This is a genomic window from Bradyrhizobium sp. LTSPM299 (genome assembly GCF_000938235.1).
In the GTDB taxonomy this organism is placed as follows: domain Bacteria; phylum Pseudomonadota; class Alphaproteobacteria; order Rhizobiales; family Xanthobacteraceae; genus Bradyrhizobium.
The window spans coordinates 1-184,513 of the sequence record NZ_JYMU01000039.1; the positions used below are offsets into that span (position 1 = coordinate 1).

Genomic DNA, 184,513 nt, shown 5'->3' on the forward strand with positions numbered 1-184,513 from the left:
CTGTGACTCGCATCACAGTCTAAACAAACCGGCCGCGATATTCCTGCGACACCAGATGGGAGGGAATAATCCCTTCCTCGACAGCGGGAGACCCAAATGACTGAGCGCAGCAATCGAGAGCGTAAAGAGCTGGACGACCGTGAGTTGGACGCCGTGTTCGGTGGCTTCATCAATGATGGAGGTTGCATCGGCCCTTGGATTGTTGATGGAAAGATCACCACCCATCAGCCTGCCGGGCCGAACCCATGGCTGCCTGGTGGCATTTTTCACCGCTGAGAACCACACGTTTCAACATCTTCGCATACATAACCTGGATAGGAGCGATCACAATGCTGAACTTGGAACATGCCAAATCGGAAATCATCGAACTGAATGATTCGGAACTTGAAATGGTCGTCGGCGGCAACTGGCTCGGTGACGCATTCCGTGCCATCGGCGGCGCCATCAAAGACGCCGTCCTGTGGGTCGGCGGCCTGATCTTTGGCGGCTTGCAGGGCCCAGGCAATCAGCGCGGCCCGTTTGGTCCGGGGTCGGGACCGGGGCAGCCGCCTTTCTGAGTTGCTCGCGAATTGGAGGTCGCCTCAGTTGGCGGCCTCTTTCATTTTTGACCTGAATGTTTTCTGTCCGCGTCTGAGGGGGCTAGGCGCGGCCGTGCCGGAGGGAGCTTGTTGCTTGCCATTGAAGCGGTGGCGTATAGTGTCCTGATGGCTGTCAGCTCTCCCGATCTGAAAGCGTTCTTGCACGCGACACCGTTCTTCGGTGGCCTTTCAGATGCCAGTCTTGACGTGTTGCTCTCCATGTTAGTCGAGCGCAGAATCCAAGCAGGTCAGATCATTATAGCTGAAGGTGATCCCGGACGTTCGATGTTCGTCGTCCATTCAGGAGAGCTTAAGGTAAGCAGGCAAGGACATTCAGGCGAGCTCGTTCACACCGCTGATCTCGGCCCAGGGGATTTCTTTGGCGAAATGACCTTGGTCGAAATGCAAAATCGATCCGCCACGGTAGTAGCAGCGACAGCAACCGTGCTTTACGAACTTACAGCTCAAAATCTGTATACGTATTATAAGCTAGACATACACGCCTATGTCATAGTGCTTCAAAATGTTAACCGCGAGCTCTGTCGCCGCCTGCGTCGCGCAGATGCGCGTGTGGCGGAGTTGGTGCATAAGCTATGTCAATGAGCACGGCGATCGTTCGCGGCCCCTAGCCCATATCGGCAACCGAAAGGCGCTAACGATATCCCGGCTTCGTCAAGGTCCGTTCCTCAGAAGCCTTGGGCGGCTCTTGTCGGGAAGAACCGCCGGCAATTTCTTGGACCGAACTCGACACGGGCTTCCAACCATTTGGGACGCCCCCTTATCTGGTACGGCCGTCTATGGCCGCGGCATTTTTTGCTCTCGACCTGTGCATGCCGATGTCGGCTCATAACCCATCCGAGACATGCGATACAGAGCGAACGCTCGCTTTGCGCCAAAAGCATCTCTCCCCGCCAGGTCACCGGTCAGAAGCGAAGCAGACATCCGGATATGACGGCGACGCGATCGCCGGCGAGCCGAATCTCAGCCTGGCCGCTGGTCGGGTTGCTGCGCCGGCGCGTTAGTCTGTCCCATACTTTTGCCCGCTCACCGAAGGCGTTCTTCCCAACTTAGAGGGGATGCTCGCCACCTCTAGTGAGATTTTCTTTGATCTCCCGGTGCACCACGTCGTAGACACGTAGTGCACTAACTATGTGAAAAACTTGATCTCCGTCCAATCCATCATGAGAAGTTTGGGCTAGGCCCAGCCAGCGAAAGCTAGCGAGATTTACGATTTGCACATCTCAGCGACCGCTTTGCGCCAAAGCCTGCCGTTGCTCGAAACTGGAGCTTTGGACACCCCGCTCTTCTGCACGATTAACTGCGCCGCAATACTCCACTACAGAGCCGCGGTGGATTACAGACCTCGACCATGGTAAGCAAAACTCACTACTTCGGTCAGCGCCTCAACGCGAGAGGATCGAGAACAATTCCACCGGACTACGCTAGAATGCGCGATCGTAGCCGGCCGCGCTACTCCCACTCGATTGTTAAAATCACGCATAGCATATTGAAATTCCTCCGAAATTTTTCCTGCGGCCGAACATATTCCAACGATGGGTCCGCCAAAAAGTTACGCTTTTGATTTTAAAGGGAAAATCATCGCAAAAATATTCTTGTGGTTTCGCTAGCTATCGGCATCATTCGGTCGATTGTAGCACTTCGAAGCGGCCGGCGCCGTGTTCGATCTCCGTCTGCAAAGTACCGTCACCAAACGATTCCAATTAGAACAACGCGACGCAATGTCTGGTTTGACTCTGCACTTCGCCGGATAGCGGACATGTGTCAAGCCGCGCTCACGAACTTCGAAATTACGAGTATCCATCGCGATAGCGCCGTCGAGCCGAAAGGTCGTGCGGATTGCCTTCTCGGTCAACCGAATGTCCGCTGTGCGCCAGAAGCAGCCGGTCGAGAAGATTGCGGCATCGCGTTAGGCCGAACTGACAGAGTCAATACGGCGCTATATTAGAAAGTACGCGATAGGTTCAGGATCTGCCGAGCGGCTCAGGCAACTGAGCAAACGGCTCACCGGGATGACCGTCCTTGGCGAGCAACCAACGACGCGGGAAACACACTCTGGACTGGCCCGTCGTCTCTCGGATCATTTCGTGAATCCACTATTGGCTCACTGAAAGGCTTGCAGGCAGCTCGATGATAAGTCTGGCCCCGCCGAGGGCCGATTTGTTGTCAGCTCTAATGACCCCATTGTGTGCTTCAATGATCGACTGAGCGATCGGCAGGCCCAATCCCATGCCGGTCTCTTTGGTCGTAAAAAAGCTGTCGAACAGACGCGGCAGATGCTCAGTGTCGATGCCGGGACCGCTATCTTCGACGATGCAGCACACCGTATCCGCATCGATTTGCGCCGTTCGAATGGCTATGCTCTTGCTCGCTGCCTCCGACATCGTCAACGCTTGCAGAGCGTTCATGACAAGATTTACGATGACCTGTTGCAGCTGGGTACGGTCGCCGAACACCGCGGGAAGATCAGGCGCCAAGTCGAGGGATACCGAGACGCCCCTCTCCTGGAACTCAGAATGCAAGAAGGTCGTCGACTCCGTAATGATTTCGGCAAGCATAATCGATGACTTCTGTGTGCTACCTCGGCTTGCCATGGTGCGGGTGCGGTCGATAATATCGGCCGCTCTTCGGGCATCGTTGACCACGCGTTTTATGAGGTCTTCGACCTTCGCCAGGTTGGGCTCGGCTCGCACCAACCAGCGCAACCCCGTCTCACCGTTCGTAACGATCGAAGCGAGCGGCTGATTGACTTCGTGCGCAATGGATGCCGTCAACGCCCCAAGGCTGACGACCCTGCTCACATGCGCGAGTTCGGAACGAACCCTGTCGCGCGCATCTTCCGCAAGCCGACGTCGCGTAATGTCCTGAATGGCACCGAGACACTCCAGTCGGCCATCTTCGTGCCTCACCACGCGCGCGCACACCCATAGATATTTAGTCCGACCATCCGGCATTCTCAGCCGCATCTCATAATCTGGATTGTCAAATCCCGCACGCACCTGCTCCAGGTAGGCACCCGTGATTCGGAGATCTTCCGGGTGGGTACGGCCGCGAAGCAGATCAAACGTCACCACGGTCTGCGGCTCGAACTCCCAAATGCGCTTGAGTTGATCTGAAAACGTGATCTCATCCGTAGCCACATCCCATGCGAAGGTGCCGGTCAGGCCTATCCTCTGACCTTCGGTGAGGTAGAACTCACTTCGCCTGAGCAAGGCTTCAGCCTGCGAACGCTCGATCGCGATGCTCGCGAGATGCGCAACATGTGCAATGAGTTCCTGGTGATACGGCGACGGACTACCTGGTTTCTGCTGATAGACACAAACAGTGCCAACGACTGTTCCCTCTCCTGAGCTAATCGGTGTGCTCCAGACCGCCCGCAGCCCATGCTTCAGCACGTGAGCACGGCAAGGGGCTTCCGCCCAACGAGGGTCAGATCCGATGTCCTCTGCAATCACCTGCTTCTTTTCGCTGATCGACTGGCCACGCGGAGAGTCATCGGAATCGACCGACAGCCCTTCGATTGGATCGGTATAGCTGGCGGGGAGCGAGGGTGCGACGCCAAACTGAAATGTCGCGCCGTCGATAGGATAAATGCCACAGAAGCAATCGATCGCCGCCTCATCGAAGAACCGGCACAACGCTTCCAAAACGTCGCGAAGCGGTCGAGCCGACGCGATCATTTCGAGAACATGCTTTTCGCGGGCAAGATGGAGCTCGGCGCGCTTCCGGTCTTCGATATCGGTGTTGACGCCGTACCATCTCGCGATATTGCCGCTGTCGTCATGCAACGGGTTCGCGCGCACCAGGAGCCAGCGATATTCGCCGTCAGATCTTCGAAACCGCGCTTCGGCCTCGCCACCTTTTCCGGAAGCCATCACTTCTGCCCAAACCTTTTTGAGGCCGCCGAGGTCGTCCGAATGAACCGCCGCCGTCCAACCCCAATCCAGCAGTTGCTCGGGGGGCAGTCCCACATAGTCGCAATAACGCTGGTTTATGAATTCGACTGAACCGTCAACACGCGTTGACCACGCCAACGCTGGTATGGTGTCAATGAGAAGCTGGAGATTGCGCTCGCTTGCCGAGAGTGCCTTCTCCGCCTGCGCGAGATCACCATAGAGATAGGAATTTTCGAGAGAGATTGCAGCTTGTGATGCCAGTAGCTTCAGTACCGAGGTTCGACTCGGCGTGAACACGCAGGGAGTGAGATTGTTCTCTAGATAAATTACTCCGTTTATCTTGGATCCGTTGACGAGCGGCAGGCATAGGATAGACCTTGCCCTGCGCCTAACTATGTAGGTATCCGCGGAATAAGTCGGATGAATTGAGGCATCGTCAAGGATCACGATTTCCCGGGATCGCGTGACGTATTGCACCACCGTATCGGGAAGTGCTGACTCTGGATCGTATGGTCGACGAACGACGATGCCGTTGCCGCTGGTGATCGCTTCTGACTCCTGACGTAGCTTATTCCCGCGCGACAGGAGCAACACGCCTCGCTCGGCACCCGCGTGCTCAATAGCCAGGCGCATGAGCGTATCGATCAGCCTCTCCAGCACCATCTCGCCCGACAGGGCTTGCGACACCTTGACTACTGTTGCGAAGTCGAGCTGCTCGATCTCCGCTGCGATCGTCGCGGCAGCTGCCTTCGCCGGTTCGGTTTCGCGCAGATGGGGATGGAGCGCGTCTAGCTGGTGTACCTTGCTCTCCGCGCCCCAACGTCGATAGCAAGACCGGGCCTCTCGCAGATAAGCATTTGCGATCGTCTGGAAGCCGCGGGAGGCGTGGAAACGCGCCGCGAGCTCATTAGCGAGGGCTTCATTATTTAGAAAGCCGTTCGTGCCGGCGGAATGGATGGCCCGCTCATATAGCCGCTCAGCCTCCAGCTCACGTCCTTCGATGCGCGCGACTTCGGCGCCGACAAGAGCGGCCTGGTTCTCGAAGTTCTCCGGGCATTGAGTCGCCCAGACCACAATCTGTTGGTGATGAATCGCCAGAGCGTCCACGTGGCGCCGACGCTCCTCAGTATCTCCCGGCTCGACGGAGGCCGCGTGGCAAAGCGCAGTATAGAAGTGATATTCGGCCCCTTCAACGAACGCCACGGCCATCGAAAGCAGCGGCTCGGCCGCCCTTGAGGCATCAAGTGCAACGGAATACTCCCCGGCATAATAGCAAACCTGGAGCTTCCTGATGCAGTAGAAGAGTCTGGCGACCAATTTCCGTTGGTCGATCGCCACATGCTGCCCGAACACGGCCTCGTCAAACCGTTCGGATTCAGAAAGATCAAATTTTGAAGTCGAGCCGCGCAGAGCGCGGATGAATTCGAGTCGTGGGATCATGAGGTCAATCACGAACTCGAAGCGGGTCGCCGTGGCCAATTCGAGCCCGATCTCGGTCTCATGCTGAACTTCGGCGAGCGACTGTCCGGACGCCAGAAGCAACCTGCTCAAGGTGTCCGCAATGTATGCTGCATAGGTGACGTCGCCGATCCTTTTCGCAGCTTCGAGACCCTGCCTCAACAGATTGCAACCAATTCCGATATGCTCCATCCATAGGGAAAAATTCTCTGCAAAAATCCGATAGGTTCTACCCTCAAAGCGCCTTAGGTTCTTTTTATCAATGAGTTCGAGTCCTAGCCGGCCGAATCTTGCTCCGTCGTTGTGATTGCCGAAGAGCGTGCGGGCGATCAAGCCAAACCACACGTAAGCAAGGCATGAGCCGTCGCTGTTTCCATACTGGAGGCTGAGATTTGTCATCCGGCAAACGATTAGACCGAGAAGATTCCTCCCGTCTGTCAACATCGCCGTCGTCGCTATGGCCTTGGTCAGAACATCAAGCGTAGCCAAAGCGGCGGAATCACTCATTAGAGGCAGTTCGACGAGATCCTCGATAGCGCGATCTCCGAGCCGCAAGCAGACCTTATCGTATTCGCGCTGCACTTCCTCGATCGTTGGGCGAGACGACCATTTAATGCCCTGTTTCTCGAGGTAGTCGAGATAAACTGCAATCGCGCGATCAGTTGGATAAAGCATGACATATACGTCCACCCGCAAGCATGCGACCGCCGATTGCTCGACGGTCGTTGCGGCCCGGGATGACAGCATCGTCAACCGATGATCTGCGGCTTTGAGTTGCCCGCTAAGGAACTCGCATTCGGCCCGATGCAATTCCAGCTGAAAGACAAGCTGGTGTCGGCTCTCCCAGCACTGCTCGCTCAAGAGCGCCGCGCCGGCAACAAGATATTTGAGCGCCGACATGTAAGCTGCAGACGTTTTGGCGCGTATGCCCGCGATCAGATTGAGCTCAGCGATCCTTTCGCGTTCCTCGAGCGAGGCGATCAGTCCAGCGCTCCGTTCAAATTGAGACACGATATCGAAGATCGCCTCTTCACGCTTATCCTGAGGGACATGCGCCAGGAGCAACCTTCCTATCCTTAGATGAACCTCAGCGCGCCTCCCTTCCGGAATCAATGAATATGCGGCTTCCTGAACCCGGTCGTGCGCGAACTTGTAGACCCCCTCCAAACGGACGACCAGCTCGGCTCGGCGGGCCTCCCATAGATCCGCGTGGACCTTTTCCTCCGGGCTCCCGCGAACCATCGAAAGCAATGCTGTTCCGGCGTTGTTGCCAAGGCATGCAAGCTGCTGCAGGGCCTCCTGGGTCTCCACCGGAAGCCGATTCAACTTTCCGACCATGAGGTCCACGACATTGTCAGCGTACCCCTTGGCGTCGATGCGGCTCAAATCCCAGCACCATCGCGCATTGGCGTGGTCGAACGTGATGAGCGCCTCATCGACCAACGTGGTCATGAACTGAATCACAAAGAATGGATTGCCGGCGGTCTTCTCGAAGATCAGCCCTGCGAGTTGTTCCGCTCGATCCGAATCGCAGTGGAATGAGTCAGTCACCAGCCGCGCCAGGTCCTCCGCACCCAATGGAGCGAGAATGATATGCCGGGTCTTTGCTCCGCTTTCGCGGATCGCTTCGAGCTTGCGCATCAACGGATGGGCAGAGCCTACTTCGTTGTCGCGATAGGCACCAATAAGCAGCAGGTGACGCACGTCGGACTGCGTCAGCAAATCCTCGATCAAATCGAGCGTAGCGGCATCGAGCCACTGTAAATCGTCCAGGAACAACGCGAGCGGATGTTCCGGTCGAGCGAAGGCGCTGATGAAGCGACGGAATACCAGCTGGAAACGGACCTTCGCTTCCCGCGGCGGCAACTCTGGCACGGGCGGCTGTTCTCCGATTATGAACCTCAATTCCGGGATGAGATCCGTGATGAGCAGGCCATTCAGTCCCAGCACCTGGGCAAGGTTGTCGCGCCACTTGCTTAACTCGGCTTCGGTCTGGCCAAGAAGTTGGCGGATGACGCCTCGGAAAGCTTGCGCCAGCGTAGCGTAAGGTATGTCGCGCTTGTATTGGTCGAACTTGCCCGATGCAAAAAGACCTCGTGGCAGAACAAGAACCTTGTGAAGTTCGTTGACCACTGCCGACTTGCCAATTCCGGAATAGCCGGAGACCAACACCAATTCCGGTGCGCCGCTCAACAAAACGCCATCGAAGGCCGCCCGGAGGGCATCGATGTCAGGCTCGCGCCCATATAGTTTCTCCGGGATCAGGAGTTGGCCTCGGATATCGTGTTCCCCGAGGGAAAATGGATTGATCCGGTGCAACGTCTTCCAGTCCGCCAGACAGCGCCGGAGATCTTGTTCCAATCCAACTGCAGTTTGGTAGCGATCCTCTGCCGCCTTCGCGAGCAGCTTGGCGATAATTGCGGATATCGTAAGCGGCACGTCCGGCACCCGGCTGGTGGGCAAGGCCGGCTGTCGTGCAATGTGGCAATGGATCCATTCCATCGCATCGACCGCATCGAAGGGTAAGCTTCCCGTCAGCATTTGGTAGAAGGTTACGCCCAACGCGTACAAATCGCTGCGCGAGTCTATCGATCGGTTCATCCGACCGGTTTGCTCCGGAGCCATGTAGGCAAGGGTACCGGCGATGAACTGGGGAGGCCCGGGCGGCTGCCGTTCGCGCGGGACGCGCGACGCTATTCCAAAGCCAGTGAGCCGGATCTCCCCGTCGTGGCTGTTCACCAGAACATTGGCAGGCTTTATGTCCTTGTGAACCAGACCTCGCTGATGCATCTTGCCGATAGCCGCAGTGATACCGATCGCAAGGTGCAAGAACCTCTCGATTACCATAGGCGTGCCGAGCAGCTGGCTGAGCAACTCGCCTCCGGGGTCCTCGAGGATCAGAGTAGTTTGGCCGTTCTCCCGCACCAGTTCCAGCGGCTGCAGCGCCCAGCTACGGTCGAGGTATTCCGTCAGCTCATATTCGCGAGCAAGTCTGTTCAAGCCATTGGGTGTTGGGCGCTCAGAGGCCGCAAGCACGGTGACCGACGTACTTGGGTGGCCATCGGTAGCCGGAAGCTGGATCCTACGTAAAAGACCATCGCCTTCCTGCGACAGCGCCTGGACTGTGTCGTTAATCGGGGGAACGCGAGAGGCTTCATCGTCGCTACTGGAGAAGGCGCGCGCACGACGATTTTCGCCAAGTCGCGAACCAGCAAAAGCAATCGGTTCAGTCGTCCTGCTCAACCTGTCGCCCGCTTGTGTTGAGAATCTGTCTCTACTTTTTCAGTCCGCGCTCACGGCGAGTTCGAAATATCCCCATCAAGGATGACACCGCAAAATGATCGGCTCATGAAAAGGTATCATGTGGCGCGCTCGCCGCAATCCTCAAAAAGCAGGAGACCCGCGCCCGCTGTTTCGTCCTATTGACGTTTACTATCGCACAGCTCCTTCGATGCACTGGATTAAGTTATTTATCGCAAAAGGCTTTCTGAGCAGACACGCGGCCCCCGCAGCGGCCGCCTTGACTTCGAGATTCGCGTCTGAACGTGCTGTGATCAACACGACTGGTATCGTCGAGCCCTGTGCGGCGAGGCGTTTCATCAGATCCAGCCCGTTCATGCCGGGCATATGAATATCCGTGACAACACAATCGAACGACTTGCCTCCGATCGTGCGAATATAGTCCTCCGCGGAGGCATATCCGTCAGCTCCATACCCGAGAGAGGACAGCGATTCCACGAGCGCTACTCGGAATGACTCGTCATCGTCGATGACTGCAATTTCGAGATCTGTCGGCACTCGGCATCCTTGCCCCGAATTGAATTGAAGAAGTGGGGAAAGGCAACCTTGGCACGCGCTGGCGATGCCCAGGAATTATACAAGAGTGTTATAGTCGGTCTTCAGGGAAGGCGGCCAGCTCAGAAATTGGCCAGCGTTTTCAAGCCGACGGAGGCGTTGAATGGATCATACGGAAGGGTCCCCTCCTGCCCTGCCTAGCGGCTCGGCCAGAGGATCTTGGCCGCAAACATCATACGATAAGCTGATCGACGACACCGAAACGTAGGATGGCAAAAAGCCCCTCGACCGGCTCTTCATGCAACCTGCTCTCGAAAGCCAACAGGCGGGGTCAACATGAGAACGATCGAAAGCTTCATCGTCGCACCGACCATGCAGGATCAGAGGCTTGATAATGCTCTTGCAGCACGGGAATTTCAGACAACGATTGTAGGTATGCTCGGACATGACCTCCGACAATCCTTGCACGTCATTCAGGGGACCTACTCCCTGCTGCGCTCGCGCCTGGAAGAAATGCCGCAGCAAGCATGGCTGGATCGAGGCGAGCGGGCCGTCACGAAGCTGACCGAACAGCTTAATTGTCTGGTGGATGCCTTTTACCTGGCCGAGCGGGCCAATGCGTTAGAGGTCTGCTCCGTTGGGCTTGGGCCTTTGTTCTGGCGCCTCCGGCACGAAAACGAAGATGCCGCCATTCAGGGAGGTGTCGATTTTCGAGCGATTACAACGAATGCCCATGTCGTGAGCAATCCGGTCCTGCTCGATTGCATCCTCCAGAATCTATTGACCAATGCCATAAGATACACAGAACCCGGAGGGCGCATTCTGATCGGCTGCCGCCGCAAGGGGCGCGAAATCAGGATCGACGTATACGACACGGGCATCGGCATTCCGGAACACCAATTGCCTCGAATCTTCGAATCGTTCACGCGCCTTGCGCCCGGACGCAGTAACGGTTTGGGCATCGGGCTCTCTCTCGTCCGTCGTGCGCTCGAGGTGCTCGGCCATCGGATCGAAGTCCGATCGGTGGTGGGAGAAGGGTCGTTTTTCTCGATCTACGCGCCCGCTGCAACGGCAAGCGCAAGCTAAGGCACCGTCACAATTGGACTTTTTGAGCGGGAGCGCGGAGAGCAGCTCTCCGACCTATACATAGGTGTGATCCCTGCTCCGTTGCCATTCATGCTAACAGTTCCGCAAAAGCAGGGATGTACGTCTGAAGGCATGCAGAACGCCACCAACGAGAAGCCCCTTGTGCACGTCGTCGATGACGATGCCTCCATGCGCGGCGCGTTGGAAGGACTGTTCGACTCGGTCGGGCTTCAGACTCAAACCTATGCCACGGCGAAGGACTTCCTTTCCGCAAACCTCTCGGACCGGCCTGGCTGCATCGTCCTCGACGTCAGATTGCCTGATATGAACGGCCTCGAGTTTCAAACCCGGCTGGTCCAGATCGGCGTCGGAATCCCGGTGGTAATGATGACCGGCTACGGAGACATTCCGATGTCTGTTCACGCCATGAAGCATGGCGCCGTTGACTTCCTGCCCAAGCCGTTTCGTGACCAGGATATGCTCGATGCCGTCATGGCTGCCATCGAGCGCGATCAACAGCGCCGGATCGTCGAGAACGATGATTCGCAGTTGAAAGAGCGCTTCGAGACCCTTTCGCCGCGCGAACAGGAAGTGATGTTGCTCGTCACGGCCGGCAAGATGAACAAGCAAGTCGCCGGTGACCTCGGGATCAGCGAAATCACGGTCAAAATTCATCGCGGCGCGGCCATGCACAAGATGGGCGCGCGAACCTATGCCGAGCTTGTTCGGATGGCCGATGCTCTCAAACCAAACCGTCGGAAACTCGGCCGATAGGCTGTATCCGCCTCAGTCCACGCCTCCGACAATACGAACGTCCCGTTCGCACGCGTTGCCGAGCGCTTTCAATGCCGCTTGATAGGCGGGACTATTGTGGGCGGCGACGGCCTGTTCGATACTGTCGAACTCTGTCACCGTGGTGCGCTGGGCAATCCCTTGTTCGTAGGCCTTCGCGGCTTCGCCGCGCGCAAGAAAGCGGCCGCCATTGGCAGTGATGGCTGGCCCGGCAAGCTTTCCGTAAGCTGCGAGCGCTGCCGGATCGGAGATGGAGCGATAGAAGGTGATCCAATATCCCTTTGCCATTTTCAGTTCTCCTGCAGCCTTCGTAATCAGATTCAATACGCACTCAACCCTTGGTCCGATCGCCATGATCCAGCCTTGACCGCCTCCCGTTTTGGTGGTCGGTGAAACGTTAATACACCCTCTCCTTCGGAGGGATCGTGGCCACCTCGTTTGACAGCGGCTGCAGGTGCACCGGACGATAGTCGAGCCGGACGCGCCCCTCCCGATCGAGCCAGGACAGCGTGTGCTTGAGCCAGTTCTCATCGTCCCGTTTGGGGAAATCTTCGCGCGCATGCGCGCCGCGGCTCTCGGTTCGGCCGATCGCCGACCGCAAACTGACATTGGCTTGCGCCAGCATGTTGTCGAGCTCGAGCGCTTCAGCTAGGTCGGTGTTGAACATCATGGAGCGGTCGGCCACCGCCAGATCATCCCGCATCGCCGCGATGACGTCGCCAAGTTTGCCCGCGCCCTCGTCGAGCAACGAACCGGTGCGGAACACCGCGCAATGCCGCTGCATGGTCCGTTGCATCGCGAGCCGGATCTCGCCGGCGCCGGTCTTGCCCTTTGACCACCGGATGCGGTCAAGCCGGTCGATCGCCCGCTCGGTTGCAGCTGGTGGCGCCGGTGGATGGCCCTCGCCCGGCCGCAACATCTGGGTCGCCCGGTGTGCCGCAGCGCGGCCAAACACGACGATGTCGAGTAGCGAGTTGGAGCCGAGCCGGTTGGCGCCGTGCACGGAAACGCAGGCCGCTTCACCGATTGCCATCAGACCGGACACGATCGTTTCGGGATTGCCGTCGCGCTTGGTGACCACCTCGCCGTGCAGGTTGGTGGGCACGCCGCCCATGTTGTAGTGAACCGTCGGCAAAACCGGGATCGGTTCGCGCGTCACGTCAACGCCCGCGAAAATCCTGGCGGTCTCGCTGATCCCGGGCAGGCGCTCATGCAGGATATCGGCACCGAGATGCTCGAGGTGTAACTCGATGTAGTCCTTGTGCGGGCCGCAGCCGCGCCCCTCGTTGATCTCGATGGTCATGGCGCGACAAACCACGTCGCGTCCGGCAAGATCCTTGGCGCTCGGCGCATAGCGTTCCATGAAGCGCTCGCCTTCCGAATTGGTGAAATAGCCGCCCTCGCCGCGCGCGCCTTCCGTGATCAGACAGCCCGAACCGTAGATGCCGCTTGGATGAAACTGCGTGAACTCCATGTCCTCGAGCGGGAGCCCTGCACGGAGCGCCATGGCGTTGCCATCGCCGGTGCAGGTGTGCGCAGCGGTGCAGGAGAAATAGACGCGGCCATAGCCGCCGGTTGCGAGCACGGTGCGGTGCGCCCGGAAGCAATGCAACGTCCCGTCCTCCATGTTCCAGGCGAGTAGACCGCGGCAGGAACCATCGTCGTGCATCAACAGATCGAGCGCGAAATATTCGACAAAGAACTCCGTGTTGTGCTTCAGGCACTGCTGGTAGAGCGTGTGCAGGATGGCATGGCCAGTGCGATCGGCTGCCGCACAGGTTCGCTGAGCCATCTGCTTGCCGAAGCCGATGGTCTGTCCGCCGAACGGACGCTGATAGATTGTGCCATCCTTGGTGCGCGAGAACGGAACGCCGAAATGTTCCAGCTCCAGCACCGCGGGTACCGCTTCGCGGCACATATATTCGATCGCGTCCTGGTCACCGAGCCAGTCGGAGCCCTTGACCGTGTCGTACATGTGAAAGCGCCAATTGTCGCCGTCGCCCATGTTGCCGAGCGAGGCCGCCATGCCGCCCTGAGCGGCGACGGTATGGCTGCGCGTCGGAAATACTTTGGTGACGCAAGCGGTTCTCAGTCCGGATGCAGCCATACCGAGCGCGGCCCTCATCCCGGCACCGCCAGCGCCGACAATCACAACGTCGTAACTATGCTCGATGATCTCGTAGGCTTCGGCCATGCCCTATTTCCAGCGATAGACCCTGATGACATCGGGATCCGGATCAATTCCAAGGCCCGGCCCCCGCGGCACCGAAACCCGGCCGCCCTTCGGCCTGAGTACGCTCCCATAGATCGTTGCTTCAAGATCAAACCAGCGCCACTCTATCATGCACTCCGCCGTTCCGAGCGCAGCAGTCGCGTGGATCGCCGCCAGCAGGCCCGGGCCGTCGTAAAACGAGTGCGGCATCACAGGGATATTGTGGACGGCCGCGAGCGGAAAGATTTTGCGTAACTCGCTGATGCCGCCCATTTTGGCCGGGCTCGGCTGAACAAAGTCCACGGCCCTTGCCGCCAGAAGGCGCTCGAAATCCATCAGCGTATAGACGTTCTCGCCGGCGGCGATCGGGATGCCGCCCGTCCTTCTCAACTCGGCGAGACCGTCAAAATTCTCAGGCGGCCAAAGCGGCTCCTCCAGCCATTTCAAGTCAATCGCCTTGAGCTCTTCCGCTATTTGACGCGCCTCGGACAACGTCCAGGGACAATTGACATCGAGCGTCAGCTCGATATCAGGCCCGGCTTCTTCGCGGGCGGCGCGAATGGCCGGAAGCTCTATCTCATGAAGTTTAAGCGTGCGAAATCCTGCTTCGATTGCCTGCCGAACGGCAGCGCGAACAAGCGAAGGCTCGGAATAGCGGACCAGGCTCGCATAGCAGTTCAGCTCGACCGCTCCACCCCCCAGAAGCTGGCATAGCGGCATGCCGGCGGCCTTGCCCGCGATATCCCAGAGCGCGATGTCGACTGCCGAAATGCCGAACGCCAGGGCCCCGCCCCGGCCAAAGACGTGCAGCTTCTTCTGGACGTCCAGCATCAGCGGCTCGATCCGCGTCGCGTCCTGGCCGATGCAGAGCGGCGCCACGAGCCGATCGATCGCGAGCCTGGCGGAAGCGACCGCGCGAAAGCCAAAGGCCTCGCCCCACCCCACCAATCCCTGATCGGTCATCACCTTGACGAGCAGCGAGTCCGCTGCCGCCAGGTTGCCGTCGCCCCAGGCGGAAGCATCGGATTTGGTTCCGGCCCTGAACGGGATGCACAGTGGGACGGTCTCAATGCCGGTGATGATCATTCCTGAAAACCCTACCCGTGCCGATGGCGCGGATCGTCGTGCGAGTCGTGATATTCGAGGCCAAGCGGGCCAATCGCCGTTACCTGCGTGACGTATTCGCCGGACTTCGCCCAATGGAAATGCCAGGTTTCGCCCGGCAAAACGATGATGCTTCCGGGCGGATAGGCCTTCACCCTTTCGCCATCGAATGTCTCGCCGAGTCCGATGTAGAAGACGCCCGACATGACCGTATAGATGCGATCTTCCGGATGCTTGTGCGGCATCAGTTTCGTGCCGTCCGGCACCTTGACCCTGACCACATAAGGACCGGGTTCTGCGGGATGGCCCACCAAAACCGCCAGACGAGCTCCAGGCGGAAACGCCGGGAATGGCTTCCAGTCAATTTCTTCGGGCAGGATCGACCTGAAGGTCGCCTGGTCTGGCTGATGGATGCGAGACATTGCGGTTTTGCTCAAATCAGGTTGAACACGGCGTCGACATTGCCCTGCGTGGCTTTCGAATAAGGGCAAAGCCTTTCGGCTTCTTCAACGAGCGACTGGGCAACGCCCCGGTCCAGACCAGGCAGGCTGATATCGAACCGAGCGCTCAGGGAGTACTCACCATCCGTAAGATGCAGGTCGACCTCGGCGTCAATGGAGAGTTCGGGCAACGTGACCTTTCGCTTGCGGGCCGCGATGCCCATCGCGCTCTCGAAGCAGGCCGACCATCCGGCCGCAAAAAGCTGCTCCGGATTGGTACCGGCGCGCGGTGAGCCGGGCAAGGAAAGCTTGACGTCGAGGCGGCCGTCAGCGCTGCGCGCAACGCCGTTTTCGCGTCCGCCAACCGTGTGAATTTTGGCCGTATAGATGACCTTGCCAGCCGGATTGGCCGTGCGCTCTTTCTCCAATTGGACGCTCATGATTCTCCACTCCGTTTCAAAGATGACGCACGTCAAGCGTGCCTTGCTTTTCAACGATGCCTGCATGGCAGGCTTATTCAGATGGATTGGCGCAGCGACTTGAACGATGCCCGCATCTCGCTGCAGAAACGTTCTGGCTGCTCCCAGGCCGCAAAGTGGCCGCCTTTGTCGAGCTTGTTGTAGTGGATGAGTTTGGGATAGGCCCGCTCGGCCCAACTTCTCGGGGCCGCATAGATTTCGTCGGGGAAGGCGCTGACGGCAACCGGGATCTTGACACCCCTGACGTCGAAGAAACCACCTCCTGTCGAAATCTGCGTGGTGTCCCAGTAGAGGCGCGCCGAGGAGATCGCGGTGTTCGTCAACCAGTAGAGCGTGACGTTGTCGAGCACGTCGTCCCGAGTAAGCCCCTCGGTCTTTCCATCGAAGACGCGTGAGATCATGCCGTAACTGCGAATGTCGTGATCCAGCATCCACGCCGCGAGGCCGACCGGTGAATCCGCGATTCCGTAAAGCGTCTGCGGCCGGTTCGACATTTCCTGGGCGTAGCCCAGGCCGTGCCTGTAAAAATCATCGAGTTGATCCCACGCATGTTTTTCATCGCCCGAGAGGCCAGCGGGCGGCGCCCCGCCCACCGAAAGAGCTTTTGAAACATCGGCTGGAACGGTGGCCGCCATATTGGTGTGAATGCCCAGCAATCCCGGCGGCTGCTGCAGCGCCATCACTTCGGACACGGCATTGCCCCAATCCCCACCCTGCGCCACGTACCGCGTATAGCCGAGGCGTTGCATCAACGTCGCCCACGCACGCGCAATGCTGACAGGGGTCCACCCCGGCGCCGTCGGCTTGCCCGAAAATCCGTATCCAGGCAGCGACGGGATCACCAGATGGAAAGCGTCCGATGCGCTCGCACCATGCGCCGTGGGGTTGGTCAGCGGATCGACGATCTTCAGCTGCTCGATGATCGAGCCGGGCCAGCCGTGGGTCACGATCATCGGCAGCGCATTTTCATGTTTCGAGCGAACGTGAATGAAATGAATATCGAGCCCGTCGATCTCGGTGATGAAGTGCGGCACAGCGTTGAGCCGCGCTTCGACTTTCCGCCAGTCGTGGTCCGCCCCCCAGTACCGCGCGAGCTGCTGGATCGTCGCCAGCTGCACGCCCTGAGACGGATCGTTGATCGTCTCCTTGTCGGGCCAGCGCGTCGCCATCACGCGTTTGCGCAGGTCGACAAGCTCGTCGTTGGGAATGTTGACGCGGAAGGGACGTATGGCATCGTCCTTGGCTGCCGAAGCCGGCTGTGTCGGAAGCAGGCCCGCCGCTCCTGCGGTTACGATGCCCATCGCCGCGGTGCCGAGGAACTGCCGACGATCCTGGCGGCTTTCAAAGGCGGCTGTCATTTGGTCCGGCTGATAGATGAGATCTTTCATGGCACTGCTCCTGATGTAGAGATGCTTGGGTCAGGTTTTGCTGACGTCGACGACGGCTTGGGAGAAGGCTTCCGGAGCCTCCTGAGGCAGATTGTGGCCGATCCCGCCCTTCGCGAGCCGGTGCTGGTACTTGCCGGAGAACTTCTTGGCGTAGGCCGCCGGGTCGGGGTGCGGCGCCCCGTTCTCATCGCCCTCAAGCGTGATGGTCGGCACGCTGACCCGCGGTGCAGCGGCCAGCTTCGATTCCAACTCATCCAGGCCTGGATCGCCCAGGGCGAGCCCGAGCCGCCATCGATAATTGTGAATCACGATATCGACATGATCCGGATTATCGAAGGCCGCCGCGCTGCGAGCGAACGTCGCGTCGTCGAATGCCCATTTTGGCGACGCAAGTTTCCAGATCAACTCTGCGAACTCTCGCCGGTATTTGGAGTACCCCTCGCGACCACGTTCTGTCGCAAAATAGTATTGGTACCACCACTGAAGCTCGGCCTTCGGAGGCAGAGGCATCTTCCCCGCCTCCTGGCTTCCGATCAGATAGCCGCTCACCGAGACGATACCCTTGACACGATCCGGCCAGAGTGCGGCGACAATGTCGGCAGTGCGGGCTCCCCAATCGAAGCCGGCGATGGTCGCCTGTTTGATGTTGAGCGCGTCCATCAAGGCAATTGTGTCGACCGCCAAGGCGGACGGCTGGCCGGTCCTGGGAGTTTCGCTTGACAGGAAACTCGTCGAGCCATAGCCGCGTGCAAAGGGGACAATGACGCGAAACCCTGCTAACGCCAGGCGCGGGGTGACCTCTCCGAAGCTGTGAATGTCATAAGGCCAGCCATGCAATAGAATGGCCACTGGTCCGTCGATCGGACCTGCTTCGACGTAGCCGACGTTGAGCGCACCGGCATCGATCTGCTTCAAGGATGAGAGCGAACCCGGCGCCTCGGATTGGGCCAGTTCGATGGATCCGTCGAGGACCAGCCCCGCGTTAGCGCCGGGCGAGAGCTGTGTTGTCGCCAGTGCTCCGGCAGCAACCCCAAGAAATCGTCTTCGGCCAAGGACTTGCAGGCTGTTTTTACCAATCATGTGCGTCACCTGTCATTTGGCCCACACATATCGAAGCAATTGGCGTCATGATACGAGCGGCGTTGAACGCATAATGTCTGTCCGCCGCTTTCTGAGCCATCCAACGATGGGAAGACATCGCTCATATCAATGTATGAGTGATTGGCGCTCAATGTATGAGTGAATGCCGTGCGGTCGTTGAGCTAACAACAGCGTCACTCGCTTTCGCAACTTTTCCGAAGCTCTGTTCGGCAACGAGCTGCGAAGAGACGGAATTCCGCCGAAGCATCTCTTCGTGGTGCCAGGCGGCGCTTCATTCAATGACTGCAAACAATGGAGAGCGTCATGAAGGTGCTGATGGTGATCACATCACACGACCAACTGGGCAACACCGGACGAAAGACAGGCTTCTGGCTCGAAGAGCTCGCAGCTCCCTACTACGTTTTCAAGGACGCCGGCGTTGAGATCACACTCGCGTCGCCGAAGGGCGGTCGCCCGCCGCTTGATCCCAAGAGCAACGAGCCCGATTCCCGCACTGACCTTACGCTCCGGTTCGAGAAGGACGCAGCGGCGGAAGCTCAACTCGACAAGACCGTTCGCCTTGACAGCGTCAGGCAGGAAGACTTCGACACTGTGTTCTACCCCGGCGGCCACGGCCCGATGTGGGATCTCGCCGAAGACAAAGACTCCATCAAGCTGATCGAGTCTTTCATCTCGGCCGGCAAGCCGATCGCGATCGTGTGTCATTCCACGGGCGCGCTTCGTCACGTCAAGTCGCCAGACGGCAAGCCTCTGGTGCAGGGCAAGGAGGTGACGGGCTTCACCAATGGCGAGGAGGAAGAGATCGGCCTCACCAAAGTGGTGCCCTTCCTTGTCGAAGACGAGATGCTGAAACTGGGCGCCACCTTCTCGAAGAAGGCCAACTGGGGGGTGCACGTGGTCAGCGATGGTCTGCTGACTACGGGACAGAACCCACATTCCTCAGGCCCGGCCGCGAAGACCCTGATGGCGGCGCTGAAGCAAAAGGCCGCTCGGGCGTCTTAGATCGAGTCCACCAAGTGACTGCTGATTTCCGATAGATGCGGTCGCGATTTGCCGTTGGAGAGGCACTTTCAATGGGCGCCTCGCCGACGCCATCGACCCGCAGTTTGCACAATCACGCGGCGCCGTTGGCTGCGTCATCCTATCACTGTTGTTTAACGAGAACCAACGCACGGAGGCTCTAATGCACGCAAAGACAGAGAAGGCACAGATACGGGTCACTCGCTCATCAAGCGCCTATTGGCGGGTTATGTTCGACAATCCTCCGTTGAACGTCATGGGCCCGCAGTTCGTCCGCGAGATGAGAGAGATCATCGCGGCCGTCGAGGCCGACGAGGAGGTCAAGGTTCTGGTCTTCGAGAGTGCCGTTGACGGATTTTTCCTGAACCACAGTGATTTTTACGCCGACATGAAGGATCTGACGAGCATGCCCCAAGGGCCGACGGGACTCGAGGCGTGGCCGGACATACTGGTCCGGCTGACGCGGGCGCCCGTCGTGTCGATCGCTTTGATTCGCGGCCGCGCGACAGGGAACGGAAGCGAGATCGCCTTGGCCTGCGATATGAGTTTCGCGAGCCGCGAGAAAACACTTCTGTCGCAGTGGGAAGTAGGGGTCGGCCTGGTCGCTGGCGGCGGGCCCATGGCGCGTCTGCCACGGCAGATGGGCAGACAGAGAGCGCTGGAGGTGCTCCTGAGCTCCAACGACATCGGGGGCGACCTCGCTGAAGCCTATGGTTATGTGAACAGGTCCCTGCCGGACGGCGAACTCGACGGCTTCGTCGACGCGCTGGCGAAGCGCATCGCGTCGTTTGACAAGTGGGCGATCGCGAACACGAAGCGCCTTGTGAGTGCCGCCAGCCTGCCGCAGGACGTTGAGATCGCTGCCGGCTGGGACGCATGCATGGCCTCGATTGCTCGGCCGGCTGCGCAGGGCAAGATAAAGGCCTTGTTTGAGCTTGGGTTTCATAAGCCCGGCGACGCAGAAGATCGCCTCGGATTCTATGTGGGGCAGCTCGGCCAGGCAGGCTGACGCACTCGAACCTGAATTTTCCCTTCCGCGCAACACTCATCAGAGAGGACAATGCCATGGATTTGCTTACCTTCGCCAAGAATATTGCGGACCGTGTCGAAACGCAGTCAGCACGCGCCAGAGTGCCGGTTGCCGTTTGTGTCATGGATATTCACGGCAACATCATTCTCAAGCACCGCATGAACGGAGCGCCGGCTTTCTCGATCGAGCTGTCGGAACGGAAGGCTTACACGTCGGCGCTGGTGGGGCTTCGAACTGCCGACATCTCCCCGCTCGTGCAGCCTGGGCAGGAGCTTTTCCCTTTGATGGGGCTGTCCGGGGGACGGTTTTGTTCAATGGGCGGCGGAGCGCCGCTCACCAGCGAGGGCCAATTGGTCGCGGGCGTCGGCGTGAGCGGCGGCTCCGTCGCGCAGGACGTCGACATCCTCGAATCGGCGCTCCGGGAAGCCGTCAGGCCTGCCCTCGCTGCAACATCTTGAAGGCAGCCCTTTACGTTCTCGACAATCATCACTTCCAAGGAGCCGGTTATGAATATCGCTGAAATGCGGAGAGAATCCACGGTTGAGACGCAGCGCGCGAGCACTATCGACATGAAGCTTGAGGTCATCGTCATCCCTGTCTCGGACGTCGATCGCGCCAAGCGCTTCTATAGCGATTTGGGTTGGAGGCTCGACATCGACTACACGGACGGGAATGACTTCCGGGTGATCCAGTTCACGCCGCCGGGATCCGGATGCTCGGTTATCTTCGGCAAGAACGTTACTGCAGCCGCGCCCGGCTCAGTGAAGGGGCTGCACCTGATCGTCTCTGACATCCAGGCCGCCCGCGACGAACTGCTCCGCCGTGGCGTCGGGATCAGCGAGCCATTCCATGACGCCGGCGGCATATTCCACCATGCCAGCGCGGAAGACCTGGTCAGCGGGCCTAATCCACAACGAAAAAGCTACGCCTCGTACGCCTCGTTCAGCGATCCGGACGGCAACGGCTGGGTGTTGCAGGAGGTTACCGCGCGACTGACTGGACACATCGCGGCTGATGACACAAGTTTCACCCCCGAGCTCACGAGCGTGGTCCGACGTGCGGAAGCTGACGCGATGCTTGTGGCGGGTGGCAATTCCCTGTGATTGCTGCGGCGGGATCGCTGTCGGTGGGGCGCTTTCAATGAGAGCTTCGCCTACGGCACCGGCCGTCGATCAGCATGATCGCGCCGCCACGGCAGTTAGTTCGGCCCGACGACGATCCAAGCCCAGGAATAATGATCGCACATGACAGTCCAAGCATTAACCCAAGATTTGCGATCGAGCCGACGTTCGATTTCCTATCGCACGGTCGAAATTGGCGGGCTAGAGATCTTCTACCGCGAGGCGGGACCGGCCAATGCGCCGACCGTGGTCTTGCTTCACGGTTTTCCGTCCTCATCCCGAATGTGGGAGCCTTTGCTACCCCTTCTGGCCGACAAATATCATCTCATCGCGCCCGATTATCCCGGCTTCGGTCACAGCAGCACGCCCTCCCCATCCAACTTCGAATACACCTTCGACAATCTCGCCAGGGTGACCGAAGAATTCACGACACAGCTTCGGATCACAAGCTACGTCCTGTTCATGCAGGACTACGGAGGGCCCATCGGTTTTCGCTTGGCGCTCTCCCATCCTGAGTGCGTTCGCGCGATCATCATCCAAAACGCGGTCTCTCATGAACAGGGGCTGAGCCCGCTTTGGGAGGCACGCAAGAAATACTGGGCAGATCCGGTCCGCGAACTCGAGAACCTCAAGGCCAACTTCACGTCCTTCGAAGCGACGCGCCAGCGCCACATCGGCTCCAGTTCACACCCTGATCGCTACGATCCGGATACGTGGACAGACGAGTACGCGTTCCTCACTCGTCCGGGCCAAGCAGACGTCCAGGCCACGCTATTCCTGGACTACCGGACCAACATCGCCTCCTATCCACGCTGGCAGAAATGGCTTCGCGAAGTACAGCCGCCAACGCTGGTGGTTTGGGGGAAATATGATCCCTCCTTCACCGTCTTCGGTGCAACCGCCTATGCTGACGACGTGCCGGGAGCAGAAGTCCATCTTCTGGAAGCGGGGCATTTCGCACTCGACGAGGCAACTGATGAAATCGCATCGATCGTCCGTACCTTCCTCGAACGCCTGGATCACGAGGAAGGATAAGGGATACGGCTTCCGACTTCCTCACGATGTGCGATGTGATCGGGCGTTCCAGAATCGCTCAATACACGAACGACCGCTTCGCGCCAGAAGCCGCCCTTCGGGGTCTCAAGGTCCAACTTCCCCTTTACACCGGAACGCAGACTCAACTCAGAAATTAGGCAAGTCCAAAAAGTGCCGGGGACTTTTTCTGACATATCAGGAATTTTTCATCGCCACCAAAGGCTATGCGCGCTTCGCGCCGGAAGTGGTCGTTCGAAATTTGACCACATGATCCTTAAATAATCATCGGGTCCCCGGTTCGAGCCGCGGCGCACCCGCCAAGCTTTTCGAGCACCCGGCAGGCATCAGAGGTCGCTATTCTGCTGAGCGACTTTCGTTCTCGAATACCATCGATGTAGCAAGCCTCGACCATGAGATGGCATGCGCTTCACCGTGACTCCGCTGCGGGAACCATCCGCTCCGCATGCCGCTCCAGAGTTTCTGACATACCGCACCGGCATCATCGCCGACCGTTGCCGCAATATTGCCGCAACTTCTCCAGCGCCGCATTCACGATTAGAGGAGCATGCACGATCATGCAGCAACGCCACTTGATTTTTTAATGAGCAAGCTTACCAATTTTAATAAGCAAGCTTAAGATAAGCAAGCGTAGGAAGTACCGGGTTGTGGAACGCGATTTACCAACGCTCGGTTTCCTGCTGCACGAAGTCGCGAGGTTGCTGAGGAAAAGATTTGAACAGGTTGCGCGCGACTTCGGGCTGACCCGATCTCAATGGCAGGCGCTGGCCTATCTGGCTCGGAACGAAGGGATCAACCAAAGTGGATTGGCCGAGCTTCTTGAGATCGAGCCGATCACCCTTTCGCGCATCTTGGACAGACTGGAGTCCTGTGGACTGGTCGAACGACATCGGGATCCGTCGGACCGGCGGGTCCGGATCCTCCGGCTTACGCCGGCCGCACGGCTGAAGCTGACGCGGGCGCGCAAGTTCGGCGAGATAACACACAACGAGGCACTGAACGGACTATCCGAGGCGGAGGGTTTGCGCCTGCTGGAAACCCTGAAGGTTCTGAAACTCAACCTCACCGAAGCGTGCGAGTCTCGATGGAAAAGCAGAAGTGAGCAAGTCAGGGCTAACGCACGGCGCGGCGGATGATCGCAAAAAGAAAGGAAACGCAAATGAACAAGTATCTCCTGGCCCTCGCGTTGGTCGCGAGCCTGCCGACCGAAACCTTTGCCCAGCATGCTGGCACCGACCAGGACGAGAAGAATTGCGTCCACGACGTCAAGCAGTTCTGCAGCAAGTTTACCGATCAGGGTGATTTCGCTGTCCTGGCCTGCCTGAAGGACAATCGTACCCGGCTGCATCAGGCGTGCCGGGACGTACTGATCAGACACGGACAATAGCGATATCGCACCGACAAATTGGCGATCGATATCGGCCGAGGCTCAATTTGAGCGGGATGACTTATCTTCGAATCGTCATCCCGTTCTATCATTCTTGATTGAGCATGATCTCAGCGCAAACGCTTCGCGTTTGTCGCGAGAGAAAACCGGGTCCCACTTTCCCGGATCATGCTCAAGCGCTGGGCCCGACCGCTCTCGTTTTCCCTTGAGGCGAGTTTTTGGTCCCACCAGCCTCCGCCCACGGCTACCATCAGCTGAACCGTGTCCTGGTAGCGCTGCGCCTCCGCGCGAATATAGCCGAGTTGGGCCTGCTGAAGCTGCCGCTGAACATCGAGCAACCCGATAATGCCCGAGCCGCCGTTGCCATAGCTGATGCGCTGCAGACGTACAGCCTCTGAAGCCATGGCCAGCGCATGTTTTTGAGCAGCCAGCAGATTCGTATCATGCGTCAGCGCTTGCAGGATGTTCGCAACTTGCCCGAAAGCTTGCAACACCGTCTGCTGGTAATCAGCGGCAGAGGCCTTGAACGCGGCGAGCGCGGCGCGACGTTCGGCCTCGCGCATGCCACCGTCGAAGATCGGCTGCGTAAGTCCCGCGGCGACGCTCCATACGACCCCGGCCGGGTTGAATAGATTGCCTCCATTCAACGAAGAGGCGCTCAGCCCTCCTGATAGCGTGATGGACGGATAAAGTTGCGCGGTCGCTATTCCGATCTCGGCGCTCGCAGCATGGAGTTGTGCCTCCGCCGCATGAATATCCGGGCGTTGATGAACGAGTTCCGACGGAATGCTGACGGGCAGACGATGCGGCAAGGTCAGCGTGGCCAGATCGAAATCCGGCGACGACCAGTTGCCCGGTGCCTGCCCGACCAGAACCGCCAGGGCGTGCTTGGCCACGCTCAACTGCTGTTCAAGTCCCGGCTGTATTGTTTCGTCCGCCGCAAGCTGGCTTTCGGCGGTAATGACATCGCTGTCCGGCACCGTTCCGGTTTGGCGCTCCTTACGCACGAGATCGACATTTTGACGATCGATGGTGAGGAGATCGCGCAGCGCATTCAGCTGAGCGCGAACCGCGGCTACCTGAAGCGCCTGGGAAACCGTGTTGCCGGTCAAAGCCAGATAGGCCGCATCCAACTGGTCGCTCTGATAATCCGCCAGCGCCGACTGCTGCTCGATCCGCCGACGCGTTCCGCCAAACAGATCAGGCGTGTAGCTGGCGGTCGGGCCGACTTGAAAAACATTGAAATTCGATGGCAGCGGAACAACGCTGGGCGACAATCCGAAGGTGAGTGCGCTTAGTCTCTCCTGCTGGTCGTTGGCGCTCAGCCCGATCTGGGGATAGAGCGCGCTTGTGGCAGCCGCGACCGCTTCGCGGGCCTGTGCCAGTCGTGCCTTTGCACTTTCAAGCGTTTGGTTACCCGCCATGGCCTGCTTCACGACCAGATCGATGTCGCGTGACCTGAACAGCATCCACCAATCGGCGGCTGCCCTCCCGCCGAGCACAACCGCCTGGGTCGGCACCGTCTTTTTGGCGTCGGGGTCCGGTGCCGCACGTTCACCGGGCGAGGTGTAGCGGGTGAGCAAGGGCGAGTTGGGCGCCTCGAAATCTGGGCCGACCGAGCAACCTGCCACTGCCATGCTGAGCAGCGCCGCAGTGATTCTAGAGCCTTTTCCGTTCCGATGGAATCGGAACGGGACCCTAGTCTTTTGTTTTGACGCGTTTTCTTCACGCGAACCGGTGCCCACTTCACTCGAAAACGCTCTGACATTCAAACGCGACACGACGCCTCCACGAAATATCCTAAATAACCTGACCGACATCATCATTCCATGACGTGCATGGAATCGGTGGCGGCAGTGCGCGGGGGCTTCTGGAAGATGATAAGAAGCGGGATCGCGGCAAGCGTCGCGATCATCAACAGTTTGTAGTCATCGATGTAGGCGATGATCTGAGCCTGTCGGGTAATCACGGCATCCAGCGCCGTACGCCCAGCGGCACTGATCGGATCCCAGAACTGCGTGATCGCAAGGTCTTCGAACGCCCGATTGACCGACGTGACATTTCGCGCGATTTCGGCATGGTTTACTTGCGTGTTCCTAGTCAGCAGGCTGTTCACGACGGAAATGCCGATACTGGAACCAATATTGCGCGACAAACTGTAAAGGCCCGCGCCCTCCGCTCTAAGCTCGGGCGCCAGCGTGGATAGAGTGACCACGCTCAACGGCACAAAGATAAAGCCGAGGCCAATTCCCTGGATGATGCCGACCACCACAATCGTCATCTGCGAGACGTCCGGCGTCCAGCCCGTCATCACATAGAACGACCATGCGGTGAGCCCGAGGCCCAACGCCAGAAGATATCGCGTATCGACAGGCCCGATGAGTTTTCCGACAATCAGCATGGAGGCCATGGTGCCGACGCCCCGAGGTCCCAGAATAAGGCCCGCGCTGACGATCGGATAGTTCATCAGATTCTGCAGGTACGGAGGCTGCAGCGCCAACGAGGCGTAGTAAGTCAGCCCGATAATCGAGATGAACAAAACTCCCGCGGTAAAGTTGCGATCGCGAAACAGCGACGGCCTTACGAACGGCTCGCGCGCCGTGAAGGTGTGGACCAGGAACAGATAGAACGCCGATAACGCGATGATGGCTTCGGCAACGATCTCGCCGGAACCGAACCAGTCGAGTTCTTCCCCGCGATCGACCAAGACCTGCATGGCGGCAATTGCCAGGCTCAGCGTACCGAACCCGAACCAATCCAGCTTCGCTGCGGCGTTCCGCGGCGTGTCGGGCAGAAAGGTCGTCATGCCGAAAAAGGCGACGATGCCGACCGGCACGTTGATGTAGAAGACAAAGCGCCAGCTATAGGCTTCGGTCAGCCACCCGCCAAGCACAGGACCGAGAACCGGTCCGGCCATGACCGCAACGCCCCATAGCGCTATGGCGGATCCTTGCCGCTCCTTCGGATTGATATTCATCAGCACGGTTTGCGAGAGCGGAACCAGCGCCGCTCCGAACAAGCCTTGCAGAATCCGGAAGAGCACGATCTGCACCAGGGACTGGGCAAGGCCGCACAGCACCGAGGAAAAGGTGAAGCCGGCGACCGAGATCAGGAAAAGACGCTTCAGTCCGAACCGGTTGGTGAGGTAGCCGGTAGGTGGCGTCATGATCGCCGCCGCGACAATGTACGATGTCAGAACCCACGCGATCTCGTCCTGACTCGCCGAAACGCTGCCCTGCATATACGGAAGCGCGACGTTGGCGATCGTCGTATCGAGCGCCTGCATGAGGGTGGCCAGAATCACGCAGACGGTGATCGCGATTTTGGTGGACTTGGACAGGGCGGCATCCATCGTCGTCACTGTCCCGGCCGATCATGACCGAACAGTGCGGTCAGGAAATGTGGCAGGCCGCGCCTGTGCCCGGTATCGACGTCGACCTCCACGCTCATTCCGGCACGCAATGGCGGCAAGCTGCTTTCGCTGAGGTCGACACTCACCCGGACCGGAATCCGCTGCACGACCTTAACCCAGTTACCGCTGGTATTCTGCGCCGGCAGCAGCGAGAACTCCTGCGCCGCCGCCGGGCTGATGCTCTCCACATTGCCGCTCCATTGCACGTCGGGATAGCTATCCACCGACACCGTGGCCGATTGTCCGGCCCGGACATGGGTCAACTCCGTCTCCTTGGGGTTGGCGACGACCCACACACGGTTGCTGGCGACGAGATAAAAGGCCGTCATCGACGCCTGGAGATATTTGCCGGGCGCGATCGAAGGCACATTGGTCACGATGCCGGCGAAGGGCGCCTTCACCACCGTATGCGCAAGTTGTCGTGCCGCTTCATCGCGCTGCGCCATGGCATCGAGGTAGCGCGGATTCTTCTCCACCGGACCGGTGGGATTCTCGTCGAGATTGGCGGCAATGCCGCCAAGCTGCTCGGTCAGAGAGGCGAGCCTTTGCTGGGCATTCTGCAGGCTTCGCCGGGCCGTATCGAAGGTCGATTGCGACGCGACATGCGCGGTCAAGAGATCCTGCTGGCGATGGTATTCGGTGTTGAAATAATCAATGTCGTTCTGTGCCTGCTGGATTTGAGACTGCATGTCCCTGTAACTGGCCTTGAGCGCATTCAGGGAGTCCCGCACGGTGCCAACTTGCGCGTTTGCCCGATCCAGCGCGAGGCGAAACTGCAGATCATCAAGCCGATACAGGATTTGATGCGCCTCGACATATTGATTCTCCATGACATCGACGTCTTTGACGATTCCCGGAACATCGGTTGATATGCCGACCCTGTCGGCCTCGACATAGGCGTCGTCCATCGAGACCACCTGGCCGCCGGAGATGTACCGGTACGCACCAACGACAAGCGCCAACGGCAACAGCGCAAACATTACCGGCCTGAGCCGCGACTTTTTTGGCGCGTCAGACGTATCCGGCGCAGGATCGGGATGCGGCTCCCCCGCGCCCCTTGCATCGGGTTCGCGGCTGGCCGGGTTCAAAGCCCGGACGTCCGCAACCGCAGCATGGCCGGGAGGCGATGCATCTTTCGCGTCGCCGGCGCCGCGATCCAGTCGACGAACCTTGCCGTCGCGAGCGCGGGACGCATTCTGTTCGCTGGCCGCGCCGCGATTGCTCGGATCGATTTCGTTCGGATTAGGCACTACGTGCTCCTTTTCTTGCCATCGGCGCGGCGCCTGCTTTTGTCAGGTTCGCCCTTGCCAAAGCGGCCTCACGCGGCGGCCGCTCGGACGGATCGCGGCCGAGCTTGGATTGCAGTTCCACGAGATCGGTGAAGACGTCGGCCTGGCGCCGCAATTCGTCGGCGATCATCGGCGGCTGACTTGAAATGGTCGAGATCACGGTAACCCGGACGCCGCGGCGCTGCACCGCTTCGACCAGCGAGCGGAAATCGCCATCGCCGGAAAACAGCATGATCTGATCGACGTGTTCGACGAGTTCCATCGCATCGACCGCAAGTTCGATGTCCATGTTGCCCTTGACCTTGCGGTGTCCACTGGCGTCGATGAATTCCTTGGTCGGCTTTGTCACGACGGTGTAGCCGTTGTAACAGAGCCAATCGAGCAGCGGCCGAACCGCGGAGAATTCTGGATCTTCAACAATTGCCGTGTAGTAAAATGCACGGACCAGATCGCCGCGGCCCTGAAATTCCTCGAGCAGCCGCTTGTAGTCGATATCGACGCCCAGCATCCTGCCGGTCGAAAAAAGATTGGCGCCGTCGATAAAAAGCGCAATTCGGTTTGCTGAAGAAGCTGTCATTCTCTTGCTCCTCATTGATTCTGGGCATCGCCGGCGTCACGATGGTTGCATCAACCGACTACCGGTGCGTCGGAGCAATCCGTGGCCGTGCCAACGGACGCCAACGACACAGTCCACGGGCAGACGCGACACCGCGTGTCGTTGATGTGTGGTCGGTGAGGTGGACTACTGGAATGGTCCATTGCTTTCGCTTTGTCGGAGCCACCGCGTCGCGCGGTCGACGTTATCGCCTTCGCAAACCATAAGGACTGGCGTATGATTAGGATAATGCATATCAATCATTAGCCATCATTAAGTGGGCTCATAATGGAAATCGATCTCAACCTGCTGCGGGTGTTCGATCTGCTGTACGAGGAACGTAATATGACGCGGGCCGCCGCTCGCCTGTTTCTTACCCAGTCGGCGGTTAGTCACGCGCTCGCCCGGTTAAGGATAGTGTTGGGCGATCCCTTGTTCTTGCGTATTCCCTCAGGCTTGCAACCCACGCAGCGGGCGCATCAGCTCGCACCACGGCTGCGGGTAGCATTGGCCGAAATCCGCAATTTGGTTGCGGCGCCAGTGTTCGATCCCGCGACAACTAGTCGCCGCTTCACGATTTCGGCAAGCTCCTACTTTTGCGGTCTCATCACGCGCGTCACCACCCTCGTAAGTGGATCGGCGCCCGGCGCGTCCCTGCAGTTCGTCAACCTCGGTGGCAATCTCACTCAGGCGGTGGACCAGCAGCACGTCGACCTGGTACTCGGCGGATTCGACAGGGTACCAATCCGCTTCCGGTCGGAATTGCTGTTTCAGGACGAATTGGCGTGGGTGACCGGCGTCCATCATGCCCCTGACGAGCAGCCATCCGACCATGAGGCCTTTCTCACACGGCCTCGCGTCGGCATCGTTGCCCTTCCGCCAGGCGACAGACACCGCGAGGGCGCAGCCCATGACGATATCCTGCGTCATGCTATCCCGGACGTTGGTGATGGCGCCGCCTCATCCGCGTCGGCCAAACGCGGACCTGCATCGTTGGTCGTATATGACGTGGCTACGGCGATGGCGATCACCGCCGTCACCGATATGGTGGCGCTCGTTCCACGGCGATACGCCGAAACCAGCGCAAGCGCGGTACGGGTCAGGATCGTCGACTTGCCAAAGAACCGTGCGGAGAAAATCGATATCATGATGCTTTGGCATAGCCGCGTCCAGAACGATCCGGATTCGCTATGGCTCAGGTCGATCGTCCGCGAGGCCGTCAAGCTGCACATCGAAGACGCACGACCCAAAGCCTTGTCAGTTGGCAGCGGCGTATTTGGCGGCACGCGAGTGAAGACCAAGGAGCCAGCGGTTCGCGACGAGCGCGATCGAAACAAGGTCGTCGTCAAGCATCGCTGACGATGTCCGCTCCGCTTGAAAGACGCAGCTTCATGAACCGTTCTCATAAGGCTGCTGAAATTTAAGCATTATCGTGCAGACGACGCACCTTCTATTGATGTCCTCACCAGACACCAATGTTGGCTCGGCTTCGGATAATTTCGATGACGGAAAACCAGCACGACCAGAGGAATGGAACGGCAAGCGACACAACTGCGCATCTCTTGCGATGGATTACCGTGGCGATTGCGGTCGCAGCGTTCCTCTTGGCCTCATCCCTGTCCTGCGAACTCTCGCTTCGCACCGCGACCGGTTTACCAACCACCACGAGATCGCCCGACTCGAATTAACGACACCTTGACCGATATGGTGACTTTACCCAATGGAGCTGGACGGCCGTGATGACCGGAAAACATCTTTCAACAACGGGGCATATGACCAGCCCGCATTTGAGCGCATATCGAGCAAAGAAATCAGGATTCGTGGCGTAGACCTTGCGCGGCAGATCCTTCGCGGCAATGGCTTGCGTCAAGCGGGCTTCATGGCGGATCTTGCAAACCGCTTCACCAGGAGTAGCCGTGCGCCGGTCCTCTTCCAGGAGGGCGAAGCCCATCGCAAGCAACGCAGCGCCACGGCGCGTTTTTTTGCTCCCAAGGTCGTTGCCGTGCGTTACCGCCAACTGATGGCCGAGCAAAGCGCGCGTATCATGCGGGACTTTCGCTCGATTGGGCGGGCAGACCTTGATTCAATGGGCATGGAGTTGTCAGTCGCGGTAACCGCCGAGATCGTCGGGCTGAACGATAGCGGCCTTCCCGGCCTGGCGAACCGATTGAACAGCTTCCTGGCAGACCAGCAGCAGCCGCGCGTTGGCAAGCTTGCGGCTTCGCTGAGAATGGTCGTTGCCCTCTGTCGAATGCTGCGATTCTTTTTCTGCGACGTCATGCCGGCTATTCGATCACACCGGATCGAGGGGCGCGAAGACATCATTTCCCATCTGATCGATCAGGGTTACACCCGCGAGATTCTCACCGAGTGCATAACCTACGGCGTTGCCGGCGTAGCCGCCACCCGCGAGCTGATCGTTCTCGCGGCATGGCATCTCTTTGACCGCCCCGAGTTGCGGAAGCGATTTCTCGATAGCGACGAAGTCGGCCGGATCGTCGTGCTGGAGGAGATACTCAGACTTGAACCTGTCGTAGGCACGCTTTATCGCCGCGCCGAGCGGGATATCGTCCTGAACGACAATGGACGTCCGGAAGATGTGTCGGCCGGCACGCTGCTCGCGATCGACGTCCGCGCTGTTAATGCCGATTCCGCCGCCGCGGGTGTTTGTCCTCACCGGCTCGATCCGGATCGACAGATTCAGGATCACAGATTGCCGAGAAGCCTGATGAGCTTTGGCGATGGCACCCATCGGTGTCCGGGCGCAGCAATCGCCCTGCAAGAAACCGCCATCTTCCTCAACCAGCTCTTTCGGGTTCCTGGGATCCGGCTGGCGCGGGCCCCGACGATCTCGTCGAACTCGATCGTCGAGAGCTATGAACTTCGCGGCGCCGTCGTCACCTGCTTCAGAGCAAGCCGAGTTCAAACGCGCGTCCGGGCACGACGCAGCATCGTGTACGACCAGTGAAGGTCGATAAAGGCGAGCAATGAACCGCGCACCGACTGTAGCGATGCTTACCTAACGGCAGCCTGAGTCAGCAACTCGACTTTCACGAGCTTGGCCGGTTGAGGGCCTCCCTCGGGCAGCCCGCCGTCGACGCGGATCTTTGCACCGCTGACGTAGTCCGCCGAAGCGGCGCACGCCTGGGCATCGCTCATTTCGCTGCAGGACCGAAACCTAAACCGCCGAAAAATAGGGTGGCCATTTCGGCTGGGCCTTTAGAGCTGCGTCGTCGATCGCAGCCAGGACCTCAGTGGGCAACGGACCTTCGGTCACGGCCGTGAGATTGTGCCGGAGATGCTCCAACGACGAGGCGCCGATGATAATGCCATCATTGCGCTCGACGTTTAGCTGGGAGTGATGAATCAGCCAGCGCAGTGCCACGGAGATAGCGTCAAGACCATGGCCTTCGCACGATTGGTGAATTTCGGCCAAAGCATCGAGATAGGCGTCGTTCCAATAGCGATCACGATACAGCTTGCCTTGAGCGGTTGAGCTGTCGAAACGGGAGCCGGCGGCTACCGCAGCGCTACCGGCAAAATTCTTGCTGAAGGCGCCGCCGGCCAGCGGATTGTAAGCATGGAAGCGGATGCCATAGTTGCCGAGGCATTTGAACAGTTCCGGTTCAACCGCACGCGAGATCGCGTTGTACAGTCCCTGGTAGACGCTCGGCCTTATCCATCCATGGCGCGCGGCTATTTCCGATGCCTCCGCCACTTGCCACGCGCTGAAATTGCTGACGCCGAACTCCTCAAACAGGCCTTCGCCATGAAGTTCTTGGACGGCCGACAGCGTCGATTCGATCGGCGTGGCGCTGTCAGGCGTCACCAAATACAAGATCTTGACCTTATCGGTCTTCAGGCGCGCCAGGGACTCCTTGAAGACTCGCTTCAGGTTCTCAGGTTCGTGGCCGCGAGTGTTTCCGGATTCGTCGCCGGGAGTGTTTCCGGAATGAATCCGCGTGGCGATGCCGAACCGTTCAGCGGCGCGGAGATCACCCAACATCTGTTCGCAGGTTCCATCGCCATAGACAGAGCATGTGTCGAGCTGGTCGTGGCCAAATTCCAAGACGACGCCAAGCATTTCGTCTGCAGTCGCAGCGTCATGAACCCGGGCTCCGTATCCGCGGTAGCCGAGCGTCATGGTGCCGAAGGTGATGTTGGTGATAGGGGCTTTGGGCATTCCAACCGCCTTGCTTCATTGAGTATTGCTGCACCGTAACTGACTTTGATCGTCGCAATAATTGAGATAAACTGCGATGTCGTATCTCGAGAATCGTGACAATGTACAAAAGTGGGCTGATTGAACTCGAGGCCGTGGTCACCATCGCCAGGCTCGGAAGTTTCCGTGCGGCGGCCATCGATCTGGATGTGTCGCCGACAGCGATCGGCAATGCCGTTGCCAGTCTCGAGAACAGGCTAGGCGTTCGCCTCTTCAACCGCACGACGCGCAACGTCGCCCTGACGAGTGCTGGCCGCGAATACGTCGAGGCAATCGCGCCGGCGCTGTCGGACATCCGCAACGCCGGTCGGGCCGTCGCCGATCACAGCCGCAAGCCGACAGGCACGCTACGGTTCAGTTGCTCGCTCGGCGGGGGACGCCAGCTATTGATGCCCTTCGTCTTCGAGTATCGTCGTCGCCATGACCGGATGAAGGTCGAAATCGTAACCGAAGGGCGGCTGATCGACATCATCAAGGATGGGTTTGACGCCGGAGTGCGTCTGGCTGAAGCGGTTCCGCAGGACATGATCGCGGTGCCGCTTGGTCCAGATACACGACATGTTGTGGTCGGTGCGCCAAGCTATTTCGCAAACAAGTCCCGGCCCACCGCCCCGGCCGACCTGATGGATCATGAGTGCATCCGCGCTCGCTATTCAAGCGGCGCGCTCTACCGCTGGGAGTTTGAACGTCACGGCGAAGCGATGAGGATCGATGTGCCGGGGTCCCTCACGCTCGATGAGCCGGACATGATGGCGCAGGCGAGCAGGGCCGGCCTCGGCCTTGCCTATGTCGGCGAGTGGATGGTGGCTGATGACATCACCTCAGGCAGGCTGGTTGAAGTTCTAAGCGAGTGGACACCCTCCTATCCCGGATATTGCCTGTATTATCCAGGACGCCGCCACATGGCCGCGAGCTTGCGCGCCTTCGTCGATCTGGCCAAGGAGATGGTCTTTCGGAATCGCGCGGCGTCTTGAAGGACACCGGACCGGTGGTCCGTTTCGCGGCACGTGCGCAATGAACGACGTGATTGAAGCGACGACTTCCGAGTTTGTGAAGGGTTTCGGATGACGGCCGATCGGGACGATGCGGCTTGCACCGGGGCCATCGTCCGAAAGCCTCCATTGAAGGAAACCGCGGGACGTGTGGAGGTGGCACATCAGACGCTGTGGGGATTTCGCGGCTGTGAGTGCGAGTACAACTTTTGCGATTTGGTACGAACTTTGCGACAGGGTAAAAACGCCTTTCGCCGCTCCTGCAATTTCAAAGAGTTGGGTGCTGTAAAAAGGGCACACATTACAACTTTTGCGTTATGTGCCTGATGGCAGCCTTTGTACCGCATCGGTCGAACAAATATTTCCACGTGATTGCGTTCAACGGAATTGTTTCGAGTTCGCCTTGTATATCATGACTGCATCTCCAATCGCATCGGTTCGGGTATTCGAGACTGTCCGTGTGACGCAGATGTCGTCGCGCTACGTTCGGTACGCTCGCAACGCTGTCGGTGCGAGATCGCGCGATCATCGTGCTGAACGATCATCAGTTCTGGGGATAGCGGAGCGAGACCGGTCCCGCGCGGCACGGCCCTTGCTGCCGAAGAAGAGCACGTTTTCCGACCCATTCTTCGATTGACTCTGACTCAGGTTAACTTGGTGCGACGCCCGGTTTCGGCAGCTTGCTCAACTGCCGCGATCACCCGATGCAGCGCGACCGCGTCGCAGACGAGACGCGATACGACTGGCTCCGGCGCACGGCACTGTTGAAATCCCTCTCGCACAAATATTCGTACTTCGCGCGACGGCTCGAAGCCGAAGGCGAGCGAAGGGGCGCGGCCCACGACGGCCCGACGGGCAACATATACCAGCTCCCTCCTACATTGCGATGCGTCTGGTGCATCACGATGCGCCGAAGACCCCAGACTAACGGCTGATAACCACCAGAATTCAATTCTACTGGGCAGGTCCGCTAATGGTAGAACTTATCTGATGGCCCCTCCCCGCAACAGATGCTTATAGCCACGTTCAGTCATCCACTTGGCTCGGGCTAGATGGCTTTCATACGCATTGCGCGCCCGGTCCGGATCGCGATCTGCATCAACATGCAAAACTATCCGGGTGACATCGCACCACTCAGCGCCTTCGGCATGGGCATCCAGCAATCGCAAGTAAGTTACAAGGTGCTGACGATCGTAGTCAGTCAACGTCGGATCGTTCGGCGCAAGTGCAGCGATATCAGGATTAGGAGGTTGGTTGTTCATGACACACCATGGTCGGGGTAAGTCGGCTGTCTCACGGTGCCGCAACCGTAGCCGGCTCGCCAAGCTTCCAATCAATTATCCGATTTTAAGATAATCTGCAATCCGGATTATTTATTTGCCCCTTTCGTGGGGCTAGCGATGTCGACGACTATCAGGTCTCCGCGCCAAAAGGCGCTTGTGGCCTTTATCGTTGAGAAACGGAAAGCAGCAGGGCTGACTCAAGCTGACGTCGCCAAGCGGCTTAAAAGGTATCAATCCTTCGTCGCAACGCTTGAGAGCGGCCAGCGGCGAGTAGACGTAATTGAGCTGATGGACCTGGCTGACGTGATCGGATTTGACGTTCGCGAGGCAATTCAGAGAATTCTGTCTGCAAAGCGGGCTTGAGGCCGGAACCATCCTTGCACTCCCACATTTTAAGCGGCCAAAGAACTAATCAGCCCGTCGGTAAAGGCTATTCGCGCAGAAGCGCAAAAAAGAGCAGCCTTTTCCCATATGCGAGCCGCTGCAGAGTGCATAGCAGGCTGCTAAGAGCGTAGGTATTTGCCTTCGGGCCCCTGTCTTCCACTTAGAGGAAGTATCGAAATAGGAAGATCGCGACCAGATAACGCTTGTCCGAAAACCTGTTCGTGAAAAGCTTGACGGGGTTTATCCGAGGCACGGAAGGACTGTTTTTGGCTATGAACAAGATTTCGACAATGGCGATTTCTCATTCCAACCGAGGCATGGCTACGAGCTCTATTCGCAGGAATAATTGTTCGTGCGCTGTAGTCGCCGACGGCCCTACTACATTTCCGATCGACTTGTTCTTTTGAACGTTACTGATTTCAATCGAGTCCATTGAACCGCGAATGGCTTCGAAGATGCAAGCTCGACCGATTAAATGTACTATTCGACGGCGCCAACTGCGTGAGATCGTGCCCTTGGCGGATAGCACCATCTACGAGATGGAGCAACGTGGCGAATTTCCGCGACGCTTCGCCTTAACGCCAAGATGCGTGGTTTGGGACCTAGGCGAGGTTCAGGCATGGCTCGCGGCCCGTCGGTCAAAACCAATACTCCGCGCACCTGGCCCCGACGTGAGACAAAGGCGCGTCCGTCCCGTCAAAGGGCCGGATCGGGCTCGAGGATCGGCATCGAAGGCGGAATGAGCGTCGGCACGTACCTTCTGCCTTCAACCCACGCGTCCAAGACGTCCGACCACTCTTGCATCATGTGTCGACGCTGCATCTCATACTCGGCCTTATTGTAGACACCACGGGATGAGCGGCTGTCTTCGTGCGCCAGGCACTTTTCAATCCAGTCACGGTTGAAGCCGAGCTCATTTAACAGAGTTGAGCCAGTCCGCCGCATGTCATGAACCGTGAACGGCTCTAAGGGAAGCCCTTCTGCCTTCGCGCGTTCGACGACGGCGTAGGTCACTCGGTTGAAGGTGGCGCGGGACATTGGAGCATCCGCATCGTAACGTGACGGCAGAAGATATCGGGAATTGCCCGCACAGGTCTTCAGAGCGATCATGATATCGAGCACCTGTCGCGACAGATAGACGTTATGCGCCTTCGAGCGCTTCATCCGCTCCTTCGGAATCGTCCAAACCGCATTCTCAAAGTCGACTTCGTCCCACACCGCGTCCTGCAGCTCGCTCTTGCGCACCATCGTGAGCAAGTAGAGCCGCATTCCTAAACGGATCGTTGGAAAGGTCGCGATGTGCTCCAGCTGTTTCAGCATCACGCGAATTTCGGAAGGCGAGAGTGAACGATCCTTCGGAACGAAGGTCGCGATCGATGCTGGTCCTACCTCATCGGCTGGGTTGCTGACTTTCTCGCCGTGCAGGATTGCGAATCCATAGATCTGCTTCAGAATGTCTCGCACGTGGATTGCCGTCGCCGGCGCGCCGCGGTCGACGATTTTTCCGCAATGGGCCCTCAGGTCGTTTGGCGTGATCTCCGTTAGGAGACGGTTGCGCCAAACCGACAGAAGCTCTCTCTCGAAAATAGAGCGCCGCATGGCTCGAGTGCTGTCGGCCATCGGCGCAGCGGCGAGCCACTTCTCCCCGAACTCACCAAAGCTCTTCGCTTCCTTCAGCCGGCGCTTGTCACGCTGCTTCTCTATCGCGGGCGATCGTCCATCGCGGACGGCGCGCCTCGCGTCGAGGCGCCTCTCTCGTGCCAGCGCTAGCGAAATCCCATCGCGCCCGTACTTTCCTAGATGGACCGTCTCCCGGCGCCCATTGAGCCTGTAATCCAAGAGGAACGAGATCGTCCCGCTCGGCATGACCCGGACATACATGCCGTCTCGGTCAGTTACCTTGTAGGTTTTCTCTCGTGGTTTCAAAGCCTTGAGAGCGACGTCCGTCAGCATTCCCAGCATCTCCCAAAGAAGTACCGTCAGCACTTTTTCGGAGGTCACTAACAGAAAATATCAAGTAAAATCAGTCTGTTAGTTTCCAAAAAGTACCGTCATGAGCCACATTTCCCGTGACGGTACGTCCAAAGATTCACCTGAGCAAGATATGCGGGTCCGTCAGCCGGCTCGGTAGAACCGAGCGCTGCACACCGATAGTCCGCGAAAGAAAATGAGAGATTTATTTTTATAAGTCAGTGACTTACGTCGTATTCTGGTGTATGATCGGATACGTCCGGATGGAGCTGAATTATTCCCACTCAATCGTCCCCGGCGGCTTGCTCGTCACGTCGTACACCACCCGGTTCACGCCCTTCACCTCGTTGATGATGCGGGTCGCGGTCTCGCCCAAAAACTTCATGTCGAATTGGTAGAAATCCGCGGTCATGCCGTCCGTGGATGTCACGGCGCGCAGGCCGACGACGAAGTCGTAGGTGCGGCCGTCGCCCATCACGCCGACGGTCTTCACCGGCAGCAGCACCGCAAAGGCCTGCCAGATCGCATCGTAGAGGCCGTGCTTGCGGATCTGGTCGATATAGACGGCGTCGGCGTTGCGGAGGATGTCGAGCTTCTCTTTCGTGATGTCGCCGGGGCAGCGGATGGCGAGGCCCGGGCCCGGGAACGGGTGGCGGCCGACAAAAATCTCGGGCAGGCCGAGCTCGCGCCCCAACACGCGGACCTCGTCCTTGAAAAGCTCGCGCAATGGCTCGACCAGCTTCATGTTCATGCGCGCCGGAAGCCCGCCGACATTGTGGTGCGACTTGATGGTGACCGATGGTCCGCCGGTGAAGGAGACGCTCTCGATCACGTCGGGGTAGAGCGTGCCCTGCGCCAAAAAGTCCGCGCCGCCGATTTTCTTCGCCTCCGCGTCGAACACGTCGATGAACAGACGCCCGATGGTCTTGCGCTTAGCTTCGGGATCGGTGACGCCTTCGAGTTCGCCCAGAAACACTTTCGAAGCGTCCACATGCACCAGCGGGATGTTGTAGTGATGCCGGAACAGATCGACCACGGTCTTGGCCTCGTCCAGCCGCAGCATGCCGTGATCGACGAACACGCAGGTGAGCTGGTCGCCGATCGCCTCGTGGATCAGCACCGCGGCGACGGCGGAATCGACGCCGCCGGACAGGCCGCAGATCACCTTGCCCTTGCCGACCTGGGCGCGGATCTTCTCGATTGCCTCCTCGCGGAAGGCGCGCATGGTCCAGTCGCCGGTCAACCCTGCGACCTTGCGGACGAAGTTGCGGATCAGTTTGGCGCCGTCGGGCGTGTGCACCACTTCGGGGTGGAACATAAGGCCGTAATATTTGCGTTTCTCATCCTGGATGATCGCGAACGGCGCATTCGCCGAGGTGCCGGCCACCGAGAAGCCGGGCGGCATTTTCGTGATGCGGTCGCCATGGCTCATCCAGACCTGGTGCTTTTCGCCCAGGCCCCAGATGCCATCGAACAGGCAGCTATCCGTCTTCACCTCGACATCGGCGCGACCGAACTCGCGATGGTGGCCGCCCTCGACCTCGCCGCCGAGCTGGGCGGCCAGCGTCATCTGGCCGTAGCAGATGCCAAGCACGGGGACGCCGGATTCGAAGATCAGCTGCGGCGCGCGGGGCGAGCCGGCCTCATGCACCGATTCCGGGCCGCCGGAGAGGATCACCGCCTTCGGCTTCATCTCCCTGAAGGCGGCTTCGGCCTTCTGGAACGGCACGATCTCGGAATAGACCCCCATCTCGCGAACGCGGCGGGCGATCAGTTGCGTCACCTGACTGCCGAAATCGACAATCAGAATCTTGTCATGCGCCGAGACCACTGAGGGCGTCGACTGCTGGGAGATTTCCTGGGATTTTTGTGCGGCTGTCATGGCAAGCAAATACGCTGGAGCGCCCGCCCCCGCAACCGCGCAGGGTGGCGCGCCCACATGCTTCTTTGGGCATGGACAGTTGGATAAAGGGCAGTATTATTGACCTAATTTGGCTATGATTGAATCGAGACGCGACATGAAGATCCCAACCCTGCCCTTCACCGTCACCGACTGGAGCCATGTCGAGCCGACGGTCCACGCCGGCGACACCGGCCAGGCGCTGTGGCGCACGCTCAATATCGGCGATCTCCGTGTGCGGATCGTCGAGTATTCGCCGGGCTATCTCGCCGATCACTGGTGCGATCGCGGACATGTGCTCTTTGTCGTGCAGGGGCAGCTCGACACTGAGCTGCGCGACGGCCGCAAGTTTACACTGAAGCCAGGCATGAGCTACCAGGTCTCGGATTTCGGCGACGCCGCACATCGCTCGTCGACGGCTGATGGCGCGACGCTGTTCATTGTCGATTGAACGAGCGATCGCACGCGAGCGGCCGTAGGGTGGGCAAAGGCGCGAAGCGCCGTGCCCACCATCAAGTGCCGTGCTCGTGACGGTGGGCTCGCTGCGCTTTGCCCACCCTACGCTGAACCTGCTCACCGTCTGCGCGCGGCGACTTTCTTCACGCTGGTATCCGACCACGTCAGCGCCCGGCCCGCCTTCGACGGCAGCACCAACTGCCCGACCGGCTGCCCCGCCTGATCCAGCAGCACCGAATGCGCTTCGCCGCGTGCGTAAAGATGCGCCTCGCCCCATTGCCGCAAGGCAACGACGATCGGAAACAGCTCTCGCCCCTTTTTGGTCAGTGCATATTCCTGATAGGCGCTGCCGTCGGAGGCGGCGACCAGCTCCAGCACATCAAGCTCGAGCAGTTTGCTCAACCGTGTCGTGAGCATACCCTTGGCGATGCCGAGGTTCTTCTGGAAATCGCCGAACCGGCGCAGGCCGTCGAACGCGTCGCGGACGATCAAGAGCGACCACCACTCGCCGATCGCATCCAGTGCGCGCGCCACCGGGCAATCGGCCTTGCCAAATCCGACCCGCTTCATCTGCTGCCCTTTCCCGATCACAAATTGATCTGGTCCTAAAATAGGACTAGACAGGCTCCAACGCAACTGGTCTCATAATAAGACCACATGGCGCGGAGACGATGATGACGAACCAGGATGCGGCGCAGGCCGGACATGCGGACGCCGTTGAGACGGCCGGAGCAACGCTCTCGCCCGCGATCGTGCTGCTGTTTGCGGTCGCCTGCGGACTGAGCGTTGCCAACATCTATTTCGCCCAGCCGCTGCTCGACACCATGGCGCAGGATCTCGGCATCGAGCCTGCCGCCATCGGCATCGTCGTGACGCTGACCCAGATCGGCTACGCGTTCGGCCTGATCCTGATCGTGCCGCTCGGCGACTTGCTGGATCGGCGCCGGCTGATCGTCGGCCAGACTGTGCTGTCGGCGATCGCACTCGCAATCGTGGGCCTGGCGCCGAACGCCGCAATGGTGCTGGCGGGTATGGTGCTGGTCGGGCTGCTGGCTGTCGTGATCCAGGTGCTGGTCGCCTTCGCCGCGACGCTGGCGACGCCGGGCGAACGCGGCCGCACCATCGGCACCGTCACCTCGGGCGTCGTCTCGGGTATCCTGCTGGCACGTTTTGTCTCCGGCGCGCTGGCCGATCTCGGCGGCTGGCGCGCGGTCTATCTGACCTCGGCTGCGCTGACGCTGATCCTCGCCGGCCTGCTCGCGCGCGTGCTGCCGCGGCATCAACCGAGGCCGATGGCCGGATCGTCCTATGCACAGCTGTTGCGCTCGACGTTACAGCTGTTCGTCCAGGAGCCGGTGCTGCGCGAGCGCGCCGTGTTCGCGCTTTTGATCTTCGCAAGCTTCAGCGTGTTCTGGACCTCGATCGTGCTGCCGCTCGCGGCGCCGCCGCTGTCGCTGTCGCACACCACGATCGGAATGCTCGGAATCGCCGGCGTCGCAGGCGCTCTCGCAGCGCGCAACTCAGGGCGCCTCGCCGATCGCGGCTGGGGGCAGCGCACCACCGGATTGTCGCTGCTGCTGATGCTCGCAGGCTGGGTGCCGATCGCCTGCCTGCACAGCTCGCTATGGCTGGTGCTGGCCGGCGTCGTGATGATCGATTTCGCGGTGCAGGCCATCCATGTCACCAACCAGAGCCTGATCGTCGCCGCGCGCCCCAATGCAGCGAGCCGCTTGGTCGGCGGCTACATGGTGTTCTATTCGATCGGCAGCGGTCTCGGCGCGATCGCTTCGACGGTGGTCTATGCGACCGCCGGATGGATCGGCGTCTGCGTACTCGGCGCGGCCATCAGCGCCGTCGCGCTGTTGTTCTGGGTGATCGTGGTGAGCCGGACGCCGGTGCCCGCGGGCGCTTGCTCCATGCCGTCATCGTAAGCACCGTAGGGTGGGCAAAGCGAAGCGTGCCCAGTATTCCTTGCACGGCTTGTGATGGTGGGCACGGCGCAAGAGCGCCTTTGCCCACCTACTACGCAGTTACGATCCTGATCCCTTCTTCAGCACCGAGACGAAAAACCCGTCCGTGCCGGTCCGGCGCGGCGTCATCAGCCAGCCCTCGTCGGATTGCAGCGCGGCGTTGGCAAAATCCTCGGCCTTGTCCCACAGCACCGATGCGGTTTGCTCCGGCGGCACGACCGAAAACTCCGGATGGCGCGCGATGAAAGCGCGCACCTGCGCGCCGTTCTCATCAGGGAGCACCGAGCAGGTGATGTAGGCGATCCGGCCGCCGGGCTTGACCAACGGCACGGCGCGGTCGAGCGCTGCGGTCTGGTCCTTTAGCCGCACCTCGAGCGCGCCGGGACGCATCCGCCATTTGGCGTCGGGGTTGCGGCGCCAGGTGCCGGTGCCCGTGCAGGGCGCGTCGATCAGCACCAGATCGGCCGAGGCCTTGATGTCTGAGAGCACCTCGGCCTCGCCGCGCGGCGTGCGGACGTCGCAATTGTGCACGCCGGCGCGCGACAGCCGCTCATGGATCGGCGCGAGCTGGCGCTTGTCGTGATCGGTGGCGATCAGCCGGCCCTTGCCTTGCATCTGGGCGGCGAGCGCCAGCGTCTTGCCGCCGGCGCCGGCGCAGAGGTCGATCACCTGCTCGCCGGGCTTTGCGGCCGCCAACAGGGCTGCAAGCTGCGAGCCCTCGTCCTGAACTTCGATGGCGCCCTTGATGAAATCCTCTTCGGCATGGATGCCGGGATTGCGCGCGTCGGCGCCGAGCTCGATGCGCAGACCGAGCGGCGACCACGGCGTTTCCTTGGCGCCGAGATGCGCCAACCGCGGCAAAATCTTCTCGCGCGTGGCGTTCAGCGTGTTGACGCGCAGATCAAGCGGCGCGCGGCTCGCCATCGCGGTCGCCTCCGCCACGCGATCGTCGCCGAACACCTTTGCCAGATACGGATCGAGCCATTCCGGGTAGTCGCCCGCGATATGGGCCGGCGCGTCCGTGAGCGCGCGCGAGGTCAGCGCGGCGCGCTCGGCCTCGGTCAGCGGCGCCGGCGCGAAACGGCTGCCGTCGCAGAGCGTGGCGATCGCCTCAGTCTCGAGGCCACGCTCGAGCTTGAGCATGCCGAGCAACCGTGCCCGGGCGCTGTCGTCGTCCATCAGATACGCCGCCGAGGATTGCCGCCGCAGCACGTCCCAGATCAGGCCGGAGATCGCGGCGCGGTCGCCGGAGCCGGCATAGCGATGCGCCGTGCCCCACTCCTTCAGCGCCTTTGCGGCTGGAATGCGTTGGGCGTCGATGGTCTCGATCAGCTCGATGGCGGCGGAAAGCCGGGCGGCGGGGGTCATAAGAGTCTTTCGGTTGGGCACTTTATTGGAGCGTGATCTTGTCGGAAAACCGCTTCGCACTTTTCCGGATCGTGCTCTAGATCAGCAGCAGGATCTTGAGCGCGAAATAGAGCCACATCGCTGCCAGCACCAGCACGCCGGCGAACCAGGCGAGCGAGCGCGGCCGCATATCGTTGGATGTGACGAAGACGCCGGCATGGGCAAAGCGCGTCACCACGAACACCCAGGACATCAGCACGATGAAGAGGTCGGCATGACGCAGCGGCAGGGCGATTGCAATCAGAATGTAGAACAGGACCGGGAGCTCGAACTGGTTGGAGAAGCAATTGGCGAACTGGGTGGCGCGGCCCGGCCAGCCCGGCTCGCGCAGCGCGACGTCCCGCATCTTGGTTTCGCCGCTGGAAAGCGCACTCGTGCGCGCCGTCGCCATGGCGAACAAAAGCGCGAAGGTGAGCCCAATCTGGATGAAGATTGGCAGCAGAACCATTTGAATAGACATCACAATCTCCTTTGAGCAAAGGCGCCGCAGCCCCTCTTAGCCGCCGCGCCCGCCCCTGACAATCAAGGTGCTGCTGCAACGGCTTGAACCACAATCCGAGCTGCGTGACCAACTCGCAGGAGTTCCGTCGGTTTCGGTCCCAACGCCTCGCGGGTGTGCGCGATGAACATCACCTCCCCGATCCTCGCCAGTGCGCCCCGCGCGGCCGGGTTTCTCGGCGATACCCTGACCTCCCTGCTTCAGGCCATCGGCTCCGGTACCGGCTGGTTCGACAACAACCCGGATGGCGGGCTCGGCGTGGCGATGGCAGGGCTATCAGGCGTCGCCGCCGCGCTGGCGGTCGCGATCCTGCTCTCGATCTATTTCCGCACCGGCTATCGCTCGACCCGCGACATTGTCAGGCACGGGCTCGCCGCGGCGCTGGTGCTCGGGCTGATCGCGTTCGCGATCTACGACATGGGGCATTCCGCCCTTGCCTATCTCGGACTCAACGCATCGACATCAGCGGTCGATTTCGGGGCCTGCCCGCCCAAGGCGGGGCTGATTCGAATTTGATCCCAAGATTGCGTCATCGTTCCGACTCCGGGCTGGCCTATGATCACCCCGAAGGGATCGACGCAAGGATCAATGATGGCCCAGTTTCGTCTGACGCAAATTTCCGACACCCACCTCGCCCGCCGCCACACACTCCTCACCGATAATTTCCATCGCGCCAGTGAGCATATCGACACGACGCGCCCCGACCTCGTGCTCAACTCCGGCGACGTCGCGTTCGACGGGCCGACCAGCGGTGACGATCTGGTGTTCGCCAAGGAGCTGCACCGCGCGCTGCCGGTCGACTGCCGCTATCTGCCGGGCAATCACGACATCGGCGACAACCCGACCGCTGTCGGCCCGGTGCCGGCGCAACTCCCCACCGAAGCCAGCCGCAAGGCGTTCACGGACCTGATCGGCGAGGACCGCTGGCACTTCGAAGCCGCGGGCTGGTGCTTCATCGGGTTGAACTCGCTGATTATGAACACCGGCCTCGACAGCGAGGCCGCACAGTTCGACTGGCTCGCCTCTCAGCTCGACAGGGCCATCGGCAAGCCGGTTGCGCTGTTCCTGCACAAGCCGCTCTATCTCGATGTGCCCGACGATCCCGAGTTGGAGGCGACCGCGATCCGCTTCGTCCCTCAGCCGGCGCGGCGGCGCCTGATCGAGATGTTCGGCAAGGTCGATTGGCGGCTGGTCGGCAGCGGCCATGTGCACCAGCGCCGCGACTATACCTTCGAGCACGTCCGCCACGTCTGGGCGCCCTCGGCCGGCTTCATCATCTCCGACGCGAAGCAAGAATTGATCGGCATCAAGGAAACCGGCCTGGTCGAATACCGCTTCCAGCCGGACAGCTTTGAAGTCCGCCATGTCAGGGCGCCAGGCCAGGTCGATGTCGACCTCGACACGCTGTTCGGCAAGCAAGCGGCGACCTGAGCGGCCTCGGCTTACGTCAGCGCAGCGCTACTACGTCCGCGCGGCGTCGTTCAGATCCTGCTTGATGACCGCAAGCAGCGTTTGCAGCGAGTCCTTACTCGGCGGTGACGCCGCAGCGACCTGCCGCGCGGGAGGCCGCGGAGGCATCGCGAGCGAAGGCCCTGTGTCGGGCTCGTCCTCTACGAATTTTCCATGCAACACATCATCGCGGCGGCCCATGGCGAACATCGTCGCCCAATAGCCGACGGCCAGCAGAATGACCCCTAAAATAACAATCTCAAACATGGCTACACCTGAAATATAGCCATATTGATTCAACCACTTCGGTTCCCGGTCAAGCAAATGGGGGCAGAAAAGCCCCCCAAAAGCCTGACATTGTGGCGTTTTTGCTACGTTTCTGCGCGGAATGGGACCTGAAGAGCCCTTACAGACCCCTCCCGTCAGGCCCGGTCAGCCCCGACCCGGACCAGCTGCTTGCCGAAATTGGCGCCCTTGAGCAGGCCCATGAAGGCCTCGGGCGCGCTGTCGAGCCCCTCGGTCACGAACTCCTTGTGCTTGACCTTGCCCTCACGGACCCACTGCGACATGTCGCGGAGGAAGTCGCCATGGCGGGCGGCAAAATCGCTGACGATGAAGCCGCGGAAGGTCAGCCGCTTGGTCAGGATGTTGCGCATCATCGCACCGGCCCATTTCGGCGCCGACGATTCCGTGTCGTTGTAGTGCGCGATCAGGCCGCACACCGGCACGCGCGCGAATGCATTCAGCAGCGGGAACACCGCATCGAACACCGCGCCGCCGACATTCTCGAAATAGACGTCGATGCCCTTCGGGCAGGCGTCCTTGAGCTTGGCCGCAAGATCGGGATCGCGATGGTCGAGGCACTCGTCGAAGCCGAGCTCGTTCTTGACATAGGCGCATTTGTCCTTGCCGCCGGCGATGCCGACCGCGCGTGCGCCCTTGATCCTGGCGATCTGCCCGACCGCCGAGCCGACCGCGCCGGATGCGGCGGCGACCACCACGGTCTCGCCCGCCTGCGGCTTGCCGATGTCGAGCAGCCCGGTATAGGCGGTCATGCCGGGCATGCCGAGCACGCCGACCGCGGTCGAGATCGGCGCGATCTTCGGATCGATCTTGGCGAGCCCCTTGCCGTCGGACAGCGCATGCGTCTGCCAGCCCGCGCGCGACAGCACGATATCGCCCTTGGCAAAGCCAGGATTGTTCGAGGCGATCACCTCGCTGACGGTGCCGCCCTCCATCACGCCGCCGATCGGCACCGGCTGCGCGTAGGACGGGCCGTCGCTCATGCGCCCGCGCATATAGGGATCGAGCGACAGCCAGATGGTGCGGAGCAGGACCTCGCCCGCGCCAGGTGTCGGCGGCGCATAATCCTCGATCCGGAAGTCGGAGGCCTTGGGTTCGCCGTGGGGACGGGAGGCGAGAACGACGCGCTTGCCTTGGGACATGATTGCTTCCTCTGATCGTTGGTTCGTGGCGCACACGTAGTCACGCAATCCGGCTCCCCGCAAGGGAGACGGATTTGCTGTTTCGCGCAGGGGCTGTTTGAAATGTTGTTTGAAATGACGAGCGCCATTCCGCGAAGGCGTGGTTCTGGCACTGCCATCGTCATTCCGGGGCGTGCGAAGCACGAGCCAAGATGCGCAATTGCGCATCTGAGAATCCATTCATCCACCTACGATGCGGCCCGATGGATTCCGGGTTCTCGCTTCGCGAGCCCCGGAATGACAGGTGGAGAGAAGCTACACCCCACCCGGATAGTTCGGGGCTTCGCGGGTGATCGTCACGTCGTGGACGTGGCTTTCGCGCAGGCCCGCGCCGGTGATGCGGACGAACTCGGCCTTCTCGTGGAAATCGGCCAGATTCTTGGCGCCGACATAACCCATCGCGGCCCTAAGACCGCCGGCGAGCTGGTGCATGACGTTGCCGACCGGGCCCTTGTAGGGCACCTGGCCCTCGATGCCTTCAGGGACCAGCTTCAGCGTATCCTTGATATCCTGCTGGAAGTAGCGGTCGGCCGAGCCGCGCGCCATCGCGCCGACCGAGCCCATGCCGCGATAGGCCTTGTAGGAGCGGCCCTGCCAAAGGAACACTTCGCCGGGCGTCTCATCGGTGCCGGCGAGCAGCGAGCCGACCATCGCGATGTCGGCGCCGGCCGCCAGCGCCTTGGCAAGGTCGCCGGAATATTTGATGCCGCCGTCGGCGATCACGGGCACGCCGGCCTTCTTGGCGGCTGCGACCGCATCCATGATCGCGGTGAGCTGCGGCACGCCGACGCCGGCGACGATCCGCGTGGTGCAGATCGAGCCCGGGCCGATGCCGACCTTGATGCAATCAGCACCCGCGTCGATCAGCGCCTGCGCGCCGCCTTCGGTCGCGACATTGCCGGCGACGACCTGCACGGCGTTGGACAGCCGCTTGATGCGGTTGACCGCGGCGAGCACATGCTTGGAATGGCCGTGCGCGGTATCGACCACGACGACGTCGACACCGGCATCGATCAGCCGCTCGGTGCGCTCATAGCCGGTCTCGCCAACCGTGGTGGCGGCGGCGACCCGCAGGCGGCCCTGCGCGTCCTTGCAGGCCAGCGGATGCGCCACCGCCTTTTCCATGTCCTTGACGGTGATCAGGCCGACGCAGCGATATTGATCGTCGACGACAACGAGCTTCTCGATGCGGTGCTGGTGCAGCATCCGCTTGGCCTCGTCCTGCTTAACGCCCTCGCGCACCGTGACGAGGTTTTCGTGCGTCATCAGCTCCGAAACCTTCTGCCGCGGATCGGTCGCGAAACGCACGTCGCGGTTGGTCAGGATGCCGACCAGCTTGCCGGGCACGTTCTTGCCGCCGCCGGTGACGACCGGAATGCCGGAGATGCCGTGATCCTTCATCAGGGTCAGCGCGTCGGACAGCGTGGCGTCGGGGGCGATGGTCAGCGGATCGACCACCATGCCGGATTCGAATTTCTTGACCTGCCGTACCTGGGCGGCCTGCCCCTCGGGATCGAAGTTGCGATGGATGACGCCGAGGCCGCCGGCCTGCGCCATCGCGATCGCCATGCGCGCCTCGGTGACGGTGTCCATCGCGGACGCAATGATCGGGATGTTGAGCGGAATCGCACGGGTGATGCGGGAGCGGATGTCGACTTCGGAGGGCATCACATCCGACAGGCCGGGCCTCAGCAGCACGTCGTCGAACGTGTAGGCTTCGCGGATCGCCTGGAATACCGTGGCCATTGCCAACTCCTTTCGGCGGCATCCGCCGCTGCAAGTCTTACGGATGAACGTGACCTGCGGCGACGCTAGCTGCGTCACCGTCGAATCGGCGCCCATCGATGGGGTTGACGGCGGTCGATAGCATGGCGGAACGACGAATCAAAGCGTTTGCCAGCCATGCACAGGCTTTTTACCGGGCCGATGACTTGGCCGATGACTTGGCCGATGACTTGGCCGATCAGGAGGCCCGATAGCCCGGAGGCGGCCCGTGCCGCCGGATCGCCTCGACCACCTCCCGGTGGCGCCGCTCCCGCCGCATGTGGACCGCGATTACGGCATGGGCCGACGGCACCAGCAGCAAGACGTGGAAAAACAGCCCTAAAATCGCGCAAAACACGATCAGGACCAGATTGAAAATCGCCGAAAACGGCTGCCCGTTCAGAAGCAACCCGATCGGCGGCAACAGCACGGCAAGGACGTAGATCACGGCAGATTTTCCCTCGCCGGGCGGATGCATACCAGCGTCACGCTGGATTTAGGTGGTTTGGCCGGTTCCGCAATAGCGACTCCGGCGGCAGGATGATACAGCGCCCTCGCCCACCTTTTTCAGCACAACCGTCCCATTTTGATGAACAAAACACGCCTGATCCCGCTCATCGTCGCGACCGCGCTTTTCATGGAAAACATGGATTCCACGGTGATTGCGACCTCGCTGCCCGCGATTGCCGCCGACATCGGCACCAGCCCGCTGACGCTGAAGCTTGCGATCACCTCCTATTTGCTGTCGCTCGCGGTGTTCATCCCGGCGAGCGGCTGGACCGCGGACCGCTTCGGCGCGCGCATCGTGTTTGCCGGCGCGGTTGCCGTGTTCATGCTGGGCTCGATCGGCTGCGCGCTGTCGACGTCGGTGACGGATTTCGTGTTCGCCCGCATCCTGCAGGGCCTCGGCGGGGCGATGATGACGCCGGTCGGGCGGCTGGTGCTGCTACGCTCGGTCGACAAGAGCGCGCTGGTCAACGCGATGGCCTGGGTGACGGTGCCTGCGCTGATAGGCCCGGTGATCGGGCCGCCGCTCGGCGGCTTCATCACCACCTATTTCTCCTGGCACTGGATCTTCCTGATCAACATTCCGATCGGGCTGCTCGGCATCTTCCTGGCGCTGAAATATATAGACCCGATCAAGAGCGAAGACCCCGAGCGCTTCGATCTCACCGGGCTGGTGCTGGCCGGCATTGGACTGGCCGGTATCGCCTTCGGGCTTTCGGTCGCCGGGCTCAATTTGTTGCCGTGGCCGATCGTCGCCGCTTTGGTCGGCGTCGGCACCGTCTCGATGACGCTCTACGTCTTTCACGCGCGACGGACCGGTTCGCCAGTGCTGGATTTCGCCCTGCTGCGGCTGCCGACGATGCGCGCGGCCATCATCGGCGGGTTCATGTTCCGGCTCGGCATCGGCGCGCTGCCGTTCCTGCTGCCGCTGTTGATGCAGGTCGGCTTCGGGCTATCGCCATTCCAGTCCGGCCTCGTCACCTTCGCCTCCGCGGTCGGCGCCATGGGCATGAAGACGCTGGCAGCCCGCATCATCCGCACCTTCGGCTTCCGCAACATGATGACCGTCAACGCGGTGGTCTCCGCGTTCTTCCTTGGCGCCTGCGCCCTGTTCACGGTGACGACGCCGCTGCTGCTGATCTTCATCATCCTGGTGGTCGGCGGCTTCTTCCGCTCGCTGGAATTCACTGCGATCAACACGGTCGCCTATGCCGAGATCGAGGCGGCGCAGATGAGCCGCGCCACCACGCTGGTCAGCGTCAACCAGCAGCTCGCGGTGTCCGCCGGCGTTGCGGTCGGCGCGTTCTGTGTCGAAACCACGCTGGCGCTGCACCACCAGACCGAGCTTTCGGCCGGCGTGTTCGCGCCGGCCTTCATCGTGGTCTCGCTGATCTCGGCGGCGTCGGCCTGGTCGTTCTGGCAGATGCCCGTCGATGCCGGCTACGAAATCTCCGGCCGCAAGGCGATCGAGATGTCGAGCCGCAAGGGCGCCGCGAAAGGCGCCGCTTCCGCGGCCGTGAAGCACGCGACGGAAGACACGCAAGACGCGCGGGATCAGCGGCTGGGTTGACGCCGATCCTTCCCCGTCGTTGGTACTGGCCGAAATAGGCCACTCGCAGATGCGAAGTAGGCCACTAATTTATGAGGAGGCCGCCAACTGAGGCGGCCTTACTTGCCAAAGGCAATAGTCACTGCAATCGGAATAACAGGCCCCCAAACTAGGAGCGCCAATTCGACCCGAACAGACTTGCGGCGACAGGCTTGGCCCATCTCACTGTAATCTGCCGGATCGGTTTGAAATGCAAACCGTCGCCCTCCTGGCCACGGCCGTTCTTCGAGGCGGTAGCTCTCCATCTTGAACCGCAGGATGACGACCCAAAACCCCAAGATGACCACCACCCCAACCCAAAGCGCTACGAAGGAGTAAACGAGCGCCATAGGCGATTCCTAAATTAGGCCACTTCCAATTTCAAATTAAGACACCGAGCCCGGAAACAGGCCAGCACCCGTCATTGCGAGCGAAGCGGTTGCTGTCCCCTGAACCCCGTCGCCAGCACGTAGCGCTCCGAGGAATCCTGCCGGCTCGCCGACGGTTTGACGTGGCGCACGGCCACAAAATCGCGCTTCAGCTGCGTCTGCAGCTCGGCATCGGCGCCGCTCTGGAACACCTTTGCCAAAAACGTCCCGCCGGGATTGAGCACCTCGCAAGCGAAATGGGCGGCGGTCTCGACCAGGCCGATGATGCGGAGCTGGTCGGTCTTGCGGTGGCCGGTGGTGTTGCCGGCCATGTCGGACATCACGATGTCGGCGCGGCCGCCCATCATCGCGAGCAGCTTCTCCGGCGCATCGTGGTCGAGGAAATCGAGCTGCGCGAAGGCGACGCCGGGGATTTCGCCCATCTCCAGCAGATCGATCGCAACCACCTTGCCCTTGCCTTCGACGGCACCGGTGCGCTTGGCCGCGATCTGGCTCCAGCCACCAGGCGCCGCGCCGAGGTCGACCACGGTCATGCCCGGCTTCAGCAGGCGATACTTGTCATCGATCTCCAGCAGCTTGAAGGCCGCGCGCGAGCGAAAGCCCATCGCCTTGGCCTTGGCGACATAGGGATCGTTGAGCTGTCGCTCGAGCCAGAGTTTTGACGACAGTTTTCGCTTGCCGCCGCTCTTGACCGTGACGTGCAGCCGCCCGGTGGTGTCTTTCGCCATGATGGTTCTTGCTGTCCTGGTGACTCTTCTCCCTCGCCCCGCTCTTGCGGGGAGAGGGTTGGGGTGAGGGGCTGTTTCCACAAGTCGAATATGTGGAAACAGCCCCTCACCCGGATTGCTGCGCAATCCGACCTTTCCCCGCAAGAGCGGGGCGAGGTGACCAAGCCTCTAGCACGCCCGCAGCGCGCCGTCCTCGCGCATCATCTCGACCAGCATGCCCTCGCGCAGGCCGCGGTCGGCGACGCGCAGCCGCGGCAGCGGGAATGCAGCTCGGATGGCGTCAAGGATGGCGCAGCCCGCCAGCACCAAATCGGCACGCTCGACGCTGATGCAGCTGCTTTGGACGCGCTCCTCGTAGCTCATGGCGAGCAGCTTCTGGATCGTCGCCGTCACATCGGCATCGTTCATCCAGATGCTGTCGATGCGGCGGCGGTCGTAGCGCGGCAGATTGAGGAACACGCCGGCGAGCGTGGTCACGGTGCCCGAGGTGCCGAGCATGTGCATGTCGCGCAAGTCCGTTCCGTGCTCGGCCGCGAACGGCGCGACATGACGCGCGACTTCATCGACCATGCGCGCGTAGAGCTCCCGAGTGACGTTCTTGCCGCCGAAATGCTCGGCCAGCGTGACGACGCCGAGCGGAATCGACATCCACGCCTTGATCCGCGGTGCCCCGTTCGACACCTCCGGATCGCGCTCGATCCGCACCAGTTCAGTCGAGCCGCCGCCGATGTCGAACAGGATGGCGCCGCGCCCCTTCGGATCGAGCAGCGGCGAACAACCGATCACGGCGAGCGTCGCCTCGGTCTCGCGGTCGATCACTTCGAGCTTGATGCCGGTCTCGGCGGCGACGCGGGCGCGGAAACTCTCGGCATTGCCAGCGGCCCGGCAGGCCTCGGTGGCGATCAGCCGCAGCCGGCGCGCCTTGCGATAGCGGATCTTGTCGCTGCAAATGCTGAGCGCTGCGATCGCACGCTCGATCGCGGCCTCGCTGATGGAACCGGTCGCCGCGATGCCCTCGCCGAGCCGGATGATCCGCGAGAACGAGTCGACCACGCGGAACCCGTCGCCGGCCGGACTGGCGATCAGGAGCCGGCAGTTATTGGTGCCAAGGTCGAGCGCGGCGTAGACGCCCGCCGCCGCGCCTGCCGCGACCAACCCTGGCGGGGCCACGCCGGCCGCAGGACCGTCGCAAAGCCGCACATCCTCATTCATCAAAACTGTCTTTCCGTGGGGCCTTCAGTCAGCCCGCCGAAGAATGTCCGTTCACGGAAACTTTAGCAGCGCCAAAGTCCTACGCAACAACCGTTCACATTGGGTCCATGCCCAATCGGGCGTTGTCGTTAAGGGAGGCGTGGTTTATCTGGTCAATGCTCGCCGAACCGGCACAAATCCGGGCATTTCAGGTCATTTCCGATGCAAGATCATACCTCGCCCGCCTCCCTCGAAAACGCTATTGCACTGCAAAAATACGGTGTCGGACAGCCGGTGCGCCGCAAGGAGGACGATACGCTGGTGCGCGGCAAGGGCCGCTACACCGACGATTTCTCGCTGCCGGGGCAAGCCTGGTGCTGGATGGTCCGCTCCTCCCATGCCCACGGGATCATCAAGGGCATCGACACCGCGGCCGCCAGGGCGATGCCCGGCGTGCTCGGGGTCTGGACCGGCGCCGATCTTGCCGCCGCCGGCTACAACCCCTTCACCTGCGGGCTGCCGCTCAAAAGCCGCGACGGCTCGCCCCTGCTGCAGACCAACCGCCCGGCGCTTGCGACCGACAGAGTGCGCTTTGTCGGCGATCCCGTGGCCTTCGTGGCCGCGGCATCAGCGGCGCAGGCGCGCGATGCGGCCGAAGCCGTCGAGCTGGACATCGAGCCGCTGCCGGCGGTGACCGACGCCGCCGAAGCCGCCAGGCCAGGCGCGCCGCAGCTCTACGACAACATCCCGAACAATGTCGCGCTCGACTATCACTATGGCGACACGACCAAGATCGAGGCGGCGTTCGCCAGCGCCGCCCACGTCACAAAGCTCGATATCGTCAACACCCGCGTCGCCGTGGTTTCGATGGAGCCGCGCGTGGCGCTCGCCGATTATGACAAGACAACCGAGCGCTTCACGCTGCAGGTGCCGACCCAAGGAGTATCAGGCAACAAGGCCATCATGGCCAAGCTGCTGAACGTGCCGGCGGACAAGGTTCGCATCCTGACCGCCAATGTCGGCGGCTCCTTCGGCATGAAGAACCTGAACTATCCCGAATACACCTGCATCGCGCATGCGGCGAAGCAATTGGGACGGCCGGTGAAGTGGCTCGACGAGCGCTCGACGAGTTTCCTGTCCGACAGCCAGGGCCGCGCGCAACTGATCCATGCCGAACTCGCGCTCGACGCCGACGGCAGGTTCCTCGCGGTGCGCCTGTCGGGCTATGGCAATCTCGGCGCTTACATCACCGGCGTCTCGCCGGGCCCGCTGTCGCTCAACACCGGCAAGAATCTCGCCAGCGTCTACCGCACGCCGCTGCTCAGCGTCGACATCAAGACGGTTGTGACCAACACCACGCTGATGGGCGCCTATCGCGGCGCCGGCCGGCCCGAGGCCAACTATTACATGGAGCGGCTGATCGACACCGCCGCCGACGAGATGGGCATCAACCGTCTCACTCTGCGCAAGCGCAACTTCATCAAGCCGTCGCAACTGCCGTTCCCGGCCGCCTCAGGCGTCACCTATGACAGCGGTGATTTCGCCGGCGTGTTCCAGAAGGCGCTGGAGATTTCCGACTACGAGAATTTCGCCAAGCGCAAGAAGGCGAGCAGGAAGAACGGCAAACTGCGCGGCATCGCGGTCGGCTCCTATCTCGAGGTCACCGCGCCGCCGAGCGGCGAGCTCGGCAAGATCACCTTCGAGCCTGACGGCTCCGTGAAGCTCACCACCGGCACGCTCGACTACGGCCAGGGCCACGCCACGCCGTTCGCCCAAGTGCTGTCCGACCAGCTCGGCGTCCCCTTCGAGAAGATCACGCTCGAACAGGGTGACAGCGATCTCGTTCGTTTCGGCAACGGCACCGGCGGTTCGCGCTCGATCACCGCGACCGGACAGGCGATCGTCGAGGCGTCCGCGCTTGTTGTCGAGAAGGGCAAGAAAGTCGCCGCGCACATGCTGGAGGCCTCCGAGGCCGACATCGAGTTCGGCGACGGCCAATTCACGATTGCCGGTACCGACCGTTCGATCGGCATCATGGAGCTCGCCGAGCGCGTGCGCGAGGGCAAGATGCCGGAAGGCACACCTGAGACGCTCGACGTCGACCACGCCAGCAAGGAGACCGCATCGACCTTCCCAAACGGCTGTCACGTCGCCGAGGTCGAGATCGACCCTGATACGGGCGTGACGCGGATCGTCCGCTACTTCGCAGTCAATGATTTCGGCACCGTGGTCAACCCGATGATCGTCGCAGGCCAATTACACGGCGGCGTCGCGCAGGGCATCGGACAGGCGCTGATGGAGGAAGTCAGCTACGACGAGAGCGGCCAGCCGATCACCGGCTCGTTCATGGACTACGCGCTGCCGCGCGCCGGCGACATTCCGCCGATGGAAGTCGGCGATCACCCCTCGCCCGCGAAATCCAATCCGCTCGGCACCAAGGGCTGCGGCGAAGCCGGCTGCGCCGGCAGTCTCGTTTGCATCGTCAACGCTGTAGTGGACGCGCTGTCGGACTACGGCATCAAGCACATCAACATGCCGCTGACGCCGGAGCGTGTGTGGCGCGCGATCCAGGATGCGAAGAAGGCGACGGCGGCGTAAGCGGCGCTCCTGCCACAAACACTGGTGTCGTCACCCGCGCATGCGGTTGACCCAGTATTCCAGAGGCAGCAATTATAGAACCGAGAAGCCGCGGCGTACTGAATCCCCGCCTTCGCGGGGATGACGAGTTAAGAGTGCCGCTGAGCTACCCCAGCATCTTCAAGGCGCGATCGAGCAGATCCAGCCGGTCCTGCCCCCAGAAAATCTCGCCCGAGGGCAGCACATAACTCGGCGCGCCGAACACGCCCGCTTTCAGCGCTTCCTGGGTGAACTGCTCATACAACGCATCGAACTCCGCATCCGAGGGACCGCCTGCACGCAACGCCGCAGCATCGAGACCGGCCCGTTGCGCGGCCGACGCCATCACCGCAGGTTCGGCAAACGATTCCTCGCGCTCCCAGATCGCGCGTCCCAATTCCAGCGACAATTTGTGGGCGTCCTTACCTTGCAGCTTGGCCGCAATCACAAGGCGCGTCGCTGCCGCCTCATCGCTGGGAAAGCATTTGGGTTCGACATTGAGCGGAAGCCCCCTCACCTCGCGCCACCGCTTGAGTTCCATCATGCGGTAAGCTTGCCGCTGCGGCGATCGTTTCGGCAGCGGCAATCCGCCAGTCTGTTCGAAGATTGGGCCGAACTTGGCTGGCTTGACGTTAACAGTTGCGCCATGGCGACGCGCGATCTCGGCAAACGGCGCGCTGCCGATATAGGTCCAGGGCGAGTTGAGCGACAGATAATAGTCGATGGTGATGGCCACGATTACGCCGCCGCCTGTTCGCGCGGCTGGGTGATCGCGATGTGCCGGCAATGCGCCAGCGGTGTCGTGCCGTTGGCGACAACCAGCGCGTCGAGCTCGACGAAGCGGTGGCCCTTCTTTTCGTAATTGTCCGACACCTTGGCGCGCGCGGTCAGCTCGTCGCCGATCTTCGATGCTGACAAGAGCTGCATCCGCGTGCCGACATGGATCCAGGGACCGAGGATCGCGTTGTCGACCAGCACCTTGTTCATCACCCGCGGCAGCAGGCCGGGATGGCCGAGACCTTCGCGGAGGTAGATCGGGTCGGTCTCCCTGATGTCGGCGAGATAATCCTTTGCAGCATCGCCCGACCAGTCGCGCGGGATGGTGCCGAGCCACTTGCCCAGAGGGTAGGACGACGGGCCGACCGGCTTGCGCTCGGCGACGGCGGCAATCTGCTCGTAGTAGTTCACCGACACGGCTGGAGCATTCGCCGGCAGCGACGCGGTGCCGGTGGCGCAGAGCTCGCCGCGGCTGCGCACCTCGATTGCGAGCACGCCGCCGTCCTCCCTGCCCGTTAACTCCGCGGTTTCACCGTCATAGACCGGCTTGACGAACCGCGCCTCGATCAGGCCGCGTCCGAGGAAATCACGGCCCCATCGCTCCACCGGCAGATGCATCATGTAGGCCATGACGTCGACGCCGGGCACCAGCCCGCCGGAAAAGCCGAACTTCCGCGCCACCGCGTCGTCGTGGATCTTGTTCTCGGACAGTTTCGAGGTGTTGTAGGCCGAGACGCGGTAGGTTTGCTGGGCCGCCATTTGCTGGGAAGTCATGGGTTTTCCCTTATTTCGCTGGTTTTCTGGCGGTAATGGTAGTCGAACAAAGAGGCATGGCAAGCCTCCCGTTTTGCTCGCAATTTTCCGCGCCATGGAGTACATGCGGGGCACCCGCGCCAACCCTTGAATCGATGACTGAAACCGCTGCTCCCACCCGCATTTATGTCGATGCCGACGCCTGCCCGGTGAAGGACGAGATCTACCGCGTCGCGATCCGCCTCGGCGTTCCCGTCAGCGTGGTCGCGGGTAATTTCATCCGCGTGCCGCACGATCCGCTGATCGAGCGCATCGCCGCCGGCGCCGCGATGGATGCCGCCGACGACTGGATCGCGGAACGCGCGCATGAGGGCGACGTCGTGATCACGTCGGACATTCCGCTGGCGAGCCGCTGCGTCAAGGCCGGCGCCGAGGTGATCGCGCCGAACGGAAAGCCCTTCACCGAACAGTCAATCGGCATGACGCTCGCGGTGCGTAACCTGATGACCGACCTGCGCTCGTCGGGCGAAATCACCGGCGGGCCGAAATCGTACTCGCCGCGCGACCGCTCAACCTTCCTCGCAGCGCTCGACCAGACCATTCGCCGCATCCAGCGCTGCCGCGCGGATCAGCCGGCGACGAACCAGAACTGAAGCAATCATGGCGCCACCGCTGATCCAGTTGAAAGATATCGCGCTGACCTTTGGCGGTACGCCATTGCTGGCCGGTGTCGAGTTATCCGTCTCCACCGGCGAACGGGTCTGCCTGATCGGCCGCAACGGCTCCGGCAAATCGACCCTGCTCAAGATCGCGGCCGGCCTAATCGAACCCGATCGCGGCAGCCGCTTCGTGCAGCCCGGCGCGACCATTCGCTATCTGCCGCAGGAGCCGGACTTTTCGGGCTTTGCGACCACGCTGGCCTATGTCGAGGCCGGGCTCAATCCGGGCGACGACCACTACCAGGCGCGTTATCTGGTCGAGCAACTCGGGCTCAGCGGCAACGAAGACCCCGCGCATGTTTCGGGCGGCGAGGCCCGGCGCACCGCGCTGGCGCGGGTGCTGGCGCCCTCGCCCGATATTCTGCTGCTGGATGAGCCAACCAACCATCTCGATCTCACCACCATCGAATGGCTGGAAGGCGAACTGGCCAGCCGCCGCTGCGCGCTTGTTATCATCAGCCATGACCGCCGCTTCCTCTCCAATCTGTCGCGCTCGACCGCGTGGCTCGACCGCGGCCAGATCAAGCAGATCGACCGCGGTTTTTCCGCCTTCGAGGCCTGGCGCGACGACGTGCTGGCCGAGGAAGAACGCGATCAGCACAAGCTCGACCGCAGAATCGTCAACGAGGAGCACTGGCTGCGCTACGGCGTCTCCGGCCGCCGCAAGCGCAACGTCAAGCGGCTCGGCAACCTGCACGCGCTGCGCGATCAGCGCCGGACCTATCGTGGCGCAACCGGCAACGCCAACCTCGCCGCCGCCGAAGCCGACAAGTCCGGTAAGCTGGTGATCGAAGCAAAGCACATCAGCAAATCCTTCGGCGACCGCAACATCGTCGACGGATTTTCGATCCGGGTCCAGCGCGGCGATCGCATCGGGATCGTCGGTCCGAACGGCGCCGGCAAGACCACGCTGATCGACATGTTGACCGGCGGCAGCCCGCCCGATAGCGGCAGCATCCGGCTCGGCGCCAACATCGAGATGGCGACGCTGGACCAGCACCGCGAAAGCCTCGATCCCAAAACGACGCTGGCCGATGCCCTCACCGGCGGCGGCAGCGACCATGTCATGATCGGCGGCCAGCCGAAGCATGTGGTCAGCTACATGAAGGACTTTCTGTTCGCGCAGGAGCAGATGCGCACGCCGCTGGAGGTGCTGTCCGGCGGCGAGCGCGGCCGGCTGATGCTGGCGCGGTCGCTCGCCAAGGCGTCCAATCTCTTGGTGCTGGACGAGCCGACCAACGACCTCGATCTCGAAACCCTCGACGTGCTCGAGGAAATGCTCGGCAATTACGAGGGCACCGTGATCCTGATCAGCCATGACCGCGACTTTCTCGACCGCGTCGTGACCTCGGTGATCGCCCCCGAGGGCGACGGAAGCTGGATCGAATATGCCGGCGGCTACACCGACATGCTGGCGCAGCGCGGCGCCGATCTGAAGCGCGACGCGGTGAAGGTCGCCGAGGAAAAGCGGGAATCGTCAAAAACAGCGACCCCTTCAGGTGCTCCGAAGCGCCGGCTGAACTTCAACGAAAAACATGCGCTGGACACGCTGCCGAAGACGATCGCAAAACTGCAGGCTGACATCGCCAAGCATCAGCGCTTTCTGGACGATCCTGATCTTTACAGGAAGGATCGCAAGAAATTCGACTCCGCGTCGGACGCGCTGACCAAGGCACAGAAGGAATTGGCCGAGGCGGAAGACAAGTGGCTGGAGCTCGAAGTGCTGCGCGAAGAGATCGAACAGGCCTAACTATTTCCACCGTCATTGCGAGGAGCGAAGCGACGAAGCAATCCATCCATCCTTTATGCCGAACCATGGATTGCTTCGCTTCGCTCGCAATGACGAAAAACTGGAGTCGACAACATGACCACGCCCCTCGCCGCCAAGATCGCCCGGGACTACGGCACGCCCTGCGCCGTCATCGACATGGACAAGGTCGAGCGCAACATCGCGCGGATCCAGGCGGCCTGTGACGCCGCCGGTGTCGCCAACCGTCCGCACATCAAGACCCACAAGAACCCCACGCTGGCGCAGCTGCAGGTCAAGGCCGGCGCCAAGGGCATCACCTGCCAGAAGCTCGGCGAGGCCGAGATCATGGCCGATGCCGGGATCGACGACATCCTGATCAGCTACAATCTGCTCGGCGACGAGAAGATGGCGCGGCTCGGCGCGCTGCAGGGAAAAACCAACGTCACCGTCGCGGCCGACAATTCCGTCGTGGTCGGCTATCTGCCCAAGGCCGCCGCGGCCTCCGGCCGCCCGCTCTCGGTCGTGGTCGAATGCGATACGGGCCGCAAGCGCGCCGGCGTCGAGACTCCCGCCGAGGCGATCGCGCTGGCGCGCGAGATCGCCAGCTCGAAGGGACTGACCTTCGCAGGCTTCATGCTCTACCCGACCGAGACCGGCTGGGCGGATGCGCAGAAATTCTATGACGAGGCGCTGGCCGGCGTGCGTGCGCACGGCCTCGATGCCAGCATTGTCTCGACCGGCGGCACGCCGAACCTTGTCAACATCGGCAAGCTGAAGGGCGGCACCGAGCATCGCTTCGGCACCTACATCTACAATGACCGCATGCAGGTCGCGGCTGGCGTTGCCACCTGGGACGACTGCGCGCTTCATATCTACTCCACCGTCGTCAGCCGCGCCGGTCCCGAGCGCGGCATCCTCGATGCCGGCTCGAAAACGCTGACGTCGGATACCGGCGGCCTCGACGGCCACGGCCTGATCCTCGAACATCCCGAAGCCAAGATCGCACGTTTCGCCGAGGAGCACGGCTTCCTCGACCTCGCCCGCAGCAACACACGCCCCAATGTCGGCGACGTCGTGCGGATCGTGCCCAATCACGTCTGCGTCGTCGTCAACATGATGGACGAAGTCGTGATGGTGCGCGGCGACGAGATCGTCGGCACGCTGCCAGTCGCGGCGCGCGGGAAGTTGCGATAGAGCGCGCCACTACCCGCGGATCAGTCTTGTAGGGTGGGCAAAGGCGCTCTCGCGCCGTGCCCACCATCACGAGCATGGCAAGAATGGTGGGCACGCTCCGCTTTGCCCACCCTACGATTTGATCAGCGCCTGCAGCTCCTGATCCAGCGCGTCGCGAAATACCTCGATCGGCCGCGCCAGCCGTCCCGCCGGCGGACGGTGCACGATCCAGGCGCGCACCGCGGGATTGAAATCTGGCGTCTTGACCTGCTTGAGCTTGTCGCGAAACGCACTCCGCTTCAGCGCAAGCGGGGTCACGAGGCCGACGCCGAGCCCGCGTGCCACCAGCGATAGCCGCAACTCGCTGTCGAGCGCCTCGACCGCGACGTTGAACGGCAAATGCGCCGCATCGAACATGCGCTTCAGCACCTGACGGAATCCGCAACCATCCTGGTTGATCACCCAGCCCATCTGCGAGAGGTACTCCAGGTCGACCGACCGCGGCATCTTGATGTCGCGCGCGACGACAAAGATCACCGGCTGCGCGCCGAGATCGTCGGCAACCAGATCCGCCGGGGGCGCCACGCCATCGGGCAGGCAGATCGCGGCCGCGTCGAGCTCGTTACGCGACACACACTCGATCGCGTGCGGCGACCAGCCCGAGGCGACACGCACGGCGAGCGCCGGAAACTGCGCGCGCACCGCGTCGAGCGGCCCTGAGAGTCCCGCCTCCGACAGGAACGGCGTCAGCCCAAGCCTGAACTCGCCGCGCACGATGCCGTCATTGGCGACGCCTGACTTGAGATCGTCGAGCATCCGAAGCACGCGGCGGCCCTGCTCATACGCCTCATGTCCGGCCGCCGTCGGCTTCAGCGGCTTTGACAACCGGTCCAGCAGCTGCGCGCCCAGCATCTCCTCGAGATTCTGGATCCGCCGCGTCACGCCGGGCTGCGTCAGGTTCAGCCGCGCCGAGGCGGCAACGATCGAGCCGGTCTCCACCACGGCGACGAAGGCGACAAGGTCGTGCGTATTCATGACTATCTCGCATATTCTTTATTGGCTTAATTGAATTGTAGCATATTAACGTAAGCGCATAAAGGGACTTCGCAACTCACCCGCGAGGTTCCATGACCATCTCCGAAGCCACAAAACTCTCCCCGGCACGCCCGGTCTCGGTGCGCCCCCTGATCTGGATCGGCGCCATCACGGCCGGCACTGTCGTCACCAATCTGTTCGCGCCGCAGATTCTGGTCGGCCTGATCAGCCGGTCGCTCGATATGACGGCGTTGCAGGCCGGCCTGATCAGCACGCTGACCTTACTCGGCTACGCGCTCGGGCTCGTACTGCTGGTGCCGCTGGTCGATCTCGTCGAGAACAAGCGTGTGATCCTGTGCACGCTCGGCTGTGCGATCGTGGCAGCTCTGGGCACCGCGCTGGCACCGACAGCGCTGATGCTGCTCGCCGCAACTTTCATCCTCGGCGCATCCTGCGCCGCGATCCAGATGGTGGTGCCGCTGGTCGCATCGATGGTTCCGCCGGAGCGTCGCGGACAGGCGATCGGCGATGTCATGAGCGGATTGATGATCGGCATCCTGCTGTCGCGGCCGGCGGCGAGCCTGATCGCGGATGCCTGGAGCTGGCGCGGTTATTACGTCGTCTCCGCCGGTCTGATGACCGCGCTCGCCGGCGCGCTGGCCCACTATCTGCCGACGCTGCAGCCGGCGGCGAAGGTCAGTTACAGCGCACTGCTGCGGTCGTTCCCAAGACTGTTGCGCGAGGAGCCGGTGCTGCGCGTTCGCGCCTGGACCGCGGCGCTGGTGATGGCATCGTTCACCGCGTTCTGGGCAGCCGTCGCGTTGCGGCTGCCGGATGCACCATTCAGGCTCGACGCCAAGGGGATCGCGCTGTTCGCGCTGATCGGCGTGGCGGGAGCCGCGGCAACGCCGCTGGCCGGCCGTTGGGGCGATCGCGGTTTCGCGCGGCCGTTGCTGATCGGCTCGCACCTCATGATCATCGCCTCGCTCGCGCTGTGCGCATGGGCCGGCATGATCGAATCCCGGATCGCGGCATTATCGGTACTGAGCGCCGGCACCATCCTGCTCGATTTCGGCATCACCGCGGACCAGACACTGGGCCGGCGCGCCGTCAATTTGCTGCGGCCGGAGGCGCGCGGCCGGATCAACGGCCTGTTCGTGGCGCTGTTCTTCATCGGTGGCACCGTCGGCGCGGCCGCCGCGTCAGCCGCATGGAATTTCGGCGGCTGGCCGATGGTCTGCGCGGTGGCGGCGATCTTCGGCGTGCTCGCCGTCATTACCGACATCGCGACCAAGACCGGCTCGTCGTGAGCCGTATCCCGTAGAGTGGGCAAAGGAGCGCAAGCGACGTGCCCACCATCGCTTGCATTGCTCGTGATGGTGGGCACGCATCGCTTTGCCCACCCTACGATTTCAGCCATTTCAGCGCGCCCTTCCCTGCGGCGACGCCGGTGGCGAACGACGCCTGCAGGAGATAGCCGCCGGTCGGTGCTTCCCAATCGAGCATCTCTCCGGCGGCGAAGACACCGGGCAAATGGCGCAGCATGAGATGATCGTCGAGCTCGTCGAACGCGATCCCGCCGGCGGTCGAGATCGCGCGCGCGATCGGGGCGACGCCGGTGATCTGGATCGGCACCGCGTTGATCAGCTCAGCGAGATCGGCCGCCGGCAATGATGCCAGCGAGCGGCCGGTGGTCACAGCGGCCTCCTGCAGCAGCCCGATGCTGACGGGTGAAAGCTGCGCGGCCTTGCGCAGGAAATTGGAGAAGGATTGCTTGCCTCGCGATGCCGACAAGCGAGCCGTCAGGTCTGCGGCCGCAAGGTCAGGCCGCAACGCCACGCGGAGCGTTGCCGTTTCCTTCGCGAGTACCGCATCGCGCAACTCTGCCGACAAGGCGTAGATGGCGCCACCCTCGATGCCGGTGCGCGTGATGACAGCCTCGCCGCGGATTTGATGCGCACCGATCGTCAGCGCCACGCCCTTGAGCGGCTGGCCTTCGAACCGATCGCGGAAAATGTCCGACCATGCGACGGTAAATCCGGAATTGGCCGGCCGCATCGGCGCAATCGCGATTCCCTTCGCTACGAGGATCGCTGTCCATACCCCGTCCGAACCAAGCCGCGGCCAGCTTGCGCCGCCGAGCGCCAGAACGGTCGCATCGGCATTGACCACGCGCGGACCATCCGGCGTTGCAAACAGCAGTTCGCCGGTCTCGTCCCATCCAAGCCAACGGTGCCGCAACGCGAACTTTACACCCGCGGCATCGAGCCGCCGCAACCAGGCGCGCAGCAGCGGCGAGGCCTTGAAGGCCTTTGGGAAGACCCGGCCGCTCGAGCCGACGAAGGTCGGTTGCCCCAGCGCCTCGCTCCAGTCGCGCAAGGTATCAGGTGGAAACGCCTCGACCGCGGCTTTCAGATGCGGCATCGCCTCGCGATAGCGCGCGAGAAAATCCGGCAACGGCTCGCTGTGGGTGAGATTGAGCCCGCCGCGGCCGGCCATCAGGAACTTGCGGCCAGCCGACGGCATCGCGTCGTAGATGGTGACATCAGCGCCGCCCTGCGCAAGCACCTCCGCCGCCATCAGGCCGGCAGGTCCGGCACCGATGACGGCGGTGTGCTTCATCAAAGCTTGATGCCTGCCCGCGCCGCGGCCTGCGCGACGTATTTCTGCGTCTGCTCGAATGCGCCCTGCAGCGCCTTCGCGGTCGACATGTCGCTAATGTCTGCAAAGTGCGCGGCGACCGCGTCGGGCGTCCAGTCGGACTGCGGCAGGTTGATGCCTTCGGTCTCCAACACCTTGATGACCGCGAACGAACCGGCGCCGGCGCCCATGATGGTGCGGGTCGGCGCGTCCTCGCTGAGCAGGAATTCGACCGCCGGCGTGATCGCTTCCGGCTTCATCAGTTGAAGCGCTTGCGGCGGCAGCAGCTCTTCGGTCATGCGGGTCGCCGCCGTCGGCGAGACCGTGTTGACCTTGATGTTGTTCTTGCGGCCTTCCTCGGCCAGCACGTTCATCAAGCCGACCATGCCGGACTTGGCCGCGCCGTAATTGGCCTGGCCGAAATTGCCGAACAGGCCCGACGACGAGGTGGTCAGCACGATGCGGCCGTAATTGCGCTCGCGCATGCCGGCCCACACCGCCTTGCAGCAGTAGAAGGTGCCGGTGAGATGCACGTCGAGCACCTTGGCCCAGTCGGCCACTTCCATTTTGGAAAACGACTTGTCGCGCAGGATGCCGGCATTGGCGCACAGCAGATCGACACTGCCCCACGCCCTGGTGGCACGTTCGACCATCGCGGTGACCTGCTCGAAATTGGAGACGTCAGCGCCATCGGCCATCGCGGTGCCGCCCGCCTTGCGGATTTCCTCGACCACGGTCTCGGCCGGCGACAGCGAGCTGCCGGTGCCGTCGCGCGCGCCGCCGAAATCGTTGACGACGACCTTGGCGCCGCGGCTGGCGAGCCCCAGCGCATGCGCCCGTCCCAGACCATTGCCCGCGCCAGTGACGATAGCGACGCGTCCGTCAAACCTGATTGCCATGCGAATAATTCCCTGTCGTTTCTTCCCTTCTCCCCTTGTGGGAGAAGGTGGCGCGAAGCGCCGGATGAGGGGTTCTCTCCACGAGTTGAACTCGCGGAGAGAGACCCCTCACCCGGCTTCATCTCGCTTGCGCTCGATTTTGCCCCCCCTCTCCCACAGGGGGAGAGGGTGCACCGAGCAAGAATTGACAGCTTTTGAGCAGCGATGGATGGCCGGGTCAAGCCCGACCACGACGGCCTGAATCAGTTGAAATAAATCAGGCCGAGCCAGTCGGCGACCAGCGCGGGCTTCTCCTCGCCCTCGATCTCGACCGTGACAGCGGTGCGCGACAACAATTCCTTCGGCTTGCGCAAGCTCGCCTCGGCCAGCACGAAGCGCCCGCGGACTCGTTTTCCCGAGCGGACCGGCGAGATGAAGCGCAATTTGTCAAATCCGTAGTTGACACCCATTGCGGTACCCTCGACGACGGGCATCACCTCGTAGGACATGATGGACATCAACGACATCGTGAGGAAACCATGCGCGATCGTGGTGCCAAAGGCGGTCTCCTGCTTGGAGCGCTCCAGGTCGACATGGATGAACTGATGATCCTCGATCACGTCGGCATAGGTGTCGATGCGGCCTTGATCGACCAGGTGCCACGAGGACACGCCGATCACCTTGCCGACCATGCCCTGATAGGTTTCAAGCGATACCGGCGGCTTCTTCCAGACTTCATTCATTTCGCTAGCTCTCCGATCCGGATGTCCGCACTTTCTGCAGTTCCGGGAATTCCTCCTCGCGGAACTCTTTTCCGCGCAATGCATCTCCGCGATTATCGTCATGTTCAAGCCGACGCAACTGCACCCGGCGGATTTTTCCCGAGATCGTCTTCGGCAGCTCGGTGACCAGTTCGATCTTGCGGATGCGCTTGAACGGCGCGAGCCGCGTGTGGAGATGCCTGAAGATCGACAGCGCCGTCTCCGGCGTGCGCTCGACACCCGCGACCAGCAGCACATAGGCCTTCGGGATCGCAAGCCGGATCGGATCCGGGCTCGGCACCACGGCGGCCTCAGCCACCGAATCGTGTTCGAGCAGCACGCTCTCCAGCTCGAACGGCGAGATGCGGTAGTCGGACGATTTGAAGACATCGTCGGTGCGGCCGACGAAAGTGAGATAGCCCTCGTCATCGGTGAACACGACGTCGCCGCTGCGGTAGATCTCGCCATCGGCGCCGCTGAGCTTGCCGTCGCTCTCATAGCCCTGCATCAGACCCGCCGGCCTGTCAGCGCCGAGCAGCAGGGATACCTCGCCTTCACGCGAAGCATGGCCGTCACTGTCTGATACCTGCACGCGATAGCCCGGCATTGGCCGGCCCATCGAGCCAACCTTTACCTTTTGCCCGGGCGAGTTGCCGGCCAGCGCCGTGGTCTCGGTCTGACCATAGCCGTCGCGGATGGTCAGGCCCCAGGCCGCCTTGACCTGGTCGATGACCTCAGGATTGAGCGGCTCGCCCGCACCACAGACCTCGCGCAACGAGATCTTGAAGCTCGCGAGCTGCTCCTGGATGAACATCCGCCACACCGTCGGCGGCGCGCACAGTGTGGTGACGCCGCAGCGGCCGATGGTGGCGAGCAGCCCCTTGGCGTCGAAGCGCGGCTGGTTGACCACGAATACGGTGGCGCCGGCATTCCACGGCGCGAAGAAGCAGCTCCACGCATGCTTGGCCCAGCCGGGCGAGGAGATGTTGAGATGGATATCGCCGGGCAGCAAGCCGATCCAGTACATGGTCGAGAGATGGCCGATCGGATAGCTGCGCTGGCTGTGCCGCACCAGCTTCGGTTTGGCTGTTGTCCCTGAAGTGAAATAGAGCAGCATCGGGTCGTCGGCGTTGGTCGGGCCATCAGGCGCGAAGGTTTCGGACGCTTTGGTCACGTCCTCGAACGGCAACCAACCGTCGTGCGCCTGCGTCGCGCCAACCACGATGCGCGCGAGCTTCTCGCTGCCGAGGTCCTTGAACTTCGCGACCTGATCTTGCGTGGCAACCACCGCCTTCGCCCTGCCGCGGTCGAGCCGGTCGCGCAATTCATCCGGGGTGAGCAGCGTGGTCGCGGGGATCACGACGACACCGAGCTTCATCGCCGCCAGCATGGTCTCCCAGAGCGGCACGACATTGCCGAGCAATAGCAGCAAATGATCGCCGCGCTTCAGCCCCTGCGCGCGCAGAAAGTTCGCGACCTGGTTGGAGCGGCGCGACAGCGCGGCGAAGGAGAGCTTTGTCTCCTTGTTGGCGGCGACATCGACGATCCATAGCGCCGGACGGTCGCGGCTCTCAGGGTTGTGCGCCAGTTCGGCGTCGAACCAGTCCAGCGCCCAGTTGAACGCGACGGGAGCGGGCCAACGGAATCCCTTCACCGCGGTATCGTAATCGGTGCGGTGCTTGAGCAGAAACGAGCGTGCGTCCTGGAATGTTGTCATCGTCCGAACCTGTCGAATTCACGCGTGGCAACCAGCGTTGCATTCAAACGTAGCCCGGATGGAGCGAAGCGCAATCCGGGGCCGGTCGCGCCATTTGACAAAACTGTCCCGGATTTCGCTTCGCTTCATCCGGGCTACGAGCGAAGGCTATTTCCCAGCGAGGCTGCGAACGTGCTGGATAATTCCGGAAAAGTCGACCCCGCCATTCCCCGCCGCGTCGAAGGCCTGGTAAAGTTCCTGCGCATGCTTGCCGAGCGGTGTGGCGGCACCGGTGGCCTTGGCCGCGTCCTGCGCCAATGTCAGGTCCTTCACCATCAAGTTCGAGGCGAAGCCAGGCTTGTAGCCGTTGTTCGCGGGCGAGGTCGGCACCGGGCCGGGAACCGGGCAATAGGTCGTCAGCGACCAGCACTGGCCCGACGAGGTCGAGGCGACGTCGAACAAAGCCTGGTGCGACAGGCCGAGCTTCTCAGCGAGCGCAAAGGCTTCGCCGACCGCGATCATGGAAATGCCGAGGATCATGTTGTTGCAGATCTTGGCCGCCTGCCCCGCGCCGGCGCCGCCGCAGTGCACGATCTTCTTGCCCATGTTGATCAGCACCGGCTGGGCCGCAGCGAACGCCTTCTCCTCGCCGCCGCACATGAAGGTCAAGGTCGCACCCTTGGCGCCGCCGGTGCCGCCGGACACCGGCGCATCGACCGACGCGATGCCGTGCTTGGCGGCAATCGCATGCGCCTGCTTGGCGCTCTCGACATCGATGGTCGAGCAATCGATGATCAGCGTACCCCTGGTCATATGCGGGAGCACTTCGTTCCAGACACCCAGCACGTGCTTGCCGGCCGGCAGCATCGTGATGACGACATCCGTGCCCTTCACCGCACTGGCGCTGGTTTCGGCGATCGCAGCGCCGTCACTCCTGGTCTGGTCGCGGGACGCTGCGACCAGATCGAACGCGGTCACTCTGTGGCCGGCCTTGACCAGATTGGCCGCCATCGGCCCGCCCATATTGCCGAGCCCGATGAATGCGATGTGTGCCATGGGAAGTCCTCCGCTTGCGACGTTTCTATTTGCTGTCTGGAAATGTCAGTTCGTCGGCGCCGATCTCCGCGAAGTAACGCGCGACCATCTCGGGCGTCACGTCCTCGATTCCGGCGGGCGACCATTTGGGATTGCGGTCCTTGTCGATCACGGCGGCGCGCACGCCCTCGCGGAAATCGTCGCTGGCGAATACCTCGAGCGCGGCGCGATATTCGCGCACCAGGCACGCTTCCAGAGTCGCTGTCGTCCGCGCCAGCCGAAGCAGTTTCAGCGTCACCACCGTGCCGCGCGGCGATTTTTCGCCGAGCGTCTTCAAGGTCGCCTGCGCAAGCTCAGATTCGTCCGCCATCAGCGCGGTGACGATGTCTTCCATCCGGTCGTACGCGAACCAGCCGTCGATTGCCGCTTGCTGGGCTGCGACTGGTCCGGTTTTCTCGCCGGTCGCAAAGCCGCCGATGAGCTTGTCGATGTCAGCCGATGTCGTGCCCGGTTGAACCTTGGTCAGCGCCGCGCGCAACGCGGCAAGCTTGGCGCTCGGCACCACGGCGTCGGCGAATTTCGCGTAGATCGCATCGGGGCCGTTCATGGTGGTGCCGGTCAGGCCGAAATAGGTGCCGATCTCACCAGGCGAGCGCGACAGCAAATAGGTGCCGCCGACATCCGGGAAGAAGCCGAGGCCGACTTCGGGCATCGCGAGCTTGGTGCGCTCGGTGACGACGCGGTGTCTCGCATGCGCGGATAGACCGACGCCGCCGCCCATCACGATGCCGTCCATGAAGGCGACATAGGGTTTTGGGAACTGCTTGATCCGCGCGTTCAGGATATATTCGTCGCGCCACAGGATCTTGCCGAGGTCACCTCGCACCTTCGAGCTTTCCCAGAGCGTGCGGATATCACCGCCGGCGCAGAGGCCACGCTCGCCGGCGCCCTCCAGCACGATGACGGCAACATCAGGGTCGGCTTCGAACGCATTGAGTGCCTTGTCGATGTCGTGGAACATCTCGAGCGTCACGGCATTGATCGCCTTCGGCCGGTTGAGGCGGATGATGCCTGCCGAACCTTCCTTGCGCGCGATCAGATCGCCCTCGGCAACGACAGCATCATTCATCGCGCGCCCTCGATCAGCTTGCGCGACACGATCAGCCGCATGATCTCATTGGTGCCTTCGAGGATCTGGTGCACACGCAGATCGCGCACGATCTTCTCGACACCGTATTCACTGAGGTAACCGTAGCCGCCGTGCAGCTGCAGCGCCTGGTTGGCGACCTCGAAGCCGACATCGGTGCCGAAGCGTTTTGCCATAGCGCAGAGCATGCTCGCGTCGGCATCCTTGCGGTCGAGCGCGGCGGCGGCCCGCCAGACGAAGGTGCGCGCGGCCTCGAGCTCGGTCGCCATGTCGGCGATCTTGAATTGCAGCGCCTGGAATTCGTCGAGGCGTTTGCCGAAGGCCTTGCGGTCCCTCATATAGACCAGCGACTTGTCGAGCGCGGCCTGGGCGCCGCCGAGCGAGCACGCAGCGATGTTGATGCGGCCGCCGTCGAGCCCAGCCATCGCGATCTTGAAGCCGATACCCTCGTCGCCGAGCCGGTTCTCGACCGGCACGCGGGCATTCTCAAACACCACCGCGCGGGTCGGCTGCGCGTTCCAGCCCATCTTGCGCTCATTGGCGCCGAACGACACGCCCGGCGTCTTGCCGTCGATCACAATCGTCGAGATGCCGCCGGGGCCATCGCCGCCAGTTCGCACCATCGCGACCAGGAGGTCGGTGCTCCCTGCACCCGAGATGAACTGCTTCTGGCCGTTGAGCACGTAGTGATCGCCGTCGCGCACCGCGCGCGTGCGCAGGGCGGCGGCATCCGAACCTGCGCCCGGTTCGGTCAAGGCATAGCTCGCCAACAGCTCCATGGTGCAGAGTTTTGGCAGCCATCTGTGGCGCTGGGTGTCGTTGCCGAAGGCATCGATCATCCAGGACGCCATGTTGTGGATCGAGATAAAGGCCGACGTGGTCGGACAGCCCGTTGCCAGCGCCTCGAAGATCAGCGCCGCGTCGAAGCGCGTCATCGCCGAGCCGCCGACATCGTCGCGGATATAGATGCCGCCGATGCCGAGGCTTGCGGCCTCGCGCATCACATCGACAGGGAAATGCTTTGTCTCGTCCCATTCGAGCGCATACGGCGCGATCTTCTCCGCCGCAAACGCCCGCGCCATGTCGCGAACCGCGATCTGGTCCTCGTTGAGCGCGAACTGCATCTCGCCGCCCACGATGAACGCTTACTTCATCGTCGGGATCGAGAACTCCGCACCATCCTTAACGCCCGACGGCCAGCGCGAGGTCACCGTCTTGGTCTTGGTGTAGAAGCGGATCGAGTCCGGACCGTGCTGATTGAGATCGCCGAAGCCCGACTTCTTCCAGCCGCCGAAGGTGTAATAGGCGATCGGCACCGGGATCGGCACGTTGATGCCGACCATGCCGACATTGACCTTGGCCGCAAAGTCGCGCGCGGTGTCGCCGTCGCGGGTGAAGATCGCAACGCCGTTGCCGTAGTCGTGCTCGGACGGCAGCGCCAGCGCCTCCTGGTAGTCCTTGGCGCGCACCACCGTGAGCACCGGGCCGAAGATCTCTTCCTTGTAGATCCGCATGTCCTTGGTGACGTTGTCGAACAGCGAACCGCCGAGATAGAAGCCCTTCTCGTAGCCCTGCATCTTGAAGCCGCGGCCGTCGACCGCAAGCGTCGCGCCCTCCTTGATGCCGATGTCGATGTAGCCCTTCACCTTCTCGACCGCCTCGCGCGTCACCAGCGGACCGTAATCGGCCGACGGATCGACCGAGGTGCCGATCTTCAAAGACTCCACGCGCGGGATCAGCTTTTCCATGAGACGGTCGGCGGTGGTCTTGCCGACGGGAACCGCCACCGACACCGCCATGCAGCGCTCGCCGGCCGAGCCGTAGCCGGCGCCGATCAGCGCGTCGACGGTCTGGTCCATGTCGGCATCGGGCATGATGATGGCGTGGTTCTTGGCGCCGCCAAAACACTGGCAGCGCTTGCCGGTCTGCGCCGCGCGCTCATAGATGTACTGCGCGATCGGGGTCGAGCCGACGAAGCCGATCGCCTTGATGTCAGGGTCGTCGAGGATGGCGTCGACCGCTTCCTTGTCGCCGTTGACGACGTTGAGGATGCCGGCCGGCAGGCCCGCCTCGATCATCAACTGGGCAAGCGCCATCGGCACGCCGGGGTCGCGCTCCGAAGGCTTCAGGATGAACGCGTTGCCGCAGGCAATCGCCGGCGCAAATTTCCACATCGGGATCATCGCCGGGAAGTTGAACGGCGTGATGCCGGCGACGACGCCGAGCGGCTGCCGCATCGAATAGATGTCGATGCCAGGGCCGGCGCCCTCGGTGTACTCGCCCTTCATCAAATGCGGGATGCCGCAGGCAAACTCGGCGACTTCAAGGCCGCGCTGGATGTCGCCCTTGGCGTCGGGGACGGTCTTGCCATGTTCGCGCGCGAGCAGCTCAGCGAGCTTGTCGTAGTCGCGCTGCACCAGCTCGACGAACTTCATCATCACGCGGGCGCGGCGCTGCGGGTTGGTGGCGGCCCATTCGCCCTGCGCGGCCCTGGCATTTTCGACGGCGGCGCGGACTTCGGCCTTGGAGGCCAGCGCCACCTTGCCCTGGACCTCGCCGGTCATCGGCTCGAAGACGTCAGCCGTGCGGCCCGAGGTGCCCTTGACCTCCTTGCCACCGATGAAATGTCCGATTGAACGCATGGATAACCTCCCTCAAGGACCAGAATCGCCAGCCTGCAAAGACCGCTTTACAGGCTCTATTGACCCTGCATTTTATAGGATACAAGTCCGATAAATTGCACCATAGATGTGCGGAAATGCTGGATCAAGGCGGCGGCACCATCGACTGGGACGACTTCCGCTTCGTGCTGGCGATCGTGCGCGGCGGGTCGGTGTCGGCTGCCGCCAAGCAGCTCGGCGTCGATCATGCCACAGTGATCCGGCGTGTCGACCGGCTGGAGCGTCACCTCTCCGCAAAACTGTTTGATCGCCGCAAGACCGGCTATCTGCTGACCGAGGCCGGCCAGCGCGTCGCCGACAGCGCCGAGGCGCTGGAATCCACGATTGTGGCCAACCAGGAGGCGGTCGGCGGCTCCCGCGCGCACCTCACCGGCACCGTGCGGATCGGCGCGCCCGACGGCTTCGGCAGCCACTTCCTGGCCTCGCGGCTGGTCAAGTTCACCGAACGGTACCCCGATCTCGATTTGCAGCTGGTCGCCACCGCGCGGCTGTTCTCGCTCTCCAAGCGCGAAGCCGACATCGCGATCAGCCTGACGATGCCGAAGGAAGGCCGGATCGTCGGCCGCAAGCTGCTCGACTACACGCTCGGGCTCTATGCCGCACCGGCGTATCTGGCGCGGGCCCCTCGCATCACCGCGCGCGCCGACCTGCCGCAGCACCGCTTCGTCGGCTACATCGAGGAACTGCTGTTCACGCCGGAGCTGGATTATTTGCCGCAGGTCTCGCCAAAGATCTCCGCAAAATTCCGCAGCGCCAATCTGATCGCCCAGCTCAACGCCACCATGTCAGGCTTCGGCATCGCCGTGCTGCCGCATTTCATGGCGACGGCGCATCCGGAATTGCAGGCGGTGCTGCCGGACGAGGTGCGGATCTCGCGGACCTTCTGGCTCCTGATGCACGCCGACAGCAAGGACCTCGCGCGCATCCGCGCGGTGGCGGATTACATCTACGAGACGGTAGAAAACGAGCGCACGCTGTTTGGGGGGCCGTGATTCTTGTAGGGTGGGCAAAGCGGAGCGTGCCCACCATCGCGAGCAGAGTGTGGATGGTGGGCACGGCGCAAGTGCGCCTTTGCCCACCCTACGGATTTCCGCCTAATTCACCTTCGCCTTCTTCACCGGCGGCTTCGCCGCCGCGGCTCGTCCCAGCACCGCCTCGCGGCCGGCGCTCAAGACCTCCTCCGACAATTCGCCATTGCCCGCGATCCGCGACATCACGATGGTACCCATCATCGTCGCCAGCGTCGCCATCGCCTGCTTGCGCGCGGTCTTGCGCGGGACGTCGAGTATCTGGTCGGCCATCATGTCGATCATCTGCTCGAGCTTGAGCGCGAACGCCTTGCGGGTCTTCGGGGTCTCCCGCGCGATCTCGGCGCCGAGCGTCGGCACCGCGCAGCCGTGGCCGGGGTCGTCGCGATGAACCGCGGTCAGGTAGGAATCGACGATGGTCGACAGCCGTTTCTCCGGCGGCACCTCCTCGGCGACCTTGCGCCAGCGCTCCGTGGAGCGGTCCATCGCATGGGAAAACGCCTCGATCACCAGCGCCTCGCGCGAATCAAAATGGGCGTAGAAGCCGCCATGGGTCAGGCCGGCCTCCTTCATCAGATCGGCGACGCCGATGCCATGCGCGCCCTTCTCGCGCAGCCGCACCGCGGCCTTGCGCACGATTCGTGCATGGGTCTCCTGCTTGTGCTCTTTCGAATAGCGCATGCCGCTCTCATGGAATGTTTCTAATCATATAATAGCAGGTTGGCGCCGGAAAAGCTGCAGTTATTTCGTTTTCTCCTGTGTCCTATCTTGTTTCCCAGGTTCCCCACCGATCATGGAAAACGTCGCTGTTGCGTGCACCGCGAGGCTGCCCTTGCCGTCGCGGACGAAGCCCTCGGTGTAGCTGGTCTGCCGTCCCAGCTTGATCACCTTGCCTTCGGCGGTAATGGTTCCCGAGCGCACCGACAGCGGACGCAGATAGGTCAGCTTGAGGTCGAGGGTGACCGAGGTCTGCCCCGCCGGCAGCACGGTCGAGATCGCGCAGCCCATCGCGGTATCGAGCAGGGCTGCCGCGGTCGCGCCGTGCATCAGGCCCATGGTGTTCTCCAGGCTTTCCACTGGATCAAGTTCCATCACGATGCGCTCCGGCTCGACCACGCTCATGCGGAAGCCGATCAGTTTGGCCATCGGCGGCGGCGGCAGCAGGCCGTCGCGGATCGCGCACATCGCCGCCATGCCCGACATCGCCATTGCCGCCTTGGCGGCCGGTCCCGGCGCCTGCCATTCGACGACGCGCACACGCAGCAAATCGGGCGAAAACAGGTCGGTCGGCTCAGTTGAGGTCATGACGGCTCCTTTTATATGATGACTATAATTCTATTGCAGCGCACGCGGCCGCGCAACTGCCGTCTCTTGACAGTCGCAGGCATCGTCCGGGACATGGCGCGATCAATTCACTGTCGCGAGACCATCACCATGGACATGCTCAATCCGCATTGCGGTATCGACCGCGACTTGAGCGGCGTCGTCCGCCTAACGATCTGCAACGCCGGCAGGCTGAACATCCTGAGTTCAGCCGTGACCGATGGGGTCCGTGCCGGTTTCGAGCAGCTCGCCGGCGACCGCAGCATCCGCACGATAATTCTCGCGGGCGAAAGCGAGAGAAGCATGATCGGCGGCGCCGACATCAAGGAGATGGCGAAGCTCGATCAAGCATCAGCCGAAGCGTTCATCAGTCGCCTGCGCGACCTCTGCGAGGCCGTGCGAAAATTCCCGGCACCCGTGATCGCCCGCCTGCCCGGCTGGTGCCTCGGCGGCGGGCTCGAGGTCGCGGCGGCCTGCGACGTCAGGATCGCGGCGCATGATGCGATGTTCGGCATGCCCGAAGTGCGCGTCGGCATCCCCTCCGTGATCCACGCAGCCCTTTTGCCGCGGCTGATCGGCTGGGGCCGCGCGCGCTGGCTGATGATGACGGCGGAGAACATCGACGCGCCGACCGCGCTCGCCTGGGGCCTGGTCGACACCGTGGCAAAGCCTGGCGGCCTCGACGAGGCCGTCGCGCACACGGTGAAGGCGCTGCTGGAATGCGGCCCCGAGGCGCTGCGCATCCAGAAGGACCTGCTGCGGCAATGGGAAGAGCTGCCGCTGACCGAGTCGGTCAATCTCAGCGTCGGCGTGTTCGGCCAATCCTTCCTGACCGGCGAGCCGCAACGCCTGATGCAAGGGTTTCTGGATCGGAAGCGGTAGCGGTTACGCCCTCACTTCACCCCAATTGCAGCATTGTCATCCGCGACGCTGGCCTTGATGGCCTTGGCCGCGGCGATGTCGGCGTCGCCGCCAGCCGCGTCGCCGCTCTTCTGCTTGATGACGCCGCGGACGTAGAGCGAACTGGCGTCCTTGGGGTCGAGCTTCACCGCCGCGTCATAGTCGGCCGCCGCCTTGTCCAGCGCACCGAGCTTGAACTGGACCAGTGCGCGGCTGTTCAGCGTGTTGCCGTCGTCAGGCCGCAGCCGCAGTGATTCATCGCAGTCCGCCAGCGCCGCCGTGAGATCGCGGTTGAGCATGGCGCGGCCCCAGCAGCGGCCATTAAGGAAGTTTGGGCTCTTCGAATCGAGCTGGATCGCCTCGCCGTAGTCGGCGACCGCGTGGTCGTAGTCCTTGTTACGCTCGTAGGCATTGGCGCGGTTGGCAAAGGCGTTGGCGTGCTTCGGGTTGGCTGATATCGCCGCGGTGAAATCGGCGATCGCGTGCTCGCGATCCGTCTTGCCGTTGAGGTAGACCAGGCCGCGGCCGTTGAACGCGTTGGCGTGTCTCGGATTGATCCGGATCGCCTCGCTGTAGTCGGCCATCGCGTGGTCGTAGTCCCGCTTGCCGTAGTGGGAATTGGCGCGATTAGAATAGGCGTTGGCGAGTTTCGGATCGAGCTGGACCGCCTGGTCGCAGTCGGGAATGGCCTGGTCGTACTCGCGCTTGGCGTTGTGGTTGTTGCAGCGGTTGGAGAACGCCCAGGCGAGGCTCGCGCCGGACCACTTGCCGGACTGGATCACCGTCGTGCAGGCGCCGACGGCAATATCCGCCTGAACCTTGTCGCCGAGATTGGTGCACTGCTCGATCGTGTCCTGCATCTTCACGGAATCGGCAAGCTTCGGATCGAGCCGGATCGCGTCGGCAAAGTCGGCGGCCGCGGCGGTGGCTTCGCCTTTCGCCTTGTAGGCGAGGCCGCGGTTGTAATAGGCCGAGGCAAGCTTCGGATTGAGCTGGATCGCGGAGTTGTAGGCTGCGATGGCGCGGTCGAGATCCTGCTTCGCCTTGTAGGCGATACCGAGGTTGAGGTAGGGGTGCGCGAGCTTCGGATCCAGGTTGATCGCTTCCATGTATTCGGCGATCGCCGCATCATTGTCCTTGCGAACCGCGTAGATATTGCCGCGGCCCTCGTGCGGGCGTGAGTAGCGCGGATCGATCTCGATCGCCTTGTTGTAGTCAGCGAGTGCGCGGTCGTAATCGTCCTTGTGATAGTAGGCGTTGCCGCGGCCGTTGTAGGCCTGCTTTGCTTTCGGATTAAGCCGGATCGCCTCGTTGTAGTCGGCGATGCCGCGGTCGTCGTCCTTCTTGCCGTCGGTGTAGGAATTGCCGCGGTTAAGGTAGGCGTTGGCGAACGCGTGGTCGAGCTGGATCGCCTGGCTGCAGTCCGCGATCGCGCCGTCGTAATTGTCGACTTCGTTCTTTGCGTTGCAGCGGTTGCTGAAGGCCCAGGCGAGGTTCTTGCCCGACCATTTGCCGGACTCGATCGCCGCCGTGCAGCCGCTGATCTCGAGATCGAACGAAAATGCACTGCCCTTGTTCTCGCACCAGGCGATCTGCTGCTGCGTCACCGCGTGCGCCGGCGTGGTGCCGGCCACGACCGCCGCTGTTGTCAGCGCGCCCGCGAGTGCGGAGACGCGATATCCCGCCCTGGTCATGGCAAGTCGTGTCATGGCAATCCTCCCCCAAAGTTGCCGTGGACTACTACTTTACCGCGGCAACGTGGACCGCGACAAGGGCGCGCGACGAGCGCGGCCTGCGGAATCGCTGCGTCCGGGTTACTACGGGGCCGGTCATCGGGAGTGCATTCGCGCGGCCCTATCGGCGCGGCCGGCCACGCTTGTTGGGATCACCTCCGAACGCGGCCCTTTGACCTTTACGGGTCATGAGTCGATCCGTACACATTGGGTCCCGACATCCGAGAGAATGTTGATGCCGGACCTTTCCACGCTTGCCTTGTTCACACTCGCCTGCCTGGCGCTCACGGCCACGCCGGGCCCGGACATGCTGCTCATCGCGTCCCGAAGCGCGACCCAGGGGCGAGCGGCAGGCTTTGCCTCCTTGGCAGGAATCCAGGTCGGGACCTACTGCCATGCGCTCGCGGCCGCGTTTGGCCTGTCGCAGTTGTTTCTCGCTGTTCCGTTTGCCTATGACGCCGTGCGTTATGCCGGTGCGGCCTACCTGCTCTATCTCACGTGGCAAGCATTGCGGTCGAACGGCGCCTCGCTTCGGCCGATCGCAGCACTGCCGCGCTTTCTGCTCCCGCAAATATTCCGTCAGGGGTTGTTCACCAATCTGCTGAACCCGAAGATGGCGCTGTTCGTGTTGGCCCTGTTCCCGCAATTCGTGCGCCCCGACGCGGGCGCCGTAGCGGGACAAATTCTCGTGCTGGCGACCATGCTCAATCTGGTGGGCCTGGTGGTGAATGGACTGGTCATCATGACCGCCAGTCGAATCGGCAGGGCCTTGACCGGGCGCAACAGGCTGCAGCGCGTACCCCAAATATTGCTCGCGACTGTTTTCGCGGGCCTGGCGGTGCGGCTGGTGTATGACGGGCGGCGCTGATGGCAGCCTTTTTGTAGCCCGCATCAGCCAACGGGTCGCGCGAATGCGGCGGTGTATTCGGACATCCGATCTGACAGACTGTTGACCGCAGGCCCCAGCCGATTAGTCTAGACTTCAACACGAGACAGGCGCTTTGGATCGAGAACGTCGACCGGAGCGCGCTGGTCTCGCCGATGTCTGTCGTTGCCGCCAATCTCTCAATCAACTACGGGATCGACGTACGAGGTCATTCTCCAGGAGCTGCAGGAGGACATATGGTCCAAAAGCGCGACGTTCCCGGCATTAAACCCTACAACGCCCCGGCAGGCGGCTGGGGTGCGCTCAAGGCCACCGCGGTGGCCGTTCGCGACCAGATGGATCTGGTCGAGGCGCCGCTGACGCTGCTGCACACCAACAAGCCCGACGGCTTCGATTGCCCGGGCTGCGCATGGCCGGACAAGGAACACACCTCCACCTTCCAGTTCTGCGAGAACGGCGCCAAAGCCGTGACCTGGGAAGCGACCAGCAAACGCACCACGCCTGAGTTCTTCGCCGCCCACACCGTCACCGAGTTGCTCGGCTGGAGCGACTTCCATCTCGAGAACGAGGGGCGCCTGACCCACCCGCTCGCCTATGACCCCGGGACCGATACCTACCAGCCGATCGCATGGGACGAGGCCTTCGCGCGGATCGGCGAGAGCCTCCGCAGCCTGCCCGATCCCAACATGGCCGAATTCTACACCTCAGGCCGCGCCTCCAACGAAGCGGCCTTTCTTTTCCAGATCTTCGCGCGCGAGTACGGCAGCAACAATTTCCCCGACTGCTCGAACATGTGCCACGAGGCGACCAGCGTCGGCCTGCCGCAATCGATCGGCATCGGCAAGGGCACGGTGTCGCTGGACGATTTCGACCATTGCGAGCTGATCATCGCGATGGGCCACAACCCCGGCACCAATCATCCGCGCATGATGGGTACCTTGCACGAGGTCTCGCGCCGCGGCGTGCCGATCATCGTGTTCAATCCGCTGCGCGAGCGCGCGCTGGAGCGCTTTGCCGATCCGCAAGATGCGATCGAGATGGCGACCTTGGGCTCAACGCGGATCGCCTCCACCTACTACCAGCCGAAGGTCGGCGCCGATGCCGCCGTGCTCAAGGGCGTCATGAAGGCGCTGCTAGAGCACGACGCGATCACGCACGACGTGCTCGATCACGCCTTCATCACCGAGCACACCAACGGTTTTGCTGCGTTCGCCGCCGATCTCGGCGCAACGGCGTGGGAGGCGATCGAGGCCGTCTCCGGTTTCACCCGCGCGCAGCTCGGCGAGGTCGCCGCCGCCTATGCAAAATCCAATGCCACCATCGTCACCTACGGCATGGGCATCACCCAGCACACCCGTGGCACCGACAATGTCCAGCAGATCGCAAACCTGCTGCTGTTGAAGGGCAATTTCGGCAAGCCCGGCGCCGGCATTTGCCCGTTGCGCGGCCACTCCAACGTGCAAGGCAATCGCACTGTCGGCATCACCGAAAAGCCCAACGTCCCGATGTTCGAAGGCATCGAGCGCACCTTCGGCTTTAAACCGCCGCGCCATCACGGCCATGACTCGGTTGCGGCGATGGAGGCGATCGACGACGGCCGGTCGAAAGTCCTGATCTGTCTCGGCGGCAATTTTGCCGTCGCCTTGTCCGACCCCGAGCGTTGCCAGGCGGCGATGCGCAAGCTCGAGCTTGCAGTCCATCTGGGGACCAAGCTCAACCGCACGCATCTCTTGATCGGCAAACAATCGATCATCCTGCCGGTGCTGGGACGCACCGAGCAGGACGTCCAGGCCACCGGACCGCAAGTCATCACGGTCGAAGATTCCATGACGATGGTGCACGCCTCGCGCGGCAGGCTCAATCCGGCTTCCGAGCATCTCCGTTCGGAATCGGCCATCGTCGCCGGCATGGCGATGGCGACCTTGCCGGCGAGCAAGGTGCGGTGGGCCGAGCTGATCTCCGACTACGACCGCATCCGCGATGCCATCGAGGGCGTCTTCCCCGACTTTAGGGATTACAACGCGCGCATCCGGACTCCCGGCGGCTTCCGCCTCCCGCTGCCGCCGACCGAACGCAAATGGACGACGCCGTCGGGCAAGGCCGAATTCCTGATCTACGACGGCCTCGAGGAAGACCCGGTGCTGGCTGACAAGACCGTCCTCAAGCTCACCACCATCCGCAGCCATGATCAGTACAACACCACGATCTACGGGCTGAACGACCGCTATCGCGGCGTGTTCGGGCGGCGCGACGTGCTGTTCGCGAACGAGGCTGATTTGGCCGGACTCGGCCTTGCCCATGGCGACCTCGTCGAGATCGAGACCGCCCTGCCCTCGGGGCGAAAGCGGAGTCTCACGCTCACTGCGATCGTCTACGACATCGCACGCGGATCGGTCGCCGCTTATTATCCGGAAGCCAACGGGCTCGTGCCGCTCGACTATCAAGACAAGGAAAGCGGCACGCCATCGTACAAATCAATACCGGTGCACATACGAAGCGCGGTGCAGGGTACATAATTGAACGCAGCCCGCATGAGCGCAGCGACATGCGGGACCCCCAAACCCCGGATATCGCTTCGCTCATCCGGGCTACGGTTCCGGCCACGATACCCCTACCTTGCATTCGCCGGCGCGTGCAGCGGCCAGAGATCCGCCCGCCAGTGCAGCGCGATCGCCAGCATCGCGACGAACCCTGCAGCCGCAAGCAGCGAGCCGGTCGCGGTATAGCCGATCAGGTCGATCAGGCTGCCGGCCGCGAGCAGGCCGAGCGGCAGGCCGTAGATCACCATCATGCGCACCCCCATCACGCGGCCGCGCAGATGGGCGCTGGCGTTGCGCATCAGCATCACGGCCGCCGAAATCATCGACATGCTCTGCGCGAAGCCGGCCAGCATCAGGCAGGCCATCGCCACCGGCATGGTCCTGAGTTCGACGAACACAAGCAGCATTGCGTACCAGGACAGCGTCGCCCCGATCAGGAGACGGGCGATCCGCACGCCGCCGACGAGACTGAGCGTGATCGAGCCGATCAGCGAGCCGACCGCAAAACTTGCCGAGAGATAACCGAGCCCGGTCTGGTCGGTATGAAAGATGTCGCGCGCGACGTAAGGCAGCAACCCGTTGGTCAGCGGAAACGCGGTGAGATTGGCCAGGAACGCCACGCACAGCGCCGCGCGCATGCCCGGACCATTCCAGGCGTAGACGATCCCCTCCTTGAGGTCCCGCAGCAGCGTCGAGCCGGGCGCATCGTTCGCCGGGAGGCCGGCTGCGCCGACCGATTGGTCCGGACGGGTCAGGCAGAGCATCAGGATCGCGGCCGTCAGATAGAAACAGGCGATCGCCACATACACATAGCCGATGCCGAGGGCTGCGAACAATCCGGCACCGGTCAACGCGCCGGCGATCCGCGCGCTGTCCTGCGTGGTGCGCGCGAGACTGATGGCACCAACCAATACCTCTGACGGCATGATGTCGGCGAGCAGCGCGCCGCGCACACCGAGATCCGAGGGACGGATCAGGCCCATCAGCGCGACGATGATCATGACATTGACGGGAGCCAAATGGCCCGACAGCGCCAGCGTCATGATGGTCGCGGAGAGCACCGTGTAGGCAAAGCGCATCGCGGCCAGAAGGTCGCGATGCCCCATGCGGTCCCCGACCATCCCGAGCACCGGCGCGATCAGCGTCCCGACATATTGCAGCGATGCGAGCACGGTCAAAAGCAGCACGGAGCCGGTCTCGACCATGATGTACCAGCCGAGCACCAGCGTCTCGACCTCGAACGCCCAGGAGGTGAGCAGATCGGACGGCCATTGAAAGCGATAGTTGAGGATGCGGAACGGTGCGAGCGCGGACCTCCGCGCAGGCCCACTCAAGACGCGATGACGCGTTTCACGGCGTTTCCCTGCCCTTTTCTTGATTCTTTGGGACGGATTCCCTGTTGGGGCACGGTAGCGCTGACGATACGGGAGTCAATCCGAACCGCCGCATGCGGCCATGCGCGACCCGCGAGGTGCAGTATCGCCGCAGCGATTGCGGCGAAGCTGCCGCTCATCCTCGAGCGGCAGCTTCGTCATTCAAATCTCAGCTGCCCGGCGGGCTATAGGAGGGGCGCAGCTTGGCCGCGTTCTGGCGCACCTGCTTGATCTCGTCCTGCGTGAAGAGCCGCGTCAGCTTCACGTTCTGCAGTGTCCCGGCGGTGACGGTCAGTCCCGAAATGGCCGGCGCCGTGCTGGGATCGGGGACGTCGAAAATGACCAGGACGCCGGGACCATCAGCCGCAACGCTGTACATCGACACCAGCTTTCCGCCGGCCGCCTCGATAAGTTTACGCGCCGCCTCCTGGCGGCTGGTCGTTGGATTTTCCAGAATGGCGTTGAGAGCGCGTGGCGTATATTGTCCGGTGAGACAAAAATGCATGGCATGCTCCTTCTGGGTTTGTGAAAACAAACTTCCGTGCCGACCCGAGGTGGTCGACACGTTCGCAGCATTTGAAAATGTTGAAAGTAGAAGGCCCTGCCGTGGGCATGGCGCCGCCAGTAACTCCCGGGATTTCGGCACGTCCCGTGGCGGCTCTGCCGGAACCTTACATCAGCTCCCCGCCCTGCGAAAGAGCGTGTGCAACGCGAAGCCGTTCGATCTGTCGGTCTATCCTGGACTCGCGCAATCGCAACGGCTTGACTGTGCTGTTCATCAGCCGCAACTTGAGCGCGATCGAGAAGATCGCTGATCGCGAGTTCGCATTTGGCTCACATAGGATCAACCGATGCTTCTGGCGATTGAGCAGGGTAACACCAACAGTCTGTTCGCAGTTCACGACGGCGAGCGTTGGATCGCCCAATGTCGCTCGGCCACCGAGTCGAGCCGTACGGCCCGATGAGTACGCCGTGTGGCTGTCACAGCTGATGACGATGCACAATCTGGAACTCGGCTTGTTGAAGGCCTGTGTGATATCGAGTGTCGTGCCACAGTCGATCTTCAACCTGCGAAATCTGTCGCGCCGATACCTGCGCGTCGAGCCGTTGATTGTCGGCGAGAATACCGAGCTCGGCATCGAGGTGCACACCAGCAAGCCCTCGCAGGTCGGATCGGATCGCCTGGTCAATACGCTCGGCGCGCGCGAGCTTTATTCAGGGCCATTGATCATCGTCGACAGCGGGACCGCCACCAAGCTCGACGTGATCGGGAGCGATGGCGGCTTCGAAGGCGGAGTGATTGCGCCGGGCGTGCACCTGTCGATGGAGGCTCTGCACGCGGCCGCCGCGAAGCTTCCCAGGATCGCACTGCAAAGGCCTCCGCGGGTGGTGGGCGACGACACGGTGACCGCCATGCAGTCCGGAATTTTCTGGGGTCACGTTGCGCTCATCGAGGGAATGATTGCGCGCATCAAGGCCGAGCGGAACGAAGCGATGACGGTCGTCGCCACCGGCGGTGCCGCATCGTTGTTCCACGATGCGACCGCGGCGATCGACCACTTCGATCCCGACCTGACGATTCGCGGCTTGCTGGCGATCTACCGGCGCAACACCCGGGATCATCATGCCCGATCTAGAAGCTTGCTATGATAGTTCTCCTCTGCGGCAGCCTTCTAGCCCGCATGAGCGCAGCAAGATGCGGGGCTTGGGGTCCCCGATGTTTGCTCCTCTCATTCCGGCTGCGGCTCCGTCGGGCCAGGGACGTCCGCAATAAAGCAATCGCAAAGTCGACTAGATCACAACTGGAAAACTCCCAGTCGTTTTGCATTCGGAGCACTCGAACGTGCGCACCTCATGACCGCGTTCAGTAGGCTCGATGCGAGTCAATCGCATGGGCTTGCCACACTTCGAGCAAGGGAGAATTCCGATCTCCGCACGGCTGCACAATGGATTTCGTTGTATGGATGACATCATGCTTCCCCTGTTAGGCGGGAGCATTGCCGATCTCTCTGTCGCCCGATAACTACCTATTTGGACGGCGATGGAGCCAGTATGCGCGTCCGAGTTCGGGGTCACTGGTCAATATAGCTCACTTTTCATGCAATTATATCTATTGCGAGCTACACCCAGGAACCTTTGTCGACCGACACCATTTGCTCTTTGTCCAATACTGGACGCACGACAACTGGTAACGGCCTTAGCTTCCCCGTGCCGGGCGGCTTCTACTCATCCTATTTGGCTGCGGCTTCTCATGCAAAACCGCACTCAAACGAAACTCACTGTCGCCAAATGGAAGCTTCGGATGGCCCGGTGGTGGGATGCAGTATGTGGGTCAAGAAGCAAAAAGTGGAGGGACGAAATAATGTCCAAAACGCCAAACATTGATCACGAGTACCACGCCGGCAGCGACAAATTGAAAATAACGATAGAGGGTTATTCACTCAAGAAAAAGTCTCGCGCGGCAATCATGAAAGACGTGATGCACGCGGTTGAGCGCAGGCCGGACAGGCTGATCGCCGATAATAAGAAAAAGTCGAAAAAAGGTTCTGGCAAGAGGATACCCGGTCACCAAAAGTCCCCGAAAACGTTTGAACAAGTTGGCGACTAAGGCGAAGGGGCGGATGCTCGTTCGGTCGGCGGCGCGCGCCTTCCTCGAGGCGGCCGGGTCCCCGATGCCCCGCAGGATGCCGCTGCGCGCTTCATCCTGGCCCGCGAGGTTCAACCAGGCCGTTTCTTCTTGATAAGGGTCACAGTCCGCGAAAGCGGCTTTGACAGGGATCGCCATGTCCGAGTCGTGTCAAACGCTGAAGTTGACAAGCGTAGGCCGCATGTCCCGTATACCCCGGGGAGCGGACTTTCGTCAGCCAGCGCAGCATGACCGAAAGGGGCCAACAGGCGACTGCTCCGCGGACCGATGCGATCGTGACGTTTGCTTGGGTTGGCCGCAGACGCCTTGCGCCTATCGGCGGTAACCACCTTTTCTATCTTTGTCCGAGCGCGAAACCTTTGCGTTGCTCATCGATTGTGTATGCAGCGGCGGAACTGGGAAACCGGCAGTCGTTTACAAAGGCCGCGCGGAGTAATGCCCGAGCGGCTTTTTTCATACGAATCGGCGCGTCTCCTTACTTGAATTGAATATTGGCAAATTATTTGGTGACGACCCGGGCATATGGAAAGCAGATGAGGTCTGTGATCAGGCGACCGTTCAAAGCGCGCTCTACTGAAGAGGTTATGGCACTGCTCAGCGCGGTGGCGACTGCGATCCTCGCTGTCATTATTATCGCGATGCTCTATTTTGGTCGTGAGATCTTCGTGCCCATTGCATTGGCGATTCTTCTCAGCTTCGTGCTGGCGCCGGTGGTCGTAGTATTGCAGCGTATTCGTGTGCCGCGCGGGTTGGCGGTCGTGAGCGTGGCCGTACTTGCCTTCGTGCTCATTTTTGCAATGGGAAGTCTTCTCGCCACGCAATTGACGCAACTCGCCGAAGATCTCCCACGTTACCAATCGACGATAAGCGAAAAGATCCAGTCTTTTCGGGATACAAAAGCTGGCAGGGGGACGCTGGAGCGCGCCTCCGACATGTTGAAGGATCTCAGCAGAGAGATCGACAAGCCAAAAGACGCCGCACCTACGCGTGCGCCAAACTCAATCGCTAATTCGAATGCCCCGGGACCACAGGCGCCCGTTCCGGTGGAAGTACGTCAGCCCGATCCTGGTGCGCTGGAGAACCTGCGGACATTGATCGCTCCGCTTGTTCATCCGCTCGCGACAACCGGCATCATCATCATTTTCGTCATCTTCATTCTGCTTCAACGCGAAGATCTTCGTAACCGGCTCATTCGGTTGGCCGGCTCCTATGATCTCCAACGAACCACGGCGGCGCTCGACGACGCGGCGGCACGCCTCAGCCGGCTCTTCCTGACTCAGCTCATTCTGAACAGTTCCTTTGGCGTGGTGATTGGGATTGGTCTGTGGTTGATAGGCACGCCAAGCGCGATCCTTTGGGGCATCTTGGCGACAGTCCTCCGCTTCGTACCCTACATCGGCGCCGTCATCGCCGCGGCGTTCCCGCTTGCTCTGGCGGTAGCCGTCGATCCCGGCTGGTCGATGCTGCTTTGGACGCTTGCGCTTTTTCTTACTGTGGAGCCACTTGTCGGCCATGTCATCGAGCCGATGGTCTACGGTCATAGCACGGGGCTTTCTCCGGTCGCCGTAGTTGCGGCGGCGACATTTTGGACCGCACTTTGGGGGCCCATTGGGCTCGTCCTCGCGACGCCTCTCACGGTATGTCTTGTTGTGATTGGGCGTCATGTAGAACGCCTGGAGTTCCTTGACGTCATGTTTGGGGACCGGCCGGCGCTTTCTCCCCCCGAAATATTTTACCAACGCATGCTGGCAGGTGATCCGGCGGAAGCCGCCGAAAAAGCCGAAGAATTCCTGAAAGAACGTTCTCTGGCCTCATACTATGATGAGGTCGCCTTGAAGGGTTTGCAGCTCGCGCAAATTGATGCCGAGCGCGGCGCGCTTGATCAGGAGCGTCTCGCCAAGATTCGAGACGCCGTCAGCGAATTTGTCAGCGACCTTGCCGATCAGGATGATCGGCCGCCGACGAAAGTCCATCTGACCACCGATGCAGAAGCCTCGTCGGCGGTAGAAAGCGTCGCGGAAGATGCGGCGCATGAAAATTTACCCACTATCAAGAAGGAAGGCCTGCCGCCTGATTGGCTGGGTGAACATCCCGTTCTCTGCATGGCCGGACGTACTCTCGTCGATGAAGCGGCCGCGATGATGCTGGCTCAGCTTTCGACTGCGCACGGTCTTGCAGCACGAGTCGAAGGGGCGGAAGCGCTCTCTACCACAAATGTCTTCCGACTTGAGACCGCCGGCGTTGCGATCGTCTGCTTAGTCTATCTCGATTCGAATGGACCAGCGCACATGCGTTACTCCGTTCGGCGACTAAGGCGGAAGTTGCCAAAGGCAACCATTATCTTGGGCTGCTGGGTCAAGGACATCGACCCTATCGCGTTGGAAGGGTTGCGCGATAACGCGAAAGCCGATCTCGTTGCCGCGAGCCTGGGCGAGGCGGTCAAGCTTTGCATCGAGGCTACGGGTGTGTCGGACCCATCCCGCGCAGCACCCAAGGAGCAAAAGTCTACAACCGCCGCTGCTTGAGATTTTGACTATGAACCGCATAACAAAAATAGACGCCTTGTCGTCGTCCAAAGGTAACCCATCGCGCAGGGAAAGCCGGAGTTCCCGGTTACACCTGTGGTCCTACCCCGGTGCTTTCTGTTGCACCGGGCCCATGGATGCGATCGGCACCCGGCTTTCCCTGCGCCATCTGTTAATTGAGAGGGCAAACGAAATGCAAGACTCGGGCAAATCGTGTCGCGAGAATGCAAAGCTGCGCCTCATATGACGCTGTCATCGCCCGGCTTGACCGAGCGACCCAGTACGCCGCGGCCTCTCGGCTCAAGCACAATCGTCTCTGGAATACTGGATCAGCCGCATGCGCTTTCGCGGATGATGACACCGAACAAGGTGCCGGGACGACGGCGGGATCCAATTCATGCGAACGCGAGATTTTGTCATGCCCAGGCTGGGTTGCATTTTTTGCGCCGCATCATATGATGCGTATAATCCAATAGAATCTCCGGCATTGAAGGGAGTCCTGCCATGGCATCCAGCCCCGATCCCGTCGTTATCCTGTCCGCCGCCCGTACCCCGCTGGGCCGTTTCATGGGGGAACTCACGCCTCTTGCCGCCCATAAACTCGGCTCGCATGTCATCGGGGCGGCGCTCGCGCGCGCCAAACTGGCGCCCGAGCGCATCGAAGAGGTGTTCATGGGCAATGTGTTGCCGGCCGGCCAGGGCCAGGCCCCTGCCCGCCAGGCCGCGCGCGGCGCAAAATTGCCCGATGCCACCGGCGCCACCACCGTCAACAAGGTCTGCGGCTCCGGCATGAAGGCGACCATGCTCGCCCACGACATCATCAAGGCCGGCTCGGCCGAGATCGTGCTGTCTGGCGGCATGGAGAGCATGAGCAACGCGCCTTATCTTTTGCAGAAGGCCCGCGGTGGCTATCGCGCCGGCCACGACCGCATCATCGATCACATGATGATGGACGGGCTTGAAGATGCCTATGAAACCGGCCGCTCGATGGGCGATTTCGGCGAGGCCACCGCAGAAGCCTATCAATTCACCCGCGCCGACCAGGACACTTACGCGATGGAAACGCTGAGCCGCGCCCGCAAGGCGGTCGAGGGCGGCGCCTTCAAGGCCGAGATCGCGCCGATCACGCTTGCCGAGAAGGCCGGCCCGCGCGTCGTCGCCAATGACGAGCATCCGCTGAAGGTCGACCCGGCGAAAATCCCCGGCCTGAAGCCGGCGTTCCGCGCCAACGGCACCATCACGCCGGCTGCCTCCTCGGCCAATGCCGACGGCGCCGCCGCGCTGATCCTCGCCCGGCGCTCGCTCGCCGATCGCGACGGGCTCCCGGTGCTGGCCGAGATCAAGGGCCACGCCACCCACAGCCAGGAACCGCAATGGTTCACAACAGCGCCGATCCCGGCGATCAGAAAACTGCTCGACAAGGTCGGCTGGAGCGTCGGCGACGTCGACCTGTTCGAGATCAATGAGGCGTTCGCGGTCGTCGCGATGGCGGCGCAGCGCGACCTCGGGATTCCCCGAGACAAGCTCAACATCAATGGCGGCGCCTGCGCGCTCGGCCATCCGATCGGCGCCACCGGCGCACGGCTGATCGTGACGCTGCTGCATGCGCTGGAGGCGCACGGCCTGAAGCGCGGCGTCGCGGCACTGTGCATCGGCGGTGGCGAAGCCACCGCGATCGCGGTGGAGCGGGTCACGCATTAGACTTGCCGACCGAGTCCGGAAACGAGGGAACCATGTCATTTTAGACGTTGCTCCCTCGTGCTATGTTATCTCGAATTGATTTCCTGTCAGACATCTGGGGCCCAATGATCTCGAACTGGCTTGCTGCAACCCTCGCCCGCCGCAACATCCACTACGGCTGGGTGATGGTCGGTGTCACTTTCCTCGCCGGGCTGATCTCGGCCGGCACCGTCGGCGCGCCCGGCGTCTTCATCGTGCCGCTGCAGAAGGAGTTCGGCTGGTCCACCGCCGAGATTTCCTCCGCGCTGTCGATCCGCTTCATCCTGTTCGGGCTGATGGCGCCGTTCGCTGCCGCGCTGCTGAATCGTTACGGCCTGCGTAACGTGACGCTGGTGGCGCAGCTGATCGTGGTCTCCGGACTGCTTGCCTCGCTCGCCATGACCCATGTCTGGCAGCTGGTGCTGCTGTGGGGCGTCGTGATCGGGATCGGCACCGGCATGACCGCGCTGGTGCTCGGCGCAACCATCGCCGCCCGCTGGTTTGTGGCCCGCCGCGGCCTCGTCGTCGGCATCCTGACCGCGAGCGTCGCGACCGGGCAGCTCGCCTTCCTGCCGCTGCTCGCGACCCTGACCGAGCGCTATGGCTGGCGCGTCGCACTCGCGCTGGTCTGCGTCGTGCTCGGCGTCGCCGCTTTTGCCGTGCTGATGCTGATGCGCGACCGGCCGAGCGATCTCGGCCTGCGGCCATACGGCGATGAAGGCACCGCGCCCTTGCCCGCCCCTCCGCCGGCCAATGCGCCGATCATGTCGGCCGCGCTCGGCACGCTCCGCGACTCCGCGAAGTCGCGGGTGTTCTGGATCCTGTTTGCGACCTTCTTCGTCTGCGGCGCCTCGACCAACGGCCTGGTCCAGGTCCATTTAATCCCGATGTGTCTCGACTACGGCATCCCGCAGGTGCAGGCCGCGAGCCTGCTCGCCGCGATGGGCATCTTCGACTTCTTCGGCACCATCATCTCCGGCTGGCTGTCGGACCGTTATGACAATCGCTATCTGCTGTGCTGGTATTACGGCCTGCGCGGGCTGTCGCTGGTGTGGCTGCCGTTCTCGGACTTCTCGTTCTACGGCCTGTCGCTGTTTGCGATGTTCTACGGGCTCGATTGGATCGCGACCGTGCCGCCAACCGTGCGGCTGACCGCGCAGCGCTTCGGCGCCGAGCGCGCCAACATGGTGTTCGGCTGGATCTTTGCCGGTCATCAGCTCGGCGCCGGCGTAGCCGCGTTCGGTGGGGGCCTGTCGCGGACGCTCTACGCGAGCTACCTGCCGGCGTTCTTCATCGCAGGCGCGCTGTGCGTGTTCGCGTCTGTGATCGTGCTGGCGATCTCGCGGCCGGAGCCACAACCACAGGCGAAACCGGTCGCCGCCTGAAAATATCGGTGGGAGCTACTCCGCAGCAAGGCTAGTCGGCGCGGCTTCGTGAGCTTGCTTGTTGTAGTCGTGCACGACGCGGCCGAACGGCAGCGTCAAATCGGCCAGGAAATGATGCGCACCGATGACGCGCTTGACCGGGAAGTCGGCCACCGGCGCGTTGACATGCGGCACCAGATGCAGCCGGCCGGGCCCGATCCACGAGCCCTTGACCACAATGTCGGTGAGGTTGATCGCGACCAGTTGGCAGATCTCGAGATGGCCATCGACGCCCGGGATCATCTTCAGATTGATCTGCGTCTTCGACAGCGTGGCGCGGGTGACGTCGCCATTGCCGGCCATCGCCTCGTGCTTGTAGCCCATCGTGCCCATGGCGACGAGCTGCCCGGCATATTCCAAAGTGCCGGTCAGCGTGTCCTTGACGATCTCGAGCTTGGGATGGGCGTATTTCTTCGGAAAGCCCCAGATCTCGCGGCCGGCCGCGATCGGCGGATCGTCATCGAGATACATCTGGCAGACGAAATTGACGTCCTCGCCATGCAGCCGCGCCGGGATTACGAGACCGGACTCAGTGTAGCTGCCGAAGCCGGAAGAGTCGGGCATCTTGATCCATTCATAATGCACGATCGGATCGGCGATCGGCTCAAGCGGCTCGGGCAGGCCGGCGCGGATCAATTCCGGATCGGTCTCGTAGGTGATGACGAGGAATTCGCGGTCGACGAAACGATAGGGCCCGGCCGGATAGCTCGGACCGGCAGCCGGCATCGACGGAAGCTTGAGCAGATCTTCCCTGCGCATCGTGAAATCCCCTTGTTTGGAAAAATTGATCGGAGGCTAGCCGCCGAGATTGACAGCGATGTGAGGGATTTCCGTCAGCCGCGTGACCTGACCCGTGTGACCTGCGTTTTGCGGAGAGGCCAATGCTAACCATGCAGGCAAACGCACCAGATGCACCGCGCGCGGGCGGCAGCCTGTCATCACGGCGTCACGGCTGCGCTGAATTCTCGCCGCAAATTGGAGTGCCAGTCATGGACGCGCGATCCCCTCATATCGACGATATCGATCACCAGATGCCGGGCTGGCGGCCCGAGGGGTGCAATCGGGTCGCGCTGGTGCTGCAGGGCGGCGGCGCGCTCGGCGCCTACCAGGCCGGCGTCTATCAGGCGCTGCACGAGGTCAATATCGAGCCGGACTGGGTGTGCGGCGTCTCGATCGGCGCGATCAACTCGGCGATCATCGCCGGCAATCCGCCGGAAAAGCGGCTGGAGCGGCTGCATACGTTCTGGGACCGCATCACCAGCCGCAAGATCTGGCACTACACGCCGGACGGCGACATCTTCCGCAAGGCGCGCAACTTCACCAGTTCAATGATGACGACGACGCTGGGGCAACCCGGCTTCTTCACCCCGCATCAAGCCAATCCATGGTTGAGCCCGACCGGTTCGCGCACCGCCACCAGCTATTACGACACCGCGCCGTTGCGCGAGACGCTGCTTGAGCTGGTCGATTTCGACCGCATCAATTCGAAGACAATGCGCTTCGCAGTCGGCGCCGTGAACGTGCTCTCCGGCAATTTCATCTATTTCGACAATGCTCATGACGAGATCATTCCTGAGCACATCATGGCGAGCGGCGCGCTGCCGCCGGCCCTGCCGATGGTGAAGGTCGGCACCGATCATTTCTGGGATGGCGGCATCGTCTCCAACACGCCGCTGCAGCATCTGCTCGACCAGGAAGACAACGCCAACTCGCTGGTGTTCCAGGTCGACCTGTTCTCGGCTCGCGGCACGCTGCCGCGCGACATCCAGGACGTGATGGCCCGCCACAAGGACATCATGTATTCCTCGCGCACCCGCTACAACACCGACGTCTACCGCAAGACCTATAGCCTGCGCACCGCCCTGCACAACGCGCTGGCAAAAATCCCTGACGATCAATTGTCCGAGGAAGAGCGCCAGCTCAAGAAATCCAACAGCAAGCTGCCGGGGATCACGCTGCTGCAACTGATCTATCAGCAGAAGGCCTATGAGGGCGACGCCAAGGACCACGAATTCTCCGGCACCTCGATGCGCGAGCACTGGGCCAGCGGACATGAGGACACCAAGCGCTCGCTGAAGCGGCGCGACTGGATCAAGATGCCCGAGAGCGGCATGGGCATCGTGATCCACGACGTGCATCGCGAGAGCGAGCCGTAGAATAATGATGTCATTCCGGGATGGTCCGAAGGACCAGACCTCAGGTGCGCAATTGCGCACCGGGGAATCTCGAGATTCCGGGTTCGATGCTTCGCATCGCCCCGGAATGACGGGTCAGAAACTACGGCCGCGTCGACATGTTGCTCGGCGGGCCGACGTTGCGGATCGGCTCGGCCAGACGCGCGAACTCGCAGAGCAGTGAACGCGTCTTGCGGGGGTCGATCACCTCCTCGACCCAGAACTTCTCGGCCGAACGAAACGGCGAACGCAGCTTGTTGAGACGATCCTCGATCTCGCGCTGCTTCGCCGCGGGATCGGCGGCCGCGTCGATCTCGGCGCGATACGCCGCCTCGATGCCGCCTTCGAGCGGCAGCGAGCCCCAATAGGCCGACGGCCAGGCGTAACGCATCGAGAAACGGTTGGCCGGCTGATGTACCACGCCGGCGACGCCGAAGGCATTGCGGATGATGATGGTGCACCAGGGCACCGTGCTCTGGTTGACCGCCGCCATCGCACGCACACCGTGGCGGATGGTGGCGGACTTCTCCGCCTCGAGCCCGATCATGAAGCCGGGACAATCCATCAGATAGACCACCGGCAGATGGAAGGTCTCGGCGAAGTCGACCCAGCGCACCACCTTCTGGCAGGCATCCGCGGTCCAGGAGCCACCATAATGGAAGGGATCGCTGGCGAGCACGAACACTGCACGGCCCTCGATCCGCGCCAGACCGGTGATGATGGGCCGGCCGTAATTGGCTGATACCTCGAAGAACGAGCCCTTGTCGACGACGGCCTCGATGATGGGGCGCATCTTGTAGACCTGCCGCCGGTTGCGCGGCACGGCCGTCAGCAGCGACTCCTCGGCACGCCGAGGATCATCGGCGCAGGGAATGGTCGGCGGCAGCTCGTAGACCGACGACGGCAGATAGGACAGGAATCGCCGCGCGCAATCGAACGCCTCCGCTTCGGTCTCGACCGCCTGGTCGATCGCACCGGCTCGGGTCTGGATGTCGGCGCCGCCGAGCTCCTGCTTGGTCAAATCCTGGCCCAGCCGCTTCACCACCGGCGGTCCGGCGACGAACATCGCGGAGCTCTTGGTCATGACAGAATAATGCGTCGCCGCCAGCCGCGCCGCGCCGAGGCCGGCAACCGAGCCGAGCCCGAGCCCGACCACAGGCACGCGCGCCAGATTTGATGTCGTGTACCAGTACCAGCGGGTGCCGCCGACGCCGCCCGGCAGATTGGCCGCGCCCTTGGTCTCGATCGTCTTGACCGAGCCGCCGCCGCCGGAGCCCTCGATCACCCGGATAATCGGCAGACGGAAGTCGTGCGCCATCTCCTCCGCCATCAGCGGCTTGGCGGAAATCGATGCGTCGGCCGATCCGCCACGCACCGTAAAATCGTCGCCGACGACGACCACGGTGCGGCCGCCGACCCTGGCGCGGCCGAACACGCAGTTCGCCGGCGTCAGCTGCTTGAGTTCGTTGTTCTCGTCATATTCGGCGATGCCGGAGATCGCACCGATCTCGTGGAAGCTTTCCTTATCAACCAGCCCGTCGATACGCTCGCGGACGGTCAGCCGGCCCTGGTCGCGCTGCCGCTTGACCTTGTCAACGCCTCCCATCTCCCGCGCGAACGCTTCGCGCCGGGCGAGGTCGTCGAGTTCCGGCTTCCAGTTCATTCATTGCCTCCGTCTTGATGATTTTATTGTTGTTATGGGCCGTCACGGGAAGCGATTTTCGCTCGATCCGATTGGTGAAGATGTCGCCATCGGCGCCTTCGAGCAGGCTGCCGACCGCGGCGGCGAGGTCGACCATGTGCGGCGCGACCTCCTTGTGCAGCCGCTTCTCGTCATACATCGCCGAGAGCAGCCCAATCGTGGTCACCACATAGGTCTGATATTGCGGCGACCAGAGCGGCACCCCGACGCCGTTGATATGCGGGCTCCACAGGCCGCAGGCGACGACATAGCCGTGCTCGCGCAGGTGGCGCCTGTTGGCCTCGATGCGCGGTGTCAGCATCTTGGCGCCATCAGGCAGCTCGCGCTCCATCTCGGCGATCAGCGCGTCGCCGAGCAGCGGATCCAGCGCGGCAGTATAGGCTTGGCCGGCGGCCGTCGTCGCCATCGAGATGCGGCTGCCGGTGGTCTCGTGCAGGCCGAGCGCGTTCGCAGCGCGGGCAAATTCGAGATAGACCATTTGAAAGCGGTCGGGGATCACGAAGCCCACGGTGCCGGGCAGCTGATCGGCGACCTCCTGCAGGCGCAGCCGGATCAGATTGCGTAGCTGCAATCCCTTCATCATCGTCGTGCTCATCGCGACAGCGCTCGGACCGATGCGATACTTCTGATCGCGCGGCAGATAGACGAGTTGTCCCATCCGCGTCAGCGTGTGCGTCAAGCGCGACACCGTCGAGCGCGGCAGGCCGCAGCGGTTGGCGATTTCGAGATTGCCGAGCCGCGCCTCGTGCCCCTCGAAGCACCGCAACACATCGAAGGCGCGCGACACCACCTGGATCACGTCGCCATCGCCTGTTTCGCTGGCGAGTAGTCCCTGCCGGCTAAGCCGTTCCGAGCGCCGTCCCATATTGTTTCTCTCCATTCCGTCATGCGGAATAAAATTCCACTTGCAGATGACGCTACCTCAGGCAATCTGCGGCCACAACAAAAAGCCGTTCGCCGGACGAAATTTCCGCAAGACGGTATCGGAGAGTGGAATGCCTGAGATCAAGGTCGTGACCGAAGTTGCCGGGCGCGTTTGCGCGCTTTCTGTTCAACCCGGCAGCAGCATCGGAGACGGCGACGAAATCGCGTTCGTCGAAGCCATGAAGATGGAAATACCGGTCACCTCGACAACATCAGGTAAAATCAAGTCGATTCTGGTGAAGATCGACGATGTCATTGCCGAGGGCCAGGCGATTGCGATCGTCGAGACCTGACGACGACCGTCCCGCCTCTTCGCGCGGTCCTCCCTTCGCAAACACTGCCTTCGGGATCGTCTCATCTTTCAAGCGACACTGCGTCATCAGCGGCTTTGCTTTCGAAACATTTTCGGCACGAAAGTTTCACAAGATGAAACAATTTGCGAGCGATCGCTCGCTTGGCTGGTGCCTCGGTTCGAGACCGATTGCCGTCGAATCTCGGACCCATCCAGATCGGCCTGCCCCGCACCAAATGTCTGGGCGCACTCGGTTGCGCGCATCTTGATTGCGTTGCACAACATGAGGCGATGAAACAATCGCCGCCTCCCGTCACCGCCATCACCACGGCCTGGACCAGCTCGAAGCCGCCGCTGCTGCGGTTTTTGCGCGCCTGTTACGCAGAGTTCCTGCCCGAGACCGGCGGCGCCCTCGCCAACTACATTCCCGAACTCGGCAAGGCCGACCCTGCCCATTTCGGCATCAGCCTTGCGACCCTCGACGGCCATGTCTACGAGGTCGGCGACACCAAAATCCCCTTTACCATCCAGTCGATGTCGAAGCCGTTCGTGTTCGCGCTGGCGCTGGACACACTGGGCGCCGAGCGGGTGGAAAGCGTGATCGGCGTCGAGCCGTCGGGGGATCCCTTCAACTCGATCAGGCTGAACGCGGACAACCATCCGTTCAACCCGATGGTCAATGCCGGCGCGATCGCCTGCTCCGGTCTGATCCACTCCGCCAAGGGCGATGGCGCGTTCGAATGCGTCCGGCACGCGCTCGGCCGCTTCGCCGGCCGCGAGCTCGACGTTGATGAGGCGGTCTACGCGTCCGAGAGCGCGACCGGCGACCGCAACCGCGCGATCGGCTATCTCTTGCGCACCAATGGCGTGATCACCGAGAACGTGCCTGATGTGCTCGCCGTCTATTTCCGGCAATGCGCCATCCTCGTCACCGCGCGCGACATCGCGGTGATGGCGGCAACCCTCGCCAATCGCGGCATCAACCCGCTGACCGGTGAGCAGGTGGTGACGCCCTATGCGATCTCGCGCACGCTGTCGGTGATGACATCATCTGGCATGTACGACTATGCCGGCGAATGGATCTACCGCGTCGGCATTCCCGCCAAGAGCGGCGTCGGCGGCGGCATCCTCGCGGCGCTGCCGGCGCGGCTCGGGCTCGGCAGCTATTCGCCCAACCTCGACAAGCACGGCAACAGCGTGCGCGGCATCAAGGTCTGCGAGGCGCTGTCGGCGCATTACGACCTGCACATGCTCAACCGCAGCGATGACGCCCGCCACAGCATCATCGCCGACTACAATATCGGCAAGAACCCGTCGCGGCGCGTCCGTCGGCCGCAGGAGCAGGAGATCCTGGCCAAACACTTCCAGGAGGTGCGCGTCATCGAGCTGGTCGGCACGCTGTCGCTCTCCAATGTCGACTACGTCTCGCGCCGTCTCGGCGGTGGTCCGCGTCCGGAGTTCGTGATCTTCGATCTGCGCCGCGTCACCGCGACGACGCGCGCCGGCGCCCGCCTGGTGGCGGAAGCCTTCAAGGACCTGGCCGAGCTCGGTGTCACCGTGATCCTGTCAGGTATCAAACAGACGTCGCGGGAGTGGAAGACGATCAGCGAGTGGACCAGCGAGCTTGGCAATATCAGGGATTTCTACCTGCTCGACACCGCCATCGAATGGGCGGAGGACCAGATCGTCTATCGCTATGGCGGCTCGATCGACTTCCTCGAGACCACCGAACTTTCCGAACAGCCGCTGCTCGCCGGGTTGAGCGCGGAGGAACTGACCGACCTTGCCTCGCTCGGCACGATCAGAACCTATCAGCCGAACGAGAAGATCATCGCCGCGGGCGAAACCGCCACCTCGCTGTTCTTCCTGCGCAGCGGCGTGGTGCACGTCACGCTGCCCGACGGCATCCGCCTGGCGACGCTGACGGCCGGCATGGCGTTCGGCGAGATGGCGCTATTGGAGCCGAAGCGCTCTGCCAACGTGCTCGCTGATATGTCCGCGACCGCCTATGAGGTGGCGATCGCCGATTTCGAACGTTTCACCCAGCAGCACCCCCGCGCCGGCGAGCGCATCATGCGCAACCTCGCGCAACTGCTTGCCGATCGGCTGATCGTCGCGAATGCGAAGGTGGATCTGCTGACGTCGGGCTGAGTGTCTCCTCCCCCTCTCCCCGTTCTTACGGGGAGAGGGGGAGGGAAACGCCGCCCGGCGAGAAATCAGCTCACCACTTCCGTCACCGGCTGCAGATCGATCTCGAAGGTCTCCAAGAACTTCGACGTCATGATGTAGAAACCGACCGAGAGCTGCAGTTCGACCAACGCGCCCGGCGTGAGCTTCGACGCGATCGCCTTGAAGGTCGCATCCGTCGGCTTCTTCAGCTTGACGACCTCATCGGTGAAGGCGAGCGCCGCGCGCTGCACTTCGTTGAAGCAAGACGCGGCCTGCCAGTTGTCCAGCGCTTCGTTCTGCTCGTCGGTGACGCCGACATTCTTGCCGATCCGCTTGTGCGCGACGATCTCGTAGGGCGCCTCGCAGAGAATGCCGGTGCGCGTGATCGCGAGTTCGCGCACGATCGCGTCGAGCTCGCCCTTGTGGCGGATCGCGCCGCCGAGCCGGCAATATTGCTCAAAATAGCTCGGCGAATGCGCCATCATGCGGAAGATGTTGGCGTTACGGTTCTTGTCGAGAATTTCGCGGGTGCGCGGGCTTGCCGTCGCGGGATCGGAGTAGTCGATGCGGGCCATTTCCAAACCTTGATCGTGTTGTCGTTTCTATCGGGTTCCAAAACACTATCTGTCAGCCGTCGCGGGAGCAACACGGGCGAGCCAAATTGCCGCCGCAATGCTATACAACCCTGACACAGTCGATATTCGCAGAGTGGGGACTCATCAAAGCGAATACTCGTCGCGGGGTGTTCCGAGTACAAAATCTGGCCGTCTTGCGCGCTGTTAGCGCAATGGTGAGTCATGCCCGGGTCTAGGGAGAACGCATGAAGGAAGCCACCAAGAGGGCGGCCTCGGAGGCGCTTGCGCAAATGCTGGCGGTGACGGCAATGCTCGTCATCGCCAGCGTCATTTTCTACTGGCGATAGGTTCCGCAACTGCGAGGGGCGAAAGCGGCAATCCGGCTCTGGTTATGCGTGCTGGCTCGTTGTCGTCCAAGCCCCTCACTTCGCCTTGGCGAAGTAGGGAACCAGCCGTCCCGCGAATTGTGTGAAGCGCGCCGCGACCTTGTCGCCGATGGCAAGATCATTGTCGCCATGGGCCATCATGCGAAATCCTTCGTCGGCATCGACGAGCACGATATTGTAGGGCACATGCGCCCGCGTCTCAGGCGTCGCGGCGCGGCAGACCAGCGACGTTGCATAGACCGTCCCTGTCCCGGTCGCTTGGTTCTCCGTCAGGTCGGTCGAGCCGCATGCGGCGCAGAAGCTGCGGCGAAAATATTGCCGGGCGCTGCACGCGCTACACACCTGATAGATGATCGCTTCGGCGCCCTTGGTCCAGTCTGCGATTGGCCCGCTCACCGCACGCGCTCCAGGAACATGCTGACATGCGACGACAGCACGCCGCCATCGCCATGCAGCAGCGCGACCGAGGCGTCGCGAACCTGACGATTGCCGGCGCGGCCGGTCATCTGCAGATGGGTCTCGACGAGATGCGCCATCGCGCCGCCGACGCCGCAATGGCCGTAGCTGAGCAGACCACCATGGGTGTTGAGCGGCATATCGCCGTTTTGGTCGAAGTATCCCGCGCGGACCCGCGCCGCCGCCTCGCCGCGCTTTGCGAGGCCGAGATCCTCCAGCAGCATCGCGAGCGTGATGGTGAAGCTGTCATAGATCGCGGCGTAGCGGACGTCCGATATGGCGATGCCAGACTCCGCCTTGGCCTTGGCAATCGAAATCTCCGCGCCGAGTTCGCTCAGCGCGGGCGCGGCCGTGACGTGCTGATGGGTGTGCGCCTGGGCGCAACCGCGGATGCGAACCCGCTTGTCGCCGATTGCCTCGCGGCTGATCACGAACGCCGCGCCGCCATCGGACACCGGGCAACAATCGAGCAGCTTGAGCGGCATCGCCACCGGCTTGGACGCCATCACGTCGGCAATTGTGATCGGCTCATGGAATTGCGCCCCGGGATGCGTCAACGCGTGCTTGCGCATCAGCACCGCGAATTCGGCGAGGTCGCCCTCGGTCACGCCGTACTCGTGCATGTAGCGCGTCGCGACGAGACCGTAATAGGCCGGGATCGTCGGCCCCAGCGTCACCTCGTAGTCGGGATGGCCGACCTGGGCCAGCGCCTGGATCGAGGCGTCGCGGCTCTGCCCGGTGAGACGGTTCTCGCCACCAACCACCAGCACATGTTTCGCCACGCCGGCATCAACCAGATGGTGCGCCAGCATGGTCATCGCGAGGCCAGTCGCGCCGCCGACCTGCACGGCGTGGGCGTAGGACGGACGAATGCCGAAATGCTCGGCAAACACAGTCGCAAGCATGATGTGCGGCGAGACTGTGGAATAGCCGCACAGGATGCCGTCGATGTCGGATCGCTTCAGCCCGGCGTCGGCGATGGCTGACTCGGCCGCCTTGCTCATCAGGTCGAGCGAGGATGAGCCTTCGTGCTTGCCAAAGGACGTGAGGCCGACGCCGGTGACGAAGCTCATCGCATTCTGTCCTCGTCATTCCGGGGCGCGCGGAGCGCGAACTTCGGTGTGCAATTGCACACCTGAGAATCCATTTCGCCGCAACCGCATGCGGCGTGATGGATTCCGGGTCTGCGCCTGACGGCGCATCCCGGAATGACGCTGTGGGGAAATCGCATACCCACCATCAATACGACTTCGGAAGGCCGAGCACCTTCTCGCCGATGAAGCTGAGAATGAGCTGCGGGCTGATCGGCGCGATGCGCGGGATCAGGGATTCCCGCAGGTAACGCTCCACGTGGTATTCCTTGGCATAGCCGAAGCCGCCATGCGTCATCACGGCCTGCTCGCAGGCGTGGAAGCCAGCCTCGGCGGCGAGATATTTTGCGGCGTTGGCGGCCGGGCCGCACGGCAGGTTCTGGTCGTATTGCCAGCCGGCGCGCAGCACCATCAGCCAGGCCGCCTCGAGCTCCATCCAGTTCTTCGCCAGCGGATGCTGGATCCCTTGATTCATGCCGATCGGCCGGTTGAACACGATGCGGCCCTTTGCGTAGTCCGACGCCCGCTTCAGCGCGATCTGGCCGAGGCCGACAGCTTCGGCCGCGATCAGGATGCGTTCGGGATTCATGCCGTGCAGGATATATTCGAAGCCGCGGCCTTCCTCGCCGATGCGGTCCTCGACCGGGATTTCGAAATTCTCGAAGAACAATTCGTTGGAGTCGACGGTCTTGCGGCCCATCTTCTCGATCTCGTGCACGGTGACGCGCTTGCGGTCGAAATCGGTATAGAACAGGCTCAGCCCGTGGGTCGGGCTGCGCACCTCTTCCAGTGTCGTGGTGCGCGCGAGCAGCAGGATCTTGTTGGCGACCTGCGCGGTCGAGATCCACACCTTCTGGCCGTTGACGATGTATTTGTCGCCCTGGCGCACCGCACGCGTCTTGAGCTGGGTCGTGTTGAGGCCGGTGTTCGGCTCGGTCACCGCAAAGCAGGACTTGTCGCGGCCGTCGATGATCGGCGGCAGCATGCGGTGGCACTGCTCCTTGGTGCCGAACACGACGACAGGATTGAGCCCGAACACGTTCATGTGCACCGCCGATGCGCCGGACATGCCGGCGCCCGAGTACGAGATCGTGTGCATCATGATCGCGGCGTCAGTGATGCCGAGGCCGGAGCCGCCGTACTCCTCGGGAATGCAGATGCCGAGCCAGCCGGCGTCGGCCAGCGCACGGTGGAAGTCGGCCGGGTAGCCGCCTTCCTTGTCCTTCTTCAGCCAGTAGGCATCGTCGAAGCGCGAGCAGATTTTTCCGATGGCGTCGCGGATCGATTCCTGGTTGGGGGAGAGTGCGAAATCCATGGGCGCTGTCCTTAAGTGGTGGGCGCGAGCTTGGTGACGCCGTCGCGCGCCATCGCGGCAATCTCGTCGGCGGAGAAGCCCGCCTCCCGCAAAATCTCTTCGCCGTGCTGGCCAAGACGCGGCGCCAGCCGCTGCGGCTCCGCCTTGGTCTCGGACCACCTTGCCGACACCTTCATGTTGCGGATGCGGCCCTCGGTCGGATGCTCGGTGACCGGAAAGACCCCGGTGGCGACGATGTGCGGATCCTGCAGCAGGGTTTCGAGATCGTGCATCGGCATCACGGGCACGTCGGCCTTTTCAAGGATCTCGTTCCACTCCGCCGTGGTCCGGGTCAGCAGGATGCGCGCGAGCTCGGCGTAGACAACATCAATGTTGGTGGCGCGGCCGGCGAAGGTCGCGAATTTCGGATTGCTGCGGAGATCCTCGCGGCCGGTGGCCTTGAAGAAATTCTCCCACTGTTTGTCGTTGTAGACGATCACACAGACATAGCTGTCCGAGGTCTTGTAGGGCCGCCGGTCCGGCGACAAATGTCGCGCGTATCCACCCTTGTCGAGGGGCGGATCGTAGGTCAGCCCGCCCATGTGGTCGCCCATGACGAAGCCCGCCATGGTCTCGAACATCGGAATGTCGACGCGCTGGCCCTGCCCGGTCCGGTCGCGATGCACGAGGCTGGCGCAGATCGCGCCGACCGCGGTGAGACCGACGATGCGATCGACCAGCGCGTTCGGCACGTAGCGCGGCACGCCGTCGGACGTCTGCGCCATCAGCGCCGGCAAGGCTGTGGCGCCCTGGATCAGATCATCATAGGCGGGTTTTGCGGCATAAGGCCCCTCTTGGCCGAAGCCGAACACGCCGGCATAGACCAGTCGCGGATTGATCTTCGAGACCACATCGTAGCCGAGCTGCAGCCGCGCCATCGCCTGCGGGCGCACATTGTAGACCAGCACATCGGCCTTCGCGATCAGCCGCAGCACGGCGTCGCGTCCGGCCGGCTTCTTCAGGTCGAGGCAAATCGAGCGCTTGCTGCGGTTGGTGTTGAGGAACACCGGGCCCATGCCGGGATGCCGCGTCGGCCCGATCTGTCGCGTCACGTCGCCATCGGGCGATTCCACCTTGATGACGTCGGCGCCGTAATCACCGAGCATCTGGGTGGCATAGGGTCCCATCAGCACGGTCGTCATGTCGACGACCTTGATGCCCTGCAGTGGTCCCATGGTCCTGTGCGCTCCCGGCTGTTCTGGTTGGAAACCTAGTAACGGGAGGTTTTCGCGGAGATCAAGCCGTGCCCGGCGTATGGGCGCATGCGTACCGGCGCCGAGTCGTCCTAACGAGGCAAAACGTAGGGTGGACCAAGCGAGCGTGCCCACCATCACACGCTGTGGCAAGGATGGTGGGCACGGCGCTTCGCGCCTTTGCCCACCCTACGGCAGATATTGCCCCGGCAGAGCCTCACGCGCCTTCAACAGCTTCTCCAGTTCCGCATTCTGCTGTTCGAGACGCTCGGAAATCCGCTCCTCGACCTCGGCGCCGCCCGCACCGGCGGCCTGCTCAATCAGTTGCCTGATATTGTCCCGCAGAATTGCGATGCGGTCGTTTAGTTCAGACAGCGATAGCGAGTTTTCGATTGCCATGGTGCATTCTCCGGTGACAAGCCACCACGAGGTCAGCGCGCTAAAGAATTCACGAGCCTCCAACCTTGCCTCTTATTTTGCAGGCTCCAAAATCGAGACGTAGTTCGCGACCGCAGCACCGCCCATATTGAAGATGCCACCGAGCTGCGGGTTCTTGAGCTGCATGCCCTCCGGCGCTTGACCGGTGAGCTGCATCGCGGTCATGACGTGCATGGAGACGCCGGTGGCGCCGATCGGATGGCCCTTGGCCTTGAGGCCGCCGGACGGATTGACCGGCAGCTTGCCGTCTTTTTGCGTCCAGCCTTCCTTGATGGCCCGCGCGCCCTGCCCCTTCGGCGTCAGGCCCATCGCCTCATATTCGATCAGCTCGGCGACCGTGAAGCAATCATGAGTCTCGACAAAGGTGAGATCGGAGAGCTGCAGGCCGCTCGTCTGCAGCGCGCGTTGCCAGGCGACGGTGCAGCCTTCGAACTGCAGGATGTCGCGCTTCGACATCGGCAGGAAATCCTGCGCATGCGCGGTGGCGCGGACGTTGACCGCCTTGCCCATGGTCTTGGCGGTCTCGGCGTCAGTCAGCACAAGTGCTGCGGCGCCGTCTGATACCAGCGAGCAGTCGGTGCGCTTCAGTGGGCCCGCCACGTAAGGATTCTTCTCGCTCTCGGCGCGGCAGAACTCGAAGCCAAAGTCCTTGCGCATCTGCGCATACGGGTTGGCGACGCCGTTCTTGTGGTTCTTGGCCGCGATCATCGCCAGCGCATCGGACTGGTCGCCGTATTTCTGGAAATAGCTCTGCGCGATCTTGCCGAACACGCCGGCAAAGCCGCCGACGGTGTCGCCGTCCTCAGGCAGGTACGACGCCTTCAGCAGGTTCTTGCCGATCTCGGCCGAGGGCGTCCGGGTCATCTGCTCGACGCCGACCACCAGCACGATCTTTGCGGCACCTGCTTCGATGGCGCGGATGCCCTGGTGCACGGCGGCGGAACCGGTGGCGCAGGCATTTTCCACACGCGTTGTCGGCTTGAAGCGCAGCGCCGGATTGGCCTGCAACACCAGCGACGCCGTAAAATCCTGCGGCGAGAAGCCGGCGTTGAAATGGCCGAGCATGATCTCGTCGACATCGGAAGCCGCAATGCCGGCATCGGCCAGCGCCTCGTTGGCGACCTTGACGACGAGGCTCTCGACGGTTTCCGCGTCGAATTTGCCGAAAGGCGTGTGCGCCCAACCGACGATGCTGGCTGCAGTCATGGCCGTTCTCCCTGTTCCTATCGGAGGTTTATGTAACCCATCTTCAGGCCGCTTTCAGCGATTTCATCGCCCGCGCGCACATGGCGGTTATGCCGGCCCAGTTGCCGGCGCGGACGTCTTGGGACGGGCAAAGCCAGGACCCACCGACCGCCAGCACATTCGGCTCGGCGAGCCAGGTCGCCGCATTGGCCTCGCCAATGCCGCCGGTCGGGCAAACCCTGACGTTCGGAAACGGCCCGGCCAATGCCCGCAGTGCCTTGATACCGCCAGCCTGCTCGGCCGGGAAGAATTTGACGACGTCGAAGCCGTGCGCCAGCGCCTGCATCAACTCGGACGCGGTGGCGATCCCCGGGGCGAACGGCAGCCGGCTGGCCGCCGCCGCCTTCAACAGTTCGGGGGTGGCGCCAGGGCTGATGCCGAATTTGGCGCCGAGCGCCTCGGCGCGCGCCAGATCGTCACCATTGAGGATAGTGCCGATCCCGACGATCGCATCAGGCACTTCAGCTATCATTGCCTTGGCCGCCTCGATCGCGACCGGCGTGCGCAGCGTGACCTCGAGCGTCCGCACGCCGCCGGCGACCAGTGCCCTGGCGAGCGGCACCGCGTCCTCGAGCCGCTCGATGGTCAGCACCGGGATCACGGTGGCTTGGCGGATCAGCTCGGCGATCTGGTCCTGCTTTGATGTCGATGTCATTGGGAGGCCTTGCGGGATGTTGAGGGCCGTGGCGCCTTCTTCGGCGGCATGGCGTAGCGTGGAATGATTGCGCCGGGATAGCCTACCACGGCGCCGGCGAGGCGATGGCCAGCACGGGCCGCGTCCTCCGGCTCGGCGCCGCCGAGACGCGCGGCAAGGTAGGCGGCGGCGAAGCTGTCGCCGGCCGCCGTGGTGTCGACCACCGGCTTGGTCAGCGGCTCCGCCCTCACCTCGCTCGACCCGCCGGCATAACGGAGGATGCACGATGGCTCGGCGAGCTTCAGCACCACTTCGGGGCTGGAGATGCCGGCGAGCAGCGCGGCGTTGCTTTCGCCGGGATAGAGCGGCGCCAGATCCTCGGTCGACGCGAGCACGATATCCGCGCCTTCGAAGGCGCTGCTGAAGACCTTGCGCGCGACATCCAGGTCCGGCCAGCCGCGGGCCCGGAAATTGGTATCGAACGCAAACCGAGTCCCCAGCAGCCGCGCGCGCTTCAGCGCCGTCATCAACTTTTCCCGTCCGCCCTCTTGCAGAATCGAGAGCGTGATCGCCGAGAGATAGACGATGTCATAGCTCGCAAGCGAGTTCAGCATGTCGTCGGTCTCGGGCAGGTCCATCAGGCTGCGCGCGGCCGCACTCTCGCGCCAATGGAAGAAGCGCCGCTCGCCCTTGTCGTCGGTCTGGATCAGATAAAGCCCCGGCAGCTTGCCGGGCAGCCGCGCGACGCGCTTTGTACCAATGCCTTCAGCGGCCCAGCCCGCGATCATCTCGTCGCTCAGCGCATCGTCGCCGAGCGCGGTGATGTAGTCGACGTCGACACCGAGCCGGGACAGATAGACGGCGGTGTTGAGCGTGTCGCCGCCATAGAAGCGCGAGTACAGCGCGCCGGCCTGGCCCCCCGGGGCCTGGCGCAGCTCGATCATGCACTCGCCGATGCAGGCTACCCTGGTCATCTCAAGAACCGCGTTCGCCCGGACGTCGCTTAAGCAGCAAACTTGCCGCCGAGCTCGTCCTCGATATGGATGCGGATGATGTCGTCGAACGTCTTCTCGGCTGTGGTGAAGCCGAGCTTGAGCGCGCGGTCGGTGACGAAATCGCGCGGCCATCCCGAGACGATGCCGATGATGGTCGGGTCGGCTACGCGCTTGATGCGCGCGGCGACATTCTTGCCGGCGACGCGATCGAGCGCTGCGATCTGCTCGCCGACGGTGACCGACATCCCGGGCATGCTGAGATTGCGCCGCGGGCCTATCGCATTGAGATCCATCGTGCCGGCGTGGATCAGGAAGCCGACCGCCGATTTCGGCGAAGCGTGCCAGTGCCGCACGTCCTCAGACACCGGCAGGATCGCTTCCTCGCCGGCCAGCGGCTCGCGCATGATGTTGGAGAAGAAGCCGGACGCGGCCTTGTTCGGCTTGCCGGGCCTAACGCAAATTGTGGGCAAGCGAATGCTAATGCCGTCGAGCAGGCCCTTGCGGCTGTAATCGTTGATCAGGAGCTCGCAGATCGACTTCTGCGTGCCATAGCTCGTCAGCGGCGTATGGAAGAATTCGTCGCCGATCTTCTCCGGGAATGGCGCGCCGAACACCGCGATCGAGGACGTGAACACCAGCCGCGGCTTGTAGCCGCTACCGGCCGCGCGGATCGCGTCGATCAAATGGCGGGTGCCGTCGAGGTTGATCCGGTAGCCCTTGTCGAACTCGGCCTCCGCCTCGCCCGAGACGATCGCGGCGAGATGGAAGATCACCTCCGGCCGCTCGGCGATCAAGGGTGCCGCGACGCCGGCATCGGCGAAATCGGAGGCAACCACGTTGACCGGGATCGAGGCGTTCGCGGGCTTCGCCGGCGCGACCACGTCCTGCAGCGTCATTTTGGTGATGTCGTGGCTGCCGAGGCGGCCGTCGCGCAACAACCGTTCGGTGAGTTTGCGGCCGACCATGCCGGCGGCGCCGAGGATGAGAATGTGCAAGAGCCTGCTCCTTCTTCTTATTGGGCCTTCATATTGGTCGGAACGCGCCGCCTCGGGCGCGTCCTGATGGCTGGCCCGCAATCACTCCTTCACGGCACCGGTCATGGCCGAGACATAGTACTCCACGAAGAAGGAATAAAGGATAACTACGGGGATCGACCCGGTTAGCGCCGCCGCCATCAGCGCGCCCCAATGATAGACGTCGCCGTTGACCAGCTCGGTGATTGCGCCGACCGGAATCGTCTTGTTTTCGGACGAGGAGATGAAGGTCAGCGCGTAGATGAACTCGTTCCACGACAACGTAAAGGCGAAAATGCCGGCCGAGATCACTCCTGGAAGCGACAACGGCAACGTGATCTTGGTCAGGATCTGCAACCGCGTCGCCCCGTCGATCAGCGCGCACTCCTCGAGTTCATAGGGGATGGTGCGGAAATATCCCATCAACAGCCAGGTGCAGAACGGGATCAGGAAGGTCGGATAGGTCAGGATCAGCGCCAGATTGCCGTCGAACAGCCCGAGCTGGAACACGATCGCGGCCAGCGGAATGAACAGGATGGACGGGGGAACCAGATAGCCGAGGAAGATCGCAAGCCCGACATAGCGCGAGCCCTTGTAGCGGAGACGTTCGATCGCATAGGCCGCACAGACGCTGGCAAACAGCGAGATGAATGTCGAGGACACCGAAACGATCACGGTGTTCCACATCCATTGCGGATAGTCGGTCTCCAGGAACAGCTTCTTGATATGGTCCAGGGTCGGATGCGCGACCCAGAACGGGTTGAACTTCTCGTAGTCGTACATCTCCGCGTCGGGCTTGAAGGTCGTGACGACCATCCAGTAGAACGGGAACAGCAGGAAGAACATGATCAGCCCGAGCGGAAGATAGACCCGCAGCGCCCGGCGCGGCAGGCTCTCCAAGTAGGACATTCCGACGCTTTGGTCGTCCGCGGTGGTCATAGTCAGTCTCTCCCGCCCTGCTGCCAGCGGGTGCGCTGAAGGCCAAAGAAGCTCAGCAGGATCGCGGCAACCAGGAACGGGATCATCGCGTTCGAGATCGCCGCACCCTCGCCGAGATTGCCGCCGGTGATCGCGCGCTGGAACGACAGCGTCGCCATCAGATGCGTCGCATTGATCGGTCCGCCCCGCGTGATGGTGTAGATGAGCTGGAAGTCGGTGAACGTCATCAGCACCGAAAACGTCATGACCACGGCGATGATCGGCGACAGCATCGGCAGCGTGATATGACGGAAGCGTTGCCAATTGGTGGCGCCGTCGAGATTGGCCGCCTCATAGAGCGAGGGCGAGATCGTCTGCAAGCCCGCGAGCAGCGTGATCGCCACGAAGGGCACCCCGCGCCAGATATTGGCGGCGACAACCGACCAGCGCGCGTTCCAGGGGTCGCCGAGGAATTCGATGTATCGTGTGATCAAGCCGGCCTTCACCAGGACCCAGGAGATGATCGAGAACTGGCTGTCGTAGATCCACCAGAACGCGATCGCGGACAGCACCGTCGGCACCACGAACGGCAACAATACGATCGCTCTGACCACCGACTTCAGCGGCAGCCGCTCGTTGAGCAGCAGCGCCAGGTAAAGTCCGATCGCGAATTTCACCGCGCTCGCGGTCACCGTGTAGAAAATCGTATTAAACACCGAGAGCCAGAACACCGAGTCCTTCGCGAGCGAGACGAAGTTCGCCATGCCGATGAAGCGGCCGGCGCCGCCGATTTTGGTATCGGTCATCCCGAGCCAGAAACCCAGCGCGAGGGGATAGGCCAGGAACAGAACGAGGATGGTGATTGCCGGCACCATGAACATCGCGCCCAGAAAGTGACGACTCTGGAACGCGCTGGACCACATGCTGGTGCGTTTGATCGTCGCAACGCTGGGCTCGGCCAGAATTGCCATGTTGGACTTCCCCCTCACGGATGGTGGCGGCGTTCAGCAAGCAAGCTGGACGCCGCCGGAGTAGCGGATCAGACTTGATAGTAGCGCTTGGCGCGCTCGGCAGCCCGAGCTGCCGCTTCCTTCGGCGTCACCGAGCCGGAGGCGGCTTCCGCGAACATGTCGACCACGACGAAGTCGCCCATAACGGCGGCCGAGGCGTAGCCGAGGTCACCGGAAAAGCCATTGTCGAGGCAGCGCTTCAAGCAGTCGCGGTACGGCGTGATCTTGGGGTCCGACGTCCAGACCGGATTGTCGTTGTAGGCCGGCAGCGGCGGCGAGACGTAGCCGTTGGAGGAAACCTCCCACGCGTCGTAGTTTTCCTTGTCCCACATGAAGCGGATGTATTCCTTCACCGCCTTCGGGTATTTGGAATATTTGTAGCCGTAGGCGACCAGCACGTTCTGCTGCTCGGTCGAGTGGCCGACCGGGCCGATCGGCATCGGCGCGTGGTCCATATCCTTGGCGATTTCCTGCTGCTTCGGATCCGGGGAGTTCTTGCCGACCGTCCAGATCGAGATGCCGTTCAGGGTCAGGCTGAGCTCGCCGGCAAGGAACGCCTTGTTGTTGTTGGAGTCGTTCCACGACAGCACGCCCGGGATGAACGTCTGATAGAGCTGCTTGACGTATTCGAGCGCGGCAACCGTCTCCGCAGAGTCGATCACGACCTCGTTCTTCTCGTTGACGACCTTGCCGCCATGCGCCCACAGCGCCCACTGGCACCAGCCGTTGGCGTCGCCCGTGGCATGGCCGAGCGCGAAGCCGGCCGGCGTGTTGTTCTTCTTCAGGGCCTGGCAGAGCTTGAGGAAGCCAGCCGTGTCCTTGGGGAATTCATCGAAGCCGGCGGCCTTCATGTGGCTGATGCGGTAGTTCAGGCAGCCACCGGTCGCGCCTTGCGGGATCGCAATCCAGCTATTGCCCTTCTTGCCGTACTTCTCCGCGACCGGATACCAGCCGCCATACTGGGCGCCGAGATACTCGGCAACGTCGGTGACGTCGATCAGCTTGTCCGGGAATTTGTGGGGATCGTCGAGCGTCCCGAGGATCAGATCCGGGCCGGCGCCGACATTGGCGGCGACCGCGGCCTTCGGCCGGATATCTTCCCAGCTCTCGGCTTCGAGCTTCACCTTGACGCCGGTCGTCTCGGAGAATTTTTTGGTGAGCTCAGCGAACTTGTCATACTCGGCCTGAATGAACTGCTTCCAGCGCAGCACCCGGATCGAGGCATTGGGCTCCGGCGTGTTGGTCCAGGTCGCGGCATGCGCCGGGACGATTCCCGGACCGGCCAGAACGGCCGTCGCGCCAAGCCCGGCCTTGAGGACATCACGCCTGTTAAAATCGCTCATGGTTCCCTCCCTAAATTTTATATTTGTATGGGTTGGTTTTTACGTCGCTACATGCGTTTGCCGGTCGCATCGTCGAACAGGTGGACGAGCGAAGGATCCGGCTTGAGCCGAACCTTGTCGCCCGGATTGAATTGGTGCCGCTCGCGGAAAACCGCGACGACCTGCTCGCCGCCAAGCTTGGCGAACACTTGAGTCTCCGAGCCGGTCGGCTCGACCACCACGATCTCGGCCTCCGCGCCGTCATCGGCGATGGTGAAATGCTCGGGCCGCACGCCGTAGACCGCGGGCTTGCCGTCGGAATTGGCCGGCACCGATTTCAGCGGCAGCTTGACGCCGTTCGGACCCTCGAAATACGCCGAGCCGTTGACCCTCACATTGCCTTTCAGGAAATTCATCGCGGGCGAGCCGATGAAGCCGGCGACGAACTGGTTTTCCGGCGTGTCGTAAAGCTCCAGGGGCGAGCCCATCTGCTCGACGATACCGTCATGCATCACCACAATCTTGTCGGCCATGGTCATGGCCTCGATCTGGTCGTGAGTGACGTAGACGGTGGTGGTGCGCAGCCGCTGATGCAGTTCCTTGATCTCAGTGCGCATCGCAACCCGGAGCTTGGCGTCGAGGTTCGACAGCGGCTCGTCGAACAGGAACACCTGGGGATCACGCACGATGGCGCGGCCCATCGCGACGCGCTGGCGCTGGCCGCCGGACAATTGCCGGGGATAGCGGTCGAGCAGCGGCGTCAACGCCAGGATTTCCGCGGCGCGATTGACGCCCTTCGAGATTTCCTCGGCCTTGGCGCCGCGCAGCTTGAGCGAGAAGCCCATATTGTCGGCGACCGTCATATGCGGATAGAGCGCGTAATTCTGGAACACCATCGCAATGTCGCGCTCTTTGGGCTGGACATTGTTGACAACGCGGTCGCCGATCGAGATCGTGCCCGAGGTGATGTTCTCCAGCCCTGCGAGCATGCGCAGCAGGGTCGACTTGCCGCAGCCGGAGGGACCGACGAGCACGACGAACTCGCCATCCTCGATCGGGATCGACACGCCGTGCAGGACTTCAAAATTGCCGAACGATTTGCGCACGTCCCGAATCTGGACCGACGACATCCGCTTCCCTCCCTCAAGTTTCCCGGCGACGTACGACGAGTACCGCGACCGCTCTGTTTTTGCTCAGGCCACGCTGGGTGCGCGGCTCGATTGGACTGGCGTTATTGTCCGCAGTTTATCCGGTTTTGGCAATCGTTCGATTAGCAACGGCTTGGTAGCGCTGTCAATATCAGTTTGTCGCCGGCGGTGCCTGTGATATGAGCGGAAAATGGCCCGAAAGCGCATCACGCCAGGGAAGATCAGGCTCACCGAAGTCGCCAAGCTCGCCGGCGTCAGCCCGATCACGGCCTCGCGCTTCTTCAGAAACCCTGAAGCCCTCTCGGTCGGCAAGCGCGCGCGGGTCGAAAGTGCGGCAAATGAGCTCGGCTACGTCCCCAACCTCGCCGCGCGGGCGCTCGCCTCGCAACGCACCGAAGTCATCGGTGTCCTGATCCCGTCGCTGACCAACAATGTGTTCGCCGACGTGTTGCGCGGCATCTATGACGCGCTCGAAGGCAGCCGCTACAGCATTCAGCTCGCCAACACCCGCTACAGCATCCTCCAGGAAGAGCGCCTGCTGCGTCTGTTTCTGGCACAGAAGCCGGCCGGCCTCATCGTGACGGGCATCAACCAGACTGCCGATTCTCGCGCCATCATGGAGACGGTCGATTGTCCGATCGTCCAGATCATGGAGGTCGGCCCCGCGCCGGTCGACATGATGATCGGATTCTCGCATTTTGACGCCGCAAAAGCCGCAATCTCCCACCTTATCGCGCAGGGCTACCGCCGGATCGGCCTGCTCGGCGCACGCATGGATCCGCGGGTGCAGCGGCGGCTCGACGGCTATCGATCCGCAATGACCGACGCCGCGCTGTTCGACCCGCGGCTGATCGTCACCACGGCGGTACCGACCTCGGTAACATTAGGTGGCACGCTGTTCGCCGACCTGCTCGCCAAGGCGCCCGACATCGATGCCGTGTTCTGCGTCAATGACGACATCGCGCTCGGCGCGCTGTTCGAATGCAAGCGCCGGCATATGATGGTGCCAGACCAAATGGCGATCGTCGGCTTCAACGATCTCGAATTCATGGCATCGAGCGAGCCGACGCTAAGCAGCGTGCGCACCAACCGTTACGAAATGGGCAGGAACGCTGCCATGATGGTGATCGAAACGCTGGAGGGACGCCGGCCGGCCGCGCCGGTGGTCGATCTCGGCTTCAGTGTCATGGAACGGCAAAGCTCGGCGCGACGCACCTGACATCCACCCGTCGGGGGCCTGTCACAGAAGGGTCAAAAATGACAAAATGATAGCGCAACCAAGGACCTTCAACTAAGGTCCAATTCCTCAGGCTGCGACACCTGTGCGTGATCGCTCCGATTTGTAATGCGCGACAATTTGCGCAAGGTAGAAACCAGAGCCCTTAGAACGGGCCGAAGCGAGTTTGCACTGCGGGAGAATCCAATGACAAAACCCCACACCAACGGGCACGACGCCGCAAACCAGGGCCAGGACAGCAAGGGCAAGCGCCGCAAGCTTCGCTCCCTGGAGTGGTTCAACAACCCGCACAATCCCGGCATGACAGCGCTCTATCTCGAGCGCTACCTCAATTACGGCCTGACCCGCGAGGAACTGCAATCGGGCAAGCCGATCATCGGCATCGCCCAGACCGGTAATGATTTGTCGCCCTGCAACCGGCATCACCTCGAGCTCGCACATCGGGTCCGCGAGGGCATCCGCGCCGCCGGCGGTATCGCGATGGAGTTTCCGATGCACCCCATTCAGGAGACCGGCAAGCGCCCGACCGCGGCGCTCGACCGCAACCTCGCTTATCTCGGCCTGGTCGAAATCCTGTTCGGCTATCCGCTCGACGGTGTGGTGCTGACCACCGGCTGCGACAAGACCACGCCGGCCTGCATGATGGCGGCCGCCACCGTCAACCTGCCCGCGATCGTGCTGTCGGGCGGCCCGATGCTGAATGGCTGGCACAACGGCGAGCGCACCGGCTCCGGCACTATCGTGTGGAAATCGCGCGAACGGCTCGCCGCCGGCGAGATCGATTATGAGGAGTTCATGTCGATCGTGGCCTCCTCCGCACCCTCGGTCGGCCATTGCAACACCATGGGCACCGCCTCAACGATGAACTCGCTCGCGGAAGCCTTGGGATTCTCGCTGCCAGGCTGCGCGGCGATCCCGGCGCCCTATCGCGAGCGCGGCCAGATCGCCTATGAGACCGGCAAGCGTATCGTCGACATGGTCTGGGAAGATTTGAAGCCGTCGGACTTCCTGACACGCGAGGCGTTCGAGAACTGCATCGTGGTCAATTCGGCGATCGGCGGCTCGACCAACGCGCCAATCCACATCAACGCGTTGGCACGCCATGTCGGCGTCGAGCTGTCGATCGACGACTGGCAAAAATACGGCCACGACGTGCCGCTGCTGGTCAACATGCAGCCGGCCGGCTTCTATCTCGGCGAGGAATATCACCGCGCCGGCGGCGTGCCTTCAGTGGTGCGCGAATTGATGAAGCACAAGCGCATTCATGAGGGCGCCCTCACCGTCAACGGCCGCACCATGGGCGAGAACTGCAAGGATGCGCCGGTGCCCGACAGCGACGTGATCTGGGGCTACGACAAGCCGCTGGTGAAGGACGCCGGCTTCCTCGTGCTGCGCGGCAATTTGTTCGATTCCGCGATCATGAAGACCAGCGTGATATCAAAGGAATTCCGCGACCGCTATCTCTCCAACCCGAAGGACCTCAACGCCTTCGAGGGCCGCGCCATCGTATTCGAGGGACCGGAGGATTATCACCACCGCATCGAGGATCCCGCGCTCGAGATCGACGAGCACTGCATTCTGTTCGTCCGCGGCACCGGCCCGATCGGTTATCCCGGCGGCGCCGAGGTCGTCAACATGCAGCCGCCGGCGGCGCTGATCAAACGTGGCATCCTCGCCCTGCCCTGCATCGGCGACGGCCGCCAGTCCGGCACGTCGGGCTCGCCCTCGATCCTCAACGCCTCGCCGGAAGCCGCTGCCGACGGCGGTCTCGCGATCCTGAGAAACGGCGACAAGGTGCGCATCGACCTCAACAACGGCAGCGCCAATATCCTGATCTCGGAGGACGAGCTGCGCACCCGCCGCGCCGAGCTGAAGGCCAAGGGCGGCTTCCCCTACCCGGCGAACCAGACGCCATGGCAGGAGCTGTACCGCCAGACTGTCGGCCAGCAATCGACCGGCGCCTGCCTCGAACTCGCGACGCGGTACCACGACATCGCCGGCACGGTCGGTGTCGCGCGCGACAATCACTAAACCACCACCGTCATTCCGGGATGGTGCGTCAGCACCAGACCCGGAATCTCGAGATTCCGGGTTCGCGCTGCGCGTGCCCCGGAATGACGGATAAGAGAAAAGGAAAGAACGCATGTCAGACCGACTGAAGGGAAAGCGCGCTGTTGTTACCGCCGCGGCGGCAGGCATCGGGCGCGCATGCGCAATCGCATTTGCGCGTGAGGGCGCCACCGTGATCGCCACCGACATCAACGAAAGCGGCATCGCCACTCTCGGCAAGGAAGGCGTCGCCGAGACAGCGCGGCTCGACGTTCGCAACACGGCCGAGGTCAACGCGTTCGCCAAGCGCGTCGGCAAGATCGACATCCTGCTCAATGCGGCCGGCTTCGTGCACCACGGCACTATTCTGGAGTGCTCGGACGAAGATTTCGATTTCTCGTTCGACCTCAACGTCAAATCCATGCACCGGACCATCAAGGCGTTCCTGCCTTCGATGCTGGCAGGCGGTGGCGGCAGCATCGTCAACATCTCGTCTTGCGCGGCGTTGCGGCCTCCGGCCAACCGCTATGTCTACAGTGCGTCCAAGGCGGCGGTTTCGCTGCTCACGCGCGCGGTTGCGCTCGACTTCATCACCCAGGGCATCCGCTGCAACTCGATCTGCCCCGGCACCGTGGAGACGCCTTCGATGCTCGATCGCGCGGCCGCCGCGGGCCCCGATGGACGCGAGAAATTCGTTGCCCGGCAGAAAATGGGCCGGCTCGGCACCGCAGAGGAAATCGCCGCGATGGCGGTCTATCTTGCAAGCGACGAAGCTGCATTCACCACCGGCGTCGACATGGTCGTCGATGGCGGCTTCATGCTCTGATCTTAACCTCTCCCCGCTCTTTGCGGGGAGAGGTCGGATTGCAAGCAATCCGGGTGAGGGGCGAGGCACACCACCTCCGCATTCGCAGGTGGAGACACCCCTCACCCCAGCCCTCTCCCCGTAAGAACGGGGCGAGGGAGCGGACTTCCGCCGCGGCTGCATTTGAATTTGAAATGAAGGATTGTCGCGAATGAACAAGATCGATCTCAACAGCCGCTGTGCCGTCGTTACCGGCGGCGCGCAGGGCTTTGGCCGCGCCATCACCGAGCGCCTTGTCGCCTCCGGCGCGAAGGTCGCGATCTGGGATTTTGACCTGCCGCTGGCCGACAAGACCGCCAAAGCGATTGGCGATCAGGTCATCGCGATCAAGGTCGACGTCACTGATCCGGCCGCCGTGGACGCCGCGCGCGACACGACGCTGAAGGCGTTCGGCAAGATCGACATCCTGGTCAACAATGCCGGCATCGCCGGAATCAACAAGCCGGTCTGGGAAACCGACCTCGACGAATGGCGCAAGGTGCTGCGCATCAATCTCGACGGCCCCTTCATCGTCTGCAAATCGATCGTGCCTGCGATGATCGGCCAGAAATACGGCCGCATCGTCAACATCGCCTCGATCGCCGGCAAGGAAGGCAACCCGAACGCAGCGCATTATTCGTCGTCGAAGGCCGGCCTGATTGCGCTGACGAAATCGCTCGGCAAGGAACTCGCGCAGCATGACATTCTGGTCAATGCGGTGACGCCGGCTGCGGCGAAGACCGCGATCTTCGACCAGATGACCCAGCAGCATATCGACTTCATGCTGTCGAAAATCCCGAAGCGCCGCTTCGTGCTGGTCGAAGAACTCGCTGCGATGGTGGCGTGGCTGGCCTCCGAAGATTGCGCCTTCTCGACCGGCGCGGTGTTCGACATTTCCGGCGGCCGCGCGACGTACTAGAGCGTTTTCGAGCGAAGTGGATACCGGTTCGCGTCAAGAAAACGCGTCAAAACAAAAATCTAGCGTCCCCGCGGCTGACGGAGCGCCGCCACAAGATGATCGGCGAGCAGCGACGCCGCTCGCGAGAGGTTCGGCGCACGATGCAAACGGATTTCCGCGCGCGGCAATCGCGGCATTCCGTCGCGCGCGGTCAGGCGGCGGAGCGATGGCGGAAAGGTACCTGACTTGACCACGGTCACGGCAAGGCCTTGCGCCGCAATCGCCTCGACAGCCGCGAGGCTGTGGCTGACAAAGGCAAGCCGCCACGGCCGGTTCGCTTCATCCAGCGCCTGCATCGCCCAGCCCCGAAACAGGCAGCCCTGCGGATAGAGCGCGACCGGGAGCGGATCGCGTTGCTCGACGCGATGCTCGGCACTCGCGGCCCACACCGCCTGCTCCGTTCGCAGCAACTCGCCCTCACCGCGTCCTTCGGGGTGCATGGCGATCACGAGGTCGTAGGCTTCGCCGAGCCGGCCGGTCATCGTGGACGTCAGCCCGGTCTCCATCTCGACATGGATCAGCGGATAATTGGCGACAAAGCCCGCCAGCAGTGGCGGGACGAGCAAGGTCCCATAGTCGTCCATCACGCCGAGGCGAACGCGCCCATCCATTCCATGCGCGCGCACTCGGCCGACCGCTTCGTCGTTGAGGCTGAGAATGCGCTTGGCGTAGCCGAGCAGCCCCTCGCCGGCCGCGCTCAGATCGACATTGGCCTTGGTGCGGTGAAACAGTTCGGCCTGCAGCCGCTCCTCGAGCCGCTTTACCTGCATGCTGACCGCCGACTGCGTGCGGTTCAGCGCCGAGGCGGCGCGGGTGAAGGAGCGATGGTCCGCCACCGCGACGAAGGCTTGCAGGAGATCGGGATCCAGGACCGGGGCACTCATCACGAACTGCGATTTGATCTATCAATAATATTCCATTCCTTGATTAGCTCCCGTTCTCTAGCTTGCGCAAGCGAAACGAAGGGGTCGAACGGAATGGGCGAGGCTTGATGGGCGAAACTTGGGGGGTGTTGGCGGCGGTGCTGTCGAGTGCGCTCGGTGGAACCTCGATCGGGGCGACGCGGTTTCTGGTCGGCGCCATCGATCCCCTCGCGATCGGCTCGTTCCGGTTCGGGATTGGCGTTCTGCTGTTGCTGCCGCTCGCGCTGTCAGGGCTGCGGAACTGGCCGCCGCGGCGCGACTGGCCGGCCGTGGCCGGCCTCGGGCTACTGTTCTTTGCGGCGTTTCCGATCCTGTTCAACGCCTCGTTGATGTCAACGACGGCGGCGCGCGGCGCGCTTGCGCTGTCAACGTTGCCGCTGCTGACGATGGTGGTCGGCGCCGCGCTCGGGAGCGAGCCGCTGACCGCCCGAAAGACCTCAGGCGTCCTCATCACGATCCTTGGGGTTTCGATGGCGCTACTGTCCGGCCTCGCCACCGCGCCGCCGGGCGCGTGGCGTGGCGACCTCTTGATGGTCGCCGCCGCCCTCTGCATGGCCCTTTACAGCATCTGGTCAAAACCCTTCATCCGCCGCTCCGGGCCAATTCCCTTCACCACGCTGGCGATGGCGGCCGGCGCCGCGGTCCTGATCTCAGCCTCGCTGGTCCACGGCAGCTTCACGCCGGTTGCGGATTTCGGTCCACCGCAATGGTTCGGCGCGATCTATCTCGGCGCGTTCGGCGCTGCGCTGACCTTCTATCTCTGGGCCTTCGCGCTGGAGCGGACCACACCGACGCGGGTCGCGATATCAGTCACCGTCAACCCGATCGCGGCCTCGCTGGTCGGGGCAGTGCTGCTGGGCGAGCCGCTGCGCTGGAATCTGATAGCCGGGATCGTCACCGTCTTCGTCGGCATCTGGATCGCCACCACCCAGCCGCGGGTGACGCGCAGCGAGGCTGTCGCCGCGCCGGACGTGCGTTGACGACAAGCCCGGAACCCGCGTCAAATTGCCGGCGTTTGCCGCAAAAGCCGTTGTAAATCCGTGCTAGCTTGATTGCCCCAAAGCGAATCCAAGGCGGCGCGAATTGAACGTTTCCCTTTATGGCGTCTCCGTCTGGGTGCTACCACTGATCATCGCGATCACCTTTCACGAGGCCGCGCACGGCTTTGTCGCGCACCGGCTCGGCGACAACACTGCCTGGCAGCTCGGCCGCGTCAGCTTCAACCCGCTCAAGCACATCGATCCGTTCGGCACGATCATCCTGCCCGCCGTGCTGCTGCTGGCGCAATCGCCGTTCCTGTTCGGCTACGCCAAGCCGGTGCCGGTGAACTTCCGCAACCTCAATCACCCCGGGCTCGACATGGTGTGGGTCGCGCTGGCGGGCCCGGCGACCAACATCATCCTGGCGACCGCGGCGGCGCTGGCATTCCACGCGCTGCCGTGGGTGCCGGCAAATGCCGCGCAATGGACCGCGGACAACCTGAAAAACGCGTTCCTGATCAACATCGTGCTCGCGATCTTCAATATGCTGCCGATTCCGCCGCTGGACGGCGGCCGGGTCGCGGTCGGGCTGCTGCCGCGGCCGCTGGCCTATCCGCTGTCCCGGCTCGAGCCCTACGGGATGCTGATCCTGATCGCCCTGTTGATCCTGCTGCCGATGGTCGGCACCCGCTTCGGCCTAAATCTTGATGTTATTTCGACAATACTGCGAACACTGACCGGCTATGTGATCCAGGCCCTTCTCCTTATCACCGGGAACACGTAGCTCTATTTCAGGTGGGAACGTGTCGAGGCCATGGTGATCAAAGCTGCCGATATGCTGATTGCGCGACGCGCCGACACCCGTGCGCGGGCCGACTTTGCGACCTGGCGGATGATGGCCAAGCTGAACGGCGCATCCGCGCTGCCGCCGGAGGCGCAGAGTTTCCTGGCCAGCTACAGGAAGCTCGTGGAGAAGATGGACGACACCGCGGCCAGCGAAGCCACCATCCAGCTGATGTACCGTAGCTATTATGCCGAGATGGGCGGCGCCGGCACCGCGCCGGAGGTTCCGGCACGGTTGCGCGAACCGGTCACCGACACCGGAACCGTCACTGCCTTCCGCCGCCTGCCCGCCAAGCCGAAGCCCGGCGCATCCGGCCCAAACGCCAAGCGTCCGCTGCCGGTCGCGCTGATCTTCGCCTGCCTCGTCGTGGTCTACGTCGCGATCCGGTATTACTGGCGGTAGTCGCTCCCTCCACCCGCGTGGCGCGGCTGCTTCCCGTCATTGCGAGCCAACGGGTCGCGCGAATGCGCGCCCGATGACAGGCTCCGCGAAGCAATCCATAGCGCCACAAGCGGCAATATGGATTGCTTCGTCGCCATCGCTCCTCGCAATGACGGCTGTGGCGCTTTCGCCTGCATTTCCCCACCCCGCGGAATATCCGACCTTCGGACGTTTGGCCGCGCCTGCCTAGGCGGGGAACCGAATGCCGGGCATAGTCACAACACAAATCCATTCACTCACAAGAGCATTTGGAGGGGCAATGAAGCGTTCGATTGCAGCATTGGTTTTGACCACGAGCCTGGTATTTGGAGGCGCCGCGCTGGCGCAGACGATGGACAAGGTCGTCAAGGTCGGCAGCCTCGGCGATCAATCCGGCCTCTATCAGGACATCGGCGGACCCGGCTCGACGATCGCGGCGCAGATGGCGATCGAGGATTCCGGGCTGCTCGCCAAGGGCTGGAAGATCGACGTCATCTCGGCCGATCACCAGAACAAGCCCGACATCGCCGTCAGCATCGGCAAGCAATGGATCGACGTCGAGAAGGTCGACGTGTTCGTCGATCTCGCAAGCTCGGGCGTGGGGCTTGCGATCGCCAACCTGGCCAAGGACAAGAACGTCGTCAATCTGAACTCGGGTTCGGCCTCATCCGATCTCACGGGCTCGCAGTGTTCGCCGAACACGGTGCACTGGGTCTACGACACCTACATGCTCGCCAACGGCACCGGCAAGGCGCTGGTCAAATCCGGCGGCGACAGCTGGTTCTTCCTCACCGCGGACTACGCGTTCGGCCAGGCGCTCGAGCGCGACACGTCGGCGGTCGTCATCGCGAATGGCGGCAAGGTGCTCGGCAGCGTCAAGCACCCACTCAACAACGCCGACTTCTCCTCGTTCCTGCTGCAGGCGCAGAGCTCAAAAGCCAAGATCGTCGGCCTTGCCAATGCCGGCGGCGACACCACCAACGCGATCAAGCAGGCGGCCGAATTCGGCATCGTTGCCGGCGGCCAAAAGCTTGCAGGCATGCTGATGTTCATCACCGACGTCAACGCGCTCGGCCTCAACGTCGCGCAGGGCCTCAACTTCACCGAGACCTTCTACTGGGACATGAACGACCAGACCCGCGCCTTCTCGAAGCGATTCATGGAACGCTTCAAGAAGAACCCGCCGACCATGGTGCAGGCCGGTGTCTATTCGTCGCTGATCCATTACTTCAAGGCGCTGGAGGCGCTCGGCGGCAATCCGCATGACGGTCGCGCCGTGGTCGCCAAGATGAAGGAGCTACCGACCGACGATCCGCTGTTCGGCAAGGGCTCGATCCGGGCCGACGGCCGCAAGATCCACCCGGCCTATCTGTTCGAGGTGAAGACACCGGCGGAATCGAAATATCCGTGGGACTATTACAAGTTGGTCGCGACCATCCCGGCGGACGAAGCCTGGCTGCCGCTGGAGAAGAGCGTCTGCCCGCTGGTGAAGAAGAGCTGACCCAAGCGTCATTCCGGGGCTCGCCAACGGGTCCGCGCAAAGCGCGGCCCGATGACAGGCTCCGCGAGAACCCGGAATCCATCGGGCGACACGTTCAATGGTGAAATGGATTCCGGGTTCGCGACTTCGTCGCGCCCCGGAATGACGGACGGTATGAGCCTCAGCCCTTGTTCTTGACCCGGAAGATCACGGGCAGCGTGAAGCTCAGGCCTTCGTCGGCGACGAGCGGCGGCGGCGCGGGAACGGGATCGGAGCGCTTGACCATCGCGAGCGCGGCCTCGTCGAACGCGGCATCGCCCGAGCCCTTCTCGATCGCCATATCGAGCACGTGGCCGACCCGGTCGAGCGTGAAGCGGACATATATCTCGGCTGTCTTGAGGGCGCGGTCGGCGGGATATTTCTTGTGCTTGTCGAGATGCGCCATCAGCTCCTTCTGCCAGGTGGCGCGCACGCGGCGGGCGGTGTCGCCGGTGCCGAGCACGGGCGCGACCGATTTCTGGCCCTCGGGGATCACCTCGGAGCTCGGCGTCGCGGTCGCCTCGGCCGCAATCGATTCCTGCGATGCGGCGGTCTGGACCGCGGCGACCTTCTGTTCCTCTTCCTTCGGCTTCTTGTTGTCGTTCTCGGTCACCACCCGATCGGCGTCTTCGGTCTCGGTCGGAGTGTCCTTGGGCAGATCGGTTTCCTTCACCTCGGCTTTCTGCTCGGCGAGCTGCGGCGAGGCCACGGAGGCGTCGGTGTCGGGACCCGGCGGCAGGTCGGTCGCCTCGCGATGCACGGCGGCGAGTTCGACGCCCACTTCGATCGCCGACGCGCCAAGCGCGTCGTCGTCGGGCTCCTCGGCCTTCAGACTGGTGAGCGCGAGCGCAGCGCCGCCGAGATGAAGCGCGAGCGCAACCACCGCGGCAGATACCCACAGCATCCGGGAGGGCTTCTGTTCGAGATCGGACATCGGCATCAGGCCTTCGTCATGGGTTCGCTGTCGCCGGCGCGCCCTGCTGCGCCGCGGCGTCCGGAACCCCCTCCAGCGTCACCAGCTTGATCTTGGAATAGCCCCCCGCGCGCAGCATTTCCAGCACGTCCATCAGCTCGCCATAGGGGACCGCACGGTCCGCGCGCAGGAAAATGAACTTGTCCTTGCCCATGTCGGCCATGCCGTCGAGCGTCCGCACCAGGTCGACCCGCTTGACCATGTTCTCGCCGATCGCGACCGCGAGGTCCGGCTTGATGCTGACATAGGTCGGCTTGTCCGGCTTTTTGGTCGGCGTCGCCGTCGAGGTCGGCAATTCGATCGGCAAGTCGACGGTCGAGAGCGGCGCGGCCACCATGAAGATGATCAGCAGCACCAGCATCACGTCGATGAACGGCGTGACATTGATCTCGTGCGACTCGGCGAATTCGTCGTCGCTATCGTTGTCTGCGAGCGAAACTGCCATCGCCTACTCCGCCGCCGCGGCGCGCGCGCGCGGAACCTCGCCATGGGTGCGATCAAGATCGCGCGACAGCAGCCGTCCGGCGGCGCCCGAGGCGCGGCTGACCAGTTCCAGGTAGCCCTTCGTGACACGGGTGAAGTGGTTGTAGATGATCACGGCGGGGATCGCTGCAACCAGGCCGATCGCGGTCGCCAGCAGCGCTTCGGCGATGCCCGGCGCCACCACGGCAAGGTTCGTGGTCTGCGACTTCGAAATGCCGATGAAGCTGTTCATGATGCCCCAGACGGTGCCGAACAGGCCGACGAAGGGCGACGTCGCGCCGATCGTGGCGAGCAGGCCCATGCCGAGCCTGATACGGCGGGCCTCGGAGCGCAGGATCTCGGCAAAGCTCGAGGCCGCGCGTTCCTTGATGCCGCTGTCGCTGGAGATCCCGGCCGACAGCCGTCCCTCGCGCATCGCCGCCGCGATGAAGGACGACAAGACGCTGCCCTTGGCGCCGAGCGCGAACTGCGCTTCCGCCAGCGACCGCGCGTCGCTGATCTTGGCGAGCGCACCGCGCAGCTTGTTCTGGACCACGGTCAACTCGATCATCTTGGCGATGAAGATCGTCCAGGTGACGAGCGAGGCGAAGGCAAGGCCGATCATGACGGCTTTGACGATCACGTCGGCCGACATGAACATCAGCCACGGCGACAACTCGTGCATGCCGGTGCTGGTGGACTTCAGCGGCTTGCTCTCGCTATCCGCCGGTGCAGCGATCGCCTGCGGCACGGGTTCTGCCGACGGCGCAGCACCGGGCGATGCGGGCGCCTGCACCGGCGCCACGGCTGCCGGTGCCGGTGGGGCCTGCGCTTGCGTCGGCGCGGGAACTTGCCTTGGCGCGGGAGGCGCGGCCTGTTGTGCCGACAAGGGCGACACCAACGACAGCATCGCCAGTGCCAGGATCAAACAAGGGGTCGCTCGAAACGGGGACATATTCATACTTCGGCCCGGGAACTGGATCATTCAATCATGGTGTATGCATCAGGTCACCGGCGGCTGGTGCCTGATGCCGAGATTGCGGCCGCGACGCATCAACGCCGGCCATCGTTGTCAGGCGACGGGCGGAGCACGAGGTTGGAACGCAGCGTCGACGCACCCGAGATCGACCGACGTCGCGTTGGTGATCAAATAGGCGAACTCGGCAGCCTGAGGCGCCGGCAGCAAGGGCGGTGTCGCCGATAGCGGCGCGTTGGCGAGCGCCAGCACGGCGCAGATCGGGCAATCATCGGCGAGCCCATCGTCGGAATGATGGCCCGCGGGCATCTTCAACCGGACGACCCAGGATGCGACCGCATCCCAGGCGTCGTGCGATGTATGTGTTACCGTAGCGCGAGCGACGTGCCGCGGGGCGTCCGGGGCTGCCTGCGCAAAGCTTTCGTGGAGATGTCCGAACGACAGCACAAACTGGATTGCGAGCGCTAACAGCGCGAGCCGCGAACCCTGTCTGATGTTTGCTCGGAACCACTTCATGTCGACATGCGCCTTGACCGGGACGTCAGCTGATAGGCCGGAACCCCCGATGTTACAATATAACATCCTTGGATCAGCACCTAGCGAAGTCTTCATACCTCGGCCCAGTGGCGGATCAGGTTGTGATAGATGCCGGCCAATTTGACCGTTTCGGGGTCATCACGTCCCAGTCGCTCCACCAAGGCCTGGATCGCCGTATCGAGATCGAAGATCAGACTGCGCGCGTGCGCATCTCGTATCATGCTCTGCAGCCAGAAAAAAGACGCAACCCGCGTCCCCCGCGTGACCGGCGTGACCAGATGCAAACTGGACGCAGGATAAAGTACCAGATCGCCCGCCGACAGCTTGATTTCGTGGGATCCGTAGAGGTCTTCGATGACGAGCTCGCCACCATCGTAATCATCCGGCTCCGATAAAAACAGCGTGACCGACAGGTCGGTACGGATCCGCAAGCCGGTCAGCTTGTCGCCGCGCACCGCATTGTCGACATGCAGCCCGAAATGATGCCCGTCATCGGCGGCATAGCGGTTGAACAAGGGTGGAAAGATTCTCAGTGGGATCGCCGCCGAGATGAAGCGCGGGCTCGCCGACAGCGCGGTCAGGATGCGGTTGCCGAGCTGCCGCGCGACCTCGCTGTCAGGCGACAGCTGCTCGTTACGTTTGACCAGCGCGGAGGCCGCGCCGGCGGTCGAGCGGCCGTCCTCCCACGCACTGGCGTCCATGATGCGGCGGAAATCCGCCACATCGCTTTTGCTCAGGACATTTGGAACGCATATCAGCATCGCGCCGCTTTGATGCCTCCGTCAGTAACGTGCGGAGAGCATGAAAGCCACGGTACGGCCGGGTGCTTCCAGAGTAAACGGCGCCGCACTTTGATAGAACGCGGTGTAATAGAGCTTGTTGAAGATGTTGTTGACGAACAGCTTCGCAGTCCAGTTCTTGTCGATCTTTGCCTCCGCGAAGCTATCGAAACGCCAGAAGCTCGGCAGCGACGTGCCCTGGTTTGCCGCAAGCAAGGTGCCGCCATACATCTTGGAACGATAGACGGCTTGGCCACCGACCTCCCACCTGTCGTCGATCTGATATTTGCTGAGCATACTGAACGACTGATGAGCGATGTTGGCCAGCGGCAGGCCGACGTTTGTGGGGTACAGAGCGGGGTCGGCCGAGGGAACCAGCGACTTCGTCACCTCCGACTTCATCAGCACCAGGCCGCCGAACACGCTCCATTTGTCGGTGATCTTGCCGGCAACTTCGAGATCAATGCCGCGGATCTGATAGGCCGCGCCGGCGGTGATGCAAGGCTGCGAGGCTCCTCCTACCGCGACATTATAGGTGCAACCTGATGCTGTCGGGTTCGCCGCAGTGACGTTCACCGACTCTCGCGCATTGGTGACGTTGGTCTGGAACAGCGCGCCAGTCACGAGCAAATGGCGATCAAACAGCTCCCATTTATTGCCGACCTCGATCGCGCTGTTCTTCATCGGCCCAAATATCTGGTTCGCACCCCCAAGTACATTCGGCGAGATTCCGCCGTAAGCCGCGCTGGTGCCGTCGAATTCGGAGCCCACCGGATTGGACGACGTCGCATAAGCAACATAGACGCTGGTAATCGGCAGCGGCTTGAACGTAAGGCCCAGGTTGAAGTTCGGCATGTCGAATTGCGCGGCTTGCGAATTGAAGACACCCGCGACAGAGCCTGACGTACCGTAACCACTGACCTTGATGCCGTAGTCGTCCAGGCGGATGCCGCCATTGAGGATGACCAGATCGCGGTAATTGGCGGAATCAAGCAGATAGCCGCTCGTCGTGTCGATCGCGATTTGCGTCGGCTTCCCCGTGAGCGAGGGCGTCGTCGGGAACGTCGCGAATGTGTACTGCGGATTGGTGATGCTCACATTGGTTGGCGCCCCGCTGCTGTTGACCACGATACCGGTGCTGCTCTCCCCGTTTAGCCCGGCATACGAATCGATGCTCGAAGTCTCGCGCGAGACCTCGACGCCGGCGACCATGGTGTGGCGCCAGTTACCGGTATCGAACTTGTACGTGAATTCGCTCTGGTTGGCGACGACGTCCGTCGGCTGATAGCGGCTCAACGTGTTGGCGGTCAGCGTGTTCCCCACAACGTTGGCTGACTCCGGAATCGTGCCGATGTAATTGAGCAGCGACTCCGAGCCCCGGACCTTGTTGCTAAAGGTCAGATCGGGAGTGATCTTCACTTCGGTGTTGACTGTGGCGATATCCTGATGGACCTCGAAAAAATCGCGGTTGACGAAGCCGTAGAAATTGTCGCGATTGACGCCAAATTCCGGGGCCGGGCCACCGGCGGTGGTCGTATATTGACCGGCGGCATTGGTGGGTCCGGTCCGGAGGTACGGCACGCCGAAGTCCGGCATTCCGTGGATATCGGTGTGAACGTAGTCCGCGGTCACCTTCACCGCATCGACCGGCTTCCAGGTCAAAGCCACAAAGCCGCCGCCGCGATTATCAGTGATAAAGCTTCGGCCTTCGACGCCCGCATCCTGGTACACGCCGCCGGCGCGAATGGCCAATGTCGGGCTGATCACCTGGTTGACGTCGAGCGCGACGCGCTTGGTGTTGTCGCTCGCGTACGTCGTGTCCATGTTGTAGAACGACTTCTCGGTCGTCGCCTGCTTGGTCACGATGTTGATCGCGCCACCCGTCGTGCCGCGGCCGGCGAATGACGAACCCGGACCACGCAGGATCTCGACCTGCTCGGTGAAGAAATTCTCGCGGACGCTGACGCCGGGATCACGGACGCCGTCGATGAAGACGTCATTGCGGGTATCGAAGCCGCGGATGAAGAAGCGATCGCCAAAGGCGTTGCCGCCCTCTCCGGTACCGAGCGTCACGCCGGCGGTGTTCAGGACCGCCTGCTTCAACGACGTCGCGTTCTCGTCAGCCAGCACTTCCTTGCTCAACACCGTGATGGTCTTCGGCGTGTTCAGGATCGGCTCCGGAAATTTGCCCGACGCCTGAATGTGGTCGACCTTGTACGGCGCAGCCGCATCCGCATAGGGATTGCGATCGGCAGAAAGACTGCCGGCATTCGGGAACGGCACCGGAGCCGTCTGTGCCTGCTGGTTGCGGCGCGCGGCGCGGCGCAGCGCGGTGCGGGCGCGGACCTGGTCCGGCGAAGGCTGAGACGTAGCAGGACGCGGGCGAGCGACCGGGGCATCGACCGTCACCGGCGGGAGGTTGGACTGCTGCGCTTCAGCACCCGAAAAGGATGCCACCGCGATCAGGCCTGCGACCGCGGAAACCTTCGTGCCGGAATAAGTTGTTTGATCGTTGGCCGAGCCCATGACCGAGTCGAAACGCAGCGACCTCGGTGCCTTCACCGTGTTCATTTCCAAACGCCCCCAAAAAAGCAAGCTCATCTGCGACATCGCAGTGCGACGAACTGTCTCTATCGGTTACCGAGCGTGAAATTTCGGGTCAATGCGATTGCTGCAACAGCGCGCTTGAATCGCCATAATTCAAAGCGATTCTAATCTGCAGTCTGAAGTCGTTCTAAATCTACTTTGTAAGCGTTCTAATAATCGTTCTAAATTATTGCACGCCGCTTTGAGCAGCTTCGCAAGCACTGCTCGATGCATACCAACCGCTTCAACGTTGGCCGCTTCACTCGGTGCTTGGCGGCTTCATCAGCGAAAACAGCTCGTCGACAGTCCGCTGCGCAACCTGCCGCACGCGTTCGGTGTTCTCCATGCCGGCGATGTTGACGCCGCTCACCACCGCTCTGATCTCGTCGCGGAAGTCGGTGAGGAAGCGCAAGGGATCACGCTGCTCGTTGGCGACCCGTGCGATCAACCCCGCGACCAGGATCTGACACGCCATCATGCGCCCGTTCAATTCATCCATCGCGGCCCCCTCGTCTCGCAACACCGATGTGCGCGATATGAACGACATCATGCCGCGTTTCAACTGCACTGCACGAGCCGGGTGACGTGAGTTGATCGAAATAGCGTTGCGCGACGAGGCGTGCGCTATTTCGCGGCGATGCGCTCGGGTCCCTCGCCGAGAGTCTTAATGCGATCCTTGACCTCGCGAAGCGTGGCGAGCCCGCTTTCGACATGCTCGGCCGGCACGTCGCCCAGCACGTCGCTCGCGATCGCGTCGCGCAAGCTGTCGAGGTCATCGACGAGCTGGCGTCCGCTCCTGGTCAGGAAAAGCCTGTTGGCGCGACGATCCCTTGGATCAGGCCGCCTTTCGAGCAGACCGTGCTCGACCAGACGATCGAGCAGCCGCACCAGCGAGATCGGCTGCAGCTCGAGGACATCGGCGAGATCGACCTGCGACAGCCCCTCCTGCTCGCGCAGGCGGAACAGCACGATCCATTGGGCGCGGGTTGTCCCTCGCGCCTTGGCGCGATGATCGATATAGTTGCGCAGCAGCCGCGAGCTTTCGACGAGCTGGGCAATGAACTGGCGTTTGAGATCCTGCGACATAGGGGTCCCTGGAGCGTTCCCAAAGCGTTTGTTTCTGTTCGTTTCTTGCCTAAACCTTTCCAAATGTTTAGGATTCTCAAGTCGTAGTGTGTTTACACATTAAGTGCACGCATATTATATCCGCAAGCTCTGGGAACCGTTTCGATCACCCATTATTGCTTGCGCAACCCAAGAGCCCGCATGTCGAATTCACGTACCATTGGTTGGGTCCTGCTGATCGCCGCGGTCGGCGGAGCCGGTTATTTCGGCTGGCAGAAATACACAGACAACAAGCTGGCCGCCGAGGCCGCGCAAAAGCGTGCCGCGGTACGGCCCGCGGTTCCGGTCAAGATCTCGCCGGTCGAACAGGCCGATTTTCCGGTCTACCTGACCAGCCTCGGCACCGTGCAGGCTTTCAACACCGTCCAGGTCCGCACCCGGGTCGACGGCCAGATCACCAAGATTGCGTTCAAGGAAGGTCAGTTCGTCAAGGCGGGTGACACGCTGGTCGAGATCGATCCGCGGCCGTATCAGGCCGCGCTCGACCAGGCTAAGGCCAAGAAGGCCCAGGACGAGGCCAACCTCGCCAATGCCAATCTCGACCTGCAGCGCTACACCAAGCTCGGCGAATTCGCCACGCGCCAGCAGACCGACACCCAGCGCTCCACGGTGGCCCAGCTGACGGCCCAGATCGTCGCCGACGACGCCGCCATCTTCAACACCCAGACCCAGCTCGACTACGCAACGGTGAAATCACCGATCGACGGGGTCGTCGGCCTGCGACTGGTCGATATCGGCAACATCGTCAACGCCGCGACCCAGACCGCGATCGTCACGCTTACCCAGATCGAGCCGATCACGGTAATTTTCACCGCGCCCGAGGACCAGTTGCCTGATATCAAGGCCGCACTTGCCGTGGCGCCACCGAAGGCCATTGCCCTGTCGACCGACGGCAAGCGGGTGCTGTCCACCGGCACCCTGGCGCTGATCAACAACCAGGTCGACACCACGAGCGGGACTATTCGGCTGAAGGCGGTGTTCGACAACAAGGACCACGAACTGTGGCCGGGCCAGTCGGTCTCGACCCGGCTCCTGGTCAAAACCTTGAAGGATGCCACCGTTGTCCCCGACGACGCAGTGCAGCATGGCACTGACGGCCTGTATGCGTTTTCGGTCAATCAGGAGAACAAGGCTGAGCTTCGCAAGATCAAGGTCAGCCAGTCGGTCGATGGCAAGTCGGTGATCGACGACGGCCTGTCGCCGGGACAACAGGTGATCACCGCGGGCCAGTACAAGGTCTCGCCGGGAATCCTGGTGACCACGGCGGTAGCGAGTTCGGATCAGCTCAAGGCGAAGGTTACGCAGGAATGAGCGACGGAATTTCCGCACCCTTCATTCGCTTCCCCATCGGCACCTCGCTGATGATGGCCGGCATTCTCTTTGTCGGTCTGGTCGCCTACCCCCTGCTGCCGGTGGCGCCGCTGCCGCAGGTCGACTTCCCGACCATCCAGATCACCGCGACACTGCCGGGCGGCAGCCCGGAGACGATGGCGACTTCGGTCGCCCAGCCACTGGAGCGCCAGTTCGCGCAGATCCCCGGCATCGCGCAGATGACCTCGACGAGCTATCTGGGCACCGCGTCGGTCACGATCCAGTTCGACCTGAACCGCAGCATCGACGGCGCGGCCAACGACGTGCAGGCCGCGATCAACGCGGCAAGCGGCCAACTGCCCAAGAGCCTCCCCTCGCCGCCGACCTATCGCAAGGTCAACCCGGCGGATTCGCCGATCATGCTGCTGTCGGCGAGTTCGGACACGCTGCCGCTGATCACGGTCAGTGATTCCGTCGACGCACAGCTGGCTCAGCAGATCAGCCAGATTTCGGGTGTTGCGCAGGTCATTATCGGCGGCCAGCAGAAGCCCTCTGTGCGCGTCCAGATCGACCCGGCCAAGCTGGTGGCGAAGGGCCTGTCGCTGGAGGACGTCCGCAACGCGATCAATATCGCGACCGTCGACAGTCCCAAGGGCAATATCGACGGCGACACCCGCGCCTATACTATCTACGCCAACGACCAGCTTCTGAAGGCGGCCCCCTGGAACGATGTCATCATCGCCTACCGCAATGGCGGCCCGTTGCGGATCCGGGATATCGGACAGGCGGTCGACGCGGCGGAAGACGCCAAGCAGGCCGCCTGGGCCAACGGCAAACGCGGCGTTTTCCTTGTCGTCTTCAAGCAGCCCGGCGCCAACGTCATCGACACCGTCGACAAGATCAAAGCCTCGTTGCCGCGCCTCGTCGCTGCCATTCCGCCAGCAATCAAGATCGAGGTCATCAGCGACCGCACCACCACGATCCGGGCCGCGGTGGAAGACGTCCAGTTCACTTTGCTCCTGACCATTTTCCTGGTGGTCATGGTGATCTTCGTCTTCCTGCGCAGTTTCTGGGCAACGGTGATCCCTGCGGTCACCGTGCCGCTCGCCCTGCTCGGCGCCTGCGCGCTGATGTGGGTGTTCGGATACACGCTGGATAATTTGTCACTGATGGCGCTGACGATCGCGGTCGGCTTCGTGGTCGACGACGCCATCGTGATGCTGGAGAACATCAGCCGTTACATCGAGGAGGGCGAAAAGCCGATGGCGGCGGCCTTCAAGGGCTCGCGCGAAATCGGCTTCACCATCGTCTCGATCAGTATTTCGCTGGTCGCAGTGCTGATCCCGCTGCTGCTGATGGGCGGCATCATCGGCCGACTGTTCCGCGAATTCGCGGTTGTGCTGGCGATGACGATCTTCGTCTCGATGTTCGTGTCGCTGACCCTGACCCCGATGATGGCGTCGCGCTTCCTGCGCGCTCACAATGAGGAGAAACACGGCCGCTTCTATAAGCTTAGTGAGCGCGGTTTTGATGCGATGCTGCGCGCCTATGAGAACGGCCTCGACCTCGCCTTGCGCTGGAAATTCACCACGCTGATGGTGTTCTTCGCCACGCTCGCGCTGTCGGTCTATATGTTCGTGATCATCCCGAAGGGCTTCTTCCCGCAGCAGGACGTCGGCCTGATCTCAGCGACCTCGGAAGCCAATTTGGACATCTCCTTCGCTGACATGAAGCGGAAACAGGAGGCGCTCGGCAAGATCGTGATGCAGGATCCCGCCGTGGCGTCGGTGGCGATGGCAATCGGCGGCAGCGGCCGCGCAGGCAACAACGGCAATATGTTCATCACGCTTAAGCCGTTGAACGAGCGCGGCGTGAATGCGCAGCAAATCATTGCCCGTCTACGGCCGAAGCTGGAAAAGGTCGAAGGTGCCCGGCTGTTCATGCAGGCGGCGCAGGACGTCCGCCTCGGCGGCCGCCCGACTCGCACCCAGTTCGAATTCACGTTGCAGGACGCCGATCTGACCGAGCTGAATCAGTGGGCGCCCAAGATCCTCACCAAGATGCAGACGCTGCCGGAGTTGCGAGACGTCGCCACGGACCAGCAGACCAACGGCACCACGCTCGAGCTGAAGATCAATCGTGACACAGCCTCGCGCTATGGCATCCAGCCGCAGCTGATCGACGACACGCTGTACGACGCGTTCGGCCAGCGTCAGGTGACGCAGTACTTCACCCAGCTCAACAGCTACCACGTCATCCTCGAAGTGCTGCCGGAGCTGCAGGGCGCGATCGACACGCTGAATAATATCTACATCAAGTCGCCTCTGACCGGGGACCAGGTGCCGCTGTCGACGTTGGCGAAATGGAGCAGCGTGCCGGTGCGGCCGCTCTCGATCAGCCACCAGGGCCAGTTCCCGGCGATCACGATCTCGTTCAACCTGGCCCAGGGCACAGCACTCGGCCAGGCGACGGAGGCGGTGCAGAAGGCGATGGTCGAACTCGGAGCGCCGCCGACGCTGAGCTCGAGCTTCCAGGGCACCGCGCAGGCGTTCCAGCAATCGCTGTCGACCGTGCCACTGCTGATCCTGGCCGCGCTCGTGGTCGTCTACCTGATCCTCGGCATTCTCTACGAGAGCTACATCCACCCGATTACGATTCTCTCGACCCTGCCCTCGGCCGGCGTCGGCGCGCTGGCGATCCTGATGGCCGCCGGCTTTGACTTCAGCCTGATCGCGCTGATCGGCATCATCCTTCTGATTGGCATCGTTAAGAAGAACGGCATCATGATGGTCGACTTCGCGATCGCCGCCGAGCGCGACGAGCACCTGGAGCCGGAGGCGGCGATCCGCAAGGCGGCCTTGCTGCGGTTCCGCCCGATCATGATGACGACGATGGCCGCCATGCTCGGCGGCGTGCCGCTGATGCTCGGCACCGGCACCGGCTCGGAAATCCGTCAACCGCTCGGCTACGCAATGGTCGGCGGCCTGATCGTCAGCCAGGCGCTGACGCTGTTCACCACACCCGTCGTCTATCTTTATCTCGACCGGCTCTCCAACGCCTTTGCGAACTGGGGCCGCTCGTCGCGCGCCGATGACCACGCAGATCACGGCGAGGACGGCTCGGTCAAGCAGGCCGCCGAGTGACTTGACTTTGCCCTTCTACCGGCACATCCGAAGGGCGTTCCTTTCGGAGTTGCTGCCGTGAAGATTGTCGCAAAGTCGCTGTTCATTTTGTTTGCCGTGTTCGGTGCGGCCGGCCTCGGCCACGCCCAGACCCCCAAAGCCAAGACGCCACCCGCACCGGCGCCCTCTCCCGCCGATGCCGCACCCGCCGCCAATCCCGGATGGGTCGCACGCTGCACCTCTGCAAGCCGAGACGCGCCGCTCGAATGCGCGATGGAGCAGACTGCTGTTCTCAGCAAGACCGGCCAGCTTGTCGTGCTGGTCAATATCCGCATCCCCGGCGACACCCGCACGCCCGTCGCGCTGATCCAGCTGCCGCTCGGGCTAAACCTGCCGGTGGGCGCCAGGCTGCAGGTCGACGAGGGCAAGACAGTCGACGTACCGGTGCAGACCTGCGAAGCACGCGGTTGCTATATCAACACCCCTGTTGGCGCCGACATCCTCGCCGCGCTGAAATCGGGCAAGCAGTTGAAGGTATCGTTCCAGAACCTCGCCAAGGAAACGATCACAATCCCAATGCCGCTCGCCGATTTCGCGACGGTGTACGAGAAGATCAAGTAGGCGGCCCGCGCTCTCACGCCCCAAGATACGCCTTCTGCACTTGCGGATCCTCGGCGAGCGCAGCCGCGGTGCCCGACAGCACGCTCCTGCCGACCTGCAGCACGATCGCAAAGTCGGAGACTTCAAGCGCGAGCTCGATCGACTGCTCGGCGAGCAAGATGGTCAGGCCCTCGCGATGCAGGCGGCCGAAGGTTTCGTACATGGACTCGACCACCGCAGGCGCCAAGCCCAGCGACGGCTCGTCCAGCATCAGCAGTTTCGGATCGCTCATCAGCGCGCGGCCGACCGCCAGCATCTGCCGCTCGCCGCCGGACATGGTGCCGGCGCGCTGGGTGCGGCGCTCCTTCAGGCGCGGGAAGATCTCGTAGACCCGCTCGAGCAGCGCCCTCGCGCGGGCCCTGTCGTGCAGCGGCGTGGCGCCGAGCAGCAGGTTGTTCTCGACGCTCTGCTGCACGAACAGCCGCCAGCCCTCCGGCGACAGCGCGAGCCCCTTGCGCACGATCGCGAATGCGCTCTGCCCCGCGATCTCCTCGCCGGCAAAGCCAATCGTACCGGAGTAAACGGGAATGAGACCCGCGATCGCATTCAGCGTCGTGGTCTTGCCGCCGCCGTTGGAGCCGAGCAGCGCGACCACGCTGCCCTGCGGCACCTCCAGCGACACGTCGGAGACGCCGATCAGGTCGCCGTAGCGCACCTCGAGATGCTCGATCTTCAGCAGAGGCATGGAGCCGTTTCCGGCTCCAGATTCTTGTTTTGACGCGTTTTCTTCACGCGAACCGGTCCCCACTTCGCTCGAAAACGCTTTGCTCATGTCGCGGGCCCACCCATCAGCTCGATCGGCGTGTGGCCGGCGGCGACCTTGGCGGCGGCGCGGGTGCCGAGATAGGCCGCGATCACGGCTGGATTGGACGTCACCTCGCGCGGTGTGCCGTGGGCGATCTCCCTGCCCTGGTGGAACACCATGACGCGGCTCGCCAGCGACATGATGACTTCCATGATGTGCTCGACGATCACGAGCGTCACTCCGGAGCGATGGATGTCACGGACGAGATCGATCGCAAGCTGCACTTCGCGTTGTGTGAGGCCGGCCATGGCCTCGTCGAGCAGCAGCACCTTGGGTTCGGTCGCGAGCGCACGCGCGATCTCCAGCCGCTTGCGGCCGGGCGTGCCAAGCGAGCGCGCCGGCGCAGCCGCCAGCCGCTCCATGCCGACGCGCGCCAGAACGGCCCGCGCCTTCGTCTCGGCCTCGGCGCGATGGGAGGTGCGCAGGAAAGCGCCGATCATGACGTTCTCGAGCACCGTCATGCCCTCGAAGGTCTGCGGCACCTGGAAGGTGCGCGCCAGCCCGAGCCGCGCCCTCGCCTCCGGCGTTGCGCGCGTGATGTCGTGCCCCTCGAACAGCACCTGGCCGGACGTCGTCTGCAGGTCGCCGGTCAGGCAATTGAAGAAGGTGGATTTCCCCGCACCGTTCGGACCGATCAGGCCGAGGATGTCACCCTGCTCAAGCGTGACGCTCGCCGCATCCACCGCCTTGAAGCTGCCGAAGGCTTTTGTGATGTCGCGTGCCTCAAGGAGCATCGACGGCTCCTTTCGCTGGGTCCCCGGCGGATCTTTGCTTGGCCCAGAGGCGGTTGACGAGCGCCAGGATGCCGCCGGGCTGGAAGCGCGCGATCAGCACGATGATCGCGCCGTAGACGACGAAGGTCAGGCCGGCGCCCTTGCCGCCGAGCAGGCTGTTGGAGATTTCCTCCAGCGGCACCAGGATCGCAGCGCCGACCAGCGGCCCGAACAGCAGGCCCGCGCCACCGAGCGCAGCCATGATCAGGATCTTGACCGAGATCAGGATGCCGAGCCCGGAGTCCGGATCGACGAAGCCGAACATGACAGCATAGAGCGCGCCGGCGACGCTGGTCAGCCCCGCGCTCAGCATATACGCATACAGCTTCGTCCGCGCGACCGGTGCGCCTAGCGAACGCGCAGCCCGTTCGGAGTCCTTGATGGCGCGCAAGTAAAATCCCATCCGGCTGTTGGCCATCCACCAGGTGATACCGAGCGTGATCGCGAGGACCGCGAAGAACAGGTAATAGTAAGGCAGCGCCGAGATGAAGGAGAGATCGAACACATTGCGCGGCACGGTTGGGCCGCTCAGGCCCACGGCTGCGCCGAGATAGTCGGTATTGGTGACAATCAGCCGCGCCAGTTCGGCGACCGCGATCGTCGCCATGCTGAAATAATGCCCGGACAGCCGCAACGTCGGCACGCCGATGACAGCTGCAATCGCGACGCTGACAACGATGCCCGCGGGGATTCCGACCAGCGGCGACAGCGTATAATGCGCATACGCGCCCATCGCGGCGTAGGCGCCGCAGCCAAAGAACACGGCATGACCGACGGAAACCTGGCCGGCATAGCCGCCGATGATGTTCCAGGCCGACGCCGCGATCGCATAGAGCAGGATCAGCGCGCCAAGCCGCTGCTGGAACGGCGTGGCGAACACAAAGGGGTAAGCGATGACGATCGCGATCGCGATCAGGAGCCAGAAATAGCGGCGCATCACGTCTTGCCCATCAAGCCTTGCGGCCTGAACCAGAGGAAGCCGAGGAACAGCGCGTAGACCACCATGTCCTTGTAGACGGCGCCGATCAGATATCCCGACAGCGACTCGATCACGCCGATCAAGAGCCCCGCGACCAGCGCGCCCGGCACACTGCCGAAGCCACCAAGCGAGACGGTAACGAAGGCGACGATGCCGAGCGTCTCGCCGACCGTCGGCACGATGTAGAAGAAGGTCGCGATCAGCGCGCCGGCCAGCCCGGTTGCACCCGCCGCGATCGCCCAGGCGATCGCCTGCATGGTATCGGGACGAATGCCCATCAACTGTGCCGCGGTGGAATCTTCGGCGACCGCCAGCATCCGCGATCCCAGCGTCGAGCGCGTCAGCAACAGATGCAGGCCGAGCGTCACCAGCAGCGCCACGACGCCGGCAAGCAGGCGCGAGGCCTGGATGCGGATGCCGAAGACGTCAAACGTGCCGCCGACCAGGTCCCCCGGCAGCGACAGGAAATTGGCTCCGAACCACCAGAACACCGAATAGCGCAGCAGCAACGCCAGCCCGAACGTGCCGAGGATCTGCGCCAGCATCGGCCCCTTCATGACCTCACGAATCAGGCCGAAGTAAACGATGATGCCGAGCGTTGCGAGCGCCAGTGTCGCCAGCGGCGCGCCGATCAGGGGCCCGCCGCCGAGGAACGTGTAGACCACATAGGCGACATACATGCCGAGCATGACGAAATCGCCGTGGGCAAAATTGACCACGTTCATCATGCCCCACACCAGCGTCAGGCCGGAGGAGAAGAGCGCGTAGACGGCTCCGAGCAGGAGGCCCCCGACGATCACCTGGATAAGGACTAAGGACATCGCGCCGTCGATCTGATGATGCCGTCGTCATTGACGGCAGCAGAAAAGGGCGGAAGCTACACTTCCGCCCTTTGACGATTACCAGCCCTTGTAGGGCATCACCGGCGGCTTCTCGGCATTCGCTTTCGGAAACACCGCGACGTAGTTCTCGCCGTCCTGCAACTGGATGATCAGGCCGGAGGCCAGGATGTTCTGGCCCTTGTCGTCGAACTTGATGCCCTTGTAGCCCATCATCAGTTGCTCGGGCTTCAGGTCGGTCGCCTTCAGCGCGGCCTGAATCTTGGCGGGCTCGGTCGAGCCGGCGCGGTCGATCGCGTCCACCAGCACGAAGAAGCCCTGCATCTGGCGCGCCGCGGTGTCGTCCATCTCGTCGCCGCTCTTCTCCTTGTAGAGTTTTGCGATGATCGCGGTCGCCGATCCTGGCGCCCCGACGCTCCACGACGAGCGGTTGAAGGCGCCTTGCGAAATCTTGCCGACCGCCTTGATGAAGGACGGATCGGAATAGCCGGCATCATCGGCCAGCAGCATCGCCGGCTTGTAGTCGAGCGCCTGCATGGTCTTGGCGAACAGGATCGCATCCGATGTGTAGGAGATCATGATGACGACGTCGGGCTTTTTCTCCTTCAGCTGCAGCACCTGGCTCTGCACGTCGGTCGCATTCGTGGTGTAGGCGACGTCCTGCGTGATCGTGAGCCCCTTCTCCTTGAAGATCGTGGTGATGGTGCTGGCGACCGAGGCGCCATATTCGGTGGTGTCATGCACCAGCGCGATACTGTCTGTCTTGGCGCCGGAGGCCTTCATCTCGGTCAGGAAGTCGTAATAGACTTTTGCAAAATCGGTCGCGATCGGCGTGGTGCGGAAAAACCATTTGAAGCCGCGCTCGGTCAGGTTGGACGCAACCGACTCGCCGTTGACGAAAGGAATGCCGTACTTCTCGGCGATCGCGCTTGCGGTCAGCGTGATGCCGGACTGATAGGCGCCGATCAGCGCCACCACTTTCTCCTCCGTGATCAGCCGCAGTGCCTGGTTCTGCCCGGTCGCCGGGCTGCCCTGGTTGTCAGCAAACACCACCTCGACCTTGGCACCGCCGAGGCCGGCAAGACCGGCATTCCTGGCGAGCGGAAAATTGCCGAGTTCGGGATGCGCGTTGTTGATGATGTCAAGCGCGACCTCGATGGCGTATTTGGCGTGGACGCCGGCGCTCGCGGCACCGCCGCTCAAGGGAAACACCGCGCCGATCTTGACGGTCGCCGGCTGCGCCAGCGCGCTTGAAGCCAGCCCTATCGCAATCGCGGCCGCGGAAAGCAGCCCGACAAATTTCGACAATCTCATAGGAACGTCTCCGAAGGTCCCGTGGCCGGTTTTTATTGGCGGGAAACGCTCGGCGAAGAGCCGCCGCCTCCCTTTTTCTTGGTGTGCCAGCATCGCATGAGCCTTGGGAACCGGCAAGTTGAGGTGCCGCGAGATGCGATTGCTTGCGACTAAAGTCGCTGCAACGGAAATGTGCAGCACTCGATCTCGCACGCGCCGCGCGCGAATATTGCGTGCGGCGCGTGCCGCGTCTCATGGGCCGAAATAAGTGTCCTCGACGGACCGCCATTCCGGGCTTGCGGAAACGATCGTGAGTGCGCGATCGAGCGGCCGCTTCAGCACTGAATCCATCGGCAGCGCAAACGCCATGTAGGCCGGAGCCAACACGCCGTGCGGCGGCGCGATCGCATCGGCAAAGCGCGTCCGCGCCAGATATTGCAACGCACCAATGCTGTTGACGACGCCATCCAGCTTTCCGGAGGCAACAGCGTTGAGGGCATCGGGAAGATTCTCGAACTTCTGATAGGCAAGGCGTTGGCCGTCGAGATATTCGGCGCCCGACGACGCTGAAACGGCGCCGAGCCGTTTGCCTGCGAGGTCGCTGGTGCGGTTCGCGACCATGCCCTCGACACGGCTCACGGTGATGCGCGCGATCAAATTGGTTGTCAACAGCGAGACCAGCACGAGGCTTCCGACCATCCAGACCACGGCAAGCCCGCGGCCGAGATGGGTCTTCGGCGTCTTGTCGCCATAACCGACCGTGGTCATCGTCACGACCGCCCAGTACACGCCCTCGTGCCATGACGTCACGGCCGATGCGGCCTCCGATGTGTTGTCCCTCGAACGGGATCGCTCGAACCACCACATCAGCACGCCGATCACCGCCAGCAGCACAAGGATGGCGACGATCAGCAGGCCAAGCTCGCCGGCGGCAGCGCCGTAATCGTAGAACGCGGACGCGGCGTCGGTTCGCTTGGCGAACACCGCGGCGGCACCGGACCGATGCGTGGGATATGAGAAATCCACCCGCGCAAGCCGTTCGGGCGTGATCGTGATGGCGCCGATCCCGACATCGTAGGCGTGCCGCTCCAGCCCCGACAGCACATCGTCCATCCGCGACACCAGCGTCAATTCATACTGCCAGTGACGATCCTCCGCGACGCGACGCCAAAGATCGACGCTCGCACCCGTGAACAGCCCGTCGCGATCCCGCCCGCCATAGGGCTCGACGTCATAGACCGCGACGTGCAGGGGCGGCGGCGTGCCGGGCTCTGCTGCCATCCCCGCGCTGGCGAGCACGAGGAGAATGAGCAGACAAAGGCCTGCCCGTGCTGCAGCGATGCGACCGGCAATGTCGCGGCAATTGATGAAATGAACACAATCCATACGGCACGATAGCGCCCGTCGATGACGGATATTTCTGTCGCAATGGAGCAGCCGGCATCCCTCGCCTTGTGGCGCGCCGTATGAATCAGATGAGCATGACGCAGGTTACGTTGGCGAGGTCATCGCGGATCGCGGCAACATCGCCGGCGCGGATGCGACGTCCTCGACGTGGTCATGGGGCTGGTTGCGTCGGGTTTTTTCGAGGGCGGCCACACCATGTGGCGGATTGGCTGGGGAACTAGGATTCGAACCTAGACAAACAGAGTCAGAGTCTGTTGTGCTACCGTTACACCATTCCCCAAGAATTGCTGCGGTATCAATGGCTTAGCCGAACGACCTGGCAATCTTGTTGCGGTAGAACGCATCCCAAACAGCGCCCGCGCAAGTGCGCCCTTCTACCCGCTTGGTCCCCGGCTTGGCAAGCATTGATGGCGGAGATTTGGGGCCGGAAAACAAGGGGCAAATCCCCGACGCCTTTTTCGGCCACAATGGTCGGTGCGTCTCGATCCAACACCAATCAAGAGCGCAGGTCATTGCAGCGGCGGCACACGCTGCCTGATATCGACAGGCTGCAACCAATGCGCGGCTGCCGCGATCCCCGGGGACATCTCGATGAAGACGTCGCTGACATTCGCATTCCTGATGCTGGCGCCGGCCGCGGCCTGCTGGGCCCAATCTGCCGAGAAGCAGGCGTGCAACGCCTCGGTCGACATCACCGATACCGATCCAAAGGGCACCCATGTCAGGGCTACGCCGGCCGGCGCGGTCATTGCGTCGCTGAAGAATTCCACCAGCGACGGCTGGATCGAAGTGCATCTCACCGGCCAACTCGGTGACTGGTACGAAATCGACCGCGCGAAGCTGCGCGGTGCCGATCTGCCTACCGGAGAGAACGTGATCTTCCGCGGGCATGGATACCTGCACAAGAGCGTGCTCGGCGTCAGCGGCCTACAGAACGGCGGCGCCATCTACAGCAATCACGACACCGGAAGCAGCCCGGTCGATCTTCACGCGGCCGGTGAGCAGCAGGTTGACTTGCTGGGCTGCTGGGGTGAGTTTCTCAAGATTCATGTCAAGGCCGGCATCGGCTGGACCAGGCAGGTCTGCAGCAATATGAACACGACCTGCGCCTGACCTTTTCGATCCCGCGTCTTCCAAAGAAAGTTTGAAGATGAAGTCGCTGGAGCGTTTTCGAGCGAAGTGGATACCGATTCGCGCTGGGAAAACGCGTCAAAATATGAATCTAGAGCCCCGTTCCGATTTCATCGGAACGGAAATGGCTCTGGCCGCGGGCCTGATGTGCCTCGCACTGACCATCGCGCCGGCTTTGGGCGCCGACTACGACACGACCGAAAAGTCACCGTTGTATGAATTGAAAGCCTGGACAAAAATCTACACTCAGCGCAGCGGTCAGAGCCCAGGCCAGGATACCGACCGCGCCGGCAACGGCATCGCCGCCGATCCCGAGAAGCTCAAGCCCTATGCGTTGACCTACGCCAAGGGACAGACGGCGGGACAGACGGCGGCCAATGGCATCTTGCTGCTGTACGGCGCCGGGCAGATATGGCCGCATGTGCTGGGCGATTTTCGTCTGGCGGTGCCGGCTGCCGTGTTCACGAAATATCTTACGCCGCAGTGGAAGGGCGTATTCAACGCAGGCTGAACGGTTCGGGAATGACGGTGACGGACGCGAGACCGATCGTCAGTACAGCCCGCCAGTCCCTGAGCGCATCACCGCGCGATCTGCGTCCGGCGAAATCCCGGCCTGCGTCCCATCGATCACGTCGGTACCTGCGACGAGATCGTTGCTCGGTGGCGCCTGACCCGGCTTGAAGGCTTCGAGGATCACGCCGCCGGTCTCGCCGGGCCCGGCCCGCGAGCCGGTCTTGGCGACGACGCGGACCAGCCTGATGCCGGGCGGTATCTTGAACGGAACGGGAGGCTTGTCGGCCAGCGCGAGCTTCATGAAGTCGCGCGCGATCGGGGCTGCGGTATGACCGGCCTGCGCATTCCTGCCGAGCGAGCGCGGCTTGTCGTAGCCGACATAGAGCGCGACGACGAGATCAGGCGAAAATCCGGCGAACCACAGATCCTTGGCCTCGTTCGAGGTGCCGGTCTTGCCGGCGATCGGCTTGCCGACCTCCTTCAGCGCGATGCCGGTGCCGGCCTGCACCACCCCCTCCATCAATTCGGTGATCTGGTAGGCGGTCATCGGATCGAGCACCTGCTCGCGACGATCGACGAGCTGCGGCTCCGGTTGGTTCTTCCATCCTTCCGGCGCGTCGCAGCCGCGGCATTCGCGCTGGTCGTGCTTGAAGATGGTGCGGCCATAGCGGTCCTGGATGCGGTCGATCAGCGTCGGCTTTACGCGACGGCCGCCATTGTCGATCATCGAATAGGCCGTGGCCATCCGCATCACCGTGGTCTCGCCGGCGCCCAGCGCATAGGAGAGATAGTTCGGCAATTCGTCATAGACGCCGAAGCGCTTGGCGTATTCGCCGATCAGCGGCATACCGATTTCCTGCGCCAGCCGCACCGTCACGGTGTTGAGCGACAGCCGCAGCGCATTGCGCAGCGTGACCTGGCCCTGGTATTTGCCCGAGGAGAAGTTCTCCGGGCGCCAGACGCCTCCGCCACCCGGCCCCTGATCGATTTCGATCGGCGCGTCGACCATCATGGTCGACCCGGTGTAGCCGTTGTCCAGTGCCGAGGAATAGACGATCGGCTTGAACGTCGAACCCGGCTGCCGGTAAGCTTGGGTCGCGCGGTTGAACTGGCTTTGGTCGAACGAGAAGCCGCCGACCATCGCGAGCACGCGGCCGGTGCGCGGATCCATCGCCACCATCGCGCCTGAAATCTCCGGGATCTGGCGCAGCCGATACTGGCCTTCGACGCGCTGGCCATCCTTGGTGTAAAGCGGGTCGGCGTAGATCACGTCGCCGGGTTGCAGCACCTGCGCCACCGAGGTCGACGTCTTGCCCTTCTGCGGTCCGGAGACCACCCTCGCCCACCGCACGCCGTCGAGCGTGACGATGCCGGTCTCGCGCTGCTTGCTGACGGCACCGCCGAGCTCGCGGCCCGGCTGGAAGCCGATCCGCGCCGACTGATCGTTGCTCTCCAGCACCACCGCCATCCGCCATGGCGAGATGTCCGAGAGCGACTTGACGTCCGCCAGCGGCACGCCCCAGTCGCCGGAGATGTCGAGCTTGTTGATCGCGCCGCGATAGCCCTGCTGCTCGTCATAGTTCACGAGGCCCGCCACCATGGTCTTGCGCGCCATCACCTGGATCTTCGGATCGAGCGTGGTGCGGACCGACAGGCCGCCTTCATAGAGCTTCTTCTCGCCATAGCGCTCGAAGATGTCGCGGCGGACCTCTTCGGAGAAATATTCGCCGGCGAAGGTGTGCGCGCCGCTCGAGCGGTTGGTAACGGTGAGCGGCTCCTTGCGCGCCGTGTCGGCGTCTGCCTGGGTAATCCAGCCGTTCTCCTGCAGGCGGTCGATCACATAATTGCGCCGCTCGATGGCGCGCGCCCGGTTGCGCACCGGATGCAGGCTGGCTGGCATTTTCGGCAGCGCGGCCAGATAGGCCGCTTCCGCGATCGTCAGCTCGTTCACCGACTTGTCGAAATAGACCAGCGACGCCGCCGCAATGCCGTAGGCGCCGAGACCCAGATAGATTTCGTTGAGATAGAGCTCGAGGATCTTGTCCTTGGAATAGGTCTTTTCGATCCGCATCGCGACCAAGGCTTCCTTGATCTTGCGGGTGAACGAGACTTCGTTGGTCAGAAGGAAGTTCTTGGCGACCTGCTGGGTGATCGTCGACGCGCCCTGCGGACGGCGGTTGGAACCGTAGTTCTGGATGTACGACAGGCCGGCGCGCGCCATGCCGGTGTAGTCGATGCCGCCATGCTCGTAGAAATTCTTGTCCTCGGCCGCCAAGAAGCTGTTGATCACGAGCTTCGGCACGGCCTGGATCGGCAGATAAAGTCGGCGTTCCTTGGCAAATTCGCCGAGCAGCGAACCGTCGACCGCGTGCACGCGGGTCATCACCGGCGGCTCGTAGTTCTGCAGCTGCGTATAGTCGGGCAAATCCTTCGAGAAATGCCAGATCAGCCCGGCAACCGCTGCCACGCCGACCAGGAACACGACGGATCCTGCCGCGAACAAAAATCCGAAAAATCGCACCAGGAATCGCATTGACCAGTTCCCATGGCGAACGCGCGGCTCGTTCTGAGCCCGCTGCCTGCCAGATCGCGGTCCCGTATATCGGTCGCTCCGCGTGCCCGCAATTCAGGGGTGGAGAATTAAAGCAGGTGGGACGCCAAACTTATGCCATAGAGCACGGCTCGCGCGCGTCCAAATCAGCGGGTGTCCCAAAGGCACAGCTGGCGACTGGATCGATTCCCGCTCCCAGTCGCGTGGAAGGTCACCCACGCGAGGCGATCGGATCGCGCCGAAAGGGCCCCCTGTCGCGTGAGGCTCCCTGCCCCTGATATCACCGGCGGGAATAGGTCGATCACTGGCGTCGATGCAATCGTTAACAGTGCATTTACCATAACGGCCGCATCGTGTTAGCCAATAATTCTCTCGCGACGGGGCTGAATTGCATGGCACAGCGCGGCTTCAGAAGACCATTCTTAACCGACGAGAACGTCCTTGGACTTCCAAGGCCGCCCTCACCCAACACGGGCGCTCAGGCTCTGGATCTCGTGTATCAGGCCGCCGACCTGTTCCGCGGCATCGAGGACAGGGTCCGCGCCACCGAAATGCGGGCCGATGCCGCCGAACGAGCCCAGTTCGACATCATCGGCACGACCGAGCGTAAGCTGAGAGAGGCTTCCAAGGCACTGGAAGAGGCTCAAAAGCGCATCGTGACCCAGCAGGACCAGTTGGCGGCCCTCGAATTTCGCGCCCAGGTCGCCGAAACCGAGGCGCGAGACGCCAGGCAGACGCTCGCGCAGGTCGAGGACGCGATTCGCAGGCGGCTGCTTCTCACCAGCGAACAGGCGGACAGCCAGTCGCCGGCCGTCGCCTGATCCCAGTCCCTCGCCGCCGGCGAAGCCCGCCCGCGACGACGATCAATAGCCTCCAGCCAATCCGCTGTTGCGACGCGGATCATTCGCCCCATAGAAGCGATTGTTGCCGACCGGCGTGCCGCCCAGCGACGGCGCGCCGATGATGATGACCGCGAGGTGATTGGCCGGCTGCGGCGGGCCTAATTTGTGGCCCATCCCTTCCAGGATCTTCCGCGTGTCCGGCGACAACGCGTAGTCCTCCAGATTGGTCAGGTCCGGAAGCCACTGTTGGTGGAAGCGCGGCATGTCTACGGCTTCCTGCGCGTTCATGCCGTAGTCGATGGCGTTGATCATCGTCAGCAACACGGCCGTGATGATGCGGCTGCCGCCCGGCGTGCCCACCACCATGATCGGTTTGCCGTCCTTGGAGACGATGGTCGGGCTCATCGAGGACAGCGGACGCTTGCCGGGCGCGATCGCATTGGCCTCGCCCTGCACCAGGCCGTAGAGATTCGGCACGCCGATCTTGGCGGTGAAATCGTCCATTTCGTCGTTCAGCAGCACACCCGTTTTCGCCGCGGTCACCTTGGCGCCGAACCAGTCATTCAGCGTGTAGGTGACCGACACCGCGTTGCCGTCCTTGTCGGCGATCGAATAATGCGTGGTGTTGCTGCCCTCATGGGGCGCGACGCCGGGCTTGATGTCCTTCGACACGCTGGCCTTGGTCGGGTCGATCACGGCACGGATCTTGGCGGCGTAGGCCTTGTCGAGCAGGCGGTCGAGCGGATTTTTCACGTAGTCTGGATCGCCGAGATAGCTGTTGCGGTCGACATAGGCATGGCGCATCGCCTCGATCTGGTAGTGCACAGCCTCTGCGGAGTGATAGCCAAGATCCTTGAGGGGATAGCCCTCCAGGATGTTCAGGATCTCGCAGATCACTACCCCGCCCGAGCTCGGCGGCGGCGCCGAGACCACGTGATAGCCGCGGTAGTCGCATTCCACGGGCGCAAGCTCACGGACCTTGTAATTGTCGAGGTCCTCCTGCGTGATCAGGCCCTTGCCGGCCTGGCTCGAGGCCACGATGGCGGTGCCGACCCAGCCCTTGTAGAAGCCGTCGGTGCCGCGCTTGCTGATCTCGCGCAGGGTCTCGGCCAGTTCGTGCTGCGTCAGCCGCTCGCCGACCTGGAACGGCTTGCCATTGTTGAGGAAGATCGCGGCCGAGGCCGCATCATCCTTGAAATCATCGGTTGCCGTCAGCAGCAGGCTGATGTCGCCCTGGTCCAGCACGAAGCCATCCTCGGCCAGTTGCAGCGCCGGCGCGATCACGTCCGCGCGCTTCATGGTGCCGTACTTCTCGCGCGCATATTCCATGCCGGCCACCGAGCCGGGCACGCCGACCGCAAGATGTCCCTTGGTGGACAGGCCCTTGATGACGTTGCCGTCCTTGTCGAGATACATGTTGGCGGTGGCGCCCTTGGGCGCCATTTCGCGGAAATCGAGGAAGGTCTTGCGGCCGTCGGCAAGCTCGATGGTCATGAAACCGCCGCCACCCAGATTGCCCGCCGCCGGATAGACCACGGCGAGCGCGTAACCGACTGCGACCGCCGCATCGATGGCGTTGCCGCCGCGCTTGAGCACCTCGACGCCGACCTGCGTCGCCAGATGCTGGGCCGCAACCACCATCCCGTTTTCGGAGGCGACCGGCGCCACAGAGGCCGCATGAGCAGGCGCAAAGGCCGTGATGCTGATCGAGAAAATCGCGGCGATACTGCACCGCGCGCCGGTCCTTAGATTTCGCATGAGCGCCTCCCCGGGCGCCGTCCGTTGCGGCGCACCTTGCTACCTGAGCGCGCGAAGCTAGCAGGCTGGGCGTCCGCGCACTATACGCGTCGCGCGAATTCTGTCTGTTGACATCGCCTCAGCCCGACGCCAGCGCGCCCGGCGCGCCGGCGAAATCGAGCACCGGCGCCGCCGCGAGCAGCGCCTTGGTATAGTCATGCTGGGGATGATCGAACACGTCGTCGCGCGAGCCCTGCTCGACGATGCGGCCGCCCTGCATCACGACCACGCGGTCGGCAACCTGCTCGACCGCGGCGAGATCGTGGCTGATGAACAGACAGGCAAAGCCATATTGCGTTTGCAGCCGCTCGAACAATTTCAACACCTGGGCCTGGATCGTCATGTCGAGCGCAGAGACCGGCTCGTCCGCCACCACGAAGGACGGATGCCGCACGATCGCACGTGCGATCGCGATGCGCTGACGCTGACCGCCGGAGAGTTCATGCGGCCAGCGTTGCGCGAAGCCGGCGAGCCCGACCTCGTCGAGCATCGCCGCGACGCGGCGGTCGCACTCGCTTGTCGCAAGGTTCGGCACATGACGCAGCGGTTCGGCGACGATCTCGCCGACGCGCATCCGCGGATCGAGCGAGGAATACGGATCCTGGAACACGAGCTGCGACGCCAGGCGAAACGCGCGGTCGCGGGTCGCGATCACGTCCCTGCCCTGAAAGCGGATCTCGCCGCCGGCCGACGGGATCAGCCGCAGCATGGCGCGGCCGAGCGTCGTCTTGCCCGAGCCGCTGCCGCCGACCACCGCGACCGTTTCGCCCGCGCCGATCTCGAGATCGACGCCATCGACCGCCGCGACATCGGCGTCGCGGCGGAACAGGCGCTGCCGCCCGCCGAACGACACTTTGAGGCCGCGCACGCTGATCAGCGGCTCGCCGGCCGCGCGCCGTCGGGTCGCAACGCGGCGGCGCGGCAGCGCATCGACAAGCTGGCGCGTATAGGCCTCGCGCGGCGCCGACAAGATCTGCCGGACGCTGCCGGTTTCCACCACCTGACCCTGCCGCAGCACCACGGCGCGCTGCGCGTAGCGCGACACCAGGCCGAGATTGTGGGTGATCAGCATCACCGAGGTGCCGTGATCGCGCGCCAGTTCGACCATCAAATCGAGCACCTCGCGCTGGCTCAGCGTATCGAGCGCGGTGGTCGGCTCGTCGGCCAACAGCAGTTTCGGCTTCAGCAGCATCACCGAGGCCAGCATGATGCGCTGGCGCATGCCGCCGGAGAATTCGTGCGGATAGGCATCAAAGGTCCGCTCGGGATCGCGGATCTGCACCCGCGCCAGCATCTCGAGGCAACGTCGCTTGATCTCGCTCTTCGCGAGCTTCTCGTGCATCACGAGGCCCTCGGCCATCTGCGCCCCGACGCCGATCGCCGGATTGAGCGAGACCATCGGCTCCTGGAACACCATGCCGATGGCCCGGCCACGCAGCGTCCGCATCCGCCGCGGCGTGACATCGGCGAGATCCTCGCCGTCGAGTCGGATCTCGCCTGAGACATGACGCAGGCCCGACGGCAGCAGGCCGAGAATGGCGCGCGCCGCGGCGGTCTTGCCGCTGCCTGATTCCCCCACGACGGCCAGAAACTCCCCGCGCTCGATCGCAAACGACACGTCGTCGACGACGACAGCGCCGGTCCTGGCGGCCTCGATGCGCAGATGATCGACCGTGAGCAACGTCGCCGTCATCCGTGTGCCATCCTGGGATCAAGGCGGTCGCGCAGGGAATCGCCGAGCAAGTTGATCCCGAGCAGCGTCAGCGCAATGCAAAGCCCCGGCGCGACGCTGAGCCAGGCGGCGGTTTCCATATAGGGACGGCTTGCCGCCAGCATGTTGCCCCAGGTCGGCGCCGGCGGCGGCACGCCGAGGCCGAGGAAGCTGAGCGCGCTCTCGGCCAGCAGCACCCAGCCGAACATGCTGGTCGCGAGCACCGCCACCGGTGCCGTTGCGTTGGGCAGCACATGGCGGACCATCGAATAGAATTCGGAGTTTCCGATCACGCGCGAGGCTTCGATATACTCCCTCTCGCGGATCGACAGCACGGTACCGCGCACGACCCGCGCGACCGAGGGGATATAGGCGAGCCCCAGCGCCAGCGCGAGGCCGGTCTTGTTGGCGCCGACCACGATCATCACCGCGAGCGCCAGCAGGATGCCGGGAAACGCCAGCAGCGCGTCGTTGACGGCCATGATGATGCGATCGGTCCAGCCGCGAAGATAGCCGGCGACGCCGCCGACCACGACACCGATGCTGACGGCAATCAAGACGGTGGCCAGCGCCACCACCACGCTCGCGCTCGCGCCCGTCATCAGCCGGCTCAGCACGTCACGGCCGAATTCGTCGGTGCCGAGCCAGTGCAGCGACGACGGCGGCTGCAGCCGCGCCTTCAGGTTGATGCGCAGCGGATCGAACGGCGTCCAGAACGCCGCCGCGACAGCGGTGCCGAGCAGCAGCGCAATCAAAGTGCCGCCGATGGCGGTGTTGGCGCGCCATCTCATGCCACGGCCACCCGCGGGTCGAACAGCGGATAGCAGAGATCGACGATCAAATTGACCACGACATAGATCACCGCGGTGAACAGCAGGCAGCCCTGCACCACCGGATAGTCGCGCGCGAAAATCGAATCGACCAGCAGCCGCCCAAGGCCCGGCAGCGTGAACACGGTCTCGATCACGGCGATGCCGCCGAGCAGATGGCCGAGCACCAGCCCGATCAGCGTCCAGGTCGGCGCAAAGGCGTTCGGCAGCACGTGGCGGCCGAGCACCAGCCATTCCGGGACGCCCTTGGCGCGCGCATGCGTGACATATTCGAGCCGCAGCACCTCGATCGAGGCAGCGCGCGCCATCCGCGTCAGCACGCCGATTTCGACGATGGAGAGCGTCGCGATCGGCAGCAGCATGAACATAGCCGCCTGCCAGAAATTCTCCGAGAACGCCACATAGCCGATCACTGGCAGCCATTTTAGCTTCAGGCCGAACAGCAACAGCAAAAGCAGGCCGAGCCAGAAGCTCGGAATCGACAGCAGCAGCGTGGCGCCGCCGACGATCGCAAGATCGAGCGCGCTGTTCTGTTTCCAGGCCGCGATCAGGCCGGCCACGACCGCGATGCAGGCGGCAAGGCCGACGGCCACCAGCACGATGACGGCAGAGACCTGGAAGCGCTCGAGGATCAGCGGCAACACCGGAAGATTGTTGGTGATGGAATGGCCGAGGTCACCGGTCGCGAGATGGCCGAGCCAGTACAGGAATTGCAGCGGCACCGGCTGGTCGAGCCCGAGTTGCGCGCGAAGCTGCGCGGCCTGTGCCGCGTCGGTGTTGTCGCCCAACATCACCTGAACCGGATCGCCCGGAATCAGACGCACCAGCGTGAACACCGCGACCGCCACCAGCAGCAGCGTCGGGATCGTCATCGCCAGCCGTCGTGCAAGGTAGCCCAGCATCGCCGCGATCCCCTCCTTAACGGATGCTCACGCCCCAGAAGCGCGGTTGCGCAAACAGCCAGCCGGCATAACCCTTCACGTTGTTACGCAGGCCGGCGATCTCGGAGCCGTTGAACAGCACGATCATCGGCACGTCGTCGATGAAGCGGCGATGCATCTCGTCGAACAGCTCCTGGCGTTTCGCCTTGTCGTCGATCATCATCGACTGCTGCATCATCGCTTGCGCCTCCGGATTGTCCCAGACCTTGCGAGGCTGGGTCGCCTTCGGCCCGGTCAGCATCTCGAACGAGAGCGAAGGATCGAGCCGCGCCGAATAGGTGAAGGCCATCGACTGGTAATCGCCGCGATTGTAGCGATCGAGCTGGGCGGCCCAGTCCAGCACCTCGATCTCGATATTGATGCCGACGGATTGCGCCATCGCCTGCACCAGGACAGCGGAATCGAACACGTAGCTGTAGCGTTTGTTGGCGATCATCTTGATCGGCTGGCCGTGATAGCCGGCCTGAGCCAGCAGCCTCTTGGCTTCCACGACATTCTGGGTGTAGCCGTGCGCTTCCGCCTCGCCGTAGAAGGGGCTGCCGATCGGCAACGCCGAATTATTCGCGCGCGCGGTGCCCTCCATCACTGCATCGACGATCTGCGGCGTGTCGAGACTGAGCGCAATCGCCCGGCGGATCCGGACATCCTTCAGCAGGGGATCGCGGGTCTGGAACAGGATGCCGGTGAGACCGAGCGCCGGCGTGACGCTGAGCTGCACGTCCGGCCGTCCCTTGAGGTCTTCGAGGTCCGGGATCGAAAGATTGCTGACCACGTCCAGCGCCCTGGAGAGCAGGCCTGCTTTGGCCGCCGAGCTGTCGGGGATAATGTTGAAGCGGACGCGATCAACGTCCGCGGTCTTGGCGCCGGCATTGCCGCTGCGCGGCTCGCTGCGCGCGACGTAACCGTCGAAGCGCACCAGATCGATATACTGGCCGCGCTTCCAGTCGCCGACCTTGAACGGCCCGGTGCCGACAGGCGCGATCCACTTGCCATCAGGACCGATGGAATCGTGATGGATGATGGCGGCCTGCCCGCAATCCGGTCGCGCCAGCGTTGGCAGGAACAGCGCGGTCGGCCGGTCGAGCGTGATGGCGACGGCCTGCGTATCGGGCGCCTCGATCTTTTCGATTTGGGCGATCCCGCTTGCGCTGAACTCGGACAGGCAGCGCCATTGCGTGGCTGGATCGAGCCAGCGCTTCAACGACCAGACCACGTCGGCTGATGTCATGACAGCGCCGTTATGGAACTTGACGCCCTCGCGCAGATGGAACGTGTAGGTCTTGCCGTCGTTCGAGACATCCCAGCCGTCGGCCAGCATCGGCCCGATCGACGTATCGTCGCGGAACGCGACCAGGCCCTCGACGATATGCGCCATCACGCCGTCGGTGTTGGCGTCGCGGTTGGTGCCGGGATCGGTGGAGCGGATGTCGGCGTTGAGCCGGGTGCGCAGCAACGTCTCGGCGCCGGCGCGCACCGGCGCCGCCGCCAGCATCGCAGCCAGCGCCATCAAGCCGGCCATCATCACGCATGATGGCCGACGCGCATTCATCACGATGCCTTCGCGATCGCGGCCGGCGCAGCGTCGTTCTTCGCGCTCGCTTCCACGTCGAGCCGATAGGTCGTGAACTTCCGGTTCAGCGACGGCAAGGGTGCCACTTCCATCAGCCCGCTCGCCGGCTCCATCAGGATCATCGCGACCGTGGCGCTCAGATTGTTGCCGAGGTTGAGTCGCGGCGGACGGCAGACCGACCAGGGATAGGCGAAATCATCGAACAGCGCCGTCTTTACGGTATCGAAGCCGATGGCGCCGAGATGCGGCTGCAAGAGGTCGCGGACGCGGATGTCGCGGTAGAGGCTGTCGGGCGTGCTCGCGATGCCGGTATCCTTGAGGTTGCCAAGCGCGACCGGGCTGACGAAATGGTTGGCGTGCACCAGAAGCCCTTGATTGGGATGCACCTGGAAGGTCTCGTCGGGCGCGCATTCGAAATCGATCGCAACGCCGTCGCGATGGCTGACGATCATGTTATTGGCAGCGGATTTTTTGGTGCAATAGACCGAGCGCATCGCCAGCGCGAGATGCTCGTTCTCCAGCACCTTGCGCCGGATCAGCGCCAAGGGCACGCCGACCTGACGATAGTCGCGGTCGCTCTGCAGATAATTCGCTGTGATGGCGATGCCGACCGCGTTGAAGCCGCAGCGCCCGAGCGCGCCGGCTTCAGTGAAGGTCATGAGATCAGGACCATCGTCGCGGCGGACTTTGAGCACGACCGCGGTCTCGGCGCATTCACGCTTCCAGTCCCAGTTCTGGGCGTGGATCAGCCGCCCCGACGCGCTGGCCTGCGGCAGCACGACGACGCCGGTGCAGCCATCGGGTTCGTCGGGCGTCTTCAGCCGCGCCCTCACCGCGGGGTCGGCGAGCTTCAGGATTTCGGTGCGGGCATTGAGCAGCACGATATCCTCGAACGGAACGCCGGCACCGTCCGCGATGCCGTGCATCTCCTCGATATAAGCGGGCTCGAACGCCTCGATGACGGGAAGATAGTCGCGCACCAGTTCGGCGACGCCGGCGGCGTCGAGCGAGAGCTCCTTCAGCTGGGCGAAATAATGCGAGGTGCCCTTGCGGATGCGGTCGGCGGCAAGGCGGCCATATTGCTTGCCGCGCTCATGCGGCGGACCGGAAATTTCGATTAGGGGAAACGGTTCGACCATCGTTTGCGCCAACTTCCTTTTGCGTTTCCTGAAAGCCTAATGTATTTTGTAAGTACATGAAACAAAAATCTTCGCCCACTCCGAAGGCAGCCCCGAGCCGGCTGCAGCGCGAACTGTCCGCGGGCATCCTGGAGCTGATCCGGGCCGAAAAACTCGCGCCCGGCACGCGACTTGCGGAGGTGGCGCTGGCACAGCGGCTGCAGGTTTCGCGCACGCCGGTGCGCGCGGCGCTGAAATTATTGGCACGCCGCCGCCTCGTACGGGTCGGCGCAACCCGCGGTTATTTCGTCGCGGACGCGGTTCCGGCTACACCGAAGGCGCCGACGAAGCCCGTGCCAGCGGATACCGACCGCCTGTTCGTTGCGATCGCGCGCGACCGGCGCAGCGGGCGCCTTCCGATCGACGTCTCCGAGCGCGACCTGATGCAGCGCTACGATGCGACCCGCCCCGTGGTGCAGCGCGTACTGGCGAAGCTGGCCGAGGTTGCGGCTGTGCAGCGCAAGCCGGGCCACGGCTGGCGCTTCCAGCCGATCATCGCGGATGCGCAAGCCCGCGCCGAAAGCTACCGCTACCGGATCCTGATCGAGCCGGCCGGCCTCCTGGAACCGGGCTTCCAGCTCGATCCGGGCTGGGCCGCCGAGATGCGCCAGCGCCACGAGGAGACGTTGCGAGAGCCGTGGAAGGAGACGGCGAGCATCGCGCTCTACGAGATGAACGCCGCCTTCCACGAAGGACTGGCGGCAGCCTCCGGCAACCGCTTCCTGCTGGTCGCCGTGCAGCAGCAGAACCGGTTGCGCCGCTTCGCGAACTACGACTGGGTCTTCGGGTATGAGCGCGTGGTGGTGAACTGCCGCGAGCATCTTGCGATCCTCGACCGACTCGATGCCGGCGAGCACGAGGTTGCCGCACAGCTGTTGCGCGGTCACCTCGAACGCGCGGCGATGCTGAAAACCATCGAAATGGCCGACAGCCGCAACAACAATAGCAGCAAGTAACAGGAGACCTCATGCATACACCGCACGCCGCGACGTCGAACACGCCCCTCACCCGCGAGGCACTGGAGCCTTTCTGGATGCCGATGACGCCCAATCGTCAATTCAAGTCCAGCCCGCGCCTGTTCACCGGCGCCGAGGGCATGCACTACACCACGCAGGACGGGCGGCGCATTCTTGACGGCATGGCCGGGCTCTGGTGCGTCAACGCCGGGCACGGCCAGAAGCGGATCGTCGAGGCGATCCAGACCCAGGCCGCGAAGCTCGATTTCGTCTCCTCATTCCAGATGAGCCACCCGGCCGCATTCGAGCTCGCCGGACGCATCACCGAGATCACGCCTGAAGGCCTCGACCATGTGTTCTTCACCAATTCCGGTTCGGAGTCGGTCGACACCGCGCTCAAGATCGCCCGCGGCTATCACCGCGCGCGCGGCGAAGCGAGCCGCATCCGCTTCATCTCGCGCATGAAAGCCTATCACGGCATGGGCTGGGGCGGCCTGTCGGTCAGCGGCCTCTCCCGCCATCGCCGCGATTTCGGCCCGCTGCTGCCCGAAGTCGACCACCTCTCGCACACGCATGATCCCGAGCACGCGGCGTTCTCGCGCGGGCAACCGGCATGGGGCGCACATTTCGCCGACGAGCTGGAGAAGCTGCTGCTGATCCACGATCCCTCGACGGTTGCGGCCGTGATCGTCGAACCCGTCACCGGCTCAGGCGGCGTCTTCCCGCCGCCGGTCGGTTATCTCGAGCGGCTGCGCAAGATCTGCGACCAGCACGGCATCCTGCTGATCTTCGACGAGGTGATCACCGGCTTCGGACGGCTCGGCGCGCCGTTCGCGGCCAACGCCCTCGGCGTGACGCCTGACCTCATCACCTGCGCCAAGGGCATGACCAACGCCGCTGTGCCGATGGGTGGCGTCATCACCAGCGGCAAGGTTTATCAGGCGCTGATGAATGGCCCGGAAAACACCGTCGAGCTGTTCCACGGCTACACCTATTCGGCGCATCCGCTGGCCTGCGCAGCGGGGCTTGCCGCGCTCGACGTCTATCAGGATCTCGGCCTGTTCGACCGCGCGCGGCAGATCGCATCGGTCTGGGAGACCGCGGCCCATGCGCTGAGAGACGCGCCTTACGTCACCGACATCCGGAATATCGGCCTGCTGGCGGCGATCGATCTCAAGCCGCGCGACGGCGCGCCGGGTGCGCGTGGCCCAGAGTGCGCCAATCGCTGCTACGACGATGGCATCCTGATCCGCGCCGCCGGCGACACGTTGATGATCTCTCCGCCATTGATCATCACGGAAGACCAGATCGTGACGATCTTCGCGGCGATCCGCCGCGCGCTGGATGCGATCGAGTAAAGCTTCGGCTCGCAACGGAAGCCAAGTGAGGGCAAACGAAATGCAAAGCTCGGACAAACCATGTCGCGAGAATGTAAAATTGCGCCCCACATCACGCTGTCATCACCCGGCCTGTGCGCAATTGCGCACATGGACCGGGCGACCCAGTACGCCGCGGCCCATCGGCTCAATCATGAACGTCTCTGGAATACTGGATCGCCCGGTCGAGCCGGCGACGACAGCGAATATGCTGATTGACATGTTGAATCAGGCTAGCCCCGTCATTGCGAGCGAAGCGAGGCAATCCATCGCACCGCATATGCGGAACGATGGATTGCTTCGTCGCTATCGCTCCTCGCGATGACGGGGCCATGGCCGTGCAACAAACTCACTGCCGCCCCTGCGGAACTTTCGCGAGGACGACGATGATGTTAACGCGCGCCCCGTCTCCTACCCACGCGCGGTCCTGTGGCCGACGGCGTCGCCGAGGGCATGGCCCCGTAGGCGTTAACAGCCTCGCCGCGGTGCTCGGTAGCCAATTGCTGCGCACCCCATGGCGTGAGGGCGCCGCCATTGATCGCGCTGCGCCCGGGATTCTGGGCGTCGAATGCCGCAGGCTCCGAGATCTGGGCCGCGGCAGGTGTGAACGCCACTCCCAATAGCAGCACGGCTGCTGCAACCACCTTGAGTCCGGTCATATGACATCTCCGATGCGTCGATTGAAAACCGCCCGAGGACAGCGCTGCTGCCCCCGTTCACATCAAGGATCGATCGGGTGAGACGGAAATTCCGGCCGCAGGGAGACACCGGATCACAATGCTGCGACGTGGCCGCGGCGACGCATCGCCGCCGCGACGCGCCCTCAGTGGTCATGCACGTCCGGCCGCGGGTCGCTGACGAAGCCGTCGCGGTTCGGCATCTTGACGGCGGCGAGCGACTTGGCATCGAGCACCGCGTTGGCCGGAACGACGCCGTTGAGGCTGAGGATGTAGGCGGACACCGCGTAGACGTCCTCATTGCCCAGGGATTGCGGCGCGTTCTGCGGCATCGCACGTCGGATGTAGTCGAACAGCGTCGGGGCGTAAGGCCAGTAGCTGCCGACGGTGCGGACCGGCTTCGGGCTCGCCAGCGTGCCCTGTCCGCCGACCAGGCGGTCGCCGACGCCGCCCTGCCCGTTGTCGCCATGGCACGCCGCGCATTGCTCGCTGAACACGACGCGGCCACGCTCGACGCTGCCGCTGCCGGGCGGCAGGTTGGAGCCGTCGCGGCCGATATCGATGTTCCAGCCGGCAATCTCCGCAGGCGTTGCCGGGCGGCCAATGCCGTAGCGTTCCTCCGCGTGTGCCGCGACGACGACTGTCATGAGCGTGCTGGTCAGAAGCGCAGTTGCGAGGTCAAGCCTGGCCATTGCTCACCTCGCCGTTCGAATCGATCCGCCACGGCCAGATCGCGTTGTTATGATAGAACGAGTTGAGCCCACGCACCGCGACGAGCTCCGCGAGAGTCGGTTGCATGTAGCCGGTCTCGTCGATGGCGCGGCTCTGGATCAGCGCAGGACTGCCGTCCCAATGCCAGGGAAAACGAAAGCGAGTGAGCGCGCGCGTCAGCACCGGCTCCTGCAGCGCCGCATCCTGCCAGCTCTTGCCGCCATCGACCGAGACCTCCACGCGCTTGATCCTGCCGCGGCCGCTCCAGGCCAGCCCGGTGATCTCGTGAAAGCCCTGCGTGGTCAGCTTCTGCCCGCCGGAGGGCCGCGTGATGATCGACTTCGCTTCCATGGTAAAGGTGAATTCGCGCGAGGTGCCGTCCGGCATCGGGTCGGTGTATTTCGAGGTCTCCTCGCGCGAATAAGCGGGCTCGGCCGTGACCTTGAGCCGGCGCAGCCATTTCACGTTCATGTTGCCTTCGAAACCGGGCAGCAGCAGGCGCAGCGGATAACCCTGCTGCGGACGCAGTCGCTCACCGTTCTGGCTGTAGACCAGCATGGCGTCATCGAGGCACTTCTCGATCGGGATGCTGCGCGTCAGCGCGGCGGCATCGGCGCCCTCGGCCACGATCCATTTGGCGCCCGGCTGCAAGCCGGCCTCATCCAGCACCGTCTTCAGCGGCACGCCGGTCCATTCGGCGCAGCTGACGAGGCCGACGAGATCGGACGCCGTCTTGCCATAGGGCTTGGTGTAGACCGGATTGCCGGAGCACTCGATGAAGTGGATACGCGACTGCGACGGAAATCGGCGGATGTCCTCCATCGTGAACACCAGCGGGCGGTCGACCATGCCGTGCAGCATCAGCCGGTGCTCGGCCGGATCAATTGTCGGCACGCCGCCATGGTGACGCTCGTAGAACAGGCCGTTCGGCGTGATGATACCGTCGAGCTCCTGCAACGGCGTGCGGCCCGAGGCCGAAATATATTGCGGCAACGTCTTCGAGATGTTCTTGACGACGCCCTTCTCGTGGACCGATGGCGCGCCGTAAGGCTGGCTTCCCATCGAATCGCCCGGCGCCTTCATCCATTCAGGCACGTTGGGTGGGAGATTGCTGTCGGATCCGGCGAGTGCATTTGTGCCAGCGAGACCTGCTATCGCAGAACCGCTTGCCAAGGCAGCACCCGCCTGAAGGAAATGCCTGCGAGACGCCTCTCGCACGCGCTTGTCCGTCGCCTGTTCACTCATCGACGTTTTCCTCTGACGTTCGTCTCAGTGCAACCTAGCACCAAACGCCCGAGGCCTCGCAACGATCCAAAGCGCGGCGTACGATCAACTGCCCGCGACTGGCGGCGTACCATGAGTGTGGAACGACTCGATCGTCTTCAACCCCCAGGCCTGTCCCTTCTTGCGCTCCTCCTCGGTCCACACGATCGGCTTCCAGTCCGGCGCGAGGATCAGCCGCGCGCCGGCATTGGCGACCTCGACGCGGTTACCGCCGGGCTCGTAGACATAGAGGAAGAAGGTCTGCTGGATGGCGTGCTTGTGCGGCCCGGTCTCGATATGCACGCCGTGCTCCAGGAAGATATCGGCGGCGCGCAAAATCTCCTCGCGGCTGTCGAGCGCGTAGGTGACGTGGTGGAAGCGGCCGGTCTTGCCGTAATGGTCGCGCGTGTAGGCGAAGTCGTAGCTCTTGTTCGACATCGTCATCCACATCGCCGCTTCGGTGCCGTCATTCAACACGATCTGCTCGGTGGTTCGGCATCCCAGATAGTTTTCGAAAAAGAGACGGTTGGCCTTGATGTCGACCGCGAGGCAGTTGAGATGGTCGAGCCGGCGGACATTAACGCCGCGCGCCGGGAAGCGCTGCGCCTGGTTCTTCAGCGCCGGCTTCAGCTCGGCCGGGGCCTGGTACCACTCGGTCTCGTAATAGAGCTCGATGACATGGCCGTCCGGATCGCGGCAGCGGAATGCCGGGCCCTGCCCCATATCGCCGTCGACCCAACCGATCTCAAAACCGGAGCCCTTCAGCGCGGCGACGCGGCGCTCCAGCGCCTGCTGGCTGCGGGCGCGCAGCGCCATGTGCTCCATGCCCGACGTTGTCGACGCCGTGAGCTTGAGCGAATAGCGCTCGTAGTCGTCCCAGCCTCGCAGGTAGACCGACTCGTCCTTCCGGCCACTGACGGTCATGCCCATGACGTCGACGAAAAATGCCAGGCTCTCGTCCGGCTTTGGCGTCAGTAGCTCCATGTGCCCGAGATGGGCGAGGTCGAGGATCGGTTCCGGTTGCATGGGGCAATCTCCTTCCGCGGCGGCGCCAAACGGACGTGGCAAGCCATCGCTCGGGCGGGCAGACGCGTCGCGCACCTATTTGTACTACTGTACAAGAGATTAGGTCCCGTCAACAAATTATTGGGTTGGCGACGGTGGCTGAAGGGATTGGAGCCCGTGAAGGATTGGGGCCCGCGCTCAGCCCCGCGACATCATGATGGGCGCCGGTGCGTATGGCCGGAACGCGGTCGCCGACATCGTCAGCGCGACGGCGAGCGCGCACACCACGCAAAGCTTCATGCGCGCCGTCCGATGGTCGGTCATTGGCAGCACGAAGAAGAACGCCATCGCAAGAACCAGAACCGCGTTGACGAAATAGTACATGGCGGAGCCCTCTTGTTGCGCGGATACAAGATGGCGGGCCATCGCACGATATTCCGTGGCCAATATCACATTGTCAGGAACGGCCGCAGCCGACCGTCAGGCGACCGATGCGGTCTTCTCGCGATGCGACGACAGCAGCTTGCGGATGTCGGCCGCCGGGACCGGACGGCTGAACAGATAGCCCTGCATCTCGGTGCAGCCGAGAGTGCGCAGCAGGTTGCGCTGCTGCTCGGTCTCGACGCCCTCGGCGGTGGTGGTCATATCGCTGGCGGCGGCGATGTTCACGACGGCCTGGACGATCGTGGACGATGCGCCCGTGCTGGCGAGATCCTTGATGAAGGCGCGATCGATCTTGATCTTGTCGAACGGGAAGCGCTGCAGATAGCTCAGCGAGGAGTAGCCGGTGCCGAAATCGTCGAGCGCGATGCGCACCCCGAGGTCGCGCAACTGATGCAGGATATCGAGCGCGGCCTCGTCGTCGCGGATCAGCACCGCCTCGGTGATCTCGAGTTCGAGGCGCGACGCCGCAAGCCCCGATGCCGCGAGTGCGGCGGCGACGTGCAGCGCGAGGGTCTCGCTCTTGAACTGGATCGGGGACACGTTGACCGCGATGCTGACGTGATCCGGCCAGTTCACCGCTTCCCTGCAGGCGGTGTTGAGCACCCAGTGGCCGAGATCGTTGATCAGGCCGGTATCCTCGGCAACCGGAATGAAATCGGCGGGCGAGATCATGCCGCGTTCGGGATGACGCCAGCGCAGCAGTGCTTCGCAACAGCTGACCGTGCCGTCCTCGAGATGCAGCAGTGGCTGATAGTGAAGTTCGAAGCTGCTGTCGGCGATCGCCTGGCGCAGCTCGTGCTCCAGGCTGCGTCGCGCCTTGGCGCGCGCGTCCATGCCGGCCTCGAAGAACCGGTAGGTGCGGCGGCCGTCGCTCTTCGCCCCGTAAAGGGCGAGGTCGGCGTTGCGCAGCAATTGGTCGATATCGAGACCGTCGCCGGGAGCGAGCGCGATGCCGATGCTTGCATCGGTGGCGATCAGGTGTCCGTTGCAGTCGATCGGCTGGCGGATGGTCTGATAGATCGCGGCAAGCAGCTGCATGGTTTCGGTGTGGCTGCGGATTGCGGTCTGGATCACGGCAAACTCGTCGCCGCCGAGCCTTGCCGCGACATCGGCATCCCCAAGGCAGGAGCGCAGGCGATCGGCGATCGCCTTGAGCAGCGCATCACCGACCGGATGGCCGAGCGCGTCGTTGACGCTCTTGAATTCGTCGATGTCGATATACATCACGGCCAGTTGCTCGCCCGGCCGGATCGCCTTCAGCGCCTGCGACAGCCGTTCGCGGAACAGCACGCGGTTCGGCAGATCGGTCAACGCATCATAGTGCGCCATATGGGCGATCTTCTCGTCGGCGCGGGTGCGTTCCGTGATGTCCTCGATCGTCGCCACCCATCCGCCCTGCGGCAGCGGCTTGTTGACGATCTCGATCGCGCGCCCACCGGGCGCCTCCGTGAGCTGACGCGTTCCCTTGCCAAGCGCCACATTGCGGATGATGGCATCACAGAACTCGTCGACGTCGCCATCGAACGAGCCGGTCTCCTGGCGGTGCGCGATCAGCCGCTGCATCGTGCAGCCCGGCTGGGCCACGTCGGACGAGAGGCCGAACATGTCGACGTAGGGCTGGTTGCAGATGATGATGCGCGCCGATGCGTCGTAGAGAACCAGCCCCTGCGGAATGTTGTTCACGGCGGTCGAGAGGTTACGACGCTCGATCGCGAGTCGCTGGTCCGAGACCTGATGCCGCTTCAGCACCAGGACGACAATGACGGCCAGGATCACGACGGCTGCCGTCAGCAGGCCCTCGCGCACGCTCCAGCCCGCCGTGGCACTTCCGAGCAGGCTGCCCACCAACATGCCTGCGCAGAAGGCAAGCCCCTTGGTCGAGCCATTGTCGGCATTCCCAGACGATGGATTGCGGTCTTCGATGCTCACGCTGATCTCTCCCCGAGCGCGGCATCGTTACGCGGCACAAATGGAAAGGGCGTTACAACACGCAGTTAGCAATCGGTTACACGATACCACGAGACAGAGCGTGGAAAATCCGCCCGGCATCCGGTGATTAACGATCAGGCAGGTGCTCTCCTTCGACATGGTAAATTCCGCGTTAACAGAAGAACGGCGAAACCATCGTGGTCCGTGCCGGAAAGCGACGATTTCAGCGCCGAAGCGTGGCAGCCCGGCGCCTTGCCGCGCTTGAAGAACAAATCCTGACCCGGAAGGTACAGATTTAGCCGATCCGGAACCGCAGCGATTTAACGGTTTTTGCAGCCCCGCCGCGTCATATTAGTCCGGACATTTCTCAGAACAGCCAGGCTGGAAACGTGACATCCTTCGGACGTGTGATCTCTGTGCGCGGCTCGCAGGCCCGGGTCGGGCTGATGGCCGCCGGCCAGATGCCGCTCTCGGAAGTACGTGCGACCGTCGGCCGGTTCGTCAGCATCCGCTGCACAACCTCGGTGATCGTCGCCATGATCACCGAAGTGTCGTGTGAGGACCTGCACGCGTCAGACACCTACGTCGCAACCGCCTCGGTCGATCTGCTCGGCGAAATCCTCGGCGGCGCACGGCACAAGTTTCAGCGCGGCGTCACCAATTATCCGACCATCGGCGACGGCGTCGAGCTGATCACCAGTGAGGAGCTGCGCACGGTGTACGCACCGAGCGGCTCGGACCAGATCAATGTCGGGACGCTGCAGCAGGACCCCTCGATCATCGCCTATGTTGACGTCGAGGAAATGCTCTCCAAGCATTTCGCGGTGCTCGGCTCGACCGGCGTCGGCAAATCGACCGGCGTATCGCTGCTGCTCAACGAGATCCTGAAGTCGCGACCGAGCCTGCGCATCTTCCTGCTCGACGTGCACAACGAATACGGCCGCTGCTTCGGCGAACGCGCCCAGGTGCTCAACCCGCGGAACCTGAAGCTGCCGTTCTGGCTGTTCAACTTCGAAGAGATCGTCGACGTGCTGTTCGGCGGCCGCCCCGGCGTCCCCGAAGAGCTCGACATCCTCGCCGAAGTGATTCCGATGGCGAAGGGCCTCTATACCCAGTACCAGAATTCCGACCGCGTCGGCCTCGGGCTGAAGCGCGTCGATCCCAGACAGATCGGCTACACCGTCGACACGCCGGTGCCCTATCGCCTCGTCGACCTGATCTCGCTGATCGACGAGCGCATGGGCAAGCTGGAGAACCGCTCCTCGCGCATCATCTATCACAAGCTGATGTCGCGCATCGATGCGGTCCGCAACGATCCGCGCTACGCTTTCATGTTCGACAACGCCAATGTCGGCGGCGACACCATGGCGGAAGTGATCAGCTACCTGTTCCGCCTGCCCGCCAACGGCAAGCCGATGACCATCATGCAGCTCGCCGGCTTCCCCGCCGAAGTGGTCGACTCCGTGGTGTCGGTGCTGTGCCGCATGGCATTCGATTTCGGCCTGTGGAGCGACGGCGTCTCGCCGATGCTGTTCGTCTGCGAGGAGGCGCACCGCTACGCCTCCGCGGACCGCAACATCGGATTCGGGCCGACCCGCAAAGCGGTGTCGCGGATCGCCAAGGAAGGCCGCAAATACGGCGTCTATCTCGGCCTCATCACCCAGCGTCCGGCCGAGCTCGACGCGACCATCATCTCTCAGTGCAACACGCTGTTCACGATGCGCCTTGCCAACGACCGCGACCAGGCGCTGCTGCGCTCCGCGGTGTCGGACGCCGCCGCCAATCTGCTTTCCTTCGTCCCCTCGCTCGGCACCCGCGAGGTGCTGGCCTTCGGCGAAGGCGTAGCGCTGCCGACGCGGCTGCGCTTCAAGGAGGTGCCGCCGCACCAACTGCCGCGCGGCGAAGCTACCATCGCCACGGTGCCGTCGGTCACCGCCGGCCATGACATGCACTTCGTCAGCGCCGTGCTGGAACGCTGGCGGGGCGCGACCTCGCATCGCGACAGCACAGCCAACGACCCCGGCATCAACGACCGCCCGCCGCCGCGCCCGATGGCTCCCGCGGAAGCGCCGATGCTGCAGCCCTCACTGGGGCTCGATCCGGATCGCTTCTCGCTGTTGAAGAAGCCGCTGCGCTAGAGCATCCCGGCAAGCCGCGCGCGACGTGCCTTGCGCCGAATCCGTCATCCATTATGGTTTCGCCCGACGCCGCGTCCCTCGCGGCATGCCGGAACCATCTCATGACGCAGCCGACCGCAAAACGCTTTCAGACACCCGCCCTCGACCAACTCCCCGAGGACATCCGCACCCGCATCCTTGCGGTGCAGGAAAAATCCGGCTTCGTGCCGAACGTCTTCCTGTCGCTGGCCTACCGTCCCGATGAGTTTCGCGCGTTCTTCGCCTATCATGACGCGTTGATGGAGAAGGACTCTGGCCTGTCCAAAGCCGAGCGCGAGATGATCGTGGTGGCGACCAGCGCCGCCAATCAATGCCAGTATTGCGTGATCGCCCACGGCGCGATCCTGCGCATCCGCGCCAAGAACCCGCAAGTAGCCGACCAAATCGCGGTCAACTACCGCAAGGCCGACATCACGCCGCGGCAGCGCGCGATGCTCGATTTCGCGATGAAGGTGAGCCGCGCGGCCGAGGAGGTCTCCGAGGCCGATTTCGCTGCCCTCGCCGCCCACGGCTTCAGCGACGACGACATCTGGGACATTGCAGCGGTGGCAGCGTTCTTCGCGCTGTCGAACCGGATGGCCAATGTCACCGCAATGCGCCCAAACGACGAGTTCTACATGCTCGGACGGCAACCGAAATAGAGGCCGGACCGGTGCACTGGAGCGAGATCACCCTGCGCCTCGGCGCAGCCACACTGGCCGGAGGCGCGATCGGGCTCGACCGCGACTTGCGCGGCAAGCCGATCGGCCTGAAGACGCTCGGCCTTGTCAGCCTGTCGACCACAACGGTCGTCCTCCTTGCCTTGCAGGCCGCCGACCCCGGCAAATTCACGGATGCAGCCAGCCGCGTGATCCAGGGTGTGCTGACAGGCATTGGATTTCTGGGTGCCGGCGTGATCGTCCGGCATGGCGACCGCATGCAGGTCCGCGGCCTGACCAGCGCCGCCTGCGCCTTCTTCGCGGCCTGCGTCGGGATCGTCTGCGGCGCGGGACATTGGCCTATCGTCGCGACCGCGCTGGTGCTGGCGTTCCTGCTCCTGACCTTCGGCAACCCAATCGAGCGATGGCTACATCGCACGCTGGGCGGCAAGCATGATCCGGGCAAGGTCGATCAAGAGCCGCGAACCGAGCCTGATCAATCGTCCGAAGCCGGCCCGCACCAACCGGGCAGATAGGTCGCGTTCGGGCCGCGTCCCAGCGCAAGCCCCTTCTCGAGTGCCTTGGCGAAATTGTTCTCCACCATCTTGCGCGGGATGTGCCGGCGCAGGAAATCCGCCCACAGGAATTCGCTGAACGGCGTCGTGTCCTTGGCGAAGCCGCCGGCCCGGCGCATCTCGCCGGCGAGGCTGCGGAACGGATCGTCCTTGAGGTCCTTGATCGATCTCGGAATGTCCTTGAAATGGCAACGGTCGCCCTTGGAGTTGTAGGGATAGACCCAGCGCTTGTTGTCCATCACGCCCCAGAACACGTCACGCTCGACCATCGTAAGGTCGCCGATCACAGTGACCAGGATGTCCTTGACGCCCTCCTCGTGCAGCGCCCGCGCCATGTGATGGTGATCGACCACGTAGTAGCGATCGTCGGGGCCATGGACCACCGGGATCATGTGCTTGCCCAGGAGTTCAGCGCGCTTCTTGCTCGAAGAATGCTCGCGCCAGCGCTTCCGCTTCTCCTTCACCTCGTGCATGCCGACCGTCATCTGGGTCGGCCGCAGCGACAGGATGGGGACCGGCTTGACATAGGGTTCGCGCGTATGGGCCATGATCCTAAGCTCCCGTTTGACTGCCGCTCTGCAATAAGTTCCATTATGACATGATGTCGCAAGCCGGCGAAAGTGCCCGGTTGAAGAACGGAATGGCCGGAAAAGCAAACGATCGAAAGAAAGCCCGCATGGTCCGCCTCGGCAACCGCGAGGTCGTGACCGAGGGACTGGAGCTCAGTTTTTGGGCCGATATCAGCCATCGCTGCATGACAGCGTCGTGGCCCGCCTTTATTGGCGGTGCAGCATTGGTGTTCATCGTCTTCAATGCCTTCTTCGCGCTGCTCTATTGGGTCGGCAATCAGCCGATCGCCAACGTGCCCGGCGGCCAGTACATCGACTACCTCTATTTCAGCATTGAAACACTCTCCACCGCCGGCTACGGCGACATGCATCCGCAAACGCATTACGGACACTTCGTTGCGGCCGTCGAACTGTTCACCGGCATCTTCTCGATGTCGTTGATGACCGGGCTGGTCTTCGCGCGCTTCTCGCGACCGAGCGCTCGCCTGCTGTTTGCCGACAATCCCGTGATCTCGAATCATGAAGGCCAGCTGACGCTGATGATCCGTCTCGCCAATGAGCGGCACAACATCATCGCCAATGCCACCGCGCGGCTATGGCTGTTCAAGAACGGTGTCAGCAAGGAAGGCATGGCGTATCGCCGGTTCTACGAACTGCCGCTGATCCGCAGCGAAAGCCCGGCGCTGGCGCTGAGCTGGACGCTGTTTCATGTCATCGACCAGGCCAGCCCGCTCCATGGCCTCGACGCAGCGGACCTGGAGGCCATCAATGCCGGGCTCGGCCTCATCGTTTCAGGCTATGACGACGTTGCAGCGCAAAATGTACATGCACGAACATCGTATGAATATTCCGATATCCGCATCGGGCATCGCTACGCCGAGATCCTCCAGGCAACCGACGACGGTCGCCTCAGGATCGACTACAGCCGATTCCACGAGACGTTCGAGGGATGAATACCACCTCTGCGCGCACCAATATTTTAGTGTGACGCGCAGCGAACATGCTAAACAAGTCTGGCGACGCGACCGGACTGACAGCAGTGAAAACGCAGCGGCCAATCACCTCGGATAGTGAGCACGTGGTGCTCAAATTCCGGCCGCGTACCTCGGCACAGCCACCCGGCAAGCGCGAGGAGCCGATCCGCTCGGCCCGTCCCGCGCCGGTCGCCAATGACCTTTCCCGTTACGACAAGCCGCGCGACGAGCCAGACGATTTCCGCCAGCGCATGCTCGCCAACATCGCCGCCTTCGCCTTTACCGTGGCACTGACCGCGATCGGTATCTGGCTCGCCATGAGCATCGCCGACCTGCGCAAGACCCAGGACTGCTTGCAGATGGGGCGCCGCGACTGCGCAAAGATTTCAGTGATGCCGCGCAGCTAGGCCAGTCGGAACCCTGCTCAAAAACCGCCCTCGGCGGCCCGGCCAAGCTCCATTGAACTAACGGCCCTGCTCCGATATACGGGCACTCGACTCCGGCAGGGGGAATTGGGTATTCCGGGGCAACGCGCCCGCCTCCTCCAAGCCGTCCCGGATTTATCTCCATTATATCAAAGGCTTAATGATGTCTTCCACCTACGATCAGATCGCCAATATCATCGCGGAGACCTGCGACATTCCGCGCGACACGATCAAGCCGGAGAGCCACGCCATCGACGATCTGGGAATCGACAGCCTCGACTTCCTCGACATCGCCTTTGCCATCGACAAGGCCTTTGGAATCAAGATGCCGCTCGAAAAATGGACCCAGGAGGTCAACGACGGCAAGGCGACGACGGAGCAGTACTTCGTGTTGAAGAACCTTGCCGACCGGATCGACGAGCTGGTCGCGGCCAAGAACGCAAGCGCGGGTACGAGCTCGTAATCGCCAGCCATGGACCTCGACTATTTCAGGCTGATCGATCGCATCGTCGACCTCAATCTCGACGCCAAGACGATCACGGTCGAAGCACAGGTTCCTACCGCGCACACCATCTTCGAGGGGCATTTTCCAGGCTTTCCGATCATGCCCGGCGTATTGTTGACCGAATCGATGGCGCAGAGTTCGGGATGGCTCCTGCTCGGGCTGTTGAAGTTCGAGCGCATGCCGTTCCTGGCGATCGTGAAGGAAGCCAAGATGCGCGGCTTCGTCAGTCCCGGCCAGTTGCTGACGATCGACGCGAAGCTCGAGCACGAAGGTTCTGGCTTTGCCGTCACGAAGGTCAAGGGCCGCGTCGGCAAGGAGTTGAAGTGCAGCGCTGAACTCACCTTCGGGCTTTCTCCGTTCCCCGATCCCGCCTTCCGCGTCCACATGGATGCGATGGCCGAGAAAATTGGCTTCCCGCTGCACGCAATGCCCCAAGAATGCCCCAAGGCTGAAACTGAAAATGGCTGAACCAAAAGAAGTCTGGATCACCGGAATCGGCCTGCTCTCCTCGCTTGGCGAGGGGCTGGACGCGCATTGGGAGGCGCTCGGCGCCAAGCGTGTCAATGTCGACGAGACGCGCCTTGCGCCCTACGTCATCCATCCGATCGCCCCGATCAGCTTCGACGCGCAGATCCCGAAGAAGGGTGATCAGCGCCAAATGGAGACATGGCAGCGCATCGGCACCTATGCTGCCGGCCTTGCGCTCGATTCTGCCGGCGTCAAAGGCAATCAGGAGGTGCTGTCGCGGATGGACATGATCATCGCGGCCGGCGGCGGCGAGCGTGATCTCAAGGTCGACCTGGCGATCATGAACGCCGACGCGCAGGGCAACTCACAGCCCGGCTTCCTCAACGAGAAGTTGATGAACGAGCTGCGCCCGACGCTGTTCCTGGCGCAACTCTCCAACTTGCTCGCCGGCAATATCGCGATCGTTCACGGCGTCTGCGGGACCTCGCGGACCTTCATGGGCGAGGAAGCTTCGAGCATCGACGCTGCGCGCATCGCCGTCGCCCGCATCGGGGCCGGCCAGAGCGACATCGCGCTGGTTGGCGCCGCCCATAATGGCGATCGCGGCGACCTCCTGATGCTCTATCAATTCGGCAACTTCAGCCTGAAGGGCCAGTATGCGCCGGTCTGGGCCCGCAAGGACGGTCCGGGCTTCGCGCTCGGCTCCGTCGGTGCGTTCCTGGTGATGGAGTCGCGCGAGCATGCCGAGGCCCGCGGCGCGAAGCCGTATGCCAAGCTGACCAAGGTGGTCGCCGATCTCGCCAAGCGCAAGCAGCCCGGAGCGGTGACAAAGTCGCTGGAGGCGATGTGGCCGCAGCTCGGTGTCAGCGACGACGATGGCGTCTTGATCACCGGCGCGACCGGCGCCGAACCGGCTACCTCCGAAGAGCGCGCCTTCCTGGGCGAACATCCCGGACTTGCTGTGCGCGCCAGCGGCACGACGTTCGGCCACACGGTCGAGGCGCAGTTTCCACTCGGGCTTGCGCTGGCGGCGCTATCGATCTCGCGCGGGGCGCTTTATCCGGCCAACGACCCGACCGGGTTCGAGGTTGAAAAGACCGGGGCGCCAACCCAGATTGTGGTGACGGGGGTCGGTCACTGGCAGGGCGAAGGTATGGCCCTGGTCGAGGCCGTAAAGTAAGTCCGGCGCAGCATCGACGGGGAAACCATGACAGCACCACGCGATAAATTCGGCCGGCCGATCGTTGTCGTGACCGGCATGGGGATCGTGACCTCGCTCGGCGCCGGCAAGACCGATAACTGGAACCGGCTGACCGCGGGCGAATCCGGCATCAAGACGGTGACGCGTTTCCCGATCGACGGCATGAAGACGACGATGGCCGGTGCGGTCGACTTCGTCACCGTCGAGCCCTTCTCTTCGACCAGCCTGTCCGAGCGCCTCGCGGTGATCGCCACCGAGGAAGCGCTCGAGCAATCCGGCGTCGGCAGCAAGGGCGACTTTCCGGGGCCGCTGTTTCTCGCGGTCGCTCCGGTCGAGACCGAATGGCCGCAACGGCTGGAGGTCGCGCGCTCCGTCGAGAAGCGAGACTTCGGAATCATCGACTATCTGGCGGCCTGTGGTAACGGCCAGTTCACCCATTATCACCGCCGCTTCACGTTCGGCTCGGTCGCACTCCACCTCGCCGACACCTTCGGCACCAAGGGATCGCCGATTTCGCTGTCGACGGCTTGCGCGTCCGGCGCCACCGCCATCCAGCTCGGCGTCGAGGCGATCCGCCGCGGCGAAGCCGATGCGGCGCTGTGCATCGCGACCGATGGCTCGGTCAATCCCGAAGCCATGGTGCGCTTCTCGCTGCTGTCGGCCCTCTCCACCCAGAACGATCCGCCGCAGGGCGCCTCGAAGCCGTTCTCGAAGAACCGCGATGGTTTCGTGATGGCCGAAGGCGCCGGCGCGCTGGTGCTGGAGAGCTACGACGCGGCGATGGCCCGCGGCGCGCGCATCCTCGGCGTCGTCGCCGGCTGCGGCGAGCTCACCGACTCCTTCCACCGCACCCGTTCGAGCCCCGACGGCAAGCCAGCGATCGGCTGCGTGCGCAAGACGCTTGCCGACGCGGGCATGGAGCCGGGCCAGATCGACCACATCAACGCGCACGGCACCTCGACCCCGGAAAACGACAAGATGGAATATCTTGCGACCTCGGCCGTGTTCGGCGACCATACGCCGAATATCCCAGTGTCGTCGAACAAGTCGGCGGTCGGCCACACCATCTCGGCGGCCGGCGCCGTCGAAGCGATCTACTCGCTGCTCACGCTCGAGCATCAGCGGATTCCGCCGACCATCAATTACGAGGTGCCGGATCCCGCAATTCCGTTCGATGTGGTCGGCAACAAGGCGCGCGACGCGCGCGTCACCGCCGTGATGTCGAACTCGTTCGGGTTCGGTGGGCAAAATGCCTCGCTGATCCTGACGCGAGAGCCGGCCTAGGCTGGCTCTCGCTTCGCACAATGAAACGTCTGCTCCTTCGCACCAAAGCGCGCCTGCGCGACGCCACCAAGCCAGCAACCGAGGCTGCGGTCGGCGCCTTGACGGTCGGCCTGTTGCGGACCGCGCGCTATTTCGATCCGGACAAGACGGCGAGGTTCTTCGGCCGCGCTACGCATTTCATCGGCCGCTGGCTGCGCGAGGATCGCATCGGCCGCGAGAACCTCAAGGCTGCCTTCCCGGAAAAGTCGCCGGAGGAGATCGAGCAAATCCTCACGGGCGTCTGGCACAATCTCGGGCGCCTCGGTGCCGAGTTCGCGCATCTCGATCACATCTGGGACTACGACATCGCTCATCCCGAGAAGCCCAGCCGCGTCGAATTCTCGCCGCGGAGCAAGGAGCTGTTCGACCGGCTCCGTGACGACGGCAAGCCGGCGCTGTTCTTTGCGGCGCATCTCGGTAACTGGGAGCTTCCCGCACTTGCCGCGGTCGCCCACGGGCTCGATGCCGCGATCCTGTTCCGGCGACCGAACATCGAATCCGCCGACCGCGCCATCGAGCGTATCCGGCAGGTCAAGATGGGCACGCTGGTGCCGGCCGGCCGCGACGCGCCGTTCAAGCTGGGGCAGGCCCTGCTGAACGGCCAGCACGTCGCAATGCTGGTCGACCAGTACCTGACCAACGGCGTTCCGGTCACCTTCTTTGGCCGCAAGACCACCGCCAACCCGCTGCTGGCGCGACTGCGCCGGCAGGTCGACTGCCCGATCCACGGCACGCGGATCATCCGCCTGCCCGACGGCCGCTTCCGCGGTGAAGTGTCGGAGGAAGTGAAACCGGTGTTCGATGCATCCGGCCAGATCGACGTTCAGGGCACGATGCAGGCGGTCACCGATGTCGTCGAGAGCTGGGTCCGCGAATATCCGGATCAGTGGCTCTGGCTGCACCGGCGCTGGCGCTAACGCTTCGCATCACTTCCCCGTCTTCACCCGCGTCCACAGGCGATTGATGATCCGCTGCGTGGCGGGATCCCGCGCCATGATCACGAACAGCTTCTGCTGCATCGCCTCGTCCGGATAGATGTTCTTGTCGTTGATGATAACAGGGTCAATCAGCTTCTGGCTTGCCAGATTGCCGTTGGCGTAGGACAGGAAGTTTGAGTTCTTCGCGGCGACCTCGGGACGATAGAGGTAGTTGATCAGCTCATAGGCTTCAGTGACGTTCTTCGCATCGGCAGGGATCGCGAGATTGTCGAAGAACATCTGCGCGCCCTCCTTCGGGATCGTGTAGCCGATCTCGACTCCGGTCTTGGCCTCCGCCGCGCGGCTGCGCGCCTGCATGATGTCGCCCGACCAACCGACCACGAAGCAGATGTCGCCCGAAGCCAGCGCGCTGAGATATTCGGACGAGTGGAATTTTCGGACATAGGGCCGAATCTTGATAACGAGATCGGCGGCCTTCTCCAGGTCGGTCTGCTTGGTCGAATTCGGATCGAGACCGAGATAGCTCAGCGCCGCCGGCAGGATATCGTCGGCGGAATCAAGCATATGGATGCCGCAATCCTTGAACTTGGCGAAGTTCTCCGGCTTGAACACCATGTCCCAGCTGTCGATCTTCGCATCGGGGCCGAGGATCTGCTTGATCATCTTGACGTTGTAGCCGATGCCGGTGGTGCCCCACATGTAGTTAGCGCCGTAGTTGTTGCCGGGATCGTAGGTCGCTAGCTGCTTCGTCACCACCGGCCAGGCATTGGCGAGGTTCGGCAGCTTCGACTTGTCGAAGCTCAAAAACACCTTGGCGGTGATCTGGCGCTGCAGGAAATAGCCGGTCGGCACCACGACGTCGTAGCCCGACTTGCCGGCAAGCAGCCGCGTCTCCAGCGTCTCGTTGGCGTCGAAAGTGTCGTAGACGACCTTGATGCCGGTCTCCTTGGTGAAGTCCTCCAGCACGCCCGGCGCCATATAGTTCGACCAATTGTAGAAATTGACCGTGCGCTGCTCCGCACCGGCGGAGACAGAGAACAGCAGAGCCGCGGCGACGACGCCGATCAGGCTAACGTACCGGCTCTGCTCTCTCATCCCGGCTTACCTCTTGCGGCGGTGGACCGCGTCCGACAGACGCTCCAGCGCAGTGTCGAGCGTTGCGTCCTTCTTGGAAAAACAAAACCGCACAACCGACGTTACCGCGTCCTGCTCGTAGAACGCGGACACCGGAATCGCCGCAACCTTGTAGTCCTGGACGATACGCCAGCAGAACTCCGCATCGGTCTCGTTGAGCCCGAGCGGCGACAGGTCCACGGTGAGGAAGTAGGTCCCCTGCGACTTCAGGACCGGGAAGCCGATGCTTTCCAGCCCCTTGGTAAGACGGTCGCGGCTCCGCGCCATATCCTTGCGCATATCGAGGAAATAGTCGTCCGGCTTGTTGAGGCCGTAAGCGACGGCGGCCTGCAGATTGGGCGCCGTCGTGAAGGTGAGAAACTGGTGAACCTTGGCGGCCACGCGCAACAGCGGCGGCGCGGCACAGACGAAGCCAACCTTCCATCCGGTCAGCGAGAAGATCTTGCCGGCGCTGCCAATCTTGATCGTGCGATCGCGCATGCCCGGGATCGTGATCAGCGGGATGTGCTCGCGGCCGTCGAACACCACGTGCTCCCAGACCTCGTCGCAGATCGCGACGCTGTCGAACTCCTGGCAGAACCGCGCCAGCAATTCGAGGTCCTCGCGCGGATAGACCACCGCCGCCGGGTTGAGCGGGTTGTTGAACAGCACCGCCTTGGTCTTGTGATTGAAGGCGCTCCGCAGCATCTCCTCGTTAAGCCGCCAGTGCGGCGGCTCAAGACGCAGCAGCCGCGGAATGCCGCCCGCCTGCCGGATGATCGGCAGATAGGAATCATAGACCGGCTGGAACACGATCACTTCATCGCCGGGCTCGACGACGGCGAGGATTGCCGAGGTCAACGCCTCGGTGCCGCCTGACGTCACCATCACCTCGGTCATCGGATCGAGGGTGAGCCCGTGCCAGCGGCCATAGTGCGACGCGATCGCCTGCCGGAGCTCCGGAATGCCCATCATCGACGGGTACTGGTTGTAGCCGTTCAGCGAGGCGTCCGCGGCGGCGCGGCGGATGTCCTCCGGTCCGGGATCGTCGGGAAAGCCCTGGCCGAGATTGATGGCGTTGTTGTCGCGCGCGGCCTGCGACATCGCCTCGAAGATCGTGACGGGAAGGTCCGCGAAGACCTTGTTCATGGAGGTCATGTCGGAGATCAGCCGCCCGTCTTGGTCGGCAATCCCGCCGCCTTCCAGCCGATGATGCCGCCGGCCAGATGCTTGTCATACGGCAGGCCCGCGGCCTGCGCCGCCAGCGAGGCCGTCACCGAGCGCTTGCCGGAGCGGCAGGCGAACACAACCTGCTTGCCTTTCGGATCGGGAATCGCCGACGGATCGAAGGTCGACAGCGGAACCACGACGCCATCGGGATAGGCCTCGACGGCAACCTCATTCGGCTCGCGGACGTCGACCAGGAGATAAAGTCCATCAGCTATTCCCTTCGACACCTCGTCCGGAAACAAATCTTCCACATTGTGGTCCGCCACGGAAAAATCCTCCCGACATATCAGATTGGCCAACTTCACGCCCCGCCAGCCCGGGCCGCAAAGTCGCCTCTCGCGCGGAGAAAATCAAGCGCCACAAGCGACTTAAAGCACCGTCCAAAGCTTCCACAAGAGCCTTAGCTCGAGCCTCCCCGGCGTGGCTATTGAAGCTGCTTTGCAATCGGCCAGGCGCCATCAGGCGTTTGAGGCGCTGTGGCCCGATAACCCCGTTGAAGGTAGAAATCCAGCGCATTCGAACTGGCTTCGGCGCGGATCTCCCGGACACCACGCGACCGCATCAGGCTTTCGAGCATGGCAAGCAAGCCGCCGCCGATGCCTCGGCCGGCAAATTCGGGGGCCATATACAGCCCTTCCAGATAGCCACCGCGAATGGCGCCCCACCCGGCTGCGATGCCATCTGATTCAGCAACCCAGATCTTCAGTTCGCGAAGCTTTTGCTCCATGCCTGCGGGCGTGAGCTTCATCGCCCACGCCGCGGCTTCGTCGGCCGGAATTCCCTTCGAGGCGAGTTCGAGGATCGATGTCCGCCGAATCTCGAAGAGGCGAATTGCATCACCGCGCGTGGCTCGACGGTAGACAGGACTCATCTCGGCGTGCGGTCCCCCGAGTAGCTCAAACTAGATCGTGACCTGCGTGCCGACCTCGACGACCCGGCCGGTCGGAATCTGGAAATAGTCGGTGGCGTCGTTGGACGCGCGGCTGAGTGCAATGAACAGGTGGTCCTGCCAGCTCGGCATGCCGGAATGCGCCGCCGGCTTCAGCGCGCGACGCGACAGGAAGAACGAGGTCGACATGATGTCGAACTGCCAGCCGAGCTTGCGGGCGATCGCCAGCGTCTTCGGCACGTTCGGCGATTCCATGAAGCCGAATTTCAGGGTCACCTTGGAGAACGTCTCGCTCAGCTGCTCCATCCGCACGCGCTCGGACGGGTCGATGCGCGGCGTTGGCGCGGTCTCGATGGTGAGGATGATGTTCTTCTGATGTAGCACCTTGTAGTGCTTCAGGCTGTGCATCAGCGCGGTCGGCGCGCTGACGGGATCGCTGGTCAGGAACACCGCGGTGCCGGAGACCCGCTGCGGCGGCCGCTTCTCAAGCATCGCGACGAGATCCGCCAGCGGGAATTCCAGCTTGCGCGACTTCTCGAACAACAGCCGGCTGCCATGGCGCCAGGTGTACATCACGACGATCATGGCAGCGCCGAGCGCGAGCGGCACCCAGCCCCCCTCCCAGACCTTGAGCAGGTTCGCGGCGAGGAAGGTCAGATCGAGGAACAGGAACGGGGCAATCAGGGCCGCGGCTGCGAACGGCGACCATTTCCAGACCCGCCAGATCACGACGAACCCCATCATCGCCGTCACCACCATGGTGCCGGTCACCGAGATGCCGTAGGCCGAAGCGAGCGCGCTGGAGGAGCGGAACATCAGCACCAACAGGATCACCGCGATGAGCAGCAGCCGGTTGATGCGGGGCATGTAGATCTGCCCGGAATGCGCTTCCGAGGTGTGGCGGATTTCAAAGCGCGGCAACAGCCCGAGCTGGATCGCCTGCCGCGTCAGCGAATAGGCGCCGGTGATGACGGCCTGGCTCGCGATCACGGTCGCGAGCGTCGCAAGCGCGACCATCGGGATCAGCGCCCAGTCCGGGAACATCAGGAAGAACGGATTCTCGATCGCCTTGGGATCGGCAAGCAAGAGCGCCGCCTGCCCCATGTAATTGAGCGTCAGCGAGGGCAGCACGATGAACAGCCACGCGGTCTGGATCGGACGCTTGCCGAAATGGCCGAGGTCGGCATAGAGCGCCTCCGCGCCAGTCACGGCAAGGAAGACCGCACCGAGGGTGACGAAGCCGATCACGCCGTGATGCAGCATGAACGATACTGCGTGGATCGGGTTGAGCGCGTAAAGTACCTCGGGATGCCGCGCGATCTGCGGCAGCGCCGCAATTGCGATGATCGCGAACCACACGCACATCACGGGTCCGAAGAAGGCCGCGACGCGGGCGGTGCCGCGCGACTGCACCGAGAACAGGATGACCAGGATGATCACCGTGAGCGGGACGACGTAGGGATCGAAGGTCGAGGTCACGAGCTTGATGCCTTCGACCGCCGACAGCACCGACAGCGCCGGTGTGATGACGGCATCGCCATAGAACAACGCGCCGCTGATGATGCCGAGCAGCACGATCGCCCCGGCCCCCTTGGTGACCGCGCGCTGCGCCAGCGCCATCAGCGCCAGCGTCCCGCCCTCGCCGTGATTGTCGGCACGAAGCAGGACCACGACATATTTCAGCGTGACGACGATGATCAGCGCCCACAGGATCAGCGAGAGGACGCCGAGCACCGCATGCGCCATCGGCTCTGCTTCGGAGCCGCTGGCCGCGACGACGGCTTCGCGCAGCGCGTAAAGCGGGCTGGTGCCGATGTCGCCATAGACGACACCGATGCTGCCGATCATCAGAGCCTTGAAGCCTGCGGTAGAATGCGCTTCGCCATGACCATTGGCCGCGGGCGTTTCCGCCGCGGTGATCGCACTCTCGGATGACATGGGAAGGCGCGCCTCTATCCTCTGCCGCACTGCACAACGCGGCGTCGCAGGGCTATACTCCCGGCGTGAATGCATAGGTTAGCACGGATTCAGGCCTCCGGCATGCGTATCACGCATAGATCACGGTTGTTCAACTCTCGAATCCTGCCGTCCAATCAAATAGTTACCTGAGTACCGACCTCCACGACCCGGCCGGTCGGGATCTGGAAATAGTCGGTCGCATCGTTGGCGGAGCGGCTCATCGCGATGAACAGGTGGTCCTGCCATTGCGGCATGCCCGACTGCGCGGACGGTTTCAGCGAGCGGCGCGACACGAAGAACGAGGTCGCCATGATGTCGAATTGCCAGCCGAGCTTGCGCGCCACCGCCAGCGCCTTCGGCACGTTCGGCGATTCCATGAAGCCGAAGCGCAGCCGCACAGTCGTGAACTTGTCGCTGATCTTCTCCATGTGCACGCGCTCGGAGAGATCGACGCGCGGCGTTGGCGCGGTCTCGATGGTCAGGATCACATTGTGCTCGTGCAGCACCTTGTTGTGCTTGAGGTTGTGAAGCAGCGCGGTCGGCACGAAGTTCGGATCGCTGGTGAGGAACACCGCGGTGCCCTTGACGACGTGCGGCGGCCGCTTCTCCAGGCTCTTGATCAGGTCGCGCAGCGGGACCTCGATGCGGCGGGTCATCGCGACCAGGATCGCGGCGCCGCGCCGCCAGGTCCAGATCATGACAGCCACGATCGCGCCGAACAGCAGCGGCACCCAGGCGCCTTCGAACAGCTTGAGCAGATTGGCGCTGAAGAAGGTCATGTCGACGACGACGAACGGCAGGATTAACGCCGCCGCTGACGCCACACGCCAATTCCACAGCTTCCAGATCACGATGAAGCCCATGATGCCGTCGGCGACCATGGTCGTGGAGACGGCGATGCCATAGGCGGAGGCGAGACCACTCGAGGTGCGGAACAACAGCACCAACAGCAGCACGCCGATCAGCAGCAGGCGATTGACCCGTGGCAGATAGATCTGGCCGGCGTGGGTCTCCGAGGTGTAGCGGACCTCGAAGCGCGGCAACAGCCCGAGTTGCACCGCCTGGCGGATCAGCGAATAGGCGCCGGTGATCACCGCCTGACTGGCGATCACAGTCGCAGCGGTGGCGAGCACCACCAGCGGCAACAGCAGCACCTCCGGCACCATGCGATAGAACGAGTTCTCGATCGCGGCCGGATCGGTCAGCACCAGCGCGCCCTGCCCGAAATAGTTGAGAAGCAGCGACGGCAGCACGAAGAACAGCCAGCCGGACTGGATCGGCTTGCGGCCGAAATGCCCGAGATCCGCATACAGTGCCTCGCCACCGGTCACCGCGAGGAACACCGCGCCCAGCGTCACCAGGCCGATGGTGCCGTGGGTCAGCAGGAACTGGAGCGCGTAATACGGATTGATCGCCGCCAGTACCGACGGATCGTCCATGATGTGCATGACGCCCATCACCGCCAGCGCGGCGAACCACACCACCATGACCGGTCCGAAGGCGGAGGCGACGCGGGCGGTGCCGCTGCTCTGCACCGAGAACAGCGCGACGAGGATCAGGATCGTCAGCGGCACAACATAGTGCTCGAGATGCGGCATGGCGAGCTTGAGGCCTTCGACCGCCGACAGCACCGAGATCGCCGGCGTAATCATGGAATCGCCGATGAACATCGACGCGCCGACCACGCCGAGCGCCAGCAGCGGCCAGCTCCGGCGGCCGATCGCGCGCTGGCCGAGCGCCATCAGCGAGAGCGTGCCGCCCTCGCCATTGTTGTCGGCGCGCAGCAGCAGCAGCACGTATTTGGCGGTGACGACGATGAACAGCGCCCACAGGATCAGGCTGAGCACGCCGAGTACCATGATGCGGGTAACAGGCTGGCCGTGCGCTGCGCCGCCAACCGCCTCGCGGAAGGCATAGAGCGGCGACGTCCCGATATCGCCGAACACCACCCCGATGCTGCCCAGCGTCAGGGCCCAGAAGCCCGAGGTGGCCTGCCCCTCCTGGGCTTCGGTGGATGAGACGCTGACCGCCATGACGAGGATGGAACGCTTGACCGGTTGATTTGATCCGCGCGGCTATCGACGCTTCCGCCCTGTCTGTCAATCGAGCAACAGGGCTAGCTTGACGGTAGCATGATAACCAGCACCTACGGCTTCAGATCCGGCGGCAGCGGCGGATTTTCCCGCATCAAGGTGATGGTGACGCGGCGGTTCGCCGGCAGCGTCGGATCGTCGGGAAACAGTGGCTGGCCATCGGCTTTGCCTGATACCGCGAAGATATGGGCCGACGGCAGCCCTTCCCGCTCCAGGATCTGCCGCACAACGTTGGCGCGATCCGCGGACAGGTCGAAGGCGTCGTAATCGCTGCGCGCCGGCACGAAGCCTGCGGCAGTATGTCCGATGATTGAAACCCGCAACGGCGTCGCCTTCAGCGGCGCGGCGAGCTTCTGGATCAGCCGGCGGGTGCGGTCATACGGCAGCTTGGACCCGTCGGCGAACATCGAACGGCCGTCCTGGTCGACGATCTCGAGGTTGAGCCCCTCATTGGTCTCCTCGAACATGATGTTCTTGGAGATCTCGGTCAGCTCCGGCATGTCCTGCAGTGCCTGCCGCAGCGAGGCGGAAGCCAGCGCGAATTCGCGGTCGATCTTCAGCCGCGCGCCGTTGAGCTGACTGCGCTCCTGCTCGTCCGGCGTCGGATTGGCGGAGGATTCCTCCGGCGAGATGTGGTCGACATTCTTCAGCTTCGGCCGCGTCGGCAGGCCGTCTGACTCGATGATGCCGGAATAGCGGACGTTGGTCTGCACTCCGAAGGCGTCGCGCATCGAGCCGGCGACGATCTTCAACTTGTTGTTGTCCATGGTGGAGAAGGCGACGAGCATCACGAAGAAGCTCATCATCAGACCCATCAGGTCCGCGAACGTCACGAACCAGCCGTGACCTCCGCCATGTGCATCACCGCGCTTTTTCTTCGCCATCGATCAAGCTTCCTGGACGCGCCGCCCCACCCCTTAGGCCGGGACCGGCTCGCCCTCCTCGTGGCGATGTTTTTCCGGCAGATAGGCCAGCAGCATTTCGCGGACCAGCGCCGGGCTCTTGGAATCGCGGATCATCAGGATGCCGTCGATGATCAGCGTGCGGTTGGTCTCCTCGTCGAGCAGCTTGCCGTGCAGCTTGTCGGCGATCGGCAGACAGAACAGGTTGGCGACCAGCGCGCCGTACAGGGTCGCGAGCAGCGCGGTTGCCATGAACGGGCCGAGCTTGGAGGGGTCGGTCATGTTGGCGAACATCTGCACCATGCCGATCAGCGTGCCGATCATGCCGAACGCCGGCGCGCAGTCGCCGATCGCGCGGTAGATCTTGCTGCCCTCGTCGAGGTGCATCAGGAAATTGTCGCGGTCGCGTTCCAGATTGTCGCGGATGAATTCGAGGTCGTATCCGTCGGCGACATAGCGGATGCCCTTGGCGAGGAAGGCCTCGTTGGTCTCGACCTTTTCGAGGCCGACCGGGCCCTGCTTGCGGGCGATCTCGGCGATGCGGGCGAGCTCGTCGACCAGGTCACGGGCCGACAGCCGGCTCATGGTGAAGGCGTATTTGGCGCCGAGCGGCAGGCCGTGCAGCATAACGCCGAGCGGGAAGCGGATCATGGTGGCCGCGATCGAACCACCGAAGATGATGATCATGGCATGTTCGGAAATGAACATGTGCACGTCGCCGCCCAACAGCATCATCACCGCGATGACGATGACGCCAGCCAACAGCCCAGCGCCGGTCATGATATCCATGGGAGACTCCAACGCGTACGCAACAGCCGCCTGTCCTGGACGGCGCGCGCTCCAAGGCGGATCACGCGGAAAAACCCTAACGTTAATGCCATTAAGGACGCGTTACCGAATTTGGTAGGGATAACAACGGGTAAACACGTCCCTTTTCGCGATGTCGTTGAAGATGCTGGCTTTCCGCAACGGCCACCGCCGCGGCATGCGCAAAAGCCCTCCCCGTAGAACATCGGACATGGGATAGCTGTCTGCTCAGGAGCGTTTTCGAGCGAAGTGGGTACCGGTTCGCGTGAAGAAAACGCGTCAAAACAAGAATCTAGAGCTCCGTTCCGATTCCATCGGAACGGAAATAGCTCTAGAGGAAACGAACCAACGGGAAACGCAGGATGAAGGCGGTTGTCGTCGAGCAATATGCGCCCATCGATCAGATCGGGCTGCAGGAAACCGGCATGCCGGTGGCCGGACCGGGCCAGGTCCGCGTCCGAGTGCAGGCCGCGAGCATCGGCTTTGTCGATGGATTGAAGGTCGAGGGCCGCTACCAGACCAAGGATCCCCTGCCCTTCACACCGGGCGCGGAGTTCGCCGGCGTGGTCGACGCGGTGGCCGATGACGTCACCAGATTCACGCCGGGCATGCGGGTGATGGGTGCCGCGCGCTCGGGCGCGCTGGCGGAATATATCGCGGTGCCGGCCACTGCCGTCGAGATCATGCCTGATGGCCTCTCGATGGAGGCTGCTGCTGCCTTCCGCACCAACTATCTCACCGCGCTCTATGCGCTCGGCGAACGCGGTACGCTGCGCGCCGGCGAGCAGTTGCTCGTGCTCGGCGCGGCCGGCGGCACCGGTATCGCCGCGATCCAGATCGGCAAGCTGCTTGGTGCGCGCGTCATCGCCGCCGCCTCGACCGAGGAGAAGCGCAACTTCGCTGCGCGCTTCGGTGCTGACGCCGTCGTCGACTACACCAGGGCTGACTGGCGCGACGCGCTGAAGGACGCGACCGGCGGTCATGGCGCCGACGTGATCTTCGATCCGGTCGGCGGCGAGGTCTCGCTGCAGGCGTTCCGCTCGATCGCCTGGAACGGGCGGCATCTCGTGGTCGGCTTTGCCGCAGGCACCATCCCCGCGCTGCCGTTCAATCTGCCGCTGCTGAAGGGCGGCCTCCTGATCGGTGTCGATGTCGCCCAGATCGCGCGCCGCGAGCCTGAGGCCCAGACGCGCGTGATGACGCAATTGTCGACCTGGCTGAATGACGGCAAGCTCGTGCCTGTCGTCGGCCACGTGTTCGCATTTGAGGATTTTCGCGCCGCGTTCAGGACGATGCAGACGCGTGCTGCGCTGGGGAAAATGGTGGTGCGGATCGGGTCGTGAGGATGGCGACGCTGTCACGACGTTCCCAGCCACATCTTCGGTGTCATCGCCCGGCTTGACCGGGCGACCCCAGTATTCCAGAGACGGTTGTGCTTGAGCCGATGGGCCGCGGCGTACTGGGTCGCCCGGTCAAGCCGGGCAATGACAGTGAATTTGTTGCGCCGCTTGTCAGTCATACATCCGCATTCTCGCGACATGATTTGTCTGAGCTTTGCATTTCGTTCCGCCCTCTCTTGAACAGAGGGCGCAGGGAAAGCCGGGTGCACGCTGCACCCGCGGTCTCGCGTGCAAGGGTAGAAAGAAAACCGCACACGAGCATACAGGTCCAGCGGAGGCACTCCGGCTTTCCCTGCGCGATGGGTTACGGCTTATACGTGCTCTCCCCGGCGAAGACCGGGCTTGTTTATCACCGTCGTCCGCAAGATGCCTAAGCGTCTCGCGAACTTTTGCCTGCCACTGGGGCGTCGGGACCACACGATTTCACCGTCCGCCTTACGCGTGCTCGTCAGTCACACGCACGGCGTCCACCGCATCCCACCGCGCGTTCGTGACGTGCGCTCGCCCCTCAATCGGGTAGGACGACATATCTATATCACTGAGTTTCTCTTCTGGAAATCGGAATATTTTTCACGCGAGGGCTTGACGGGTTTTTGCTGAGTTGCCCGTCGGGCTATCTTGTCGTACGCGCCGAGCGGCCCACTGTAAGTGCACTGTCTCCCCGACTTCCGAGTCTGACCCATTTCGGTCGTCGAGCCGCTGCCGCTGCTCAGACCGCTCGAACTTGGGCAAGCCGCTTGATTGCGTACGCATCGTCCCAGCAGACGGCGGCTTCCCATGCGGCCGATGCTTGCGCGGCGATGTCATGCGCGCCGCCATCGAGACCGGCGGCGTTGTGGGGCAGCACCAGGTCGAGATCGGGGACGTCAACATGCGACTCGTCCCAGTCGATCAGCGCGACCCGATCCGCGGTCATGCGGATGTTGCGCGGGTTCGGGTCGCCGTGGACGACGCAGGTCTGACGCCCGACGAGCCGCGCCCACGCGGCGCGGCATCGAGCAACGCCCTCAGGCGGCATGGCGCCGAGGTCGATCCTCGTCCCGGTCTCGGCGTGCAGGAGGTCGGTCGACGATCGCCAACCCGGACGCTGCGGCCACCCCGCCGTTATCAGATGCAGCCGGCGGAGCATGTCGGCCACGCGACGCCAGTCGGCCTCCGTCTCTGGCGGTCCGCCCTCCACATATGTCATCACCACCAGACCGTCCGAGAACAGCCGGCCGTCTGTCGTCGGGATCGGCACCGGCACGGTCAGACCTTCACGGTCGAGGTGTTGGAGGAGCTCGGTCTCCCACCCGAGATCAGCGTCGCTCCTCGCACCGAGACGACCGACCGCGAGGTGCCCTTGGACGCGCACGCTCCACACGTCGTTGGCGACCCCGCCGGCGAGTGGCTCGATGCGAGCGACGTCTTCACCCCACTGCCCGAGCGCCTCCCATCCCATTGGCGACATCAAGGACACTCCTCGTCGAGTTGGCTGAATGTCACCTATTGGCCCTCCAGACATGGCACCGACATCAACCCTCGTCGGCTCCCAACTACGACATCGCCTGATCGCGTGTAAAGGTACCCCCAGAATACCGGATTGTGGATCAATAGACCCGAAGAGGAGCCAGCATGCAGTCAAAGATGGCGCCGTGGGCCTTCGTGGTCGCTGTTCCGACATCAACCGAAGCTCTCAGTATTTTCACGACGTGCTTGGCTTCCGTATCGGTTGGGAGGATGCAACGGATTGGCGATTGGTCGAGAGGGACGGCGTGAGGATTATGCTTGGCCAGTGCCCGGCCGACATCCATCCGAGCGCGCTTGGTTCTCACAATTGGTTTGGCTATCTGGAGGTCGATGATGTCGACGGCTTGCACGCAGAATTTGCAGCGCGAGGGGCGATCTGCTCCGCCCCCAAAGATTCTCACTACGGAATGCGTGAGATCGTCGTAACCACAATCGACGGGCACAGGCTTGTGTGCGGCCAACCGTCGAAACGGACCTGATCGCGAAGGTCCGGTTGTGTGAAGGGTTTCGGATGCCGGCCGCATGAATGACGTGGCCGCGAGTTCGGCGGCCGGCGTCCGAAAGCCTCCAAGGGAGGAAAGCGCGCTTGGGGAACGTGCGGCGGTGCCGCAGGCGCTATGGCGATTTGAGCGCCACGGGTGAGCCGACTGATTGGAATCGCGCCGATACAACGAGATGTTCGGCAGTTGAGCGGCTGACCAATGAGCTGCGGATGGGGTCGCACGCGATGAATTGTCGGACGATTTGAGGCGACAA

165 protein-coding genes and 1 tRNA gene are annotated in these 184,513 nt (G+C 62.8%); 66 read left to right on the top strand and 100 right to left on the bottom strand.

Translation table 11 applies throughout. The annotated features are described in order from the left end of the window. The first annotated feature begins 96 nt into the window (after positions 1 to 96). From UP10_RS44450 to UP10_RS20080, 3 genes are all read left to right on the top strand, one after another. Positions 97 to 276 (top strand): hypothetical protein, encoded by a 180-nt coding sequence (locus UP10_RS44450; protein WP_156180165.1) that lies wholly within the window; start codon positions 97 to 99, stop codon positions 274 to 276. 53 nt (positions 277 to 329) lie between these two features. Next, complete coding sequence (locus UP10_RS20075) at positions 330 to 557, top strand: hypothetical protein (RefSeq protein WP_044588932.1); 228 nt, start codon at positions 330 to 332, stop codon at positions 555 to 557. A gap of 147 nt (positions 558 to 704) precedes the next feature. After that, entirely contained in the window at positions 705 to 1,181 is a 477-nt protein-coding gene (locus tag UP10_RS20080) for a Crp/Fnr family transcriptional regulator (protein WP_044589026.1), read from the top strand. 1,511 nt (positions 1,182 to 2,692) lie between these two features. On the opposite strand, the gene UP10_RS20085 is transcribed toward UP10_RS20080, so the two are convergent. Next, positions 2,693 to 9,193, bottom strand: coding sequence for an AAA family ATPase (locus tag UP10_RS20085; protein ID WP_082077187.1), 6,501 nt, complete (start codon positions 9,191 to 9,193; stop codon positions 2,693 to 2,695). A gap of 189 nt (positions 9,194 to 9,382) precedes the next feature. Beyond that, a complete protein-coding gene (locus UP10_RS20090) occupies positions 9,383 to 9,748 on the bottom strand; it encodes a response regulator transcription factor (protein WP_044589027.1) in 366 nt (121 codons plus the stop codon). 333 nt (positions 9,749 to 10,081) lie between these two features. Here UP10_RS20090 and UP10_RS42150 point away from each other — a divergent pair, with 333 nt between their 5' ends. Together UP10_RS42150 and UP10_RS20100 are read left to right on the top strand one after the other, a co-directional pair. Beyond that, positions 10,082 to 10,831, top strand: coding sequence for a sensor histidine kinase (locus UP10_RS42150; protein WP_082077188.1), 750 nt, complete (start codon positions 10,082 to 10,084; stop codon positions 10,829 to 10,831). Between the two features lie 132 nt (positions 10,832 to 10,963). Then, a complete protein-coding gene (locus tag UP10_RS20100) occupies positions 10,964 to 11,605 on the top strand; it encodes a response regulator transcription factor (RefSeq protein WP_044589028.1) in 642 nt (213 codons plus the stop codon). A 12-nt stretch (positions 11,606 to 11,617) separates the two neighbouring features. Here UP10_RS20100 and UP10_RS20105 read toward each other — a convergent pair whose 3' ends face one another. The 7 genes from UP10_RS20105 to UP10_RS20135 form a co-directional block, all read right to left on the bottom strand. Beyond that, on the bottom strand, positions 11,618 to 11,911 hold the full coding sequence (locus tag UP10_RS20105) for a DUF1330 domain-containing protein (RefSeq protein WP_044589029.1): 294 nt from the start codon (positions 11,909 to 11,911) through the stop codon (positions 11,618 to 11,620). A 109-nt stretch (positions 11,912 to 12,020) separates the two neighbouring features. Continuing rightward, complete coding sequence (sdhA, locus tag UP10_RS20110; protein WP_044589030.1) at positions 12,021 to 13,817, bottom strand: succinate dehydrogenase flavoprotein subunit; 1,797 nt, start codon at positions 13,815 to 13,817, stop codon at positions 12,021 to 12,023. 3 nt (positions 13,818 to 13,820) lie between these two features. Further along, complete coding sequence (locus tag UP10_RS20115) at positions 13,821 to 14,921, bottom strand: mandelate racemase/muconate lactonizing enzyme family protein (protein ID WP_044589031.1); 1,101 nt, start codon at positions 14,919 to 14,921, stop codon at positions 13,821 to 13,823. A gap of 11 nt (positions 14,922 to 14,932) precedes the next feature. After that, positions 14,933 to 15,361, bottom strand: coding sequence for a cupin domain-containing protein (locus UP10_RS20120; RefSeq protein WP_044589032.1), 429 nt, complete (start codon positions 15,359 to 15,361; stop codon positions 14,933 to 14,935). An 11-nt stretch (positions 15,362 to 15,372) separates the two neighbouring features. Then, positions 15,373 to 15,819 carry an organic hydroperoxide resistance protein gene (locus UP10_RS20125; RefSeq protein ID WP_044589153.1) on the bottom strand — a complete coding sequence of 149 codons (447 nt, stop codon included), beginning with the start codon at positions 15,817 to 15,819 and terminating at the stop codon, positions 15,373 to 15,375. A 77-nt stretch (positions 15,820 to 15,896) separates the two neighbouring features. After that, a complete protein-coding gene (locus UP10_RS20130) occupies positions 15,897 to 17,246 on the bottom strand; it encodes an epoxide hydrolase family protein (RefSeq protein ID WP_283807666.1) in 1,350 nt (449 codons plus the stop codon). Between the two features lie 30 nt (positions 17,247 to 17,276). After that, positions 17,277 to 18,326, bottom strand: a complete 1,050-nt coding sequence (locus UP10_RS20135) for an alpha/beta fold hydrolase (protein ID WP_044589033.1) — start codon at positions 18,324 to 18,326, stop codon at positions 17,277 to 17,279. A gap of 324 nt (positions 18,327 to 18,650) precedes the next feature. Here UP10_RS20135 and UP10_RS20140 point away from each other — a divergent pair, with 324 nt between their 5' ends. From UP10_RS20140 to UP10_RS20170, 7 genes are all read left to right on the top strand, one after another. Next, a complete protein-coding gene (locus UP10_RS20140; protein WP_044589155.1) occupies positions 18,651 to 19,349 on the top strand; it encodes a type 1 glutamine amidotransferase domain-containing protein in 699 nt (232 codons plus the stop codon). Between the two features lie 181 nt (positions 19,350 to 19,530). Then, the gene (locus tag UP10_RS20145) at positions 19,531 to 20,376 is read left to right on the top strand and encodes an enoyl-CoA hydratase/isomerase family protein (RefSeq protein ID WP_044589156.1); all 846 of its coding nucleotides are present in this window, start codon (positions 19,531 to 19,533) and stop codon (positions 20,374 to 20,376) included. A 56-nt stretch (positions 20,377 to 20,432) separates the two neighbouring features. Continuing rightward, positions 20,433 to 20,855 carry a GlcG/HbpS family heme-binding protein gene (locus UP10_RS20150; protein ID WP_044589034.1) on the top strand — a complete coding sequence of 141 codons (423 nt, stop codon included), beginning with the start codon at positions 20,433 to 20,435 and terminating at the stop codon, positions 20,853 to 20,855. Positions 20,856 to 20,903: 48 nt separating this feature from the next. Continuing rightward, positions 20,904 to 21,500, top strand: a complete 597-nt coding sequence (locus tag UP10_RS20155; RefSeq protein WP_044589035.1) for a VOC family protein — start codon at positions 20,904 to 20,906, stop codon at positions 21,498 to 21,500. Between the two features lie 141 nt (positions 21,501 to 21,641). Beyond that, positions 21,642 to 22,553 (top strand): alpha/beta fold hydrolase, encoded by a 912-nt coding sequence (locus tag UP10_RS20160; RefSeq protein WP_044589036.1) that lies wholly within the window; start codon positions 21,642 to 21,644, stop codon positions 22,551 to 22,553. 665 nt (positions 22,554 to 23,218) lie between these two features. After that, positions 23,219 to 23,707, top strand: coding sequence for a MarR family winged helix-turn-helix transcriptional regulator (locus tag UP10_RS20165; protein ID WP_044589037.1), 489 nt, complete (start codon positions 23,219 to 23,221; stop codon positions 23,705 to 23,707). A 23-nt stretch (positions 23,708 to 23,730) separates the two neighbouring features. Continuing rightward, positions 23,731 to 23,958 carry a hypothetical protein gene (locus tag UP10_RS20170; RefSeq protein WP_044589038.1) on the top strand — a complete coding sequence of 76 codons (228 nt, stop codon included), beginning with the start codon at positions 23,731 to 23,733 and terminating at the stop codon, positions 23,956 to 23,958. 110 nt (positions 23,959 to 24,068) lie between these two features. Here UP10_RS20170 and UP10_RS20175 read toward each other — a convergent pair whose 3' ends face one another. The 4 genes from UP10_RS20175 to UP10_RS20190 all read right to left on the bottom strand — a co-directional run bounded on the left by UP10_RS20175 (position 24,069) and on the right by UP10_RS20190 (position 29,236). Continuing rightward, a complete protein-coding gene (locus UP10_RS20175) occupies positions 24,069 to 25,739 on the bottom strand; it encodes an efflux transporter outer membrane subunit (protein WP_197086860.1) in 1,671 nt (556 codons plus the stop codon). A gap of 41 nt (positions 25,740 to 25,780) precedes the next feature. After that, positions 25,781 to 27,310 (bottom strand): DHA2 family efflux MFS transporter permease subunit, encoded by a 1,530-nt coding sequence (locus UP10_RS20180; RefSeq protein WP_044589039.1) that lies wholly within the window; start codon positions 27,308 to 27,310, stop codon positions 25,781 to 25,783. A gap of 5 nt (positions 27,311 to 27,315) precedes the next feature. Then, positions 27,316 to 28,278, bottom strand: a complete 963-nt coding sequence (locus UP10_RS20185) for an HlyD family secretion protein (protein ID WP_210167976.1) — start codon at positions 28,276 to 28,278, stop codon at positions 27,316 to 27,318. Positions 28,279 to 28,612: 334 nt separating this feature from the next. After that, positions 28,613 to 29,236, bottom strand: a complete 624-nt coding sequence (locus tag UP10_RS20190; protein ID WP_044589041.1) for a LabA-like NYN domain-containing protein — start codon at positions 29,234 to 29,236, stop codon at positions 28,613 to 28,615. 306 nt (positions 29,237 to 29,542) lie between these two features. On the opposite strand from UP10_RS20190, the gene UP10_RS43175 reads away from it, so the two are divergent. Beyond that, positions 29,543 to 30,613, top strand: a complete 1,071-nt coding sequence (locus tag UP10_RS43175; RefSeq protein WP_082077190.1) for a LysR family transcriptional regulator — start codon at positions 29,543 to 29,545, stop codon at positions 30,611 to 30,613. A 361-nt stretch (positions 30,614 to 30,974) separates the two neighbouring features. Then, a complete protein-coding gene (locus UP10_RS20205) occupies positions 30,975 to 32,222 on the top strand; it encodes a cytochrome P450 (RefSeq protein ID WP_082077191.1) in 1,248 nt (415 codons plus the stop codon). A 210-nt stretch (positions 32,223 to 32,432) separates the two neighbouring features. On the opposite strand, the gene UP10_RS20210 is transcribed toward UP10_RS20205, so the two are convergent. Further along, on the bottom strand, positions 32,433 to 33,437 hold the full coding sequence (locus tag UP10_RS20210; RefSeq protein WP_044589044.1) for an aldo/keto reductase family protein: 1,005 nt from the start codon (positions 33,435 to 33,437) through the stop codon (positions 32,433 to 32,435). A gap of 101 nt (positions 33,438 to 33,538) precedes the next feature. On the opposite strand from UP10_RS20210, the gene UP10_RS20215 reads away from it, so the two are divergent. After that, entirely contained in the window at positions 33,539 to 34,450 is a 912-nt protein-coding gene (locus UP10_RS20215) for a LysR family transcriptional regulator (RefSeq protein WP_044589045.1), read from the top strand. A 1,001-nt stretch (positions 34,451 to 35,451) separates the two neighbouring features. Here the strand turns inward: UP10_RS20215 and UP10_RS43180 are convergent. Beyond that, on the bottom strand, positions 35,452 to 35,730 hold the full coding sequence (locus tag UP10_RS43180) for a DNA -binding domain-containing protein (RefSeq protein ID WP_082077200.1): 279 nt from the start codon (positions 35,728 to 35,730) through the stop codon (positions 35,452 to 35,454). Between the two features lie 138 nt (positions 35,731 to 35,868). Here UP10_RS43180 and UP10_RS20225 point away from each other — a divergent pair, with 138 nt between their 5' ends. Then, on the top strand, positions 35,869 to 36,114 hold the full coding sequence (locus tag UP10_RS20225; RefSeq protein WP_044589047.1) for a helix-turn-helix domain-containing protein: 246 nt from the start codon (positions 35,869 to 35,871) through the stop codon (positions 36,112 to 36,114). Positions 36,115 to 36,590: 476 nt separating this feature from the next. Continuing rightward, positions 36,591 to 36,878: an AlpA family phage regulatory protein gene (locus UP10_RS43185; RefSeq protein ID WP_156180190.1), complete on the top strand. Its 288-nt coding sequence runs from the start codon at positions 36,591 to 36,593 to the stop codon at positions 36,876 to 36,878. On the opposite strand, the gene UP10_RS20230 is transcribed toward UP10_RS43185, so the two are convergent. Both UP10_RS20230 and guaA read right to left on the bottom strand, forming a co-directional pair. Next, positions 36,832 to 38,088 (bottom strand): tyrosine-type recombinase/integrase, encoded by a 1,257-nt coding sequence (locus tag UP10_RS20230; RefSeq protein ID WP_044589159.1) that lies wholly within the window; start codon positions 38,086 to 38,088, stop codon positions 36,832 to 36,834. The two genes, UP10_RS43185 and UP10_RS20230, sit on opposite strands and share 47 nt — an antisense overlap. A gap of 292 nt (positions 38,089 to 38,380) precedes the next feature. Then, positions 38,381 to 39,988 (bottom strand): glutamine-hydrolyzing GMP synthase, encoded by a 1,608-nt coding sequence (gene guaA / locus UP10_RS20235; RefSeq protein ID WP_044589048.1) that lies wholly within the window; start codon positions 39,986 to 39,988, stop codon positions 38,381 to 38,383. Between the two features lie 136 nt (positions 39,989 to 40,124). Here guaA and UP10_RS20240 point away from each other — a divergent pair, with 136 nt between their 5' ends. Next, complete coding sequence (locus tag UP10_RS20240) at positions 40,125 to 40,457, top strand: DHCW motif cupin fold protein (RefSeq protein ID WP_044589049.1); 333 nt, start codon at positions 40,125 to 40,127, stop codon at positions 40,455 to 40,457. 122 nt (positions 40,458 to 40,579) lie between these two features. Here UP10_RS20240 and UP10_RS20245 read toward each other — a convergent pair whose 3' ends face one another. Then, positions 40,580 to 41,032 carry a winged helix-turn-helix transcriptional regulator gene (locus UP10_RS20245; RefSeq protein ID WP_044589050.1) on the bottom strand — a complete coding sequence of 151 codons (453 nt, stop codon included), beginning with the start codon at positions 41,030 to 41,032 and terminating at the stop codon, positions 40,580 to 40,582. Between the two features lie 104 nt (positions 41,033 to 41,136). On the opposite strand from UP10_RS20245, the gene UP10_RS20250 reads away from it, so the two are divergent. Beyond that, positions 41,137 to 42,393 carry an MFS transporter gene (locus UP10_RS20250; protein ID WP_044589160.1) on the top strand — a complete coding sequence of 419 codons (1,257 nt, stop codon included), beginning with the start codon at positions 41,137 to 41,139 and terminating at the stop codon, positions 42,391 to 42,393. A 99-nt stretch (positions 42,394 to 42,492) separates the two neighbouring features. On the opposite strand, the gene UP10_RS20255 is transcribed toward UP10_RS20250, so the two are convergent. Both UP10_RS20255 and UP10_RS20260 read right to left on the bottom strand, forming a co-directional pair. After that, the gene (locus UP10_RS20255; RefSeq protein WP_044589051.1) at positions 42,493 to 43,800 is read right to left on the bottom strand and encodes an RsmB/NOP family class I SAM-dependent RNA methyltransferase; all 1,308 of its coding nucleotides are present in this window, start codon (positions 43,798 to 43,800) and stop codon (positions 42,493 to 42,495) included. Between the two features lie 76 nt (positions 43,801 to 43,876). Beyond that, complete coding sequence (locus UP10_RS20260; RefSeq protein ID WP_044589052.1) at positions 43,877 to 44,299, bottom strand: MAPEG family protein; 423 nt, start codon at positions 44,297 to 44,299, stop codon at positions 43,877 to 43,879. A gap of 162 nt (positions 44,300 to 44,461) precedes the next feature. Between UP10_RS20260 and UP10_RS20265 the strand changes: the two genes are divergently transcribed. Further along, a complete protein-coding gene (locus tag UP10_RS20265; protein WP_050043756.1) occupies positions 44,462 to 44,854 on the top strand; it encodes a hypothetical protein in 393 nt (130 codons plus the stop codon). Positions 44,855 to 44,929: 75 nt separating this feature from the next. Further along, on the top strand, positions 44,930 to 45,769 hold the full coding sequence (locus UP10_RS20270; RefSeq protein WP_044589162.1) for a metallophosphoesterase family protein: 840 nt from the start codon (positions 44,930 to 44,932) through the stop codon (positions 45,767 to 45,769). 30 nt (positions 45,770 to 45,799) lie between these two features. On the opposite strand, the gene UP10_RS20275 is transcribed toward UP10_RS20270, so the two are convergent. The 4 genes from UP10_RS20275 to UP10_RS20290 all read right to left on the bottom strand — a co-directional run bounded on the left by UP10_RS20275 (position 45,800) and on the right by UP10_RS20290 (position 49,483). After that, positions 45,800 to 46,087, bottom strand: a complete 288-nt coding sequence (locus UP10_RS20275; protein WP_502692222.1) for a hypothetical protein — start codon at positions 46,085 to 46,087, stop codon at positions 45,800 to 45,802. A gap of 122 nt (positions 46,088 to 46,209) precedes the next feature. Further along, positions 46,210 to 47,232 (bottom strand): NADPH-dependent curcumin/dihydrocurcumin reductase, encoded by a 1,023-nt coding sequence (curA, locus tag UP10_RS20280; RefSeq protein WP_044589054.1) that lies wholly within the window; start codon positions 47,230 to 47,232, stop codon positions 46,210 to 46,212. 294 nt (positions 47,233 to 47,526) lie between these two features. Continuing rightward, positions 47,527 to 49,017 carry an IMP dehydrogenase gene (guaB, locus tag UP10_RS20285; RefSeq protein ID WP_044536844.1) on the bottom strand — a complete coding sequence of 497 codons (1,491 nt, stop codon included), beginning with the start codon at positions 49,015 to 49,017 and terminating at the stop codon, positions 47,527 to 47,529. Positions 49,018 to 49,234: 217 nt separating this feature from the next. Next, positions 49,235 to 49,483: a hypothetical protein gene (locus UP10_RS20290; RefSeq protein ID WP_044589163.1), complete on the bottom strand. Its 249-nt coding sequence runs from the start codon at positions 49,481 to 49,483 to the stop codon at positions 49,235 to 49,237. Positions 49,484 to 49,624: 141 nt separating this feature from the next. Between UP10_RS20290 and UP10_RS20295 the strand changes: the two genes are divergently transcribed. Continuing rightward, positions 49,625 to 51,112, top strand: a complete 1,488-nt coding sequence (locus tag UP10_RS20295; protein WP_044589055.1) for an MFS transporter — start codon at positions 49,625 to 49,627, stop codon at positions 51,110 to 51,112. 98 nt (positions 51,113 to 51,210) lie between these two features. On the opposite strand, the gene UP10_RS20300 is transcribed toward UP10_RS20295, so the two are convergent. The 3 genes from UP10_RS20300 to UP10_RS20310 form a co-directional block, all read right to left on the bottom strand. Beyond that, complete coding sequence (locus UP10_RS20300) at positions 51,211 to 51,480, bottom strand: hypothetical protein (RefSeq protein WP_044589056.1); 270 nt, start codon at positions 51,478 to 51,480, stop codon at positions 51,211 to 51,213. Positions 51,481 to 51,551: 71 nt separating this feature from the next. Continuing rightward, a complete protein-coding gene (locus UP10_RS20305) occupies positions 51,552 to 52,247 on the bottom strand; it encodes an RlmE family RNA methyltransferase (RefSeq protein WP_044589057.1) in 696 nt (231 codons plus the stop codon). A 168-nt stretch (positions 52,248 to 52,415) separates the two neighbouring features. Next, on the bottom strand, positions 52,416 to 53,459 hold the full coding sequence (locus tag UP10_RS20310) for a Ppx/GppA phosphatase family protein (RefSeq protein ID WP_082077193.1): 1,044 nt from the start codon (positions 53,457 to 53,459) through the stop codon (positions 52,416 to 52,418). Positions 53,460 to 53,660: 201 nt separating this feature from the next. Between UP10_RS20310 and UP10_RS20315 the strand changes: the two genes are divergently transcribed. Beyond that, on the top strand, positions 53,661 to 56,036 hold the full coding sequence (locus tag UP10_RS20315; RefSeq protein WP_044589058.1) for a xanthine dehydrogenase family protein molybdopterin-binding subunit: 2,376 nt from the start codon (positions 53,661 to 53,663) through the stop codon (positions 56,034 to 56,036). A gap of 145 nt (positions 56,037 to 56,181) precedes the next feature. On the opposite strand, the gene UP10_RS20320 is transcribed toward UP10_RS20315, so the two are convergent. Continuing rightward, positions 56,182 to 56,790: a 2-hydroxychromene-2-carboxylate isomerase gene (locus UP10_RS20320; RefSeq protein WP_044589059.1), complete on the bottom strand. Its 609-nt coding sequence runs from the start codon at positions 56,788 to 56,790 to the stop codon at positions 56,182 to 56,184. Positions 56,791 to 56,792: 2 nt separating this feature from the next. Continuing rightward, the gene (locus UP10_RS20325; protein WP_245321796.1) at positions 56,793 to 57,605 is read right to left on the bottom strand and encodes a MaoC family dehydratase; all 813 of its coding nucleotides are present in this window, start codon (positions 57,603 to 57,605) and stop codon (positions 56,793 to 56,795) included. Between the two features lie 134 nt (positions 57,606 to 57,739). On the opposite strand from UP10_RS20325, the gene UP10_RS20330 reads away from it, so the two are divergent. The 3 genes from UP10_RS20330 to UP10_RS20340 all read left to right on the top strand — a co-directional run bounded on the left by UP10_RS20330 (position 57,740) and on the right by UP10_RS20340 (position 61,247). Then, on the top strand, positions 57,740 to 58,237 hold the full coding sequence (locus UP10_RS20330) for a YaiI/YqxD family protein (RefSeq protein WP_044589061.1): 498 nt from the start codon (positions 57,740 to 57,742) through the stop codon (positions 58,235 to 58,237). Positions 58,238 to 58,244: 7 nt separating this feature from the next. Next, a complete protein-coding gene (locus UP10_RS20335) occupies positions 58,245 to 60,053 on the top strand; it encodes an ABC-F family ATP-binding cassette domain-containing protein (protein WP_044589062.1) in 1,809 nt (602 codons plus the stop codon). Between the two features lie 114 nt (positions 60,054 to 60,167). Beyond that, on the top strand, positions 60,168 to 61,247 hold the full coding sequence (locus UP10_RS20340) for a D-TA family PLP-dependent enzyme (protein WP_044589063.1): 1,080 nt from the start codon (positions 60,168 to 60,170) through the stop codon (positions 61,245 to 61,247). 111 nt (positions 61,248 to 61,358) lie between these two features. Here the strand turns inward: UP10_RS20340 and UP10_RS20345 are convergent, their stop codons facing one another. Continuing rightward, complete coding sequence (locus UP10_RS20345) at positions 61,359 to 62,261, bottom strand: LysR family transcriptional regulator (RefSeq protein WP_044589064.1); 903 nt, start codon at positions 62,259 to 62,261, stop codon at positions 61,359 to 61,361. 92 nt (positions 62,262 to 62,353) lie between these two features. Here UP10_RS20345 and UP10_RS20350 point away from each other — a divergent pair, with 92 nt between their 5' ends. Further along, the gene (locus UP10_RS20350) at positions 62,354 to 63,571 is read left to right on the top strand and encodes an MFS transporter (RefSeq protein WP_044589065.1); all 1,218 of its coding nucleotides are present in this window, start codon (positions 62,354 to 62,356) and stop codon (positions 63,569 to 63,571) included. A gap of 94 nt (positions 63,572 to 63,665) precedes the next feature. Here UP10_RS20350 and UP10_RS20355 read toward each other — a convergent pair whose 3' ends face one another. The 8 genes from UP10_RS20355 to UP10_RS20390 form a co-directional block, all read right to left on the bottom strand. After that, positions 63,666 to 64,883 carry a BaiN/RdsA family NAD(P)/FAD-dependent oxidoreductase gene (locus tag UP10_RS20355; RefSeq protein ID WP_082077194.1) on the bottom strand — a complete coding sequence of 406 codons (1,218 nt, stop codon included), beginning with the start codon at positions 64,881 to 64,883 and terminating at the stop codon, positions 63,666 to 63,668. Beyond that, positions 64,883 to 65,800 carry an SDR family NAD(P)-dependent oxidoreductase gene (locus UP10_RS20360; protein ID WP_044589066.1) on the bottom strand — a complete coding sequence of 306 codons (918 nt, stop codon included), beginning with the start codon at positions 65,798 to 65,800 and terminating at the stop codon, positions 64,883 to 64,885. Before UP10_RS20360 ends, UP10_RS20355 begins: the two co-directional genes overlap by 1 nt. 242 nt (positions 65,801 to 66,042) lie before the next feature. Further along, positions 66,043 to 66,522 carry a MaoC family dehydratase gene (locus UP10_RS20365; RefSeq protein ID WP_044589067.1) on the bottom strand — a complete coding sequence of 160 codons (480 nt, stop codon included), beginning with the start codon at positions 66,520 to 66,522 and terminating at the stop codon, positions 66,043 to 66,045. Between the two features lie 4 nt (positions 66,523 to 66,526). Then, complete coding sequence (locus tag UP10_RS20370; RefSeq protein WP_044589068.1) at positions 66,527 to 68,257, bottom strand: AMP-binding protein; 1,731 nt, start codon at positions 68,255 to 68,257, stop codon at positions 66,527 to 66,529. A gap of 147 nt (positions 68,258 to 68,404) precedes the next feature. Further along, positions 68,405 to 69,292, bottom strand: a complete 888-nt coding sequence (gene mmsB / locus UP10_RS20375; RefSeq protein ID WP_044589069.1) for a 3-hydroxyisobutyrate dehydrogenase — start codon at positions 69,290 to 69,292, stop codon at positions 68,405 to 68,407. Positions 69,293 to 69,317: 25 nt separating this feature from the next. After that, positions 69,318 to 70,400 carry an enoyl-CoA hydratase/isomerase family protein gene (locus UP10_RS20380; protein WP_044589070.1) on the bottom strand — a complete coding sequence of 361 codons (1,083 nt, stop codon included), beginning with the start codon at positions 70,398 to 70,400 and terminating at the stop codon, positions 69,318 to 69,320. Next, positions 70,397 to 71,542 (bottom strand): isobutyryl-CoA dehydrogenase, encoded by a 1,146-nt coding sequence (locus UP10_RS20385; protein WP_044589166.1) that lies wholly within the window; start codon positions 71,540 to 71,542, stop codon positions 70,397 to 70,399. The genes UP10_RS20380 and UP10_RS20385 overlap by 4 nt, the downstream gene beginning before the upstream one ends. A 21-nt stretch (positions 71,543 to 71,563) precedes the next feature. Further along, a complete protein-coding gene (locus UP10_RS20390) occupies positions 71,564 to 73,060 on the bottom strand; it encodes a CoA-acylating methylmalonate-semialdehyde dehydrogenase (RefSeq protein WP_044589071.1) in 1,497 nt (498 codons plus the stop codon). Positions 73,061 to 73,176: 116 nt separating this feature from the next. On the opposite strand from UP10_RS20390, the gene UP10_RS20395 reads away from it, so the two are divergent. Then, positions 73,177 to 74,091, top strand: a complete 915-nt coding sequence (locus tag UP10_RS20395; protein ID WP_044589072.1) for a LysR family transcriptional regulator — start codon at positions 73,177 to 73,179, stop codon at positions 74,089 to 74,091. A gap of 102 nt (positions 74,092 to 74,193) precedes the next feature. Here the strand turns inward: UP10_RS20395 and UP10_RS20400 are convergent, their stop codons facing one another. Next, the gene (locus tag UP10_RS20400; RefSeq protein ID WP_044589073.1) at positions 74,194 to 74,808 is read right to left on the bottom strand and encodes a TetR/AcrR family transcriptional regulator; all 615 of its coding nucleotides are present in this window, start codon (positions 74,806 to 74,808) and stop codon (positions 74,194 to 74,196) included. 60 nt (positions 74,809 to 74,868) lie between these two features. After that, complete coding sequence (locus UP10_RS20405) at positions 74,869 to 75,432, bottom strand: PaaI family thioesterase (RefSeq protein WP_044589074.1); 564 nt, start codon at positions 75,430 to 75,432, stop codon at positions 74,869 to 74,871. 129 nt (positions 75,433 to 75,561) lie between these two features. On the opposite strand from UP10_RS20405, the gene UP10_RS20410 reads away from it, so the two are divergent. Then, the gene (locus UP10_RS20410; protein ID WP_044589075.1) at positions 75,562 to 76,332 is read left to right on the top strand and encodes an enoyl-CoA hydratase; all 771 of its coding nucleotides are present in this window, start codon (positions 75,562 to 75,564) and stop codon (positions 76,330 to 76,332) included. 11 nt (positions 76,333 to 76,343) lie between these two features. Here UP10_RS20410 and UP10_RS20415 read toward each other — a convergent pair whose 3' ends face one another. Next, the gene (locus tag UP10_RS20415) at positions 76,344 to 78,059 is read right to left on the bottom strand and encodes a tetratricopeptide repeat protein (RefSeq protein WP_082077195.1); all 1,716 of its coding nucleotides are present in this window, start codon (positions 78,057 to 78,059) and stop codon (positions 76,344 to 76,346) included. A gap of 259 nt (positions 78,060 to 78,318) precedes the next feature. Here UP10_RS20415 and UP10_RS20420 point away from each other — a divergent pair, with 259 nt between their 5' ends. Both UP10_RS20420 and UP10_RS20425 read left to right on the top strand, forming a co-directional pair. Next, positions 78,319 to 78,951 (top strand): LysE family translocator, encoded by a 633-nt coding sequence (locus tag UP10_RS20420; RefSeq protein ID WP_044589168.1) that lies wholly within the window; start codon positions 78,319 to 78,321, stop codon positions 78,949 to 78,951. A 254-nt stretch (positions 78,952 to 79,205) separates the two neighbouring features. Beyond that, the gene (locus UP10_RS20425; protein WP_044589076.1) at positions 79,206 to 81,485 is read left to right on the top strand and encodes an FdhF/YdeP family oxidoreductase; all 2,280 of its coding nucleotides are present in this window, start codon (positions 79,206 to 79,208) and stop codon (positions 81,483 to 81,485) included. Positions 81,486 to 81,580: 95 nt separating this feature from the next. Here the strand turns inward: UP10_RS20425 and UP10_RS20430 are convergent, their stop codons facing one another. Continuing rightward, the gene (locus UP10_RS20430) at positions 81,581 to 82,843 is read right to left on the bottom strand and encodes an MFS transporter (protein ID WP_044589077.1); all 1,263 of its coding nucleotides are present in this window, start codon (positions 82,841 to 82,843) and stop codon (positions 81,581 to 81,583) included. 208 nt (positions 82,844 to 83,051) lie between these two features. Then, on the bottom strand, positions 83,052 to 83,387 hold the full coding sequence (locus UP10_RS20435) for a GYD domain-containing protein (RefSeq protein WP_044589078.1): 336 nt from the start codon (positions 83,385 to 83,387) through the stop codon (positions 83,052 to 83,054). A gap of 77 nt (positions 83,388 to 83,464) precedes the next feature. Between UP10_RS20435 and UP10_RS20440 the strand changes: the two genes are divergently transcribed. Next, on the top strand, positions 83,465 to 84,532 hold the full coding sequence (locus tag UP10_RS20440) for a type III pantothenate kinase (RefSeq protein ID WP_210167978.1): 1,068 nt from the start codon (positions 83,465 to 83,467) through the stop codon (positions 84,530 to 84,532). 787 nt (positions 84,533 to 85,319) lie between these two features. Here UP10_RS20440 and UP10_RS20445 read toward each other — a convergent pair. Beyond that, positions 85,320 to 85,667: a hypothetical protein gene (locus tag UP10_RS20445; RefSeq protein WP_044589079.1), complete on the bottom strand. Its 348-nt coding sequence runs from the start codon at positions 85,665 to 85,667 to the stop codon at positions 85,320 to 85,322. A 446-nt stretch (positions 85,668 to 86,113) separates the two neighbouring features. On the opposite strand from UP10_RS20445, the gene UP10_RS20450 reads away from it, so the two are divergent. The 3 genes from UP10_RS20450 (at position 86,114) to UP10_RS20460 (ending at position 91,158) form a co-directional block, all read left to right on the top strand. Next, on the top strand, positions 86,114 to 88,054 hold the full coding sequence (locus UP10_RS20450) for an AI-2E family transporter (protein ID WP_050043762.1): 1,941 nt from the start codon (positions 86,114 to 86,116) through the stop codon (positions 88,052 to 88,054). 504 nt (positions 88,055 to 88,558) lie between these two features. Next, entirely contained in the window at positions 88,559 to 89,755 is a 1,197-nt protein-coding gene (locus UP10_RS20455) for an acetyl-CoA C-acyltransferase (protein ID WP_044589081.1), read from the top strand. 104 nt (positions 89,756 to 89,859) lie between these two features. Further along, positions 89,860 to 91,158: an MFS transporter gene (locus tag UP10_RS20460; RefSeq protein ID WP_044589082.1), complete on the top strand. Its 1,299-nt coding sequence runs from the start codon at positions 89,860 to 89,862 to the stop codon at positions 91,156 to 91,158. A 15-nt stretch (positions 91,159 to 91,173) separates the two neighbouring features. Here UP10_RS20460 and UP10_RS20465 read toward each other — a convergent pair whose 3' ends face one another. Next, complete coding sequence (locus tag UP10_RS20465) at positions 91,174 to 91,956, bottom strand: acetoacetate decarboxylase (protein WP_044589083.1); 783 nt, start codon at positions 91,954 to 91,956, stop codon at positions 91,174 to 91,176. Positions 91,957 to 92,186: 230 nt separating this feature from the next. On the opposite strand from UP10_RS20465, the gene UP10_RS20470 reads away from it, so the two are divergent. Then, positions 92,187 to 93,353 carry a patatin-like phospholipase family protein gene (locus UP10_RS20470; RefSeq protein ID WP_050043758.1) on the top strand — a complete coding sequence of 389 codons (1,167 nt, stop codon included), beginning with the start codon at positions 92,187 to 92,189 and terminating at the stop codon, positions 93,351 to 93,353. 121 nt (positions 93,354 to 93,474) lie between these two features. Here the strand turns inward: UP10_RS20470 and UP10_RS20475 are convergent, their stop codons facing one another. Together UP10_RS20475 and UP10_RS20480 are read right to left on the bottom strand one after the other, a co-directional pair. Beyond that, positions 93,475 to 95,034 carry an acyl-CoA carboxylase subunit beta gene (locus UP10_RS20475; protein ID WP_044589084.1) on the bottom strand — a complete coding sequence of 520 codons (1,560 nt, stop codon included), beginning with the start codon at positions 95,032 to 95,034 and terminating at the stop codon, positions 93,475 to 93,477. Next, entirely contained in the window at positions 94,964 to 95,938 is a 975-nt protein-coding gene (locus UP10_RS20480; protein ID WP_044589085.1) for an IclR family transcriptional regulator, read from the bottom strand. Before UP10_RS20480 ends, UP10_RS20475 begins: the two co-directional genes overlap by 71 nt. A 130-nt stretch (positions 95,939 to 96,068) precedes the next feature. Between UP10_RS20480 and UP10_RS20485 the strand changes: the two genes are divergently transcribed. Next, positions 96,069 to 96,290 (top strand): acyl-CoA carboxylase biotin carboxyl carrier protein subunit, encoded by a 222-nt coding sequence (locus tag UP10_RS20485; protein ID WP_044589170.1) that lies wholly within the window; start codon positions 96,069 to 96,071, stop codon positions 96,288 to 96,290. Positions 96,291 to 96,580: 290 nt separating this feature from the next. After that, a complete protein-coding gene (gene glsA / locus UP10_RS20490; protein WP_044589171.1) occupies positions 96,581 to 98,440 on the top strand; it encodes a glutaminase A in 1,860 nt (619 codons plus the stop codon). 65 nt (positions 98,441 to 98,505) lie between these two features. On the opposite strand, the gene UP10_RS20495 is transcribed toward glsA, so the two are convergent. The 14 genes from UP10_RS20495 to UP10_RS20560 all read right to left on the bottom strand — a co-directional run bounded on the left by UP10_RS20495 (position 98,506) and on the right by UP10_RS20560 (position 112,218). Further along, positions 98,506 to 99,033 (bottom strand): carboxymuconolactone decarboxylase family protein, encoded by a 528-nt coding sequence (locus UP10_RS20495; protein WP_044589086.1) that lies wholly within the window; start codon positions 99,031 to 99,033, stop codon positions 98,506 to 98,508. Between the two features lie 422 nt (positions 99,034 to 99,455). Beyond that, entirely contained in the window at positions 99,456 to 99,815 is a 360-nt protein-coding gene (locus tag UP10_RS20500; protein WP_044589087.1) for a Zn-ribbon domain-containing OB-fold protein, read from the bottom strand. Then, entirely contained in the window at positions 99,812 to 100,948 is a 1,137-nt protein-coding gene (locus UP10_RS20505) for a thiolase family protein (RefSeq protein ID WP_044589088.1), read from the bottom strand. The genes UP10_RS20500 and UP10_RS20505 overlap by 4 nt, the downstream gene beginning before the upstream one ends. A gap of 166 nt (positions 100,949 to 101,114) precedes the next feature. Continuing rightward, entirely contained in the window at positions 101,115 to 102,281 is a 1,167-nt protein-coding gene (locus UP10_RS20510) for an acyl-CoA dehydrogenase family protein (RefSeq protein ID WP_044589089.1), read from the bottom strand. An 11-nt stretch (positions 102,282 to 102,292) separates the two neighbouring features. Continuing rightward, the gene (locus UP10_RS20515) at positions 102,293 to 103,495 is read right to left on the bottom strand and encodes a CaiB/BaiF CoA transferase family protein (RefSeq protein ID WP_044589090.1); all 1,203 of its coding nucleotides are present in this window, start codon (positions 103,493 to 103,495) and stop codon (positions 102,293 to 102,295) included. A 207-nt stretch (positions 103,496 to 103,702) separates the two neighbouring features. Next, the gene (locus UP10_RS20520) at positions 103,703 to 103,912 is read right to left on the bottom strand and encodes a hypothetical protein (RefSeq protein WP_044589091.1); all 210 of its coding nucleotides are present in this window, start codon (positions 103,910 to 103,912) and stop codon (positions 103,703 to 103,705) included. Between the two features lie 72 nt (positions 103,913 to 103,984). Next, positions 103,985 to 105,157: an acetyl-CoA acetyltransferase gene (locus UP10_RS20525; protein ID WP_044589092.1), complete on the bottom strand. Its 1,173-nt coding sequence runs from the start codon at positions 105,155 to 105,157 to the stop codon at positions 103,985 to 103,987. Positions 105,158 to 105,200: 43 nt separating this feature from the next. Next, positions 105,201 to 105,851: a bifunctional 4-hydroxy-2-oxoglutarate aldolase/2-dehydro-3-deoxy-phosphogluconate aldolase gene (eda, locus tag UP10_RS20530; RefSeq protein WP_044589093.1), complete on the bottom strand. Its 651-nt coding sequence runs from the start codon at positions 105,849 to 105,851 to the stop codon at positions 105,201 to 105,203. Next, positions 105,848 to 106,804: a sugar kinase gene (locus UP10_RS20535; RefSeq protein ID WP_044589094.1), complete on the bottom strand. Its 957-nt coding sequence runs from the start codon at positions 106,802 to 106,804 to the stop codon at positions 105,848 to 105,850. Before UP10_RS20535 ends, eda begins: the two co-directional genes overlap by 4 nt. Positions 106,805 to 106,833: 29 nt before the next feature. Continuing rightward, positions 106,834 to 107,820, bottom strand: coding sequence for a D-erythronate dehydrogenase (denD, locus tag UP10_RS20540; protein WP_044589095.1), 987 nt, complete (start codon positions 107,818 to 107,820; stop codon positions 106,834 to 106,836). Positions 107,821 to 107,901: 81 nt separating this feature from the next. Next, the gene (locus tag UP10_RS20545) at positions 107,902 to 108,777 is read right to left on the bottom strand and encodes a carbohydrate ABC transporter permease (protein WP_044589096.1); all 876 of its coding nucleotides are present in this window, start codon (positions 108,775 to 108,777) and stop codon (positions 107,902 to 107,904) included. Between the two features lie 2 nt (positions 108,778 to 108,779). Further along, positions 108,780 to 109,679, bottom strand: coding sequence for a carbohydrate ABC transporter permease (locus UP10_RS20550; RefSeq protein ID WP_044589172.1), 900 nt, complete (start codon positions 109,677 to 109,679; stop codon positions 108,780 to 108,782). 116 nt (positions 109,680 to 109,795) lie between these two features. Next, a complete protein-coding gene (locus UP10_RS20555) occupies positions 109,796 to 111,109 on the bottom strand; it encodes an ABC transporter substrate-binding protein (RefSeq protein ID WP_044589097.1) in 1,314 nt (437 codons plus the stop codon). Positions 111,110 to 111,156: 47 nt separating this feature from the next. Beyond that, entirely contained in the window at positions 111,157 to 112,218 is a 1,062-nt protein-coding gene (locus UP10_RS20560) for an ABC transporter ATP-binding protein (RefSeq protein WP_044589098.1), read from the bottom strand. Between the two features lie 208 nt (positions 112,219 to 112,426). Here UP10_RS20560 and gntR point away from each other — a divergent pair, with 208 nt between their 5' ends. The 4 genes from gntR (at position 112,427) to UP10_RS20580 (ending at position 117,285) form a co-directional block, all read left to right on the top strand. Continuing rightward, positions 112,427 to 113,455, top strand: coding sequence for an HTH-type transcriptional regulator GntR (gene gntR, locus UP10_RS20565; RefSeq protein ID WP_044589099.1), 1,029 nt, complete (start codon positions 112,427 to 112,429; stop codon positions 113,453 to 113,455). Between the two features lie 204 nt (positions 113,456 to 113,659). Further along, entirely contained in the window at positions 113,660 to 115,504 is a 1,845-nt protein-coding gene (locus UP10_RS20570; RefSeq protein ID WP_044589100.1) for an IlvD/Edd family dehydratase, read from the top strand. Positions 115,505 to 115,616: 112 nt separating this feature from the next. Continuing rightward, positions 115,617 to 116,348: an SDR family oxidoreductase gene (locus UP10_RS20575; protein ID WP_044589101.1), complete on the top strand. Its 732-nt coding sequence runs from the start codon at positions 115,617 to 115,619 to the stop codon at positions 116,346 to 116,348. Between the two features lie 190 nt (positions 116,349 to 116,538). Further along, entirely contained in the window at positions 116,539 to 117,285 is a 747-nt protein-coding gene (locus tag UP10_RS20580; RefSeq protein WP_044589102.1) for an SDR family NAD(P)-dependent oxidoreductase, read from the top strand. A 59-nt stretch (positions 117,286 to 117,344) separates the two neighbouring features. Here the strand turns inward: UP10_RS20580 and UP10_RS20585 are convergent, their stop codons facing one another. Then, positions 117,345 to 118,208, bottom strand: coding sequence for a LysR substrate-binding domain-containing protein (locus UP10_RS20585; protein ID WP_044589103.1), 864 nt, complete (start codon positions 118,206 to 118,208; stop codon positions 117,345 to 117,347). A gap of 107 nt (positions 118,209 to 118,315) precedes the next feature. Here UP10_RS20585 and UP10_RS20590 point away from each other — a divergent pair, with 107 nt between their 5' ends. The 4 genes from UP10_RS20590 (at position 118,316) to UP10_RS20605 (ending at position 121,992) form a co-directional block, all read left to right on the top strand. Continuing rightward, positions 118,316 to 119,227, top strand: coding sequence for a DMT family transporter (locus UP10_RS20590; RefSeq protein WP_044589104.1), 912 nt, complete (start codon positions 118,316 to 118,318; stop codon positions 119,225 to 119,227). Between the two features lie 103 nt (positions 119,228 to 119,330). Next, positions 119,331 to 120,011: a site-2 protease family protein gene (locus UP10_RS20595; RefSeq protein WP_044589105.1), complete on the top strand. Its 681-nt coding sequence runs from the start codon at positions 119,331 to 119,333 to the stop codon at positions 120,009 to 120,011. Positions 120,012 to 120,041: 30 nt separating this feature from the next. Beyond that, the gene (locus UP10_RS20600) at positions 120,042 to 120,473 is read left to right on the top strand and encodes a hypothetical protein (protein WP_156180183.1); all 432 of its coding nucleotides are present in this window, start codon (positions 120,042 to 120,044) and stop codon (positions 120,471 to 120,473) included. Positions 120,474 to 120,771: 298 nt separating this feature from the next. Then, on the top strand, positions 120,772 to 121,992 hold the full coding sequence (locus UP10_RS20605) for an ABC transporter substrate-binding protein (RefSeq protein ID WP_044589106.1): 1,221 nt from the start codon (positions 120,772 to 120,774) through the stop codon (positions 121,990 to 121,992). Between the two features lie 160 nt (positions 121,993 to 122,152). Here the strand turns inward: UP10_RS20605 and UP10_RS20610 are convergent, their stop codons facing one another. From UP10_RS20610 to UP10_RS20645, 8 genes are all read right to left on the bottom strand, one after another. Then, the gene (locus UP10_RS20610) at positions 122,153 to 122,950 is read right to left on the bottom strand and encodes a TonB family protein (RefSeq protein ID WP_044589107.1); all 798 of its coding nucleotides are present in this window, start codon (positions 122,948 to 122,950) and stop codon (positions 122,153 to 122,155) included. 10 nt (positions 122,951 to 122,960) lie between these two features. Continuing rightward, the gene (gene exbD, locus UP10_RS20615; RefSeq protein WP_044589108.1) at positions 122,961 to 123,428 is read right to left on the bottom strand and encodes a TonB system transport protein ExbD; all 468 of its coding nucleotides are present in this window, start codon (positions 123,426 to 123,428) and stop codon (positions 122,961 to 122,963) included. 3 nt (positions 123,429 to 123,431) lie between these two features. After that, a complete protein-coding gene (exbB, locus tag UP10_RS20620) occupies positions 123,432 to 124,406 on the bottom strand; it encodes a tonB-system energizer ExbB (RefSeq protein ID WP_044589109.1) in 975 nt (324 codons plus the stop codon). A gap of 111 nt (positions 124,407 to 124,517) precedes the next feature. Beyond that, positions 124,518 to 124,937 carry a DUF2946 family protein gene (locus UP10_RS20625; RefSeq protein ID WP_044589110.1) on the bottom strand — a complete coding sequence of 140 codons (420 nt, stop codon included), beginning with the start codon at positions 124,935 to 124,937 and terminating at the stop codon, positions 124,518 to 124,520. A 92-nt stretch (positions 124,938 to 125,029) separates the two neighbouring features. Next, positions 125,030 to 125,719 carry a Fe2+-dependent dioxygenase gene (locus UP10_RS20630; RefSeq protein ID WP_044589111.1) on the bottom strand — a complete coding sequence of 230 codons (690 nt, stop codon included), beginning with the start codon at positions 125,717 to 125,719 and terminating at the stop codon, positions 125,030 to 125,032. Between the two features lie 21 nt (positions 125,720 to 125,740). Further along, on the bottom strand, positions 125,741 to 128,308 hold the full coding sequence (locus UP10_RS20635; protein WP_050043759.1) for a TonB-dependent receptor: 2,568 nt from the start codon (positions 128,306 to 128,308) through the stop codon (positions 125,741 to 125,743). 274 nt (positions 128,309 to 128,582) lie between these two features. After that, complete coding sequence (locus UP10_RS20640; protein ID WP_044589175.1) at positions 128,583 to 128,822, bottom strand: hypothetical protein; 240 nt, start codon at positions 128,820 to 128,822, stop codon at positions 128,583 to 128,585. A 125-nt stretch (positions 128,823 to 128,947) separates the two neighbouring features. Next, the gene (locus UP10_RS20645; protein WP_044536653.1) at positions 128,948 to 129,409 is read right to left on the bottom strand and encodes a MarR family winged helix-turn-helix transcriptional regulator; all 462 of its coding nucleotides are present in this window, start codon (positions 129,407 to 129,409) and stop codon (positions 128,948 to 128,950) included. A 180-nt stretch (positions 129,410 to 129,589) separates the two neighbouring features. Here UP10_RS20645 and UP10_RS20650 point away from each other — a divergent pair, with 180 nt between their 5' ends. Genes UP10_RS20650 through UP10_RS20660 form a run of 3 tightly spaced genes read left to right on the top strand, consistent with a single transcriptional unit; the run spans position 129,590 to position 134,502 of the window. Continuing rightward, entirely contained in the window at positions 129,590 to 130,759 is a 1,170-nt protein-coding gene (locus tag UP10_RS20650; protein WP_044589112.1) for an efflux RND transporter periplasmic adaptor subunit, read from the top strand. Beyond that, positions 130,756 to 133,902, top strand: a complete 3,147-nt coding sequence (locus tag UP10_RS20655) for a multidrug efflux RND transporter permease subunit (protein ID WP_044589113.1) — start codon at positions 130,756 to 130,758, stop codon at positions 133,900 to 133,902. Before UP10_RS20650 ends, UP10_RS20655 begins: the two co-directional genes overlap by 4 nt. A 57-nt stretch (positions 133,903 to 133,959) precedes the next feature. After that, positions 133,960 to 134,502 (top strand): invasion associated locus B family protein, encoded by a 543-nt coding sequence (locus UP10_RS20660; RefSeq protein WP_044589114.1) that lies wholly within the window; start codon positions 133,960 to 133,962, stop codon positions 134,500 to 134,502. Positions 134,503 to 134,515: 13 nt separating this feature from the next. On the opposite strand, the gene UP10_RS20665 is transcribed toward UP10_RS20660, so the two are convergent. From UP10_RS20665 to UP10_RS20695, 7 genes are all read right to left on the bottom strand, one after another. Continuing rightward, the gene (locus tag UP10_RS20665; protein ID WP_044589176.1) at positions 134,516 to 135,226 is read right to left on the bottom strand and encodes an ABC transporter ATP-binding protein; all 711 of its coding nucleotides are present in this window, start codon (positions 135,224 to 135,226) and stop codon (positions 134,516 to 134,518) included. A gap of 83 nt (positions 135,227 to 135,309) precedes the next feature. Then, positions 135,310 to 136,080, bottom strand: a complete 771-nt coding sequence (locus UP10_RS20670) for an ABC transporter ATP-binding protein (RefSeq protein ID WP_044589115.1) — start codon at positions 136,078 to 136,080, stop codon at positions 135,310 to 135,312. Continuing rightward, positions 136,070 to 137,056, bottom strand: coding sequence for a branched-chain amino acid ABC transporter permease (locus tag UP10_RS20675; RefSeq protein WP_044589116.1), 987 nt, complete (start codon positions 137,054 to 137,056; stop codon positions 136,070 to 136,072). Before UP10_RS20675 ends, UP10_RS20670 begins: the two co-directional genes overlap by 11 nt. Then, positions 137,056 to 137,919, bottom strand: a complete 864-nt coding sequence (locus UP10_RS20680; RefSeq protein WP_044589117.1) for a branched-chain amino acid ABC transporter permease — start codon at positions 137,917 to 137,919, stop codon at positions 137,056 to 137,058. Before UP10_RS20680 ends, UP10_RS20675 begins: the two co-directional genes overlap by 1 nt. A gap of 78 nt (positions 137,920 to 137,997) precedes the next feature. Next, on the bottom strand, positions 137,998 to 139,251 hold the full coding sequence (locus UP10_RS20685; protein WP_044589118.1) for an ABC transporter substrate-binding protein: 1,254 nt from the start codon (positions 139,249 to 139,251) through the stop codon (positions 137,998 to 138,000). Between the two features lie 231 nt (positions 139,252 to 139,482). Beyond that, positions 139,483 to 140,511, bottom strand: a complete 1,029-nt coding sequence (locus UP10_RS20690; protein ID WP_197086863.1) for a transporter substrate-binding domain-containing protein — start codon at positions 140,509 to 140,511, stop codon at positions 139,483 to 139,485. A 332-nt stretch (positions 140,512 to 140,843) separates the two neighbouring features. Then, positions 140,844 to 140,917, bottom strand: a tRNA-Gln gene (locus tag UP10_RS20695). A gap of 311 nt (positions 140,918 to 141,228) precedes the next feature. On the opposite strand from UP10_RS20695, the gene UP10_RS20700 reads away from it, so the two are divergent. Together UP10_RS20700 and UP10_RS45340 are read left to right on the top strand one after the other, a co-directional pair. After that, entirely contained in the window at positions 141,229 to 141,750 is a 522-nt protein-coding gene (locus tag UP10_RS20700) for a hypothetical protein (RefSeq protein WP_044589120.1), read from the top strand. 37 nt (positions 141,751 to 141,787) lie between these two features. Continuing rightward, a complete protein-coding gene (locus tag UP10_RS45340; protein WP_197086864.1) occupies positions 141,788 to 142,279 on the top strand; it encodes a hypothetical protein in 492 nt (163 codons plus the stop codon). A gap of 39 nt (positions 142,280 to 142,318) precedes the next feature. Here the strand turns inward: UP10_RS45340 and UP10_RS20710 are convergent, their stop codons facing one another. Further along, positions 142,319 to 144,814: a penicillin-binding protein 1A gene (locus UP10_RS20710; protein ID WP_044589122.1), complete on the bottom strand. Its 2,496-nt coding sequence runs from the start codon at positions 144,812 to 144,814 to the stop codon at positions 142,319 to 142,321. Positions 144,815 to 145,326: 512 nt separating this feature from the next. Here UP10_RS20710 and UP10_RS20715 point away from each other — a divergent pair. Continuing rightward, the gene (locus UP10_RS20715; protein ID WP_245321797.1) at positions 145,327 to 145,653 is read left to right on the top strand and encodes a hypothetical protein; all 327 of its coding nucleotides are present in this window, start codon (positions 145,327 to 145,329) and stop codon (positions 145,651 to 145,653) included. A gap of 42 nt (positions 145,654 to 145,695) precedes the next feature. Here the strand turns inward: UP10_RS20715 and ggt are convergent, their stop codons facing one another. From ggt to UP10_RS20745, 6 genes are all read right to left on the bottom strand, one after another. Beyond that, positions 145,696 to 147,432 carry a gamma-glutamyltransferase gene (gene ggt, locus UP10_RS20720; protein ID WP_044589124.1) on the bottom strand — a complete coding sequence of 579 codons (1,737 nt, stop codon included), beginning with the start codon at positions 147,430 to 147,432 and terminating at the stop codon, positions 145,696 to 145,698. A gap of 118 nt (positions 147,433 to 147,550) precedes the next feature. Next, on the bottom strand, positions 147,551 to 149,164 hold the full coding sequence (locus tag UP10_RS20725; protein ID WP_044589125.1) for an ABC transporter ATP-binding protein: 1,614 nt from the start codon (positions 149,162 to 149,164) through the stop codon (positions 147,551 to 147,553). Further along, on the bottom strand, positions 149,161 to 149,973 hold the full coding sequence (locus UP10_RS20730) for an ABC transporter permease (protein WP_044589126.1): 813 nt from the start codon (positions 149,971 to 149,973) through the stop codon (positions 149,161 to 149,163). Before UP10_RS20730 ends, UP10_RS20725 begins: the two co-directional genes overlap by 4 nt. Next, positions 149,970 to 150,914 (bottom strand): ABC transporter permease, encoded by a 945-nt coding sequence (locus tag UP10_RS20735; RefSeq protein WP_044589127.1) that lies wholly within the window; start codon positions 150,912 to 150,914, stop codon positions 149,970 to 149,972. The genes UP10_RS20730 and UP10_RS20735 overlap by 4 nt, the downstream gene beginning before the upstream one ends. 16 nt (positions 150,915 to 150,930) lie before the next feature. Continuing rightward, complete coding sequence (locus UP10_RS20740; RefSeq protein ID WP_245321798.1) at positions 150,931 to 152,502, bottom strand: ABC transporter substrate-binding protein; 1,572 nt, start codon at positions 152,500 to 152,502, stop codon at positions 150,931 to 150,933. Then, positions 152,502 to 153,662, bottom strand: coding sequence for a C45 family autoproteolytic acyltransferase/hydrolase (locus tag UP10_RS20745; RefSeq protein WP_044589128.1), 1,161 nt, complete (start codon positions 153,660 to 153,662; stop codon positions 152,502 to 152,504). The genes UP10_RS20740 and UP10_RS20745 overlap by 1 nt, the downstream gene beginning before the upstream one ends. A 56-nt stretch (positions 153,663 to 153,718) precedes the next feature. On the opposite strand from UP10_RS20745, the gene UP10_RS20750 reads away from it, so the two are divergent. Together UP10_RS20750 and aptA are read left to right on the top strand one after the other, a co-directional pair. Next, positions 153,719 to 154,657 (top strand): GntR family transcriptional regulator, encoded by a 939-nt coding sequence (locus UP10_RS20750; protein WP_044589129.1) that lies wholly within the window; start codon positions 153,719 to 153,721, stop codon positions 154,655 to 154,657. 11 nt (positions 154,658 to 154,668) lie between these two features. Next, on the top strand, positions 154,669 to 156,015 hold the full coding sequence (gene aptA, locus UP10_RS20755) for an omega-aminotransferase AptA (protein WP_044589130.1): 1,347 nt from the start codon (positions 154,669 to 154,671) through the stop codon (positions 156,013 to 156,015). A gap of 410 nt (positions 156,016 to 156,425) precedes the next feature. Here aptA and UP10_RS20760 read toward each other — a convergent pair whose 3' ends face one another. The 6 genes from UP10_RS20760 to UP10_RS20785 all read right to left on the bottom strand — a co-directional run bounded on the left by UP10_RS20760 (position 156,426) and on the right by UP10_RS20785 (position 162,062). Then, complete coding sequence (locus tag UP10_RS20760; RefSeq protein ID WP_044589131.1) at positions 156,426 to 156,692, bottom strand: hypothetical protein; 267 nt, start codon at positions 156,690 to 156,692, stop codon at positions 156,426 to 156,428. A 164-nt stretch (positions 156,693 to 156,856) separates the two neighbouring features. Beyond that, on the bottom strand, positions 156,857 to 157,357 hold the full coding sequence (locus UP10_RS20765; RefSeq protein ID WP_044589178.1) for a c-type cytochrome: 501 nt from the start codon (positions 157,355 to 157,357) through the stop codon (positions 156,857 to 156,859). Between the two features lie 31 nt (positions 157,358 to 157,388). Continuing rightward, positions 157,389 to 158,666, bottom strand: coding sequence for a sulfite dehydrogenase (soxC, locus tag UP10_RS20770; protein WP_044589132.1), 1,278 nt, complete (start codon positions 158,664 to 158,666; stop codon positions 157,389 to 157,391). Positions 158,667 to 158,750: 84 nt separating this feature from the next. Next, a complete protein-coding gene (locus tag UP10_RS20775) occupies positions 158,751 to 159,710 on the bottom strand; it encodes a catechol 2,3-dioxygenase (protein ID WP_044589133.1) in 960 nt (319 codons plus the stop codon). A 177-nt stretch (positions 159,711 to 159,887) separates the two neighbouring features. Then, on the bottom strand, positions 159,888 to 160,115 hold the full coding sequence (locus UP10_RS20780) for a hypothetical protein (protein WP_156180186.1): 228 nt from the start codon (positions 160,113 to 160,115) through the stop codon (positions 159,888 to 159,890). A 54-nt stretch (positions 160,116 to 160,169) separates the two neighbouring features. Continuing rightward, the gene (locus UP10_RS20785) at positions 160,170 to 162,062 is read right to left on the bottom strand and encodes an EAL domain-containing protein (protein WP_050043760.1); all 1,893 of its coding nucleotides are present in this window, start codon (positions 162,060 to 162,062) and stop codon (positions 160,170 to 160,172) included. Positions 162,063 to 162,508: 446 nt separating this feature from the next. Here UP10_RS20785 and UP10_RS20790 point away from each other — a divergent pair, with 446 nt between their 5' ends. The 3 genes from UP10_RS20790 (at position 162,509) to UP10_RS20800 (ending at position 165,413) form a co-directional block, all read left to right on the top strand. Beyond that, positions 162,509 to 164,200, top strand: a complete 1,692-nt coding sequence (locus UP10_RS20790) for an ATP-binding protein (protein ID WP_197086868.1) — start codon at positions 162,509 to 162,511, stop codon at positions 164,198 to 164,200. 101 nt (positions 164,201 to 164,301) lie between these two features. Continuing rightward, a complete protein-coding gene (locus UP10_RS20795) occupies positions 164,302 to 164,880 on the top strand; it encodes a peroxidase-related enzyme (protein WP_044589181.1) in 579 nt (192 codons plus the stop codon). A gap of 11 nt (positions 164,881 to 164,891) precedes the next feature. After that, a complete protein-coding gene (locus UP10_RS20800; protein WP_044589135.1) occupies positions 164,892 to 165,413 on the top strand; it encodes an MgtC/SapB family protein in 522 nt (173 codons plus the stop codon). On the opposite strand, the gene UP10_RS20805 is transcribed toward UP10_RS20800, so the two are convergent. Further along, positions 165,374 to 166,000 (bottom strand): ParB-like protein, encoded by a 627-nt coding sequence (locus tag UP10_RS20805; RefSeq protein ID WP_044589136.1) that lies wholly within the window; start codon positions 165,998 to 166,000, stop codon positions 165,374 to 165,376. The two genes, UP10_RS20800 and UP10_RS20805, sit on opposite strands and share 40 nt — an antisense overlap. A gap of 92 nt (positions 166,001 to 166,092) precedes the next feature. Here UP10_RS20805 and UP10_RS20810 point away from each other — a divergent pair, with 92 nt between their 5' ends. The 7 genes from UP10_RS20810 to UP10_RS20840 all read left to right on the top strand — a co-directional run bounded on the left by UP10_RS20810 (position 166,093) and on the right by UP10_RS20840 (position 171,834). Then, positions 166,093 to 166,974, top strand: a complete 882-nt coding sequence (locus tag UP10_RS20810; protein WP_044589182.1) for an ion channel — start codon at positions 166,093 to 166,095, stop codon at positions 166,972 to 166,974. Between the two features lie 86 nt (positions 166,975 to 167,060). After that, positions 167,061 to 167,402: a hypothetical protein gene (locus UP10_RS20815; protein ID WP_044589183.1), complete on the top strand. Its 342-nt coding sequence runs from the start codon at positions 167,061 to 167,063 to the stop codon at positions 167,400 to 167,402. A gap of 181 nt (positions 167,403 to 167,583) precedes the next feature. Then, complete coding sequence (locus tag UP10_RS20820; protein ID WP_044589184.1) at positions 167,584 to 167,883, top strand: acyl carrier protein; 300 nt, start codon at positions 167,584 to 167,586, stop codon at positions 167,881 to 167,883. 9 nt (positions 167,884 to 167,892) lie between these two features. Further along, positions 167,893 to 168,393: a 3-hydroxyacyl-ACP dehydratase FabZ family protein gene (locus tag UP10_RS20825; protein WP_044589137.1), complete on the top strand. Its 501-nt coding sequence runs from the start codon at positions 167,893 to 167,895 to the stop codon at positions 168,391 to 168,393. Further along, positions 168,386 to 169,573: a beta-ketoacyl-ACP synthase gene (locus UP10_RS20830; protein WP_044589138.1), complete on the top strand. Its 1,188-nt coding sequence runs from the start codon at positions 168,386 to 168,388 to the stop codon at positions 169,571 to 169,573. The genes UP10_RS20825 and UP10_RS20830 overlap by 8 nt, the downstream gene beginning before the upstream one ends. Before the next feature lie 27 nt (positions 169,574 to 169,600). Further along, positions 169,601 to 170,878, top strand: coding sequence for a beta-ketoacyl-ACP synthase (locus UP10_RS20835; protein ID WP_044589139.1), 1,278 nt, complete (start codon positions 169,601 to 169,603; stop codon positions 170,876 to 170,878). Between the two features lie 20 nt (positions 170,879 to 170,898). Then, entirely contained in the window at positions 170,899 to 171,834 is a 936-nt protein-coding gene (locus UP10_RS20840) for a lipid A biosynthesis lauroyl acyltransferase (protein ID WP_044589140.1), read from the top strand. Positions 171,835 to 171,843: 9 nt separating this feature from the next. Here the strand turns inward: UP10_RS20840 and UP10_RS20845 are convergent, their stop codons facing one another. From UP10_RS20845 to UP10_RS20880, 8 genes are all read right to left on the bottom strand, one after another. Beyond that, complete coding sequence (locus tag UP10_RS20845; RefSeq protein WP_044589141.1) at positions 171,844 to 172,950, bottom strand: polyamine ABC transporter substrate-binding protein; 1,107 nt, start codon at positions 172,948 to 172,950, stop codon at positions 171,844 to 171,846. A gap of 6 nt (positions 172,951 to 172,956) precedes the next feature. Continuing rightward, positions 172,957 to 174,126 carry an aminotransferase gene (locus UP10_RS20850; RefSeq protein ID WP_044589142.1) on the bottom strand — a complete coding sequence of 390 codons (1,170 nt, stop codon included), beginning with the start codon at positions 174,124 to 174,126 and terminating at the stop codon, positions 172,957 to 172,959. Between the two features lie 8 nt (positions 174,127 to 174,134). Continuing rightward, positions 174,135 to 174,464, bottom strand: a complete 330-nt coding sequence (locus tag UP10_RS20855) for a rhodanese-like domain-containing protein (RefSeq protein WP_044589143.1) — start codon at positions 174,462 to 174,464, stop codon at positions 174,135 to 174,137. A 158-nt stretch (positions 174,465 to 174,622) separates the two neighbouring features. Next, complete coding sequence (locus UP10_RS20860; RefSeq protein ID WP_044589144.1) at positions 174,623 to 175,069, bottom strand: GNAT family N-acetyltransferase; 447 nt, start codon at positions 175,067 to 175,069, stop codon at positions 174,623 to 174,625. Between the two features lie 30 nt (positions 175,070 to 175,099). Then, on the bottom strand, positions 175,100 to 177,025 hold the full coding sequence (locus UP10_RS20865; RefSeq protein WP_044536693.1) for a potassium transporter Kup: 1,926 nt from the start codon (positions 177,023 to 177,025) through the stop codon (positions 175,100 to 175,102). A 155-nt stretch (positions 177,026 to 177,180) separates the two neighbouring features. Further along, positions 177,181 to 179,079, bottom strand: a complete 1,899-nt coding sequence (locus tag UP10_RS20870) for a potassium transporter Kup (RefSeq protein ID WP_044589145.1) — start codon at positions 179,077 to 179,079, stop codon at positions 177,181 to 177,183. Positions 179,080 to 179,192: 113 nt separating this feature from the next. After that, complete coding sequence (locus UP10_RS20875; protein WP_044589146.1) at positions 179,193 to 180,023, bottom strand: OmpA/MotB family protein; 831 nt, start codon at positions 180,021 to 180,023, stop codon at positions 179,193 to 179,195. 33 nt (positions 180,024 to 180,056) lie between these two features. Continuing rightward, positions 180,057 to 180,830, bottom strand: a complete 774-nt coding sequence (locus UP10_RS20880; RefSeq protein ID WP_044589147.1) for a motility protein A — start codon at positions 180,828 to 180,830, stop codon at positions 180,057 to 180,059. Positions 180,831 to 181,210: 380 nt separating this feature from the next. Here UP10_RS20880 and UP10_RS20885 point away from each other — a divergent pair, with 380 nt between their 5' ends. Further along, on the top strand, positions 181,211 to 182,191 hold the full coding sequence (locus UP10_RS20885; RefSeq protein WP_044589148.1) for an NADPH:quinone oxidoreductase family protein: 981 nt from the start codon (positions 181,211 to 181,213) through the stop codon (positions 182,189 to 182,191). Positions 182,192 to 182,957: 766 nt separating this feature from the next. Here UP10_RS20885 and UP10_RS20890 read toward each other — a convergent pair. Further along, entirely contained in the window at positions 182,958 to 183,689 is a 732-nt protein-coding gene (locus UP10_RS20890; RefSeq protein WP_044589149.1) for a phosphotransferase, read from the bottom strand. A 61-nt stretch (positions 183,690 to 183,750) separates the two neighbouring features. On the opposite strand from UP10_RS20890, the gene UP10_RS46705 reads away from it, so the two are divergent. Next, positions 183,751 to 184,236 (top strand): VOC family protein, encoded by a 486-nt coding sequence (locus UP10_RS46705; RefSeq protein WP_502692224.1) that lies wholly within the window; start codon positions 183,751 to 183,753, stop codon positions 184,234 to 184,236. The last annotated feature ends 277 nt before the right edge of the window (positions 184,237 to 184,513 follow it).

Excerpts from the sequence above, each read along its gene's own strand:
- UP10_RS20860 (WP_044589144.1), bottom strand. The coding sequence starts at position 175,069 with ATGAGTCCTGTCTACCGTCGAGCCACGCGCGGTGATGCAATTCGCCTC.
- UP10_RS20850 (WP_044589142.1), bottom strand. The coding sequence starts at position 174,126 with ATGACCTCCATGAACAAGGTCTTCGCGGACCTTCCCGTCACGATCTTC.
- UP10_RS20625 (WP_044589110.1), bottom strand. The coding sequence starts at position 124,937 with ATGAAGTGGTTCCGAGCAAACATCAGACAGGGTTCGCGGCTCGCGCTG.
- UP10_RS20465 (WP_044589083.1), bottom strand. The coding sequence starts at position 91,956 with ATGCGCAGGGAAGATCTGCTCAAGCTTCCGTCGATGCCGGCTGCCGGT.
- gntR (WP_044589099.1), top strand. The coding sequence starts at position 112,427 with ATGGCCCGAAAGCGCATCACGCCAGGGAAGATCAGGCTCACCGAAGTC.
- UP10_RS20305 (WP_044589057.1), bottom strand. The coding sequence starts at position 52,247 with ATGGCGAAAGACACCACCGGGCGGCTGCACGTCACGGTCAAGAGCGGC.
- UP10_RS20830 (WP_044589138.1), top strand. The coding sequence starts at position 168,386 with ATGGCTGAACCAAAAGAAGTCTGGATCACCGGAATCGGCCTGCTCTCC.
- UP10_RS20610 (WP_044589107.1), bottom strand. The coding sequence starts at position 122,950 with ATGCCGATGTCCGATCTCGAACAGAAGCCCTCCCGGATGCTGTGGGTA.
- UP10_RS20245 (WP_044589050.1), bottom strand. The coding sequence starts at position 41,032 with ATGAAGCGGGTCGGATTTGGCAAGGCCGATTGCCCGGTGGCGCGCGCA.
- UP10_RS20130 (WP_283807666.1), bottom strand. The coding sequence starts at position 17,246 with ATGAAAGATCTCATCTATCAGCCGGACCAAATGACAGCCGCCTTTGAA.
- exbB (WP_044589109.1), bottom strand. The coding sequence starts at position 124,406 with ATGAATATGTCCCCGTTTCGAGCGACCCCTTGTTTGATCCTGGCACTG.
- UP10_RS20180 (WP_044589039.1), bottom strand. The coding sequence starts at position 27,310 with ATGGATGCCGCCCTGTCCAAGTCCACCAAAATCGCGATCACCGTCTGC.
- UP10_RS20405 (WP_044589074.1), bottom strand. The coding sequence starts at position 75,432 with ATGACCTCAACTGAGCCGACCGACCTGTTTTCGCCCGATTTGCTGCGT.
- UP10_RS20145 (WP_044589156.1), top strand. The coding sequence starts at position 19,531 with ATGCACGCAAAGACAGAGAAGGCACAGATACGGGTCACTCGCTCATCA.
- UP10_RS20790 (WP_197086868.1), top strand. The coding sequence starts at position 162,509 with ATGGCCGCCGGCCAGATGCCGCTCTCGGAAGTACGTGCGACCGTCGGC.
- UP10_RS20820 (WP_044589184.1), top strand. The coding sequence starts at position 167,584 with ATGTCTTCCACCTACGATCAGATCGCCAATATCATCGCGGAGACCTGC.
- UP10_RS20835 (WP_044589139.1), top strand. The coding sequence starts at position 169,601 with ATGACAGCACCACGCGATAAATTCGGCCGGCCGATCGTTGTCGTGACC.
- UP10_RS20535 (WP_044589094.1), bottom strand. The coding sequence starts at position 106,804 with ATGACCAGGGTAGCCTGCATCGGCGAGTGCATGATCGAGCTGCGCCAG.
- UP10_RS20665 (WP_044589176.1), bottom strand. The coding sequence starts at position 135,226 with ATGCCTCTGCTGAAGATCGAGCATCTCGAGGTGCGCTACGGCGACCTG.
- eda (WP_044589093.1), bottom strand. The coding sequence starts at position 105,851 with ATGACATCGACATCAAAGCAGGACCAGATCGCCGAGCTGATCCGCCAA.
- UP10_RS20380 (WP_044589070.1), bottom strand. The coding sequence starts at position 70,400 with ATGAATGATGCTGTCGTTGCCGAGGGCGATCTGATCGCGCGCAAGGAA.
- UP10_RS20805 (WP_044589136.1), bottom strand. The coding sequence starts at position 166,000 with ATGGCCCATACGCGCGAACCCTATGTCAAGCCGGTCCCCATCCTGTCG.
- glsA (WP_044589171.1), top strand. The coding sequence starts at position 96,581 with ATGAAACAATCGCCGCCTCCCGTCACCGCCATCACCACGGCCTGGACC.
- soxC (WP_044589132.1), bottom strand. The coding sequence starts at position 158,666 with ATGAGTGAACAGGCGACGGACAAGCGCGTGCGAGAGGCGTCTCGCAGG.
- UP10_RS20250 (WP_044589160.1), top strand. The coding sequence starts at position 41,137 with ATGACGAACCAGGATGCGGCGCAGGCCGGACATGCGGACGCCGTTGAG.
- UP10_RS20645 (WP_044536653.1), bottom strand. The coding sequence starts at position 129,409 with ATGTCGCAGGATCTCAAACGCCAGTTCATTGCCCAGCTCGTCGAAAGC.
- UP10_RS20365 (WP_044589067.1), bottom strand. The coding sequence starts at position 66,522 with ATGAATGAAGTCTGGAAGAAGCCGCCGGTATCGCTTGAAACCTATCAG.
- UP10_RS20300 (WP_044589056.1), bottom strand. The coding sequence starts at position 51,480 with ATGGCGCTCGTTTACTCCTTCGTAGCGCTTTGGGTTGGGGTGGTGGTC.
- UP10_RS20670 (WP_044589115.1), bottom strand. The coding sequence starts at position 136,080 with ATGCTCCTTGAGGCACGCGACATCACAAAAGCCTTCGGCAGCTTCAAG.
- UP10_RS20865 (WP_044536693.1), bottom strand. The coding sequence starts at position 177,025 with ATGTCATCCGAGAGTGCGATCACCGCGGCGGAAACGCCCGCGGCCAAT.
- sdhA (WP_044589030.1), bottom strand. The coding sequence starts at position 13,817 with ATGGCCGAAGCCTACGAGATCATCGAGCATAGTTACGACGTTGTGATT.
- UP10_RS20160 (WP_044589036.1), top strand. The coding sequence starts at position 21,642 with ATGACAGTCCAAGCATTAACCCAAGATTTGCGATCGAGCCGACGTTCG.
- exbD (WP_044589108.1), bottom strand. The coding sequence starts at position 123,428 with ATGGCAGTTTCGCTCGCAGACAACGATAGCGACGACGAATTCGCCGAG.
- UP10_RS20170 (WP_044589038.1), top strand. The coding sequence starts at position 23,731 with ATGAACAAGTATCTCCTGGCCCTCGCGTTGGTCGCGAGCCTGCCGACC.
- UP10_RS20450 (WP_050043762.1), top strand. The coding sequence starts at position 86,114 with ATGGCACTGCTCAGCGCGGTGGCGACTGCGATCCTCGCTGTCATTATT.
- UP10_RS20605 (WP_044589106.1), top strand. The coding sequence starts at position 120,772 with ATGAAGCGTTCGATTGCAGCATTGGTTTTGACCACGAGCCTGGTATTT.
- UP10_RS20845 (WP_044589141.1), bottom strand. The coding sequence starts at position 172,950 with ATGAGAGAGCAGAGCCGGTACGTTAGCCTGATCGGCGTCGTCGCCGCG.
- UP10_RS20150 (WP_044589034.1), top strand. The coding sequence starts at position 20,433 with ATGGATTTGCTTACCTTCGCCAAGAATATTGCGGACCGTGTCGAAACG.
- UP10_RS20390 (WP_044589071.1), bottom strand. The coding sequence starts at position 73,060 with ATGCGTTCAATCGGACATTTCATCGGTGGCAAGGAGGTCAAGGGCACC.
- UP10_RS20510 (WP_044589089.1), bottom strand. The coding sequence starts at position 102,281 with ATGGATTTCGCACTCTCCCCCAACCAGGAATCGATCCGCGACGCCATC.
- UP10_RS20210 (WP_044589044.1), bottom strand. The coding sequence starts at position 33,437 with ATGCCCAAAGCCCCTATCACCAACATCACCTTCGGCACCATGACGCTC.
- UP10_RS20590 (WP_044589104.1), top strand. The coding sequence starts at position 118,316 with ATGGGCGAAACTTGGGGGGTGTTGGCGGCGGTGCTGTCGAGTGCGCTC.
- UP10_RS20475 (WP_044589084.1), bottom strand. The coding sequence starts at position 95,034 with ATGAACTGGAAGCCGGAACTCGACGACCTCGCCCGGCGCGAAGCGTTC.
- UP10_RS20310 (WP_082077193.1), bottom strand. The coding sequence starts at position 53,459 with ATGAATGAGGATGTGCGGCTTTGCGACGGTCCTGCGGCCGGCGTGGCC.
- UP10_RS20100 (WP_044589028.1), top strand. The coding sequence starts at position 10,964 with ATGCAGAACGCCACCAACGAGAAGCCCCTTGTGCACGTCGTCGATGAC.
- UP10_RS20270 (WP_044589162.1), top strand. The coding sequence starts at position 44,930 with ATGGCCCAGTTTCGTCTGACGCAAATTTCCGACACCCACCTCGCCCGC.
- UP10_RS20525 (WP_044589092.1), bottom strand. The coding sequence starts at position 105,157 with ATGACTGCAGCCAGCATCGTCGGTTGGGCGCACACGCCTTTCGGCAAA.
- UP10_RS20875 (WP_044589146.1), bottom strand. The coding sequence starts at position 180,023 with ATGGCGAAGAAAAAGCGCGGTGATGCACATGGCGGAGGTCACGGCTGG.
- UP10_RS20775 (WP_044589133.1), bottom strand. The coding sequence starts at position 159,710 with ATGCAACCGGAACCGATCCTCGACCTCGCCCATCTCGGGCACATGGAG.
- UP10_RS20395 (WP_044589072.1), top strand. The coding sequence starts at position 73,177 with ATGCTGGATCAAGGCGGCGGCACCATCGACTGGGACGACTTCCGCTTC.
- UP10_RS20885 (WP_044589148.1), top strand. The coding sequence starts at position 181,211 with ATGAAGGCGGTTGTCGTCGAGCAATATGCGCCCATCGATCAGATCGGG.
- UP10_RS20370 (WP_044589068.1), bottom strand. The coding sequence starts at position 68,257 with ATGACAACATTCCAGGACGCACGCTCGTTTCTGCTCAAGCACCGCACC.
- UP10_RS20080 (WP_044589026.1), top strand. The coding sequence starts at position 705 with ATGGCTGTCAGCTCTCCCGATCTGAAAGCGTTCTTGCACGCGACACCG.
- UP10_RS20230 (WP_044589159.1), bottom strand. The coding sequence starts at position 38,088 with ATGCTGACGGACGTCGCTCTCAAGGCTTTGAAACCACGAGAGAAAACC.
- UP10_RS20345 (WP_044589064.1), bottom strand. The coding sequence starts at position 62,261 with ATGAATACGCACGACCTTGTCGCCTTCGTCGCCGTGGTGGAGACCGGC.
- UP10_RS20350 (WP_044589065.1), top strand. The coding sequence starts at position 62,354 with ATGACCATCTCCGAAGCCACAAAACTCTCCCCGGCACGCCCGGTCTCG.
- UP10_RS20655 (WP_044589113.1), top strand. The coding sequence starts at position 130,756 with ATGAGCGACGGAATTTCCGCACCCTTCATTCGCTTCCCCATCGGCACC.
- UP10_RS20445 (WP_044589079.1), bottom strand. The coding sequence starts at position 85,667 with ATGGCGATCCCTGTCAAAGCCGCTTTCGCGGACTGTGACCCTTATCAA.
- UP10_RS20880 (WP_044589147.1), bottom strand. The coding sequence starts at position 180,830 with ATGGATATCATGACCGGCGCTGGGCTGTTGGCTGGCGTCATCGTCATC.
- UP10_RS20485 (WP_044589170.1), top strand. The coding sequence starts at position 96,069 with ATGCCTGAGATCAAGGTCGTGACCGAAGTTGCCGGGCGCGTTTGCGCG.
- UP10_RS20215 (WP_044589045.1), top strand. The coding sequence starts at position 33,539 with ATGTACAAAAGTGGGCTGATTGAACTCGAGGCCGTGGTCACCATCGCC.
- UP10_RS20420 (WP_044589168.1), top strand. The coding sequence starts at position 78,319 with ATGCCGGACCTTTCCACGCTTGCCTTGTTCACACTCGCCTGCCTGGCG.
- UP10_RS20725 (WP_044589125.1), bottom strand. The coding sequence starts at position 149,164 with ATGACGGCGACGTTGCTCACGGTCGATCATCTGCGCATCGAGGCCGCC.
- UP10_RS20315 (WP_044589058.1), top strand. The coding sequence starts at position 53,661 with ATGCAAGATCATACCTCGCCCGCCTCCCTCGAAAACGCTATTGCACTG.
- UP10_RS20480 (WP_044589085.1), bottom strand. The coding sequence starts at position 95,938 with ATGGGACGGCGCTCGGAACGGCTTAGCCGGCAGGGACTACTCGCCAGC.
- guaA (WP_044589048.1), bottom strand. The coding sequence starts at position 39,988 with ATGACAGCCGCACAAAAATCCCAGGAAATCTCCCAGCAGTCGACGCCC.
- UP10_RS20120 (WP_044589032.1), bottom strand. The coding sequence starts at position 15,361 with ATGTCTCGCATCCATCAGCCAGACCAGGCGACCTTCAGGTCGATCCTG.
- UP10_RS20710 (WP_044589122.1), bottom strand. The coding sequence starts at position 144,814 with ATGCGATTCCTGGTGCGATTTTTCGGATTTTTGTTCGCGGCAGGATCC.
- UP10_RS20355 (WP_082077194.1), bottom strand. The coding sequence starts at position 64,883 with ATGAAGCACACCGCCGTCATCGGTGCCGGACCTGCCGGCCTGATGGCG.
- UP10_RS20400 (WP_044589073.1), bottom strand. The coding sequence starts at position 74,808 with ATGCGCTATTCGAAAGAGCACAAGCAGGAGACCCATGCACGAATCGTG.
- UP10_RS20580 (WP_044589102.1), top strand. The coding sequence starts at position 116,539 with ATGAACAAGATCGATCTCAACAGCCGCTGTGCCGTCGTTACCGGCGGC.
- UP10_RS20295 (WP_044589055.1), top strand. The coding sequence starts at position 49,625 with ATGAACAAAACACGCCTGATCCCGCTCATCGTCGCGACCGCGCTTTTC.
- UP10_RS43175 (WP_082077190.1), top strand. The coding sequence starts at position 29,543 with ATGGAAATCGATCTCAACCTGCTGCGGGTGTTCGATCTGCTGTACGAG.
- aptA (WP_044589130.1), top strand. The coding sequence starts at position 154,669 with ATGCATACACCGCACGCCGCGACGTCGAACACGCCCCTCACCCGCGAG.
- UP10_RS20455 (WP_044589081.1), top strand. The coding sequence starts at position 88,559 with ATGGCATCCAGCCCCGATCCCGTCGTTATCCTGTCCGCCGCCCGTACC.
- UP10_RS20545 (WP_044589096.1), bottom strand. The coding sequence starts at position 108,777 with ATGACCACCGCGGACGACCAAAGCGTCGGAATGTCCTACTTGGAGAGC.
- UP10_RS45340 (WP_197086864.1), top strand. The coding sequence starts at position 141,788 with ATGAAGTCGCTGGAGCGTTTTCGAGCGAAGTGGATACCGATTCGCGCT.
- ggt (WP_044589124.1), bottom strand. The coding sequence starts at position 147,432 with ATGCGAAATCTAAGGACCGGCGCGCGGTGCAGTATCGCCGCGATTTTC.
- UP10_RS20575 (WP_044589101.1), top strand. The coding sequence starts at position 115,617 with ATGTCAGACCGACTGAAGGGAAAGCGCGCTGTTGTTACCGCCGCGGCG.
- mmsB (WP_044589069.1), bottom strand. The coding sequence starts at position 69,292 with ATGGCACACATCGCATTCATCGGGCTCGGCAATATGGGCGGGCCGATG.
- UP10_RS20255 (WP_044589051.1), bottom strand. The coding sequence starts at position 43,800 with ATGACCCCCGCCGCCCGGCTTTCCGCCGCCATCGAGCTGATCGAGACC.
- UP10_RS20780 (WP_156180186.1), bottom strand. The coding sequence starts at position 160,115 with ATGGCCCGCCATCTTGTATCCGCGCAACAAGAGGGCTCCGCCATGTAC.
- UP10_RS20690 (WP_197086863.1), bottom strand. The coding sequence starts at position 140,511 with ATGGCAGCAGAGCCCGGCACGCCGCCGCCCCTGCACGTCGCGGTCTAT.
- UP10_RS20125 (WP_044589153.1), bottom strand. The coding sequence starts at position 15,819 with ATGAGCGTCCAATTGGAGAAAGAGCGCACGGCCAATCCGGCTGGCAAG.
- UP10_RS43185 (WP_156180190.1), top strand. The coding sequence starts at position 36,591 with ATGCAAGCTCGACCGATTAAATGTACTATTCGACGGCGCCAACTGCGT.
- UP10_RS20600 (WP_156180183.1), top strand. The coding sequence starts at position 120,042 with ATGGTGATCAAAGCTGCCGATATGCTGATTGCGCGACGCGCCGACACC.
- UP10_RS20325 (WP_245321796.1), bottom strand. The coding sequence starts at position 57,605 with ATGACTTCCCAGCAAATGGCGGCCCAGCAAACCTACCGCGTCTCGGCC.
- UP10_RS20675 (WP_044589116.1), bottom strand. The coding sequence starts at position 137,056 with ATGCGCCGCTATTTCTGGCTCCTGATCGCGATCGCGATCGTCATCGCT.
- UP10_RS20115 (WP_044589031.1), bottom strand. The coding sequence starts at position 14,921 with ATGATCATCACCGGCATTGAGACCGTCCCACTGTGCATCCCGTTCAGG.
- curA (WP_044589054.1), bottom strand. The coding sequence starts at position 47,232 with ATGTCCCAAGGCAAGCGCGTCGTTCTCGCCTCCCGTCCCCACGGCGAA.
- UP10_RS20425 (WP_044589076.1), top strand. The coding sequence starts at position 79,206 with ATGGTCCAAAAGCGCGACGTTCCCGGCATTAAACCCTACAACGCCCCG.
- UP10_RS20700 (WP_044589120.1), top strand. The coding sequence starts at position 141,229 with ATGAAGACGTCGCTGACATTCGCATTCCTGATGCTGGCGCCGGCCGCG.
- UP10_RS20260 (WP_044589052.1), bottom strand. The coding sequence starts at position 44,299 with ATGTCTATTCAAATGGTTCTGCTGCCAATCTTCATCCAGATTGGGCTC.
- UP10_RS20650 (WP_044589112.1), top strand. The coding sequence starts at position 129,590 with ATGTCGAATTCACGTACCATTGGTTGGGTCCTGCTGATCGCCGCGGTC.
- UP10_RS20185 (WP_210167976.1), bottom strand. The coding sequence starts at position 28,278 with ATGGACGACGCCTATGTCGAGGCCGACAGGGTCGGCATATCAACCGAT.
- UP10_RS44450 (WP_156180165.1), top strand. The coding sequence starts at position 97 with ATGACTGAGCGCAGCAATCGAGAGCGTAAAGAGCTGGACGACCGTGAG.
- UP10_RS20415 (WP_082077195.1), bottom strand. The coding sequence starts at position 78,059 with ATGACACGACTTGCCATGACCAGGGCGGGATATCGCGTCTCCGCACTC.
- UP10_RS20410 (WP_044589075.1), top strand. The coding sequence starts at position 75,562 with ATGGACATGCTCAATCCGCATTGCGGTATCGACCGCGACTTGAGCGGC.
- UP10_RS20870 (WP_044589145.1), bottom strand. The coding sequence starts at position 179,079 with ATGGCGGTCAGCGTCTCATCCACCGAAGCCCAGGAGGGGCAGGCCACC.
- UP10_RS20140 (WP_044589155.1), top strand. The coding sequence starts at position 18,651 with ATGAAGGTGCTGATGGTGATCACATCACACGACCAACTGGGCAACACC.
- UP10_RS20515 (WP_044589090.1), bottom strand. The coding sequence starts at position 103,495 with ATGGGACCACTGCAGGGCATCAAGGTCGTCGACATGACGACCGTGCTG.
- UP10_RS20240 (WP_044589049.1), top strand. The coding sequence starts at position 40,125 with ATGAAGATCCCAACCCTGCCCTTCACCGTCACCGACTGGAGCCATGTC.
- UP10_RS20505 (WP_044589088.1), bottom strand. The coding sequence starts at position 100,948 with ATGAGCTTCGTCACCGGCGTCGGCCTCACGTCCTTTGGCAAGCACGAA.
- UP10_RS20520 (WP_044589091.1), bottom strand. The coding sequence starts at position 103,912 with ATGGCAATCGAAAACTCGCTATCGCTGTCTGAACTAAACGACCGCATC.
- UP10_RS20460 (WP_044589082.1), top strand. The coding sequence starts at position 89,860 with ATGATCTCGAACTGGCTTGCTGCAACCCTCGCCCGCCGCAACATCCAC.
- UP10_RS20890 (WP_044589149.1), bottom strand. The coding sequence starts at position 183,689 with ATGGGATGGGAGGCGCTCGGGCAGTGGGGTGAAGACGTCGCTCGCATC.
- UP10_RS20630 (WP_044589111.1), bottom strand. The coding sequence starts at position 125,719 with ATGCTGATATGCGTTCCAAATGTCCTGAGCAAAAGCGATGTGGCGGAT.
- UP10_RS20495 (WP_044589086.1), bottom strand. The coding sequence starts at position 99,033 with ATGGCCCGCATCGACTACTCCGATCCCGCGACGGCAAGCCCGCGCACC.
- UP10_RS20340 (WP_044589063.1), top strand. The coding sequence starts at position 60,168 with ATGACCACGCCCCTCGCCGCCAAGATCGCCCGGGACTACGGCACGCCC.
- guaB (WP_044536844.1), bottom strand. The coding sequence starts at position 49,017 with ATGGCCACGGTATTCCAGGCGATCCGCGAAGCCTACACGTTCGACGAC.
- UP10_RS20440 (WP_210167978.1), top strand. The coding sequence starts at position 83,465 with ATGTTGAAAGTAGAAGGCCCTGCCGTGGGCATGGCGCCGCCAGTAACT.
- UP10_RS20810 (WP_044589182.1), top strand. The coding sequence starts at position 166,093 with ATGGCCGGAAAAGCAAACGATCGAAAGAAAGCCCGCATGGTCCGCCTC.
- UP10_RS42150 (WP_082077188.1), top strand. The coding sequence starts at position 10,082 with ATGAGAACGATCGAAAGCTTCATCGTCGCACCGACCATGCAGGATCAG.
- UP10_RS20435 (WP_044589078.1), bottom strand. The coding sequence starts at position 83,387 with ATGCATTTTTGTCTCACCGGACAATATACGCCACGCGCTCTCAACGCC.
- UP10_RS20470 (WP_050043758.1), top strand. The coding sequence starts at position 92,187 with ATGGACGCGCGATCCCCTCATATCGACGATATCGATCACCAGATGCCG.
- UP10_RS20205 (WP_082077191.1), top strand. The coding sequence starts at position 30,975 with ATGGAGCTGGACGGCCGTGATGACCGGAAAACATCTTTCAACAACGGG.
- UP10_RS20335 (WP_044589062.1), top strand. The coding sequence starts at position 58,245 with ATGGCGCCACCGCTGATCCAGTTGAAAGATATCGCGCTGACCTTTGGC.
- UP10_RS20765 (WP_044589178.1), bottom strand. The coding sequence starts at position 157,357 with ATGACAGTCGTCGTCGCGGCACACGCGGAGGAACGCTACGGCATTGGC.
- UP10_RS20135 (WP_044589033.1), bottom strand. The coding sequence starts at position 18,326 with ATGATTGGTAAAAACAGCCTGCAAGTCCTTGGCCGAAGACGATTTCTT.
- UP10_RS20155 (WP_044589035.1), top strand. The coding sequence starts at position 20,904 with ATGAATATCGCTGAAATGCGGAGAGAATCCACGGTTGAGACGCAGCGC.
- UP10_RS20550 (WP_044589172.1), bottom strand. The coding sequence starts at position 109,679 with ATGTGGTCCAGCGCGTTCCAGAGTCGTCACTTTCTGGGCGCGATGTTC.
- UP10_RS20795 (WP_044589181.1), top strand. The coding sequence starts at position 164,302 with ATGACGCAGCCGACCGCAAAACGCTTTCAGACACCCGCCCTCGACCAA.
- UP10_RS20730 (WP_044589126.1), bottom strand. The coding sequence starts at position 149,973 with ATGAGATGGCGCGCCAACACCGCCATCGGCGGCACTTTGATTGCGCTG.
- UP10_RS43180 (WP_082077200.1), bottom strand. The coding sequence starts at position 35,730 with ATGAACAACCAACCTCCTAATCCTGATATCGCTGCACTTGCGCCGAAC.
- UP10_RS20560 (WP_044589098.1), bottom strand. The coding sequence starts at position 112,218 with ATGTCGTCGGTCCAGATTCGGGACGTGCGCAAATCGTTCGGCAATTTT.
- UP10_RS20570 (WP_044589100.1), top strand. The coding sequence starts at position 113,660 with ATGACAAAACCCCACACCAACGGGCACGACGCCGCAAACCAGGGCCAG.
- UP10_RS20760 (WP_044589131.1), bottom strand. The coding sequence starts at position 156,692 with ATGACCGGACTCAAGGTGGTTGCAGCAGCCGTGCTGCTATTGGGAGTG.
- UP10_RS20555 (WP_044589097.1), bottom strand. The coding sequence starts at position 111,109 with ATGAGCGATTTTAACAGGCGTGATGTCCTCAAGGCCGGGCTTGGCGCG.
- UP10_RS46705 (WP_502692224.1), top strand. The coding sequence starts at position 183,751 with ATGGCACCGACATCAACCCTCGTCGGCTCCCAACTACGACATCGCCTG.
- UP10_RS20360 (WP_044589066.1), bottom strand. The coding sequence starts at position 65,800 with ATGGCAATCAGGTTTGACGGACGCGTCGCTATCGTCACTGGCGCGGGC.
- UP10_RS20105 (WP_044589029.1), bottom strand. The coding sequence starts at position 11,911 with ATGGCAAAGGGATATTGGATCACCTTCTATCGCTCCATCTCCGATCCG.
- UP10_RS20225 (WP_044589047.1), top strand. The coding sequence starts at position 35,869 with ATGTCGACGACTATCAGGTCTCCGCGCCAAAAGGCGCTTGTGGCCTTT.
- UP10_RS20190 (WP_044589041.1), bottom strand. The coding sequence starts at position 29,236 with ATGACAGCTTCTTCAGCAAACCGAATTGCGCTTTTTATCGACGGCGCC.
- UP10_RS20740 (WP_245321798.1), bottom strand. The coding sequence starts at position 152,502 with ATGAATGCGCGTCGGCCATCATGCGTGATGATGGCCGGCTTGATGGCG.
- UP10_RS20750 (WP_044589129.1), top strand. The coding sequence starts at position 153,719 with ATGAAACAAAAATCTTCGCCCACTCCGAAGGCAGCCCCGAGCCGGCTG.
- UP10_RS20685 (WP_044589118.1), bottom strand. The coding sequence starts at position 139,251 with ATGAGATTGTCGAAATTTGTCGGGCTGCTTTCCGCGGCCGCGATTGCG.
- UP10_RS20640 (WP_044589175.1), bottom strand. The coding sequence starts at position 128,822 with ATGGATGAATTGAACGGGCGCATGATGGCGTGTCAGATCCTGGTCGCG.
- UP10_RS20745 (WP_044589128.1), bottom strand. The coding sequence starts at position 153,662 with ATGGTCGAACCGTTTCCCCTAATCGAAATTTCCGGTCCGCCGCATGAG.
- UP10_RS20385 (WP_044589166.1), bottom strand. The coding sequence starts at position 71,542 with ATGCAGTTCGCGCTCAACGAGGACCAGATCGCGGTTCGCGACATGGCG.
- UP10_RS20840 (WP_044589140.1), top strand. The coding sequence starts at position 170,899 with ATGAAACGTCTGCTCCTTCGCACCAAAGCGCGCCTGCGCGACGCCACC.
- UP10_RS20585 (WP_044589103.1), bottom strand. The coding sequence starts at position 118,208 with ATGAGTGCCCCGGTCCTGGATCCCGATCTCCTGCAAGCCTTCGTCGCG.
- UP10_RS20680 (WP_044589117.1), bottom strand. The coding sequence starts at position 137,919 with ATGTCCTTAGTCCTTATCCAGGTGATCGTCGGGGGCCTCCTGCTCGGA.
- UP10_RS20825 (WP_044589137.1), top strand. The coding sequence starts at position 167,893 with ATGGACCTCGACTATTTCAGGCTGATCGATCGCATCGTCGACCTCAAT.
- UP10_RS20075 (WP_044588932.1), top strand. The coding sequence starts at position 330 with ATGCTGAACTTGGAACATGCCAAATCGGAAATCATCGAACTGAATGAT.
- UP10_RS20265 (WP_050043756.1), top strand. The coding sequence starts at position 44,462 with ATGAACATCACCTCCCCGATCCTCGCCAGTGCGCCCCGCGCGGCCGGG.
- UP10_RS20635 (WP_050043759.1), bottom strand. The coding sequence starts at position 128,308 with ATGAACACGGTGAAGGCACCGAGGTCGCTGCGTTTCGACTCGGTCATG.
- UP10_RS20735 (WP_044589127.1), bottom strand. The coding sequence starts at position 150,914 with ATGCTGGGCTACCTTGCACGACGGCTGGCGATGACGATCCCGACGCTG.
- UP10_RS20330 (WP_044589061.1), top strand. The coding sequence starts at position 57,740 with ATGACTGAAACCGCTGCTCCCACCCGCATTTATGTCGATGCCGACGCC.